Annotated in this window: 154 protein-coding genes, 4 pseudogenes and 2 riboswitches (1 of these 160 cut by a window edge); of the genes and pseudogenes, 71 read left to right on the top strand and 87 right to left on the bottom strand. The window is 60.7% G+C overall.

Annotated elements, in window-relative coordinates:
* Window positions 1-92: 92 nt before the first annotated feature.
* The 9 genes from ACF8K2_RS12505 to ACF8K2_RS12465 form a co-directional block, all read right to left on the bottom strand.
* Window positions 93-1,109, bottom strand: a complete 1,017-nt coding sequence (locus ACF8K2_RS12505) for a branched-chain amino acid aminotransferase (protein WP_392465084.1) — start codon at window positions 1,107-1,109, stop codon at window positions 93-95.
* A 118-nt stretch (window positions 1,110-1,227) separates the two neighbouring features.
* On the bottom strand, window positions 1,228-1,377 hold the full coding sequence (locus ACF8K2_RS12500) for a hypothetical protein (protein WP_392465083.1): 150 nt from the start codon (window positions 1,375-1,377) through the stop codon (window positions 1,228-1,230).
* Between the two features lie 12 nt (window positions 1,378-1,389).
* Window positions 1,390-1,749: a hypothetical protein gene (locus tag ACF8K2_RS12495; RefSeq protein ID WP_392465082.1), complete on the bottom strand. Its 360-nt coding sequence runs from the start codon at window positions 1,747-1,749 to the stop codon at window positions 1,390-1,392.
* Window positions 1,746-2,120, bottom strand: coding sequence for a glyoxalase superfamily protein (locus ACF8K2_RS12490; RefSeq protein ID WP_186555270.1), 375 nt, complete (start codon window positions 2,118-2,120; stop codon window positions 1,746-1,748). Before ACF8K2_RS12490 ends, ACF8K2_RS12495 begins: the two co-directional genes overlap by 4 nt.
* 74 nt (window positions 2,121-2,194) lie before the next feature.
* Window positions 2,195-3,037 carry a type IVB secretion system protein IcmH/DotU gene (gene icmH / locus ACF8K2_RS12485; RefSeq protein WP_392465081.1) on the bottom strand — a complete coding sequence of 281 codons (843 nt, stop codon included), beginning with the start codon at window positions 3,035-3,037 and terminating at the stop codon, window positions 2,195-2,197.
* A gap of 53 nt (window positions 3,038-3,090) precedes the next feature.
* Entirely contained in the window at window positions 3,091-4,236 is a 1,146-nt protein-coding gene (locus ACF8K2_RS12480; protein WP_392465080.1) for a DUF6708 domain-containing protein, read from the bottom strand.
* Entirely contained in the window at window positions 4,236-6,878 is a 2,643-nt protein-coding gene (locus ACF8K2_RS12475; RefSeq protein WP_392465079.1) for a T6SS effector BTH_I2691 family protein, read from the bottom strand. The genes ACF8K2_RS12480 and ACF8K2_RS12475 overlap by 1 nt, the downstream gene beginning before the upstream one ends.
* 10 nt (window positions 6,879-6,888) lie before the next feature.
* Window positions 6,889-7,770 (bottom strand): DUF4123 domain-containing protein, encoded by an 882-nt coding sequence (locus tag ACF8K2_RS12470; RefSeq protein ID WP_392465078.1) that lies wholly within the window; start codon window positions 7,768-7,770, stop codon window positions 6,889-6,891.
* Window positions 7,767-9,959: a type VI secretion system Vgr family protein gene (locus ACF8K2_RS12465; protein WP_392465076.1), complete on the bottom strand. Its 2,193-nt coding sequence runs from the start codon at window positions 9,957-9,959 to the stop codon at window positions 7,767-7,769. The genes ACF8K2_RS12470 and ACF8K2_RS12465 overlap by 4 nt, the downstream gene beginning before the upstream one ends.
* A gap of 434 nt (window positions 9,960-10,393) precedes the next feature.
* Here ACF8K2_RS12465 and ACF8K2_RS12460 point away from each other — a divergent pair, with 434 nt between their 5' ends.
* The 9 genes from ACF8K2_RS12460 (at window position 10,394) to ACF8K2_RS12420 (ending at window position 16,263) form a co-directional block, all read left to right on the top strand.
* Complete coding sequence (locus ACF8K2_RS12460) at window positions 10,394-11,227, top strand: urease accessory protein UreD (RefSeq protein WP_392465074.1); 834 nt, start codon at window positions 10,394-10,396, stop codon at window positions 11,225-11,227.
* 10 nt (window positions 11,228-11,237) lie between these two features.
* Complete coding sequence (locus ACF8K2_RS12455) at window positions 11,238-11,540, top strand: urease subunit gamma (protein ID WP_186556975.1); 303 nt, start codon at window positions 11,238-11,240, stop codon at window positions 11,538-11,540.
* A 10-nt stretch (window positions 11,541-11,550) separates the two neighbouring features.
* Window positions 11,551-11,868: an urease subunit beta gene (locus ACF8K2_RS12450; protein WP_186556982.1), complete on the top strand. Its 318-nt coding sequence runs from the start codon at window positions 11,551-11,553 to the stop codon at window positions 11,866-11,868.
* On the top strand, window positions 11,865-13,568 hold the full coding sequence (ureC, locus tag ACF8K2_RS12445; RefSeq protein WP_392465072.1) for an urease subunit alpha: 1,704 nt from the start codon (window positions 11,865-11,867) through the stop codon (window positions 13,566-13,568). Before ACF8K2_RS12450 ends, ureC begins: the two co-directional genes overlap by 4 nt.
* A gap of 10 nt (window positions 13,569-13,578) precedes the next feature.
* Window positions 13,579-14,070: an urease accessory protein UreE gene (gene ureE / locus ACF8K2_RS12440; RefSeq protein WP_392465070.1), complete on the top strand. Its 492-nt coding sequence runs from the start codon at window positions 13,579-13,581 to the stop codon at window positions 14,068-14,070.
* Between the two features lie 10 nt (window positions 14,071-14,080).
* Entirely contained in the window at window positions 14,081-14,626 is a 546-nt protein-coding gene (locus tag ACF8K2_RS12435; RefSeq protein ID WP_186556988.1) for a HupE/UreJ family protein, read from the top strand.
* Window positions 14,626-15,300 carry an urease accessory UreF family protein gene (locus ACF8K2_RS12430; RefSeq protein ID WP_312153659.1) on the top strand — a complete coding sequence of 225 codons (675 nt, stop codon included), beginning with the start codon at window positions 14,626-14,628 and terminating at the stop codon, window positions 15,298-15,300. The genes ACF8K2_RS12435 and ACF8K2_RS12430 overlap by 1 nt, the downstream gene beginning before the upstream one ends.
* Window positions 15,301-15,311: 11 nt before the next feature.
* Complete coding sequence (gene ureG / locus ACF8K2_RS12425; RefSeq protein WP_186556992.1) at window positions 15,312-15,938, top strand: urease accessory protein UreG; 627 nt, start codon at window positions 15,312-15,314, stop codon at window positions 15,936-15,938.
* Window positions 15,939-16,062: 124 nt separating this feature from the next.
* The gene (locus tag ACF8K2_RS12420; RefSeq protein ID WP_264232467.1) at window positions 16,063-16,263 is read left to right on the top strand and encodes a DUF1289 domain-containing protein; all 201 of its coding nucleotides are present in this window, start codon (window positions 16,063-16,065) and stop codon (window positions 16,261-16,263) included.
* A 13-nt stretch (window positions 16,264-16,276) separates the two neighbouring features.
* Here the strand turns inward: ACF8K2_RS12420 and ACF8K2_RS12415 are convergent, their stop codons facing one another.
* Window positions 16,277-17,095 carry a helix-turn-helix domain-containing protein gene (locus ACF8K2_RS12415; protein WP_392465069.1) on the bottom strand — a complete coding sequence of 273 codons (819 nt, stop codon included), beginning with the start codon at window positions 17,093-17,095 and terminating at the stop codon, window positions 16,277-16,279.
* A gap of 106 nt (window positions 17,096-17,201) precedes the next feature.
* Here ACF8K2_RS12415 and ACF8K2_RS12410 point away from each other — a divergent pair, with 106 nt between their 5' ends.
* Window positions 17,202-17,516 carry a DUF2834 domain-containing protein gene (locus ACF8K2_RS12410; protein ID WP_392465067.1) on the top strand — a complete coding sequence of 105 codons (315 nt, stop codon included), beginning with the start codon at window positions 17,202-17,204 and terminating at the stop codon, window positions 17,514-17,516.
* The gene (locus ACF8K2_RS12405) at window positions 17,513-17,941 is read left to right on the top strand and encodes an MAPEG family protein (protein ID WP_186556999.1); all 429 of its coding nucleotides are present in this window, start codon (window positions 17,513-17,515) and stop codon (window positions 17,939-17,941) included. Before ACF8K2_RS12410 ends, ACF8K2_RS12405 begins: the two co-directional genes overlap by 4 nt.
* Before the next feature lie 26 nt (window positions 17,942-17,967).
* Here ACF8K2_RS12405 and ACF8K2_RS12400 read toward each other — a convergent pair whose 3' ends face one another.
* Together ACF8K2_RS12400 and ACF8K2_RS12395 are read right to left on the bottom strand one after the other, a co-directional pair.
* The gene (locus ACF8K2_RS12400; protein WP_264232472.1) at window positions 17,968-18,366 is read right to left on the bottom strand and encodes a hypothetical protein; all 399 of its coding nucleotides are present in this window, start codon (window positions 18,364-18,366) and stop codon (window positions 17,968-17,970) included.
* Window positions 18,367-18,518: 152 nt separating this feature from the next.
* Entirely contained in the window at window positions 18,519-18,980 is a 462-nt protein-coding gene (locus ACF8K2_RS12395; RefSeq protein WP_392465065.1) for a GNAT family N-acetyltransferase, read from the bottom strand.
* Between the two features lie 346 nt (window positions 18,981-19,326).
* On the opposite strand from ACF8K2_RS12395, the gene ACF8K2_RS12390 reads away from it, so the two are divergent.
* Window positions 19,327-20,022: a tellurite resistance TerB family protein gene (locus tag ACF8K2_RS12390; protein ID WP_392465064.1), complete on the top strand. Its 696-nt coding sequence runs from the start codon at window positions 19,327-19,329 to the stop codon at window positions 20,020-20,022.
* 88 nt (window positions 20,023-20,110) lie between these two features.
* On the opposite strand, the gene ACF8K2_RS12385 is transcribed toward ACF8K2_RS12390, so the two are convergent.
* On the bottom strand, window positions 20,111-20,545 hold the full coding sequence (locus ACF8K2_RS12385; RefSeq protein ID WP_392465063.1) for an anti-virulence regulator CigR family protein: 435 nt from the start codon (window positions 20,543-20,545) through the stop codon (window positions 20,111-20,113).
* A gap of 313 nt (window positions 20,546-20,858) precedes the next feature.
* Between ACF8K2_RS12385 and ACF8K2_RS12380 the strand changes: the two genes are divergently transcribed.
* Window positions 20,859-22,760 carry a potassium transporter Kup gene (locus ACF8K2_RS12380; RefSeq protein WP_392465062.1) on the top strand — a complete coding sequence of 634 codons (1,902 nt, stop codon included), beginning with the start codon at window positions 20,859-20,861 and terminating at the stop codon, window positions 22,758-22,760.
* Between the two features lie 28 nt (window positions 22,761-22,788).
* Here ACF8K2_RS12380 and ACF8K2_RS12375 read toward each other — a convergent pair whose 3' ends face one another.
* The 4 genes from ACF8K2_RS12375 to chrA form a co-directional block, all read right to left on the bottom strand.
* Entirely contained in the window at window positions 22,789-23,517 is a 729-nt protein-coding gene (locus tag ACF8K2_RS12375; protein ID WP_392465061.1) for an anti-sigma factor domain-containing protein, read from the bottom strand.
* On the bottom strand, window positions 23,514-24,053 hold the full coding sequence (locus tag ACF8K2_RS12370; RefSeq protein ID WP_392465095.1) for a sigma-70 family RNA polymerase sigma factor: 540 nt from the start codon (window positions 24,051-24,053) through the stop codon (window positions 23,514-23,516). Before ACF8K2_RS12370 ends, ACF8K2_RS12375 begins: the two co-directional genes overlap by 4 nt.
* Before the next feature lie 110 nt (window positions 24,054-24,163).
* Window positions 24,164-24,706 carry a DUF3455 domain-containing protein gene (locus tag ACF8K2_RS12365; protein ID WP_392465060.1) on the bottom strand — a complete coding sequence of 181 codons (543 nt, stop codon included), beginning with the start codon at window positions 24,704-24,706 and terminating at the stop codon, window positions 24,164-24,166.
* Window positions 24,707-24,793: 87 nt separating this feature from the next.
* Complete coding sequence (gene chrA, locus ACF8K2_RS12360) at window positions 24,794-25,993, bottom strand: chromate efflux transporter (RefSeq protein ID WP_392465059.1); 1,200 nt, start codon at window positions 25,991-25,993, stop codon at window positions 24,794-24,796.
* Window positions 25,994-26,232: 239 nt separating this feature from the next.
* Between chrA and ACF8K2_RS12355 the strand changes: the two genes are divergently transcribed.
* From ACF8K2_RS12355 to ACF8K2_RS12325, 7 genes are all read left to right on the top strand, one after another.
* Window positions 26,233-26,661: a DUF2231 domain-containing protein gene (locus ACF8K2_RS12355; protein ID WP_392465058.1), complete on the top strand. Its 429-nt coding sequence runs from the start codon at window positions 26,233-26,235 to the stop codon at window positions 26,659-26,661.
* Window positions 26,658-27,950, top strand: coding sequence for a PQQ-dependent sugar dehydrogenase (locus tag ACF8K2_RS12350; RefSeq protein ID WP_392465056.1), 1,293 nt, complete (start codon window positions 26,658-26,660; stop codon window positions 27,948-27,950). The genes ACF8K2_RS12355 and ACF8K2_RS12350 overlap by 4 nt, the downstream gene beginning before the upstream one ends.
* Before the next feature lie 247 nt (window positions 27,951-28,197).
* The gene (gene proP, locus ACF8K2_RS12345) at window positions 28,198-29,700 is read left to right on the top strand and encodes a glycine betaine/L-proline transporter ProP (RefSeq protein ID WP_392465055.1); all 1,503 of its coding nucleotides are present in this window, start codon (window positions 28,198-28,200) and stop codon (window positions 29,698-29,700) included.
* Window positions 29,701-29,786: 86 nt separating this feature from the next.
* The gene (locus ACF8K2_RS12340) at window positions 29,787-30,680 is read left to right on the top strand and encodes a PA4780 family RIO1-like protein kinase (protein ID WP_392465053.1); all 894 of its coding nucleotides are present in this window, start codon (window positions 29,787-29,789) and stop codon (window positions 30,678-30,680) included.
* Window positions 30,681-30,950: 270 nt separating this feature from the next.
* Window positions 30,951-32,204, top strand: a complete 1,254-nt coding sequence (locus ACF8K2_RS12335) for a TolC family protein (protein ID WP_392465051.1) — start codon at window positions 30,951-30,953, stop codon at window positions 32,202-32,204.
* A 29-nt stretch (window positions 32,205-32,233) separates the two neighbouring features.
* Entirely contained in the window at window positions 32,234-33,451 is a 1,218-nt protein-coding gene (locus tag ACF8K2_RS12330; RefSeq protein ID WP_392465048.1) for an efflux RND transporter periplasmic adaptor subunit, read from the top strand.
* 15 nt (window positions 33,452-33,466) lie between these two features.
* On the top strand, window positions 33,467-36,595 hold the full coding sequence (locus tag ACF8K2_RS12325; protein WP_392465046.1) for an efflux RND transporter permease subunit: 3,129 nt from the start codon (window positions 33,467-33,469) through the stop codon (window positions 36,593-36,595).
* Between the two features lie 87 nt (window positions 36,596-36,682).
* On the opposite strand, the gene ACF8K2_RS12320 is transcribed toward ACF8K2_RS12325, so the two are convergent.
* Complete coding sequence (locus tag ACF8K2_RS12320) at window positions 36,683-38,008, bottom strand: MFS transporter (RefSeq protein ID WP_392465044.1); 1,326 nt, start codon at window positions 38,006-38,008, stop codon at window positions 36,683-36,685.
* Between the two features lie 159 nt (window positions 38,009-38,167).
* Window positions 38,168-38,860: a FadR/GntR family transcriptional regulator gene (locus ACF8K2_RS12315; RefSeq protein WP_392465042.1), complete on the bottom strand. Its 693-nt coding sequence runs from the start codon at window positions 38,858-38,860 to the stop codon at window positions 38,168-38,170.
* A gap of 275 nt (window positions 38,861-39,135) precedes the next feature.
* On the opposite strand from ACF8K2_RS12315, the gene ACF8K2_RS12310 reads away from it, so the two are divergent.
* From ACF8K2_RS12310 to ACF8K2_RS12295, 4 genes are read left to right on the top strand one after another with little or no spacing between them, the layout of a single operon-like run.
* Window positions 39,136-39,921: a transporter substrate-binding domain-containing protein gene (locus ACF8K2_RS12310; RefSeq protein ID WP_186553402.1), complete on the top strand. Its 786-nt coding sequence runs from the start codon at window positions 39,136-39,138 to the stop codon at window positions 39,919-39,921.
* Between the two features lie 23 nt (window positions 39,922-39,944).
* Window positions 39,945-40,610 (top strand): amino acid ABC transporter permease, encoded by a 666-nt coding sequence (locus ACF8K2_RS12305; protein WP_392465040.1) that lies wholly within the window; start codon window positions 39,945-39,947, stop codon window positions 40,608-40,610.
* Window positions 40,611-41,258, top strand: a complete 648-nt coding sequence (locus ACF8K2_RS12300; RefSeq protein WP_186553400.1) for an amino acid ABC transporter permease — start codon at window positions 40,611-40,613, stop codon at window positions 41,256-41,258. It abuts the gene before it with no gap.
* Window positions 41,245-41,982, top strand: coding sequence for an amino acid ABC transporter ATP-binding protein (locus ACF8K2_RS12295; protein WP_392465038.1), 738 nt, complete (start codon window positions 41,245-41,247; stop codon window positions 41,980-41,982). The genes ACF8K2_RS12300 and ACF8K2_RS12295 overlap by 14 nt, the downstream gene beginning before the upstream one ends.
* Before the next feature lie 51 nt (window positions 41,983-42,033).
* Here the strand turns inward: ACF8K2_RS12295 and ACF8K2_RS12290 are convergent, their stop codons facing one another.
* Window positions 42,034-42,816, bottom strand: coding sequence for a hypothetical protein (locus ACF8K2_RS12290; protein ID WP_186553398.1), 783 nt, complete (start codon window positions 42,814-42,816; stop codon window positions 42,034-42,036).
* Window positions 42,817-43,017: 201 nt separating this feature from the next.
* On the opposite strand from ACF8K2_RS12290, the gene ACF8K2_RS12285 reads away from it, so the two are divergent.
* Entirely contained in the window at window positions 43,018-43,749 is a 732-nt protein-coding gene (locus ACF8K2_RS12285) for a class I SAM-dependent methyltransferase (RefSeq protein ID WP_392465036.1), read from the top strand.
* A 202-nt stretch (window positions 43,750-43,951) separates the two neighbouring features.
* On the opposite strand, the gene ACF8K2_RS12280 is transcribed toward ACF8K2_RS12285, so the two are convergent.
* The 7 genes from ACF8K2_RS12280 to ACF8K2_RS12250 form a co-directional block, all read right to left on the bottom strand.
* Complete coding sequence (locus ACF8K2_RS12280) at window positions 43,952-46,102, bottom strand: TonB-dependent receptor (RefSeq protein WP_392465035.1); 2,151 nt, start codon at window positions 46,100-46,102, stop codon at window positions 43,952-43,954.
* Between the two features lie 68 nt (window positions 46,103-46,170).
* A complete protein-coding gene (locus tag ACF8K2_RS12275) occupies window positions 46,171-46,578 on the bottom strand; it encodes a DUF2946 family protein (protein ID WP_186553395.1) in 408 nt (135 codons plus the stop codon).
* Between the two features lie 117 nt (window positions 46,579-46,695).
* A complete protein-coding gene (locus tag ACF8K2_RS12270; RefSeq protein ID WP_392465033.1) occupies window positions 46,696-47,469 on the bottom strand; it encodes a ParA family protein in 774 nt (257 codons plus the stop codon).
* Window positions 47,470-48,073: 604 nt separating this feature from the next.
* Window positions 48,074-49,441 (bottom strand): hypothetical protein, encoded by a 1,368-nt coding sequence (locus ACF8K2_RS12265; protein WP_392465032.1) that lies wholly within the window; start codon window positions 49,439-49,441, stop codon window positions 48,074-48,076.
* On the bottom strand, window positions 49,441-50,634 hold the full coding sequence (locus tag ACF8K2_RS12260; protein ID WP_392465030.1) for a hypothetical protein: 1,194 nt from the start codon (window positions 50,632-50,634) through the stop codon (window positions 49,441-49,443). Before ACF8K2_RS12260 ends, ACF8K2_RS12265 begins: the two co-directional genes overlap by 1 nt.
* A gap of 257 nt (window positions 50,635-50,891) precedes the next feature.
* A complete protein-coding gene (locus ACF8K2_RS12255; RefSeq protein WP_392465028.1) occupies window positions 50,892-52,478 on the bottom strand; it encodes a diguanylate cyclase in 1,587 nt (528 codons plus the stop codon).
* A gap of 128 nt (window positions 52,479-52,606) precedes the next feature.
* Complete coding sequence (locus tag ACF8K2_RS12250; RefSeq protein ID WP_392465027.1) at window positions 52,607-53,074, bottom strand: hypothetical protein; 468 nt, start codon at window positions 53,072-53,074, stop codon at window positions 52,607-52,609.
* Window positions 53,075-53,303: 229 nt separating this feature from the next.
* Between ACF8K2_RS12250 and ACF8K2_RS12245 the strand changes: the two genes are divergently transcribed.
* The 4 genes from ACF8K2_RS12245 (at window position 53,304) to ACF8K2_RS12230 (ending at window position 56,731) form a co-directional block, all read left to right on the top strand.
* Window positions 53,304-53,468, top strand: coding sequence for a hypothetical protein (locus ACF8K2_RS12245; RefSeq protein WP_312154135.1), 165 nt, complete (start codon window positions 53,304-53,306; stop codon window positions 53,466-53,468).
* Window positions 53,465-54,886 carry a B12-binding domain-containing radical SAM protein gene (locus ACF8K2_RS12240; protein ID WP_392465026.1) on the top strand — a complete coding sequence of 474 codons (1,422 nt, stop codon included), beginning with the start codon at window positions 53,465-53,467 and terminating at the stop codon, window positions 54,884-54,886. The genes ACF8K2_RS12245 and ACF8K2_RS12240 overlap by 4 nt, the downstream gene beginning before the upstream one ends.
* A 41-nt stretch (window positions 54,887-54,927) precedes the next feature.
* Window positions 54,928-56,136, top strand: coding sequence for a dGTP triphosphohydrolase (gene dgt / locus ACF8K2_RS12235; protein ID WP_392465025.1), 1,209 nt, complete (start codon window positions 54,928-54,930; stop codon window positions 56,134-56,136).
* 97 nt (window positions 56,137-56,233) lie between these two features.
* Entirely contained in the window at window positions 56,234-56,731 is a 498-nt protein-coding gene (locus tag ACF8K2_RS12230) for a GNAT family N-acetyltransferase (RefSeq protein ID WP_392465023.1), read from the top strand.
* 7 nt (window positions 56,732-56,738) lie between these two features.
* Here the strand turns inward: ACF8K2_RS12230 and ACF8K2_RS12225 are convergent, their stop codons facing one another.
* The 7 genes from ACF8K2_RS12225 to ACF8K2_RS12195 all read right to left on the bottom strand — a co-directional run bounded on the left by ACF8K2_RS12225 (window position 56,739) and on the right by ACF8K2_RS12195 (window position 65,204).
* The gene (locus tag ACF8K2_RS12225) at window positions 56,739-58,085 is read right to left on the bottom strand and encodes an OprD family porin (RefSeq protein WP_392465021.1); all 1,347 of its coding nucleotides are present in this window, start codon (window positions 58,083-58,085) and stop codon (window positions 56,739-56,741) included.
* Entirely contained in the window at window positions 58,082-58,522 is a 441-nt protein-coding gene (locus ACF8K2_RS12220; RefSeq protein WP_392465019.1) for a pseudoazurin, read from the bottom strand. The genes ACF8K2_RS12225 and ACF8K2_RS12220 overlap by 4 nt, the downstream gene beginning before the upstream one ends.
* Window positions 58,523-58,539: 17 nt before the next feature.
* Window positions 58,540-59,328 (bottom strand): ABC transporter ATP-binding protein, encoded by a 789-nt coding sequence (locus ACF8K2_RS12215; RefSeq protein ID WP_392465017.1) that lies wholly within the window; start codon window positions 59,326-59,328, stop codon window positions 58,540-58,542.
* Window positions 59,325-60,341, bottom strand: coding sequence for a FecCD family ABC transporter permease (locus ACF8K2_RS12210; RefSeq protein WP_392465015.1), 1,017 nt, complete (start codon window positions 60,339-60,341; stop codon window positions 59,325-59,327). Before ACF8K2_RS12210 ends, ACF8K2_RS12215 begins: the two co-directional genes overlap by 4 nt.
* Window positions 60,338-61,351, bottom strand: coding sequence for an ABC transporter substrate-binding protein (locus ACF8K2_RS12205; RefSeq protein ID WP_392465014.1), 1,014 nt, complete (start codon window positions 61,349-61,351; stop codon window positions 60,338-60,340). Before ACF8K2_RS12205 ends, ACF8K2_RS12210 begins: the two co-directional genes overlap by 4 nt.
* Window positions 61,352-61,477: 126 nt before the next feature.
* Window positions 61,478-61,679: riboswitch (cobalamin riboswitch) on the bottom strand.
* 27 nt (window positions 61,680-61,706) lie between these two features.
* Entirely contained in the window at window positions 61,707-62,873 is a 1,167-nt protein-coding gene (locus ACF8K2_RS12200) for a DUF1624 domain-containing protein (RefSeq protein ID WP_392465012.1), read from the bottom strand.
* A gap of 204 nt (window positions 62,874-63,077) precedes the next feature.
* A complete protein-coding gene (locus tag ACF8K2_RS12195; protein WP_392465011.1) occupies window positions 63,078-65,204 on the bottom strand; it encodes a TonB-dependent receptor in 2,127 nt (708 codons plus the stop codon).
* Between the two features lie 112 nt (window positions 65,205-65,316).
* Window positions 65,317-65,522, bottom strand: a riboswitch (cobalamin riboswitch).
* A 161-nt stretch (window positions 65,523-65,683) separates the two neighbouring features.
* Here ACF8K2_RS12195 and ACF8K2_RS12190 point away from each other — a divergent pair.
* Entirely contained in the window at window positions 65,684-66,430 is a 747-nt protein-coding gene (locus tag ACF8K2_RS12190; RefSeq protein ID WP_392465010.1) for an outer membrane beta-barrel protein, read from the top strand.
* Window positions 66,431-66,517: 87 nt separating this feature from the next.
* Here ACF8K2_RS12190 and ACF8K2_RS12185 read toward each other — a convergent pair whose 3' ends face one another.
* From ACF8K2_RS12185 to lpxO, 3 genes are all read right to left on the bottom strand, one after another.
* Window positions 66,518-67,087: a GNAT family N-acetyltransferase gene (locus ACF8K2_RS12185; RefSeq protein ID WP_186553381.1), complete on the bottom strand. Its 570-nt coding sequence runs from the start codon at window positions 67,085-67,087 to the stop codon at window positions 66,518-66,520.
* Window positions 67,088-67,166: 79 nt separating this feature from the next.
* A complete protein-coding gene (locus tag ACF8K2_RS12180; RefSeq protein WP_392465008.1) occupies window positions 67,167-67,511 on the bottom strand; it encodes a carboxymuconolactone decarboxylase family protein in 345 nt (114 codons plus the stop codon).
* A gap of 154 nt (window positions 67,512-67,665) precedes the next feature.
* On the bottom strand, window positions 67,666-68,565 hold the full coding sequence (gene lpxO / locus ACF8K2_RS12175) for a lipid A hydroxylase LpxO (RefSeq protein WP_186553379.1): 900 nt from the start codon (window positions 68,563-68,565) through the stop codon (window positions 67,666-67,668).
* 213 nt (window positions 68,566-68,778) lie between these two features.
* Here lpxO and thpR point away from each other — a divergent pair, with 213 nt between their 5' ends.
* On the top strand, window positions 68,779-69,324 hold the full coding sequence (thpR, locus tag ACF8K2_RS12170) for an RNA 2',3'-cyclic phosphodiesterase (protein ID WP_186553378.1): 546 nt from the start codon (window positions 68,779-68,781) through the stop codon (window positions 69,322-69,324).
* Window positions 69,325-69,332: 8 nt separating this feature from the next.
* Here the strand turns inward: thpR and ACF8K2_RS12165 are convergent, their stop codons facing one another.
* From ACF8K2_RS12165 to ACF8K2_RS12150, 4 genes are all read right to left on the bottom strand, one after another.
* Window positions 69,333-71,771: a TonB-dependent siderophore receptor gene (locus ACF8K2_RS12165; protein WP_392465005.1), complete on the bottom strand. Its 2,439-nt coding sequence runs from the start codon at window positions 71,769-71,771 to the stop codon at window positions 69,333-69,335.
* 96 nt (window positions 71,772-71,867) lie between these two features.
* Window positions 71,868-72,842: a FecR family protein gene (locus ACF8K2_RS12160; RefSeq protein ID WP_392465003.1), complete on the bottom strand. Its 975-nt coding sequence runs from the start codon at window positions 72,840-72,842 to the stop codon at window positions 71,868-71,870.
* On the bottom strand, window positions 72,839-73,345 hold the full coding sequence (locus ACF8K2_RS12155) for a sigma-70 family RNA polymerase sigma factor (RefSeq protein ID WP_392465001.1): 507 nt from the start codon (window positions 73,343-73,345) through the stop codon (window positions 72,839-72,841). The genes ACF8K2_RS12160 and ACF8K2_RS12155 overlap by 4 nt, the downstream gene beginning before the upstream one ends.
* Window positions 73,346-73,455: 110 nt before the next feature.
* Window positions 73,456-74,055: an NAD(P)H-dependent oxidoreductase gene (locus ACF8K2_RS12150; RefSeq protein WP_392464999.1), complete on the bottom strand. Its 600-nt coding sequence runs from the start codon at window positions 74,053-74,055 to the stop codon at window positions 73,456-73,458.
* 93 nt (window positions 74,056-74,148) lie between these two features.
* Here ACF8K2_RS12150 and ACF8K2_RS12145 point away from each other — a divergent pair, with 93 nt between their 5' ends.
* A complete protein-coding gene (locus ACF8K2_RS12145; RefSeq protein WP_392464997.1) occupies window positions 74,149-74,745 on the top strand; it encodes a TetR/AcrR family transcriptional regulator in 597 nt (198 codons plus the stop codon).
* 94 nt (window positions 74,746-74,839) lie between these two features.
* On the opposite strand, the gene ACF8K2_RS12140 is transcribed toward ACF8K2_RS12145, so the two are convergent.
* The 10 genes from ACF8K2_RS12140 to ACF8K2_RS12095 all read right to left on the bottom strand — a co-directional run bounded on the left by ACF8K2_RS12140 (window position 74,840) and on the right by ACF8K2_RS12095 (window position 87,484).
* On the bottom strand, window positions 74,840-76,045 hold the full coding sequence (locus ACF8K2_RS12140) for an NAD(P)/FAD-dependent oxidoreductase (protein ID WP_392464996.1): 1,206 nt from the start codon (window positions 76,043-76,045) through the stop codon (window positions 74,840-74,842).
* A 224-nt stretch (window positions 76,046-76,269) separates the two neighbouring features.
* The gene (locus ACF8K2_RS12135) at window positions 76,270-77,325 is read right to left on the bottom strand and encodes a GlxA family transcriptional regulator (RefSeq protein WP_392464995.1); all 1,056 of its coding nucleotides are present in this window, start codon (window positions 77,323-77,325) and stop codon (window positions 76,270-76,272) included.
* Between the two features lie 156 nt (window positions 77,326-77,481).
* On the bottom strand, window positions 77,482-78,591 hold the full coding sequence (locus tag ACF8K2_RS12130; RefSeq protein WP_186553370.1) for a sigma-54-dependent Fis family transcriptional regulator: 1,110 nt from the start codon (window positions 78,589-78,591) through the stop codon (window positions 77,482-77,484).
* A gap of 9 nt (window positions 78,592-78,600) precedes the next feature.
* The gene (locus ACF8K2_RS12125) at window positions 78,601-79,788 is read right to left on the bottom strand and encodes an acyl-CoA dehydrogenase family protein (protein WP_368972302.1); all 1,188 of its coding nucleotides are present in this window, start codon (window positions 79,786-79,788) and stop codon (window positions 78,601-78,603) included.
* Window positions 79,789-79,797: 9 nt separating this feature from the next.
* A complete protein-coding gene (msuE, locus tag ACF8K2_RS12120) occupies window positions 79,798-80,358 on the bottom strand; it encodes an FMN reductase (RefSeq protein WP_368972303.1) in 561 nt (186 codons plus the stop codon).
* A 352-nt stretch (window positions 80,359-80,710) separates the two neighbouring features.
* A complete protein-coding gene (mrdA, locus tag ACF8K2_RS12115) occupies window positions 80,711-82,597 on the bottom strand; it encodes a penicillin-binding protein 2 (protein WP_264234523.1) in 1,887 nt (628 codons plus the stop codon).
* A 233-nt stretch (window positions 82,598-82,830) separates the two neighbouring features.
* Window positions 82,831-83,841, bottom strand: coding sequence for an alcohol dehydrogenase AdhP (gene adhP, locus ACF8K2_RS12110; RefSeq protein WP_392464992.1), 1,011 nt, complete (start codon window positions 83,839-83,841; stop codon window positions 82,831-82,833).
* A gap of 98 nt (window positions 83,842-83,939) precedes the next feature.
* On the bottom strand, window positions 83,940-85,427 hold the full coding sequence (locus ACF8K2_RS12105) for a DASS family sodium-coupled anion symporter (RefSeq protein WP_392464990.1): 1,488 nt from the start codon (window positions 85,425-85,427) through the stop codon (window positions 83,940-83,942).
* Window positions 85,428-85,604: 177 nt separating this feature from the next.
* Window positions 85,605-86,831: an MFS transporter gene (locus ACF8K2_RS12100; protein ID WP_392464988.1), complete on the bottom strand. Its 1,227-nt coding sequence runs from the start codon at window positions 86,829-86,831 to the stop codon at window positions 85,605-85,607.
* Window positions 86,832-87,046: 215 nt separating this feature from the next.
* Complete coding sequence (locus tag ACF8K2_RS12095; protein ID WP_186553363.1) at window positions 87,047-87,484, bottom strand: acetyltransferase; 438 nt, start codon at window positions 87,482-87,484, stop codon at window positions 87,047-87,049.
* Between the two features lie 374 nt (window positions 87,485-87,858).
* On the opposite strand from ACF8K2_RS12095, the gene ACF8K2_RS12090 reads away from it, so the two are divergent.
* Complete coding sequence (locus tag ACF8K2_RS12090) at window positions 87,859-88,098, top strand: hypothetical protein (RefSeq protein WP_186553362.1); 240 nt, start codon at window positions 87,859-87,861, stop codon at window positions 88,096-88,098.
* 76 nt (window positions 88,099-88,174) lie between these two features.
* Window positions 88,175-88,444 carry a hypothetical protein gene (locus tag ACF8K2_RS12085; RefSeq protein WP_392464982.1) on the top strand — a complete coding sequence of 90 codons (270 nt, stop codon included), beginning with the start codon at window positions 88,175-88,177 and terminating at the stop codon, window positions 88,442-88,444.
* Window positions 88,445-88,575: 131 nt separating this feature from the next.
* On the opposite strand, the gene ACF8K2_RS12080 is transcribed toward ACF8K2_RS12085, so the two are convergent.
* The 4 genes from ACF8K2_RS12080 to ACF8K2_RS12065 all read right to left on the bottom strand — a co-directional run bounded on the left by ACF8K2_RS12080 (window position 88,576) and on the right by ACF8K2_RS12065 (window position 90,629).
* On the bottom strand, window positions 88,576-89,040 hold the full coding sequence (locus ACF8K2_RS12080; protein ID WP_186553360.1) for a hemerythrin domain-containing protein: 465 nt from the start codon (window positions 89,038-89,040) through the stop codon (window positions 88,576-88,578).
* A gap of 115 nt (window positions 89,041-89,155) precedes the next feature.
* Window positions 89,156-89,599 carry a DUF421 domain-containing protein gene (locus ACF8K2_RS12075; protein ID WP_264234529.1) on the bottom strand — a complete coding sequence of 148 codons (444 nt, stop codon included), beginning with the start codon at window positions 89,597-89,599 and terminating at the stop codon, window positions 89,156-89,158.
* Window positions 89,600-89,608: 9 nt separating this feature from the next.
* Window positions 89,609-90,115, bottom strand: a complete 507-nt coding sequence (locus ACF8K2_RS12070; protein WP_392464981.1) for a hypothetical protein — start codon at window positions 90,113-90,115, stop codon at window positions 89,609-89,611.
* A gap of 10 nt (window positions 90,116-90,125) precedes the next feature.
* Window positions 90,126-90,629 (bottom strand): CinA family protein, encoded by a 504-nt coding sequence (locus tag ACF8K2_RS12065; RefSeq protein WP_264234531.1) that lies wholly within the window; start codon window positions 90,627-90,629, stop codon window positions 90,126-90,128.
* A gap of 243 nt (window positions 90,630-90,872) precedes the next feature.
* Between ACF8K2_RS12065 and ACF8K2_RS12060 the strand changes: the two genes are divergently transcribed.
* Genes ACF8K2_RS12060 through ACF8K2_RS12050 form a run of 3 tightly spaced genes read left to right on the top strand, consistent with a single transcriptional unit; the run spans window position 90,873 to window position 92,703 of the window.
* Window positions 90,873-91,472: a hypothetical protein gene (locus ACF8K2_RS12060; protein WP_392464979.1), complete on the top strand. Its 600-nt coding sequence runs from the start codon at window positions 90,873-90,875 to the stop codon at window positions 91,470-91,472.
* Window positions 91,472-91,900, top strand: coding sequence for a phage holin family protein (locus tag ACF8K2_RS12055; RefSeq protein WP_264234533.1), 429 nt, complete (start codon window positions 91,472-91,474; stop codon window positions 91,898-91,900). Before ACF8K2_RS12060 ends, ACF8K2_RS12055 begins: the two co-directional genes overlap by 1 nt.
* Window positions 91,897-92,703, top strand: a complete 807-nt coding sequence (locus ACF8K2_RS12050) for a DUF3618 domain-containing protein (RefSeq protein WP_392464976.1) — start codon at window positions 91,897-91,899, stop codon at window positions 92,701-92,703. Before ACF8K2_RS12055 ends, ACF8K2_RS12050 begins: the two co-directional genes overlap by 4 nt.
* 124 nt (window positions 92,704-92,827) lie before the next feature.
* On the opposite strand, the gene ACF8K2_RS12045 is transcribed toward ACF8K2_RS12050, so the two are convergent.
* Together ACF8K2_RS12045 and ACF8K2_RS12040 are read right to left on the bottom strand one after the other, a co-directional pair.
* Complete coding sequence (locus tag ACF8K2_RS12045) at window positions 92,828-93,130, bottom strand: AzlD family protein (RefSeq protein ID WP_392464974.1); 303 nt, start codon at window positions 93,128-93,130, stop codon at window positions 92,828-92,830.
* On the bottom strand, window positions 93,127-93,846 hold the full coding sequence (locus tag ACF8K2_RS12040) for an AzlC family ABC transporter permease (RefSeq protein ID WP_392464972.1): 720 nt from the start codon (window positions 93,844-93,846) through the stop codon (window positions 93,127-93,129). The genes ACF8K2_RS12045 and ACF8K2_RS12040 overlap by 4 nt, the downstream gene beginning before the upstream one ends.
* Before the next feature lie 118 nt (window positions 93,847-93,964).
* On the opposite strand from ACF8K2_RS12040, the gene ACF8K2_RS12035 reads away from it, so the two are divergent.
* Together ACF8K2_RS12035 and ACF8K2_RS12030 are read left to right on the top strand one after the other, a co-directional pair.
* Window positions 93,965-94,429 carry an Lrp/AsnC family transcriptional regulator gene (locus ACF8K2_RS12035; protein ID WP_081742284.1) on the top strand — a complete coding sequence of 155 codons (465 nt, stop codon included), beginning with the start codon at window positions 93,965-93,967 and terminating at the stop codon, window positions 94,427-94,429.
* Between the two features lie 305 nt (window positions 94,430-94,734).
* Window positions 94,735-96,063, top strand: a complete 1,329-nt coding sequence (locus ACF8K2_RS12030; protein WP_368973755.1) for a DUF3100 domain-containing protein — start codon at window positions 94,735-94,737, stop codon at window positions 96,061-96,063.
* Window positions 96,064-96,762: 699 nt separating this feature from the next.
* On the opposite strand, the gene ACF8K2_RS12025 is transcribed toward ACF8K2_RS12030, so the two are convergent.
* The 3 genes from ACF8K2_RS12025 to ACF8K2_RS12015 are packed head-to-tail and all read right to left on the bottom strand — an operon-like array spanning window position 96,763 to window position 100,337.
* Window positions 96,763-97,920: a M20 aminoacylase family protein gene (locus tag ACF8K2_RS12025; protein ID WP_392464969.1), complete on the bottom strand. Its 1,158-nt coding sequence runs from the start codon at window positions 97,918-97,920 to the stop codon at window positions 96,763-96,765.
* A gap of 5 nt (window positions 97,921-97,925) precedes the next feature.
* The gene (locus ACF8K2_RS12020) at window positions 97,926-99,443 is read right to left on the bottom strand and encodes an aldehyde dehydrogenase family protein (protein WP_392464968.1); all 1,518 of its coding nucleotides are present in this window, start codon (window positions 99,441-99,443) and stop codon (window positions 97,926-97,928) included.
* A 3-nt stretch (window positions 99,444-99,446) separates the two neighbouring features.
* Entirely contained in the window at window positions 99,447-100,337 is an 891-nt protein-coding gene (locus ACF8K2_RS12015) for an NAD(P)-dependent oxidoreductase (RefSeq protein ID WP_392464967.1), read from the bottom strand.
* A 179-nt stretch (window positions 100,338-100,516) separates the two neighbouring features.
* On the opposite strand from ACF8K2_RS12015, the gene ACF8K2_RS12010 reads away from it, so the two are divergent.
* Entirely contained in the window at window positions 100,517-101,428 is a 912-nt protein-coding gene (locus ACF8K2_RS12010) for a LysR family transcriptional regulator (RefSeq protein WP_186553349.1), read from the top strand.
* A 5-nt stretch (window positions 101,429-101,433) separates the two neighbouring features.
* On the opposite strand, the gene ACF8K2_RS12005 is transcribed toward ACF8K2_RS12010, so the two are convergent.
* The 4 genes from ACF8K2_RS12005 to ACF8K2_RS11990 all read right to left on the bottom strand — a co-directional run bounded on the left by ACF8K2_RS12005 (window position 101,434) and on the right by ACF8K2_RS11990 (window position 105,386).
* A complete protein-coding gene (locus ACF8K2_RS12005) occupies window positions 101,434-102,168 on the bottom strand; it encodes a proteasome-type protease (protein WP_264234542.1) in 735 nt (244 codons plus the stop codon).
* Window positions 102,169-102,246: 78 nt separating this feature from the next.
* Complete coding sequence (locus ACF8K2_RS12000; RefSeq protein ID WP_264234543.1) at window positions 102,247-103,026, bottom strand: transglutaminase family protein; 780 nt, start codon at window positions 103,024-103,026, stop codon at window positions 102,247-102,249.
* Complete coding sequence (locus ACF8K2_RS11995) at window positions 103,023-103,973, bottom strand: alpha-E domain-containing protein (RefSeq protein ID WP_264234544.1); 951 nt, start codon at window positions 103,971-103,973, stop codon at window positions 103,023-103,025. The genes ACF8K2_RS12000 and ACF8K2_RS11995 overlap by 4 nt, the downstream gene beginning before the upstream one ends.
* A 3-nt stretch (window positions 103,974-103,976) precedes the next feature.
* On the bottom strand, window positions 103,977-105,386 hold the full coding sequence (locus ACF8K2_RS11990) for a circularly permuted type 2 ATP-grasp protein (protein WP_186553345.1): 1,410 nt from the start codon (window positions 105,384-105,386) through the stop codon (window positions 103,977-103,979).
* Window positions 105,387-106,105: 719 nt separating this feature from the next.
* Between ACF8K2_RS11990 and ACF8K2_RS11985 the strand changes: the two genes are divergently transcribed.
* Complete coding sequence (locus tag ACF8K2_RS11985; RefSeq protein ID WP_392464964.1) at window positions 106,106-114,382, top strand: RHS repeat-associated core domain-containing protein; 8,277 nt, start codon at window positions 106,106-106,108, stop codon at window positions 114,380-114,382.
* Between the two features lie 135 nt (window positions 114,383-114,517).
* On the top strand, window positions 114,518-114,733 hold the full coding sequence (locus ACF8K2_RS11980; RefSeq protein WP_392464962.1) for a hypothetical protein: 216 nt from the start codon (window positions 114,518-114,520) through the stop codon (window positions 114,731-114,733).
* A gap of 207 nt (window positions 114,734-114,940) precedes the next feature.
* Here ACF8K2_RS11980 and ACF8K2_RS11975 read toward each other — a convergent pair whose 3' ends face one another.
* The 4 genes from ACF8K2_RS11975 to ACF8K2_RS11960 all read right to left on the bottom strand — a co-directional run bounded on the left by ACF8K2_RS11975 (window position 114,941) and on the right by ACF8K2_RS11960 (window position 119,067).
* The gene (locus tag ACF8K2_RS11975) at window positions 114,941-115,882 is read right to left on the bottom strand and encodes a LysR family transcriptional regulator (RefSeq protein ID WP_392464960.1); all 942 of its coding nucleotides are present in this window, start codon (window positions 115,880-115,882) and stop codon (window positions 114,941-114,943) included.
* A gap of 103 nt (window positions 115,883-115,985) precedes the next feature.
* Window positions 115,986-117,509: a tripartite tricarboxylate transporter permease gene (locus ACF8K2_RS11970; protein ID WP_392464959.1), complete on the bottom strand. Its 1,524-nt coding sequence runs from the start codon at window positions 117,507-117,509 to the stop codon at window positions 115,986-115,988.
* Window positions 117,506-118,036: a tripartite tricarboxylate transporter TctB family protein gene (locus ACF8K2_RS11965; protein WP_392464957.1), complete on the bottom strand. Its 531-nt coding sequence runs from the start codon at window positions 118,034-118,036 to the stop codon at window positions 117,506-117,508. Before ACF8K2_RS11965 ends, ACF8K2_RS11970 begins: the two co-directional genes overlap by 4 nt.
* Window positions 118,037-118,056: 20 nt before the next feature.
* Complete coding sequence (locus ACF8K2_RS11960) at window positions 118,057-119,067, bottom strand: tripartite tricarboxylate transporter substrate binding protein (RefSeq protein ID WP_186553341.1); 1,011 nt, start codon at window positions 119,065-119,067, stop codon at window positions 118,057-118,059.
* Window positions 119,068-119,294: 227 nt separating this feature from the next.
* On the opposite strand from ACF8K2_RS11960, the gene ACF8K2_RS11955 reads away from it, so the two are divergent.
* The 8 genes from ACF8K2_RS11955 to ACF8K2_RS11920 all read left to right on the top strand — a co-directional run bounded on the left by ACF8K2_RS11955 (window position 119,295) and on the right by ACF8K2_RS11920 (window position 128,476).
* Entirely contained in the window at window positions 119,295-120,620 is a 1,326-nt protein-coding gene (locus ACF8K2_RS11955; RefSeq protein WP_392464955.1) for an MFS transporter, read from the top strand.
* The gene (locus ACF8K2_RS11950; RefSeq protein WP_392464953.1) at window positions 120,613-121,572 is read left to right on the top strand and encodes an amidohydrolase family protein; all 960 of its coding nucleotides are present in this window, start codon (window positions 120,613-120,615) and stop codon (window positions 121,570-121,572) included. Before ACF8K2_RS11955 ends, ACF8K2_RS11950 begins: the two co-directional genes overlap by 8 nt.
* Entirely contained in the window at window positions 121,569-122,582 is a 1,014-nt protein-coding gene (locus ACF8K2_RS11945; RefSeq protein ID WP_392464952.1) for a 4-hydroxythreonine-4-phosphate dehydrogenase PdxA, read from the top strand. Before ACF8K2_RS11950 ends, ACF8K2_RS11945 begins: the two co-directional genes overlap by 4 nt.
* Before the next feature lie 398 nt (window positions 122,583-122,980).
* Complete coding sequence (locus tag ACF8K2_RS11940) at window positions 122,981-124,294, top strand: MFS transporter (protein ID WP_186553337.1); 1,314 nt, start codon at window positions 122,981-122,983, stop codon at window positions 124,292-124,294.
* Window positions 124,295-124,324: 30 nt separating this feature from the next.
* The gene (locus tag ACF8K2_RS11935; RefSeq protein ID WP_186553336.1) at window positions 124,325-125,500 is read left to right on the top strand and encodes an L-lyxonate dehydratase; all 1,176 of its coding nucleotides are present in this window, start codon (window positions 124,325-124,327) and stop codon (window positions 125,498-125,500) included.
* 55 nt (window positions 125,501-125,555) lie between these two features.
* Entirely contained in the window at window positions 125,556-126,551 is a 996-nt protein-coding gene (araD1, locus tag ACF8K2_RS11930; protein WP_392464950.1) for an AraD1 family protein, read from the top strand.
* 66 nt (window positions 126,552-126,617) lie between these two features.
* On the top strand, window positions 126,618-128,207 hold the full coding sequence (locus ACF8K2_RS11925) for an aldehyde dehydrogenase (NADP(+)) (protein WP_392464948.1): 1,590 nt from the start codon (window positions 126,618-126,620) through the stop codon (window positions 128,205-128,207).
* 104 nt (window positions 128,208-128,311) lie between these two features.
* The gene (locus ACF8K2_RS11920) at window positions 128,312-128,476 is read left to right on the top strand and encodes a hypothetical protein (RefSeq protein WP_392464946.1); all 165 of its coding nucleotides are present in this window, start codon (window positions 128,312-128,314) and stop codon (window positions 128,474-128,476) included.
* A gap of 30 nt (window positions 128,477-128,506) precedes the next feature.
* Here ACF8K2_RS11920 and ACF8K2_RS11915 read toward each other — a convergent pair whose 3' ends face one another.
* The 4 genes from ACF8K2_RS11915 to ACF8K2_RS11900 form a co-directional block, all read right to left on the bottom strand.
* The gene (locus ACF8K2_RS11915; protein ID WP_264234553.1) at window positions 128,507-129,364 is read right to left on the bottom strand and encodes an SDR family oxidoreductase; all 858 of its coding nucleotides are present in this window, start codon (window positions 129,362-129,364) and stop codon (window positions 128,507-128,509) included.
* Window positions 129,365-129,406: 42 nt separating this feature from the next.
* Entirely contained in the window at window positions 129,407-129,946 is a 540-nt protein-coding gene (locus tag ACF8K2_RS11910) for a type 1 glutamine amidotransferase domain-containing protein (RefSeq protein WP_392464943.1), read from the bottom strand.
* Window positions 129,947-130,217: 271 nt separating this feature from the next.
* Entirely contained in the window at window positions 130,218-131,117 is a 900-nt protein-coding gene (locus ACF8K2_RS11905) for a hypothetical protein (protein ID WP_186553331.1), read from the bottom strand.
* A 199-nt stretch (window positions 131,118-131,316) separates the two neighbouring features.
* Window positions 131,317-131,814 carry an HIT family protein gene (locus ACF8K2_RS11900; protein WP_392465093.1) on the bottom strand — a complete coding sequence of 166 codons (498 nt, stop codon included), beginning with the start codon at window positions 131,812-131,814 and terminating at the stop codon, window positions 131,317-131,319.
* A gap of 349 nt (window positions 131,815-132,163) precedes the next feature.
* On the opposite strand from ACF8K2_RS11900, the pseudogene ACF8K2_RS11895 reads away from it, so the two are divergent.
* Both ACF8K2_RS11895 and ACF8K2_RS11890 read left to right on the top strand, forming a co-directional pair.
* A pseudogene (locus ACF8K2_RS11895) lies at window positions 132,164-132,637 on the top strand (OsmC family protein).
* A gap of 276 nt (window positions 132,638-132,913) precedes the next feature.
* Window positions 132,914-133,393 (top strand): carboxymuconolactone decarboxylase family protein, encoded by a 480-nt coding sequence (locus ACF8K2_RS11890; protein WP_392464941.1) that lies wholly within the window; start codon window positions 132,914-132,916, stop codon window positions 133,391-133,393.
* On the opposite strand, the gene ACF8K2_RS11885 is transcribed toward ACF8K2_RS11890, so the two are convergent.
* Window positions 133,386-134,822, bottom strand: coding sequence for a PLP-dependent aminotransferase family protein (locus ACF8K2_RS11885; protein WP_033728313.1), 1,437 nt, complete (start codon window positions 134,820-134,822; stop codon window positions 133,386-133,388). The genes ACF8K2_RS11890 and ACF8K2_RS11885 overlap by 8 nt on opposite strands.
* Window positions 134,823-134,912: 90 nt before the next feature.
* Here ACF8K2_RS11885 and ACF8K2_RS11880 point away from each other — a divergent pair, with 90 nt between their 5' ends.
* From ACF8K2_RS11880 to ACF8K2_RS11865, 4 genes are all read left to right on the top strand, one after another.
* On the top strand, window positions 134,913-135,395 hold the full coding sequence (locus ACF8K2_RS11880; protein ID WP_023532427.1) for a GNAT family N-acetyltransferase: 483 nt from the start codon (window positions 134,913-134,915) through the stop codon (window positions 135,393-135,395).
* 30 nt (window positions 135,396-135,425) lie between these two features.
* On the top strand, window positions 135,426-136,103 hold the full coding sequence (locus ACF8K2_RS11875) for an FMN-dependent NADH-azoreductase (RefSeq protein WP_023532703.1): 678 nt from the start codon (window positions 135,426-135,428) through the stop codon (window positions 136,101-136,103).
* A 110-nt stretch (window positions 136,104-136,213) separates the two neighbouring features.
* Window positions 136,214-136,663, top strand: coding sequence for a carboxymuconolactone decarboxylase family protein (locus ACF8K2_RS11870; protein ID WP_023532827.1), 450 nt, complete (start codon window positions 136,214-136,216; stop codon window positions 136,661-136,663).
* Window positions 136,664-136,935: 272 nt separating this feature from the next.
* Window positions 136,936-137,922 (top strand): LysR family transcriptional regulator, encoded by a 987-nt coding sequence (locus tag ACF8K2_RS11865; RefSeq protein ID WP_177408881.1) that lies wholly within the window; start codon window positions 136,936-136,938, stop codon window positions 137,920-137,922.
* Between the two features lie 19 nt (window positions 137,923-137,941).
* On the opposite strand, the gene ACF8K2_RS11860 is transcribed toward ACF8K2_RS11865, so the two are convergent.
* The gene (locus tag ACF8K2_RS11860; RefSeq protein WP_058133611.1) at window positions 137,942-138,403 is read right to left on the bottom strand and encodes a RidA family protein; all 462 of its coding nucleotides are present in this window, start codon (window positions 138,401-138,403) and stop codon (window positions 137,942-137,944) included.
* A gap of 208 nt (window positions 138,404-138,611) precedes the next feature.
* Here ACF8K2_RS11860 and ACF8K2_RS11855 point away from each other — a divergent pair, with 208 nt between their 5' ends.
* The 4 genes from ACF8K2_RS11855 (at window position 138,612) to ACF8K2_RS11840 (ending at window position 141,367) form a co-directional block, all read left to right on the top strand.
* Window positions 138,612-139,298 (top strand): hydrolase, encoded by a 687-nt coding sequence (locus ACF8K2_RS11855; RefSeq protein WP_084296595.1) that lies wholly within the window; start codon window positions 138,612-138,614, stop codon window positions 139,296-139,298.
* A 167-nt stretch (window positions 139,299-139,465) separates the two neighbouring features.
* Window positions 139,466-139,846, top strand: coding sequence for a helix-turn-helix domain-containing protein (locus ACF8K2_RS11850; protein WP_089230371.1), 381 nt, complete (start codon window positions 139,466-139,468; stop codon window positions 139,844-139,846).
* Window positions 139,847-140,113: 267 nt separating this feature from the next.
* The gene (locus tag ACF8K2_RS11845) at window positions 140,114-140,422 is read left to right on the top strand and encodes a chorismate mutase (RefSeq protein ID WP_392464936.1); all 309 of its coding nucleotides are present in this window, start codon (window positions 140,114-140,116) and stop codon (window positions 140,420-140,422) included.
* A gap of 318 nt (window positions 140,423-140,740) precedes the next feature.
* Complete coding sequence (locus tag ACF8K2_RS11840) at window positions 140,741-141,367, top strand: VOC family protein (RefSeq protein ID WP_392464935.1); 627 nt, start codon at window positions 140,741-140,743, stop codon at window positions 141,365-141,367.
* 372 nt (window positions 141,368-141,739) lie between these two features.
* Here the strand turns inward: ACF8K2_RS11840 and ACF8K2_RS11835 are convergent, their stop codons facing one another.
* Window positions 141,740-142,144 carry a MerR family transcriptional regulator gene (locus ACF8K2_RS11835; protein WP_392464934.1) on the bottom strand — a complete coding sequence of 135 codons (405 nt, stop codon included), beginning with the start codon at window positions 142,142-142,144 and terminating at the stop codon, window positions 141,740-141,742.
* 72 nt (window positions 142,145-142,216) lie between these two features.
* Here ACF8K2_RS11835 and ACF8K2_RS11830 point away from each other — a divergent pair, with 72 nt between their 5' ends.
* Together ACF8K2_RS11830 and ACF8K2_RS11825 are read left to right on the top strand one after the other, a co-directional pair.
* Window positions 142,217-143,281: an SDR family oxidoreductase gene (locus ACF8K2_RS11830; protein ID WP_392464933.1), complete on the top strand. Its 1,065-nt coding sequence runs from the start codon at window positions 142,217-142,219 to the stop codon at window positions 143,279-143,281.
* 214 nt (window positions 143,282-143,495) lie between these two features.
* Window positions 143,496-144,488 (top strand): hypothetical protein, encoded by a 993-nt coding sequence (locus ACF8K2_RS11825; protein ID WP_392464932.1) that lies wholly within the window; start codon window positions 143,496-143,498, stop codon window positions 144,486-144,488.
* 29 nt (window positions 144,489-144,517) lie between these two features.
* Here ACF8K2_RS11825 and ACF8K2_RS11820 read toward each other — a convergent pair.
* A pseudogene (locus ACF8K2_RS11820) lies at window positions 144,518-144,624 on the bottom strand (integrase); the annotation flags it as partial.
* A gap of 100 nt (window positions 144,625-144,724) precedes the next feature.
* Here ACF8K2_RS11820 and ACF8K2_RS11815 point away from each other — a divergent pair.
* Window positions 144,725-145,165: a hypothetical protein gene (locus tag ACF8K2_RS11815; protein WP_392464930.1), complete on the top strand. Its 441-nt coding sequence runs from the start codon at window positions 144,725-144,727 to the stop codon at window positions 145,163-145,165.
* A 302-nt stretch (window positions 145,166-145,467) separates the two neighbouring features.
* Here the strand turns inward: ACF8K2_RS11815 and ACF8K2_RS11810 are convergent, their stop codons facing one another.
* A complete protein-coding gene (locus tag ACF8K2_RS11810; protein ID WP_392464928.1) occupies window positions 145,468-147,903 on the bottom strand; it encodes a TonB-dependent siderophore receptor in 2,436 nt (811 codons plus the stop codon).
* A gap of 186 nt (window positions 147,904-148,089) precedes the next feature.
* On the opposite strand from ACF8K2_RS11810, the gene ACF8K2_RS11805 reads away from it, so the two are divergent.
* Together ACF8K2_RS11805 and ACF8K2_RS11800 are read left to right on the top strand one after the other, a co-directional pair.
* Window positions 148,090-148,605 (top strand): sigma-70 family RNA polymerase sigma factor, encoded by a 516-nt coding sequence (locus tag ACF8K2_RS11805; protein ID WP_392464927.1) that lies wholly within the window; start codon window positions 148,090-148,092, stop codon window positions 148,603-148,605.
* Window positions 148,602-149,549, top strand: coding sequence for a FecR domain-containing protein (locus ACF8K2_RS11800; protein WP_392464925.1), 948 nt, complete (start codon window positions 148,602-148,604; stop codon window positions 149,547-149,549). Before ACF8K2_RS11805 ends, ACF8K2_RS11800 begins: the two co-directional genes overlap by 4 nt.
* A gap of 177 nt (window positions 149,550-149,726) precedes the next feature.
* Here ACF8K2_RS11800 and ACF8K2_RS11795 read toward each other — a convergent pair whose 3' ends face one another.
* Window positions 149,727-150,098, bottom strand: a complete 372-nt coding sequence (locus tag ACF8K2_RS11795) for a DUF4440 domain-containing protein (protein WP_392464924.1) — start codon at window positions 150,096-150,098, stop codon at window positions 149,727-149,729.
* Between the two features lie 162 nt (window positions 150,099-150,260).
* Between ACF8K2_RS11795 and ACF8K2_RS11790 the strand changes: the two genes are divergently transcribed.
* The 3 genes and pseudogenes from ACF8K2_RS11790 (at window position 150,261) to ACF8K2_RS11780 (ending at window position 152,733) form a co-directional block, all read left to right on the top strand.
* Complete coding sequence (locus tag ACF8K2_RS11790) at window positions 150,261-150,851, top strand: GNAT family N-acetyltransferase (protein WP_392464922.1); 591 nt, start codon at window positions 150,261-150,263, stop codon at window positions 150,849-150,851.
* A 175-nt stretch (window positions 150,852-151,026) separates the two neighbouring features.
* Window positions 151,027-152,160 carry an alanine--glyoxylate aminotransferase family protein gene (locus ACF8K2_RS11785; protein ID WP_392464920.1) on the top strand — a complete coding sequence of 378 codons (1,134 nt, stop codon included), beginning with the start codon at window positions 151,027-151,029 and terminating at the stop codon, window positions 152,158-152,160.
* 22 nt (window positions 152,161-152,182) lie between these two features.
* Window positions 152,183-152,733 (top strand): annotated as a pseudogene (locus ACF8K2_RS11780) (YdeI/OmpD-associated family protein).
* 352 nt (window positions 152,734-153,085) lie between these two features.
* Here the strand turns inward: ACF8K2_RS11780 and ACF8K2_RS11775 are convergent.
* From ACF8K2_RS11775 to ACF8K2_RS11750, 6 genes are all read right to left on the bottom strand, one after another.
* The gene (locus tag ACF8K2_RS11775; RefSeq protein WP_392464918.1) at window positions 153,086-153,475 is read right to left on the bottom strand and encodes a heme-binding protein; all 390 of its coding nucleotides are present in this window, start codon (window positions 153,473-153,475) and stop codon (window positions 153,086-153,088) included.
* A 109-nt stretch (window positions 153,476-153,584) separates the two neighbouring features.
* Window positions 153,585-154,808, bottom strand: coding sequence for a maltoporin (locus ACF8K2_RS11770; RefSeq protein ID WP_392464916.1), 1,224 nt, complete (start codon window positions 154,806-154,808; stop codon window positions 153,585-153,587).
* A gap of 126 nt (window positions 154,809-154,934) precedes the next feature.
* The gene (locus ACF8K2_RS11765; RefSeq protein WP_392464915.1) at window positions 154,935-156,194 is read right to left on the bottom strand and encodes an MFS transporter; all 1,260 of its coding nucleotides are present in this window, start codon (window positions 156,192-156,194) and stop codon (window positions 154,935-154,937) included.
* Between the two features lie 68 nt (window positions 156,195-156,262).
* A complete protein-coding gene (locus tag ACF8K2_RS11760) occupies window positions 156,263-157,855 on the bottom strand; it encodes an FAD-dependent oxidoreductase (protein ID WP_392464913.1) in 1,593 nt (530 codons plus the stop codon).
* A gap of 22 nt (window positions 157,856-157,877) precedes the next feature.
* The gene (locus tag ACF8K2_RS11755; protein ID WP_392464911.1) at window positions 157,878-159,665 is read right to left on the bottom strand and encodes a thiamine pyrophosphate-binding protein; all 1,788 of its coding nucleotides are present in this window, start codon (window positions 159,663-159,665) and stop codon (window positions 157,878-157,880) included.
* Between the two features lie 92 nt (window positions 159,666-159,757).
* Window positions 159,758-160,417 carry a ThuA domain-containing protein gene (locus tag ACF8K2_RS11750; RefSeq protein ID WP_180688483.1) on the bottom strand — a complete coding sequence of 220 codons (660 nt, stop codon included), beginning with the start codon at window positions 160,415-160,417 and terminating at the stop codon, window positions 159,758-159,760.
* A gap of 872 nt (window positions 160,418-161,289) precedes the next feature.
* Between ACF8K2_RS11750 and ACF8K2_RS11745 the strand changes: the two genes are divergently transcribed.
* The 3 genes from ACF8K2_RS11745 (at window position 161,290) to ACF8K2_RS11735 (ending at window position 165,152) form a co-directional block, all read left to right on the top strand.
* Window positions 161,290-162,357: a LacI family DNA-binding transcriptional regulator gene (locus ACF8K2_RS11745; RefSeq protein WP_209967474.1), complete on the top strand. Its 1,068-nt coding sequence runs from the start codon at window positions 161,290-161,292 to the stop codon at window positions 162,355-162,357.
* 176 nt (window positions 162,358-162,533) lie between these two features.
* Window positions 162,534-163,916, top strand: coding sequence for an amino acid permease (locus tag ACF8K2_RS11740; protein ID WP_392464909.1), 1,383 nt, complete (start codon window positions 162,534-162,536; stop codon window positions 163,914-163,916).
* A gap of 81 nt (window positions 163,917-163,997) precedes the next feature.
* Window positions 163,998-165,152, top strand: coding sequence for an MFS transporter (locus ACF8K2_RS11735; RefSeq protein WP_392464906.1), 1,155 nt, complete (start codon window positions 163,998-164,000; stop codon window positions 165,150-165,152).
* Between the two features lie 70 nt (window positions 165,153-165,222).
* On the opposite strand, the gene hisD is transcribed toward ACF8K2_RS11735, so the two are convergent.
* The 3 genes and pseudogenes from hisD to ACF8K2_RS11720 all read right to left on the bottom strand — a co-directional run.
* Window positions 165,223-166,530, bottom strand: coding sequence for a histidinol dehydrogenase (gene hisD / locus ACF8K2_RS11730; RefSeq protein ID WP_392464905.1), 1,308 nt, complete (start codon window positions 166,528-166,530; stop codon window positions 165,223-165,225).
* A gap of 245 nt (window positions 166,531-166,775) precedes the next feature.
* Window positions 166,776-167,588, bottom strand: a complete 813-nt coding sequence (locus tag ACF8K2_RS11725) for a helix-turn-helix domain-containing protein (protein WP_392464903.1) — start codon at window positions 167,586-167,588, stop codon at window positions 166,776-166,778.
* Between the two features lie 376 nt (window positions 167,589-167,964).
* Window positions 167,965-168,018, bottom strand: a pseudogene (locus ACF8K2_RS11720) (transposase); its annotated part runs 70 nt beyond the window's last position; the annotation flags it as partial.

The raw sequence follows: 168,018 nt of genomic DNA, 5'->3' as shown, positions 1-168,018 counted from the left end.
GGCTTGCCCCGCGATGAGAGCAGCACCGCCACCATAAAAAAATGGGGCATGCCAGCGCTGGCATGCCCCATCGTTCACTGTGTCGCGAAGTCTCAGGCGACCTTGACGATCCAACCTGCCGGCGCTTCGACATCACCGCTCTGGATGCCGGTCAGCTCGTTGTACAGCTTGGTGGTCACCGGGCCGACTTCAGTCTCGCTGTGGAACACATGCAGCTTGCCGTTGTACTGAATACCCCCGATCGGGGTAATCACCGCGGCGGTGCCGCAGGCGCCAGCCTCGACGAAGCGCTCCAGGTTGTTGATCTCTACGTCGCCCTCGATCACTTTCAGGCCCAGGCGCGATTCGGCCAGTTCCATCAGCGACAGGCGGGTGATACCTGGCAGCACCGAGGCCGACTTGGGCGTCACGAACTCGTTGTTGGCGGTAATGCCAAAGAAGTTCGCCGAACCGACTTCCTCGATCTTGCTGTGAGTCAGCGGGTCGAGGTAAATGCAGTCGGCGAAGCCGGCTTTCTTGGCTTCGTAGCCAGGCTGCAGGCTGGCGGCGTAGTTGCCACCGACCTTGGCCGCGCCAGTGCCCTGCGGCGCGGCGCGGTCGAAGTCGGAGATCAGGAACTTGTGCGGGGTCATGCCGCCTTTGAAGTACGAGCCGACCGGAATGGCGAAGATCGAGAAAATGAACTCCGGTGCGGTGCGCACACCGATGTTGTCACCCACGCCAATCACGAACGGACGAAGGTACAGGGCACCTTTGCCGTGCGGCGGAACGAAGCGCTCGTTGGCCTTGACCACCTGCTTGCAGGCTTCGATGAACTGTTCGGTCGGCACGCGCGGCATCAGCAGGCGGTCGCAGCTGCGCTGCATGCGCAGGGCATTCTGGTCGGGGCGGAACAGGTTGATCGAGCCATCCTTGCAACGGTAGGCCTTCATGCCTTCGAAGCATTGCTGGCCATAGTGCAGAGCAGTCGAGCCTTCGCTGATGTGCAGCACATTGTCTTCGGTCAGGGTGCCCTTGTCCCACTCGCCATCGCGAAACACGGACAGGTAGCGCTTGTCGGTCTTGATGTAGTCGAAGCCAAGCTTGTCCCAGTTAATCTCGTTACTCATGACACCCTCGTTTGTCTTGCAGATGCCCGATCGCTCAGGCTGCTGTTATTTGCGCACCTCGCCACGATAATACATCCGCCGCAGATCGGAAACGCCCAGTCATAGATTCACCGCCCAGTCACAGCCGCAGATTGCCGGTTGGCTGCAAGCGTTCGATAAAGGCCAGGTCATGCGCAACCACCCGCATTGCCCCGCGAAACTGGCCGAGCATCCGTTCCAGCGCGTGCAGCGAAGGCAGGTCGAGATGAGTGTTCGGCTCGTCGAGCACCAACAGCGCCGCTCAGCGCCCCAGCAAACGTCGATCCCAGTCGCCAGCATGGCTGCGCTGGCACGCTTGCTCGCTGTCGAAACGCACGTGCCAGGCGACATGATCCAGGTGCACGCCAGCCTCGCTCAGGGCCTTGGCAGTCAGCTCGAGCATGCGCGCCTTGGCAGCTCCTGCCACGGCGGCGTCCTTGTCGGCTTCTTGTTCGAATACCCAGGTGATGCGCAGGCTGGCAGGAAAGTTGTCTGGCGCAAGGCGGTGGGTGAGCCAGGTGAAGCCGACGATCTCGCCTTTGGCGATCTCGCACGCTTCGGTCAGGCAAACCACCAGCTCACGCTCCAGACGGGCCAGGTCGCGTTTGCTCAAGGCCTTCATTGAGCGCTGTCGTCGATCTGCTGGCAGAAGCGCAGGCGATTGCCGAACGGATCCCAGATCTGCATCTGCAAGCCCCAGTCGACGGGCTCAGCCTCGGGGCGCGAATAGCCATATTGCTTGGCCTGCAACTCGCGCTCCAACGCCCGCAGATCTTCCACCCGGGCAAAAATGGTGGCGCCGGGCGAGGCATCGCCGTGGTGCTCGGAAAGGTGCAGGATCAGGCCATCGCGGTGGATCTGCGCGTACAGCGGCAGGTCCGGCGAGAAACGGTGCTCCCAGTCGAGTTGAAAACCGAGGAAGTCGAGGTAAAACTCCTTGGCCTTGTCGACCGAGAAGATGCGCAGGATCGGGATAGCGGGGGCGAGGTGCATGGGACGTCCTTGGTCATTGGCAAGCCGCTACTGTAGCGCAGTTCGTGCTCGTCTCAGCCGGTTTCGTTCAATGCCTACTGCAGAATGCCATTGAGCGATTGCAATACTTCATCGGTAATCATCTGTAAGCGATAGCTGTAGAAGCCGTACAGCGCGGCCAGGGCCACAGCGCTGATCAGCAAAGGGCTCCACCATGGCCACTGGCGCTGCATGCGAAAATTGCGCGGGGCAACATTGTGCGATGAGTCTGCAAAGAACTCGGGTGTCGGGCCCCGGAGCTCGCGGATGATCGCGTGCAACTTGACGATCAGTGCTTGTACAGCCTCGTCACCCTTGGGTTCGATAGCGTATTTGCCCATAAGGCCCATGCACAAACACATGTACATGAACTCCAGTACGTCCTGAAAGCGTTGCGGCTCCTGCATCATGCGCGACAGCACGGTAAAGAACTTCTCCCCGCCCCAGGTTTCCTGATGAAAGTCGCTCAGCAAGGGCTGTTGGCTCCAGCTGGAGTTCTTGCCCCAGTCCGTCCGCATCACGGTCTCGTCAAGATACAGGCACAGCGAGTACGAATAGGCCAGCAACTGGGTCGGCTCATACGCGTGTTGGCGCATTTCCTCCAGGATTTGGTTGATCTGGTTGTGAACCTGTTTGTACAGCTGTGCAATATCGCTGTGGCCGTCCAGCGTTTGCAGACGCATCGCCAAGCCAAATAACGGCATTGCTGCATCGATCATTTGATTGCTGAAGGCGCCACGTAACTGAAATTGAGGGTCGGCGGCATAGAGCGGGGGGTGAGCTTCGGGGCGGGATTTGATTGTGGGTGGCGGGATGTGCTCGCGGGTGGCCTCGGCGTCTTGGAAGTTTATGAGTAGGCCAGCGCCCAGCGCATCCTGCTTGGTGTTTTGCGTGGTCATCGATTATTGCTCCTAATTATGTAGGGGGGCCGAGTTTTGCGTCTGGTTGCTGGTTACGAAGGCTTAGGGTCGGCTTTGCGAATACGAGAGACCTTGCGCGGCTTCTTCTCCGGGCGTTGACCTGGGCGTACAGCCCAAAGGTGGGCGTTTTCTCGGAGGCGCTGCTGAATGTGCGGTGGATAGTCGGCAAGGGTCGTCAACGGCGGTACAGGCTTGCCTGGCATACCTGCTTGGCGAATGATCTTGGGCCAGCGCGGTTTCCAACACAGCAGCAGGCTGAGCCAGTGGCCGGTGCCGATGATCAAGAAAGCGGGGGAGATCAGGACCAGGCCGACCTTGATCAGCTTCGAGGCGTTGCGGAAATAGTGCGTGACGCCTTCGAACTGCGGGGTGAACGCTTGCCATGGCCAGGGGAAGTGCGAGGTGATGCGCGGGCGGGGGAGTCCTTCGGGGCCTTCGTCCATGAAGCGGCGGATGAACTCCCACTCGTCGCGGATTTCGCCTTGATGGTTTGCTGACTTGCCGACCCAGGCAACTTCTGTGCGTAGCGTCCCGGTAAACGGGGGAGACCAACAGAGGGCAAGGGGGACACCTATACCGCCTGCCACTGCATACTTGTCAGCGGAACCACTTGAAGTCACCCCTTCCCACGGCAGCGTGACGATCCCGCCACAGTAGCTTGGGCGATGTAGATACACCTGTTGAGTGATACGGTTGAAACGGATCAATAGGTGACGGGAAGTGAACATCTCGAGTCGGGTGAAACGTAGGCAGTATTTCAGATAAAACCAAGTTGTGGGTAGTGTAAGTATGGTGAGGCCGATGGCCATCCACAGGTACCCAGTTGCGATAGCACCCTCACTGTAATAGTAATCTATGGTCCAAATTGTACCTGCAGTAATGCCAGTGAAGCCGTTGATTATTAAAAAAATAATGGTGGCGGACACAATGCTGATGAGCCCCCGTTTTTCTTCAAACATGCCGCTGCGAATCTCAAGGATGCGGTTGTTGAATAGGTAGACGGGGCCGCGACTTTTTGGAGTTTCACTGGCTCTAAGTTTTGCAGCGGCCATTCCTTCTTGTTCATCGCTTTCGTAAGTGCAGATTTTTTTGCGTAACTTTTGCGTTCGCGCATCTTTTTTTCGTTCTTCTTCTGGGATGAGTGAAGCCTCCCAGGCGCCCCATTCAAAAAAATACATCACAATGCCTCGCTGATAGCGTTTAAGAGGCTAGATATTTCATCTTTGTCCGAGTTGTAGCGTGCTCCGCTGTGCTTGAGGCTGAAACAACATTTGTCGCACCACTGTTCCAGCGCGTTATTATCTACCAGCAGTAGATATAGAGTCGCACTAAGCGCTATGGCTCCGCCAATCCACCCCGCGCGGCTAAGCAGGAGCATTAGTGTTCGGTTTGCTGCAAGTCGATTGGATAAGTAAGAAAGTTCAAGAAGGATAGACCTAAGCTGAGCGTATCCAGGTTTTAAGGATAACCATTGGAAATACATGCCCGCTTGCGAAAAAGCGACACCGCCTTGGCCCATCACGAGTGCGCCTGTTGCCACTGCTCTGGCGGAGTAAGCTAAGCCGAGTCTCGCTTCATGACTTCCTATCGCATCTGATTGGTCAAATTTAGACTTCGCATCAGCAAAATCCCAAAAAATACTAACAATCCCTCCCGCAGCCGCCATCCCCGCTCCCCACAAGCGAAAGCGCCCCAGGCTGACTTGCGCGCCCCGCGCCGCTGCCGAGCCCTGGCCTACAGTGGCCAGCGCCTGTTCGGTCCCCACCGCGAGTAATTCCATGCCCGCCGCCGCACTGGTCAACCCCGCGGCTGCCACTTCACTCCAGAACCGCCGATCCTTGTTGTCCCGCTGCCCCTGCAGCAACAGCAGGCTCGCCTCAAGCAGCAACAACCCACTGGCGACGCGCAATCGGTAGAACGCATTGCTCTGCGCGCCCCGCACACTGTCGACGTAGGCTTGCTCCAGGCGGCGCACGATGGGGGCGGCGACGCGTCCGGGGGAGGGGGCGCGGCCATCCAGGGCGTGTTCGGCCAGGCGCAGGTTCAGCGCCTGTTCACCCAACGAGGCCACCAGGTAGGTAGTCAAGCGTCGATGCAGCCGGTGGTCGCTGCTGTTGGGCATGCCCGCCTGCAGGCTTTCTCGCCCCAGCTGGCCCAGCCATGCCAGGGCGCCAGCGGTGTTGATCTGGCTGTGCTCGGCAAGCTGATCGAGGTGGCCATCGACGCGGCTGAACTGCGCAGCCAGTTCCTTGGCCTGCTTGAGCGTGGTGTCGAGCATCTGCCACGGGTCGGCGGGCGCCTGCAGGTTGGCGAGCTTCAGCCGGGTTTGTTCCAGCACCTGGGCGATGTCGCGCTGGTTGAACACGAACGAGCGCAGCGCCAGGTTGGCTGGGGTCATTTCTTCGGCTTGCCACCACTGGGCCAACAGGCGCGCGCCGGCCGGCACCGCTTCCATGCCGATGACGCACAAGCCGCTCTGGTGAGCGAAGCACAGCCCACTGTTGAGGTCGTTGTCGTCGTAGTAGGCCAATGCCTCCAGCAAGGTGGGGTTGAGCAACCAGGCCAGATGGTCGTCGGCGCGTGCCTCGGCCAGTCGTTTCGCTTCTTCGCCCTCCTGGCGAAACCAGCCAAGCTGTACGCGCATACCGCCCAGGTTGACCCGGGGCAGGTAGCGTTGTTCGAACTGTTTGGCGAACTCGCCTTGCTCGGCGCGGGCTTGCAGGTCTTGGCGCACCAGCTCGCTATTGATATCGATGAGGCTGTCCTTGAACTGATTCCAGCCTTCGCGGTTCATCCCTGGCAGCAAGGCTTGATCGCTGTCTTTGAGCTGCACGCGCAAGGTTTCGGCGTGCCGGCCCATGAGTGCGGCGACCTTGCGTTCGCTGAACTGCTGGTGCAGCTCGGTGAAGGCTTGGGCGACCAGGGTCTTGCGCTCGTTGCTCGGCCCGGGCTTACCGTCGGGGCCGGCCGGCTCGGTGGTTTCCAGCCAGTCCTTGAGGTGTTCAAGACCGGCGTTGCGCCAGGCATTGAGCTCTTGGGTGATGCCGATGGCATCTTCGACCACCAGGGCAACCCCGCGTGGCTTGAGCGGGTCTGCCATGGGCCTGAGCATCTGCCGGACGCCGGCCAGGGAGAGGACGCTGGGTGTGCTGAACAGTTGGCGCTGGAGCAACGTGCGCAGCTGCGGATCGTACTCGGCGGCAAAGTCGGCGACTTGTTCGAGCTGGTCATGGGTCAGCACATGCGGCTCGGGCGTCGGGCAGGCTGCGCCGGTGAAGCGGGCGATGTTCACGGCGGGCAGGCTGTGCCGCCGGCGCAGCAGTTGTTGCTGGGCGGCTACGGTCAGCGGGTCGGGGCTGTAGAACAAGCGCAGTGATTGTAGATCGTCCAGGTCGTGCACGTTGAAGGCCCAGGCGATGTTGCGCAGTACGTCCCGGACGCCGAGGGCTGGCGGTGGCTCCCAGGGCGCGTCGGGCTCGGTGAGTGACAACGAGCCGTTGGCGGCAATCCGATAAGGCCGGTGCAGGGTAGCGCGGCCAGTGCTGGTGCGCTGTTCCATCACGTACAGGAACCCTTCGCGCAAAGGGCGTATGGCATAGGCCGCATGCTTGAGTGTGGCGACCTGCTGGGGCTGGCGCAGGTGCTCGGCCAGATCGGGCAAGCGCTTGCGCTGGCCGGGGTTGCCGCCAACCACGGCGTAGCGCAGCGGCAGGATGGTGAAGGTGCGGGTGCAGCTGACGGCGGGGCCGAGGTCGAACTGTTCGCTGAGCTCTTCGCAGGATTTGCGGTTGAGCTCGAGGAAGTCTTGCCAAGCGATCATCTGAGCGTCCTTACTGCAGCGATTGAATGTTCGCCTGGGCCAGGGCGTCGGCGAGCAGGTGGGTATTGGCACGGGCTTGATCCAAGGCGTGCTGCCAAGCAGCACAGGCTTTCAGAGTGGTCTCGTGGATAGCCATGCAATTGACATAGGTGATCAAGTCCGCTTGCCGGGTCAGGCCGGCGGCGCGTGCTTGAGCAAGATGGTGTTGGGCAAGCCCAAGGCGCACCCCGTGACAACGGGCAGGCATACCGCTGGCGGCCAGTGTGCTTTTGAGTTGCTCGGCAAGGCGCTGGCTAAGCGGTTCACCGCTGAGTGCATGCCAGCACGCCTGGTCAAGCGCCAGGCCAGAAAGGCGCTCGCCGGCAGGCAGGTCAGCTCCGCTCAGGCACTGCCAGGATTGTTTTTGATGATCTGGATAGGGCACCCACCAGCTATGGATAGGCGCCAGCCAGTGCGCGATGTCTGGCAGATCCCGGCGTGCATGCAGCACTTTCAGGCTGTGTTCGGTGTGATAGCGCAGCAGGTAGCGATGGCCATCGGCAGCCCGCACGATGTTGGCTTGGCCAAGGTGCTCAAGCAACGCTGCGGCCGACAGTTTGCTGACGATCCAGCCACAGATGCCTTGCATGGCAAGTTCATTGAGCATCCAGAAAAAGTCCCACTGGCCTTCCAGGCTGGCGCCCTCGCGCGGCACACACAGGCAGGGGGACACCGATAGCAGGTTTTTGAAATCGCTCTGCTGCAAAAGCGACCACAGCCTGCCTGGGCATTTGCTCGCGAGCTGTTCTCGCCCTTGTTCGCTGAGCCGGCCGAGCTCGACGATCGCGGCCAGGCGATACTGCGAAGATTCGCGCAAAGGCGTGAACAGGGCGTCTCTAAAAGCATCATTCATTGGCCGGCTCCTTCCATGCGTACCACGCTACGGCCCTCTTGGATGGCTTTGAGCAGGCAACTGACGCATATCGGCTCGCCTACCACTGGCGCGCCGTCGATGGCAAACGCGTTGCTGCTGCCGGTAGCGTTTTGCGCCACCGGGCCTTTGATAGCGATGGCTACGCCCTCGAGGGTAATGCCGGCGCCATCGAGCCGAAGCAGTCCGCCTGGGCTCTTGATGGTCAGGCTGTCGGCGACTTCAATCTCAAACACCTGGGTCTGCTGCTTGATCGCTTGGCCTGCACGTAGCTCGACATGGCCGGCCACCTGTTGCTGCAGATGGCCGCCAATTTCCACCGAGTGATTGGCGGTGGTTTTGTCCTGGCGGTGATTGCCGACCGTTTCGATCCGATCCTGGCCGGTGACAATGGTCTGCGTGCGGCCGATGGTCAGGCTGTCGTCATTGCTGATTTCATGCAGGCGGTTTTGGCCAATGCTGACGGACTCATCGCGGCCAACGTCTTCGCGGCGGTCATTGCCAATCGAGACCGTTTCGTCATGCTCGACCCGTTCGCTGCGGTCGTTGCCGACGAAGGTAGTTTGGTTGTGCTTGACGTGGTTGTTCTGATCCCTCTGCGCATGAATGAACACCTCCTCATGCCCCAGCTCATCCTCGAAACGCAGCTCATTGAAACCTTGGCCCTTGTGGGTCTGGCTTTTGATGGTCATGCGCGTCTTGTGCTTGGGCAGCTCGTACGGCGGTAGCTGGTTGGCGCAGTAGGTGCGGCCGGTGATCAGCGGCTGGTCGGGGTCGGCATTGACGTAGTGGATGATCACTTCCTGGCCGATCCGTGGGATGGCCATCGCGCCCCAGCTGCCGCCGGCCCAGCCTTGCGAGACGCGCACCCAGCACGAGCTGAACTCATTTTCCTGGCTGTCGCGGTCCCAGGGGAAGCTGACCTTGACCCGGCCCCATTCATCGCAATAGATCTGCTCGTTGGCCGGGCCGACCACGGTGGCCATGTGCGGGCCGTCGATATGCGGCTTGGGCAGCAGGGCGGGTTTCCACTCGATGCGCCCGGGAATCAGCGTCGCCTGTTGCAGGTAGCGGGTGCCCTGGTCGGCGCCCACCGCCTCTTGCTGCAGGCTGGTGAACTGGCAGCCCTCGTGGTGCACGCCGATCACCCGCCAGTGGGCGTTGAGGTCTTCGCGCGGGTGGTCGATCAGGTTGAAACTCAAGCCTGGTTGCAGGCGCACATCGTCGCCTTCGACCTGGGCGATGCGTGCATCGTGGCGCAAGGCGGTGAGGCGGTTGTGGGTGAACGGCTTGCCGACCACATCCCGCTTGTAGCGTCCGGGATAGTCGAAGCGCTCGTAGGCCGGGGACTGGTGCTGCAGGTCGCTGGCAGTGGCGGCATGCTCCTGGCGGTAGGCGGGGTGCTTGAAGCTGTAGTCGCGCTGCACCTGGCGGGCGCTGCGCACCTGTTCGCTGTAGCGAAAGCGGTGCAGGGCGGGTTTGGCCTGATCGCCGCCGCCGTTGGGCTGGTAGAGCACGGCGATGGGGTCGGCGTCGGGTGTTTCGACGTCATCGACGAAGCCTTCATCGTCGTCTTCGGCCTTGATCACGCTGCGGCTGATCAGGCCCATCTCCAGCAGGCGGTCGGTGATGATCAGTTGATGGCCGGTGGCGCTGTGCTCGAAGCTGTAGATAAAGCCTTCTTCGGCGGCCAGGCGGGACAGGAAGTCGAGGTCGGTTTCACCGGCCTGGACACAGAATTCGCGAACCTGATGGTCGAAACAGGCCACCAGGCTGACATTGCTCAGCCGCTGGGCCTGGAACATCAGTTCAAGGATTTGCGGCACGGTCTTTTGCTGGAAGATCCGCCAGTTCGAACGCAGGCTGGCGCGGGCCAGCTGTGGTTCGACCAGCGCCTGGTAGCGGGTGCGAGAGAAGCCGCTGTCACCCTGGCTGAAGCTGCTGACCAGGCCGTGCACGTAGCGCACCGGGCGTGGGCCGTCCCAGATAGTGAACAGCACAGGCTGGTCGAGCAGCTGGGCAAAGTCGACGTCGGCGTCTGCGCTGACCAGCTCCAGGTTGAGCTTGAACGGGGTGCTCAAGGCTTCATCGAGAGTGAACGAGACCACCTCGAATGCGGCGTCGCCGACCAAGGGTTGCAAGCTGTAGCGAAGATCGGATTGGCGGGGCATGAGAAGTCCTTGTCTGCTGGGAAGCGGCCATCCATTTGGCAGATTCGCGGGTTGTGCGCTAACAGCCACGCAGGGAAATGGGCTGCCTCGGGCTCAAGCCCCGACACTAACGAAGAAGCATTTCTCAGTGATATTTTTGCCTTCCCAAAAGGGTGTAGGAAGTTTCTCTATTTCATCTGGGGGAGTGGCATGGACGCATCGCGGGCACCGTAACGGAGCAATCTATCGCCCTGCGATTGTGCGCCAAGGCGTTGGTGCTCGATGCCAGAGCATCTGCGAAAACAGTTTCACAATCGTTCACCTGCGTAGTTGGCCCGCAACCTGCTATATCCAGCCATCGAATTTGATCGAGTGGTCAGGCTGGTAAAGCATCTTCGCTGCTACCCCCGACCCTCATAACGGCCATAGCGCCACGGATTTGCAGGGGCCGCAGGATGTTGCAGGCGGAGAAACCAGAGAAAATCGAACAGGACGCGGGTTGGAGCGCCCACCTGCAGTTGCGCTTCGTCGAGCGCGATGGGGTGACCCGCCTTGGTGCGCGCAAGCATTTTGGACCTCTTTTGGTGCAGCGCCCGTTCTACCCAGAAGGTGCACCGTGCCATGTGTACATCTTGCATCCGCCCGGGGGCATCGTCGCGGGCGACCGCCTGGAGCTGGACATCCAGCTCGAACCTGGCAGTCATGCACTGCTCACCATGCCGGGAGCCAGCAAGTTCTATCGCAGCATCGGGCCCACCGCGCGGCTTACGCAGCACTTTCACCTGGCGGCGGGCAGCACCTTGGAGTGGCTGCCACAAGACAGCATCTTCTTCTCCGGCGCCAGGGCCAGCCTCGATAGCCGCTTTACCCTTGAACCCGGTGCCCGGCTGCTGGCCTGGGAGACCCTGTGCCTGGGCCGGCCAGTGATGAACGAGCGCTTCAGCCAGGGTGCGCTGGACAGCCGCCTGCGCATCGAGCTGGCGGATGATCCGGGCCTGCACGAGCGCCTGCGCATCGAAGGCGGGCGTCTGACAAAAGTTGCCGAGCATCCATTGCTCGCGACCTTCTGCGCGGCCCCGGCCGACCAGGCCCTGCTCGAGCAGGTCCGCGCCGAATTGGAGCAGCTCGCCAACCCAGCAGGCGCGACCCTGCTCGGTCAGTTACTGGTGATCCGCCTGCTCGATCACGACAACCAACATCTGCAACACACCCTGCAGCGCCTCTGGCATGTGCTGCGCCCTGCCGTTCTCGGCCTGGCGCCATGCCCGCCGCGCATCTGGGCTACCTGAGAGAGACGCCGTGGAGCTGACCCCAAGAGAGAAAGACAAACTGCTGTTGTTCACCGCCGCGCTGCTGGCCGAGCGCCGCCTGGGCCGCGGCTTGAAGCTCAACTACCCGGAAGCGGTGGCGTTGATCAGCGCGGCGGTGATGGAGGGCGCGCGGGACGGGCGCAGTGTCGCCGAGCTGATGAGCCTGGGCCGTGAAGTGCTCAGGCGTGACCAGGTCATGGACGGCGTACCCGAGATGATCCACGACGTCCAGGTCGAGGCGACCTTTCCCGACGGCACCAAGCTTGTCACCGTTCACGACCCTATCGTCTAAGGAGCCCCGCATGATCCCCGGAGAAATCCAGGTCGCCGCCGGCGATATCGAACTCAATGTAGGCCGTGCCACGGTCAGCGTCAGCGTCGCCAACCATGGCGACCGACCGGTGCAGGTCGGTTCGCACTACCACTTCTATGAAGTCAACGACGCGCTGGTGTTCGAGCGTGAGCCGACCCTCGGCTTTCGCCTGGACATACCGGCCGGCACTGCGGTGCGCTTCGAACCAGGCCAGGCGCGCACCGTGCAGTTGGTGGCCTACGCTGGCAAGCGAGAGGTGTATGGCTTCCAGGGCAAGGTGATGGGCGCGCTGGAGGGCAGGCTATGAGCCGAATATCCCGCCAGGCCTATGCCGACATGTTCGGCCCCACCGTGGGCGATCGGGTGCGCCTCGCCGACACCGCGCTGTGGGTGGAAGTGGAGAAGGACTTCACCATTTATGGCGAGGAGGTCAAGTTCGGCGGCGGCAAGGTCATCCGCGATGGCATGGGCCAGGGCCAGATGCTGGCGGGCGAGGCGATGGACCTGGTGCTGACCAACGCGCTGATTATCGACCACTGGGGCATCGTCAAGGCCGACATCGGCGTCAAGCAGGGTCGCATCGCCGCGATCGGCAAGGCAGGCAACCCGGATGTGCAGCCCGGCGTCACTGTGCCGGTTGGGCCCGGCACCGAGGTGATTGCCGCCGAGGGCAAGATCGTCACCGCCGGTGGCATCGACTCGCATATCCACTTCATCTGCCCGCAGCAGGTCGAAGAGGCATTGACCAGTGGCGTCACCACCTTCATCGGTGGCGGCACGGGGCCGGCGACCGGCACCAATGCCACCACCTGCACGCCTGGTCCGTGGTACCTGGCGCGCATGCTGCAGGCGGCCGATTGCCTGCCAATCAACATCGGCCTGTTGGGCAAGGGCAACGCCTCGCGCCCCGAAGCGCTGCGCGAGCAGATTGCCGCAGGTGCGGTTGGCCTGAAATTGCATGAGGACTGGGGCTCGACCCCGGCGGCCATCGACTGTTGCCTGGGCGTGGCCGAGGAAATGGACATTCAGGTGGCGATCCACACCGACACCCTCAACGAGTCGGGCTGCATCGAAGACACCTTGGCGGCGATTGGCGATCGCACCATCCATACCTTCCACACCGAAGGCGCCGGTGGCGGGCATGCGCCCGATATCATTCGTGCGGCGGGGCAGGCCAACGTGCTGCCGTCCTCGACCAACCCGACCTTGCCCTACACCGTCAACACGGTCGATGAGCACCTGGACATGCTCATGGTCTGCCACCACCTGGACCCGAGCATCGCCGAAGACGTGGCCTTCGCCGAGTCGCGCATCCGCCGCGAGACGATTGCCGCCGAAGACATCCTGCATGACATGGGCGCCTTCGCCATGACCTCGTCCGACTCCCAAGCCATGGGCCGGGTCGGTGAAGTGGTGCTGCGCACCTGGCAGGTGGCGCACCAGATGAAGCTGCGCCGCGGCCCGCTGGCACCAGACAGCGACTACAGCGACAACTTCCGGGTCAAGCGCTACATCGCCAAGTACACCATGAACCCGGCGCTGACCCATGGCATTGCCCATGAAGTCGGTTCGGTCGAGGTCGGCAAGCTGGCTGACCTGGTGCTGTGGGCGCCGGCGTTCTTTGCGGTCAAGCCGGCCCTGGTGATCAAAGGCGGGATGATCGTCACCGCGCCGATGGGTGATATCAACGGCTCGATCCCCACCCCGCAGCCCGTGCATTACCGGCCAATGTTCGGCGCCATGGGCGCCGCCCGGCATGCCACGCGCATGACCTTCCTGCCCCAGGCGGCGCTTGACCGTGGCCTGGCCGAGGAGCTCAACCTGCGCAGCCTGATCGGCGTCGCCCACGGCTGTCGCCGGGTGCGCAAGGCGCACATGCTGCACAACACCTTGCAGCCTGTCATCGAAGTCGATGCGCAAACCTACCAGGTGCGCGCCGACGGCGAGTTGCTGGTTTGCGAACCGGCCCGCGAATTGCCGCTGGCCCAGCGTTATTTTCTGTTCTGAAGGAGCAAGCATGATTGTCCTGACCCGACGCATCGCCGATGCCGCACCGGTGACCGCTAGCGTCACCTTGGATGTCGACAGCCGTATCAAGAGCCGCCTGCGTGTCACCCTCGACGATGGCCGCGAGGCCGGGCTGATGCTCGAACGCGGTCATCTGCTGCGCGGTGGCGAGCTGCTCGCTGACGCCGACGGCAGCCAGGTCGTGCGTGTGGTGGCCGCGCCAGAGGCGGTATCCACGGTGCGCTGCAGCGACCCTTTGCTGCTGGCTCGCGCTGCCTATCATCTGGGTAACCGCCATGTGCCACTGCAGATCGAAGCCGGGCTGCTGCGCTATCAGCATGACTATGTACTCGATGACATGGTGCGCGGCCTTGGCCTGAGCGTGGACGCCGAGCAGGCGCCATTCGAACCGGAAGCAGGTGCCTACCAGAGCGCGCCGCATAGCCACAGCCACAGCCATGGCAACGATCATCCGTTCGTGCGCCTGCCTGCCCATTCCTGAGGAAACATCAATGAAAAAAAGCCTTGCCCTGTTGTTACTGCTGGTCGCCGTACCGGCTTTCGCCCACCCTGGCCACGACAGCAACCCGCTGCACGATGGCTTGCTGCATCCGCTGACGGGCCTCGATCACTTGCTGATGCTGCTGGGTACCGGCGTGCTGGCGGCACTGACCCGGCGCAGCCTGGCCTTGCCGCTGGCGACCTTGGCGGCGATGTTCGCAGGCGCAGTGCTGGGGCATCTGTTCGGTGATGTGCTGGGGATGGAAAGCATGATCATCGGCTCCCTGCTGGTGGCTGCCGCGGCGCTGCTGGTGCCAGGTCGGCAGCTGTTGCTGGCGTTGGCCATGCCGATCTTCGCCTTGTTCCATGGCTGGGCGCACGGTGTCGAAGCGACCCCGAGTGCGTTCTGGCTGTTCAGTGCAGGCTTTGTCACCGTCAGCGGCCTATTGTTGGCGGCAGGCTTTGCCGTAGGTTGCCTGCTGCGTCGCCATAGCGGTTTGCAGAAGGCCTTCGGCGGCGGCCTGCTGGCCGGCGCTGCGCTGGTCGTGGCCGGTTGATGAGCAGCGACCTGGCGCTGCTGCGCCTGCTGCAGCTGGCCAGCCCCGGCTTGCCGGTGGGCGGCTTTACCTATTCGCAAGGGCTGGAGTGGGCGGTCGAGGCTGGCTGGGTGAGCAACATTGCCAGCTTTTGTGACTGGCAGCGAGAGCAGTTGCACGACACCCTCGGCTACCTCGACTGGCCGCTGCTGGCGCGCTTGTACCATGCCTGCCAGGCCAACGATGCCCAAGCCTTCGGGCGCTGGAGCCAGTTCTTGCTGGCCAACCGCGAGACCGCCGAGCTGCGCCTTGAGGAGCGCCAGCGCGGATATGCCCTGGCGCGGATGCTCGACGGCTGGCAGCTGGGCCAAGACCCGGCCTGGCGAGCGAGCCTTGAGCTTAGCCAGCTAGGCGGTATGGCCTGGCTGGCCGTGCACTGGTCGATCCCGTTACGCCAGCTAGCCCTGGGCCTGGGCTTTGCCTGGCTGGAAGGGGCGGTGATGGCTGGGGTCAAGCTGGTGCCGTTCGGCCAGCAGGCCGCCCAGACCCTGCTGCGCGACCTCGGTGAAGCGCTGCCGGCAGTGCTCGACCAGGCCTTAAGCCTGAGCGACGAGCAACTCGGTGGCGGCTTGCCGCTGCTGGCAATTGCCTCGTCGCGACATGAAACCCAATACACCCGTTTGTTCCGTTCTTGAGGACTGCCTTCATGCAAAGCTATCAGCAACCCCTGCGCGTCGGTGTCGGCGGCCCGGTAGGATCCGGCAAGACCGCGCTGCTCGAAGCGCTGTGCAAGGCCATGCGCGATCACTACCAGATCGCCGTGGTGACCAATGACATCTACACCAAGGAAGATCAGCGCATTCTTACCGAGGCCGGTGCCCTTGAGCCTGAGCGTATCGTCGGGGTAGAGACCGGCGGCTGCCCGCACACCGCGATTCGCGAGGATGCCTCGATGAACCTGGCCGCAGTGGAGGCCTTGGCGCGCAAGTTCGGCAACCTTGAGGTGATCTTCGTCGAGAGCGGCGGTGACAACCTCAGCGCCACCTTCAGCCCGGAGCTGGCCGACCTGACCATCTACGTGATCGACGTTGCCGAGGGTGAGAAGATCCCACGTAAAGGTGGCCCGGGGATTACCAAGTCGGACTTCCTGGTAATCAACAAGACCGACCTGGCGCCGTATGTTGGCGCTTCGTTGGAAGTGATGGAGCGTGATACCCAGCGCATGCGCCCGCAGCGGCCTTGGACCTTCAGTAACCTGAAGAAGGGCGAGGGGTTGCAGGCTGTGATCGATTTCATCGTCGAGCGCGGGATGCTGGGGGTCAGAAGTTCTTGACGTCGCAGTGCCATGGCTGACGGCCAGTCGCCCCTCATCGCTGCGACGTGTCCTGCAATGAGGGGCGACAGCCCCCGCAGCAACGCGCTTGAGGTATGATCTGCGCCCGCTCAGGAGCAAGCCCATGGCCAAAGACATCGACAACCCCTGCGTCTCGCTGTGCCAGCTCAACAGCGAGCTGTGCGTGAGCTGTGGTCGAAGCCGGGACGAGATCCGCAAATGGCGTGCAATGAAACGCCCGGAAAAGATGGCCACCGTGCAGCGAGCGGCTGTGCGGTTGAAAGCCATCGCCAAGAAAAACGCCAAGCGCCAGCCGAGCGAATGACCTTGGGCTGCGCCTAACCTGCCGCTGCCGACCACTGCGCGTACGCCGTTGTCATCACCTGCCAGGTTTGCCGGTCGGCAGGGATCAGATGTTCGATACGCAGCGACGCCACGCTGATGTCCAGCGGCATGCCGAAGGTGGTAAAGGTCGACAGGAAGTTGAGCTCGCCTTGCCCGCTGCGCACTCGGGTCAATACCACCGGGGAGAGTGCCGGGCTCAGCGGCAGATCGGTTGGCCCAGGCAGCTTGCGCAACAGCTCAGCCAACTCAGGATTGCTGAAGGCTTCCCGGGCCGCGCGTTGCCAGGCAATTGTGCGTATCTCATCGGCATTGACCAGGTGGTCGCCCAGGCCACCGGGGCGCAGCAGCGTGTCGAGCAGATTCAGGCCGGAGGGCTGGGTCGTCTGAACACCGAGCATTGCCAGGAGCAAGCCGGCACTGGCGTTGGCAGCGGTGATGTCCCAGTTACTGGCGATCACCAACGCCGGTGCCGGGTTGTTGGCCTGCAGGATGTGCTCGATCGCGTCATGCACCATTGCCATCGCTGGCGCGTCGGGTGTCGAGGCCATGTAGCGCGGGGCAAAACCTGCCGCGAGAAATATCTCATTGCGTTGTTCCAGTGGAGCGTCGAGGGCTGACAGCAAAGCATGCAGCGTGCTCGGACTGGGCTTGGCGCGGCCGGTCTCGACGCAGCTGAGGTGACGCTGGGAAATGCCAGTAATCAGCGACAGTTCGAGCTGGCTAAGCCTGGCTTGACGGCGCAGGCGCCGCAGGTGCTCACCCGCCGCTGTGGCGGTAGGCGGATGAGTCGTGAGGGAGTGGGAGGGGCTCATGGGTGCACTCTGACGGTCCTTGTGTAGCGAGTCCATGACCTGTCAGGTCATTGAGCGGCCAGCAACTCTACCACTAGGGTTGCGTGCAACTCACCAGGAGAAGCACATGCGCGCGCCCTATATCGCTTTACCGCTGCTGTTGGCTTTCACGTTGTACACCGGCTGGAGCATGCTGATTGCCGATCAGTCGCTGATCGCCTTCGGCCTTGAGCTAATGGCCAGGCCCGACACTGCCCAAGTGGTCATCGATCTGTACCTGATGGCCGGGCTTGCCTGTTTCTGGATGGTCAACGACACCCGCGCCAGAGGGCAGCCTCTGCGCCGGGTGCTGCCGTACGTGCTGGTCACGATCGTGTTCGTTTCAGCAGGGCCGCTGTTGTATATCGTCGTTCGGGGCTTATGCGGCAGGGGCAGGCAATGAACAGTGTGCTGTCTGTGTATGCCATCTGTGTGGTGGTTCTGCTGCTCAAGATGCTCGCGATCTCGTGCTATCAAGGCTATTTTCGTTTGCGCTGCAAGATCTTCACAAACCCCGAAGATGCTGCTGTTTTCCGGCGCTCGGCCGAATTCGAAGAATGCCCCCAAGTCAGACGCGGCGCGAAAGCCTGGAGCAATGACCTTGAAAGCATCCCGCTGTTCATTGCGCTGGGTGGGCTGGCGGTTGCCGTTGATGCGCCCGGGGTGATGAGCCAGTACTTGAGCGGGTTGTTTACCGTCGCCAGGGTCTTGCACACCGTCACTTATCTAGCGGGCGTGCAGCCATGGCGTACGGTCAGTTATGGCATGGGTGTGCTGTGTTTGCTCGGCCTGGCCGGGATGATTGTGCTCAGGGTGCTGGCGGCCTGAGCACTCAGGCTCAGGCGTGCAGGGTGTTAGCGGCGATAGTAACGGTGATGCTCTTCGTAGCGGTGGCGCATTACCCGTTCGTGGTGGCGCTCCCAATCACGATGGCGTTTGGCTTCACGGCGCGCCTGCTCCCTACGCCATTGATCTCGGCGCCAGTTGTCGCGTCGCCACTCATCTCGGCGATCGTGCCAACGGCCGTCGTGCCAGTAACGGTCGTCATGGGCCAGCAATGGCGCCGACTGCTGATCGGCGACGTCGGCCAGGCTTGACCAAGGATTGCCAGCCGACTGCTTGGCTGGCTCAACGGCTGTCAGTTGCTGGGCCAAGGCCGGCGCTTTGGGGTTGATCTGTGTTGCTGATGCCGAGCCCACTGCCGCGAAGGCGAACAGGGCCAAAAGCACCATCCGAGGGGCATTGAATTTCATGAGCAAAGACAACCTCTACGTGGCAGTTTGACGTATGCCCATCTGCTTGCGGAAAACCTGGCGAGGTGGCTGTCTACCGAGCAAATGCGCGTATCCACATAGACCGATAAACTGGGAAAAGTTCTAAGCGCCCAAGATTTTATGCGGTGACGTCATTGATGACTCAACTGCAATTCGAGGATTTCATCTCCATATTCATCTGTCTCCCCTGTCGGGCTCCATCCCAGGTGTCGATAGAAACTATAGGAACGAACATTTGGATCGCTCGAGCAAGCCAAGAACAGGCGATGCAGTCCTTGAGTTTTGAGTTTATCGACCATCATCGCCAGCAGCGCTTTGCCGATGCCCAGGCCTTCGTAGGCAGGAAGAAGGGCCAGCACAACAATCTCGCCGGTATTCCGATCACCAAAGCAATAGCCAATCATCTGGCCATCGGCACAGGCGACGAAGCCAGGGCAGCTGCCGTCTTGGATACCGGTGCTCCAAGATTCGGCAGTGATACCAAGTGCATTTAGCTCTTGTTCTGAGAATGCATTTTCTCTCGTCAGCCCGCGGATCTTGATACACAAGGCGGCGTCATCGGACTTGGCCGGGCGATAGGTCAGGTGGGTCATGAGTCGTTGTCACTGTATAGGTGGTTATGATGTGGAAAGGTAGAAAAATAGGCGGGTTGACTGGCATTCAACTCGCTATGCACATTCTTCAAATGGTTGCGTAATGTCAAACGAGTCAATGTTTTTAAGTGTAATTGCGACCCTTACTTCAATGGCCGTCGGGACTTACGCAATGGCGTAGTGAAGTAGATACGCCCGACTTCTCGGCATGTCCGCTTCAGATCGATAACGGCCTTTCATGTCCGTTAAACCCCGAGCTCCCCGTCGGCCAGACGGTCATGGCGGATTGCCTTGAGGGGGCTATCGTTGCTTGTCTGGGCAACCACTACCGACCGAGGGCGGTGCCATGAACACCAGTGATCTACTCGAACAGTTACTGCGCGCCGGGCAAGGCGCGCAAGCGCAACAAGGCGGCATGTCAGCGCAAGCCGGCCTGGGCGGTTTGCTGGGTGGCCTGCTTGGCGGCGGCAGTGCAACCGGTGGCCGTGATGGCCTGGGTGGTTTATTGGGCGGTCTGTTGGGGGGCGGTGGCGGCGGATCTACCCAAGGGCGCTCGGCCGCAGGCAATTACGCAGCCCTGGCGTCGCTGGGCATGATGGCGTTCCGCGCTTATCAAAGCTGGCAGCGCAGCCAGGCCGCAGCCCCGCAACAGGCCGTGCGCACTGTCGATCAATTGTCAGGCCTCGAAGCCGAGGATCACAGCCATGCAATCTTGCGCGCGCTGATTGCGGCAGCCAAGGCAGACGGGCGCATCGACAAGCAGGAAGAACAGTTGATCTACGCTGAAATCAAACGCCAAACCAGTGACCCGCACTTGCAGCAATGGCTCGATGAAGAAGTCGGCAAGCCACTCGATGCCGTCGAAGTGGCACAGTCGGCCCAAGACCCAGGCATGGCTGCGGAAATGTACCTGGCCAGCGTGATGCTGGTGGATGACCAGCAGGCCGCAGAGCGGGCCTACCTGGACGAACTGGCCGGCGCATTGAACATCGATGCGGCATTGCAGGTGCACCTGGAACAGCAGGCCAAGGGAGCCGCCTGAGCGTCTTGCGATGCCTGTGCTGCTCATCAATCTGAAACCCACTCAGGCAAGGCCCATGAGCTGGGTGGCAGACAGCTTTCTCCCTGGTTCAATCCAGCACATTGTGCAGCACTTCATAAATAACGCCGGTGGCGAGGGTGATCAGCAACAGGTCCTTGCCTGCCTGTTGCCATTCATAGCCCTCGTAATGAGGTAGACGGCCCAGCAGGCGGCTGTCCAGTTTCTTGGCGATACCGGGCGGGAGTGGTTTGCCCCGAGCTAGGTTTTTCTGGATGCCCGGCGGCAAAGCCGCTCCCGGGCTCCAGTAGTCACGATTGTCGCCGAGAATGATCCTGACCCCTGCGACATCGATCGAAGGTCCGTCGTGCCGGTAGTTTGCGCCTGCCGGGTCCTGCTTGCCGTGCTGGCCACCCTTGTCGTGTCCCTTGCCTTTGCCATTGCCAGGGTCAGCAAGCGATAGCGCTGCTGTGCTGCTCAGCGTAACGGCAAGCACCGCACAGAGCAGCGAGTTGAGCGTGGGCATGACTGTATCTCCTCAAGGCTTGCACGTCAGCGTAGTCGCTGGCGCTGAAACAGCCAAAGCGCGGCATAAGCTGCGACCGCTCGTTATGTTCAGGCCGCTTAGCAGTGGCTGCCGGGGCTGGTTTTTACGGTTTTTTTACGACGAGCACGGCTGCCGATCAGCATACTAGCGGCACTTTTTGCCCGCAGGCGGGCAGTGTCAACTTGACCTCTTTGAACCCAGGCTGCTGCGGCGGCCTGGCAAGCAGGTTGTGGGGAGCCGCTAACGCTCATGGACCGACTGTGTTGCCTCCCCCTGTGCAGAGAAGTGATTCGTGAGCCAAGCAGCGACCGCAGCAGATCAGTCCAACCACGGTAGAACCACAGGTATCGGCATGCTCGTCGCCGCAGTCGGCGTGGTCTATGGCGATATCGGCACCAGCCCGCTGTACACCCTAAAAGAAGTGTTTTCCGGCCACTATGGCGTGCAAGCCAGTCACGATGGCGTGCTGGGCATTCTGTCGCTGGTGCTCTGGTCATTGGTCTGGGTGGTTACGATCAAGTACGTGTTGTTTATCCTGCGCGCCGACAACCAAGGCGAGGGTGGGATCATGGCATTGACCGCGCTGGCGCGGCGGGCAGCGGCGCCGTTTCCCCGGCTGAGCAGGGTGCTGGTGCTGCTTGGCTTGTTTGGTGCCGCGCTGTTCTACGGCGACAGCATGATCACCCCGGCCATTTCGGTGCTGTCGGCGGTAGAAGGCCTGCAGCTGGCCTTCGATGGCATCGACCATTGGGTGGTACCGCTGGCCGTGATCGTGCTGGTTGGGCTGTTCTTGATCCAGAAACACGGCACGGCGCGCATCGGCATTCTGTTCGGGCCGGTGATGGTGCTGTGGTTCGTGGTCTTGGGTGCCCTGGGCATCCATGGCATTGTCCAGCGCCCGGAAGTGCTGCTGGCGCTCAACCCTGCCTGGGCGGTGCAGTTCTTCGTGGTTCATCCGGGCATGGGCGTGGCCATCCTCGGCGCAGTGGTGCTGGCGTTGACCGGGGCCGAAGCGCTGTATGCCGACATGGGCCATTTTGGCCGTAAACCGATCGCTCGGGCCTGGTTCCTGCTGGTACTGCCGGGGCTGGTGCTCAACTATTTCGGCCAGGGCGCGTTGATCCTCGACAACCCAGAGGCAGTGCGCAACCCGTTCTACCTGCTGGCGCCGAGCTGGGCACTGCTGCCGATGGTAGCGCTGTCGACCCTGGCGACCATCATCGCCTCGCAGGCGGTGATATCCGGCGCCTTCTCGCTCACCCGCCAGGCGATTCAGCTGGGCTATGTGCCGCGTATGTTCATCCAGCACACCTCCAGTCACGAACAGGGGCAGATCTACATCGGCACGGTGAACTGGGCGTTGATGGTCGGCGTGGTGCTGCTGGTGATCGGATTCGAGTCATCCAGTGCATTGGCGGCGGCTTACGGGGTGGCGGTGACGGGCACCATGTTGATCACCACGCTGTTGTCCGCGGCGGTGGTCTTGCTGTTGTGGAAAACCCCGCGCTGGCTGGCGATCCCCATGCTGCTCGGGTTCTTGCTGGTCGACAGCCTGTATTTTGCCGCCAATGCGCCGAAGATCGTGCAGGGCGGGGCGTTCCCGGTAATTGCCGGCTTAGCGCTGTTCGTGCTGATGACCACTTGGAAGCGCGGGCGCAAGATCATCTTCGAGCGGCTGGATGAAGCCGCGCTGGCGCTGCCGCTGTTCATCGCCAGCATCCAGGCGCAGCCACCGCATCGGGTGCAGGGCACTGCGGTGTTTCTCACCGCCAGGACCGATGCGGTACCGCATGCCTTGCTGCATAACCTGCTGCACAACCAGGTGCTGCATGAGCAGGTGGTGTTGCTCACGGTGGTCGCCGAAGACTCGCCGCGGGTCAGGCCCGAGCAGCGCTTGGAGGTCGAGGCCTATGGCGCCGGGTTCTTCCGCGTCACCCTGCATTTTGGCTTCATCGAAGAGCCTGATGTGCCGCTCGCCCTTAGCCTGTGCCAGCGTCAGGACCTGGACTTCAGCCCGATGCGCACCACCTATTTCCTCAGTCGCGAGACGGTTATTGCCACCAAGCGCATTGGCATGGCGCGCTGGCGCGAGCAGTTGTTCGCGTTCTTGCTGAAGAACGCCAACAGCAACCTCAAGTACTTCCAATTGCCGCTTAACCGGGTGATCGAGCTGGGCACTCAGGTGGAGATGTAGGCCCAGCGCCAGGCCAATGGAATAGGCATCAGATGACTTTCACCGCGCGCCCGATGAACTGGATTGGCCCTGTAGGTTTGCCCGTCGGCGAGCCCTGTACGCCCTCCAGGGTCAGCTCGAACAGCTGGTTTGCTTCAAGCGGCGGCAGCTTGTCCAACGGCAGCGAGAGGGTTTGCCCAGGCTTGACCAAACCCAGTGACACCGGCGCCTGCCAGTGGTCAGCCTTGGTCCAGAATTGCAGGGCTTTGTCTGCCGGGATGATCGTCTCGCCCAAGGGGATCAACTGCACCTGTTGGCGATCGCTGGCTTGCACCACCCAGCCAGGTGCCTGGCTGTGTGGCGCCACCAGCACCACCAGGTAAGTGGGCGTGGCCGGCGGCGGGTCGCCCAGCAGCAGGGCCAGCGCCATGAGCAGGCTGGCGAGCAGCCCGGCACCCGCCAAGCCACGCCACAAGGGCAGCAGGTTCCACCACGAGTCGGCCTGTTGGCGCGACGTTGACGGGGCGGGTGACTCAAGGGTATCCAGGCTGCGTTCGATGCGCTGGCGCAGCTGTGGGCTGGGCTGTTGAGGTTCGGCAAGCGTTGTCAACTCCAGTAACCGCTGCTCCCAGGCATCCACCGCCGCGCGCAGGGCCGGGTCGTGTTGCAGGCGTGCTTGCACCGCGCGTTGTTGCTCGCCAGGCAACGTGCCCAGGACGTACTCGCCAGCCAGTTGCTGCAGCTCATCAGGGCGCTCGTCGCCGTTCTGGGTGGTCATCCCATGCACTCCCGCAATGCGCTCAAGCCACGCTTTATCCAGGCTTTGACGGTGCCCAGCGGCGCGCCGAGTTTCTGCGCGATCTCGGCGTGCGTGCAGCCATCGACATAGGCATGCAGGATGCAGCTGCGCCGCGACGGCTCTAGCTGATCGAGGCAGTCGAAGATCTTCGCCGAGCGTGCTTGCAGGTCGAAGCCAGGCTGCTGTTCAGAGACGGCTGACACTGGCTCATCCTCCTCGCCGGCAGGCACCAGGCGTGCGCCATCGCGAATGAAGTTCAACGCCAGGTGGCGGGTGATGCTGTAGATCCAGCCGCGTGCCGAACCTCGACTTGGATCGAAACTGCCAGCGCGGGTCCATATCCTGACAAAAGCATCGTGGACTACATCCTCGGCCGTGGCGCTGTCGCGCACGATGCGCCGGGCGACCCCAAGCAAGCGTGCGCTTTCCAGGTCATACAGTTCGCGCAGGGCCTGGCGCTGGCCCTGCGCGCAGGCTGCAAGACAGCCTTGGTAATCGAAGCCGGGTTCGGGCAATGACACGGTGAGTTCAGCCCTCGGCAGCAGGTCGATACCCCGGCCAGCGGGCTGGGGTTTGTCGAACAGCGTAGACGACTTTCACTGCGCTCACCGAGCCGCCTGGGTCGTTACTTGGCCGCCCAGAAAATGTAGTCGGCCTGGTACTTCACCACCTGTTGCTCACCTTTGTTGGCCGCGCTGCACGGCGTGCTCGGCGGCACGCCGCCTTGGGTGGCCAGGCGCTGGATGTAGCTGACGCCGATCATCGCGCCCTGGCCCTCGGCCGGGTTGGCCTTGACCAACTGATAGGGCAGGTCGGCCTTGCTCGCTGGCGCCACGGCCAGCTGCGTGCCGGTGACTTTCGAGCCATCCTTGGCCTGCCAGGTGGCGGGCGGGCCGAAGTAGCTGCCAACGGCTTTGCCGGCGCGGTCATTGAGCACGGCCTTGGGGCCGACGAAGAACCATTCGCTCTGGCCGGGGGCGTTGGCCTTGTCCCGGCATTGGTAGGTGATCTCGCCGACTCCGACGGTTTCCATGACCACTTTGTAGCCATCGGGGACTTTCACCGCGTCGGGCAGGCTGGTCTGGGCGTAGGCAGTGTGCAGGGTCAGCGACAGGCCGGCGATGGCCAGCGTGCGGGGGATGATACTGAGGATGCATTTGGCATTCATGACGGTTTCTCCGCAGGGGGAACGGTTCGGCAGCGAAAGGCTGCTGAAGGGATTACCCGCCAGTGCGTGTTTTGGATGCAGCCGATTTCAAAAAAAGCTCAACAGCCAACCGGCAGCGCCACCCGCGATCACCACCAGCCAGGGAGGAAGTTTGCCCAGCATCAGCGCAACCAGGGCCAACAGTGCCAGGGCCAGGTCTTGTGGCGCATGCTGCGCGGTGGCCGTTATCGGTCGCACCAGGGCGGCCAGCAACAGCCCGACCACGGCGGCATTGATGCCCATCAACGCCGCTTGTGCACGCGTGTTACGGCGCAGACGCTCCCACAGCGGCAGCACACCCACAACCAGCAGAAACGAAGGCAGGAAAATCGCCACCAGACAGATCAGCCCGCCCGCCCAGCCGCTAGGCGCGCCGTTCATCGAAGCGCCCAGAAACGCCGCGAAGGTGAAGAGCGGCCCCGGTACCGCTTGCACGAGTCCGTAGCCTGCCAGGAAAGTGTCGCGGCTGACCCAGCCACTGGCTACCACTTCAGCCTCCAGCAACGGCAGCACCACATGGCCGCCGCCAAAGACCATCGAGCCTACCCGGTAGAACGCATCAAACTGCGCCAGGGCCTGATTGGCAGACAGTTTGGCGAGGATCGGCAAACCGATCAGCAGGGCGCAAAACAGCGACAGCCACAGCATCGCAATGCGGCGGCGGATCGTGATCGGCAGTGGCTCATGGGGTGTGCCTTGGCGTGGCTTGAACAGCAGAAAACCGCTGCTGGCAGCGAGGGCGATGACGGTGATCTGGCCCGCTGACGGCAGCAGTAGCGCCGCGCAGGTCGCCACTGCCATGAAGATGATGCGCGGGATGTCCGGGCACAATGCGCGCGCCATGCCCCACACTGCTTGCGCGATTACAGCAATTGCCACCATCTGCAGACCTTGTAGCACGCCTGGGGCAATCGCTTGTGCATACCGGGCCAGGCTCAGGGCGACCAGCACCAGGGCAAGCGCAGAAGGCAAAGTGAAACCGACCCACGCTGCCAGCGCGCCACGGTAGCCGGCCCGCGACAAGCCCAGGGCGATACCCACTTGGCTACTGGCCGGGCCCGGCAGGAACTGGCACAGCGCAACCAGGTCGGCATAGCTGCGCTCGCTCAGCCAGTGCCGGCGCATGACGAACTCATCGCGAAAGTAACCCAGGTGGGCAATCGGCCCACCGAACGAGGTCAGGCCCAGGCGCAGAAAGATCAGCAAGACCGCCCATGGGCGCGTGTTGGTCTCTGGGGTATCGGACATGTTCAGGCTCGATGGTGGCGGCTCGATCACCTTTATCACATTGCCTGCCATCGCGCCCCGGGATTCTCTGAGAGCAGTTCGAGGTGGCGCATCGGCAAGTCTTTCGAAACGTTTCAATTCGCGCAAATGCGCTGAACTAACGCTTTGCCAGGGGGATCTTCTTCTATGCTCAGTGATCGCGCGTCTTGTGCAGCTGCGCTGAGCAGGACTTCAAGGATTGTCGAATGAAAGGAGCCGCCGTGACTGTTACCACTCAACCTGTCTATCGCTGCACGCCAGGTCCGCTGCACGCGACCTTGCTGGCCGGTACTGTGCCGCTGTTTCTCGGCGGTTTGCTCAGTGATATCGCCTACTACCAGAGCTACCAGATCCAGTGGAGCAATTTCGCCGCCTGGCTAATCGCTGGCGGCTTGCTGTTCTGCGGGCTGGCGTTGCTGTTCGGGTTGGTCAATCTGATCCGCGCCGAGCATAAAGGCGGGCGTGCGCTGGTGTATTTCCTGGTGCTGCTGGCCACCTGGCTGCTGGGCCTGGTCAATGCCTTCGAGCATGCCAAGGACGCCTGGGCGGTAATGCCCTCGGGCCTGGTGCTGTCGGTGATCGTCAGCGCGCTGGCCTGTATCGCGACCTGGATCGGCCTGACCAACTTGCGATCGGGAGGTGCACAATGAACCCTAGATACCCACTGACTGCCTTGAGCATGGCGCTGCTGCTCAGCGCCTGTGGCGGCGAAGGCGATGCCCAGCAAACCTACGGCGCCGACCCCAAGTTGCCCGATCCTCAGCGCGGCTTGCTGCCGAGCATGAAAATCGCCCAGCCAACCGCCTGGGGTGAGCAAAAACCGACCGTGCCACAGGGCTACAGTATCAGCGCCATCGCGACTGACCTGCGGATTCCGCGCCAGACCCTGGTGCTGCCCAACGGCGATATTCTGGTGGCCGAGGGGCGCGGCGGCAGCGCCGCCAAACTCAAGCCCAAGGACGTTATCGCCAGTTCGATCAAGGCCAAGGGCAATACCCAGGTCAAGGGCGGCAACCGCCTGACCTTACTGCGCGACGCCGACGGCGACGGCAACTATGAGCTCAAGACCGTGTTTGCCGAAAACCTCAACGCGCCCTACGGCCTGGCCTTTGCCGAGGGCAAGCTCTACGTGGCCAACCAGGATGCGCTGGTGCGTTTCGACTACAGCGAAGGCCAGACCAAGGCCAGCGGCCCGCCCAGCAAAGTCACCGACCTGCCGGCCGAGATCAATCACCACTGGACCAAAGCCCTGACCATCAGCCCTGATGGCCGCTACCTGTATGTCGGTATCGGTTCCAACAGCAACATCACCGAGCGTGGCATGGAAGCCGAGATCGACCGGGCGATGGTCTGGCAGATCGACGCCCAGACCGGCGCCCACCGGCCTTATGCGACTGGGCTGCGCAACCCGACCGCACTGACCATCCAGCCCGGCACCGGGCAGTTGTGGACGGTGGTCAACGAGCGCGACGAGCTGGGCCCTGATCTGGTGCCCGACTACCTGACCTCGGTGAAGGAGGGCGGTTTCTACGGTTGGCCCTATAGCTATTGGGGCCAGAACGTCGACCCGCGCGCGCAGCCGCAAAACCCGGACAAGGTCGCCGCAGCGATCAAGCCGGACTACAGCCTTGGCTCGCACGTGGCGGCGCTGGGGGTCGACTTCTCGCTGCCAGCGATGGGCGAGGCGTTCGCTGATGGCGTCTTTGTCGGCGAGCACGGCAGTTGGAACCGGCCCAATCCTGTGGGCTACAAGGTGATCTTCGTGCCGTTCAGCAATGGCCGGCCGGCAGGTGAGCCGGTGGACTTCGCCACCGGCTTCAGGGGTGAAGACGGCAAGACCCGCGGCCGGCCGGTCGGGGTCACGGTCGATCCGCGCGGGGCGTTGATCATTGCCGATGACCTGGCCAATACGGTGTGGCGAGTGACGCGCAATCAGTAGAGGCACTGCCAAGTCGTACCGGCTTCATCGCGGGACAAGCCCGCTCCCACAGGAAGTGAGTCGCCCCAGCAATTGGCCCGAGCACCAAACCTGGAGCGGGCTTGCCCCGCGATGACGCCTTTGAGTTCATTGAAAAAAGCAGTTAGTGGTGAATTATTTCGTATCCCTTTGTATCTGATGCCTTAGAGCCTGGCCACCAAAACGATGGCAGCCAGGCACAGGACAAGTCAGAGACAGAGTGACGGATATGAAATCACGCAAGAAAAGCGTCCAGCCGATCGGCTTGAAAGACATCACCATCGTCGACGACGCCAAGATGCGCAAGGCGATCACCGCCGCTGCGTTAGGCAATGCCATGGAATGGTTCGACTTCGGCGTCTATGGCTTTGTCGCCTATGTGCTGGGCAAGGTGTTTTTCCCAGGCGCCGACCCGGGCGTACAGATGATCGCAGCCCTTGGCACCTTTTCCGTACCGTTCTTGATTCGCCCGTTGGGCGGGCTGTTCTTCGGCGCGCTGGGCGATCGCTACGGGCGCCAGAAAGTCCTCGCCGCCACCATCGTGATCATGTCCCTGAGTACCTTCGCCATCGGCCTGATCCCGTCCTATGCCTCGATCGGCATCTGGGCGCCGATCCTGTTGCTGCTGTGCAAGATGGCCCAGGGCTTCTCGGTCGGCGGCGAATACACCGGTGCCTCGATCTTCGTCGCTGAATACGCCCCTGATCGCAAGCGCGGCTTCCTTGGCAGCTGGCTGGATTTCGGCTCGATCGCAGGCTTTGTGTTTGGTGCAGGGCTGGTGGTGTTCATCTCCGCCATCGTCGGCGAGGAGAAGTTCCTCGAGTGGGGCTGGCGCCTGCCGTTCCTGCTGGCGTTGCCGCTGGGCATCATCGGCCTGTACCTGCGTCACGCCCTGGAAGAAACCCCGGCGTTCCAGCAACACGTCGACAAACTCGAACAGGGCGACCGCGAAGGGCTGGCCTCCGGCCCCAAGGTGTCGTTCAAGGAAGTCGCTACCCAGCACTGGCGCAGCCTGTTGACCTGCATTGGCGTGGTGATCGCGACCAACGTCACCTACTACATGCTGCTCACCTACATGCCCAGCTACCTGTCGCACAACCTGCACTACAGCGAAAGCCGCGGGGTACTGATCATCATCGCGATCATGGTCGGCATGCTCTTCGTGCAACCGGTGATCGGCTTGCTCAGCGATAAATTCGGCCGCAGGCCTTTCATCATCTGCGGTAGCGTTGGCTTGTTCATCCTGGCCATCCCGGCGTTCATGATGATCAACAGTGGCGTGCTCGGCGTGATCTTCGCCGGCTTGCTGGTGCTGGCGATCCTGCTCAACTTCTTTATCGGCGTGATGGCCTCGACCCTGCCGGCGATGTTCCCCACCCATATTCGCTACAGCGCGCTGGCCAGTGCCTTCAACATTTCGGTGCTGATCGCAGGCCTCACGCCGACCATTGCCGCCTGGCTGGTGGAAAGCACCAATGACCTGTACATGCCAGCCTACTACTTGATGGTGATTGCCCTGGTCGGCCTGGTAACCGGTGTGACCATGAAGGAAACCGCCAACCAGCCCTTGCGCGGCGCGGCTCCAGCGGCATCCGATATCGAGGAGGCGCGCGAGCTTTTGCAGGAACATCACGACAATATCGAGCAGAAAATCGAAGACATCGATGAGCAAATCGCCGAGCTGGAGGCCAAACGCAAGCATTTGGTACAACAACATCCGCGTATCGAATAGCGGCGGAGCGAGCAAGTCGGTTCAGGCTGTGAGAGGATGGCCGGCAAACCCAGTGTCTGGCAGAACAGGACCCCGAATTAAACCTGATGAAGACTCCAAAACGGATTGAACCGCTGATCGAAGACGGGCTGGTCGACGAAGTACTACGGCCGCTGATGAGTGGTAAGGAAGCAGCGGTCTATGTAGTGCGCTGCGGCAGCCAGGTGCGCTGCGCCAAGGTCTACAAGGAAGCCAACAAACGCAGTTTCCGCCAGGCCGCCGAGTACCAGGAAGGGCGCAAGGTGCGCAACAGCCGCCAGGCCCGGGCCATGGCCAAGGGGTCCAAGTACGGCCGTAAAGAAGCCGAAGACGCTTGGCAGAACGCCGAGGTGGCGGCCTTGTTCCGTCTGGCTCATGCCGGCGTGCGGGTGCCCAAGCCGTTCGATTTCCAGGACGGCGTGCTGCTGATGGAACTGGTGGTGGACGAGGACGGCAACGCCGCGCCGCGCCTGAACGACGTGCACCTGGAGCCTGAGCAGGCGCGCGAGTACCACGCTTTCGTGATTCGCCAGATCGTGCTGATGCTCTGCGCAGGCCTGGTGCATGGTGATCTTTCCGAGTTCAACGTGCTGCTTGGCCCGGACGGTCCGGTGATCATCGATTTGCCCCAGGCGGTGGATGCTGCGGCCAACAACCATGCCTTCAGCATGCTTGAGCGCGATGTGGCGAACATGAGCGGCTATTTCGGCCGTTTTGCCCCGGAGCTCAAGGCCACCCGTTATGCGCGGGAAATGTGGTCGCTGTTCGAGGCTGGTGAGTTGCTGGCCGATACGCCGTTGACCGGGCAGTTCAAGGACGACGACCACGATGCTGATGTAGGTGGCGTGCTGCGCGAGATCGAAGCGGCGCGGCTCGATGATGCCCGCCGCCGGGCTGCCCGAGAGGAGGCTGAGCATGGCCCGGTCAAGGCCGAGGAACCGCCACCGCCTTGGATGCAGTAGCTGATTTGTAGCTGGCAAAGCCTGCGATCGAGGGCGTTAGCCCTCGCATTAGGTTATTGGGGCTGCTGTGCAGCCCATCGCATCGGTCCGGCGCCCCGACAAGCCAGCTCCTACAGCGGTTGCTATGCAGGCCGCTTAGGTTGATGCACCGGCGATGACGCCCGCCTGATCAAAACAGCGCATTACAAAATTGTAATTTTTCCGCCACCGCTTCGATAACCACAGCTCCCTACAGTCCCTCGCCACCGCTTTCCGACGAGGACCTGTACCGTGCCGTGGATTCGTGCCACCCCCCACAAGAGCCTTTTGCTCTGCCTGCTGCTCAGCGGTTTTGCCGCCACAGCGGTACAGGCGCAGAGCTTGAGCCTGTCGCAGGCGCTCGATGCTGCCTTCGCGCAGAACCCTGATTTAGCTGCCGCCGGGCGCGAGATTGGCATCGCCGAGGGCGAGCGCCGCCAGGCCGGATTGCTCCCCAACCCGGAACTGTCGTGGGAAGTCGAGGACACCCGACGCGACACCAGCACCACCACCGTCACCCTCAGCCAGCCCCTGGAGTTGGGCGGCAAGCGCGGCGCGCGCATCGATGTCGCCAGCGCCGGGCAACACCTTGCCCAACTGGAGCTCGAACGCCAGCGCAACGGCTTGCGCGCCGATGTGGTGCAGGCGTTTCATGCCGCCCTGCGGGCGCAGACGGCGCTGGAGTTGGCGCAGCAATCGCAGCGCCTGACCGAGCGTGGCCTGCGGGTAGTCGAGGGGCGGGTCAAGGCGGGCCAGTCATCGCCGGTCGAAGCCACCCGCGCACAGGTTCAGCTCGCCCAGGCGCAGGCCCAGGCACGCCGCGCCGAGTCCGAGCAGCGGGTGGCCTACCAGTCGCTGGCACGTTTGATCGGCAGTCCACTGGCTGATTTCGACACGCTCGATGCCGCGAGCCTATCGCCGGGGCCGGCACCCCAGGCCGAAGCCTTGCTCGCAAAAGTCGAGCAAACCGCCGAATGGCGCCAGGCCCAGGCCCAGATCAGTCGCGATGATGCCGCGCTCGGCTCGGAAAAGGCCCAGCGCATTCCCAACCTCACCGTCAGCGTCGGCAGCCAATACAGCCGCGAGGACCGCGAGCGGGTCAATGTGGTGGGGCTGTCGATGCCGCTGCCATTGTTCGACCGCAACCAAGGCAATGTCCTCGCTGCGACACGCCGTGCCGACCAAGCCCGCGACCTACGCAACGCCACCGAGCTGCGCCTGCGCAGCGACACGCGCAATGCGCTGAGCCAGTGGGCCACCGCCATGCACGAAGTGCAGGCCTACGACCGCACCATCCTGCCCTCGGCCCAACAAGCGGTAGACACCGCGACCCGGGGCTTTGAGATGGGCAAGTTCGCCTTCCTCGATGTGCTCGATGCCCAGCGCACGCTGATCGAAGCGCGCGGCTTGTACCTGGATGCGCTGGCGGCGGCGACCGATGCGCGGGCCCAGGTCGAGCGCATCTATGGCGACCTCGATGCGCTTGGCGGATCGGCACAGCCCTGAACGATTGAATCAATGCCTTGGGAGTGACAATGGACAATACACGCAAGATCGCCATCCTGGTCGCCACCGTCGCGGTGCTCGGCATCGGCGGCCTGGCCTGGACCGGGAACCTCAGCCCGGCAGCCAGCAGCCAGGCTGGCCACGATGAGCATGGCCAGCAGGGCCATGGCCACGAGGAAGAGGCGGGCCATGCCCACGGCGAGGAAGGCGGCAAAGGGCATGAAGAGGAGGGCACGTTGCACCTCAGCGCGGCGCAGATCAGCGCAGCCGGCGTGCAATTGGTTGACGCTGGCCCACGCGCGCTGGGCACGGCGATCAGCTTCCCCGGAGAGATTCGCTTCGATGAAGATCGTACTGCCCACGTGGTACCCAGGGTGGCGGGGGTGGTGCAGTCGGTGCATGCCAATCTGGGCCAGGCAGTCAAGCGTGGCCAGGTCCTGGCGGTGATCGCCAGCCAGCAGATTTCCGAGCTACGTAGCGAACAGCAGGCCGCACAGCGCCGACTGGAGCTGGCGCAGCTGACCTTCAAGCGTGAGCAGCAGCTGTGGCAGGAACGCATCAGCGCCGAGCAGGACTACCTGCAAGCGCGTCAAGCGCTGCAAGAGGCGCGGATTGCCCTGGCCAATGCCCGGCAGAAAGTCGCCGCAGTGGCCCCGGCCGGCGCCGGTAATCGCTACGAACTGCGCGCACCTTTCGATGCCATGGTGGTGGAAAAGCACCTGACCATGGGCGAGGTGGTCGACGAGACCAGCAATGCCTTCACCCTGTCTGACCTGAGCCGCGTCTGGGCCACCTTTGCCGTGGCGCCGCGTGATCTGGACAAGGTCGTCAGCGGCCGCACGGTCACGGTCAGCGCGCCCGACCTGGGCGCCCAGGTCGCAGGCACGGTCAATTACGTGGGCAGCCTGCTCGGCGAGCAGAACCGCGCCGCCACCGTCCGCGCCACCCTGGCCAACCCCAATGGCGCCTGGCGCCCAGGGTTGTTCGTCAACATCGCGGTCAACGTCGAGCGCTTCGATGCGCCCGTGGTTGTCCCGGACAGCGCCTTGCAAACCTGGGAGGAGCAGACCGTGGTGTTTGCCCGCACTGAAGAAGGCTTCGAGGCCCGCCCGGTGAAGACCGGCCGACGTGACGCCGGCCAGGTGGAAATCACCGAGGGGCTGAGTGCAGGGACCCAAGTGGCCGCCGCTGGCAGCTTCGTTCTGAAGTCCGAACTCGGCAAGGGTTCGGCCGAGCACAGCCATTGATTCGGGGACGCCAGCATGTTTGAACGCATCATCCAATTCGCCATCGAGCAGCGCTTGGTGGTGATGCTCGCTGTGCTGCTGATGGCGGCGGTGGGCATCCACAGCTACCAGAAGCTGCCGATCGACGCAGTCCCTGATATCACCAACGTCCAGGTGCAGATCAATTCCGCTGCCCCCGGTTATTCGCCGCTGGAAACCGAGCAGCGCATCACCTTCGCCATCGAGACGGCCATGGCCGGCTTGCCTGGGCTCAAGCAGACCCGTTCGCTGTCGCGCTCGGGCCTGTCGCAGGTGACGGTCATTTTCGCTGACAACACCGATATCTTCTTCGCCCGGCAATTGGTCAACGAGCGCCTGCAAGTGGCTCGCGCACAGTTGCCCGAGGGCATCGAGGCAGCCATGGGGCCAATCTCCACCGGCTTAGGTGAGATCTTCCTGTGGACGGTCGAGGCCCAGGAGGGCGCGCTCAAGGACGACGGTACGCCGTACAGCGCCACCGACCTGCGGGTGATCCAGGACTGGATCATCAAGCCGCAACTGCGCAACGTGCCAGGGGTGGCCGAGGTCAACAGCATTGGCGGGCATGCCAAGCAGTACCTGATTGCCCCGGACCTCAAGCGCCTGGCCACCTATAAGCTGACCCTCAATGACCTGATCGGCGCCCTGGAACGCAACAATGCCAACGTCGGTGCAGGCTACATCGAGCGCAATGGTGAGCAACTGCTGATTCGTGCGCCGGGGCAAGTGGCCTCGGCCGAGGACATTGCCAATGTGGTGATCTCCAGCGCCGATGGCGCGCCTATCCGGGTCAGTCACGTCGCCGAAGTCGGCTTGGGCCAGGAGCTGCGCTCAGGCGCGGCTACCGAGAATGGCCGCGAAGTGGTGCTGGGCACGGTGTTCATGCTGATCGGCGAAAACAGCCGGGCGGTGTCCCAGGCCGTGGCAGCCAAGCTGGTCGAGATCAACCGCAGCCTGCCCAAGGGCGTGGTCGCAGTGACGGTCTATGACCGCACCAACCTGGTCGAGAAGGCGATCGCCACGGTCAAGAAAAACCTGGTCGAAGGCGCGATTCTGGTGATCGCCGTGCTGTTCCTGTTCCTGGGCAACATCCGCGCGGCGCTGATCACCGCCATGGTCATCCCGCTGTCGATGCTGTTCACCTTCACCGGCATGTTCAGCAACAAGGTCAGTGCCAACCTGATGAGCCTGGGCGCGCTGGACTTCGGCATCATCGTCGATGGCGCGGTGGTGATCGTCGAGAACGCCATTCGCCGCCTGGCCCATGCCCAGCAGCGCCATGGCCGCATGCTGAGCCGCAGCGAGCGCTTCCATGAAGTGTTCGCCGCCGCCCGCGAGGCGCGTCGGCCGCTGATCTTCGGCCAGTTGATCATCATGGTGGTGTACCTGCCGATCTTTGCCCTGACCGGGGTCGAGGGCAAGATGTTCCACCCCATGGCGTTCACCGTGGTATTGGCGCTGCTGGGGGCGATGATCCTCTCGGTGACCTTCGTGCCGGCGGCCATCGCGCTGTTCGTCACCGGCAAGGTCAAGGAAGAAGAGGGCGTGCTGATGCGCACTGCGCGCTTGCGCTATGCCCCGGTGCTGAGTTGGGTGCTGGGCCATCGCAACCTGGCGTTTGCTGGCGCTGCAACCTTGGTGCTGCTGTCGGGGGTGATGGCTGGCCGCATGGGCAGCGAGTTCATCCCCAGCCTCAGCGAGGGCGACTTCGCCCTGCAAGCCCTGCGCGTGCCGGGGACCAGCTTGAGCGAGTCGGTGCAGATGCAGCAGCGTCTGGAACAAGCCATCATCCAGCAGGTGCCGGAGGTCGAGCGCGTGTTCGCCCGTACCGGTACCGCCGAAATTGCCTCCGACCCGATGCCGCCGAACATCTCCGATGCCTATGTGATGCTCAAGCCGCGTGAGCAGTGGGCCGACCCTGGCAAGCCGCGAGATGAACTGATCGCCCAGGTACAACGTGCCGCTGCCGGTATCCCGGGGAGTAACTACGAGCTGTCCCAGCCCATCCAGCTGCGCTTCAACGAGCTGATCTCCGGGGTGCGCAGCGATGTCGCGGTCAAGGTCTACGGCGACGACATGGACACCCTCAACCGCACCGCCGCGCAGATTGCCGCGACCCTGCAACAGGTGCCCGGCGCATCGGAAGTTAAGACCGAGCAGACCACCGGCCTGCCGGTGCTGACCATCGCTATCGAGCGCGACAAGGCCGCACGTTATGGCTTGAATGTCGGCGATGTGCAGGACGCCATCGCCATCGCCGTGGGTGGGCGCACGGCCGGCACGTTGTATGAAGGCGACCGCCGTTTCGACATGGTAGTGCGCTTATCGGAAACCTTGCGCACCGATGTCGATGGCCTGCAGGACCTGCTCATTCCAGTGCCGGCGAGCGCGGCGGCGGGGCAGATTGGCTTCATTGCACTGTCGCAGGTGGCGAGCCTGAACCTGGAATTGGGACCGAACCAGATCAGCCGCGAAGACGGCAAGCGGGTGGTGGTGGTCAGCGCCAACGTGCGTGGGCGTGACCTGGGCTCGTTCGTCGAGCAAGCCCAGCAGACCCTGATCGACAAGGTGCAGATCCCGCCCGGCTACTGGACCCGCTGGGGCGGGCAGTTCGAGCAGCTGCAGTCGGCTACCGAGCGTTTGCAAGTGGTGGTACCGGTGGCGCTGCTGCTGGTGATGGCACTGCTGCTGATGATGTTCAGCAACCTCAAGGACGGCCTGATCGTGTTCACCGGGATTCCGTTTGCCTTGACTGGTGGGGTGTTGGCGCTGTGGCTTAGGGATATCCCGCTGTCGATCTCGGCTGGGGTCGGTTTCATCGCCCTGTCTGGGGTGGCAGTGCTCAATGGCCTGGTGATGATTGCCTTCATCCGCAGCCTGCGCGAGGAAGGCCGACCCCTGCGCGTGGCCATCGAAGAGGGCGCGCTGACCCGCTTGCGGCCAGTCTTGATGACCGCGCTGGTGGCGTCGTTGGGGTTCATTCCGATGGCCTTGGCGACCGGCACGGGTGCCGAAGTGCAGCGACCGCTGGCGACCGTGGTGATCGGCGGGATCCTGTCGTCCACCGCGTTGACCCTGCTGGTGTTGCCAGCGCTGTATCAGTGGGTGCATCGACGCGAAGAGTAAGACTGTCTGTTTGTGCTGTTTGATCTGGCCTCATCGCGGGACACGTCGCTGCTACTTGTCCTGCGATGAGGCCAAAGCATTTTGCAACTACAGCGCAGGGCTGGGCTGTGCGCACGGCACTTCATCATGCAACGAGATGCGTGATGTTTCCGGCAATGCCAACCCGCCTAGCAACGCAATCAGGGCAATCACCACCAAGTAGAAGGCTGGCGCCAGGCTGCTGCCGGTCTGGCCGATCAGCCACGTTGCCACCAGGGGTGCGGTCCCGCCGAACAAGGTATAGGCCACGTTGTAGGTGATCGCCGAGGCGGTATAGCGCGTGCGCGTCGGGAAACTCTCCGACAGCAGTGCGGCGGTCACCACGCCACTCATCAGCGCGCCGATGGCCAGCAGAATCACCCCAAGCAACGCCCCGGTCATCGACCCGGAACTGGCCAGCCAGTAGGCCGGGAACACCGCAATCATTACCCACAGGCAGGTAAAGCCGATGGTCTTGCGCCGCCCCACGCGGTCGGAGAAGGCCCCGGCCAACGGGCACCCGGCTGCGGCGAACAGCAACGCGACGGTGGACACCAGCAGCGACTGGGCGCGAGTCAGGTTGCCAACCATCTGCAGGTAGGTGGCGAAGTAAGTGGTGAACATGTAGAACGACAGCGCCGTCAGCGAAATGAACGCGCCGAGGTTGCGAATGGCCCGGCCGTGATTGCGCAGCGTCTGTTTGAGTGGCGAATGGGCGTGCTCCTTGCCCTCGGCCATGGCCGCGCGAAAGGCTGGGGTTTCTTCCATGCGCCAGCGCAGGTAGAGGCCGACAAGGCCCAGCGGCGCTGCGACCAGAAACGGCACACGCCAACCCCAGGCATTCATCGCTTCTGCGCTCAGGCTGGCTTCCAGGGAGTAGGCGATCACGGCGGCGCAAGCAAATGCAGAGAAGGTCGAGACTGGCACGAAGCTGCCATAGAAGGCGCGTTTGTCGTTGGGTGAGTGCTCCATCAGGTAGGCGCAGGCACCGGCGTATTCACCGCCAGCGGAGAAGCCCTGCAGGCAGCGCGCCAGGGTTAGCAAGATCGGCGCCGCCAGGCCAATGCTGGCGTATGTGGGTAACAGGCCGATCAGCGTGGTGGAGCCGGCCATCAGCAAAATGGTCATCGACAATACCCGCTTGCGGCCTAGTCGGTCACCCAGTGCGCCGAACACGATGCCGCCCAATGGCCGCAGGGCAAATGCCACGGCGAACACGGCAAAGGTCTTGAGCAGGCCGGCGCTGGGGTCGGAGCTGTCGAAGAACTGGCTGGCGATGAGGGTGGCGAGAAAGCCATAGACGGCGAAGTCGAACCACTCGACGAAATTGCCGACGGCCGATGCGGCGATTACCCGGCGCAAGGTGGCGGGGGAGACCTCATGGGGTGTGGACATACCGATACGCTCCGGTTTCCATTGGCAGCCTGGATGAGAGTGCCGCGGTCGCGCCGCGTCATCATTGTTGTGGCTGCCAGTAGACCCGAGAGTTGGCTCGGTGCGCTTGGTTGTGGGCGACCTTGGGATATCTATTCAAGTCGCATGGCCCGCGGGCCGCTAGACGCTGAACACCACCCCGGTGCGCGACGCGGCATTGCGAATGTGCTCCTGCATCGCCCGCTGCGCCCCCACCTGTGAGCGGCGCATCAAAGCCCGCAGGATCTTGCTGTGCTCCTGCCAGGTCTCCATCGCCCGCTCAGGCCGTATGAACGGCAGCTTCTGGCTTTCCAGGAAAATATCCTGGCTGGCGGTGATCACATGCAGCATCGCGCGGTTGCCGCTGGCCTGCAGCAGCGCCTGGTGAAAGGCGAAATCAAGCCGCGCCGCTGCTTCGAAATTGCCTGCGCGTAACTCCTGGCGCATGGCGTCGACATTGTCTTGCAGGCGGTCGATGTCATCGGCGGTCAGGTTGAGCGCTGCCTGCCCGGCAGCGAAGCCTTCCAGGGCATAGCGCAGCTGGAAGGTGTCGGCCGCCGAGACCTGCTCGGCATAGGGCCAGCTAAAACCCGCTGGCGTCTGGGCAGCAGGCTCTTGGACGAACACGCCCTTACCTGGCTGGACACTGACCACGCCCAAGGCACTCAGCGATGACAACGCCTCGCGCAATGAGGCGCGGCTCACCCCCAGCTGTTCGGAGAGATCGCGCTGCGAGGGCAGGGCATCGCCAGGCAGGTAGCCACCGTCCTCGATCAGTTTGCGGATCGCCTGCAGGGCGATCTCCGGGACGGCGCGGGGGAGGGTGTCGAGCATGCTGTTCAGACCGGTTGGGGCGATGTCCGATCCTTTTACGGGCTCTGAGGCGCGCTGGCAAGCCTTGCCCTGGCCTGGCGCAGAGGTAGCGCCGGTTGCACGAATGCGGGGCGCCCGCTGACGATGACAGGGCGTATGAAGGTGCAACTGTTCAGACCAGTAAGACCGTGTCGCGCCGCGCCTTGTGCGTGTTTCAACAGGTTTTTCTTCACTCTGGCATGCCCCGTGCACTGGTCACCAGGACTGATCACCCCGGACCCACGCGAGGCTATTGCATGACTACCTTCCGCTCCCTGTTCCTGGCTTCCCTGTTCTGCGCCGGTGCCCTGGCTGTGACCCAGGCCCAGGCCGACGCCCTCGCCGACATCACTGCCCGTGGCGTGTTGAAAGTGGCCGTGCCGCAAGACTTTCCGCCATTCGGCTCGGTAGGCCCAGACCTCAAGCCGCGCGGCCTGGACATCGACACCGCGCAGCTGCTGGCCGACAAACTGGGCGTCAAGCTGGCCCTGACCCCGGTCAACAGCACCAACCGTATTCCGTTTCTCACCACCGGCAAGGTCGACCTGGTCATCTCAAGCCTGGGCAAGAACCCCGAGCGCGCTGCAGTGATCGATTTCTCCCGGCCGTACGCGCCGTTCTACCTGGCCGTGTTCGGTCCGGCTGAAGCGAGCATCGATACGATTGAAGCCATCGCTGGCAAGACCATCAGCGTCACCCGTGGCTCGATCGAAGACATGGAACTCTCCGCCGTGGCCCCCAAGGGCGCCACCATCAAGCGCTTTGAAGACAATAACTCGACCATTGCCGCTTACCTGGCCGGCCAGGTCGAGCTGATCGCCAGCGGCAGCGTGGTGATGTCGGCGATCGCTGAGAAGAACCCGGCCAAAGTGCCGGTGATGAAGGTCAAGCTCAAGGACTCGCCGGTGTATGTCGGCCTGGCCAAACAAGAGCCGGCGCTGCTGGACAAGGTCAACGCCACCCTGGATGCGGCCAAGGCCGATGGCAGCCTCAATCGCAATGCCGAGAAATGGCTCAAGCAGCCACTGCCGGCCGATCTTTGAGCGGCGCCTGGAGTTGTTGATCGATGGCTTACCAATTTGATTTCGCCCCGGTCTTGGCCCAGGCCGACCTGTTGCTCAAAGGGGCGCTGTTCACCCTGCAACTGACCGTGGTCGGCACCGTGCTCGGGCTGGCCATCGGGGTGCTTGGCGCGGTGGTGCGCGCCTGGCGGCTGCGGCCGTTCGATGCACTGTTTGGGGTGTATGTGGAGCTGATCCGCAACACACCGTTCATTGTGCAATTGTTCTTCATCTTTTTCGGTCTGCCGGCGCTGGGCGTACGCCTGACGGAATGGCAGGCAGCGGTGCTGGCGATGGTGATCAACCTGGGTGCCTACTCTACCGAGATCATCCGCGCAGGTATCGTGGCAATCCCCAAGGGGCAGCTGGAAGCCGCCGCGGCACTGGCCATGAGCCGCTTCGAAGCGTTCCGCCATGTGGTGCTGCAGCCTGCGCTGGCCAAGGTTTGGCCAGCGCTGAGCAGCCAGATCGTGATCGTCATGCTCGGCTCGGCGGTATGTTCGCAGATCGCCACCGAAGAGCTGTCGTTTGCTGCCAACTTCATTCAGTCGCGCAACTTTCGCGCCTTCGAGACTTACCTGCTGACCACGCTGCTGTACCTGGTCATGGCGATTGTCGTGCGCCAGTTGCTGGCTTGGCTCGGTCAGCGCTTGCTGATAGGGAGACGCTGAATGGATTTCACCTTGTGGGACATCGTGCGCAACCTGCTGATCGGCTTGCAGTGGACAGTGCTGCTGTCGCTGGTGGCGTTTGTCTGCGGCGGGATCGCCGGGCTGTTGCTGCTGGTGGCGCGGATCTCCGATAGCGGCCTGTGGCGCGCTCTGGCCAGGGGCTATATCGAATTGTTCCAGGGCACGCCACTGCTGATGCAGCTGTTCATGGTGTTCTTTGGCATCGCCCTGTTCGGTATCGACGTTTCGGCCTGGATGGCGGCAGCCATTGCCCTGACCTTGTTCACCAGTGCGTTTCTGGCCGAGATCTGGCGCGGCTGCGTCGAGTCGATCCCGCGCGGGCAGTGGGAAGCTTCCGGCAGCCTGGCGTTGAGCCGGCTTGAGCAATTGCGCCATGTGATTCTGCCGCAGGCCCTGCGCATTGCCATTGCGCCGACGGTGGGCTTCTCGGTGCAGGTGGTCAAGGGCACGGCGGTGACCTCGATCATCGGCTTCACCGAGCTGACCAAGACGGGCGGCATGCTGGCCAACGCCACCTTCGAACCGTTCCTGACCTACGGCTTGGTGGCCTTGGGTTACTTCATCCTGTGTTATCCGCTCTCGCTGAGCGCCCGTTATCTGGAAAGGAGGCTGCATGCCCCTGCTTAGAGTGTCCGCGCTGCACAAGTACTACGGCGGCAACCATGTGCTCAAGGGCGTCGACCTGAGCATCGAGGAAGGTGAGGTGGTCGCCATCATCGGCCGCAGCGGCTCTGGCAAGAGCACCTTCCTGCGCACCCTCAATGGCCTGGAGTCGATCAGTGACGGGGTGATCGAGGTCGATGGCGAGTACCTCGACGCTGCCCGCGCCGACCTGCGCTCGCTGCGCCAGAAGGTCGGCATGGTGTTCCAGCAGTTCAACCTGTTCCCGCACTTGACGGTTGGCGAGAACGTTATGCTGGCGCCGCAAGTGGTGAAAAAGACCAGCAAGGCCGAGGCCCGGCAACTGGCTCACCAGATGCTCGAACGAGTCGGACTGGGCGAGAAGTTCGATGCCTATCCGGATCGTTTGTCAGGCGGCCAGCAGCAGCGCGTGGCGATCGCCCGCGCCTTGGCGATGTCGCCCAAAGTGCTGCTGTGCGACGAGATCACTTCGGCGCTCGACCCGGAATTGGTCAACGAAGTGCTCGGCGTAGTGCGCCAGCTGGCCAAGGAGGGCATGACCTTGATCATGGTCACCCACGAGATGCGCTTTGCCCGCGAGGTGGGGGACAAACTGGTGTTCATGCACCAGGGCAAGGTGCATGAAATGGGCAATCCACGCGAGGTGTTCGCCGCGCCGCAGACGCCGGAGTTGGCCAACTTCATTGGTGCTGTGGCGCAGGTGGGTTAGCAGGGGGTTCGCTATGATTGGGGCTGCGCAGCAGCCCCAATATCTCCCGGCTTAGGGCCGGCCCACCTTCCAAGGCGCGTATTCGACCAACGCATACCCTTCCACCCGGCCGTGTGGATCAGGCGCAAAGCCAGGCATCGCTTGCAGATCAAGCCCCAGGCACGCGCTGTTCAAGCGCGCCTGCAAGGCGCTGTCGAGGCGAAAAGCATCAGTGCGCAAGCGCGTAGGCTGCAAGTCGATCAGGCAGCCCTGGACCTTGCCCTGGGCATTGGCCTGATAACGGATCACCGCGGTGCCGATGCTGTCGACCGGTTGCGTGCGCATCAGCTGGTGCCAGAAGTACTGGCGTTGCTGCTGGCGCAAGTCCCAGCTGGCGTGGGCATTCTTCCAGTGCGCCGGCAGCATGACGATCACCGGGGCGACCATTTCGACGCTGTCGTCCTCGCCAAACAACGGTTCAGGCACCTGTGGGTACACGGTCATCCAGCACTGCGCCTTGATGACCTTGGCCAGGGTGGCGAAGTCCGAGCGCACCACATCGGCTGGCAACATGGCCGAATGCTTGGGTGCGGCAGCGGTGACTTTACAGGCTACCGGCTCGGAGCGTTTGTTCAAGGTCACATGCAGCCTGGCCGCGCCGACCAGTTTGCCGCGCGAGGCGCTGAGGATGTTGAGCTGTAGATTGTGTTGCACGTCGGCGGTGAACTGCTGCATGACCTTGTCATCGACTTTGTCGACATTGTTGCCGACCACGCCAGAGGTCTTGCAGGCGCTCAAGGCAAGAACGCCGAGCAGGATGACAGGCAGACGAGCGATGCAGTGGTGCTTTGACACGAAGACTTCCTTGAATGAGCGCACTGGGACTTTCATGTGCCAGTAGTGAGGGCGCGACAGGATAATGCAATTCATTCCTGTTTAGCAGGGTGATCGTTCGGGAGTGTTTTTCAGCGGATGTCGCCGATGCTTACGTTTAACTGCTGTGGGCCTGCGCGAATACGCTAGAGTTCGCCTTCCAGGCGAGCACGGAGCAGGAACATGGCCCAGAACATCTACGACAACAGCGATTTCTTCGCAGGTTACAGTCAATTGCCGCGTCAGGTGCTCGGCCTGGACGGTGCGCCTGAGTGGCCGGCAATCCGCGCTTTGTTACCTGAGCTTGGCGGCAAGCGGGTGGTCGACCTGGGCTGCGGCTTCGGCTGGGCCTCGCGCTGGCTGCGTGAGCAGGGTGCAGCCTCGGTGCTGGGCTTGGACATTTCAAACAATATGATCGAGCGAGCCCGTCGTGACACCCAGGATCAAGCTATTGAATACCGCATTGCCGATCTGGAGACGCTGCAACTGCCGCCTGCCGCATTCGAGCTGGCCTACAGCGCGTTGACCTTCCACTACATCGAGGACTTCGCCCGCTTGCTGCGCACCCTTCACCAGTCCCTCACCCCGGGTGGGCACCTGGTGTTTACCTGTGAACACCCGATCTACATGGCTGCCGCGCATCCGCACTTCAGCCTCGACCAAGACGGGCGCAAGACCTGGCCGGTCAATGGCTACGCGCAAGAGGGCGAGCGGCGTACCGACTGGTTCGCCAAAGGCGTGCTGAAGTACCACAGGACCCTGGCCAGCACCCTCAATGCCCTGATCGAAACGGGGTTCCAGATCAGCCGGATAGAGGAATTCGCCCCCAGCAGTGAACAGGTAAGGGCCATGCCGGCACTGGCCGAAGAGCTGGAGCGACCAATGATGTTGCTGGTTGCAGCCCAGCGCGGATGACGGGCAGCAGGTGTGGTGGTGGCAACACGGGCCTGTTCCTGGGCAAGCTGATCCTACAGGAACCCCGTTGACCTCGAAGCCAGCGCGGTACCTGTGGGAGCGGGCTGGTCGGGGCGCCGAACCGCCGCGAAGGGCTGCACAGCAGCCCCATAACAGCTGGTCCCGCGATGAGGGCAGATGAAACCCTACCAACAACCAGCAATCAGAAACGCATATCCATCGCCACCTCGAATGTGCGCGGCGCACCCATGTAGTACTGCAAGCCATAGGCCTGCTTGGCATACACCTCATCGGTCAGGTTGCGCACCCGCGCGGTGATCGCCGTGTGCTCATCCAGGCGGTAGCGGGCAAACGCGCCGAACAAGGTGTAGGCCGGCGCCTTGAGGGTGTTGGCGTTGTCGGCATACACCGAGTCGACATAGCGGCCATCCACCCCGGCCGACCACGCCGGGCTGAAGCTGTAGGTCAGCCACAGGTTGGCAACGTTGGCCGGCACGTTCACTGGCGCGTTGCCTTTGCGCGAGACCGACACGCCGTTGACCGCTTCGTTGAACTCATCGTACTGCGCATCGACATAGGCATAGTTGGCCTCGGCGAGTAGCTTGGGCGTGACCTGAAAACGGCCGGACAACTCGATGCCACGCGAGGTCTGTTGGCCAGCTTGCACGGTCAGGTTGGGGTTGCTCGAGTCGCGTACGGCAAAGTCCTTGCGCACGATCTGGTACAGCGCCACGGTTGCCGCACCGCGGCCATCGAGGAAGTCGAACTTGCTGCCCGCTTCCCACTGCTCGCCTTTGGACAGGTCGAACAGGCCGACGTTGGAGTAGGTCGCCCCGGCCAGTGAACCGGCCGGCAGGTCGGCGGCGGTGCTGTACTGCACGTAGACGCTGGCGCTTGGGGTCAGTTCGAAGGTCAGGCCAATGCGCCCGCTCAGTGGCTCCCAGCGGCGTTCGAAGTAGGCCGGGCTGGTTGGCGTGACGGCGCCATAGTCGCTCACCTGCATATCCAGGTAGTCGTAACGCAGGCCAGTCAGCAGGGCCAGGCGATCGGTCAGTTGCAGACGGTTCTCGGCGAACAGGGCGCGGTTGGTGACCTGGTGGTGACGCTGCTTGGTCAAGCCGGCGTTGACCCCAGGAATATCCTCGAAGCTGCCGGGGTCGAAGTGGTCCGGGTCGACCACATCACTCCAGCTGCCGGAGGCTGGGTAGAGATCCTGGCGCATGCGTGAGTAGTCCAGGCCAACTGCCCATTGGCTGGCCAGGCCGAACAGGCTGTTGTCGTGCCGCAGTTCGATACGATCGCCTAGCACGGTTTGCTCGTGGCGCTGTAGATAAGGGCTTGAGCGCAGTACGTTGCCGTCTGCGTTGTAGCTGTAGCGCTCGAGGTTGCGGTAGTCGCGTTGGGCGTCGTAGTGATAGAGGGTGTTCTGCACGCTGGTGCTGTCGCTGATCTGATAGTCGAGGATCGAACGCAGCCAGCGCACCCGCTGCTCATAGCGCCCGTCGGCGACGTTGTAGTTCTCGAAGCGGCGGCTGTTGTCGATCTTCATCGTGCTGCGACCTGGCAGAATCGGCGAGCCCCAGTAAGGGCTGCGTTCCTTGTCCTGCTGGTACTCGAAGGCGAGGGTGTGGGTCAGGTTAGGGTTCAGGTCGCTGAGCAGGGAGATCGCCAGGCTGTCGGTGTCGCGTTCATTGCGGTCGATGTAGCCGTTGCTGTGGCCACGGCTGAAATCCAGGCGCAGGAAGTGATGGGCATCTGCCGGGTTGCTGGCCAGCGCCTGGTTGATGCCAAAAGCGACTTCCGAGTCATCGAAGCTGCCATAGCGAATCCGCCCATCGATGATCTGCTCATCGCGGCTGGCCAGCTTGGTGATGTAGTTGATCGAGCCGCCCACGGCGCCTGCGCCATGCAGGAACGATGACGGCCCGCCGATCAGCTCGACCCGGTCGATCACCCAGGCGTCCACCGGCCGGGTGGCGCTGCTGTAGCCCAGGTTGATGCCGTTGTAGAGCTGGGTGACCTGGTTTTGGGTAAAGCCGCGGTAGGCGACGAAACCGCCGTAACCGGGGTTGGCCGAGGCGTTCACGCCGGTCATGGCGTTGATCACGTCCTGGGTGTCCTTGGCCCCACGCTCTTCGATCACGCGCCGGTCCGAGACACTCACCGAGGCCGGCGTTTGCCGGGCGGTCAGGCCCAGCTTGGAACCGGTGCGGATCGGTTCGTCCAGTTGCACCCCGGAAGGCGCGGCGCGCTCGGCATCGATGGTGGTGGCGCTGAGTTCAACGGGCGAGTGGTCCGCCCAGGCGACGGTGCAGGTGCTTGCCAGAAGCACCAGGGAGGTATTACGGATCATGTTGTTGTAGGTTCCACGCAAAGGTCATGGCTGACCGCACGCGCACGGGCAAGCGTACCCGAACGGGGTCAGACGAAGGTTGCAGCTGCGAGGAATACGGCGGGGGAGGCGCGGGGATTGATGGCAGGACGTAGGTAGCGCGGTGGCGGTTGTGCCCAGCTGCGCACGACGATGGGTGAAGGGGCATTGCCCTGCACTCGGCTGAACGACCAGCCGCTGCTGGTCAGCGGCACGGCGAGGGCGAACGAGGAGCACACCGGGCAGTCGAGCTGGGCCATGTGCTGATCGCCGCCGGCGTGATCCAGGTCGATGGCCGGGCCATGTTCGCTGGTGATCGAGCAGAAACCACCTTCCAGCCCAGCCAGGCGCAAGCCGCTCATCTGGCCGTGGTGCAGGCCGCACAGCAATAGGCTGAACAGAACGCTGGCATACAGCGCCCAGGCAGTCAGCGAACGCGTCTGGCGGGTGGTTTTCATGGCGAGGAATCTACCATTTGGGTGGATTCTATGGGCGCTGCAATGGGTGTGGTCGATTGTCGCAGTTGCTGTGCAGCCTGCGCTGGCCTAATCGCGGGACAAGCGCGGATCAATCTATCAGGCGGCCCGCTCCAGCACATCCAGCAAATCGACGAACTCGCGCGACAACTTGTGCCCCGGCGCCAGGTGCACCAACGGCACTGAGGCCTGGTGCGACTCACGCATCTTGATCGAAGTGCTCAAGTACACCGGCAGTACCGGCAGCCCTTCAGCGCGCAGTTGATCGACCAGAGTCTGGTGCAACGCCGTGCGTGCGGCGAACTGGTTGACCACGATCCCTTCGACGTGCAGCGCGGCGTTGTGGTCCTGGCGCAGCTCCTCAACCTCGGCCATGACGCTGAGCAGCGCCTGGCGCGAGAAGCTGTCGCAGTCGAACGGGATCAGCAGCCGCTCGGCCGCCAGCATGGCGCTGAAGGTGTAGAAGTTAAGCGCAGGCGGGGTGTCGATGTAGATCCGCTCGTAGTCGTCCGACAGCGCCACCAGCAACTTGCGCAGCTTGTTGATCTTGTACTTGCTTTCAAGCTTGCTCTGTAGCTCGGCAAGGTCAGGGCTGGCGGTGATCAGGTGCAGGTTGGGGTAGCGCGTCTCGGTGATGGCGACGCGGTTCTTCTTGCCTTCTGGCGTGGCGCACAGGGTTTGGCGGAAGAAGTCGGCAATGCCCGCTGGGATGTCGTCGTTGGCCAGCCCGGTCAGGTAGTAGGTGGCATTGGCCTGGGAATCGAGATCGACCAGCAACGTCCGGTAACCCTCGCCAGCGCTGGCTGCAGCCAGGTTGCAGGCGATGCTGGACTTGCCGACGCCACCTTTCTGATTGAATACGACACGACGCATGGTGCAGTTCATCCCTGAGATGCGCCGCTCGGGCGGCGCGCTGAAATGTCAGATCAGGGACAATCCTATGAAGGAAACATGACAGTTTAAAGACAGGGCGCGCGGGCGAAACTGCAATGCGCGTCATTGTTTGTGTTTGAAACAGTAAATCTTATAGCGCAATGCAAAAAAGGCGAGTACGCAGGATCCAATGTTGAAAAGCAATAGGGGTATGGAAAAAACAATGTTGCTATCCGTAGGGAGTTTGGTAGAGGGGCCGCAGAGGTGTTCAGGGTGAATGGAGAATAACAAGCAGAGGTACGTGTAAATGGTAAGGGCGGCGGTGAGTAGCATACAGCCGCTGAGCCACTTCATGCGTGCATGGCACTCCGTGAAGTGGACTTTAATGTAAGAGTCCCGGTCGGGTCTGCACTCGGACTTGTCCAGAAGATTAGGGATTGCAAAGGCGATGATGCCAGTGCTCACGAGCATCATGATGATACGTAAGCCCAATTTTTCATAGGCGCACCATATGCCTGCGGCGGAAAAAGCGGTGGAGCCAAAGTCCCAAAGGAATATAAAGTATGAATTGATGCCTGCTAGTATGTTCATGGCAAAGTCGCTGTCAAGTATCGAAGGAGGTGCGGGTCCAGTTTTTCCAGTTCTCGTCGACGAACTGTCCAAGTTTATTATTTTCGATAAACTCCCGGGGGATAACGTATTCGGAGTCGGTTTCGTCACGAATTTTCTGTATGATTTTGCTGTGCAGAGGGGCAATATTTTTGAAAATTTCATACTTCGCACGTTGGGCTTTTGCATGTTTGACAATTGCCATGCATAATTCTGCTCCAGCGTTCATTCCTTTGGCGTTGGTTGCCACGGCACCGCCCAAAAAATAGCCGATCCTAGGACCGTAGAGTTCATAATACAAATGGAGTAGTCCTGCCGAGATACCACCAGTGATGGTGGGCGTGAAACGGGAGGAAATGATGTGGTTTGTATATCGACTAATGGATTCCCCGAGCAGGGTCAGGTCTTCAGTAGCGTTGTAATGTCTTTTGTTTCCAGGGACGGCGACGAAGCCGCCGGGATACATTATGTCAATGCCGGAATGGGACAGGACTTGGTCGAAAAACTGGTCGGGAATCCGCGGGGAGATAATTTTTTTGATGAGTGGGTAAGATGTGATTATCAGATTGCTGTTGACTTCCTTGGCTTTCTTGATACGACTCAGTGAGTCGAGGCCTGCGTCGATTTTTATAACAGCAGGTACCGTGTGAATGGTTTTCGATATTTTTTCAATGGCGCGAGTAAAGTCCCCTCCATAATTGCTCATGTTGATTGAGTATGCACAGGTGTGCTTACGTTGATAGGCGGTTTTGCACAGGGTGCTGGCAAATTCAATATGACGATCTAGGTCGTTGCTGTCCAGAAGTATCTTTCGCGTGTCAGCCTCGATGATGTTGAACCCTAGCTTAGCTGCTTCTTCGCACCGCTCAAAAAATGCGTTGTTTGGCAAGCCGAGCCGTGGCTTAACCGAAAAGCCCAGGAGTGGGCTGTATTGATCGAGTTTGAATTTAGCTCTTATGGTGTTGGGTGTGGATTGTTTTGATTGAAGTGAGGTGTCGAGCTCGGGCCAGGTGATTTGCGTAATGTGAATTTTCTTGATAGATGAATTTGAGATGCTGAACATATCCCCAATAATGGAATCAATGAGGTGTGTTTCGCCTCCGTGAGAGAAGGGGAAGTATTTTGAGGGTATTTTGAAATTAAAGAAATATTCATTGTCTTTGATGTGACTTATTCTGTTATGGGCGCGCCAGGGGTTCAGGCTGTCACGGATGTCGGGGGTCAGTTTGTTCAAGCTATCCTCTGCGTAGTCCTGATAGCTGCCTGACAGAATGTTTTGTCGAAATGTATTGAAAATATTATCAGCTGGGCCGGTTGCTTTATCAATGAGGTCGATAATGCCGCTGATGGTTATATCGTGCATTAGTTGAGGTCCGGGTCGATCAGGTTAGTGATTTCAAATGCAATGAAGGCGCTGTCAGGGGGTGGATTGAGTATGGCTTGTGCCTGCCGCATAGCATCCTCAAAAGAGACTGCGGTAGGTAGGATTTTTTTATAGTCGCCAATCATCTCGAAGGCTTGCTCAATTGACGTTGAGTGAATGACTTTGTTTATTGTCCCCCATAGCGTACATGATGTATTGTAGCCCTTGCGAAGCTCGACGCACTTCCCTGGGAAAACATGCCGGGTGGTAAACTGCCCTCGATGACGACGCAGTTCCCATGTTTTATTTTTGTCTCGGAACCAAAGGAAGGGGGCTTCGGACAAGGGTACAAACAGCCTGTCAACTTCAAAGGTTGCTTTAGTTGGCAAGCGCTTCCAGTAATAGACCTTTTCGGATCGGATGCGGGAGGGGAACCATTCATCTTGAGAGGGAGGGGAATGATAGGCGCCTCCCCACGATGTACGCGGTGCCTGCTGGAAGCCAGAGTCGATAAGGAAGTCTCTTTGTGGCTTGGCTCCTAGCGCTTGAGTTCTGATGATTTCGATGTGTTTGGGGGCGTTTGGCAAGAGGCAAGGGATCGCTGCTATTGTTTCTTGTATCAATAATGCACCCAATCCCATGTGTTTGTAATTACGATCTCGTGCGATTCGACTCACCCAGATCAGTCCCAGCTGAGTCTTAAACAGATGGCGCACATCACTGGGCATGCTCGACCAGTGGGTGAGGTGTAGGTTTAGTTGGTCAGAGAGTGCAGGGTCAATATAGTATCTTCCTTTGGGGTTGCCAAAGTTTAGCGTGTCTAATATACAGCATCCGACAATGTTCTCTTTATCTTTTACTGCAAAATAAATTCCTCGATTCGGCGGGGGTAAATAGTGTTCGTTGAGGAGGATAGCAAGACAGGCGCGCCTGTCGCGCTCGCTAGTAACTATAGTGAAGGTGAGTGAGTGTGAAGTATGTGGGGTCTTGATTTTTTTGCTATAAGGTGGATAGAGCTGGATCTTCATGCCCTGAGCCTCAATATAGATTACTTTCTTCTCGCTGACGTGGAGGGTCGCATTGGGCTGCTTGATGATTTCCTTGTAGGCTTTGGTCAGGCCAAAGGGCAGTGGAATTTCACCGTGGTTGGTTATGCGCAAAATCCGTCTGTTGGTTTGGATGTTCATCTGCATAGAGTTCTTCCAATGAGATCCTGGTCCCGTGGCGGTCCGCTGCAATAATGAAGGTAGCATTGAAATGCCATTATGGACACTCGATTCGTGCCCGCCTGTAGGGATGGATCAGTGGGTCGAAAAGAAATCCATGCTTTGAAATGTGCGTGAGGGAAATGTGCAAGTGGGGACGAGAATTTGGTAGACACCCTAATACATGGGTCACATATTGCATCTGCCGTTCTGAGAGCCTTGCTATGTACAGGGTATAAGAGCAGTCAAGGCGCGGAAGTTGATGCGACGCTGACCTGATTACGCCCACCGCGCTTAGCCGAATACAGCGCCCGATCTGCCCTGCTTAGGGTATTGGCCAGTTGCTCATCGCCACTGGCATGCCACTGCGCCACACCCAGCGAAACGGTCACCGCGCCAACCGGAGCAATTGCGCTGTCTTGTACGCAGATTCGCAGCCGTTGGGCGACGGTACTGGCGATTTCCAGCGGCGCGCCGGGCAGCAGTATCAGGAACTCCTCACCGCCTGTACGGCACAGCACATCACCTTCGCGGCAGCAGCGGCGCATCAGCTCGGCCAAGCGGCGCAGCACCTGGTCGCCAACATCGTGGCCAAACTCATCGTTGATCCGTTTGAAGTGGTCGACATCCATCACGATGACCGAGAAATCACGCCCTTCAGCCTCCAGCAGCGACAGGCTGAACTCCAGGCTACGGCGGTTGCCCAGCCCGGTCAGCGGGTCGGTCTGGGCGTCGCGGTTGAGCCGGCCGATGCGCTCTTGCAGCAAATTGAGACCAAACAATAAGGCGCGTTTGAGCTCGGCAGCTTCGAAGTACCAAGCCTTGACCCGGTGCAGCCGCTCTGCGGTTTCGGCGCGGTCCAGTGCCCGCGCGCCGGCGGCCAATTGCCAGAGCGGGCGGGTGATGGTCAGCGCCAGCCACCACAGCAACAGGCTGCCGACCAGCGCCAGCGGGACAGAGATGAAGATCACATTGAGGATCAGCTGGCGCAGCGGCGCTATGGTTTGCGCCAACGGCTGTTGCGCCACCACGCCCCAACCAGTGCTGGGCACCGTGGCAAAACCGGCTAGCATCTGCACGCCGACGCTGTTGGTCAGCTGACGGGTACCGTCCTTGAGGGTGGCGAGTTGGTCGATCAGTTCATTGCCACTGACTACCGTACCCACCCGCTGCGCATCAGGGTGATAGAGCAGGCGCCGGTTGCGGTCGACCACATAAAGGTAGGAGCCATCCTGGTAATAGTGCTCGCCGAGCAAGCTATTGAGGATGTTGTGCTCGCGCAGGTACAGACTGCCGCCGACATAGCCCAGGTAAGTGCCTTGGCTGTCGAACATCGGCTGCGACAGCGCCACCACCAGATTGTTGGCTGATGACAGGAACGGCGTGGAGACCAGCGCCCGGCGCTCACGCAATGCCTCTTGCGAGCCTGGAGAATGAACCTTGGCGCCGAGCAAGTGGCGCAGTGAGGCGGGCGACACCGCGCGCAACACGCCTTGTGCGTCGATGACGAACGTTGAGTTGAAGGCGCTGCTTTGGCGCAGCAAACGTTCAGTTTCTGCCAGCAGCGCTGCCTTGTGGTTCAGTTGCAGCGCTTGAACCCCAGCGCTGAAACTCAGCTGTTGCAGGCCATTGCCCATAAAGGTGTCGGTAATCGCCGCAAGCTTTGCGGCATACACCCGGTTGGACTCCAGTGAGTGGTCGATCAACAGCTGGCGTTGCACCCGGTAGCTGGCGAAGTAACTGGTCAGCAACATGAGCACGGCGGTAAGCGCCGAGAGCACGAGGATGAGTGTGCGCAGATCCAGGCGCAGTCCTTTTTTGGCGTGTGGCAATCCTGACCTCACTGACAGGCAGAGCGAGCAATAACCTTACTCGCTCTGCGCCATCGCAGCTACGTGAACGGTGAAACGGGAACAAACTGACGGGGCGCGTGAACAGCGGCTTTCAGAAAGCTCCCACGTCACTGGCTCTGGTTCAATTCATCTTCCACTTGCTGCATGCGCTCCTGCGCCAGCGCTTGGACCTTTTCATCCCGGGCACTTTCGCGCATCAGCCCGGTGAGCTTCTCGCTCAGCCGCTTGCCCTCGGCAGTTTCCCCCAGTGCCTTGGCCTTGGCTGGATCCTGGGTGGCCTGGACGATGGTGTCGAACTCGGCATCGCTGAAGTTCTTTTCGCTGTACAGCTTGAACAGGTCGTTACGCTGGTCTTCGACGGTCAGGTGTTTGCGCAGCACGACCTTGATGTGCTCTTGCGGCACCTGCGGATGGGTCATGGCGAGCAACGCGGCCATGCGGCCGATGTTGTGCTCGTAGGCATCCTGCAGGGGCAGGTTGGCAAGGATCTGCTCTTCACGAGTCGGTTTCTGGTCGCAAGCGGCGAGGGCGCCGAGCAGGAGCAGGGGCAGCAACAGTTTGGGCAGGCGGATCATCGACAGGCAGGCCTTGGGCGCGGGAGAGGCGGCCAGTTTACCGGTTTTTTCCTCGCTAGCAGCACACGCCAGCCTGTCGGAATCAGGGCTTTTTTCCGACTTTGATTAAACGCATGGTTTTTGACACGACCTGCCCGCATCCACCTGAATAGACCAGCAATCAGAGGCTTAGGCCCTTGTCTGGCAATCGGGGAGAAACGTTATGAAAAGGTGCATGGTGCAGGGCGACATGCTTGCAGATCGCACGTGCGAGCAGTATCCGACGGTTACGTTGTGCGAGGCGTGCATTCGCGAGGACGAGCAGTCAGGGCCAAACCGGCAAATTCTTGTAGTCGAAGGCGCCAGCGACGGCGCGCTCGATGACACCTGTGAATGGTGCGGCCACCCAGCATGAGCCCAACCATTTTCGGTGGCGCTGGCGGTGCGCGGCTGATCGCCAGGCAGGGCCCTCAGCGCTCGGTGCTGTTCGTTTCTGCAGGCCTGCTGCAGCCGAAAAAACGCGATCACCCGCTGGCGCGGCGGCAACTGTACTTGAACTACGGTGCCCTGGGCCTGGCCACGTTGTGTGAGGTCAATGGCCTGGATACGCTGATGGTGCATGGCGAGCATGAACACCCCTCGTCGCTGGTGCAGCGCCTGCACCAGCAGGGGCGGATCAGTGCCGATACCCAGGTGCTGCTGTCGATCCCAAGTTTCTATGCCCTGGAGTGGTCGCGTCTGTTCTGCGAGGCAGTCAAGCGTGCCGACCGGGGGGCACGGATTGTGGTCGGTGGGCGTTGGGTCACAGGTCCGGACAAGGCTTGGCTGCAGGGGTTGCTGCCGCAGGCGGATCTGATTGTTCAGGGGGTAGGCGAGGCGCTCTTGCCCAGGCTGCTGGATTTCCAGGGGCAATGGCAAGCGCCCGCTGATTGCGGTCTAAATCATCGCCTGGTCGAGGGTTTTGCACGCTATCAGCCAAGCATTGAAACCTCTCGCGGCTGTGGCCGCGGCTGCGCGTTCTGCGAAGAACGAGCGATACCACTGGAAGACCTCAAGGCGCCAACGCTGATCGTCAAGGAGCTGCAACGCATCATCGCCGCCTATGGTGATCAAACGGTGCGTCCGTACTTTCAATCATCCTACCTGGTGCCTAAGCGACGCTGGGCCGAGCAGCTTGCCGATCAGGTCCAGCGCGCGGGCATCGACGTCGCCTGGCGCTGCGAAAGTCGGGTCGACAGCGTCAAGCCCAACGCGGTGGCTGCTCTGGCGGCGGCCGGCATGAAAGTGATCGACCTGGGGCTTGAGTCGGCCTCGCTGCAGCAGCTCAGGCACATGAACAAGGCGCCTGAGCCAAGGCGCTATCTCGACGCGGCCAGCGAGCTGCTCGAAACCTGCGCCAGCCACGGCATCTGGGTCAAGCTCAATGTGCTGCTGTATGCCGGGGAAACGGCGCGCACCCTGGATGAAACGCGGCGCTGGCTGGATGCCCATGCCCAGTACTTCAAAGGCCTGTCGGTGGGGCCGGTGGTGGTCTATGGGCCGAACAGCCATTGCGCAGATTTTCTACAAGAGCTGCGTGTGCTCGGCGCATCGCCGGTCGACCCTGCCAGTGCCCAGGCCGGTGGCGTGACCCAGATGCACCTGAGTGCTGAGCTCAGTTCCGAGCAGGCCGAGCTTGAGAGCCTGGCATTGTCCAGGCGCTACATGACGCAAAGCGACTACTTTGATCTGAAGTGTTTTTCCTATTACCCACGCGATTACAGCCATGCGCAGTTCGAACGTGATGTGGCCGCCTGTGATGTATCGCGGCTGCCTTTTCGCCTGCCGGCGTGATTGGCACGCTACGGTTTGATTGATTAGCTAAGGATGAGCCCATGTACGAGAAAGATGTCAAAGACTATGCCCGCGAGCAGGAACAGCGGGTATCGCGGTTGGAATACCGGGTGGTATCGCACAACGACGGCCGTTCTGGCGGCCGCCAGAGTCTGATGCGCGACTATGCAAGGATTCTCTATTCTTCGTCGTTCCGTCGCCTGCAAGGCAAAATGCAGCTGCTGTGGATCGATGCCGGGCGCTTCAATCGCAATCGCTTGACCCACAGCCTTGAAGTCGCGCAGATCGCCCGCTCGATCGCCAGCGACCTGGAGCTCAAGGACACGGTGGTCGCCGAAGCCGCAGCGCTTGCCCACGATATCGGCAACCCGCCGTTTGGCCATCACGGTGAAACCGTGCTCAATGAGCTGTGCCAGAGCTGTGGCGGCTATGAAGGCAACGCCCAGGCGTTTCGCATTCTGCGCACGCTGGAGCGCAAGCACCATGCCTATGACGGGCTGAACCTCAATGTCCGCACCCTGATGGGGGTGACCAAGTACTTCCATCTGCGCCAAGACGACCCGAAGAAATTTCTCTATGACGACGATCATGCGTTTTTAACTGGCGAGCTGGCCAAGCACGATGTGCAGATCGTCAAAAGCATCGATGCCGAAATCATGGATTTGGCCGACGAGATCGCCTACGCCGCGCATGATCTGGAAGACGCCTTGAGTTTCGGGTTGATCAGCCTTGGCGAGATCCTGCACGAGTTCAAGATCAGTGAAAAGTTTTCCGACGCCTACGACACGATCGAGCGCCTGGCCAAGGAGGTCCAGAACGATGCCATGCAGGCTCGCCGTTCCGGGTCGTCAGAGGAATACGCCATGGTGTTGAAGAAGGAATTGACCTCCAAGATCGTCAATACCCTGTGTGAAGATATCGGACTGGTCGGCGGCAAACTTGGCTACAAGCAGCACGGTAAACTGGCCGAGGGCCTGAAGAAACTGCTGTTCAAGGCCATCTTGCGCAAGAAGGACGTGCAACTCTACGAAAAGCGCGGCGAGCAGGTTATTCGCAAGCTGTTCGAGGTCTATACCGATGAACGCTACAACAAGGACAACATGCTCCTGCCGCCAGAGCTGCGCTCGGTCCAAGGGGACCGCAAACGTCTAGTGACTGACTATATCGCCGGCATGATGGACCTTTACGCCATGCAGGAATACGAGCGGTATTTCGGCAAGGGCAGCCTTGATGGTTATTACTTCAAGTAGGCGCCAACCAGGGCCGCGGTGCTGCCTGGAATCAGGTGATTTGCCAAGGCCCTGCCAATCGCGTAGAAAACCGCCTTTGCCCACGGCCTAGAGTGCAATGAAAAGCTGGACGATCACCTCGGTAAACCCTGATGCCATCGATGAGGTAGTGTCCTTTGTCGATAGCGCCCGCCGTGCGCTTTTTCCCATGCTGGCGGGAGCACCACTGCCTGCCGACCTCGCGCGTTTTGCCGCAACTTACCTGGACGGCGACGGCCACTTTCTGATCGCTCGTGACCAAGCTCGCTTGGTCGCAGCCATTGGCTATCTGCCTTACGACCAGCGCTTTGCCCAACTCGATTATCGCGGGGTGAACACGGTTGAGATCGTCAGGTTGTTCGTCCTGCCGGACTATCGCCGCTGTGGTCTGGCTCAGGCGCTGTTCCAGGCGTTGCGCGAATGCGCGGTGAACGCCGGGGTCGAGCTATTGTACCTGCATACTCATCCGTTCTTGCCGGGGGCGATCAGCTTCTGGGAGCGCCAGGGGTTCGCGATAATCGATGTCGAACAGGATCCGCTTTGGCGTACCACCCATATGCAGTTGTCGCTAAGCTAGCGCTGCTTCAGAACCCACCCGTCAAAGGGAACTCGACCGCCAAGCGAATCTGATCGGCATCCAGCTCGGCCTGCGCGGTATTGCCCCGATGCACGTTGTGACGCAGCGAGAAGGCAGTGCCTTTGGCCTTGCCACTCTGCACCACATAGCGCGCCTCCAGATCACGCTCCCAGTGCTTGCCGCCCTTGCCATAGCCCAGGTACGCATAGCCGCCATGCTGATCGACATGGCTGCCATCGATATCGAAGCCGCGTACATACAGCGCGGTCAGGTTCAGCCCGGGCACGCCATAGGCGCCCATGTTCAGGTCATAGCGCGCCTGCCACGACTTCTCGTTGGGGGCGTTGAAGTCGGACAGCTGCACGGCGTTGCTGATGAAGATCGCGCCGCGGGTGACATAGTCGAACGGGGTGTTGCCATCGACCTGCTGCCAACCGAGGCTGAAGCCGTGCGGCCCGTGGTTGTAGCGCGAGACCAGGCTCCAGGTGGTGTTGTCAATCTGCCCGGAGAGGGCTTTGCCGGTGTCGCTGGTGCGATACAGGTTGAGATCCAGGCTCAGGCTGCGCCGATCATCCAGGGCGTGGCTGAGGGTGCTGCCCAGGTAGTGTTGGTTCCAGCTGTCTTCATAGCGCGAAGTGTAGAGACTGGCGCTGACTGCGCTGCTCGGGTTCCACACCGCACCGGCCAGGTCGAAGCTGTTGCCCTTGCGTGCATTGGAATAATTCACCACGAAGCCTTGATCGTGACTGGAGGCGTTGCGGTCGGTACTTTCGGTGAAATGCCCGGCGACCAGCTTGAGGGTGTCGATCTCGTTGCTGGTGAGGAACAGTCCGGTCGCGGTCTCGGGCAGCAGGCGACTGTCTGAGGAGCTGAAAACGGGCGTCTTGACTCGCTGCTCGCCGTAGGACAGCACTGTGTTGGACAGGCGCAGCTTGAGCGCCGCGCCGCCACGGCTGTACTCGTTCTTCGGGTGGCCCTGGTTGTCCACGCCCAGCAGGCGCGCTTTGCCGGCGCGGCCGCCGCCGCTGTCGAGCTGCACGCCGAGGTAGGCATGGGCATCGACGCCGACGCCGATCAGGCCTTGGGTGAAGCCGGACTGCACGCTGCCCATCAGCCCGTAGGCCCATTCCTCGGCTTTACCGTTACGTTCGCTGCGCGGCTTGTAGGCGTTGCGCGCGCTGCTGTTGCTGCCCCCATGACGGTAGTCGCGCTGATCGAACACGCTGCGGTTGAGCAGGCTCCAGGTGCTGTCTTGGACAAAGCCGTTGGACTGCGACTGGGCAGACTCAGCCGCGGCCAGGGCGCTGATGCCCAGCCAGGGCAGCGCCAGGGTCATACGTAGCAAAGGGCTCATTGACCGGCCTCCAGTTTCTCCAGTTGCACCTGCAGGCGGGCTTTGGCGCGGGCGGGGAGGTTGTCTGGCAGCGGCTGGGTATGCCCGGTCGGCTCGCCGACCTGGATCAGCATGACCATGCCCATGGCCAAGTGTGGAATGCACTGGATGCCGTACAGCCCCGGTACCCTGAAGGTCTGCTCGACGGGCTGGTTGAGCTTGCTCTTGAACGGCTCGGCACCGGTGGGCAGCAGGGTGGCGATGGTGGCTGCGTTGTGCCCGTTCTGGGTAGGCAAGAAGCGCACGCTGTCGCCCGGCGCGATGTGCAGATGGTCTGGCTCGTAGACCATTGCGCCGTCGGCGCCACGGTTGAGCATTTTCACTTCATGGACTTCAGCCAAGGCCTGCGGGGCGAGCAGGGCGCTGGACAGCAGCAGGGCAAACGGGCGCAACAGCATGGCGAGAACTTCCAGGTTCAGGGGGCGCGAAAGCGCAGGATGCGCGCGCCGTCGTAAGGGTCGGTGAGGTAGTGGGCGTGCACGCCAAAGGTGCTCAGCAGACGTTCAGGGGTGAGCACCTCGAGTGGCTTGCCAAGCGCGACCAGACGGCCCTGGTCGAGCACTGCCAGCCGGTCGCAGGTCAGTGCCTGGTTGAGATCGTGCAGCGCGACCAGGGTCGTCACCGGCAGCGCCTGCACCTGTTGCAGCAGGCTCAACTGGTGTTGGATATCCAGGTGGTTGGTCGGCTCGTCGAGCAATAGCACCTGCGGTCGTTGCGCCAAGGCGCGGGCGATGTGCACGCGCTGGCGCTCGCCGCCCGACAGGCTATGCCAGAGGCGCTCGCGCAAGTGCAGCGCATCGAGGTTGAGCAAAGCCTGTTCGACGATGCTGCGGTCGTCTTTAGAGAACGGCGCGAGGGCCGACAACCACGGCGTGCGGCCGAGGGCCACAGCATCGTAGACGCTGATGGCGTCGCTGGTGTCGGCTTGTTGCTCGACCAGGGCCAGGCCCTGTGCAACCCGGCGCCGCGGCATGTGCGCCAGTGGCTCGCCGAGCAATTGCACCGTGCCGCTAGTGGGTTTGAGCAAGCCGGCCAGAAGCTTGAGCAGGGTCGACTTGCCCGAACCGTTGGGGCCGACCACCCCTAAGGTTTCGCCGGGGATCACTGCCAGGTCGATGGCTTGCAGCACCGTGCGCCCGCCCAGGCGCAAACTGAGGCCCAGGCAGGACAACGGCGCCACCTGCAAGGCTGTCATTACCGTCATGGGCGCCCCCTGCGGCTGACCAGAATCAACGCGAACACCGGCGCGCCAATCAGCGCCGTGACCACGCCCACCGGAATCACCTGGCCGCTGATCAGCGTGCGCGAGAGGATATCGGCGCTGATCAGGAACAGCGCCCCGCCCAGGGCACTGGCCGGCAGCAGGCGGCTATGCCCGGGGCCAAGCAGCAGGCGCAGGGCATGCGGGATGACCAGCCCGACAAAGCCGATGGCGCCGACGATCGACACCATCACGGCGGTCACCAGCGCTGCGCAGCTGATCAGCAGCAATTGCGTGCGCCGGACCGGGACGCCCAGCGAGGCAGCCGAGTCGGCGCCAAAGGTGAACGCGTCCAAGGCGCGCCGATGCCACAAGCACACCGCCAGCCCCAACAGGGCGACTGGCAACGCCAGCCACACCGAAGGCCAGCGCACTCCGCTTAAGTTGCCCAACAGCCAGAACAGAATGCCCCGCGCCTGTTCAGCGGTTGCCGACTTGGTAATGAGAAATGCTGTCAGCGCGCTGAACAGCTGCGAGCCTGCGATACCGGCAAGAATAACCTGGGCGTTGCTGCTACTGGGGCCACTGGCACGCGACAGCAGCAAGACCAGGCCAAAGGCGGCGAGGGCGCCGATAAAGGCGCCACCGGACATCGTCAGCGCCGCACCGCCCAGACCGAGCAGGCCGACTGCCACCGCGCCGGTCGAGGCCCCGGCCGATAGCCCCAGCAAATAGGGTTCGGCCAGCGGGTTGCGCAGCAATGCCTGGAGGATCACCCCGCAGGTTGCCAGCCCGGCGCCGCACGCCGCGGCGACCAGGGTGCGGGTGAGGCGATAGTTCCAGATGATGCCGGCATCGATCGGGTCGACCGGGTAGCCCGCGCTCCACAACTGGTTGGCCAGCACCTGATAGACCACGCTTGGCGACAGTGGCGTCTCACCGATGGCGATGCCCGCCAACAGGGCCGCGAACAGCGCGGCCAGGGCCAGGGCGGTGTAGGGCAGCAGGCGGATCATGGTTGCGCGGCTTTACCGGAGGCGAAGGCGCTGGACAGGGTTTCCAGGCCACGGAACAGGCGAATACCGGCCTGCATGGCGTCGGCGTCGAGAACGACGATACGCCCTTGCTTGACCGCATCCATGTTCTGCGTGACCGGGTCGTTGCGCAAGAACTCCAGCTTTTTCTGGTAGTCATCGGCTGGGAAGCGGCGACGGTCCATGCGCGCGATGATCAGCCAGGTCGGGTTGGCCTTGGCCAGGGTTTCCCAGCCAACCGTGGGCCACTCTTCGGTGGACTCGACCACATTGCGCACCCCCAGGGTTTGCAGCATGAAGTCGGCCACGCCTTGGCGACCGGCGACGTACGGGTCGATATCCAGGTCGGCACTGGAGAACCAGAACAGCGCCGAGGTGTGCGACAGGTCCTTGCCGGCCAACTGCTGCTTGGCGTTGTCCAGGCGCGCCTTGAGTTTGGCATTCAGTGCGCTGCCGCGCGCTTGCACGTTGAAGATCTCGGCCAGCTGGCTGACGCTCTTATAGATGCTGTCGATCTGGAACGGTTGCAGGCGGGTGCCGTCGGCGCCGACCAGGTTGTCCTTGCCTTCGCAATCGGAGGGCAGCAGGTAGGTGGGAATGTTCAGTTCAGCAAATTGCTCACGGGTGCCGACCACGCCCTGGGCGCCGACCATCCACTCGAATTGTACCGCCACCAGTTGCGGGCGCTTGCCGACCACGGCCTCGAAGCTTGGGTCGTTGTCAGCCAGGCGCTCGACCTTGTCGTTCTGCGCTTTGTACTCCGGCAGGACATTGTTGAACCACAGCGAAGTGCCGGCCAGTTTTTCGCCCAAGCCCAATGCGTAGAGCATCTCGGTGCCCGCCTGGCCGATGGTCACGGCGCGCTCGGGGGCCTGGGCAAAGGTCTGCGGTGCGCCACAGTTGTCGACCGTCAACGGGTAGTGGGTGGCGGCGGCTTGGGCCAGGCCGGTCAGACTCAGGCCGGCGAGCAGGGCGGCGAAACGAGGCAGCATGATGGGGTGATCTCCTATCGAACAGTTCACGGAATGAACGCACGGACAGGCATCGCCAAGCCCGTTGCGCAAGGCAACAGGCCACACCCTGGCAAGGGTGGAGATGACCATCCCGGACACCCCGCCGGTTGGAATATGTAGGCCGGCAGGTCTCCTGACTGATGCGTCTGCGCCCGGCTCCAGCCTTCCCGGATCAGCGGATCCAGTGGCATCGATGGAGCGGGCTCGGCACCTACAGTTGCGGGGGCAGTTCCAGTTGGCCTGCGTGAGGGCAGGCCGGGGATTCCCTATTATTTCCGTGGTGGAAACCGGCGGGCGGCATGGTAGACCATCAGGCCGCCGGGTGAAACGCTTTTCACAGGTACTTGAGCCAGGCGATGTCGCGTCGGCGTGCCTTGAGCCGGGCGAACCAGCGCACTGGCAAGTACAGCGAGACCGCCAGCAGCAGCGCTGCCAGCCACACCGCGCCGATGCTGTCGAAGCCGAAGTAATCGCCGTGGTTCAGGCCAAACAGGGCCACGCTGGCCAGGTACAGCAACTTGAGCACGTACAGGTGCAGCAGGTAGAAGAACATCGGCGCGGCGCCGAACACCGCCAGGATACTGATCCAGCGTGCCTGCCCGGCGCGCTCGAAACCACGCAACAGCAGCAGGCCGGCGCCCAGGGTCAGGGTCAGGAACAGCAGCGACGGCGGGTACTTGGTGATGTTGAAGAAGCTCATCAGCGTTTGCGTCAGCGTCGGGTAACTGCTCCACGGCGCTTCGCCATAGCCGTTGAGCATGCGCAGCACGAGAAAGCCCAGCAGGACCAACGCGCCGGCCAGCAACAACCGGTGCTGACGCTCGCCAGCATCGCTGGCACGGGCGAACCATGGGCCCAGGCCATAGCCGAGGGCGATTACCCCGATCCACGGCAGAACCGGGTACGAGGTGCGCAGGCGCAGGCTGTCAGAGAACTCCAGCCAGCCGCGGTCATGCAGGATCGCCCACGGCACATGCATCCACGACCCTGGCGCGAAGTGCAGCCCGTCGAGCAGGTTGTGCCCGGCGACGATCGCCGCGCCCAGGGCGATCAGGGCAGGGCGTGGCATCCAGACCAGCAGCGACAGGGCGATCATGCTCACGCCAATGGCCCAGATCACCTGCATGTAGATCACGCTGGGTGGCAGCTGGAAGGTCCAGGCGAAGTTGACCAGGGTGAACTCCAGCACCACCAGGAACAGCCCACGCTTGAACAGGAACGCCGAGACATCGCCCCGGCCCTGGTATTTTTCGCCATACAGCCAGGCGGAAAGACCGGTCAGCAGGACGAACACCGGCGCGCACAGGTGAGCCAAGGTCCGGCTGAAGAACAGCGACGGGTCGGTGGCGTCGATGGCCATGGGGTCGCTGACCTGGCGATGCAGGAAGAAGGTTTCACGCACGTGATCCAGGAGCATGAACACGATTACCAGGCCGCGCAGGGCATCGATGCTTTGCAGGCGCTGGGTGAGCAGGGTGGGGGTGGCGCTGGCGCTTGTCATGGGAGGGGTCGCAGGCAGGAATGGATATCAAATGAAACGTTATCTTATAACTATTCGATTTGCGAGTGATAGGGATTTTTGTGCGGGTCTGGTGTTGGTGAGATGCGACAGGCGCTATCGCGGGCAAGCCTGCTCCCACAGGACCAATGGGGCCCTCTGTAGGAGCGGGCTTGCCCGCGATGACGTCAGCACTGCCTCAATCGATCAGAAGCTGTAATCCACCGTCGCAAAGTACGAGCGCGGCGCCCCCAGCAACCACTGCTCGCCACTGTACGCCGACACCACATAATCGCGGTTGAGCAGGTTGTTTAGCTGCAGCCCCAGGCGCACATCCGGCAGCACCTGCCAGCCCAGGTTGGCATCGACCACGGTATACCCCGGGATGCGCTTGCTATTGGCCGTGTCGGCATACCGCGCATCGACATAACGCAGGCCAACACCGGCATCCAGCGCCTGCCCAAAGCCTTTGCTCAACCACACATTGGCACTGCGCCGTGGCACGTTGTCCGGGCGGTTGCCACTGCGGTCCACCGCCACCCCTGCGACCACTTCATCGAAGTCATCGAACTTGGCGCGCACCAGCGAGGCGTTGGCCGAGACATGCCATTGGTTGGCCAAGGCCAGTTCCACGCTGGCTTCCAGACCGTTCGAACTTTGTTGGCCAGCCTGTTGTGGCTCGTGGGTGATCGGGTTGTCGACCAACAGCTTCTTCTTGACGATGTGATACGCCGCCAAGGTCCACTCACCGCGGCCGTCCCAGAAGCGCTGCTTGAGGCCCAGCTCGGTTTGCTTGGACTCGGTCAGGTCGTAGTCCATCTGCGTCGGGCTGAGGCTGACCAGGTTGTTCACGCCGTCCTCGCTGGTGGAGTACTGGCCATACAGCGACAGGTCGTCGGTGACGGCGAACACCAAGCCTGCGCGCCAGTTGCCGCCATTGAGGCTGCGGTCGCTGCGGCTGCCATCGAGCAGGTTGTCGCGGTCGATGTGGTTCTGGTCGCGGCGAATCCCGGTGACCAACGACAGGCGCTCGGTCAGCTGGGTGCGGTTCTCGGCGAACAGGGCGAAGGTGTGGGTGGTGCTTTGGGTGCGCGGGCGCAGCGGGCTTTGGCTGTCGAACCAGCCGGGCGCTGGGCCCCACGCGTCGATGTAGTCGCCGCCGATGTCATTGTAGGGCGCATTGTTGGTGAGCTTGAAGCGGATCTTGTTGTACTCGGCGCCGACCACAGTCTTACTGGCCAGGCCGAACAGCGAGTGGTCGAAGGTGAAGCTCTGGCGATCGCCGATCTGCTCCTGGTTGTGCTTGATCTCAAGGAAGCCATTGCGCAGCAGCTGGCCTTGGGCTGCGTCCCAGTTGTAGTTCTCGGCATTGCGCCAGTGTCGACGGCTCTTGATGTAGTACAGCTGGTTGCTGGCGTTGACGCTGTCGCTGAGGGTCCAGTCGGTGTTCAGGCGCGTCCACTCATCGTGATAGCGCAGCACGTCGTTGCGCACGTTGTAGTTTTTCTTGCGCAGGCTGTCGCGGTAATGACCGTCGATCAACGGCGTGCCGAAGTAGTTCATCGGCTCGGCATCGCCGCGCTCGTGGGCGAGGGTGAAGCTCAAATCGTCCGTGGCATCGAAGCGCAGCGCGGCGCTCAGGGCCAGGTTGCGCGAGTCGCCGCGGTCGACGTAACCGTTGCCCTGCTGTTGGTTCAGGGTCATCCGATAGCTCAGGCGTTGGCTCAGACTGCCGCCGCTGTCCAGGCCGAGTTGCGTGCGGTCCCAGGAGCCATAGCCCAGGCGTAGGTGATTGCGGATCTCGCCTGCGAAGGGTTTTTTCGGTATCACGTTGACCACCGCACCGGTGGCGCCCTCACCGTAGAGCACCGAGGCAGGGCCACGAATCACGTCGATACGCTCGACCATCCACGGATCGACCGGGAAGGTCTGGGTGCCTGCGCCGGTATACAGCCGGGCACCGTCGAACAGGGTCATCACCGAGCCGTGGCCGGTAAAGCCGCGTGCCGAGAGCGCGGTGCCGCCATCGCCTGGGTTGCCGATGAAGGTGAGGCCGGGCGAACGGCTGACGGCGTCTTGCACGGTGAGGTTGCTGCGTTGCTGGATCTGTTCGGCGCTGATGCTGCTGGTGCTGGCCGGGGTTTCCAGGGCGCTCAGGCCCAGGCGTGAGCCTGCTTGGGTCGGCGTGGCCAGGTCGACGCGCGGTTCGTTGCGCACCTCGGTGATCGCTGTCGAAGGCAGGGCCAGCACTGCGCGTTGAGGCTCATCGGCCAGGGCCGGAAGGGAAACGGCCAGGCAGGCCGCCAGGGTGTGAAGCTTGCTTGTACGGGACATGTCGTTCCACTGCTGCAGGAAGAAATGGTTCCCGGTGGAAACAACGCAAAGACGAGCACGCACGGGCGCAGGCGCGCACGCGCAAACCGGCCTGCGCCCGCCCACCGCGGGTTTGCCAACTGAAGCTTCAGGCCGGTCTCCGGGCTTGCGAGGATCAAGAAACCTTCACCTTCCCATGCATACGCACAGTGGTCTGTCGAAGATTTCGCTCGCTTACCGTTGCGGGGGCAGCGCCGGACTTGTCGTGAACACGACGCACCGGCTTCCCGTTTCACCCTGCGCACGGCGGCGCAGGACACCTGAAACTGGCGCGCATCTGACCACCGAATGCAGGGGGCGTCAACGCAACGCAGTAGGAAATTTCTGTGATGGGACGCAGGCTTATGAGTTTTTACTGTTTTTTTTTCGAACTTTTCACATTCAGCATGCCTCGAAGCGAGCGATTCCCATCAACATTCACGTCATGGAGACTTCCGCGAATGTCCACCCGTAATCTGCTGCGTCACTCATGCCTGCTTGCCCTGTTGGGCGCTCCCCTGGCGGCCTCTGCCGCGCCAAGCACCGATCCACTGTTCACCTTCGGTGTGCTGGGTAGCTACGACAAGTTCAAGTATGAGGGCGGCTCGCAGTCCGAGACCGATCACCTGGGCCAGGGCGGTGTGTTCGCCAACTTCGGCAACAAGATGACCGCTGAGTCCGGCTTGATCTATCAGGTTGGCGCCGAGGCCAAATATGGCAAGAAGAACGACAACAAGCTCAAGGAAGCCCAGATCGACCTCGACCTGGGTTGGCGCGCTGCGCTGGATGCGCGCAACTTCGTCGACATCACCGTCGGCGGTGGCTATGACTGGTCGCGCTTTGAGCCTGAGCTCAACGACCTGGACACCGAGCTGACCTACAAGTCGCCGTTCGCCAAGGCTGCGCTGGGCTACAACCATCAGTTCGATGCCGCGACCCTGCGCGTTGAAGTGGGCGCACGGCACACGATCGATGGCCGCGCCAAGCTCAGGGTGGATGATTTTGGCAGCGACACCGTCGACATGAAGGACCGCACCAACCCGTATGCCGAGGTCAGTCTGCTGATGAACCAGCAAGGCGGCATGCCGATCTATGCCGGGGTTTACTACACCCGCACCGAGTACAAGCTCGATGAGGATTCGCCGGTAGCCGATAACACCAAGCTCAAGCGCGATGAGTTTGGTGTCAAGGTAGGTCTGGCGTTCTGAGTTAGGCGTCAGGTAGCTGTTACCTGCACCGGCCTCTTCGCGGGCTTGCCCGCGAAGAGGCCGGTGCAGACAGCGCAAATGCTGCTGTTAGCGTCCGCGCCGCCGCGACACCCGCGCCTCGATATTCTTGCGCCCGATCAACAGCGCAGGCTTCTCCACCACCGGCTCATCGGCTAGCCATTTGTACATCACCAAACAATCCACCAACCCCAGCCGGGCATGCCGATAGGCCTTGGGCAGGCGCCCGACCGTTTCGAACCCCAGCGTGTGCCAGAGCGCCACGGCCACCTCGTTAGTGGCCACTACCGAGTTGAACTGCAGGGCGAGAAAACCTTCTTGGCGCGCCAACTTCTGCGAGTGCTCGCACATCAGCTTGGCCACCCCGCGCCCGCGTGCTGCCGGGCAGACCATGTAGCCGCAATTGCCCACGTGCGCGCCGGGGCCAGCGGCGTTGGCCTTGAGAAAGTACGACCCGAGCAACTCACCGTCCTGTTCTGCCACCAACGTGCGCAGGGGCAGTTCCAGCCACAACTGGCGTGCCTGTTCGGCATTCAGCTGCGGGTCGTAGGCATAGGTCTCGCGGGCTTGGACGATGCTCTGGAAAGTCGGCCAGAAGCGCTCGAAGTCTTCCGGGGTCATGGGGCGGATGTGAATCATGGCGGTTCCTGCGCAGGCTTGGCCGCCAAGTCTGGTGGGCGCAGCGTCGCCGCGCAAGGGCGGCGACGCTGGCTGGGGTTTACTCGCTGAGCTTACCCACCGCATCCAGCGCGCGCGCCGAGTAGACCAACGCGGCGCCTGCGTTCATCGCCACCGCCACGCCCAGCGCCTCGGCGATCTCCTCGCGGCTGGCGCCGTGCTTGACGGCCTGTTGCGAATGCACCGCGATACAGCCGTCGCAGCGGGTAGTCACGGCCACGGCAAGGGAGATCAGTTCGCGGGTCTTGGCGTCCAGGTGGTTGGTCTTGGCCCCGGCACCGCTGGCGGTCATGTAGCCGGCCACGGTATCGGGCGACAGTTGCTTGAGATCGCCGATGCCGGCCATCAGCTGCTTACGGTAGGCGTCCCAGTCCATCATGCTCATTGTCTTCACCTTGTGGGGTTTACGGCAGGAGCTTTCAGGCTAGTCGAATGTGCGCGGCGAGGAGGGGGGAAGATGGTCGAAAAAAACTACGACTTACGAACCTGTCGACACCGTGGGAGCGGCTGAGTTGGCTCCCACGTTGCCCAGCAGGGGTTCAGATGTAGATGAACAGCAACAGCAATGCTGCCACCACTGCCCATTTCTCCAGGTAGTAGCGCATGCGATTACGCTTTTTTAGCGCCTTGCCGCGTTCACGGATCTTGTAGATGCGGGTGAACAGGCGGTTGATGCCGCCAGTCTTGTCATTGGCATTGTTGGGCGCCGCAGCAGCGGCCATGACGTTGCGGCTGAACCAGCGATTGAACGCGGTCGCCCAACGGTACTTGAGCGGCCGCTCGACGTCGCAGAACAGGATGATTCGGTTGTGCTCGGTGGTGTTGGCGGCGTAGTGGATGTAGGTCTCGTCGAACACCACTGCCTCGCCATCGCGCCAGGAATACTTCTCGCCGTCCACGTCGATGTAGCAGCCATCGTCGTTCGGCGTGTCCAAGCCTAGGTGGTAGCGGTACGAGCCGGCATACGGGTCGCGGTGGCGCACCAGCTTGGCGCCGGGCGGCAGGGTGGCGAACATCGCCGCTTTAACCGTGCCGATACCCTGCAGCAGCTCGGTGGTCCGTGGGCACAGGTTCATAGCCGAGGGGTGGCTCTCGCCATACCACTTCAGGTAGAAGCGCTTCCAGCCGGTCTTGAAGAACGAGTTGAAACCGACATCGTCATAGTTATCGGACTTCTTGATCTCGCCCACGTGCAGCAATTGCTGGGCTTCCTCGCGGATTTCCTGCCAATGGTCCTTGAGCGGTTGCAGCTCGGGGAACGATTCCACCGGCAGGTAAGGCTTGGCCGGGTGCTTGGAGAACAGGTACAGGAAGCTGTTGACCGGAGCCAGGAAACTTGAGTGATCGCCCAGTTGGCGAGTCAACTTGTGTCGTACCCGACCGCGTAGGTGAACATAGGCGATCGAGAGAACGAAGATCAGTACGAGTGCAATTTTCATGAACGGATACTTGTCGAAAATGGCCATGCGCCATGGCGTAAGCGCGCCAGCATAAACAATCGTCGTAGGACTTTGTACCTCTTGTTACATCCAATCGGGGTGACTTTGGTGCAATGGCCTACCGATTGCGCAAACGTTTCAACTGGTTTTTTGCCGATTTATAGACTAGGGAAGCGGTACACTCAGGTTCGCCTTCACCCATCAGGAATGCCCATGGCCAAGGAAGCACGCCCCACTGGCAGCCCTTTCAAACGTCTGTTTTTCGCCCTGTCACTGAGCGAGGCACAGCATCGTGCAATTGCGCAATGGCGACGTGAGCTGGGTTTACGCAGCGGTAAACCGGTGCCGGCAGAAAACTTCCACCTGACCTTGCTGTTTCTGGGGGATGTCGACGCGGCGCAGCTGCCGGCGTTGTGTGCGGCAGTCGATAGCATTGCCCGTCCGCAGGCGCCGCTGCGCCTGGTGCTGGACCGGTTGCAGGTGTGGCCGCGCCCTGGCGTGTTGGTGCTCGAAGCTGAGCAAACTCCCCCAGCGCTGCGCCAACTGGTCTATGCGCTGGAGCAGGCGGCGCTAGCGTTGGGGATTGCCCGCGAGTCGCGCGAATACCGCCCGCACCTGACCTTGGCACGGGAGTTCCGCGGCCAGCTGCCAGAGGCCGCCAGCGCGCCGGAGTTTTTCCTCAGTGCGCGCCACTTCACCTTGTACGAGTCACGCAAGGGCCGCTACTGGCCACTGGCGCAGTGGCCCTTGCTGGACTGACCCAGGCCTCAGAACTGCGGCGTGTACTTGACCGTCAGCATGAAGTTGCGCGGCTCGCCGTAGTTGTTGCTGCCATTGAGCTGGTTGAAGCCCGCTACCCAGTACTTCTTGTCGAACAGGTTGTTGGCGTTGACCGCCAGGTTCACTTCCGGGGTCAGCTGATAGGCAACGCGTGCGCTCCACACGGTGTAGCCGGGCACGCTGTAGGTACGTTCGTAACCGAGGGTGTGGCTTTGCGTGGTGAAGCCCAGGCCGGTGCTCCAGCGCTGGTCATCCACCGGTAGCTGATAGTCGGCCCAGGCGCGCAGCATGTGCTTGGGCGTCCACTGGCTGAACACGCGGCCTTCTTCGTCCGGGTCGTCAAGGAATTTGGTGGTGTTGTAGGTGTAGCCGGCAAACAACTGCAGGCCGCTGAGCACTTCGCCGCTGATCTCGGCTTCTACGCCCTGGCTGCGGACCTTGCCGGCGGCCGTGGAGCAGTACCAGTCGTCACAGGCAAAACCCGAGGCGGTATCGGTGACTGCGCGGTTTTCCTGATCGTAACGGAACAGCGCGATCGATGTGTTGACCCGTCCGTCGAGCAGCTCGGCCTTCAGGCCGGTTTCATAGTTACTGCCGATCACAGGCTTGAGCGGGGTATTGCCGACCGCGCGTTCGGTTTGCGGGATAAACACGTCGGTGTAGCTGGCGTACCAGGCCCACTCGCGAGTCAGGTCGTAGACAAAGCCCGCGTACGGGGTGACTTGCCCGGTTTCGGTCATGCGGCTGGTGGGATAACGATTGCCCGGATCGTTCGGGCCATTGAAGTCGATCGAGTCCCAGCTGTAGTCGAACCAGCTCACGCGGGTGCCCAGTACCAAGGTCAGGTCCTCGACTGGCTTGACTCGCCAGGCGCCGTACAGGCCCTTCTGGCGGATGTCGTAACTGGCCTTGTTGGCGCGGCCCATGTTGCCTGCCAGCAAGCTGTCACGGCTGGGTTCCGGGCGGCCATGGTCGATGTCGAAGATGCTGTCATCGGGGTCGGCAGCAAAATTGCGCCAGTACGCATCGTCCGAGGTCAGCTTGGAGTAGTTGCCACCGACAGTCACTTCGTGTGCCACGGAGCCTGTGTCAAAGTGGCCGACCAGGTTCATGTCCAGGCCGATCTTGGTGTTGTGAAAGTCGGTGATCCAGTCGGCATAGGTGATGCCGGTGCCATCGGGGTTCAGGCCCTGGCCGGTGGTCTGTACGCGCTGATGGGTCGAGGTGTTGGTCTCGTCCATGCGAATGGCCGCAGCCTTGTAGGTCCAGTCGTCGTTGAAGCGGTGCTCAAGGTCCAGGTAATAGGTGGTGACGTCGGTCTCGGCGCGGCTCCAGCGGGCGCCGGTGTAGGTCGAACGCGACACGTTGGCCGGCTTGCCGTCGGCGTAGCGGGGAATACCACGCAGCATCGGCCGGGATTGCTCGCGGCTGTAGCTGATACCGCCGCCAATGGTAGTGGCATCGTTCAGGTCGATGTCCAGGGCGCCATACAGCGAGTGGGTCTTGCCCCACTGGTAATCGATGAAACTGTCGCTCTGGTCTTCATCGAGCACCATCCGCCCGCGCACCTTGCCGTCGCTGGTCAACGGCCCGCCGGCGTCCAGCTGTAGGCCATAGTGATCCCAGGAACCGGCCTTGCCGGTAATCGCCACGGAGGGTTTGGCCTGGCCGCGCTTGCGTACCAGGTTGATCGCGCCACCGGGGCTGCCGGTGCCTTGCAGCAGGCCGGAGGCGCCGCGCAGGACTTCGACGCGGTCGAAGAACACCAGGTCCTGGGTCGCCCAGTTGCCCAGCGAGTAGTTGTTGCGCGGGATGGGTACGCCGTCGTACTGCCAGTCATCGATCTGGAAGCCGCGCGAGGTGATGACCATGCCCGGGCCGATGCCCTGGGCGCCGACCAGGCCGGTGGTGTGGTTGAGCGCGTCCTTGAGGTCGGTGATGCCCTGATCGTCGAGCTGCTTGCGGGTGATCACCGTCACCGACTGGGGGATTTCTTTAAGGGTGTGCGTGCCTTTGCCGAGGGTCACTGCGCGGGCCGCATAAGAGCCACTGCCTTCGCTGGTGGCGTCGAGATAGTTGTCCGTGACACTGGTCGCGCCCAGTTCCATCACGTCCTCGCCAGCGCTGGCCGGGGCCACGCTGAAGTGGCCACTGCCACTCACCCGCAACTGCAAGCCGCTACCGGCCAGGGCCGTCTGCATGGCCTGTTCGGCGCTCATCTGGCCGACCACGGCTGGGGCCTGCTTGCCGCGCACCAGCGCCGGTTCCAGGGCAATGATGTGGCCGCTCTGGCTGGCGATGCGATTGAGCGTGGTGGCCAGGCTCGCGGGCGGCAGGTTGAACGACAGGGTCTGTGCCTGGACCAAGGCACTGAAGCTGCTCATGGCGACGACGAGGGGCAGGGCGCGGGGCCAGTTGTTGTGCACGGTGTTCTCCCGATTTAGAGGTTGGCTGTCAGGAGATAGGTGGGACGAGAATTGAAAACCGGACACCATTACGAATGATTTGCAAAAATATTTTCATTATTGGCGTTTTGGCCCGATCAAGGTCAGCCACGGACCATAGCGCTTGACCTCGATCGGCAAGGCCTCGCTGAGTGCGGCCAAGGCGTGTTGCGGCTGGTCCAGGGTGAATACCCCTTGTACGCGCAAGGTGGCGATATCCGGGGCCACGCGAATGTAGCCGCGCTGATAGGGGCGCAGCGCATCGACCACCGCCTGCAGCGGCTCGTCGAGCACTTCCAGGCGGCCATCGAGCCAGGCGGCGCGCTGCTGTTGCTCACTGGCCAGGGGTTCGATGCCGGTGGCGCGCAGCAGCGCAGCCTGGCCCTGTTGCACGTCCAGCTGACGGCCATCGACAAGGCTGGCGCGCACGCTGTGTTCAAGCACTACCACCCGCGTGGCGTCGAGCTCCTGGCTGACCAAAAAGCGTGTGCCAAGGGCCTGCACCTGGCCTTGCGCAGTGCGCACGCGCAGCGGCCGCTTAGGATCGGGCGCCACCTGGATCACCAGTTCACCGTGGCGCAGCACCAGCAGACGTTGTTCGGCGTCGAACAGCAGGTCGACGGCACTGGCGCTGTTCAGGCTCAGGCGGCTGCCATCGTCCAGGATGAAGCTGCGCCGTTCGCCCGCGCCGGTATGCAGATCGGCCATCCAGTCCTGGGCGGTGTCACTGCGCCAGCCTGCCCACAGGCCCCCACCCAGCAGGCCAAGGCCGGCCAGACCGCGCAGTACTTCGCGCCGCGACTGGGTGGGTTGCAGCAGCAGGTTACGCGCGGCACTGGCTTGGCCCGGCGCGCGTCGATCGAGCGTGCGCAGCGCCGCGCACGGGCGAGCCAGGCGTTGTTGCAGGCGATCCCAGGCCTGCTGGTGGCGTGGGTCCTGCTCCAGCCACTGCTGCAGGCGCTGCAACAGGGCGGCATCGGGGCTGCGCGCATTGAGCTCGACCATCCAGTCGATGGCTTGTTCGCTGATGCTGTCCAGCGTGCGCGCGCTCATGATTGCAGCTCGCACAGGTAGCACTGGCGCAGGGCCTGTTTCATGTAGCGGCTGACGGTGCGCTCTGACAGCTGCAGCTTGCTGGCGATCTCGACATAGCTCATGCCATCGAGCTGGCTGTAGAGGAAGGCGGTCTTGACGATCGCAGGCAGGCCATCGAGCACTTGGTCGATGGTCAGCAAGGCTTCGATCAAGAGCAGTTGCTCTTCGGCCGAAGGGGCGACCTGCTCGGGCAGCAGGGCCAGGCGTTCGAGGTAGGCCTGTTCCAGTTGCCGGCGGCGGTGGCGGTCGAAGATCAGCCGCCGGGCGATGGTCGAGAGGTAGGCGCGTGGTTGCTCGATGCTGTCCGGATCGACCCGCGCCCCGAGCATCTGGCAGAACGCTTCGGCCGCAGTGTCTTCGGCATCGGCGCGATTGCGCAGGCGCTTGTGGATGTGTTGGAGCAGCCAGCGGTGATGGTCGCTGAAAAAGAAGCCCAGCTTGCGGGTCGAGGAGCTGTCCAACGAGTGATATCCGATCGTGAGTGTGAATCGTTCTCAATGGTAGCTGGGTAGGTTGTGCTCTCGCAATGGGAATCAATAGGGGCCGCAAAGCGGCCCCAGCGATCCTGCGTTCAAGCTGCTGCCTCGACCCCCTCGAACAACCGCAGCCCCAACTGACGCGCCCGCTGCAGATTGCTCGCATTGTCCCCGCTCTCACTGTCCGCCAACAGCGTCGAACCCAGCACCCGCGCGCCGCAATAATCGAAAATGCCGTGCTCGATCTGGGTAACCATCGCCTGCCCATAACCATGGCGTTCGAAGGTCCCCGCATCGGCCCCGGCGACCCCAACCAGTTGCACCGGCAGCCCGCCCAGTTTCTTGATCAATTTGCCGTCGGGGTGATAGTCGAACGCCCAGCCATTGCTGAACACCCGTTCAACCCAGCCCTTGAGCAGCGCGGGTAGCGACCACCAGTAGATCGGGTACACCAGCACCAGGGCATCGGCGCGCTCGATCCGCGCTTGCTCGAGCAGCACATCGGCCGGTGGCCCAGCCAAGCGGCGGTGCACCGCATGGTCAGCCAGGCCGAAGCGTGGATCGAAACCTTCCCTGGCCAGGTCGGCGATTTCACTGCTGTGTCCGGCGCGGGCCAGGCCCTCGGCGATCTGCCCGGCGAGGGCGTGGGTCAGCGAGGCGGGGTCGTGGTGGCCGATGACGATCAAGGCTTTCATGCTCGATTCTCCAGGATAGGGGTGCGCGCTAGCCACAAGGGCTATATACTCAAGGTAAGTTACGATTAGTAAGTTACTTTTGGTAGGTAATCGATGTCAAGCGCCGAAAAAACCTTGCCGCGTAAACGCCTGTCGCGTGACGAACGTCGCCGCCAGTTGCTGGAGGTGGCCTGGCAGTTGGTCCGCGAGGAGGGCACCGATGCCCTGAGCCTGGGCCGCCTGGCCGAGCAGGCGGGGGTCACCAAGCCGGTGGTGTATGACCATTTCGAAACCCGCACCGGCTTGTTGGCGGCGCTGTATCAGGAGTACGACGCGCGCCAGACGGCCATGCTCGATGCGGCATTGGCGCACTGCGAGCCGAACGTGCACAGTCGAGCGGCGGTGATTGCCCAGGCCTATGTCGATTGTGTGCTGAGCCAAGGACGAGAGATTCCGGGCGTCAGCGCGGCCTTGGCGGGCTCGCCGGAAATGGAAGCGTTGAAGCGAGTCTATGAAGGGCCGTTTCTGGAGAAGTGTCGCCTGGCCCTGGCGCCGTTTGCCCCAGGTGGGGATGTTGGCGTAGCGGGGTTGCGGGTGTTGGTGGGTGCGGCAGATGCGCTGGCGCTGGCGGCAGCGGCGGGCGAGTTGACGGCGGAGCAGGCCAGGCAGGAGTTGCAGGCGACCATTGTGGCGATGGTGGGGCGTCAGTGAGCGTAGTTAGGCCTCTGGGACCACTGCGCGCTCCATCGCAGGTTTTTGTAGGAGCGGGCTTGCCTGCGATGGAGCGCAGCGGTCCCAGGATCGATCACGCCACCGGAATCAACGGATCCGCCGCCGCCAACGCCGCAACCTTGTCTGCCGCTGGCGGATAGATCCACACCGAGTTGATCTGCTGCTTGAGTTGCTTGGCCTCGAATCGGTCCTCAGGCGGCGCCACTTGGCGATCCCAGCCCTCGGTATACACCGCGCCCCAGGCGCCCAGGTCCAGACAGGTCACGTACTTGGGCTGGCTGTAGGCCATCGGCGCCACCCCGATCAATTCGGCGGCGGCATTGTTGCCGGCATAACGCCCCAGCGGAATCGCGTGCTGGCAGGACATCACCGCATAGTTGCCGACCTCGTCGCACGCCGCATAGGCGACATCGCCGGCGGCATAGACCGCGCCATTGCCCTTGACCTTGAGGTTGCCGTCGACATGCAGGCGGCCCTGGCGGTCGCGTTCGCCACGGATCTGCTCGGTGAGTGGGTTGGCCTTGAAGCCCACGGTCCAGATCACTGTCTTGGCCGGGATGCGCTGGCCATTGTCCAGCAGCACCCCATCGCCATCGACTGAGGCCACGGTGGCGCCGCAGATCCATTCGATGCCCAGCTCGGTTGAAGCCGCCTCGATGGCCGGGCTGATCCCCGCGCCCAGCGCTGCGCCAATTTTCGCGCCGCGATCGACCACGACAATGCGCGGGGTCACCTGCTCACCGAAAATGGCGCGCAGCCGAGTCGGCAATTCGGTCGCGGTCTCGATGCCGGTAAAGCCGCCGCCGGCGACTACCACGGTATTGCGCGCTGGGCTGTCAGGCTGGGAGGCGAGCGACTTGAGGTGCTCTTCCAGGCGCGTCGCCGAGTCGATCTTGTCGACGTCGAAGGCGTGTTGATCGAAACCCTCCAGCGCAGGGCGGTTGAGCAGGCTGCCACAGGCCATGATCAGCCGGTCATAGCCAATGCTCAGCTCAGCCCCGGAAGGATCACGATAGGCCACCGACTGGCGGCCCTCATCGATGCGGTAGGCGGTGCCTTTGATAAAGCGTACGTTGACCGCGTCGAACAACGCTTGCAGGGGGGCGGCCATGGTGTGCACGTCGGGCTCATAAAACCGCGGGCGCACGTGCAGCTCGGCTTTGGGCGCAAGTACGCTGATCTGCACATCGTCGCGGCCCTGCAGGTCAAGCAGGCGCGCGGCACCCAAGGCGCTCCATAGGCCGGCGAAGCCTGCGCCAATGACAAGAATCTGTTTCATCGTTGTGCTCCAGGTGATTATTTGAATTATCAGTTCGGGCACGGCACGTGAACGGCGCGCATAAAAGCTCGCTCGAAACGCAGAGGGCGGCGCCTTTCCAGTTGGCTGGCCGATGGAAATGATAGGCCTTCGGCGCAGATGCGTGCCGTGCTCCGACAAACGCAGCAGCCCACGCAGGTGTTGAGTTTGTTGCGCTGGATGCTAGGCGCGCAGGGCGTTTGGCCCTAGGCCAAAGAACCCTGGATTTCGGCCAGGGGCACGCTGCGGGCGAAACGTGCGCGGTAGTCACGTGGGGTCACTGCCAAGTGGCGCTGGAACGCCAGGCGCAGGCGTTCTTCGCTGCCGAACCCGCACTGACGGGCGATTTGCTCGATCTGCAGGTCAGTGTTTTCCAGCAGGCGCCGGGCCGCTTCCAGACGAAACACTTCAATGGCCTTGGCCGGCGTACGACCGGTTTTTTGTTTGTACACCCGCGTGAAGTTACGCAGGCTCATGCACGCTTGCCCAGCCAGGCGCTCGACACTCAGCTGTGGATCGTGCAAATGCTCATTGAGCCACAGGTGCAGTTCATCGAAGGCGGCGCTGTGCTCGCCCTGGGCCTTGAGCAATTCGCTGAACTGCGCCTGGCCGCCAGGGCGCTTGAGGAAAACCACCAGCTCGCGGGCCACCTGCATCGCCACCTCACGGCCGCAATCAGCCTCGACCAGGGCCAACGCCAAGTCGATGCCGGCGCTAACCCCGGCCGAGGTCCAGACCTGCTCTTGCTGCACGAAGATCGACTCGGCATCCACCTCGATGGCAGGAAAGCGCTGGCGCAGGGCATCGCACATGGCCCAATGGGTGGCGGCCCGGCGTCCGTCGAGCAGGCCGGCGGCCGCCAGCAGGAAGGTGCCGCTGCACACCGAGGCGGTGCGCCGCGCCTTGGCGGCGACCTGACGCAAGCAACTGACCAGTTCGACGTGCTCAGGCAGGGTGCGCACGATCTCCGGCGCACCGGGCACCACCAGGGTGTCGATCTGTTCGAGCAGTAGTGGTTCAAGGGTCTCGGTGTGCACCCGCAGACCTTCGGCGGTTGCGATCAATCCACCCGGCACGCTGGCCGTACACACCCGATAACCGGCCAGGCCACGTTCGGCGCAGGCCTTGTTGGCGGCCCAGAACACCGTTTGCGCGCCGGTCAGGTCGAGCAGGCCCATGTGCGCATAGGCCAGGAACAGCACCAGGCGTGGTTGGCTCACGGACGTGGCGACAGTGTCGGGAACGTTGGCTGCGTGGGTCATGCTCAGGTGTCCGGAGCGGGTATCAGGGTGAGTGCCTATGTTACTCCAGGCTCGCGCTGTCGGGCCTTGCGCTTATCGCGTGTTGCACCAGCGCTAACAGCAGGCGCTTCGCCTAGCGCGGTGAGTGTGGAACGTGTCCAGTCGCTGGCCTAGCGGTCAGATCGACAAACGCACCAGGCGGTTATCCAGCGGTTGCTCCTGATTGCGGCGTTTATTGACCACCAACTCGCCAATGGCGATCAGCCGGGTGCGGGTGACATTGCGCGATAAGCCGAGCAACTGCGCGGTGTGCACCTGGTTGTAATGGCAGAAGCGATAGGCCGAGCGCAGTAGGGCGTTCTCGACTTTCTCGTAAAGCTCGCCTGGCTGCTCTTCATAGAGCCGACTGAAGGCCAGCTGCAACAGATCTTCGACCGCATCGCCGCTGGATGCGCGCGCGGTGCTCTCGTCCTGTCGTTCCAGGCGCAGGTTCGACAGACGCAGGTCTTGCGCCTGGATCTCGCCATTGCCGCAGGTCAGCAGGCTGTGGTGAATGACGTTTTCCAGCTCGCGAATGTTGCCCGGCCAGCTGTATTCGACCAGCTTGGCCTGGGCGCGTGGGCTGAGCTCCACCTGGCCATAGCTCAGGCGTTCGCTGTAGCTGCGGATGAAGTGCCGCGCCAATGGCAGGATGTCGCCCGGCCGCTCGCGCAGTGGATGCAGCGACAAGGTCACCACGTTCAGGCGGTAATACAGGTCTTCGCGAAAGTGCCCGGCGTTGATGGCCTTTTCCAGTTGTACGTTGGTCGCTGCCAGCACTCGCACGTTGATCGGGATACTTTTGCGCGAGCCCAGGCGCACGACTTCCCGCTCCTGTAGCACGCGCAGCAACTTGACCTGGATCGGCAGCGGCAGGTCGCCGATCTCATCGAGAAACAGCGTGCCGCCGTTGGCTTCCTCGAACCAGCCAGCCTTCGCTGCCAAGGCGCCGGTGAAGGCGCCCTTGTCGTGGCCGAACAGCTCCGCTTCCACCAGCGATTCGGAGAACGCGCCGCAGTTGACCGCGACGAACGGCCCGTTGCGCCGGCCACTGAGGTTGTGGATATGGCGTGCGACCAGCTCCTTACCCGTGCCGGTCTCGCCGATGATCAGGACGCTGGCCTCACTGGGGGCGACCTGTTGCAAGTGGGCGAGCAGCGCCTGCGACCTGGGGTCTTCGAAGACCTGTGCGGTCGCCCTGATCGAGGTAGCCAATGACGGTGACGGGGGGAGGGTCAGCAATTGCATGAGCGTGCCTTATGAATAGAAAGACGGGACGGGACGCTTGCCGTTGAGGGCCCACTCGCCGAGCTCGTGGATGCGATAGTCCACAGGGTCGTGCAAGGTTTGCGTCCTCAGGTTGCGCCAATGGCGGTCGAAGCGCAGCGAGGCATGGGTCGCGCGGGCTCCGGTGACTTCGAACAGGCGGTTGCAGATATCCAGGCCATGGCGGGTGGCGGCGACCTTGGCGGTGCCGATGGCCAGCGCCAGGTCACCGCGCTCCTCGGCAGTCAGGGCATGCTCCTTGGCCCAGGCGCGGTCGAGCTGTTCGGCGGCGCGCTCGATCAACAGGCGCACGCTTTCCAGACCGACCCAGAACTCGCCGTAGTGGCGCAGGATGTATGGGTCTTCGCTGCTGCTGGTGGCCTCGGAGCGGAACCACGGCCGGCTCTCCTTGAGGCTGTACTGGCGTGCTTCGGCGAAGGCGCCCTCGGCGATGCCGAGGAACAGGTTGGCAAAATGCAACTGGGCGATCAGTGGCCGCAAGGCTGCGAATGGCGTGCTCAGCGGGCCGGGGTCGAGCAGCAGTTCGTCATGCTCGACGCGCACACGCTCGAACGTGGCGCTGCCGCTGTCGGTCTGGCGCTGGCCGATATTGTTCCAGTCATTGTGCAGGGTGATGCCAGTGCGCCCGCTGGGGATCGCGGCAATCAGCAGCTTGCCGCCCGCACGCTCGTCCACCGCCGAGGCGATGAGCATTTCCGAGTCGCTGGCCCCTGAGCAAAAGCTCTTCTGCCCGGAAAACTCACACCAGCCGTCGAAGTGCTTGACCTGGGTGCGGGTATCCAACGGGTTCAGTGCGTTGCCCCAGAACCAGTGCTTGCGCGCGGTCTGTTCGAACCACGGTTGCCACTGATCAGGGCGGGAGAACAGCCGCACGGTGGCCAGCATCAGGTGATGAAAGCCAAACACGTGGGCGATCGAGCTGTCGACGCGGGCAAACTCGCGTACCACTTCAAAGGTGTCGCGCCAGTTGGCCCCTTGGCCGCCGTAGGCGCTCGGGATGGCCAGCGACAACAGGCCGCTGCTGCGCAGGGCATCGCGCTCGGCTTTGGGCGTGCCGCCGCGCTCGTCACGCTCGACGGCGGTCTGGGCAAACTGCCCGGCCAGTTCTTGGGCGATGGCCAGGGCAGGGCGTTGGGCAGGTTTCACGGGTGCATTCATGGCCGCTCCTCAGGCGCTTTTGCGCAGCGCATGGTGAGCCGCGAACAACGGCACGGCGCGCTCGGCGGCCAGTCGGATGCGCGCAGCCAAAGCTTCGCTGGTCACCCGGTAGTCGGCCAGCTCGTTCTGGCTGGCGTATACGCCGATGGGCAAGGTCAGCGCTTGCAGGAAGCTGAACAGTGGCCGCAGCTGATGATCGAGTACCAGCGCATGGCGTTCGCTGCCGCCGGTGGCTGCCAGCAGCACCGGCGTGTCGACCAGCGCATCCTGGCCGATCAAGTCGAACAGGTGCTTGAAGTGGCCAGGGAAGCTGCCGCGATAGACCGGCGTGGTCACCACCAGCAGGTCGGCCTTTTCCACCAGGCGCAGTTGTTGTTCGACGCTCTCGGGCAGCTCGCTGCGCCACAACGCCGCGCCCAGTGGGCGGGCGATATCGCCCAGTTCGATTAGCTGCGCCTTGATGTGCAGGTGCTGGCTCAATTCAGCGAGGATGGCCTCGGTCAGGGCCAAGGTGCGCGAGGGGCGGCTGGTGCCACCGGACAAAGCGACGACGTTCAACGGGGTGCTCATGGCAAGTCTCCAGGTCAGGTTGAGCGGGACTTTGCTTGAGCAATCGTCGTGCCTATTTTAAATGTCCATATAGATCAACAGGTTGCACCGTTTCATTGTGCCGCCGGTGTTGCCTTGTGGGCCTGGATGTTGATCAACTGTTGCGCTGCGAACAGTTGGCCTGGTGTTGGCGGCTGTGCAGTGCAGAGAGTTATAGAGGATTTGCGTCAGGATAAAAAAGAATAAGAAGTCATATTCTTATTCGTTTATACACTTTGATAGTAAGGTATTTTGCGCTGAGATGTACCGGCCTCTTCGCGGAGCAAGCCCGCTCCCACGCCAAGTGACCGTCCGGCATAGACGACCCAGGTCTTCAGCTATGCGGCGAGGTATGATCGCCACCGGCATACTGCGCCTTCAGATGCCCCTGCTCATCGAGCAGATAGGCATCCATCACCTCGCGCACAACAGGCCCGGCAACTCGGCCGCCGGCCTCACCGTTCTCGATCATCACCGCCACCACGATCGAGGGATGATCAGCTGGGGCAAAACCCACGAACAGCGCGTTATCGCGATGGCGCTCCAGGGTCTTGTTGCGGTTGTAGCGTTCACCCTGGCGGATTGCGACAACCTGTGCAGTACCGCTCTTGCCGGCAATCCGGTACTGCGCGCCGGCGGCAGATGCCCGGGCAATACCGCGTGGGTCGTGCATGACCATCTGCATGCCTTGGCTGACCTGATCCCAGGCGCGCTTGTCGTGCAAGACGATATCCGGCATCGGATGCGGATCGACCGGCTGCTCACCGGCGACGGTCATGGCCAGGTGCGGCCGGTGCCACACACCCTTGCTGGCCAGCAGGCTGGTGGCCTGGGCCAACTGCAACGGAGTGACCTGCATGTAGCCCTGGCCAATGCCAAGGATCAGCGTTTCGCCCGGGAACCAGGCCTGACGGCGGGTGGCACGTTTCCACTGGGCTGAAGGCATCAAGCCTGCGGCCTCTTCGAACATGTCCAGCGAGACCTTCTGGCCCAGGCCAAATTCGGCCATGTAGTCGTGCAGGCGATCGATGCCCAGTTTGTGCGCCAGGTCGTAGAAGTAGGTGTCGTTGGAGCGCATGATCGCGCTGTACATATCCACCCAGCCATCGCCGCTGCGGTTCCAGTTGCGGTATTTGTGCGCGTAGTTGGGCAGCTCGTAGTAGCCGGGGTCGAACACCCGGCTGGCCGGGGTGATGACGCCGCTGTCCAGGCCTGCGATGGCCACCTCTGGCTTGACCGTCGAGCCTGGCGCATACAGCCCGCGCAGCACCCGGTTGAACAGCGGGCGGTCGATCGAGTCGCGCAGGGCGGCGTACTGCTTGAAGCTGATGCCTTTGACGAACAGGTTGGGATCAAAGCTTGGCTTGCTGACCATCGCCAGCACATCGCCGCTGGCAGGGTCGAGCGCTACCACTGACCCGCGTCGGTCGCCCAGGGCCTTTTCAGCGGCCTGCTGCAAGTGCGCGTCGAGGGTCAGGATGATGTCCTTGCCGGGGGTCGGGTCCTGGTGACGCAGTACGCGCATGACCCGGCCCTGGGCGTTGGTCTCGACTTCCTCGTAGCCGACCTGGCCGTGCAGTTCGCGCTCGTAGAAGCGCTCGATACCGGTCTTGCCGATCGACTGGGTGCCGCGATACTCGGTGGCGTCGAGGCTCTTGGCTTCCTTCTCGTTGATCCGCCCGACATAGCCGACCGAGTGGGCAAAGTGCTCATTTAGCGGGTACTCGCGAATGAACTGCGCTTGGACCTCCAGCCCCGGCAAGCGGAACTGATTGACGGCGATCAGCGCGATCTGCTCCTCGGACAGCCCGACCATCAACGTCACCGGCTCGAACGGCTTGCGGCCACGGCGCAGGTCCTTGTCGAACTGGACACGATCATCCTCGCCCAACCCGAGTATCTGCGCCAGGGCATCGAGCACCTTGGCCGAATCACCGGCGCGTTCGCGGGTCATGGTCAGGTTGAAGCTGGGTTTGTTGTCGGCCAGCACCACGCCATTGCGGTCGTAGATCAGCCCGCGTTCAGGCGCGATGGGCAGCACGTGCACGCGGTTGTTTTCCGATACCGCGCTCTGCTGGTCGTGTTGCAGGACTTGCAGCACGTACAGCCGCCCGACCAGCACTGCCACCAGGCCCAGGGTCAGCCCGGCACAGACCAGCAACCGCCGGTTGACCAGGTGTTTTTCTTTGTCGTGGTCTTTGAGGGGGATGGGTTGGGGCATGCGCGCTCTTGAGGTTGAGTACCGCCACAACAAGGGCAGGTACGTTGACCGGGGCGGCGATGCTACGCAACCGATACGCCAGGCTCAAGGCGCACGCAGCCTGGCGGGGCGCAGGTTTGGCCTGTCCGGCCCGCTATCAGTAGCTTTACCGGACACATGAAGATTCGTTCATGTAAGGCAGCGAGCGATACCTCGGCATAGGCTGGCTGACTCATGCCGAGGTGAGGGCATGCTCAGCGACTGAAGTCGATCACCATGCGGCCTTTGATCTTGCCTTCTTGCATCTCGTCGAAAATCTGATTGATGTCTTCGACCGGGCGCAGGGTCACCTTGGGCACGACCTTGCCTTGCGCGGCGAACTCGAACGCCTCGTGCAAGTCTTGCCGGGTGCCAACCAACGAGCCGACCACTTCGATGCCATCGAGCACCAGCCGTGGAATGTCCAGGCTCATGGCTTCTGGCGGCAAGCCTACCGCGACCAGGCGGCCACCGGCACGCAGGGCATCGACCGCCGAGTTGAACGCCGCTTTGGCCACCGCCGTGACCACCGCAGCGTGGGCGCCGCCGGTCTTCTCCTGGATGATTTTCGCGGCATCCTCGCTACGTGGGTTGATCACCAGATCCGCGCCCATCTCGCTGGCAAAGCGCAGTTGCTCATCGTTGACATCGATGGCAATGACCTTGGCGTTGAACACGTTCTTGGCGTACTGCAGGGCCAGGTTACCCAGCCCGCCGAGGCCGTAGATGGCGATCCATTGACCGGGGCGGATGTTGGAGATCTTCACCGCCTTGTAGGTGGTGACACCTGCGCAAGTGATGCTGCTGGCGGCGGCAGAGTCGAGCCCATCCGGGACTTTGACCGAGTAATCGGCGACCACGATGCACGACTCGGCCATCCCCCCGTCGACGGTATAGCCGGAGTTCTTCACCTCGCGGCACAGCGTCTCGTTACCGCTATTGCAGTACTCGCAGTGGCCGCAGCCTTGGAAGAACCAGGCCACGCTGGCGCGGTCGCCTGGCTTGAGCGAGGTCACGCCGGGGCCCACTTCCTGAACGATACCGATGCCTTCATGGCCGAGGATCACCCCGGTCTTGTCACCGAAATCGCCGTTCTTGACGTGCAGGTCGGTGTGGCAAACGCCGCAGCACTGCATTTTCAGCAGCGCTTCACCGTGTTTGAGCGGGCGCAGGGTTTTGTCCACGACCTCGACGCGACGCCCTTGGGCAACAACAGCAGCTTTCATACATGCCTCCGTGTAATGCTGAGTGAGCTTGAGTTATTGCAGGGTCAGCATAGCCAATACGCGTGAAGCGTCGGCTGCGCGCATGACCCTGCTCGGGTTTACATCCAGCCAAGCCAAGACCAGTAGGTGCTGGCGAACACCAGCAGCAGCGCATAGCCGATCGCCGTGACCCACAGGCCGACCCGGGCAAACTGGCGCGGGGTGAACGTGTCGGTGCCCAGGCAGACCATGTTCTGCGGGGCGTTGATCGGCAAGATGAAGCCAAAGCTGACCACAAAGCCGAGCAACATGGTCATGCCGATCCGGCTGAAGTCGCCCGGCAGGGTTTGCAGCACGGCGATCAAAATCGGCAGCAGCGCCGAGGTCAGCGCGGTGGCGCTGGCGAACCCCAGGTGGATGACGATCAAAAACGCGCCGAGCACCGCCAGCACGCCCAGCGAGCTGAGCTGATCCAGGCCTGTGTGCTGCACCACTTGCGCGCCCAGCCACTGCCCGGCCTGGGTGGTGAGCAAGGTGGTACCCAGGCTGATGCCGACGCCGAACACGATCACCGTGCCCCACGGGATGCGCGCTTGCACATCCTTCCAGGTCATCACGCCAAAGCGTGGCAGCAACAGCACCACCAGGCCGGCGTAGGTGGTGGTCGTGGTATCGAACGGGTGCAGGCGGCCTTCAGTGGCCCAGGCCAACAGCAATAGCAGCGAGACCACACCCAGGCGCTTTTGCGCGGCGCTCATCGGCCCCAGTTGGGCCAGGCTCCGGCTGACCCCGGCCATGCCGCCGGGCACGCTGTCGCTTTCCGGCGGCAGCAGCTTCAACACCAGCACGATCAGCACCACCGACATGATCAGCGCCCAAGGCGCGCCGGCGATCAGCCAGTCGAGCCACGACACCCGCGCGCCCAGCATCTTGTCCATGAAGCCGATGGTCAGCAGGTTCTGCGCCGCTGCGGTCTGGATACCGACGTTCCAGATGCTGGTGCCCTGGGCGACGATGATCATGATTCCTGCAGCGATGTTGGAGCGCGCCGGCACTCCGAATGCGGCGATCACTCCCATCATGATCGGCACCACGCAGGCACTGCGCGCCGTTGCGCTGGGCACCACCAGGCTGAGCAGGACGATAACGATCATCGCCCCGAGCAATACCCGTCGGGTGCTGGCTCCGACCTTGGTCAGGGTGACCAGGGCGATGCGCTTGTCCAGCCCGGTATGGGTCATCGCCGCGGCGATGAACAATGCGCCGACCACCAGCGCCAACGCCGGGTTGGCAAAGCCTGACAACGCCATCGACACGCCTGCTGAAGAGCCGTAGCTGACCGAAGGGTCGGCCAGGGTCGGCGCGGTGCCCAGCAGCACGGCCATCAGCGAGGTGATCATGATCGCGCTGGCTTCGTAGGAAACCGCCTCGGTGATCCACACGATCACGGCAAATACCAGGATCGCCAGCATGCGCTGGCCTGCTACAGGCAAGGTGTCGGGAAACGGCAGGAATAAGACCCCAGCCAACGCCAGGCAGGCGATGATCAGCCCGGGTGGAAAGCGCACAGCAGCAGGCGAGGGCTGCTGTGAGGCATGGTCCGTCATGGTTCGCTCACTGGCTGCAATAAAGGTGCTAGCCAGCATAGCGCGGGTTGCGCGCGGTAAAGCTGCTTCAGGTCATGGGTTGGCTGAGTGGTCAGCGCCACGCGCAAGCCAACGGCCGAGGAGCCGCTGCGACCTGTCCCGCGAATTGGGCCGCAGCAGCCTAGGGAGGTGTAGCTGCTAGCAGGGCTGGGCCGCCAGACTGTTACTGACCTTGCGCCCCAGCACCAGCACCGTGACAAAACCGCAGCCGACCAGCGCCGTGGCCAGACTCAACAGCACCGAGCTGCCCAGCTGGTCGACGATCTGTCCGCCGAAGAACGAGCCCAGCGCGATAATCACCTGGAACATGGCCACAAACAGCGGCATGCCGCGTTCGACGTCCTTGGGCGCTACGACGAACATCCAGATGCTGGCGCAGGCCGGGAACGCGCCGAAGGCGAAGCCCCACAAAGCGATGAGCATCGCAGCGCCAGTCATGCCGGTCGCGAAATACGGGAACAGCGCGGTGCTCACGCCGATCAGCAACGCGACCAGCAACAAGGTGTGGCGCACGCTACGGTTAGCGGCAAAACCGGCGAAGATATTGCCCAACACCCCGGCCACGCCATACAGCAACAACAGCGAGCCAATGGTCGGCCCATCGAAGCCGGCACTTTGTTTGAAGAACGGCGCGACATAGGTGTACGCGGCAAAGTGCGCCAGGCCAATCAGCAGCACCGCGATCAAGCCAACCCGCGCTTGTGGGTTGATGAACAATGCTGGCAGGTCACTGATGCGAATCGCTTTGTCGGGATTGAGCCGCGGCAGCAGGAAGATCTGCGCCAACAGCACCGGTATGCCGACCAACGCGGTGACCAGGAAGGTCATGCGCCAGCCCATCAAGCCACTGAGCCAGGTGCCCACCGGCACACCCAGCACGGTGGCCAAGGTCACCCCGACCATGATGATCGAAGTGGCCTGGGCTACGCCGACCCCCTTGGGCGCCAAACGGCCGCTAAGGGCAATTGCCGTTGCCCAGAAACCGCCGATGCTGATGCCCAGTAGTACCCGGCCAAACAGCAGCAGGCTGAAGTCGCTGGCGTAGGCCACGACCGCGTTGGCGATGATCATGATCAGCGTCAGGCCGATCAGCAGGTAGCGCCGATCCAACGCGCCAATGCCCACCGACAGCAAGGGCGCGGCGAGGGCGGCCATGATGCCGGGCAGGGTAACCATCAGGCCGGCTTGGCCGGCGCTGATGCCCAGGTCGCTGGCGACATCGTTGAGCACCCCCACCGGGAGAAACTCGCTGGTGACCAGGGCAAAGGCGCCCACCGCGACCGAGAGAATCGCCAGCCACTGCTGGCTGACGCTCTGTTGATTATGTTCCAGAAGGCCTTCAGAGGCCTGGTTGACGCTTGGCATTGTGTAGAGTTCCAAGGTGCAAGGTCGCCTGCAACAGGCGAGAAAACGCAGAAAATTGACGGCGATTATAGGAGCCGGCTTCTCAGCCCATTAGGCCGGCGGCTCGATAGTAATAATCAGCGCAATCGATGAACCGCCCCGCGCAGAGCGCCCGCAGGCGTGCGTCAAGCAGTCGCTTGCAGGGGTGACGCTAGGGGCGATTGGCTGTCACGGCGTCAACCGGGCAGCTTCATGTGCAGCAACGGGAATGGCCGGCCTTCACCATCGAGGGGTGAGCGACCGGTCTGAACGAAGCCGTAATGCAGATAAAAACCCACTGCCTGCGGATTTTGCTCGTTGACATCGACGCTCAGTGTTTTGCGCGACTCGCGCACAAAATCGAGCAGGGCACGGCCAGTGCCTTGACCGTGCAGATGCGGATCGATGAAGAGCATTTCCACGTGGTCTTGGTTGAGCCCAATGAAGCCTTGTGGCGAATCTTCGCTATCAACCGCAACCCACAGTTCGACTGCCGGTAGGTAGATATCGCGTAGCTGTGGGAGCAGGGCGTCTATGTCGGACGCTTGCAAAAAAGGGTGGGTTGCGCGAACGGCGCGCAGCCAAATGCTAAGCAGCAGCGGATGGTCCGCAGCATTAGCTTGACGAATGATCATGCAATCATCCTCATTCACTGGATGTCGGAAGCGTGGTGCGCCAGTGCCTGGCGACCGTGGGGGACTCGGCATCGTGTATGCCCGCTTCGCGAATTAACGCCTGGGCGGTGCACTGAAGAGGTGGCCGAAAAAGAAGGGGGTGGTGAATTTACTAAGTGCTTGTTGGGGCGTCAAGGTGCTGCGGCGATGCGCTGGCCCAGTTCAATGCCAGCGCACCGCTCCTGGCGCCGACTATCGAGCACGGGAGCGGGCACTGACAGATCGCGGTGAAGGGCTTAAACCTCAGAACGCTACTGGACCTGATGCAATTGAATCAAACTTTTCCACGCTGTCGGGCTCTGCTGAATAACACACCCCATTGAAGGACAACCGCCATGAAGCACACTGATCCCAATCTGGCTGATCGTGAATTGGCGGACAAAGTGCCTCGGCCGATATCTTCAGACCAGGCGCAAAAGGGCGAGCCTTCGCCCGATCCGGTGCTGGAACAGCCAGATCCAGATACCGAAGCGGTAGACAAGGTGATCACGCCGACTTCGATCAAGCAGCAACAGCAGCAGACGCTTGAAATCGAGCGGCGCCTGGCTGAAGCAGAGAAGAAAAACCGGCCTTGAGAAGGGGATGCAGGCGAGTGCGGCTCACCTGCCCCGCAGCCTACAGTGCATGTACTGACTCTGAGGGTCTGTCCAAATGAAGGTCTTCTGCGCATCATTCACAGCACACGACGAGTCACGACTGCGTGCGCTGGCTGCCTGGTATCAAATGCTCGAGGACTTGCAGCTGCGCATGGAGTGTCCGAACGACTACCACGACCAACTGCTCAGGCACGCGGACGAAATGGATCGATGCGGGCTGGTGAGTTGGCAAGAGTGGCGCGACTTGCGCATCGAGGCCGATCAACACTACCTGCTTGCCATCGCCGGAGCGGATTATGGGCCAAACGCAGGACGGCATGGCTGACAGGCAGCACGCTTAGCGCAAACCCGCTGCTGCAGCGCTTGTGAACCGCGAACTGCCGAGATTGCGTGGGTCAAGCGCAGGGTGTGCGTGCGCCTATGCATCAGTCGCACGCACAACCTTAAAGCCGTCGCTCAAGCGGCGCGTTGCTCGTTCTTGAGCAATTTTTTCTGCGCCAGCATCGCCTGGCCCATGCTCTCCAATGCATCTTTGCCCAATAGCTTTTTCGCCGTTGGGAACAGCTCGCTCTCTTCTTCCTCGATGTGGTGCTCCAGCAGCTCCTTCATGACCTTCACCCGGCCAGCAAATTCGACGGTGTCGGTGGCGGTGTGAAGCAGGTCGGGGAGTACCAGTGAATCGACGGTGCGGTGTTCTTCCTTGGCCTCGTAGTACAGCTTCTCTTCTTCTCTGCCGCCGGCTTGCTTGATGGCCGGATAAAGAATCTGCTCTTCAAGCGCGGTATGGATCTGCAGCTCCTGCTCGATGCGTTGGAGCAGTTCGCCGCGCTTTTTGACCGCGCGTTCGGTGGTGGTGGATAGCTCCTCCAGGAGCTTTTTCACGAGCTTGTGATCTTGCGTCAGCAATTCGATAGCGTTCATTGGAAGACCTCATTGCAGGCGGGATAATAGGCATTACCTGCGATGGAGTACGCGCTGAGCAACAGCGTTCAATAGCATTGACGGTTGGCATTGTCGGCGGCCAACCACAGCCAACCTACTCCTGCGGGATAATCGAAATCTTGCCGTTGCGCTCGACAACGGCAAATTTGATCTGCTCGACCCTCTCCAGGCCCTGGCTATCACGCGCCGATTCAAGAATATCGTCCTCGGTCAGTCGCGCCCGCCGCATTCGCTGGTGAAGAAAACGTCCGTGCTCGACCACCAAGGTCGCATGCCCGTCCAGTAGTCTTGCCAGTGGACGGGAGTTGAGCTTGGCCAATGACAGACCCACATCCAGCACGATCAAGGTGGCGATCACCAGCATTGCGTTGATGAACGAGAAGTCATCGCCCAGCAGCGCCTGTTGCGTTGCCTCGCCGATGATCAGCAGCAGGACGAAGTCGAAGGTCGTCAGGTCCGACAAAGAACGTCTGCCCGCTACCCGAAACAGCAACATCAAGGCCACGTACATGCCCGCGGCTCGAAGGATCGAGTCCATGCAGCGCTCCTAAGGAAAGAAAAACGTGGAAAAAGCAGTCGCGCTGGCGGGGCCCGATCTGACAACACCCTTCAGTCTCCCCACAGACTCGCAATGCAGTGTCAGGTACAAGGTGGCCACGCCATCTTCGCTGGTACCCAGCTCGAACAACAACGCTTGCCCGCGTGAGCGCGAGACCTGGGGCTCAGGTTGCAGCGTCTGGATGCTGACGTGCCTGAAAAATCCCCCGTCGAGCTCGACCGTCACCGGTGTTCCCGGCGTGCCGCGTACGCTGATGCGAAGGTTGTCTTGCGTGCCGCTGCGGCTGATGCGCTGGTAGTCGACCTGGACCCGACCGTCAGCACTGATCGATTGCCCATCGCTGAGCGGGCCGTTACCGAACAGACCCGCCAAACCCAGCGAAACGATCACCACCAGCGCGTACCAGCCGAGCCGTTCGAAACGCCAGACGCGCTGCTGCATGCGCATGTTTTCTTCGACCGGATGGTGCCTGGAACTCAGCTCATCGTTGTCCATTGCCACGCCCTCACGCGCGCTCGCCGCGCAGCCAGCGTTGGTGATAGTGAGCCAGGCGGGTAAGGCCAAACACCGCCCCCTGGTGCATCACCTCGGCACGTTCACCGAAAAAACGCTGGGTGCGGGTGAACACCGCGAACGGTTCACCGGCAAATGCCCAAGCGAAACACAGCGTACCCGGCGCTACGCCGGCTTCAGGCTCGGGGCCGGCTACCCCTGTGGTGGCGATAGCGACATTGGCAGTGCTGTCTTTCAAGGCACCGATTGCCATCTCCCAAGCAACGGCTTCGCTGGTCAGTCCGTAGCGCTCGATGGTTTGTGGGTTGACCCCGAGCAGGCGTTGCTTGGCGCTGGGCGAATACACCACATAGCCACTCTCGAGCACTTCGCCAGTCCCAGGAATCTCGGCCAGCAGGGCCACCATGAAACCGGCCGTACAGGATTCGGCCGTGGTCAATAGCAGTGCGTTATGCCTGAGGTAGTCGAGTGCGGCCACGACGGTGTCTTTAGGCATCTGAGGTGCTCGCCAGGTTGTTTAGCGGTGGACGTTAGCCGCCCTGCTTTGGTTCACGCCAATTGACGGTAACCGCGTATCTAGCTAGTGCATTGCTCCCCAGTAAACCCCGCGCAAGCCCTTAGCGCTGAGGCTAAGGGTTACCGATCACTCTGACTGAACTCTATGAACCAGCGCTGCGTCCCCCGATTGAAGGCACTTCATCCGGCAGCCGCCGGCTGATCATTTGCGAGGGACATGACCATGGAACGCGATCAAGGCTCGGCGTCACCGCCGAGCAGCACCCAGGATCACCTGCACGCCATTACCGATGAAGCAGGGGCCCTGCTCAATGAGGCGAAGACTCAAGGCAATGAGCAGTTCGAGCATTACCGCGACACCGCCGCTGACCAGCTCGACTCGCTCAAGCAAGGTGCACGCTCGGCAGCGTCGGCGTTGCAAGGCGGCGATAGCCTGGGGCTGTCCCAGTACTTGGGTCAGGCCGCCGAGTGCATTGGCAGTTTCGCCGAACAAATCCGTCATGAGAGCGCCGAAGACCTGCTCCACCGAGGGTCTCGGTTGGCGCGGGATAATCCGGCGCTGTTTCTCGCCGGCAGTGTGGCGATCGGCTTTGCCTTGTCGCGGTTTCTCCGGGCCAGCGCCAACCCTGGCACAACCAACGCTGCGCCGACTCCCGCCTATGGTGCCAGCGAGCCCTATCAAAGCACGGCTGCGCACCCGGACCGCGCCAGCGATGTGTCTACCCACAAACCCTATACGCCGGTCGACCCGGTCGGCATGGGCGCCGGTACGCCGGTGAGCGGCGGGCCACTGGAGCGTGATCCGCTCAAAGGAGGTGAATGATGAACAAGGACCCTCTACAGGCGACCCCCGGGTTGCACACACCCGCTGACGATCCGGTCGGCGTAGGTGGCCTGCTGCGCCAGCTGATGCGCGAAGTCCCCGAGCTGTTCAGCAAGGAGCTGGCCCTGGCCAAGGCGGAGTTGCAGCACAACCTCAGTACCTTGAAGGCCGGCACTGCGGCGGTCGCTGCAGGTGCAATGGTGTTATTGGCAGGGCTGATCATCCTGCTACTGGCGGCAGTGTATGCCCTGGCCATGGTGGTAGAGCCTTGGCTGGCGGCGCTTATCGTCGGCGCCGTGACCGTGATTATCGGCTTCATCATGCTGCAATCGGGCAAGAAACAGTTCGAGCCCTCGCAGCTGACACCTGATCGCACGCTGCATGCCATGCAGCAGGACAAGGATGCGTTGAAGAGGAAACTGCCATGAATAGCTCATTCGAACAGGACACGCAAAAAGACCCTGACGTGCTCGAGCAGGAAATCAATGCCAAGCGCGAGCACATCAGCGATCTGGTCGATGCCTTGGAGCAGCGTCTGAGCCCCGGGCAACTGATGGATCAGCTGCTTGCCTACAGCAAGGGCAATGGCGGGGAATTTTTCCATAACCTGGGCACCACGCTGAAGAACAACCCGGTGCCCACCGCCCTTACGGTCTTAGGGCTGGCCTGGCTAGGCCTCAATCAGAATCGCCCGTTCAACCCCGGCCCTGCGCAGAGTGGAGCGGGATTGGGTGAAAAGCTCGGCGAGGCGGTCGACAGTGTAAAAGGTGCCTTTGCTCACGCAGGCGAGGCCTTGCACGATGCCAACCACAACATGCGCAGCAAGGCTCATGATCTGCGCGACCGGGTCGGCGAACTGGGCCAAGATGCGCGCGACTCGATGCAGGATTCGGCAGACCGTCTGCGCGGTAGCGCACATCAGCTCGGCGACCAGGCCACGGCCTTGAAGGGGCAATTCGATCATCTGCTCAAGGAACAGCCTTTGGTCCTGGCCGCGCTAGGGATCGCGCTGGGGGCAGCCTTGGGAGCGGCGCTACCCGGCACGCGAAAAGAGGATCAGTTATTTGGCGCCAGCAGTGACCGCTTGACCGAGACCTTGAAAGCCAAGGGCGCTCAAGCCAAGGAGGCTGTCCAGGAGACCGTCAGAGAAGCCACTGCCAAGGACGTACCCAATGCAACGCCCAGAACAGGGGATAGCGACCTTTCCTCAGGCTTGGGCTTCCCGTCATGAGGTTTCACATCTAGCTGCCGCAGAGCAAACTGTGCGCAACGGCTCGGGGCGCTGCAGCCGCCCCGGTTGCGCTGAGCAGAGGAGTATCCCCTGGTTGTTTTGGCACGCGAGCCAACTCACCTGCTCAGGTAGGCAGCGCCGCCCGCAACGCAGCGGTCACGACGATGGCGAACAGCACCACCGGCAGGATCGAATACCGTGAAGCGGCATAGCCGGTGAGGGCCAGGGCAATCAGATCCGCCGGGTGGCCAGAGACGAATTTGGGCGCGATCACGGCGATCAGCACGCAGCCGGGTGCGGCGTTGATCACCTGGCTCAGTTGCGGCCCCAAGCTGCGCTTGCGCAATAGCACAAAGCCCAGTGCGCGGGTCAGGTAGGTCACCACGGCCATGCCCAGGATGGTCACCAAGGTGGTCATGTCGATCATGGCTTGGCCCACAAGTAGGCGCTGAGCAAACCCGCCAGGGTGCCCGCGAGCACGTACCAGCCGCCGGGAATCATCAAGTAGAACAGCCCCGCAGTGATCAGGCTGAACAACCAGGGCAGGGCGGCGTGTACGCCTTTCCACATGCCCTTGAGCAGCACCAGGAAGATCGCCGCGAAGGCCATGTCCAAACCGTAGCTGTGCAGGTCACCCAGCAGCGGCCCGAGCAGTACGCCGAGGGTGCTGAAACTGACCCAGGTGGTCCACAGGCACAGCGACACGCCCATGAAGTAAGGCAGGCTGAAGCCGCCGCGCTGGCGGGCGTCGGCCAAGCCCATTGCCCAGCTCTCGTCGCACATGAAGAACAGCGCGCCGAGCGCCTTCTTCAGGGGCAGGTGACGCAGGTGTGGCGCCAAGGTCGCGCCCATCAGCAGGTGGCGGCTGTTGACCAGCAGGGTCATGGCGACAATCACCAGCAGCGCTGGCGGCGACGTCCACAGCTCGATGGCGGCGAACTCCGAGCCACCACCGAAATTGAGCCCGGTCATCAGCGCCAATTCGCCGGCCTTGAGCTGATGCTGCGAAGCTTGCGCGCCGAGCACCAGCGCCAGGGGTATGAAACCCATCAGGACGGGCAGGGCAGCCAGCGCACCACGGCGCAGTTCGCTGAGCGGCGTGCTTGCGGGGGGATCGTTCAGTACGGATTCAAGGGTATTCATGGTCACCTCCAAGGGAGGAAAATTATTCCAATGAATCGCTGAAATCGGGTTGCGTAGTAGCGCTATGGGCGTGAGTATTTGGCAGCTGCTACCACTAAATCGTATTCATGGGTTTTGTATGCCAATCAAGCTCGACGCCATCGATCGACGCATCCTGCGCGCGCTGCAACGCGACGGCAGGTTGCAAAACCAGGAACTGGCCAAACAAGTCGGCCTCTCCGCTTCGCCATGCCTGCGGCGGGTGCGTTTGCTGGAAGAAGCGGGGGTAATCGAGCGCTATGTGGCGCTGGTGGATCCGGCCAAGGTAGCGCTGGGCCTGACCTTGTTCGTCCGCGTCTGGCTCAAGCGCCAGGATCAGGAGACGACTGATGAGTTCGTCGAAGCCGTGCGGCAACTGCCGGAAGTGGTCGAGTGCCATGTAATGGCCGGTGACTGCGATCTGCTGCTGCGGGTCGTGGCGGCGGATCTGGAGGCCTATCGCAGGTTCCAGATCGCCCACCTGACCAGCTTGAGCGTGGTGCAGAACGTCAAGACCGAGGTGCCCATGGAGAAGATCAAGCTGACTACCGAGTTGCCGGTGTGAAGGAAGCTGCCCTGCGATAAACGAGTGTTGTGTGTTCTGATTTAGGCAACAACAAATGCATTTCAGAATATTGGAGTGGGTTCACCTGCTGGCCATACTGGCTGCGTACCGCTCGCAGCGGTGCGGCCCCCGGGTTTACTGGGGATCGCTGCGGACAGTCGGATAAAAACAAAGTGCTCGTCAGCAACCAACCTCCATGCCTGCCATGGATTTGCGATCTGCCCTGGGTACCGAAAGGTGCTCCCTGACAACAACACAACTATTGGGCCGCCGTCGCCGGGGGCTCAGCAGGCAAGGGGACTCACATGCAACACACCGACACACTCGCCATGCGCGAAAACAGCGCGACTTCCGCCACGGTCAAGCTGTACATCTGGGCAGCGATCATCTTGATCGCGGCCGAACTGATCGGCGCTATCAGTATTCCCCTGGGGCCCGGCAAAGTGGTGTTGCTGCCGATGGTCTGGGCGCTGCTGATCGGCGCCGGTATCGGCATAATGAGCCGCCGCATGCCAGGCACCATCGGCGTCGACACCGGTGCGCAAGTGCGCGCTGCCTCCATTTTGCAACCTGCACTGCTGGTGTTCATCGCCAAACTTGGCCTGGTCGTCGGCGGTTCGCTGCCGGTGGTATTCGCCTCGGGCTGGGCGCTGGTGTTTCAGGAATTCGGCCACTTCGTCGGCACGGTGATTCTCGGGTTGCCGGTAGCGTTGCTGCTGGGGATCAAGCGTGAAGCAGTGGGCGCGACCTTCTCGGTCGGCCGCGAGCCAAGCTTGGCCATCATCGGCGAGCGCTACGGCATGGACTCCCCAGAGGGCCGTGGCGTGCTGGCCGAGTACCTCACCGGTACCCTGTTCGGCGCGCTGTTCATCGCTATCGTTGCCGGCTTCATCACCAGCCTGGGGATCTTCCACCCCAATTCGCTGGCCATGGGCTCGGGCATCGGTTCGGGCAGCATGATGGCTGCCGCGGCAGGTGCCATCGCCGCCCAGCAAACGCCGGAAGTGGCCAAGGAAGTCATGGCCCTGGCCGCCGCTGCCAACCTGATCACCACCACCCTGGGCACCTACTTCACCCTGTTCATCTCGCTGCCACTGGCGGTGTGGGGCTACCGTGTGCTGGAGCCGCTGATCGGCCGCACCACCAAGGCCTCGGTGATCGACCAAGGTCCAAGCAGCAGCGACGTGTCGCTGGAAAGCCACGAACTGGGCTGGGTCGGTCGCGTCAGCGCCTGGTTTGCCGCAGGTGCCCTGGCGCTGATGGCCAACTACGTCGGCTATCAGGTGTTGTCACCAGAAGCGTTCGCCGGCATGGCGATCATGATCGGCGCTGTGTTTGCCGGTGAAATGCTGTGCAGCCTGCTGGGGCGGAAAATTCCTGCAGTGTGCACGGTATCGGTGGTTGCCATGTTCCTGACGTCGCCGCTGTGCCCATGGGCTGCTGAAGTGACCCGCCTGACCAACTCGATCAACATGCTGGCGGTGATCACGCCGATGCTGACGTTCGCCGGTCTGTCGATTGCCAAGGACCTGCCAGCGTTCCGCCGGCTGGGCTGGCGCATCGTGCTGGTATCGTTCCTGGCCAACTTCGGCACCTTCATTGGCGCGGTGCTGATCGCTGAGTTCTTCCACTGACAGTGCATTAACCGCTAGCCCACTTGCGCGGGCTACCTTAACGGCCGACTTCTGTCGGCCGTTTTGCTATCTGCCATTTGCCAATTGCTGGCGATGCCCAATGCCCAGGTCTGCGGCCAGAAGTGTTGCGTGGTAATGGTTTGAAGGTTGCCACGCTTTCCCTGCTGAAGTCGCGCAGTGGGTGGCGGCGCCTGGGCTGGTGTTATCTGTTGAAAGTGTGAGGGTGGATGTTCTGGCCTCTTCGCGGGCAAGCCCGCTCCCACAGGGATAGCGCCGTTTTCAGGGGCGCAGCGGTACCTGTGTGAGATCTATGATTATGGGCAAGCCAATCATTGAATCCTGCCTGCACTGAAGCGTTCTCCACACGATGCTCAGCGCTAGGTTTTGTGGTGTCTTAACCGGCCTCTTCGCGGGCAAGCCCGCTCCCACAGGCACCCCGTTGACCTCGAAGCCAGCGCGCTACCTGTGGGAGCGGGCTTGCCCGCGAAGAGGCCGGGTCAAGCAACACTAAATAGACAATCAAAAGTTGGCTTTAGCTTGCGCCAGATCTCGGTGATTTGCTGGCTCTTGATCTGAGTACGCGCAGGTCCAGCCGATGCTGCGAAAAGCACAGGCATCTACGCAGCAATTTCGGTTGCTTCAAGGAGGGATAGTGAAGATGTCATCAGGGCATGCGCCGCATGCCCTGATGCAGAAGGCTCAGCGAGCCGGCAGGTTCTGTTCGACCAAAGCGGTCCACACGGCAACGCCTGGCTCGATGACCTGGTCGTTGAAATCGTAGTACGGGTTATGCAGGGCCGCCGATGGCTGCTCGCCGTCCACGCCCATCCAGATATAGGCACCCGGGCACGCTTGGAGCATGAAGGCGAAGTCTTCCGAGGCCATCGACGGTTGGCAGCCGAACTGCACCTTGTCTTCACCCAGCGCCAACTGCGCGGCCTGGCTGATGACCTGCGCCTGCTGCACGTGGTTTTCAGTCACCGGGTAGCCGACATTGTAGGTCAGCGCGCCGTGGACGCCGAAGGCGCTCGGCATCTGTGCGACGAACTCGCCAATCAGCTGCTGTACCTTCTCGCGTACCGGCGTTTGCAGGCAGCGCACGGTGCCGCGCAGGGTGGCAGTCTCGGGGATGACGTTGATCGCTTCGCCAGCATTGACCTGGGTCACGCTGATTACCGCGCTGTCCAGCGGCGACAGGCGCCGCGAGGTGATGGTCTGCAAGCCCAGGATCAGCTCTGCAGCAGCGACGATCGGGTCAAAGCCGCGGTCGGGCATGGCGGCGTGGGAGCCTTTGCCGGTCAGAGTGATCTCGAAGGTATCCAGCGAAGCCATCATCGGCCCCGGATTGACCAGCACCTTGCCGGCCGGGACGCCTGGCCAGTTGTGCAGGCCGTAGATTGACTGCATCGGGAACAGCTCGAACAAGCCGTCCTCGATCATCTTCTGCGCGCCACCGAGGTTTTCTTCAGCCGGCTGGAACACGAAATACACGGTGCCGCTGAAGTTGCGCGTTTCGCTCAGGTGGCGTGCCGTGGCCAGCAGGATCGCCGTGTGCCCATCGTGGCCACAGGCATGCATACACCCTTTGTGCTTGGAGCTGTGGCCGTACTGGCCGAGCTCCTGGATCGGCAGCGCGTCCATGTCGGCGCGGATGCCGATGCTGGGGCCTTCGCCGTTGCGCAGGGCACCGACCACGCCGGTACCGCCCAGGCCGCGATGCACTTCGATGCCGAAGCTGGTCAACAGCTCGGCGACCTTGTCGCTGGTCTGCACTTCCTGAAAGCCCAGCTCCGGCGCCGAGTGGAACTGACGCCGCCAGCCGGTGGCGTCTTTGATCAAGTTGGCTGAAATGCTCATGTTAGTTACTCCAGGCTCGCGCCGTAGCCAAAGCTTGCGGCGGGAACCGCAGCGGTTTCGACCCAGACGCTTTTCACCTCGCTGTACTCGCGCAGCGCGTCCAGGCCCGAAGAGCGGCCATAACCGCTTTCACCGTAGCCGCCAAAGGGCGAGCTGACATGGATGGTCTTGTAGCCGTTGATCCAGAAGGTACCGGCGCGCACCTGTTTGGCCACGCGGTGGGCACGGCCTACGTCGCGGGTCCAGACGCCACCGGCCAGGCCGAAGCGGCTGTCGTTGGCGATGCGAATGGCATCGGCTTCGTCTTCGAACGGGATGGCAACCACCACCGGGCCGAAGATTTCTTCCTGGGCGCAATACAGCGCGTTGTTGCCCGCCAGTACGGTCGGGTTGATGTAGTAGCCAGGCTTGGCCGGGATCGGCTCGGCGCCTTCGCCAACCAGGCGGGCGCCATCTGCCAAGGCACGCTCGACCATGTTTTTTACATGGCTGTACTGCTTGGCGTTGTTGATCGGGCCGATCTGGGTGTGTGGGTCGCTCGGGTCGCCGACCGTGAACTGCTGGGCCGCCTTGGCCAGGGCCTGGGTGAACTTGTCGAAGATCGACGCTTGTACCAGCAGCCGCGACCCGGATACGCAGCTTTGCCCGGCACCGGAGAAGATCGCCGCCTGGGCGCCGCGCAGGGCGACCTCAAGGTCAGCGTCGGCGAAGACGATATTGGCCGACTTGCCGCCCAACTCCAGTACCGCAGGGATGCAGCGCTGCGCCGCCGCGACGGCGATGTGGCGGCCGGTAGCCGGCGAGCCGACGAACACCACCTTGCGAATATCGGCCTTGGCGATCAATTGCTGGCCGATGCTGTGGCCGTAGCCGGCCACCACGTTGACCAGGCCCTTGGGCACGCCAGCACGTTCGATCAGCACTGCGACCACCAGCGAGGACAGCGGGGTCAGCTCCGATGGCTTGAGGATGACTGCGTTACCGGCGGCAATGGCTGGGGCAATCTGCCACCCGCAGGTGAAGATCGGTGCGTTCCACGGGGTGATCTGCAACACGGTGCCCAGTGGTTCGTAGGTCACGTAGTTGAGGTGCGAGGTTGGCACCGGGATCACTTCGCCATGCAGCTTGTCGGCCCAGCCGGCGTAGTATTCGAACATCTCGGCGACTTTGGCCACTTCGACCTTGGCGTCGCGTATCGGCTTGTTGGCGGTCAGCGATTCGATTTGTGCCAGGTTGTCGGCGTGTTGGCGAATCAGTGCGCCGATCTGGTACATGGCGCGCCCGCGCGCCTGGCCGGTCATGCCCCACCATTGTTGCTGGGCGGCCTTGGCGGCGCTGTCTGCCTGCGCTACCAAGGCCTCGTCAGCGTCAGGGAAGCTCAGCATGAGGCTATCGTCGTGGGCGTTGCGCACTTCTACCGCTTGGCCATGACCTTCGATGAACTCACCGCCTACGTAGCTGGCGATCACTTGCCGATCGCCCCAGAACGGGCGCATCAGTTGGCTGATTGTTTCAGTGCTCATCGGTTATTCCCCACGGCCAAACAAAGCGTTGTCGGTGCGCTGCACGATGCAGCAGAAATCGTCGGAATCAGGCAGGGTCTGGCTGCTCTGTTGCCACAGTTGCGCGACCAGGCGCGACAGTGGCAGGTCAAGGTCCAGGCTGGCGGTCAGGTCGCAGGCCAAGCCGACGTCCTTGCGCATCAGGCCCATGGTGAAGCCTGAGTCATAGGCCTTGTTCAGTACCCAGGTCGGGAACATCACCTGGCTGGCGCCGCTACGGCCGGAGCCGGCGTTCAGGCCTTGCAGCAGTTTCTCTGGATCGACGCCGGCCTTGGCCGCCATGCTGACGGCTTCGGCGGTGCTGATCAGGTGCGCGGCGGCGAGCATGTTGTTGGCGATCTTGGCAACGTTGCCGGCGCCGACACTGCCGATATGCACGCGGGTGCCGCTCATGGCTTCAAGCACCGGCGTGGCCTTGGCGAGGTCGCCAGGTTCGGCGCCGATCACCATCGACATGGTGCCAGTGGCAGCGCCTTTGGGGCCGCCGGAGACCGGTGCGTCGATAAAACCGATGCGCTGCTCGCGCAGGGCCGCGGCCACCTTGCGGCTGGTCTCGGGGGTAGAAGTGGTGGTGTCGATCACCACCAGGCCGGCACGGCCCAGCTCGAGGATGCCGTCATAACCCAGGCACACGGCTTCGACGTGTTCCGCTTTAGGCAGCGACAGGATCAGCACATCGACCGCCGGGATCAGCTCGGCGCATACGCCGACCGATTTCACCCCGAGGTTTTCCGCCTGGGCCAGGGCTGCGCCCGACAGGTCGAAACCACTCACGTCAAAGCCTTTCCCCGCCAGGGTCGCGGCCATGCCACGGCCCATGTTGCCAAGCCCGATCACACCTACTTTCAACGTCATGGAGATACTCATCCTCGAATATGTGCCCGCATTGGGTGAAGCAACCCCGTCGGGCCGGTGTGCAAGCGCTGCCGACGTCGCCCTGGGCTGATGGGTCGAGTATGGACAGCCCTCTGTGATCGCAGCAATAATCACTGAAATGAAATTCTGTTGCCTTTAGCGCAACACACAGGAGCCTTATGAGCGTCGTCCAGGATCGCCGCATTCTTTACTTCTTCGAGGCCGTCAAGCTGGGCAGCGTGCGCGCCGCCGCCGATTACCTGGACGTGGCGCCGTCGGCGGTCAGCCGGCAGATCGCCCAGCTCGAACAGGAGCTCGGTAGCCCGCTGCTGGAACGGCATCGGCGTGGGGTCAAGCCCACCGAGGCTGGCGATCGGGTGCTGCATTACTACCGTCAGCGCCTCTCGCAGCAGGAAGTGTTGCTCGATTCGCTGCAGGCGCTGCGCGGCTTGCAGAGCGGTTCTGTGGTGCTGGCGGCGGGCGAGGGCTTCATCGATGGCTTGGCGGCGCCGCTTAGCCGGTTTTCCGAGCTGTATCCGCGCATCGACCTGCAGGTGAACGTGTGCGGCACCAATGAAGTGATTCGCCAGGTGGTCGAGGACGAAGCGCATCTGGGCCTGGTGTTCAACCCGCCAGGCGATCCGAAGATCCGCTCCCATGCCCACACCCAGCAACCGGTGTGCGTGGCCGTCAGCCCCGATCACCCGCTGGCCAAGGAAACCGCGCCGCTGCCGCTCAAGGGGCTGGACAACTACCGCTTGGCGCTACCCGAGGTGTCCTACGGCATTCGCCAGATCGTCACCCTGGCCGAGCATCGCCTGGGCATCACCCTCAAGCCAACGCTGACCTGCGGCACCTTCGCCATGCTCAAGCGCTTTTCGATGTACGGCGGGGTGACCTTGATGCCAACATTCGTCATGGAAGAAGAGATTCGCAGCGGCCACCTGGTCGCCCTGGCGCTGCAAAGCGAAGTGTTCAGCTCCCCGGAAACCCACTTGATCAGCCGCCTGGGCCGGCAATTGAGCGTCGGCGCCAGTCGTTTATTGAGCATGCTTTTGCAGGACATGACCGCGTTCAAGGCGCAGCCTTGAACGCATCACTCTGCCAGGTAGTTGCGTGGCGGAGGGGGCAGCTCGGCTAGCAGCTGTTTCAAGCCATCGCTCCATTGCTGGCGAATTTGCCGGTAATAAGGGTCATCGCTGGTAATGCGCAAGCGCTCCATGGCCTGCAAGCGGTCTTTGCGATACACCAGCAGATCCAGTGGCATGCCCACCGAGAGGTTGCTGCGAATAGTGGAGTCGAACGAGATCAGGCCGCAGCGAAGCGCCTCATCCAGAGGGGTGCAATAGCTGAGGTTTCGATCGAGAATCGGCCTGCCGTACTTGCTCTCGCCCAGTTGCAGGAACGGCGTGTCCGGCGTGGCCTGGAAAAAATTGCCCTGCGCGTAGACGTTGTAGATGCCCATCGGCGCGCCTGCGATCTGCCCACCGACGATGAACGAGCTGCTCAGCTCGATCTCCTCGGTCAGTACGCTGCGATCGCGCATCACCACTTCGCGCAGGGTTTCGGCGACCAGCACCGTGGCGTCGTAGAGCGTGGCGACATTCAGCAGGTGACTGCCAGTGCCGCGGGTGCGTTGTTCGAGCAGGTTGATCACCGATTGCGAGGTGGCCAGATTGCCAGCGGTTTGTAGCACGATCAGCCGATCGCCCGGCACGCTGAACACGAACAGTTTGCCGAAGGTGGAGATCTGGTCGATGCCTGCATTGGTGCGTGAGTCGCTGATGAAGACCAGCCCGTCCGCCAAGTGCATAGCGACGCAGTACGTCATGCTGTTTCCTTTGTTATCGAGATTGGATGATCCCGCCGTACTCGATGCGACGGGATCTGCTTGTGCAGCGACAGAGGGTTATTGGCGCTGCACCTGGACGTTGGCCATCATCGATTCGACCCCGCCACCACGGCGTACGCCCCTGACCGGGCAGGCATCGAGATAGTCCAAGCCAATCGCCAGCTTCAGGTGCCGTTCCGGTCGGGTCAGGCGATTAGTGATGTCGAAGCTGTACCAGGCCTCATCGACCCAGGCTTCGGCCCAGGCGTGGCTGGCCAGGTGGTCTTGGTCCTCGGTGCACAGATAACCGGAGACATAGCGTGCCGGGATACCCAGGCTGCGTGCGCAGGCCAGAAACGCATGGGTATGGTCCTGGCAGACCCCAGCAGCGCCAGCAAAGGCCTCGATGGCCGTGGTGCCCACCGAAGTCGCCCCCGGGCTATACGGCATGTGCTCGGCCAAGGCCTGCATCAGCGCGGTCAGTGCGGCCCGGTCGCGCTGAGCGCCGCAGTGCTGCACCGCGAACGCTTTTAGGGCATCGCAGGCTTGGGTCAGATGGCTGCTGCGCAGGAACGGCAGGGGCGACTGACTGCCAGCCTCCCATTCGCAATCCGGGTCGATCTCCACCCGGCCACTGGCCGTGAGGGCGAGGTGGCCATGGGGTTTGTCCAGGGTCAGCACATGCAGGATGTTGCCATAGGGGTCGATCTGGCTGTTGACCTTGCAGGGCAGGTCCAGCTGCCATTCGAGAATGCGCTGGCGCTCACTGCTGCGCGGGGTCAGGCGCAGGAACTGGATGCTGTTGCGCACGTCGCTGGCGTAGCTGTAGGTGGTGTCGTGGCGAATGGACAGTTTCATACGACCTCCAGATAGGAGTTATGCACGCTTTGGCCGAGCCGGTTGATGCGCTCGATGAAATCGCTCAGCCACAGGTGCAGGCCGGCTTCGAGAATTTCATCGATTGCGGTGTAGCGCAGGCGGGCATTGAGTTCGGCGGCCATGCGCTGGGCGGCGCGCCCAGTGCTGCCGGGCAACCCTGCGAGGATCAGGTCGAGCTCTTCGATACAGGCGTGCAGCGAACGTGGCACGTCCACCCGCAGCAACAGCAGTTCGGATACCGGGCGGGCGCTGGGTGGGGCGCGGTAGATTTCATTGAAGGCTTCATACGAGGTCAGCGCGCGCAACAAGGCGCTCCATTGGTAGTAGCCGCGGGCGGAGTCGTCGCTGACTTCCTCGGAGGCTTCCCCGAACATCTCGTAGCGCGCATCGAGCAGGCGCAGGGTGTTGTCCGCCCGTTCGAGGAAGGTGCCCAGGCGGATGAAGCTATAGGCGTCGTTGCGCATGATGGTGCCGGAGGTCGCGCCACGGAACAGGTGCGAGCGTTCCTTGACCCAATCGCAGAACTGGCTGATGCCGTAGCGCCCCAGGCCATTGCTGGCAATGTTGCGCATCTCGATCCAGGTGGCGTTGATGTTTTCCCACATATCGGCGGTGATCCGGCCACGCACGGCATGGGCGTTGGTTCGGGCGGCCTGCAGGCAGCAGTAGATGCTGCTGGGGTTGGTCGCATCGAGCGCGAAGAAGTGCAGCATGCGCTCGGTGTCGAGCTCGGTATGGCGCCGGATGTAGTCGTCCAGGGTGCCGGAGGCCAGTAGCGACATGGCCAGCTCGGCGTGGCCATCGCTACGCCCGGCCTGGGGCATCAGCGACAGCGAATAGCTGACCTCGAGCATGCGCGCAAGGTTCTCGGCGCGTTCCAGGTAACGGGACATCCAGTACAGATCGGAAGCGGTTCTTGAGAGCATCGGTCAGTCCTCCACCACCCAGGTGTCCTTGGTGCCGCCGCCCTGCGACGAGTTGACCACCAGCGAGCCTTCTTGCAAGGCGACCCGGGTCAGGCCGCCAGGCACCAGGCGGGTTTCGCTGCCCGACAGGACGAACGGACGCAGGTCGATGTGGCGCGGCGCGATGCCGTTTTCGACGAAGGTCGGACAGGTCGACAAGCACAGCGTGGGCTGGGCGATGTAGGCGTGCGGGCGGGCCTTGATGCGGGCCCGAAAATCCTCGATCTGCGCAGCGCTCGCCGCCGGCCCGACCAACATGCCATAGCCACCGGAGCCCTGCGTCTCCTTGACCACCAACTGCGGCAGGTGCGCCAGTACGTGGGACAGGTCCTGCGGCTTGCGGCATTGCCAGGTGGGCACGTTGCGCAGAATCGGCTCCTCACTGAGGTAGAAGCGGATCATTTCGTCGACATAGGGGTAGATCGACTTGTCGTCGGCGACCCCAGTGCCGGCAGCATTGGCCAGGATCACGTTGCCCGCCCGGTACACGGCGATCAGCCCGGGCACGCCGAGCATCGAGTCGGGGTTGAACGACAAGGGGTCGAGGTACTCATCGTCCAGTCGCCGATAGATCACGTCCACCTGCTGGGGCCCGGCCGTGGTGCGCATGTAGACATGGTCGTCGCGCACGAACAGGTCGGCGCCTTCGACCAGCTCGATGCCCATCTCGCGGGCCAGGAACGCATGCTCGAAGTAGGCGCTGTTGAAGCGCCCCGGGGTGAGCACCACTGCGGTAGGGTTGTCCAGCGGGCTGGCGCTCTTGAGTGTGTCGAGCAGCAGGTTGGGGTAGTGGTCGATGGGCGCGATGCGCTGGGCGGCGAACAGCTCGGGGAACAGGCGCATCATCATCTTGCGGTCTTCGAGCATGTAGCTGACCCCGCTGGGGGTGCGCAGGTTGTCCTCCAGCACGTAGTAGGTGCCATCGCTGTCGCGAACCAGGTCGACCCCGGTGATATGCGCATAGAGGCCGCGATGCAGATGCAGGCCCTGCATGGCGACCTGGTAGCCCTCGTTGGCCAGCACCTGCTCAGGCGGGATGATGCCGGCCTTGAGGATGCGCTGGTCGTGGTAGATGTCCTGCAGGAACAGGTTCAGCGCCTGCACCCGCTGGATGCAGCCGCGCTCGACGGTGCGCCACTCGCTGGCGCGGATGCTGCGCGGGATGATGTCGAACGGGATCAGGCGTTCGGTGTCTTGCTTGTCGCCGTACAGCGTGAAAGTGATACCGGCACGATGAAACAGCAAGTCGGCCTCGCGCCGACGTTGCTCCAGCAGCTCCAGTGGGGTGTTCGCCAGCCAGCGGGCGAAGGCTTGATAATGTGGGCGGCAACTTCCGTTAGCCTCATACATTTCATTGAAAAACGCTCGGGACATACCCACTCCTTGCCACGTCTAGTCGGCATTCTTATCGTCGGCGGCGCTATTGCAGGGCGCTGCAAGTCAGCACTGCAATGACGATGCCGAAACGCCTGGGGCAGGGGTGATAAGTGCAGAACGTGCAACAAACAGCCGATGTGCGCTGTTTGCTATCAAAAAAGCGCTGATCTTGAGTGAATTATCGGTGGGTGGTTTGCAGTGGTCGCGTTAGCCGATGGTTGGAGAAATTCTAATTGCATCAAAATAGGGCGGGCCGGAAGCGCACTTTGAAGAACTTTGTCAGCATCCGAATGCTGAGTCGCTTACGAAGACCGAGGCCGCCAGGGGCGCTGGCGTGTTCCATGTGGTGTTTGTGGTATCTCTGTTCATATTGGACCTAGCATTATTGCCAGGTGACAGGGGCTTAAAGCTATCCGAGACTCACAGTCCTAAGTTTTGCTTTAGATAGCAAATCATGAATAGCTGCCACTTGGGCGGTGCCCAATCCAAGTCACAAGAGGTTTAGTATGAATAGGTTCTCAACATGCAAGGTGCGGGGTTACAACAGAAATATTGTTGAGAGGGCCGGGATTAAGGTAGGCGAGGAAATTCGTGTCAATGGGAAAGCGTGTTGGTTTGTTGGGGTCAATGATATAACTTTGGTGGTTTCATATATAAATGCGGAAGGCAAATATCCAGTTGGGCACACCTATGACACAAGTAGCGGTGGTTTTCACGTGCTCAAGTCTATCGACGGCATCGAGCCCGAAGACGTTAGCGTTTACAGTCAGAATGAGTCAAAGTATACGCTGCTTGAAAGTGAGTACTTAGAAGCAGTCGATAAACTCGACAGTTCGTTAGCGGTGGCGATAGAACTGAATAGCCTTCTTCTTCCTCGGCAAAACCTGCCCTTGCCGGTGCTGATCCTATTGAAGCCGGAAACACTCGAGCGATACGGGTTAGCGCTTACATCCTATGGTTTGCTCTGTTGCTTGGAAGACTGGGCGTTGAACGAGGATGAAGCGTCTTACCTCACGTCCTTCAACCCTGATTCGTTCGATCTGCTACATGAAAATTTATCCCAGCACTACGGCTTCATGCGTAACTTCAATACTCTAAAGTCCATTGGCCCCATTCGTATAACGTATGAGGATGTCTGCAAAGTCTACGATATATCAGCGCTTGAGTCAGTCTCAATTGTTATGAAGCCGCTGCTGGACAAGGCCGCCGGCGACCCTCTTGTTTTGCCTGTCACGACCTCAGAGCACTTCGTTGTGCCTTACTTAATTAGCACCCGCCCTGACGGTTATCTCCCCGATATGAACGAATTCTCGTTGGAGCGGGTGGGGAGTGCCGACGGGGGCTGGTACAGCCTATGTCCGCTCAAGGCCGATCGCCGCTTGGCCAAGGGTGAAACGGTCAGCGCCTGTCTGGTGCACCGCCGCACTGGCGAACTGACCCGTATCGACTACACCGCGCAGGCCGACAAGCTCGACGCCGAGCAGTGGCTCGCGGATTTCGCCCAGCAGGTCGCCGCAGCCGGCAAACCGATCACCGCCGGCGGTTGGAGCGATGACAATGAATTCTCCAGCCGCCATCCGGCGCCGCGTCTCTGGTGCCAAGCCGACTACCGGGCCTTCAGCACTGCGCCGTTCAGCAACAACCTGGTTCAGTTGCTGGCCTGTAACGATGACTTCCCGCTTGCCCAAGGGCAGACCTTGAGCCTGCAGGTGCGCGACGTCAAGACCCAGGCGCTGCATGAGCAGCACCTGTTTACCGCCGAGGCGGACAGTGGTTGGAGCAAGGCGCTGTGCGAGCAGGTCAACCGGGACAGCCACCTGCTGCGGGCCGGTGTGCTTGAGGGCGATTGCACGGTGACGCCGGGCGAGGCCAACAATGCGTTCTGGGGGCCGCAGTGCGGCGAGCTGTGCGTGACCCTGGTCGAGCTGAGCTGGTGGGCCAGCCGCGCGCTCGATGGCACTGCGCTGCCCAGCGATGGTGCGCTGCGTGCCTGGGTTTACGATGCGTTCTCCCAGCGCCTGCTCGGCCACCATGAATGGACGCCGAGCTCGGTACAGCGCGCCAAGGATGAATGGGTCAAAGCCTGGGCCGAGGCGCTGGATAATTCGCAGGTGGCTCCCTACCTGCGCGTCAACACCATGACGGCGATGCTCGAACAACGCGGCGACGCACTGCGTATTTTCGCCACGCTGCCGGGTGACGACTTTCCGGTCGAAGGCCCGCTGCTGGCGGCACCGTTCAAGGCGCCGGACGATATCGTGCTGGTGACCGTGCGTCACCCCGGTGATCAGGCCTTGTTGCACCACGCGTTGTTCAGGCCCAAAGCCTGCGATCAAGTGCCCAGCGACCAACCGACTTGGCTAAGGGCGCTGGCCCGTTTCATCGAAACGCAGCAATGGCCGGAGCTGTGCGTCAAGGAGGGCAAGCAGCTGTGGCTGGCGCGCAACGCCGAACTGCAGGTCACACTGGATAACCTCGGCGACGGCAAGGACTGGAACATAGAGGACTACGAGCGAGACCTGCTGAACACTGATCAATCGCCACGCGACGCGGCCGCCGAGCAGGAGCATTTCACCGTCGAACCAGCCGAGGGAGTGACGGGGGTAACTATCAGTTCGCTGGATGTAGAGCTGGAGTTCCGTCTGGACACGGCAGCACGCGACAGAGGCTACCGGGTGATGGCTTGCGTGCCGAGGCAGTCTGCGGCGAAGCAACTTAGAGAGGCCTATATCAGCTATGTAGAGACTGCTGTCAGGGTTGGTAACCCTGTCGTCGTAACATTCGCCGAAACGGGAACGCTATCCGCCTCCACGAAAGTCACGTCCGCCGCTAAGGTCAACACTGAACACATTAAAGAGTTTTCCACTTTATGGAGCGCCTTAGAAGGTGACTTAGACGCCGACGCTTTCAATGCCGTCTACAAGTTGGCCTATGAGGCATCCCTGGAGGAAGCAAGCACTGAAGCCCAAGCCAGCATAGAACCCTTTACTTCCAATCAAGCACGCTATGACGCCGTCTACGCTGAAACCGTTGCTTTCCTCGGCGCTAAACTCACCGCCGCCAAACTTGCCTACGCGATTGTCGTCGCTAGTAAGGAAGCTACTGCAGTATGGCCAGTATCGGTCACCAGTGACACCATTACCTGGCAAGGCCCGCTGAGCAACCAGGCCTATGACCTCTACCTGGATTACCCCGAGTCCGAACGCGGCAATGACACCCTGACCGTGGGCCATATCGGCGCCCTGCAAACCAGCCAGTTCTGGCACGACGCCAAGCCTGTCAATTTCACCCCGGCCAAAGCGCTCGAGGAACACACTGAAATTGGCTTCCTCTGCGAAGACTATGGCAACACCAGCCGCTCCGAACTTTTCGATACCGACGGCCACAGCGAAGCAGGGGTAGACCCGCGCACGGGGCTGTTCCACGCCCATTACCCGGTGGCCAGTTTGCAGGGTTTACAAGGCCAGGGGCCGGTGGTCGACCTGACCCTGCATTATTCGGCGCTGCGCGCCAACGAGGCCGGGGTGGGCGATGGCTGGGCCTGGCGCTTTTCTAGCGTGCAGGTACGCGACAGGCTGTTGATCCTGGCCGATGGTGCCCAGGTTAAGTTCACCGAGGAGCAATGGAAGCAACTGGGCGAGAAAGAGCCGATCAAGCTGGCCTCATGCGTGGTGCGCAGCAACGAGGATTACAGTGAGTTCACCCTCGACCTGCCTAGCGGACGCCAGGAAGTTCTGAGAAAACCTTCAGCCCCGGGCAGTGACGAAGAAGAGCCAAACAAGACGTTTTACGATCTGATTTTGAAAGCGTTGAAAGCCATCAGGGACAAGTCCAAGCCGGACTATCCGGCGATACCTGAAAGCGGATGGAAAAACTGGGCGAAATGGATAGCGTGGTTCTTTCCACCCTATTATCACATCCCGGCGTATTTCGATTACCAGGAAGCGCTCAATGCGTGGGAGAGCCATAAGGATATCAATGAACTGAAAAAACGCATTGCCGAACTTGAGGTGCCGTTCGTGTTGTTGCTGCCTTCGACTATCGAGTCTCCCGATGGCGAAAAGTTGACGTTCGAATGGAAGCGTCAGAACGGTCAGTTCCTGCTGTTGACGGTCAACAGCGGGGAAGAAGCCTTGTTCAAGGCCGAGTACCTCACCCCGCAAGAGAAGAGTGCGCAAGTCAATATGCAGATCTGGCCGAAGAGCACGATCGAAAGCTACGAGGTCAGGCTGGAGCTCAAAGACTACTTGATGCGCTCGCTCATGCGCATCGAGCAAGGCAGCGTGCTGCAGCATGTCCACTGTGATTACGACGACGACAAGACCCTGGACCGGGTGCTGTGTGGCTTGCGCGAGCTAGACGGCTCGGTAGAGAGCGTGAAGTACCAGCCGTGGAAGGCCAAGAATGACCAGCAGAACAAGGCGCGCCCGGGCCTGCCTCGGGTAGCGCTGCATACCCTGCTACCAGGCGACGGGCAACAGAACCAGGTGACGACCTATCGCTACGATGGAGACTTTCTGCGGACCGACCAGGGCATCGTTAGCGTCGAGTATGAGAGTGGTCCGCATGGGGCCAGGGAACAGCACGTGCTGGTGCACGGCATGGTCAGTCACAGGGGTAGGAATGAGCGTTTCGAACTGTTGCGTGGAGTAGCTTCTGAGCAACGCCACTTGCTGGCCTTTACGACGCGCGAGGACGTAGGGAAAACCGCTAAACATAAGGTAACCAAGGGCTACCGCTACACGGGGGCGGGCGATGAGTTCGCTGAGCTGCTCCACGCCCTCGAGGCGGGGGGCGCAGACGACGAAATCAAAGTGAAGGACGGGGCGGTGCTGGTCGAACGCCAGCGCGAGTTGCTCGAATGGTTCTTCTTCAAATCTAGCTTTGCCGACCGACCTAAACTGGCCGCGTGTATCACTCGGCTGCTGGCCAGTGCCCCTCGTCCAGAGCGCGATGCACAAGCACGCACGGTGGAGGTGGCGACGCAGGAAGAGGATATGGCTGGCAATGTGCATCGGCTGCATACGAGCGACGAAAAGACGCTGTACCACTGTTACTACAGCCAGGCCGGGAACAACTGGTTTACGCCCAACCAGCTAAAGGGGCTGAACGGACTGCAGGGGCTTGCACGGCTGCCGACCTTGAGCTGCCCGTTCCTCCCGGAGCATGCCTCGGCACCGCTCATGGCTCAATACCAGTGTGACCCCTTCGGTAATCCTCAGAGCTTATCTTTGTTCGGTTATCGCCAAGTGAGTCGTGGCGGTCGCGACATGCTGGAACTGTCCGAGGTGGTGACGATCCAGGGTGTCAAGGGTCTGTTCAAGGATAACCGGCTCGACGCTCAAGCCACCTGGTTGCTGGCTGACTCGCCCGCTAAGTTGCTGTGGCGCCAACAGCTTATCGAGACTACGCCGGTCAGCAGAAAGAAAACACCGAGCGGAGAAAGCTTGGTCAAGCAGTGGTCGGTCAAGAGCACCCAGCTCACCCATCTGGGCGACACACTATTCGAAATGGAGAGCATCCAGGAGTTCGAGGACAACCCGAGCAACAAGTATGGCATTGTGGTGCGCGTCACCTCCAGCACCGAGGCCGGTAGCGTGCAGTTCAGCAAGGAACTGCGCTCGCGGCATGGCCGGCGCCTGTTGATGCAGGTCAAGCACGCCGAGGAGGTGCACTGGCAGTACGATGCGCTGGAGCGGCTGATTCACCAGACACGCTTCCTGCTCAAGACGGGGAGCACCTATAGATGCAAGCAACAGAAACCCGACGAGCAGACCGTCACCACCTATTCGTTTGACGGCAAGGTCGCGACCCACATCCATGCGAACAAGGACATCAGCCGCAGCTACCTGGACGGCCTGGGGCGGGTCTGGCGCCGCGAGGTGCGCAAGCATGGCAGCGAGTACTATACGCCGCTGGAACAACACAGTTGGCAAGGGCTGGATACCTCGCAGCCGTTGGCCAGCTGCGAGTGGGACTACTGGCCGGGTGGGCAGGCGGTGCTGCGAATGACCCCCGGGGTGTCGGGTGTGGGGCCGCAAGCGTGGGTCAGGGAGCAAGGAGGCTTGGATGGGCCTGCTACACGCAAAATGCTGCAATTCCAGCTCAATCAAGCCGCTGCGCCCAGTGCGTTCGGGTTCGAGCCGTTCGCAATGCAAGACATGCCGAGCCATCACTTCTTCGAAGAGGGCCTCGACGAACAATGCTTGTTCCAACGCAGCACCGATTATACCTACTGCAAAGACGGCACTTTTGAGCAGCTGGAACATTTGAGCGATGGCGCCGGCCAAGTACAGCTGCAGGTGCACAAACGCTTCGACAGCTCAGGCGAGGTCGTCGGTTATCAACGCACGGTGGACGAGCAAACCTGCACGTATAGCCTGGAGCGCGACGCTCTGGGCAGGGTAACCAAGCTCACCCGCCCCGACAAAACCACCGTCGAGTACCGCTACCATGGCCTGAGTATCCACGCCACCGAGCTCAAAGTAGACGGCAAGGTGGTGGCAACGCAGCAGGTGAACAACCCCAGCAAATTGGCCTCACGTACGGTAGGGGGGCGTACCTACAGCTTCACCGACGATAGCGTGACCTTGCCCGACAAGAAAAGCACGCTCAGCACCCTGCGAAGCGCCGAGGGCTCGAGCTTTAAGGCCAACGGCCAGTCTCTCTCTACCATTAGCCAGAAAGGCGGCACCCTGACCCTGGCCTCAGCCGCCAGCGACGGGGCGATGAAGAACGGCTGGGAGCAGACCTACTGGGACGCGAGCCTACCCGGCCGGCAGTGGGTTGCACAAACCTCGCTGCGCGCCAAGCGCCAGGCCTGCCGCTGGCTGAGCCTGCGTGGCCAGTTGTTGGCAGAACTACGTGCTGACGGCCACTGGCAGCGTGTGTTCACCAATGAGAATGACCGCGTGCTGCGCACCTGCCAGGACCATGAGGAGGTGCTGTATCGCTACGATGCCCTCGGCCGTCACCAGTCACGCCAGGCCCAGGCGCTCAAGGCCGGAGGCCTATGGCAGGTGCTCAGCGAGCATGACGGCTTTAGCCGGGAAGTCACCCGACGTTTCCTGCACAACGGCAACGAGTGCTTCAAGCAGTGCCTGACCTGGCGCGGCGACGGCCGGCTGGCCAGCAAGACCAGCTACCACAAAGGTCAGGAGCTGCGTGTCGAGCGCTTTACCTATGATGTGCTCGACCGCCTACAGCTTTATGAATGCAACGCAAGCATGGCCGAGCATTGTCCTCAAGACGCCCAGGGTAGGCCGGTCGTGGCCCAGGAGTTCCGCTGGGACGCCCTGAGTAACCTGACCCACTGTGTCACCACTGATGTTGATGGCAGTAGGCAGACCGAGGAAATGACCTATAGCACGACCGATCCTACCCAGCTAACGGCAATCAGCAACCGTCCGTTGACCTGGAGCGCCAATGGCTACCTGACCAACGACGGCCGGCGACACCGCTTCAGCTATAACGCCGCTGGCCAGATCGCTAAGGTCAGCGATGATGATGGCAATGTACTGGCTCGCTACGAGTATGACGGCCGCCAGCGTCTGGCGGCGCAGTACCTCAAGGGCGACGAAAGCACCCGTGAGCTGCGCTACGACGGCGATGAACTGATCGGTGAGATCCGCTATGACAAGTCCGGTAAGGTCAGCCACACCACCAGCCTGTCCAGCGGGCTGGCCCAGTACGATGGGGGCGAGGTGCGCTGGTTGATCGACGACCCGCAGGTGGGCGTTGCCGGGCAATTCAAGGACGGCGCTCTTGAGCTGGCACCGCTGCTGCCATTCGGTGAAGGCAAGGCGTTGGACGGGCTGGTCAATGGTTACAACGGCATGCGTCGGGATTCAGTCACCGGCCACTACCACGCCGGCAATGGCTACCGCTGCTATGACCCGACGCAACGCCGTTACGCTCAGCCGGACTGGCTCAGCCCGTTTGGTGAAGGCGGGCTCAATGACTACGCCCACTGCCCAGACCCAGTCAATCTGCACGACCCCAGCGGGGCGATTATGCTCAGCCGCTGGGATCAACATCGGCTATCGACCAGATACGCCCAGGCGCTGCAAGACACTCAGAAAACGACAGTCGGTGATCGCTGGCGAAACTTGGGGTTCTCGGCGCTGGTGCTTGCGGTGAGCATTGGGCTCACCGTTGCCACCGGAGGCTTGGCGCTGCCCCTGATGGTCGCTGTCATAGGGCTGATGGTAGTGGCGTTCGCCTTTGAAGTGGCGTCGGTGGCCACCGCGAACACCGACCCTGAATTGTCCCGGAAACTGGGTATCGTCTCAACCGCCACTGGAATATTGAGTGCTGTCGTGGGCATAGCCAAGACTGGATGGACAGTGCTGAAGCACCTGTGGACGACTGCTAAACATGTCGGGCAAGGCTTAAAACAGGTAGCGAGAGGTGCCAAAAGCATGTGGGGCATGGTGTTCAAACGGACGTCGCGGGTTGGGTCCGCAGGCCATGCGTCACGAGCCGGAACCGGGGGGCGTTGGGCAGACAGGGTTGCCTGGTGGGAGGCCGGTAGGGCTACAAAAGTGTGCGAGTGGCGCAGCGTGCCCGGCGCTTACCGGTGGGTCAAGGCCCACCTGCGCGGACGCATTGCCCCTCCGGAGATATCCAAGTTTGACTTTTCGCGTTCGGGTGCTTTTGGGAAAATTGGCAACTTCGTGCAGGACAAAGGATTGCTCTCGAAATATGGGCATGTTCCCAGGTCGCAGTTAGTTGACTATCTAGCAACCGGTTTCGGCGCGTCACTTGACGGCAATACGGTGCGAGGGACGGTCGAGTCCAGCATAGAGCTGGAGCGCAAGCGACAAGAGGCGCGGCGATTGGAGGCAGAGGGGAAAACACCAATTGCGAGCGCTGCGACCAGTGTGTGGGGCGCGAGCACTACTTCAGTCTCGGTGGTACCCAAGCTGCCGTATATAGACAAGGTGCAATTCGGGCTGCCACCGGCGACGGACCGCGTGCAATTCTGGTGGTGAGCACGCCGCAGACTTGGCCATGGTGACCTGACATAAATGCCAGTATCGGGGACATGGTCGGCGCAGTAGGCTTTTCCTGTTCCCAGGTTCGGGAGCGGGAACAGTCTCACAGACAATGATATCGAGGATGAAACCATGATCGTAGCAACGGGAAAGACAGGTCCAGTGTTCGAGTACGATGAAAGTCGGCACTTCGGCCGCATCAAATACAGACACAACGGAGAATGGGTGTACCTACCGCCCGAGGAGGCTGACGGAAAATACCTGAAAAATGGCGACGTTGTGATCTTCGATATCATTATTGATGTGGAGAGTGAACAACCTCACGCCACTAACGTGAGGCGCACGTAGGCCAAGGCGCTGCTAACCGCGCCTAGCCTCTGGAGGCGAGGCGCGGTCATTTGGCGATGTAGATGCAACGCTGACCGATCTGTGCTACTTCCGACGTTGGCTGGACCGCCGATTCATGAGACGTTTAAAAGGTCGTGAAAAGCCCTACCGCGATGGTTTCGTTGCCTTGCTCCATGTGGTGACTGCAACATCTCTTTCTTGCAGTGCCTAAGCAGACCGCCCTTGCTCAGCCCGCACCGCCGCCATGAACGTCTGCATCGCTGACGACTGCACGCGATTGCGCCGGGTAATCAACCCATAAGGCGGCAGGCGCGGCTCAAGCTGGATCGGCAGCACCGCCAGCAAGTGCCGCCCTGGGTAGTCGTCGACCACCGAGCGCGGGGTGATGCCGATCATGTCGGTCTGCTGCAGCAACGACAGCAAGGTCATGATCGAGGTGGTCTCGACGATGCTGCTGGGCAAGTCGATCCGGGCGTTGTGGAACGCCTGGTTGACGATGGTGCGCATCGGGCTTGGATGCTGTTGCAGCACCCAGGTCATTTCCTGCAGCTCGGTCCAGGCGATCTTTTTCACCTTGGCCAGCGGGTGCTGGGCGCCGGTGATCACGCACAGCTCCTCTTCGCCGAGGCTGTCGAACTGCAAGTCGTCGGTACGCGCATTGCTCGGGATGCGCCCCAGCACCACATCCAGCTGGTCCTGTTGCAGGGCCTGGACCAAGACATCGCTGGTGTCCACCTGCAGGCTCATCGACAGCCGTGGGTGGCTCTGCTTGAGGGTGGCGATGGTGCGCGTCAGCAAGCCTGAGGCCAGCGCTGGAATGGCGCCGATGGTGACCCGGCCGAGGTTGCCCGATTCCAGCGCGACCATTTCCTCGCGCATGCCCGACAGCTCGGCGAAGATCATCCGCGCGTAGTAGATCAGTGTTTCGCCGAACGGCGTTGCGCGCATGCCGCGGGCCAGGCGTTCGAACAACTCGACGCCGAGCAGGTCCTCGGCTTCGTGGAGCATCTTGGTGGCGGCCGGTTGGGTCATGCCGATCTCTTCGGCGGCGCGGCGCAGCGAGCCGAGTTCGTCCAGGGCCAGCATCAGGCGCAGTTGCCGCAGGCGCAGCCGGCTGTGGATGATGTTGGCGTCGGGGATGCGGGACATGGTCTGGCTCGTGGGCATAGGGGAGGCCAAGATTGACAAGAAATGGAGGAGGGCGCCACCGCCGCGGGGCAGGCGCGCCCTCAAGGCGGTGGCGACTGCAAGGTTATGCCGGGCGCCGGGCCAGCTTGCGCCCGAGCACGCTACGCAGACTGGCGATGGCCTTGGCCAACAGCGGCCAGAACAGCATCACCAGCGCCGCGCTGGTCAGGCTGGCCACCAGCGGGTTGGACCAGAAGATCGCCAACTGCCCGTCGGAGAACAGCATCGACTGGCGGAAGGCGTCCTCGGCCTTGTCACCCAGCACCGCTGCCAGCACCAGCGGGGCGATCGGATAGCCGAGCTTCTTGAACAGGTAGCCCAGCGCACCGAAGATCAGCATCAGGCCGACGTCGGTCATCGAGTTGTGCACCGAGTAGGCACCGATGGCGCAGACCATGATGATGATCGGCGCGATGATCGAGAACGGGATGCGCAGGATCGAGGCGAACAATGGCACCGTGGCCAGCACCACGATCAGGCTGACGACGTTGCCCAGGTACATGCTGGCGATCAGCCCCCAGACGAAGTCGTGCTGTTCGACGAACAGCGTCGGCCCTGGATGCAGCCCCCAGATCATCAGGCCACCGAGCATCACCGCGGCGGTTGCCGAGCCGGGGATGCCCAGCGTCAACATTGGTAGCAGGGCGCTGGTGCCGGCGCTGTGGTCGGCGGTTTCCGGGGCGATCACCCCTTCCACCTCGCCACTGCCAAAGCGCTCGCGGTTTTTCGAGAAGCGCCGCGCCAGGCTGTAGCTCATGAACGAGGCGGCGGTCGGACCGCCTGGGGTGACGCCCATCCAGCAACCGACCAGCGCACTGCGCAGCCAGGTCAGCCAGTAGCGCGGCAGCTTGGCCCAGGTGCGCAGGATCACCATCGGCGTGATGCGCGCCCGTTCACCGCGAAACACCAGGCCTTCCTCCACCGTGCAGAGGATTTCGCCGATGCCGAACAGGCCGATCACCGCCACCTCGAAGCTGAGCCCCGAGAGCAGCCAGGGTTGCTCGAAGGTCAGGCGCAGTTCGCCGGACACGGTGTCCATGCCGACGGCGGCCATGCCGAAGCCGATCATCATCGCTACCAGGGTCTTGAGCGGTGGGTTCTTGCTCAGGCCGATGAAGGTGCAGAACGCCAGCAGATAGACGGCAAAGAACTCCGGTGAGCTGAACTGCAAGGCGAAGCGGGCGATATGGGTCGACAGGAAGGTCAGCAGCAACACCCCGACCAGCGCGCCGAGCAGCGACGAGGTGAACGCGGCGGTCAGCGCTTCGCCGGCCTGGCCGTTGCGCGCCATCGGGTAGCCGTCGAAGGTGGTGGCCACCGACGACGGCTCGCCGGGTATGTTGAACAGGATCGAGGTGATCGAACCGCCGAACAACGCACCCCAGTACATGCACGACAGCAGGATGATCGCCGACACCGGCTCCATGGTGAAGGTCAGCGGCAGCAGCAGGGCCACGCCATTCGGTGCGCCCAGCCCAGGCAGCACGCCGACCAGAATCCCCAGCAGCACGCCGACCACCATCAGGCCTAGGTGATGTGCGCTGAGGATCAGGCTCATGCCTTGCATCAACGAGTCGATTTCACTCATGGCCGCAGCCCTCCCAGCACATTGGCCACGTCACCCAGCAGGCCTGCTGGCAGCGGCACCTTGAACCACAACGCGAAGATCAGGTAGCTGGCCAGTGCGGCGCCGCAGGACACCAGCACCATGGTCAGCCAGCGATGGCCCTGACCTGCGCGCCGTGCGCGCCACATGAACCAAGCGATGAACAGGATCGAGGCCAGGTAGATACCGGTGAACGGTATGGCGGCTACAAAGCCCACGATCGGCAGGAACACCGCCAGCACCTGGCGAAACGCCTGGCGGCCGACGAAGGATTCGGCAACCGCTGGGCGGCGCAGCAATGCCAGCAGCAGATTGCCGAGGCTGGCGCAGCTCAGCAGCAGGCCGATGTAGAAGGGGAAGTAGCCGGCCTCGGGGCCGGCATCGCCCCAGCCGATGCCGATCGCCAGGCTGCCGTGCATGAGGATGGCGCCCAATGCGCCGGTGAACAGGGCAAGGCCGGTTTCCACCCAGCGGGTGGCAACCAGCGGTGTGTCTGAGGAGGTGGACATGGTGCTCTCCCTTGCAAGGTTCACTGGCGCAGCCAGCCGGCATCCTGGAACAGCGGGATGACCCGCTCACGGTCCTGTTCGATGTAGCTGACCAACGCCTGCCCCTCAAGGAAGGTCGGGGCCAGGGCCGAACGCTCGATATAGGCCTTGAACTCCGGGGTCTGGCTGACCTTGCGCAGCAGTTCGACATAGAAACTGCGTTGCGCCTCGCTGATCGCTCCCGGCAGGAACACCGTGCGCGGGAAACGGTACTGATCGATGCCCAGGCCCTGCTCATGGCAGGTGGGGATGTCGGCCCAGGACTGCTCGGCGGTGACCTTTTCCTGGTAGATCATGCGTTCGTGGCTGAACACGCACAGCGGCCTGACCTGGCCGCCACGCCATTGGCTGAGGCTTTCGGCGGGGTTGTTGAGGTTGGCCGCGATGTGCTTGCCGGCCAGCTGGATCGAAGCCTCGCTGCCGCTCTTGAACGGGATGTAGGTGAGCTTGCTGCCGACCTGCTTGCCGATTAGCAGCGCCAGGGTCTGGTCGACATCTTTCGACTGGCTGCCACCAAAGCGCAGCTTGCCGCCATCCGCCAGCGCGCCTTTGAACGCTGCGGCATCGGCCCAGGGTGCATCCTGGTAGGTCCAGAGAATGAAGTCGTCCTCAGCCACCGCTGCCACTGGCGTCAGGTCGGTCCACTGGTAGCCGAGCTTGGCCACCAGCGGCAACAGGTACACATTGTTGGTGCCGATCACCAGTTTGTGCGCATCGCCCTGGGCCAGCTTCATGTCGAGGAAGGCTTCGGCGCCGTTGCCGCCACCTTTGTTGAGCACCACGGTATTGACGTCCAGCAGCTGATGCTGGCTGATCGCCGACTGGATCAGCCGGGCCAGTTGATCGGTGCCGCCGCCAGGGCCTCCGGCGACCACGATCTCCACGTTCTTCTGGGGTTTCCAGGCCTCGGCGAGGGCGGGCAGGGCGGGGGCGCTGAGCAGGGCGCAGGTGGCCAGGAACGACGACAGGTGACGCGCGTAGGCGTATCGCATGGGTGACCTCTTGTTGTCTTTGTTATGGGTAGCCGCAGTGTGCGAAGGGAACCGATAAGCGTCTATTCAAAGTTAGGCATACATCGATAGCCCTGGGTTATAGCTGAGCGATAACCTCAGGCAATGGCTGTATGAGCAGCTTTGATTAGACGGTTATCGTTGCGCCGGCCATAGTCGCTGTGCCGGCAACGACCGGATCACAACAATAACAAGCAGAGGTAGCTCCTATGGCTCAGGCACAAACGGCTGTGCTGCAAGCTGCGCGTTCAGCCGATAAAGCTGTCGCGCTGAAGGCCAGCAACGTGCGCTGGCGCATCTTCGCCATCATCTTTGCACTGACGGTGATCAACTTGATCGACCGTGTTTCGCTGTCGATCGCCATGCCCACCATTGCCGCCGAATTCGATCTTTCGCCGAGCATGCAAGGGCTGATTCTGAGCAGTTTCTTCTGGGCCTATGCGTTGTTGCAGATCCCTGGCGGCTGGTTGATCGACCGCTTTGGTCCGCGCCGGGTGATCGGCTGGTCAACGGGTTTGTGGGGGGCTTTCCAAACCCTCGCGGCATTCGCCACGGGCGGGTTGTCACTGATGTTCGCGCGGGTGGCGCTGGGCGCTGCGGAGGCGCCGTTGTTTCCCTCCGGCGGCAAACTCAATTCGCTCTGGCTCGGCCCCAGCGAGCGCAGCCGCGGCGCCGTGCTGATGGACTGCGGCGGCCCGCTGGGGGCTGCGCTTGGCGGGCTGATCATTGCCTACCTGATTGCTGTGCTCGGCTCCTGGCGCATCGCCTTTTTCGTCGCCGGCATCGCCACCCTGGCCATGGCCTGGCTGGCTTGGCACTACTTGCGCGACAACCCCGCCGAACATGCCTCGGTCAATGCCGCCGAGCTTGAGCAAATCAATGGTGGGCGCGCCGTACCGGCCGCTGAAGCGGCGCAGCAACAGGCTAAAGGCCTGGGCATCGCGCCACGCTCGCTGACCGGCATTCTGCTCGGGCGCGCCAGTTGGGCCATGGTGTTCTTTGGCTTGTTGACCTGGGGGCCGAGCTATCTGGCCCATGCCCGCGGTTTCGATATCAAAGGCATCGGCGCTGCCACCTTCATCATCTTCCTGTGCGGGGCGCTGGGTTCGCTGGTCGGTGGCTTCCTGTGCGACATGCTGATCCGCAAGGGCGTGCGCCGAGGCTTGGCGGCCAAGGGGCTACTGAGCTTTTCCGGCCTGGTGGCGCTGTGCGCGTTTCTCCTGCTGCCTGGCCTGAGCAATGCCTATGCCGCTGTAGCGCTGCTGTCGCTGACGGCGTTCTTCCTCATGTGGGGCAGCCTCTACTGGAGCTTCCCAGCATTGCTCGCCGCGCCCTCGCGGGTAGGCCTGATCGGCGGCGTGATGAACCTCGCCGGCAGCCTGGGCGGCATCGTCGTGCCGATTCTGGTCGGCGTTCTGTTGCAGCACCTTGGGGGCTACCCGGCGGTGCTCGGATTCTTTGCCCTGTGTTCGGCGCTGTTCATCGTCGGCACGTTGTTGATCGCTCTGGACAAAACCGAGGTTAACCATGGCTGAGTTGTACGACGGGCCAATCGTCGATGCCCATCATCATTTCTGGGACCCTGTGAACAACCCGCATCCGTGGTTGGCGGCGAGTGCCAATATCCCGTTTCGCTACGGTGACTACAGCGCGCTCAAGCGCCGTTACTTCCCGCAGGATTATTTTGCCGATGCGGGCGAGCACCAGGTGGTCGAGACGGTGTACGTGGAAACGGAGTGGGCCCCAAACGACCCAATCGGCGAGACCCGCTTCATCCATGCGCTGGCCGCCCGCTACGGCACGCCGAATGCGGTGGTTGCCCAGGCCTGGCTGGATGCCGACGATGCCCCCCAGGTGCTGGCAGCCCAAGCGGGCTTCGCGCGGGTACGCAGCGTTCGGCACAAACCGGGTGGGCCCAGCCATCCCGACCAGGTCGGCCGTTCGCACAGCTTGATGAGCGATGAGCAGTGGCGCCGTGGCTACGCCGAACTGGGCCGCCATGGTCTGCACTTCGACCTGCAGACGCCGTGGTGGAACCTCGACGAGGCGGCACGCCTGGCGCGGGATTTCCCCAATACCTTGCTGATTCTCAATCATGCCGGGCTGCCGTCCGATCGCAGCGCCCAGGGCCTGGCCGACTGGCAGGCGGCCATGGCGCGCTTCGCCCGTTGCGACAACGTCGCGGTAAAGATCTCCGGCATTGGCCAGGCCGGCAAACCGTGGCGCGCCGAGGCCAACGCCTGGATCGTGCGCCAGGTCATCGCCCTGTTCGGCAGCGAACGGGCGATGTTCGCCAGCAACTTCCCGGTCGATGGCCTGTGCGGCAGCTTCGATGAGATCTACCGCGGCTTCAAGCGCATCGTTGCCGACTTGCCGCCTACCACCCAGGAACAACTTTTTCTGCGCAATGCACGGCGGATCTACCGCACCGTGCCCGACACCCTGCGCCATGCCCAGCTATCGCCCGACATGAGGACTCCCGTATGAGCAAGCACACCCTTCCACGCCTGGCCATGGTGCTCGGCGATCCGGCCGGTATCGGCCCCGAGCTGATCGCCCGGCTGCTGGCCGAAGCGCAGGTACGCAGCCAGGCGCACGTGGTGTTGATCGCCGATGAGGACGAAGTGCGCCGCGGTATGCAGATCGCCGGTTGCGAGTTTCCCTATCGGCGGGTCGACTCGTTGCAGACCCTGGACTTCGCCGATGACACGCCGTTGCTCTACCCGTATCGCGGCCAGGCCCAGGGCGCCTTTGCGCGCAGCGAAGCCAGTGTGATTGGCGGGCGCTACAGCCTGGATACCTTGGCCGTGGCGCTCGAACTGACCCAGTCGGGCAAGACCGACGCGATACTGTTCGGGCCACTGAACAAGACCTCGCTGCACTTGGCAGGCATGGGCCATAGTGACGAGTTGCACTGGTTTGCCGAGCGCCTGGACTTCAACGGGCCGTTCTGCGAGTTCAACGTGCTCGATGCGTTGTGGACCTCGCGGGTTACCTCCCACGTGGCCCTGGCCGAGGTGCCGGGCCTGCTCAGCCAGCAGCGGGTGCTCGAAGCGATTGGCTTGATCGACACTGCGCTCAAGCGCAGCGGCCTCGCCCAGCCGCGCATCGGGGTATGCGGCCTGAACCCGCACAATGGTGACAACGGCAGCTTTGGCCGCGAAGAGCTGGACATCATCGGCCCGGCAGTGCAGCGGGCACGTGAGCAGGGCATCGATGCCGATGGCCCGTATCCTGGCGACACCATCTTCCTCAAGGTGCAGGGCGACGCCAAGGCCTTCGATGCGGTGGTGACCATGTATCACGACCAAGGTCAGATCGCCATCAAGCTGATGGGCTTCTCGCGCGGCGTCACCGTACAGGGCGGCCTGCCGATCGCCATCACCACCCCAGCCCACGGTACTGCCTTCGACATCGCAGGGCAGGGCAAGGCCAATGTCGGTGCCACCCGCCAGGCCTTCGAAATTGCCTGTCGCATGGGCCGCAACGCCCGCTGAGTGCCCGGCGGCTTTGCCTGACACAACTCAATCCCCACGGTTTGTACGGGGCCCTGTGGGAGCGGGCTTGCCCGCGAAGGCCGCATCACCCCCTCCCAGCCCTGCGCAACCTCATTACAGCTAATCATCTGGCGGCCCGGTCCAGGGCCGCCTGCTGCTTCTTCTAATAGTGCTTCTAACTTCTCCAGCCAGCTGGCTGCACAGCCTGCTACCCGCACGTCCAGGTGATAACCCCAACGCGACCAACCAAGCGAAAGGTATTACCTCAGGCTATCGATGGATACGCATAAGTGATTATCCAGGCCGGCAAGGCCCCTCTAAAGTCGCCCCCAACACCAACAATAAAAACCTGCCTGGCCGCTTCACCCAGCGCTCCAGGCAAACGCGGAGATCCCTCCATGAACGACCCTGCCAGCTCTCTGGCCTCGGCCATTTCCACCAGTCGTGCGCGGCTGCTGCCTTTTTTGATCCTGATGTACGTACTGGCCTTCATCGACCGCGCCAACGTCGGTTATGCCCGCGCCTACCTGCAAGCCGACACCGGCTTGAGTGACGCCGCGTTCGCCTTCGGTGCAAGCATCTTCTTCATCGGCTATGCCTGTTTCGAAGTGCCCAGCAACCTGATGCTGCACCGTCTCGGCGCCCGCGTCTGGCTGTGCCGGATCATGGTCACCTGGGGCCTGGTCAGCGCGGCGATGATGTTCGCCGACAACGCCACCACCTTCTATGTGCTGCGCTTCCTGCTGGGCGTTGCCGAGGCGGGCTTCTTCCCCGGGATCATCCTGTACCTCACCTACTGGTTCCCGGCCCGCAGCCGTGCTCAGGCCCTGGGCTTGTTCTACTTCGGTCTGCCTTTGGCGCTGGTGCTGGGCGGGCCGCTGTCGGGCTGGCTGCTGGAGTTCAAGGGGGTGTTCGGCATGGCTAACTGGCAGTGGCTGTTCGTCGTCGAGGGGCTGCTGGCGTCGCTGGTCGGGATTGCGGCCTATTTCTACCTGGTTGATCGTCCAGCCCAGGCCCGCTGGTTGAATGACGCGCAAAAACAGGCGCTGGAGCAGCAGCTGGCCGAAGAAGATGCGCAGAAACAGGGCCACGGACCACATGGATTTTTCGGTGCGTTGCGCAATCGCCAGGTACTGAAGTTCTGCCTGGTGTATTTCACCGTGCAGATGAGCGTGTACGGCGTGGTGTTCTACCTGCCGACCCGCATCGCCAGCTTCCTCGACGGCCAGGTCAGCCTGAATGTCGGCCTCTACACCGCCATCCCTTGGGCGTGCGCCTTGGTGGTGACCCGCCTGGTCACCCGTTACGCCGACCGTAGCGGACTGCATCGGCAACTGGCGGTGGTCATGCTGGCCATGGCTGCGGCGGGTATTGCCGCCTCGGCGCTGGCCGGCAGCCTGGCACTGGTGATTGTCGCCTTCTGTTTCGCCGCCGCCGGCTTCGTTGCCGTGCAACCGCTGTTTTGGACCCTGCCCACCGGCTACCTCAGCGGCGCCGCCGCCGCCAGTGGCATTGCCTTGATCAACTCGTTGGGCAATCTCGGCGGTTTCGTTGCGCCGAACCTCAAGACCCTGACCGAAACCCTGTTCGCCGACCCCCGCGCTGGCATGTTCGCCTTGGCCGTGGTCGGCGTGCTGGGGGCCTGCCTGCTGTCTCGACTGAAAGCTTCCCGACCCACCCCAGCCCCGCTCGAAGTTGCCCGGGCCGGCTGATCATCCCTTGTAGTGAGAGGACCTTCACCCATGAAAATCAAATCTGTCCGCACCCGTGTCTTTGAATGGAAGGGCAAGGTCGTGCCGCCCCAGGCGCACTTTTGCACCAACGCCAGCGACATCCTTTTCGAGCGTGGCGATGCCATGGGCTCGTTCCGCTTCCATGGTTGGCTGGTGGTAGAGATCGAAACCGACACCGGCATCGTCGGCATCGGTAACTGCGCCCTGGCGCCGCGAGTGGCCAAGGAAATCATCGACCTGTACCTGGCACCGATCTGCATCGGCGAAGACCCCTTCGACAGCGAGTACATCTGGCAGAAGATGTACCGCCGCACCCATGCCTGGGGACGCAAGGGCATCGGCATGGCCGCCATTTCGGCGATCGACCTGGCGATCTGGGACATCATGGGCAAGGCCGTCAACAAACCGGTGTTCAAGCTGCTCGGCGGGCGCACCAAGGAAAAGATCTGGACCTACGCCTCCAAGCTCTACGCCAATGACAACCTCGACCTGTTCCTGGAAGAAGCCCAAGGCTATCTGAACCAAGGTTTCACCGCGCTGAAGATGCGCTTTGGCTACGGCCCCAAGGATGGCCCGGCCGGCATGCGCCGCAACATCGAGCAGGTGCGCGCGCTGCGTGAACTGGCCGGCCCGGATGTCGACATCATGCTCGAATGCTACATGGGCTGGACCCTGGAGTACGCCCGGCGGATGCTGCCCAAGCTGGCCGAATTCGAGCCGCGCTGGCTGGAAGAGCCGGTGATCGCCGATGACATCGAAGGTTATATCGAGTTGAAGAAGATGGGCATCATGCCGATCTCGGGCGGCGAGCACGAGTTCACCGGCCATGGTTTCAAGGACCTGCTCGAGCGTCGGGCGGTGGACGTCATCCAGTACGACACCAACCGCGTTGGCGGCATCACCGCTGCGCGCAAGATCAACGCCATGGCGGAAGCCTGGTCGGTGCCGGTCATTCCCCATGCCGGGCAGATGCACAACTATCACCTGACCATGGCCAGCACCGCCTCGCCGATGGCCGAGTTCTTCCCGGTGTTCGACGTCGAGGTCGGCAACGAGTTGTTCTACTACGTGTTCAAGGGCGAGCCGCAACCGGTCAACGGCTACATCCAGCTGGACGATGACAAGCCGGGCCTGGGGCTGGAGATTTCCGAGCAATACCTCAACGACTTCAACATCATCGAATGATCGCGTCGGGCGCCGCCACGCGCTGGCGCCCGGCCTTGCGCAAGGGGAATGACACATGCGGTTGATTCAATTCGAAGACCAGGCCGGCCAGCGCCGCGTGGGGGTAATCGAAGGTGCTCAGGTGCGCACGCTGCGAGCAACCAGCAGCACCCGCGAACTGGCCTTGGCGGCGATCCGCAGCGGCCATGGCCTGGTCGAAGAAGTGCTGGCCCGTGGCAGTGACGCCGGCCCGGACTATGCCGGCCTGCTGCAGGCGGGCAGGGTATTGCCACCGCTGGACCATGAAGACCCGGCCCATTGCCTGGTCAGCGGCACTGGCCTGACCCACCTGGGCAGCGCCGCGACACGCGACAAGATGCACCAGCAGGGCGAGCCAGACGAAGCGACCCTGACCGACACCATGCGCATCTTCAAATGGGGGCTCGATGGCGGCAAGCCTGCGCAGGGACAAGTCGGGGCGCAGCCAGAATGGTTCTACAAGGGCGACGGCAGCATCGTCGTCCGACCCGGGGGTGACCTGCCGCTGCCGGCGTTCGCCGAGGACGCTGGCGAGGAGCCGGAGTTGGTCGGGCTGTATGTGATCGGCGATGACGGCCTGCCGCATCGGCTGGGCTATGCCCTGGGCAACGAGTTTTCCGACCATGTGATGGAGCGGCGCAACTACCTCTACCTGGCCCATTCCAAGCTACGTGCCTGTGCCTTTGGTCCGGAGCTGCGGGTCGGCGAGCTGCCAGGGCACCTGCAAGGTCATAGCCGCATCCTGCGCGGCGGGCAAGTGCTGTGGGAGGGTGAATTCCTCTCGGGCGAGGGCAACATGTGCCACAGCCTGGCCAACCTTGAGTTCCATCACTTCAAGTACGCCCAATTCCTGCGCCCCGGGGATGTCCACGTGCATTACTTCGGCACTGCCACGTTGTCTTTCGCCGACGGCATCAAGGCGGCGCCTGGCGACACCTTCGAAATCGCCATGGATGAATTTGGCGCGCCTTTGCGCAACGGCATCGTCGCGTGCGAAGTGCCGATCCTGCCGGGGGCTGTCGCCCGTCTCTAGGGTTATCTTGCTTGCCAGAAAGCCGGCCCGGCTCGGGCTCGGCCGGCTCACGCTTATGAGGTCGTTATGCTCAACTTGCTCGGTTACAACTACATTGGCGGCGCGCGCTGCGCCGCCGGTGCTGTGGTGTTGCAAAGCTTCGACGCGCATACCGCGCAGGCGCTGCCGTACCGTTTCACCCAGGCCACCGCTGAAGAGGTGGATGCCGCTGCACAGGCGGCAGCCGCCGCATTTGCCGCCTACCGCAATACATCACCCGATCGACGTGCAGCATTTCTTGAGGCCATCGCTGAGGAAATCGAGCTGCTCGACGACAACTTCGTCAGTGTGGTCTGCCGCGAAACGGCGCTGCCTGAGGCACGTATCAAAGGCGAACGGGCGCGTACCAGCGGCCAGATGCGCCTGTTCGCCGAGGTGCTGCGCCGCGGTGACTGGTTCGGCGCACGCATCGACCGTGCCCAGCCGGATCGCCAACCGCTGCCGCGCGTCGACCTTCGACAATGCCGAACCGGCGTCGGGCCAGTCGCGGTCTTCGGTGCCAGCAACTTTCCCCTGGCGTTCTCCACCGCCGGGGGCGACACCGCTGCAGCCTTGGCCGCCGGCTGCCCAGTGGTATTCAAGGCCCATTCCGGGCACATGGCCACAGCCGAGCTGGTCGCCGATGCGATCATGCGGGCGGTGCAGCGTTGCGCCATGCCCGACGGCACCTTCAACATGATCTACGGCGCTGGCGTGGGCGAGCAGTTGGTCAAGCACCCCGCGATTCAGGCCGTGGGCTTCACTGGCTCGCTCAAAGGCGGGCGCGCCTTGTGTGACATGGCGGCGGCGCGGCCACAACCGATCCCGGTGTTTGCCGAGATGAGCAGCATCAACCCGGTGTTGCTGCTGCCCGCTGCCATCGCCCAGCGCGGCGAGGCGGTGGCAACGCAACTGACTGCCTCGGTGGTGCAAGGTTGCGGGCAGTTCTGCACCAACCCAGGGTTGATCATCGGCATCCGCGCTCCGGCCTTCACCCAGTTTCTCGAACAGTTCGCCGCGCGCATGGCCGACCAGCCTGCGCAGACCATGCTCAATGCCGGTACCCTGGACAGCTATTGCAATGGCGTCGCCGCCTTGCACGGCCATCCTGGCGTGCGCCATCTGGCCGGCCGCGCGCAACAAGGCCAGCAGGCGCAGCCGCAACTGTTCCAGGCGGATGCGCAGCTGCTGCTCGATGGCGATGCCAGGTTGCAGGAAGAGGTCTTCGGCCCTTGCACCCTTGTCGTCGAAGTGGCCGATGAGCAACAGCTGCTAGCGGTAGTGCGGGCGCTGCATGGCCAGCTCACTGCGACCTTGATCGCCGAACCCGAGGACCTGCAGCAGTTCGCCATGCTGGTGCCGGAGCTCGAGCGCAAAGCCGGGCGCCTGCTGCTCAACGGCTACCCAACTGGCGTTGAGGTGTGCGATGCGATGGTTCACGGCGGGCCTTACCCGGCCACCTCGGACGCCCGTGGCACCTCGGTTGGCAGCCTGGCGATCGACCGTTTCCTGCGTCCGGTGTGCTACCAGAACTACCCGGATGCGTTGTTGCCGGATGCGCTCAAGGATGCCAATCCGCTGGGCATCATGCGGCTCGTCGACAGTGGCTACACGCGAGCGCCACTGACGTCTGCCTGAATCAGGAAAAACCTGGCAATGCCGGCTTGCGCTGTGGCCTGAACTTTATTGACCGTCAGGGCATCACTTGTTCAACGGGACACCGAGAGGGAGCAGGGCAAGCGATGAAAAAGCATAGCCAAGACCGCGTTGAAACACCGCCACCGGCCAAGCCGCAGGGTGAACAGGAGCGGGACAACGATGCCCATCGACCGGATGGTTCGTCAGGTACCGAGCATGATTCGACCGCGCAGAAAACGGCTCGCCAAGAACCGTCGAAAAAGCACTGAGGCCCGCACCCGCGGGCCTCAGCGTCGTGCTCAAAGAATCGGTTTGCCGCCGGTGACCGCGTAGCGCGAGCCGGAGATGTAGCTCGCTTCATCAGAAGCCAGCAGGACGTAGATCGGTGCAACCTCAACCGGTTGCCCTGGGCGTCCCATCGGGTAGCCCGAGCCGAAGTTCCTTACTGCCTCATCCGGCATGGTGGCGGGGATCAGCGGTGTCCAGATCGGCCCAGGCGCGACACTGTTGACCCGAATGCCTTGCTTGGCCAGCAATTGGGCAAGGCCTGCGCTGAAATTGGCGATGGCACCCTTGGTAGCGGCATACGCCAACAGGCTAGGTGACGGATCATCGGAGTTGACCGAACTGGTATTGATGATCGAAGCACCTTTGCCCATCGACGGCAATGCCCGCTGGCAGATGCGAAAGATCGCCGTGATGTTGGTGTCGAAGGTCTTCACCCACTCATCATCGTCAATCTCGTCCAGGGTTTCATGGGCCATCTGGAACGCGGCGTTATTGACCAGGATGTCGATGCGACCGAACTGCGCCACGGTTTTGTCGACGATCTCGTAGCAGTGCTGTTTGTGCGCCAGGTCACCGGGTAGCAGCAGGCATTGGCGACCCGCCGCCTCGACCCAGCGCGCGGTTTCCTGGGCATCGTCGTGTTCATCGAGATAGGCGATGGCAACGTCTGCGCCTTCGCGGGCATAGGCAATCGCAACCGCTCGGCCGATGCCGCTGTCGGCACCGGTGATCAGGGCGATCTTGCCGTCGAGCCGATTGTGCCCGGTGTAGGTCTGTTCACCGCAGTCCGGATACGGCTCCATCTTGCGTTGTGAACCTGGAACGCTTTGCGCTTGGGAGGGGAATGGCGGAGTAGGGTAGTCGCTCATGGAACAAGGCTCCTGCAGTGGTATTCGTTGGAAGAGTAAAAATCAGCCTGCCAAGGCCTTGATCAACTGCTCATTGAAGGCCGGAATATCATCAGGTTGGCGGCTGCTGATCAGGTTGCCATCGACCACCACCTGCTCGTCGACCCAGATGCCACCGGCATTGCGAATATCGTCTTGCAAGGTTTTGTAGCTGGTCATGCGCTTGCCCTTGGCCAGGCCACTGGACACCAGCAGCCATGCGCCGTGACAGATCACCGCCAGCGGTCTGCCGGCTGAGTCATGGCTTTTCACCAGTTTTTGCGCGCCGGGGACCAGCCGGATCGTGTCGGAGTTCTGCACCCCGCCTGGCAGCACCAGCGCGTCGTACAGGTCGAGTTGGGCGTTGTCGAATGTGGCATCTACCGTGAATGGGTCAGCGGGCTTGTCATGATTCCAGCCGCGGACCGTACCTGGCTTGTCACTCAGAATGTCGACGACCGCGCCGTTTTGTTCCAGGGCTTCGCGCGGGCCGGTCAGTTCCACCTGTTCGAACCCGTCGGTGACCAGAAACGCCACGCGCTTGCCGTTCAATTGTGCACTCATGGGGTTAGCTCCTTTATCAGTAGACCTGAAGTAGGAGGCCCATCAGCACCGGGCAAAGTTCATGTGCAAAACCCGAACGGTTCAGGCTCAAGCGAATGATGATGTGTAGCTGGCGCGCGCTTTTGCGCACTCAAACGAGAGTTTTCGGCGTATTCGGGAGGTGCGGGGTATGTTCAGGGGCTGGCGGGGAATTGCTGTCAGAGGGGACGATCCGGGGTAGGGCACTTATAACCACGGGGGGGCAGGGCGTTGAGCCCTGCGCCCCGTGTGTTCAGGCAGTGTGTTCAGCGGTCTGCTCGACAGACGTTTCCATCAACAGGGCTAACGTGTTGAGGAACAGGTCCATGTTGAGGATGCCGGTGGCGACGGTCGACAGTACTGGCTTGCCAGACGCATCCTTGATCACCACCTTCTCGCTCCAGGCGCTAGTGTCCACGCTGCGTAGCGAAGCCATCGATACCTGGCTGCCCTGGACCTGCAGGTAATCTCGTGAAACCACGATCGGCAGGGTCTTGATATCGAGGAAGTTGCCGCTCACACGCTTGCGCCAGACTTGGCTGGTGTCGGCGTACTCGAACGTCACCGTGCCACCGCTGTGCAAGGTCTGCAGGACCGCAGGTTGCCTGGCGTCGAGGTAGAGCTCGCGAAACAGTTGCTGGAATTCGAAGAAGCGCTTGAGCGGTTCGATCACCCGGTGGAACGGCTCGCTGGCATTGCGACGGAACGCCAGGTTGGTGATCATGCCGCTGAACATCGTCTGCCCCGAGGCGAACAGGTACAAATGCTCGATTTCAGTGAACGGCACGTAGGTGCGCACGCCCTTGGTGGTGTAGGCGATGCCCTGTTCATACAGCTCGTAGCTGCTGTGCCGATAGCGACTGTGCCACGCATACAGCGCCGCGATGCCCACCGCGATGAACGCCAGCAACGCGCCGGTGTAATAGAGCATCGAGACGTTGCCATTGAAGCGCATCGTCGAGCCTGACGGGGTGGTGAACGTGACAGGCCCGCTGCTGTTCACCGGCAAGGTGGTGGCGAAGTAAACGATGAGGCCGGCCAGGATCAGTAGCGCCAGGCTGAAAACTATCGTGAAGATTTTCAGGCCCTTGCCGTAGCGGTAAGTGCCGACCAATTGACCGGTCACTGGCACTTCAGTAGAAGTCTGCTGCATGAGGGTTTTACATCCCTGTAGAGTTGAGTGGAACGATGCCATCCAGGCTGATTTCGCGACGTGGCGAGGCGTGCTGGGACAGTTACTGCCACATTGCCACCAGCCCGGGCCGGTATCCTAGAACGCTATGGGATCAATAGGTTCACTCGCATTGCACAATAGTGTGAAATTGCGACCCGTTTATCATTCCGACCGCGGCCTAGCCGGGCAGCTTTGAGTCGAACGCGCTGCGCAGGGTGGCAATGACTTCATCTACGCCAGGGCCTTGTACCGGTGGCGGCAGGGGGCGTTCACAAAACTCTCGCCAGACAAACAACATCAATTCGGCGCCATCGGTTTGCGCAAGGGCACTGTCGAGCGAGCCGAAGGTTTGCAGCAGCCTGTACCTTTCGTCCTGCCAGAAACCCGCTTCAACCCAGTCATACACCGGAATGAAGTGAAAGTGAATGGAGTGGCCGGCGTCATGCCCAAACCGCCCGATATACAAGCGCTTGGGCGCGAGATGCGTTTCAATGGTTTTCTGGATGCGCGCCTGCAATACCCCCAACTCCGATTGCGCTTCGAGCGGTAGCGCCGCCAGCGAGTTGGTCATTTGTTTTGCACTGAGCATCAGGTAGCCCGGCAACGCGCTGTCCATGCGGTGGTTGACAATCCAGTGCCTGGATTCATGGATGATGAGCCGAGACGGTATGTCCATCAGGTTGCCTTGAGTGGGGCTGGCGAGCGTAGCATTGCGGCAGGTTGATGTCTGCTTTTGCCGGACAGCTGCTTCGGGCCGATCGGCTGTTTTCGACCCATAGCTGACATTGAATGCACAGGCTGAGTCGGGAGTTCGTTGGCTTTTCCATATCAAAAACCGACAGCAAGCACTGTCATGCCAGCCATAAGGCTACCTCGCTGGTCGGCTCATTGCTTTCGTACCACCAGCGGATGCGTCAATGCAAACAAGAGCAGCTGGTTGGGAACCACACTGAGCGTGCAAGATTACAGTGCTAACGCGAGAAGAGCGGATTATCTTCTGGGCATCTTTCAACACAGGAGTGACGATGAAAGAACACAATTATGCTGTCACCATCAATTGGATAGGTAACACCGGTGAGGGTACTGCCAGTTATACGGCTTACTAGAGAGCGTTCACTGTCGAGGCGCCAGGGAAAGCGCCTATCCCTGGTTCCGCCGACCCTGCTTTTCGTGGTAATCCCGAATGCTGGAACCCTGAAGACATGCTGCTGGCATCGATCTCGTCCTGCCACAAGCTCTGGTATCTTCATCTGTGCGCCGTTAACAATGTGTGCGTGCTGGAATACGTTGACCACCCGGTGGGCCGTATGATCGAAGGCGATGGCCAGCGCAAGGGCCACTTCAAGGAAGCAGAGCTAAGACCTCACATCATCATTAGTAGTCAATCAGATAGGGATCTTGCAATGCGCTTGCATGACGATGCTCACCATGAGTGTTTCATTGCAAACTCGGTCAACTTCCCTATCAAATGTAGGGCTGTTATCAACTATCGAAACTAATCCCTCAAAGGCTCTAGCCTGGGTATCGGCCCGGACTGTCGACATGGGGTCGATAGCAGTCCGTCGTGACCGGCCGCTTTCGACCCATTGCGGCCATTCGCGGAGGGCAATGAACGGCCTATAGCGCCCCTTCGACCATACCGCTCGATGGGTGTTCATGGCGTACTTCGATACAGACATGGCCTAGTTCGAAGCTACCATCTTGGCCCTGTGGGGCTATTCCAAGCGTTGCTACAGTGGGCTCCAACAAACTCCACCCACTGCGAGCAACTACCCATGAACAACCGCCTTGATTACTTCAAGCTGTCTCCCCAAGCGTCCAACAAACTGGTGGAACTCACCCTACAACTGAGCAAGAAACCGCCACTGGCCGATCTTGCCCACCTGATCATGTTGCGCGCTTCGCAGCTCAACGGCTGTGCGTTCTGCGTGGATATGCATGTGAAAGAGGCCAAGATCCATGGCGAGCGCGAGCTGCGTCTTCACCACGTGGCCGTATGGCGTGAGTCAGGGCTGTTTTCGCCAGTAGAGCGGGCGGCGCTGGAGTGGACTGAAGCCCTAACCCAACTGCCGCCTCATGGTATCTCCAACAGCCTGTATGCGAGTGCGCTTGAGCAGTTTTCCGAGCAGGAGCTGTCGGATTTGTCGTTCCTAATCGTCGCCATCAATGGCTGGAATCGCCTCAATGCGGCCTTCCAGGCGATCCCCGGCTCGTCCGATGAGCTGTTCGGCCTGAACAAGGCCAACCTCAACTGAGTAACTTGCTGATCAACGCGCCAAGCTGCTCGCCTGGAGCCGTCGTGGCGCAGTTGGTAAAACTCAGGAGCAGACCTGACTGACGCTGCGATGACGCAGCCCAGCGCGACAACGCTTGTACCGACATACCCCTGGCCAGCACCTGCTCGGCCAGGGCGGTGTCGCTTACGTCCTCCGGCAAACGCAGTACTAAGTGCATGCCGCCTGGCGAGCGTTCCACCTGCAGACCCTTCGGCAAACTCCGGTCCAGTGCTTCGATGGTCAATGCCCGTCGCTCGTTGTAGAGGCGGCGCATGCGTTGGATATGCCGAGCGAAGTGTCCCTCGGCAACGAACTCCGCCACCAAAGCCTGGGTAATTGACGGTGACCCGGCAGCAAACAAGGCCCGGCCGACGCGCTCGAACGCTGCCACCTGCGCCTGCGGCACCACCAGATAAGCCAGGCGAATACCGGGAAACAGCACCTTGCTGAAGGTGCCGGCATACAGCACGCGCCCATGGCGATCCAAGCTGGCCAGCGCTGGAAGTGGACGGCTGACGTAGCGGTACTCGCCGTCGTAATCGTCCTCGACAATCCAGCCACCGGTGCGGGCAGCCCAATCGAGTAGCAGTTGCCGGCGTGGCAGCGACAGTGCCATCGACAGCGGGCTCTGATGCCCTGGTGTCACCATGACGACCTGAGCAGTCCGAGAACCCGCGATGGCGTGTTCTACGTTCATGCCTTCGGCATCAACCGGCACCGCTTCCAGGTCCAGGCCGAACTGGCGAAGCACCTGGCGCGTAGTGGGATAGCCCGGGTCTTCCACCCAGGCGCACTCGCCTGGCTGCAACAGGGTATGTGCGACTAAGGACAGGCTATTGCGCCAACCGCTGGTGATAAACACCTGATGGGCACCGCAATCGATACCTCGGGACACCTGCAGATACGAAGCAATGGCGCTGCGCAACGCTGCCAGGCCGTGGGGTGCCGGATAGTCCAGATCTCCAAGACGCATCCCACGGAGATACCGAGCACCGAGACGCGCCCATATCTTGCGCGGAAATGCATCCAGCGCCGGTACCCCCATCTGGAACGGCAACAGCTGCGGTGGACGCCAGAGCGAATCAGGTGCGTCTTCGATCACTTGGCTGCTGACTGGTAATGCGGTGGCCTCCGACACGGGCTTCTGCAGTTCAGGATTGATTACGGTGCCTTTCTGCCCGAGCGCCAGGAGGTAACCCTCGCTGGCCAGCAGCGAATAGGCCAATTCGACGGTGCCACGGGCCACCCCCAGCTCCTTGGCCATGGCGCGCGCCGACGGCAAGCGGTCACCGGGGGACAACGTGCCTGCGGCAACGGCGGCCAGTACGCGGTCGTACAGTTGACGATACAGAGGCAAGGCAGACTGCTCTTCCAAGGGAGCAAAAGGCGGCTTAGGGGAGGTCATCATGGCCTAGTTCATATCCCATTTCTTGGCTCAATCAAGTGGGTCAATGGTAGTCCAATATAGCGCCATCACCTACTCATGAGGGCAACTCCCATGACATCCCCTTTGCACAACTTCATACCCAGCGTGCTCGACCTGGCCGACACGTCCCTGCGCCCCCTGGACAGCACCCATGACCTCTGCAGCGCATTCCCGGTAATGCAGCAATTGCGCCCTCATCTGACGAGCGAAGCTGACTTCGTCAGCCGCATCGAGCGTATGCGCGTTGAAGGCTATCGCCTGATTGGTGCTTATGACTTAGGCGTTCTTGTGGCACTGGCTGGTTACCGCTTACAGGAAAACCTGGTCTACGGCGCATTCCTGTATGTCGATGACCTTGTAACCGCCGAGGCTCAGCGGGGAGGTCAGTGGGGCTCGCGCTTATTGCAAGCCTTGGAGCGACTGGCCCGCGCCAGCGGTTGTGCACGCCTGGTGCTCGACACGGGTTTGGCCAACGCCCGCGCGCAACGCTTCTACTTCCGTGAAGGCCTGTTGACGGGTGCACTGCGCTTTCAGAAACAGTTCGATACGCCATAACCCGCACGCACATCCAAGGAGGCGAACCTCATGACATCGTCACAACAGCCACTTGCTCCTTTGCGCATTCTTCGCCTGGTCGCCAGCCCCAATGCAGAGGATTCGGAAAGTCTGAAACTGTCCCAGCAGATCCTGTTTGCCTTGGCCAGTCAGGCCGGCAGAAGGGGTATCCAGTTGACCGATTTAGACCTCAACTCCTTGGCCCCAGTCGATGCGCCTTACGCCCAGGCGTTAGCCAATCAGCGCGTAGTCATAGCAAGCGGTCAGGAGGGTACGTTGAGCCGTTCCGACGAGTTGATCGACCAACTGCAGGCATGCGACGTACTGCTGATTGCCACGCCGATGCACAACTACAGCGTGCCCGCCCCACTCAAGATGTGGATCGACCAGGTGGTACGCGTGGGCAAAACGTTTCTGGGCACCGCCAAAGGCAAAGTCGGATCGCTGACGGATCGTCCGGTTTACGTCGCAATAGCTTGCGGGGGCTACATCAGCGGCCAGCATGCCCGTCAACCCGACTTTCTGCGACCCTACCTGTCCGCCGTCCTCGCCACCATCGGTCTCAATCACGTGTACTACTTCACCGTTGAAGGTACCGCCAAGGGTGTGGAGTCACTGAATACTGGGAGGGAAACAGGGTACGGTGAGGTGCAGACGTTCTTTGGTAGGGATAGCCATGGTGTGGATCAAGTCTGCAGCCCGCTTTAAGAACATCATCGAATTCAAGCGTATAGGTTTGCACATTAGCTGGGCGGTGTGCCGTCAAGCGGCAATCCGCATGTCACCCTCTTCATTGCTCAAAGACAGGAAAAGAAATCATGAGTCGACTCAATTGGTTTGAAGCTTCGCCTGGTGCAGCCAAGGCCCTTGGCGGGCTGCATCATTTCGTGACCACCGCGACAAATTTGCCAGCCCCGTTGATTCACCTCGTGTTTCTCAGGGTGTCTCAAATCAACGGCTGCGCCCATTGCATCGATCTGCACTCACGCGATCTGATCAAAGCAGGTATTTCAGTGGACAAAGTGCTGTTAGTACCAGTATGGCATGAAGCGCACTATTTGTTCTCGGATCAGGAGCGCTCAGCATTGGCCTGGGCAGAAGAAGTCACGCGGGTAAGCGAGACACATGTATCCGACGAAGCTTACGCAGCAGCATCGGCAATGTTTGCCGAAAAGGACCTTGTCGACCTGACAGCGGCCATTGCCGCAATGAACGCTTTTAACCGTATGGGCGTCAGCTTCCGACTCAAACCTGCCGCTAAAACGTGATGACCTATGACTCAACATGCAAACGCAGTACTTCAGAGACCGCCCTAGTATTGCCTACAGTCTGTTTCAGGCCTTTGCGGCCCCTTCTGAACGACGGGTATGAGCCGAAAGCAGTCTCTGACGGACGTCCGCAATGGGTCGAAGGCGGACGCTCGCGATTGACTGCGTTCAAAATAAGCTGGCATATGTCTCGGATTGAATGAGTGTGACTTACTCCCAGAATGGTGGGCAGACTAATCCCCTTCTCGTATCATTGCTCCTCCTCATCTGGAATGATTTTCGTGAATCCTTCACCTGGAAGTGTCTCGCCGATCCAATCGAATTCTAATGGACCGAAATGGGATGCCGGAGAAGCTGTAAGCCAGCTTTCCTGGGACGACTTGCGTATCATCAAAACGCTGAGTGACTGTAGCAACCGCGCGGCCACGGCCAAGAAGCTCGGCATCAATGTGTCCACCGTCTCGCGCCGGGTCGCGCAGGTTGAGAAGACCCTTGGGGTCGCGCTGTTCGATCATCGTAAGGCGGGGTATCTTCTGACTGCCGAGGGCGCCGAACTGCGTGCACTGGCCGAGCGCGTTGAACTGGACATCGTCAGTGTCACCCGCAGGGTTTCTCGCGCCGGCCAAGGCCCGCTGGGGAAACTGCGAATCACCACCAGCGACTCGCTGCTGCTGTACTTTCTAACGCCTATCATCGCGGACTTCAAAGCCCTCAATGAGGGGATCACCGTTGAGGTATTAGTCGGCAACCAGACGTTGAGTTTGGCGAGGGACGAGTCGGACATTGCGATACGTGCGACCAAAAAACCGGCAGATACCCTAGTGGGTCGCAAGCTCGCCAACATCGCCTGGGCGCCGTATCGCAGCGTCAAGCAGGCAGCGATTGCCGACCCCTTCGCTGAGGGGCAGTCGTGGGTATCCTACTCGGGAGGCCTGTGCGGATTGAAGGCAACGAGCTACGTCGAATGTCGGGTGCCCTCTGAGTTCATCTCCTACCGCACCGATTCCGTGGCGGCTGCGAGCGCGGCTATTGCAGCAGGTCTCGGTTTTGGCTTCCTCCCCTGCATGCTGGGCGACATTACCCCAGGATTGGTTCGGGCAGGCCAAGTAGTTCAGGAGCTTCAGGATGAGCTATGGTTGCTTACCCACCAGGACATCAGGAAATCCTGGCGGGTGAAAGCATTCATGACGTTCTGCGCCGCTGCCGTGGCCGACCTCAAACCGCTGGTCGAAGGTCAGCAGGCCATCCCGGTTTCATAGCGGAAACCGGGAGCACCGTTCATTTGGCGTGGGCGCCGATGACAGCTCGACACACGATCTCAATCAGCTGGGGACGCTGGGCGAGCCGCGATACACCAATGATATTGCTGGCCGCCTGCGGGCGTTCTGTGCCGTAAGCTGCCTTACGCACCTTGCCGACGACCGCAAAAGCAGCGTCCATGTCCAGCACATACAGCGTTTCCTCAACGACATCCTGCATCGTGGCGCCATACAGGGCGAGCAACTTGGCAATGTTGTCGTAGGAAACCCGCATCTGTTCGCCCATTGACGAAAAATCGCTCGGACGACCGTCAGCATCCAGTGGCGCCGGCGCTACCAGGTTGCCTTCTTCGTCATGGTTGAACTGCCCCGAGATGAAAATCTCGTTCCCGACTCGCCGCGCCTGCGGATAGCCGTAGCCCTCTTCCCATGGAACGCCCCAGTAGGCGGTGTCGTCGTTGAAAGGTCGTGAAGCGGCCATTGGATTCTCCTTGGCGAAAAATGGATCGACGTGATCCGACTGGCCGAGATCCTAGCACCGGATTGGACGCTACCTGTGGTGCAGTTATGCTCCCTCAAGAGCGCAAAAATGCGCCACCGTTTCGCTGAGTGTTTCGCTATCTTGTGCTGGCACTCGGCGACAACCCGCCGGGGAAACTCTCGCCACCGTTCAACAAAAGGGAAGAACAATGAGCAATCCACACACTGAAGTCCTCACCCCGCTCAACAGCCAACTGATCTTCATCGATCAGCAACCGCAGATGGCTTTTGGCGTACAAAGCATTGACCGGCAGACGTTGAAGAACAATACCGTGGGCCTGGCCAAAGCAGCCAAGATCTTCAATGTCCCCACCATCTTCACCACGGTCGAAACCGAGAGTTTCTCCGGCCATACCTACCCCGAACTGCTCGCGGTATTCCCTGATGCGCCGTTGCTGGAGCGCACCTCCATGAACTCCTGGGACGACCAGAAGGTTCGCGACGCGCTGAAAAAGAACGGTCGGAACAAGATCATTGTTTCGGGCCTGTGGACTGAGGTCTGCAACACCACCTTCGCACTGTCCGCCATGCACGATGCGGGCTACGAGATCTACATGGTTGCCGACGCTTCCGGCGGCACGACCAAGGAAGCACACGACTACGCCATGCAGCGCATGATCCAGGCGGGCGTAGTGCCAGTAACCTGGCAACAGGTGCTGCTGGAGTGGCAGCGCGACTGGAAAAACCGCGACACCTACGATGCGGTCATGGAACTGGTCAAAGAGCATTCGGGTGCCTACGGCATGGGCGTCGACTACGCCTACACCATGGTGCACAAAGCGCCAGAGCGTGTTCAGCACGGCCCTACCTTGGCGCCCGAGGCCGCATCGATCTGAGACCTGATCAGCCCCAAAGTTGATTTTATGCTCAACAAGCGGGGCCGGAACGAACCGATCCGGGCGATCAGTCATGACGGAGTGCTTGAAGCTTCAGAAGATGCTTCACCGAATAGTGCCGCCCGGATCAATTCATCTTCAGATTTTTTCAGGACGAATTGATCTCCATGAACAGTGCTAAAGGCATCGTTATAGCCTACGTCGCGATTAAGTCGACGGGGCGGCTTAAACCATGGCAAGTCAAAACGGCCAAGCAGCTGATGTTGGATCATCTGGATATCGGCATTTCGGTCACCGCACTTGCGGAAGCATGCGGACTGTCGCGCAGCTATTTCTCGCGCAGGTTCAAGGAATCCACACAGGTCTCTCCTCAGCAGTGGTTGCGTGAGCAGCGGCTGAGGAAGAGTAAAGAACTGCTAGAGACATCGACGATGATGCTCGCCGAGATCGCCCTAGAGTGCGGCTTCTACGATCAGCCACATTTCTGCCGAGCGTTTATGAAATCCGAAGGCCTAACGCCTCAGGCATGGCAGCAACAGGTGGCTTAGCCGGAACTGTGTGCCGCTAAATTCGGCGTGTACTGCCTTCGTAGATTTCGCTCGCTAGCTCTCCTTTCCGGCATAGGTGGGGTACTAAGGTACTACGGCTCTCCAAGACAATTTCCTGAAGGACCGCTATGGGTCGAAAGCTCTCAGTCGCGACCGGCCGCTAACGACCCATAGCGGACGTTCCGCCTGAGGCTACAATACAGCGCCGCACTACCAGCAACTGCCTGTCCCAATCAATCGCAGGCTTATGAAAAGGAATTCAAGCAAATGGATGTACGTTGCACGTCTCTGGACGAAGTCCGCCAAGAGATCGATGAAATCGATCGTAGCCTCGTTTCGCTTCTCGCCAAACGGGGCAGGCTCGTGACGCAAGCTGCGGGCTTCAAGGAAACCACCGATGAAGTGCGGGCGCCTGCTCGGGTCGAGCAAGTGATAAGGAAGGTTCGTTATATGGCCGACGAAGCCGGTGCCTCGGCTGAAGTCGTGGAACAGGTCTACCGGGCGATGATCTCGGCCTTCATCGCTGAAGAACTGACCACCCATGCGAAGTTGACCAACCAGCCTTCAGCATCTTGAGGAGAGCGTGGTGCTCATGCCCAGCCCCGCCGCTTTTTCCACTTTCTCTGGTTCAACGCCGCAATCGAAACGCCAGAGGCGAAACAGGTGAGGCCTGCGCCCATGGTTAAAGGGCCGGTGCGCGCTTTGCGCTGCTGGCCGCTCACTACCGGGGCACATTCTAGGGCAATCATCCCGAAAGCGACGCGCGCATATCCTGCGGGGTGTACACGTCGAGCGGGGCCAGGCGATCAGTGTAAGTGAGCCGTACTGCAATCGAGCATGCCGGGTGAAAAGGCGGCAACGCTTGGAGTTCTTTGATTAGGGAGATAGCAGGCTATGATGCGTTCCACCTTGGATCATTTGGTCATTGTGTCACCGACCCTGCCGTTGGGGGCCCAATTCGTCGAGCGTCAACTCGCAGTGCAGTTGCAGCCAGGTGGTAAGCACCCGCGCATGAGCACTCACAATCTGCTCCTGCGATTAGGAGAGTCGTTTTATCTTGAAGTCATTGCTCCTGACAGTGAGGCCCCCTTGCCTACGCGACCTAGGTGGTTCGGTCTGGATGAGCTAAGTGCGCAATCATCGCCCTATTTAGCGCACTGGGTGGCGCGTACGGAGCGTCTGGATAGCGCAGACGAGAGCCTCAGGCAGGTTTTTGGAGACATCGAACCGATGAGCAGGGGAGGTCTGTCGTGGAAAATTTCGATTCAGCCTGACGGGCATCTGCCTCTGCAAGGGGCTGTCCCTAGCCTGATCGATTGGGGCGAATCGGAGCATCCCGCCAAGAGACTCGATGATAAAGGCTGTGAATTGCATCGTTTGGAAATTGCTCATCCCGATCCCAGCCTAGTAGAACGCCAGCTGGAATCAATCGGCTTTACCGGGCCGGTCAGTGTCTTACGCAGCGAGCGGTACGCATTGAAGGCCTACATCGCTACGCCGCATGGCCTCAGGATTTTGTAACCCAGGTGGTGTGCGATCTGTACTGGGTGAATAGTCACTGACGCGGTAGCAGCCCGTCGCTGCAAAGCTGGTCTTGGCTCAATGTTGCGGCGATGAGATTGCTTGGACGTTTCCTTGACTAATTTTTCACATCGCTTGGGAGACATTATCACCATCCCTACGTGTGATAGACCTTGCCCGCCTAGCAGCGGGCTTTCTTTTGCCCGCCATCTCACCTCGCCCGCATACCTTGGCCGTAGCTCGTTCACCTCTGGCAAATGCGCTTGCACCTGAGTCCGCGGCTGATTGGCTTGGCCGTGCCGAGTAACGACCCTCAGTGCTTACCTCCCAAAAGAGGGAGTAAAACGCGTCGAGAGCAAAGGATGGACAGTGCTACGGCTTCGATGCATGTCCAGTGAGGGGAGGGTAAGAAATAGTCAGTCCCTGGGCAATGGCGCTGGCTTCAAGCTTCACACGCTCTGCATCGAGAAAACCATACGTGGCTTGCAGAGTGCTGATCTTCGCTTGAATTTCAGCCATCTTGCTGGCGACCAAGGCAGCGCCTTGTGCGCAATCGATGGTATTACCCCGTTTGGCCGCGAGAATTTCCCCGATTGCCGAAAGGGAAAAACCCATGCTTTGGGCATTCTGAATAAACCCCAGATCGACAACGGTCTGATCGCTGTAGCTGCGGTAGTTGTTGGCCTGCCGCTGGGCCACGATAAGCCCGAGTTTTTCGTAATAGCGCAATGCATGGCGGCCAATTCCACTTCGGCGTTCCAACTCTCCAACGTTCACAGTAAATTCCCTTGACTGTAGAGCAGACTCTACACCTTAGCCTGCACCCATCATCCAAACAAGGAGTCAGGCATGAGTGTGGAATGCTTCGTTACCGGCGGCACTGGGTTTGTGGGTCAACATTTGCTGGCCCGTCTTACTGCGACAGGGCACAAGACCTGGGTACTTATGCGCAGCCCTGAAAACATTGGGCGGCTCAGACAACAAGTGGAGCAACTGGGCGGTAACCCTAGATATATTCATGCCGTTGAGGGCGACATGAGCAGGGAGGCGCTTGGGCTCAGCGAGGCAGACAAGCAGCGCGTGTCTTCGGCCGCTGTGGCCTTTCACCTCGCGGCGCAATTTACCTGGGGGCTAAGCATGGAGCACGCCCGCGCAGTCAATGTGCAGGGGGCGCTGAGGGTCGCCAGGCTTGCGGCAAACCAGCGCATCCGATTACTGATGGTGGGCGGCTACATGCTGCAAAACCTCACCCACCTTGCCAGTATCGGGGTTGATCATGAGCGCCCTGAAAACACAAACTGGCCCGCAGTCTACGACCGTGTGGGTGGCTACGAAGGCAGCAAGCTTGAGTCCCATTTCGCAGTGATGCGCTACATGCAGGAAGCGGGCGCCGATTACACCATCGTTCATCCTGCTACGGTGTGTGGCCACAGTGAGAGTGGGCACATTCTGGAAGGACAACCCCTGGCCGAACTCATTCGAAATCTGGCACAAGGCAGGTTCAAAGCTGTCCCCGGTTCCCCCGAGCACTGGTTGCCAGTGGTCAGCGTCGACTATCTGGTGGCGATGATAACCTGCGTGGCGTTCGACCCCTTGATGGCCAACCAGCAGGTGCTGGCACTCTATGAGCGCACGCCAAATTTGCAGGAAATGCTTGGCCAGCTGGCAAAAATGCTGGAGGTCAAGGCACCCCGCCGCCATGTAGCGATAGGTTTGCTTCGCTGGCTGTTGTCGATTCCTGGACTGGCGGCCCGATTCGCGATCAGCGCCGAGTCATTGAACTTCATTCAGACGCAGCGCTTCGATATGCGCCATAGCAAGCAACTGGAACAAAGGTATCAGCTAACGCATCCCGACATGACACGAACCTTGGAAAACACCGTGCGATTCGTTAAGGGTTACTTAATCAACTGAAAGCAATCAGTCATGCAGTCATGCAATCTTCGATGAGGTAGCAGGGCCTTATGTTCGGTGATGCCCAAAGCTATCAGTAGCGATCATTTGCGGCGTGGGCTTTTGACTCATGGGGCATCATGCCGAGTGGTTTCCTTGAAGGATCAGGGCTTGGGACAGCCCCGAGCTTGATTTATTCTGCGCCGTCTCCATCAGGGTGCACAAGGACGGTCCCATGATTCCTGTCTCCATGCCGGCCATGCTGCTCGGCTACATGATCTACCTCTTTTCCGAAGTCTTTCTCTGGTTGCTGATCGCCTGCCTGCTGGCACTGCTGATCCCCCGTTGCCGGCGCTATATGCTGGCCAGGCGTTGGCGCTTCGGCATTCTCATGGTGCTGCTGGCTGCAGGCAGCGGACTGTATGTCCAGTTCATCTACGAGCATTGGCAGGACTGGCGTGCGCACAATCCCCGCCTCGAGCACGAGCAAGTGCTCGGTGACCTGGTGCTTCCGGCCGGTACGCGGGTCCATTTGCAAAACCTGGAGCCTTTCAACGACCTGTCCGGCGATCCCGTGCCCTATGGCATGCAGAGCCTGGAGCAGGCTGATTTCGAGCGCGCGCCAGGGCACATCTTAGGCATGCCCGTGCGTCGTCTGGAACTGGCGCAGGGCCACGGTTTCGCGACGGTCCAGACCCTGTCGGCCCATGACCTGGCAGGATGGAAATGTGAGCCTGGGGAGGTCGAGTTCGGCTTCCCGTTCGGTGCTCATTTCACGTTTTCCGAATGGAAAATGCGCCGATGCACGCTGGCGCCAGGTACCGAGCTGGGCGGCATTGTCTGGCCAGGTCCGGTAAGGGTGTTCTCCAACACCACTAGCTGGCAGGCCAGGTCCGAGGAACGCCCGGTCAGGGTATTGGGGATCGAACTGCGTTCACTGATCATGATCCTCGACCGGCCTTATGGGGAAGGTCGCTCATGGGAAGGCTACTCGAACCAACCCTTCGAGTTCGGTCCTGTTCACTATCCTGCCGACATCCAGGTCAGCCGTTATGAAGGCCAAATGCTGTTCAGCCTGCCACCGGACGCACACGCCCAGGATCGACGTACTGGAACGCCCATAGAGGGCGGGCAGACGGTGGTGCAGAGCATGCAAGGGGAGGTGCTGGGGATACGTAGCAACCGTTCAATGGGTGCTTATTTTCCAGACGAATTCATAGTGCGCTGAAGTTCAATGAGCGGGGAGCCCTGGCATCTTTCAAGCTTCGCATGGCCGAGCAGCAGTTGAACCGCCCGCAGTTCTTCATCCTGCGATAGATCAGTGATGCCTTGGTACGTCTCAAGGTACGAGTGCCATACAGGGCTAGAGACCGCGTGGACCCGGTCAATGGAGTGCATCATCAACGGGCATCGGTTAGAATTCGCAGCTTATTTCGACAATGCTTTTATAAACAAGGAAGTTCCATGACAAGGATGGCCGCTGTTCTTACTTTACTGAGTTGCATGGCTTCGGCCTCAGCATTGGCAGCGTCTGATTGTCCGTTTCCGCAGGGAATGCAGGCATCCATCGGTGCATCGAAACAAGCTATTGCGGCCAGGCAAGCGGGCGTCGCCAAGGATGATCTGCTCAGCAGGATTTCCCCCGCGGCCAATGGGCAGATGTCCAAGATGCTAAAGAGTATCGTCGACGAGGTTTACGATTATCCGGCACTCAAGCCCGAGGTGTATGCCGCCTTCCGGTTCGAGCACTGCTTTGTCTCGCAGCAGCACGCCGAACAGGTGGCGGCTATGAAGTTTGCCGATGCCTATCCGTTGCTGAAGAAATGCGAACAGCTCGACCCGGAAGGGGCCCGACCGCCTTGCGCAATGCGTGTAGTGCATACGTTGACCGGAATTCCTGAGTAAACGATCCGTTGATTTGCTCACGGGAATGCATGCGGTGTTGCTGTACTGAAATCGAGAGCCAGAGGTCGTCTCCATCCTTGTCCGCATCGTATGGCCGCTTCTGGCGGTGAGCTGATCTCTACGATGGACAGCTAGGATTCGTTAGCGGCCATTTGCGAATGACCGCCAACGACTCATTGCGAAAGTCCGGCAAAGGCTGCTATCGACCCATAGCAGCCACTCGCATAGAGTGGTAGGTCCATGTTCAGTGCATGTTTGTAATCTCACCGCAAACCACATTGCTGCGGCGAGACCAGGTCTTTTCAGTTTTCGTACCGCAGCGTCACGGCGAAGTTGCGTGGCTCGCCGTAGTAATTGCCCAGGTTCGAGTTATAGATGGCGGAGTAGTAATGCTTGTCGAACACGTTGTTCAGGTTCAGCTGCGCGCTCAGGTTTTTGTTGAACTGGTAATTAGCGTTCAGATCGACGAGGTTGTACGCTCCCTGCTCCACATTACCTAGATAGACCTTGCTCTGATGATAGAGGCTACCACCTACACGCCAATCGCCCAGCTCGCCGGGCAAACGATAATTGGTCGCAAGTTTAACCAACCGGCGCGGGGAGGTTTCGGTGGCGTAGTCGGTACCTTTACGGGTTCCGCCAATATATTCAGGGTGGCTGTAGGTGTATCCGAGCACGGCGTTCCAACCGGGGAGAACCTCTCCAGAAGCCTCTACCTCAAAACCTCGATTGCGGACCTTGCCGCCCTCCTCGTAACACGTTGAGCTACGTCCTGGCCCGCAGGTACGTGGTGCGCCAACAACCGCTTGAGGTAAGTGGCTTTGGTCAACCTGGAATACCGCCACAGACGTATTGAGTAGCCCGTCGTAGAACTCATTCTTGAGGCCGATTTCGTAGTTGCTGCCGGTGATGGGGTTGAGCAGTTTGTTGCTGATGTCGTAGTTGCTTTGAACCTGATAAATCTCGGTGTAGCTGGCGTAAACCGAGGCATCGCTAGTGAGGTCATAGACGACGCCAGCATAGGGTATGACTTTTCCATTTTCCTTGAAACGGTCTTCATAGTCAGAAGACGTGTAGTCAACCCAGCTGAAACGGCTGCCCAGGATCACATGCAGATCATCGCTGGGGTTCAGCCGGGTGGCGGTATAAAGCCCTTTGTCCTTGCGTACGTTGCGGTACTGGATACGCTCGTAGCTGTAGGTGGGCGAAGCCACTTGTGAAGGGGAAAAATCAAGAATATCGACCACGCTTGGATTGTTATTGTAACGCGACTCGTTGATGAACCGGTCTTTGCGCGCGTTAGCGCCGAACACCAGTTCGTGGCGCTGGCCGAGCAGGTAGAATGCACCGTTCAGCGCGGCATCAAGGCTGATTTGCTCGTCGTCGTATTTTGTATCGTTGGTGGCCAGCCGGAACTGGTCGTTACCAATGTTGTTGCCGTAGAGCCCGAGAAAATCGGCATTCGACCACATAAAGTTAGTATTGACGGTCAGTTTCCAGTCATCATTGAACGCATGCTTGATGTCAGCAAATACCGTGCGATTGATTTTGTTCAGATGTGCCCAGCTTGGTGCAAAGGACGCCGAACGCGACAGTGGATAGAAGCTGCCATTGAGTTGAGTAGGCAAGCCACCCCAGTCATAACCGCCGTGGTAATCCTTCTGCAACACGGTCCCGATGCTTAGCGTCGTATATTCGCTCAAGTCGGCTTCGCCAATGGCGTAGAACAACTGGTTTTCTTTGTCGGCACGGTCTACGAAACTATTGCCGGCATCGTATAGCAATACGGTCCTGCCCCGCAGCGTGCCCTGTTCGTTCAAAGGCCCACTCACGTCGATCTGGCTGTGGTAATGATCCCAGGAGCCGCCGCCAATTTCTGCTTTGAGCTTATAGGTATCCGTTGGCCGCTTACGCATCAGGTTAATGGCCGCCGAAGGGTTTCCCGCACCCTGCATCAGGCCGTTTGCGCCGCGCACAAACTCTATCCGGTCGTAGATAGCCATGTTGTTAACAGAGGTCACGTCCATCGAGTAGCTTTCGGAAATGCTGGTCGGTACGCCGTCGTATTGCAGGTCGTTGACCTGGAAGCCCCGGGAGAAATAGCGTGATCGTTCGGTACCGAAATCCTTGGTGGTATTGATACCCGTGGCAGCCCTGGCAACGTCTTCGAGGGACTGCATATTTTGATCATCCATTTGCTGACGCGTGACGACACTGACTGACTGCGGTGTTTCTCGCAGCGAGAGGCTCATCTTCGTTGCCGTGTTGGTGCTACCGGTCGTATAGGATCTAGACCCTTCGGTGACGGCGCCCAGCCCCGAGCTTGTTACGTTGGTCACGCCCAATTGCATTGAGCCCGACGGTGTGGCCGGCAATACCACGTAGCTCTTACCCCCACCAGCGACCGCCTGCAATCCAGAGCCGCTCAGCAAGACCGAAAAGCCCTGATCGATGCTGTAACGGCCGTTGATGCCCCGGCTTTGCTTACCTTCGGTCAGCCCGTTGTCAAACGACAAGACAACGCCTGCTTCGGTCGCAAAGCGGTTCAATACCGTAGCCAGCGACCCGGCTTCGATAGCAAACTCCTGCTGATGCTGCGTACGGGCTGTTTGTTGGCTTTCGGCAGCATGGGTAGGTGCTGGAGTGGCCATCAACACCGATACACCAAACATGACAAGGTACAGCGCGCTTTGGGTGTTCAACTTGGCGATGAACACGCCCGGAAGGGGATGCTGCATGCTTTCTCCTAATGCGGTTGTCGGCGTTTTATGAGGTATCTGCAAAAGGAGTCGCGCTGCCGAGTGCAAAGTGACAACGCGTTTTGAAAATTTTTTGGCTCCGTTGTTTTGGCCCGAAAGCCGGTTGCCCTAAGGCCACCATTTTACTATATTGCGATTAATTCTTATTCTCCGCTTGGCACCGACATGCCGTCTGGCAACCCTATCGCGACGCTCTACAACGACCATCAACCCTGGCTGATCAGCTGGCTGCGCAAGCGGACCGGGTGTTCGCAAGCGGCGGCTGACTTTGCCCAAGACACCTTTGTACGCGTGTTACTCGCCGAGCGCCGTGAACCCCTGGCGGCCACGCTCAATGAGCCACGTCATTTCCTGGTAACCATCGCCAAGCGGGTAATGATCGACAGTTTTCGCCGCCAGTCCGTGGAGCGTGCCTATCTCGAAGTGCTCGCAGCACAACCTGAGTCGTTCGAAGTCTCGGCGGAGGAACGACTTGCCCTGCTCCAGACACTTCTGGAGCTGGATCGCATGCTTGACGGCCTGGGCGTGAAGGCGAAAACGGCGTTTCTGATGTCGCAGGTGCAAGGGCTTACTTACCCTCAAATTGCGGAACAACTACAGGTGTCCGCCAGCTCGGTGACCAAATACATGGCCCGAGCCACCGAACGTTGCCTTTTGTATTTCGTGCACAATCCGTGGTGACCAACGACGCCCAGCGCCAAGCGCTTCGCCATGCTGCGCAGTGGTTCGCGCAACTGTCCGCGAGCCCTGATGACCCGGCACTGCGCGCACAGTGGCAACGTTGGCACTGCCGAAGTGCGGAGCATGAGTGGGCATGGCAGCAGTTGACCGAATTGCAGGCACGCCTTGGCCGCATGCCGCAGCAATTGACCTGGGAGGTCATGGAAAAGTCCACCCTGCGCGAAAGCGGCCCAAATCGCCGCACCCTTCTCAAAGGGCTGCTGCTGGGTGCCGGGGTGAGTTCATTGGCATGGCAGGGATATGGCATTGCGCCAAAATGGATAGCCGACGTTAAAACCCGCATCGGTGAACAGCGCCAAGAGGTACTTGCTGACGGAACCTTGCTGGTGCTCGATACCGATACTGCGCTGGATGTTGTCTTCGACGCCAGCACCCGCCTGTTGATTCTTCGGGCCGGGGAAATTCATGTCACTACAGGCAAAGACTCCCGCCCGTTCCTGGTACGCAGTGCCCAAGGTGAGCTGCGCGCTTTGGGCACTCGTTTCGACGTGCGCCAGCTCGACGGGCTGACGCGTCTTAGCGTCTACGAGCATGCCGTGGCGATACGTCCTGAGCAGGCTAACGATGAGGTCGTGATCGAGCAAGGACAATCAGTGACTTTTGATCGTCAGAGACTGAGGGTCTCGCAGGCGTTGAAAAGAGGTGAAGAGGCCTGGGCCCAGGGGCGGCTGGAAGTGGAAGGCTGGAGGCTGGACATACTGATCGATGAGTTGCAGCGCTATTGCCCCGGCTATCTTGGCTGCGCGCCCGAGGTCAGCCATTTGCGGGTGTCGGGCTCGTATTCGCTTGGTAATATTGAGCTGACATTGAACACTATCGCCCGTTCGTTACCAATCCGAATCCAGCACCTTACCCGTTACTGGACGCGCATCCTGCCGGCTTGATGATTCGCGACTTTGAAAGGTCGTGCCTCATACGATCATCGGTTCTCATGGTTCGCTCTTGGCCCCAGCTCTTTTCCATGAATGACTGCAATGGGCCGATAGCGGTCAGTCGCGAGCAGCTGCTTTCGACCCAATGTGGGTCTCCTCTACAAGCGCGGCGCTGACAGTTGATCAACCTTATCCAGCCTTCGCTGTCCCTTGGTGAAATGCCATCTGCCACTGCTGACCCTGCCGTCGCCAGATTGAGCTTCTCAGCGACTCACTGCTGCTATCCGGCCCATGGATCGTGCAGGTATAGGTGGCAAGCACGACCTCATCGGCCAGCACGCGTATCTCAAAAGCGCTGATCTGGCGGCGAACGAAAGCCTGAGACTGCAACGCGTCGATGATGTGGGCTCGGTTCCACGCCATTCCATTGGCACCAAACTCGACAAAGTCCGCAGCCAGCAGGCTATTTAGTGCATTGGGGTCAAGGCGAGTTTGGCGTTCTAGCAGACGCTCCTCCAATGAGTGAATAATGGATTTCAGCTTTGCCATCGACAGCTTCAATTTTTTGACCTCCCTGGTTACAGCGTTAACCGCTCTGTATTGGCAGTGCTTGCCCTTGCTGTTTACCTGCAGACACTACTCCAACAGTTTGCGCCACTGCGCGCACGGCGGAGCCCTCCGCGAAGCATCAAAGCGCCAGTTTACCGTTGGAGACTGCCTGGCATGCCCAGTGCAATTACCGTGCTGAATGCCACTTCAAGGTCTGATCACATGGGTCGCGCCAGCCGACTACCCGAACTCCTCATTCGCAAGCCCAACAGCAAAGATGCTGCTGCCATCGCCACACTTCATATTCGCAGCTGGCAAAGCGCCTACAACGGGCTGTTATCGGCACGCTACCTGAGCGGCCTGGAGACGACTGTCGAACGCCGTGTGGCCTTCCTGACTCAGGCAATCGAAGCGGGCAGTCCTTCCATTCGTGTGGCCGAACTAACTGGGCGGGTGGTTGGCTGGATTTCCTTCGGTCCTAGTCGTGACGAGGATGCCGCAGCGGGCACCGCCGAATTGATGGCGATCTACCTAGACCCTGCGTTCTGGCTGCGTGGAATTGGCAGCGCGTTGTGGGCAGAGGCGCAGCAGGTTATGCAGGACGATGGATATGGGCAGGTCAGCGCATGGGTGCTCGACGGCAACGAACCCGCCAGGTGTTTTTACCTCAAGCACGGTTTCACTGCACAGGCTGCGAGCCAGCGGGTCATTGAAGAGAACAGTGAGCCGCTTGCGCTCACCCGCTATGGTTTGGTGCTCAGGTGATGACCAAGCAGCTTGCTGTCCACTAGGGGCTCATCGCCGGCGTACCGGCTGAGTCATGTCGTCATCTGCACCCCAGCGTCGACAGAAGTCGCACCTCAACCCAAGTAATCTTGTCATTTGCAATCGCTTAGGGCAGGGTCGATACCACGGACATCTCTGCCAAAGGAGTCACACCATGTCAAAGATCTATCCCGATATTGATCCAGAGGGACTGGTCGAGTACTCGGTGGTTTACACCGACCGCTCGCTCAACCACATGTCGCAGTCGTTTCAAGGTGTGATGAAGAACATTTCCAGCACCCTGAAGCAGGTCTACAACGCCCAGGCGGTTGCGGTAGTCCCCGGCAGTGGCACATTCGGCATGGAAGCGGTGGCGCGCCAGTTCGCCAACGGCCAGCAATGTCTGGTGATACGCAACGGCTGGTTCAGCTACCGCTGGAGCCAGATCCTTGAGATGGGCAACATCCCGGCGGCCACTACGGTGCTAAAAGCCCAACCGATCGACACGGGGCGCCAGGCTGCCTACGCTCCGCCCCCTCTGGACGAAGTGCTGGCAGCCATTGAGGCGCACAAGCCGCAGATTGTCTTTGCCCCCCACGTTGAAACGTCATCAGGGATCATCCTGCCCGATGAGTACCTGCGGGCGGTAGGCGACGCGGTGCATGCGCAGGGTGGCCTGTTCGTGCTGGACTGCATCGCCTCAGGCGCGCTTTGGGTTGATATGCACAAATGCGCGGTCGACCTGCTGATCAGCGCACCGCAGAAGGGCTGGAGCGCCTCTCCTTGCTGCGCCCTGGTGATGCTCAGCGCTTTGGCCCTTGAGCGCATCGGGCAGACGCAAAGCAGCAGCTTCGCCTGCGACCTGAAAAAGTGGCTTCAGATCATGCAGGCTTATGAGCAAGGTGGACATGCCTACCATGCGACCATGCCCAGCGATTCCCTCGCGCGCTTTAGCGAAGTGATGAAGGAGACGCAAACCTACGGTTTCGACAAGGTCCGCGACGAACAACAGGCCCTGGGTGATCGGGTGCGCGCAATGATGACCGGCAAAGGTATCAAGAGCGTGGCCGCAGCCGGCTTTCAGGCCCCTGGCGTAGTGGTGAGCTACACCGATGATGCCGATATCAAGAGCGGTAGGAAGTTTGCCGACCACAGCCTGCAGATCGCCGCCGGTGTGCCGTTGCAATGCGACGAGCCGGCCGACTTCCAGACCTTCCGCATCGGTCTGTTCGGGCTCGAAAAGCTGCACAACATCGATCGCACAGTCGATATCCTTGAGCAAGCACTGGACGAGGTGATGGTTAACTAGACGCGCAGTTGGAGGACTTGCAATGACAACAAACGCTGTGAAGTCCCGATTCGAAGCAAAGCTTCTTCGTCCGGCAAAGCCCGGTGATGATCCGTCGTGGGCTTTTGCAGTCCTTCCAAGAGACGCGAGTGAACGGTTCCCGAGGCGTGGAAGGACGACAGCCGAAGGCACAATCAATGGGCACCCTTTCCGCGCAACCCTTGAGCCCGATGGTCAGCTGAGCCATTGGCTGAAGGTAGGACGCGAGTTACTCGACGCCGCAGGTGTGGCCGTTGGCGATATCGTTACCCTCGAGTTAACCCCTGTGAAGAAGGAACCCGAGCCTGATATCCCGGCAGATTTTGAGCAAGCACTGGCAGCCTGGCCTGAGGCTCGGAAAGGTTGGAACAATACACGACCATCGCGCGCGTAGACTGGATCCACTGGATTACTTCAGCGAAGCAACTCAAGACACGCGAAAAGCGAATGGGTGATGCCTGCGGTATGCTTGCAACCGGCAAGAAGCAGGTTTGCTGTTTCGACCCGTCCGGCTATTACAGTAAAGCCTTCCGTGCGCCGGAGGCAGACAGTTAACCCAGCTGATCTCGTGGCACGTCAACCACGTGGTCGTCACCCTCAACACGCTGGGGATCAACTGCGAAGAGAATGAACACTCAAGCCACATCGTTGATACGTTGTGCCGATTCAGAGACTGTCCGGATCCCCGAAGAACATTTTGACTTGGCTCTAGCTTAGTATTTTCAGGTCGGGAAAACTAAAGTATGCCCCCAGTTTTGCCCCCATCTGGTCCCCCATTTTTAGTTTGGTTTGTGCTGGTCTACTGCGGATGGTGATGGACGTGTTTTTTCGTGGAGCCTAATGACTCACGTTAGGAGAGGGCATTTTGCGACTGCCCAGACACCTACATGAAGAGACTTCGAAGCATTCATAGCCGGCCTGCAGCCTCCATGGCGATCGTCTGGTCGACCTCTACAGGGGCCCCAGAAATGCCAAGAGCTCCTATCACGTTGCCCGTTTCGTCATACAGCACAACACCGCCTCCAAAGCTGATCAAGCCACCATTGGTTGCTTCCAGGGTGTAGATTGATCCAGAGGGCCTCGCTTCGGCGCCGATAGTGATGCTGTCTGCTCGGAAGAGGGCAGCGGTGCGAGCCTTCTTCACTGCGATATCGATAGCTCCAGGTATTGCGTTGTCCATGCGCAAGAATGCGAATGGAAGCCCGGACGGATCGACTACGGAGATGCAGACGGGGTGCCCCAGTCGATGGGCAATTTCTTGAGCACGACTGATGACTTGCTGTGCAATTACTTCCATTTTCAAATTTTCCTGAGCAGTAGCACCTTGCGTTCAAGCGGAACCCTAAGCACCATTCGAGAGCAAGGTGAAGTTACGTTCTAGAAGAGGAGGGCAACGCTCTATTTCGTCATTCCCACCAATACTCGACCTGGACGCCGAAATTGCTGCCGTGGCGTGCGCTGTTGAATGCTCCGGTGGACGAGAGTGCAGATCCTTCATCCATCTCGTCAGCAGCTTGCTGTGCGGCTCGGTTCCACTTGGCGTAGGTGTAGTAGAGGCGGATTTCTGGCCGATCCCAGAAGCCTGGCCCTTTAGGCGACCAGGTAGGGGCAACGGTGAATTTGCTCAGTTTTCGAGTACCGTCAGAGGCCTCGATCTGATCGTGGCCCAGTTCGGCAATGAGCTTGAATTGGTCAGAAATTGCGTAAACAGGCCTGACGCCTACGGACACCCAATCCTGCTTTTCCCCACCATCGCGGTAATCGCGTTGTGCGACGACTTGGAACTGACCTCCGAATCGAGGAGTGATCTGCCAGTCGAAATAGTCTAAGGCTCGCCAGCTGCGGTTGCTGCGGTCGAGTTCTACATCTCCCGTGTAACCCAAGCTGGTACCGGGGCCTTGGCCGTGTTGGATTGCTACGGTGTTCGCGTTGCCGCCAAGTACATCAGACTGGCGGTGTTGGGCAGTGACTGCCCATCCGCTGTGGGTATCTCCACGGTCCGGATCTTCGATATAGCTGAAGCCGAACTCGAGCTCGCCACCAGGGTTAGTGTTTATGCCGCCGATATTGAAGTCGTGTCGGTTGGTGTAGTCTTTTTGGAAGACATTGTCTTTTCTAGAAAATGCGTAGCTGTATTTCAGTCCGCCCAGCTCAACGTCTTCGATGCCCGCGCCGGTACCGCTCTGATCCCAATAGTAGAAGTCAGATATGTGGATATCATTGCGCTTATAGAACCGCCGTCCTGCCCAGAGGGAGCCGTTGTTGAGTTGAGGAAGCTTGCTCCACTCTGCGTAAGCTTGAACTACCCGAGCATAACCATAGTCGTCTGAGAATCTTGGAGTATGTCCGTACTGATTTTGTAGCGCAGCCATCCCCTCAAAACTAAGGACTGATCCGTCGTCCAGAGTGGCGAGGTCGTGGCGAATACCGAGTTCTGCGTACTGCTCACATTCGTTGCCAAGACGGTATTTGGTAGGTGCACCTGGTAGCTGGAAACACGATTGTTTGCCCCCAGATGTTGAACCACCAATACCGCTTCGAAGATAACCATTGAATTCGAATGCATCTGCAGCTAATGGGGATAGCATGCTGAGTGCAGCCGACAGCCCTAGCTTCTTGCTATTGAGCATGAATGTTTCCTTTATTATTTGATTTATGGCAGGTGACGATGGTTAAGAGAGTCGTCTGGCGAACGCTGTCTCGTAGACAGTCTTTCGATAAAAAAGGGGCTGCCCGGGAAGGGCAGCCCCAAAAAATCAGCTTACTTTCTGTTCGCTGATAGGGGTTTGAAGCGAGGAGTTGCTAGAGCGACCTTGTTTCATCAGCGCTGGGCCAAAGACGGCGAGCGGGATGAGCAAGACGATCGGGAAGTAGAGCAGCTTGTCGATACCGAAGGTGCTGACAACAAGCGCGATGGCTGCTGGCCCGAGAAGCATGCCGGAGTAACCGATGCAGTTCACGATGCCGATGTTGCGTCCTGCGTTCGCTGGATCCTTACGCCCAGCGCTGGACAGCATGAGCGGCGCGATGCTCGCGAGACCCAGGCCGAACATTGCAAAGCCAATCAGGCCGGCGTACTCGGTATTGACTACTACGATTACGATCAGGCCAGCGATGGCGATCACAGCGCTCAGGAAGACCAGTCGAACTGCGCCGATCAGTGCTGCCAGGCGGTCGCCAATCACTCGACCAATGAACTGAGCGCCGATGAACACAGAAACAGCAACGCCAGCATCTGCAGCGGTGACCCCAAGAACACGTCGTCCGTACTCTTGACCCCAGTCGGCAACAGCGCCTTCACCGACCATGCTGCCAAGCAGAAGAATGCCGAAACCAACCATCAATGCGATCACGCCCAGGGAAGCGGTGCTGGCCTGTTTAGCATCTTTGGCGTCCACTGGGGCTTCAGGAACCACTTCATGTCGGTCGAGCATGAAGAGGCTAGAAATGATGCCGATTGCGAGCAGCAGCACGCCGAGAACCGTAAATGGTACGGCGGCGCTTTCGGTGTAACGTGCCGCGAACCCACTACCTACCATGCCAAGAACGAAGCCGCCCAAGGAGTAAGCCGCGTGGAATGTGGTCATGATCGAACGCTGATAGAAACGCTCTACCTGCACACCATGGGTGTTGTACGCAGTGTCTGCAGCACCACGAAGCAAACCAAGGATTACCCCGAAGCTCAAGGCGAAGTACACGTCGGTGGCGTAGCCCATCGGGATGATCGAGAGCGGGTACGCAATTGCGGTTGTAAGGATAACTTTTTTGGCACCAAACCTGTCCAGGAACATGCCAACGATGAACGAACCAACCGCACTGCCAACACCAATACCAAACGCGATCATGCCAAAGTTGGCGTCGCCGAGGTCACCATTAAGTCCCATGTGGTGACGAAATGCTGATACGCCAGTAGACCAGATGTACATCATGGCCCCAAGAATCATAAAGCCCGCAAAGGTAGCAACACGAGCCCTTCTAATTCGAGGGGTGACAAGGCTATTGTTCATGTTATTCATTTTTTAACACGTTCCTGTCGGTTAAGGTCGGGGTGTCATCCATTTGCAAAGAATGAATGGCGTTTTTATTAAAATTTATCCGCTATCCTTAGCGCATTTGCCGCAATTGTCAGTGCAGGGTTAACTGCTGCTGAAGAGGGGAATGATGAGCTGTCAACGATCCATACGTTATCCAGGTCATGCATTTTGCAGTTAGGGTCTAGAACGCTTTTCTTCGGGTCAGCACCCATTACCGCAGTACCACATTGGTGAGAGTTTGTCGCGATGCCCATACGCTCGGTCAGTACAACTGGGAAACCAGCTTTTTTCATGATCGCGGTGGTTTTCTCAACCAGTTGATAGTGAGCACTTAAATTGTTTGGCGTCCAATAAACTTTGATCGAGTCACGTTCTTCGTCATACACGACCCGGTTATCCTGGGTAGGGATATCTTCCGATGTCAGGTATAGATCAACACTGTGGCCAGTGATGAAACGGGAAACAATTTTCGGAATCCACGGGCGCATTGGTGTAATCATGGGCTCACGGATTTTGCCAAGCATCTGTACGTTTCCTAGAGGAAACGTGTTGCGTTGACTTGCAGAGTACCAATCATTGATAGCCAAGGTTTTTTGGAACTTGACCTTATTGGTGTGCAAAGGGTCGACCGCAATCATGAAGGTGCTGTTGTGCACCATATAGTTCCGACCCAGTTGGTCAGAGCTATTTCCGAGGCCGGCAGGATGCTGCTCGCTCTTCGAACGGAAGAGAAGGGCTGCGCTGTTCACCGCCCCACATGCGAGCGCGACGCGTTTTGCCAGGATCCTGACTGGGCGGCCATCTTTCACACCGACAGCTTCGGTCACCCGCTTGCCATCTTGGCTGGTCACAAGCTTGTTGATTTTGGTACCCACCATCAGCCTGGCACCTGACTCCAACGCTGGGCGCAAGGTTGAAATCTCGGCATCACCCTTAGCTTCGAGCAGACATGGGTAACCGTCGCAGGTAGAGCAGAGGACACAGGCGCGATCTTCGCCGTAGTCAACAGCCGCCGGCATCACGAAAGGCGACAGTCCATCATCCTTCATCACTTTCTCGAGCGAGAGCAGAGCAGGGTCGTGTTGCAGGCCAGGCCATGGGTAAGGTTGTGAGCGCCATGGCTCGGTTGGATCTTGGCCGGCATTACCGTGCACCTTGTACAGTTGCTCAGCTTGGCAATAGTAAGGTTCCAATTCCGCGTAGCTGATTGGCCAGCCCGGTGCGATGCCTTCGGCATGCTTCACGTCCAAGAAGTCTACCTCTCGGAAGCGGGGGAGCATTGCGCCATAAAATTTGGTGTTGCCGCCTACGTAATAGAATACGCCTGGCGAGAAAGGCTTGTTATCTCTGTCCAGCCACTGTTCCGCGTTCCTGTAGCGACCCTCACCGAAAACGGCTTCAGCACTCCAGTTCTCGGTCTCACGAGGAAGAAAGTCGCCGCGCTCTACGACCAGGACATCGAGCCCTTTCTTGATCAGAGCATGAGCAAATGTGGATCCGCCCATGCCCGATCCAATGATCAGAACGTCACAGGTCACTTCACCATTTTCATCAGGCTTCACGGTTGGATTGGAACGCCGGCGGGCCGGCGCTCCTTCCAAGCGGGCTTGCTCTGAATGAGTTTTTAATACTTCAGTACTCATTTCTTGCATGCCTCAGTTTTAATTACAGGTGCTGTTCTTTGTTACGCAGTTCCCAGTACTCGTCCTGGCGTTCGTCAGTGATGTACTCAGGAACTGGGAAGTCCCACCAGCCCGGTACCCATGGGCCAGCAGCGTCGCGGTCGGTCGGCACTTCAATCAACACCGGCTCGTTGGCTTCCAGTGCTTGCTGGAGGATTGGTTCCAGCTCTTCGTTGCTGTTCACGCAGAACGATTTAATGCCGAACGATTTGCCCAGCGCGGCGTAGTCTGGGGAGTACGGCTCGCCGTTTGGCAGGTTGAATTCGCTACCGATGTGACGACTGGTCTGCTTGCGCTGGCCACCACGAATCGACATGTAACCGGCGTTGTTCTGGATCAGGAACACGACAGGGATGTTGTTGGTCACGCAGACCGCGATTTCCTGTGGGTTCATCAGGAAGTCGCCATCACCCAGGATGCAGACAACTGGTTGATTCGGAGCGGCCAGCTTGGCGCCAATTGCAGCAGGAACTGCCCATCCCATGGAGGAGAAACCACCGGAGGTCAGGTGAGTCCGAGGGGAGTAGACCGGGAAGGTCTGCTTCACTGCACCTTGGGCGTTACCAGAACCAACAACCACGATGGTGTCACGTGGGAAGATCTTGCGCAGGGCACCCAGTGGGCGCTGCGAGGTGAACGGGAAGCGATCCGAATCACGGCGGGTGGCGAGCTTGGCCTCCCACAGGTCTTGGTTCTTCTTCAGATCCTGCAGATATTCAGTACGATCAACAGTCTCGCCTTTCAGCTCTTCAACGATGTGAGCGAGTGCGTACTTGGCGTCGGATACGATACCTACCGCTACCGGGTAGTTCTTACCGATTTCGTGTGGATCGATGTCGATGTGAATCAGACGTCCTGGTGGGATCGAGAAGGTTACGCCTTGGGCGTAGCTCGAAGACGACCAGTCAGTGAAGCGGCAGCCTACAGCCAGAATCACGTCGGAGCTGGAGGCCATTGCGTTGCCGCAGAGGGTACCAGTCTGGCCTACGCTGCCTGCGAACAGAGCGTGGTCTTCAGGGAAGCCGCCCTTACCGTTCCAGGTGGTTACCACTGGGATTTTCCAGGTTTCGGCGAGTGCCACGACTTCGTCAAACGCTTCGGCAGTGATGACACCGCCACCGATGACGATCATCGGGCGCTTGGCTTCACGCAGGACTTCAGCGGCGCGCTTGATTGCCTGAGGGTCTGGGTAGACTTTGCCGACTGGGATACGCTCTTGCAGGTCGTGCAGAGTTACTTCGCCAGCTTCCGCCTGAACGTCCATCGGGATTTCGATGTGTACTGGGCCTGGACGACCAGTCAGCATCGAACTGAAGGCACGGTGCATGATGAACGGCATTTCTTCGGTGCGGGTGGCGACCCAATGGCGCTTGGAAACGGCTTCAGCGATTTTCGGGAAGTCGTTGTCGGTGTAGCGCTCCAGCTCTTGCAGCAGACCGTGGCCACGCATGTGGGTGGGTGGGCCACCGGTGATCAGCATGCAGCTGGTGGAGTCAGTGTAGGCAGTGGCCATACCGATAACAGTGTTACTGGCACCCGCACCGATCGAAGTCACAGCAACCATCGGTTTGCCGGCAACCCGATAGTAGCCATCAGCCAGGTGCACGGCGCTTTGCTCATGGAAAACCTGGATGAACTTCAGCTGGGACTCCTCTTCCATGAAGGCGTCCATCAGAGTCCAAATGCCGTGCCCCGGAATGCCGGCGACGTACTCGACTCCATAGTTTTTCAACGTTTGAGCAACCACTTGGCTGCCAGTTAACTTCGGCATGTTACATCGCTCCTAATTGGAGGTTTTACTTAACGTCCTTCAGGGAAACCGCGTGGAGTAACCCTGAAGATCTCGAATTACCGATCAGGTATTTACTTACGCGCTGCCCACACCAAGCCTTGCTTAGTGAGACGACGAATATTGGGGTCAGCGAGGTTGCTGGTGTCGTGGCCGATCGAGTGATAGAAGACTCGGCCCTCACCCCAGTTACGAACCCAAGCAACTGGGCTTCGGTGACCTTTAAGCCATGGCATTGGGTTGCCGTCAAAAGTGGTTTCAGCCAGGACGTGTATGTTTGGGTCTACCTGCATGTAGTACTGCTCGGAGCGAACCTCAAAATCTTCAACGCCTTGGGTCACCTCGTGATCACGGTCGATGAAGTTGACCATGTACGGGTGTGGGTAACCTTCGCCAGCCGGATGCTCAAGGAAGGAGCCGCCCAGCATGAAGTGATATTTCAGGCTTGCGCGGAATGCCGCGCCTGCGCCGTGCCAGCCAACAAGGCCCACGCCGCTTTCGACTGCTTCAGAGAGATGCTTTTCCTGCGAAGCAGTCAGGGTTTCGGTGGTGACAGCGTTGTTCCATCCGATGATGATCAGGTCATAACCCTTAAGGTCACGATCCAGGGTGAAGATGTCGGTGGACTCTTCAACGTCAAAGTCCAGCTCCTTGAAGAGCTCGCGAGCCCAGCCAGCGATTTCGTATGGGTAATGTCCAGGCCAGCCGCCGTAAAGATAGAGAGCACGAGTCACGGTTATACCTCCAGTATTTATTTTTGACGAAGAGCAGCCGTCGATAAAACTTCGACAGAATTCTTAGCTATTGACTTGCCTTTATTGGGGCTGCACGAAGTCACCGAAATAAATTCGGGGTGGTAACTTGGCGTGAGCCTTTACCTGCCTACATCGTCACAGCAAGCGAAATGGTTGCTGCGTGTATCTTGCGTTCAAAGTAGGGGGGTTATCTAACGACGATTTCACTGCGCACTTGAACTCCAGGCAAAGGCGTTCCTAGCCGTTAATACAGCTGAGTGGGTCTGGGTCTCGGCACTAGGGCTCCGACGCACGGACGCATTTCGGGCTTTATGGGCAGTGAATCTAAGAGATAGCTGGGATGTGAGCCGCAGAGCTAGTGACGGCACGCATCTCGCTTGATGGTTTCGCTGAGCTAGTTCGTTCAGCTTTTGGGCGCTAGACATAAGCAGCCTCGTTTCTTGTTTGGGTGGTTATTCGTATAACCTGTGAGCACAAGGTAACACGCGTTTTGACGTTGTCAATACCCGCACACGACAAAAGGTCGGGCCTCGATTGGGCACATACCTCTGGCAGTGGCGCATCAAATTTGTGGTTGGAAGCCGCGTGGTTTGTGGCATTAAGGGGGATGGTGATCAGCGATTTTGATCGCATTTTTCTTTGTCGCTAGGCCAGTAGCGAGCCAAAAAAAATGTGCCAGTGCGATCTTTTCTGTCTTGGGGAAGGGTTCGAGCTAGGTGTGTGGCAGCAATCGAGCCAGGGAAAATAGTTATCCACCCTGAGCTTGAGCCGTTATCCTCACCAGCTCTGCAGTCAGCGTATGCAGAGTAATTCCTGCATGTCATAGAAATAAATATAGGGCAGATCTTCAGATGGTTTCGATGAAAGATGTGGCAAAAGCAGCGGGCGTTTCTCAGCCAGCGGTTTCCTATGCCTACAGCGGCTCGAGTAAGGTTTCAGCCAGCCAGCGGGAGCACATTCTTTCAGTCGCTGCGAGCTTGGGATATCCAGGGCCGAACCTTCGCGGGAGAAGCCTGCGCTCGGGGCGAGTCGGTGCCATTGGCCTGGTCGTAATGGATCAGTTGTCCTATGCGTTCGATGACCCTTGGGCGATGTCTCTTCTGAAAGGGATCGCCAAGGTCAACGAACTCGCCAACGTCGCATTGACCCTCTTCCCGTTGAAGAGCAAAAAACTTGAGGGTGACCAAGAAGGTGATTCCAACCTGGCTGTAAGGGGGCTGGTCGACGGCCTGATCATCTCCACATTGCCTGACGATCATCCAATCACTCAGTTCATCGTGAAACGCAACATACCTGCGGTGATTATCGACTCGCCCAGACTCGAGGGGGTGCATTTTGTTGGGATCGACGACCGGCAAGCTGCAACGGATCAAATGGAGCACATTCTCGGCCTTGGTCATACCAAGATCGCGATTCTGGTTGAGCGCTTGATCCCTGACGGGAAGAGGGGACGGGTGAGCCAAAAGCGTTTTAGGCAGTCGACGGAGAGAATCGCTAGAGAGCGGCTTACGGCCTACGTCGAGACTGCCGAAAGGCACGGCATTGCTTACGACGAGTTGGTGATTATCGAAGCAGGCGGATTTACCGATGCGCTCGGTCGGGAGGCTGCGTCCACACTGCTCCGTGAGTCCGGGGTCACGGCTGTTGTAGCGAGCTCTGATGTGATGGCATTAGCGTGTTTGTCAAAAGCGGAGGAGGAGGGTGTTGCCGTTCCCGGGCAGCTATCGGTTATCGGGTTCGACGACGTCCCCGATGCGGCGCCGAGAGGCCTGACCACCATCCGTCAGTCCATCATCGGTAAGGGCGAGTGTGCTGCTCGTATTTTGCTCGATGAACTCGAGGCGTCGGAGCCCCTACAGCCGATAGTCAAGATCTTCGAAACATCGCTTGTCGTGCGAACCACTACGCGCCGACTGTAGCGCCGTGCGTCAATCTGCGTCACTTTGTGTTTGATTGAGAAATTGGCCCAGTGAGTTTCACAACTTAATCTGAGATCGCAATGCGGCGGTTTCTAAAAATAACGTGAAGCTCACTTCCGCCAGCCTCCAGGCTGTAACGCCTAGGCGGTAGGTGGAAGTGCCTGATGGGGCTAGGCATGGAATATCAACTGGATTCTGCCTCAGAGAAGGCGGTGTCTCATGGGGCGTTGTCTAAGGGATTGAGCAGTCGCCAGATCACCATGATCTCTATTGGTGGTGTAATCGGTGCAGGCTTCTTCGTGGGCTCCGCGAGCGCCATTAGTGCTGCTGGGCCAGCGGTATTGGTCTCCTTTGCTATTGCTGCGGTACTGGTTGTGCTTGTGATGGGCATGCTTGCCGAACTGGCTACTGCCAACCCAGACACGGGTTCATTTTCCACTTATGCGCAGCAAGCGATGGGGCGTTGGGCGGGCTTCTCTATCGGCTGGCTGTACTGGTGGTTTTATGTGCTTGTCATCCCGCTAGAAGCTATCGTTGCCTCCGACATTCTCGGCGGCTGGCTTGGAGTGCCCTCCATGGCGGTTGGTGTGGCGCTCATTGTTGGCCTCACTCTGACCAATATCCTCAGCGTGAAAAACTTCGGTACGCTCGAGTACTGGTTCTCCCTGATCAAAGTCGTCACCATTTTGGCTTTCATTGGCCTTGGCGTAATCGCTATTTCTGGATTGCTTCCTACCAGCTCAGCTAGCGGTGTCGGTCACCTCTGGCAGGATGGCGGCTTTGCGCCCACAGGTTTGCCGGGAATAGCATCAGCGTTGGTGCTCGCTCTGTTCAGTTTTACAGGCATGGAAATCGTGACCATTGCGGCAGCTGAATCTGAAGACCCCCGAGCAAATATTCGGAGGGCAATCCGCTCTGTGGTGTGGCGGATGATGATCTTCTACTTCGGCTCGATCTTCGTCATTGTTGCGTTGGTGGCATGGAACTCACCTCACCTAGAGGTTGGCTCTTTCCAATCGGCTCTGGAGGTGATGGGTATCCCAGGTGCTGCCGGCATCATTCAGGCAGTGATCCTGGTGGGTGTAGCGAGCACCCTCAACTCTGCGATTTTCACTGCGTCTCGTATGGGCTATTCGCTTGCGGTACGTAGAGATGCACCTCAGTCTTGGGCTCAGACGACCGCCAACGGTGTTCCGAAGGTGTCGATTTTTTATGCGAGCGCGGGGGCTCTCGCTCTTCTGGTGGCCAACTACACGTTGCCGCAAGCCGTGCTGGTACCATTGATTGCTACGATCGGTACGATTGCTCTTGTCATGTACCTGGTCATCGCGGTGAGCCAAGTGATCTTGCGTAAGCGGGCCATTGCTCAGGGGAGGGCGCTGCTGGTGAGTTTTCCTTTATTCCCGGCGCTGTCCTACTTAACCATCGTTGCAATCGTCTCCTTCCTAGTCCTGATGGCAGTCGTGCCGGGGCACCAAATGGAACTGCTTGTGTCTTCAATACTCACACTGGCGTTGGTCATCATTGGCGTGATCCTTCAAAAGAGGGACAGCAACTGAATAGCGATCTTTAGATTTGTTGTGTGCGGTACTCACCAAACTTTGCCCATCTCCTGATGGGCGTTTTTTTTGGGATAATTTATGAATGCGTTAACCGATGATTTTTACACGATTAGCAGGAGGAACCTGGTTGCATGCCGAACTGCCTTTTTCCTTCCTGGGGTGGCGATGGGCGCATGGGCGCCACTGGTGCCGTTCGCCAGGGAGCGGGCTGGAATTGGTGATGGGGAACTGGGTATCTTGCTGCTCTGCTTAGGGACTGGCTCTCTATGCATGATGCCGTTCGTTGCAAAGATCGTCAGCAAAGTAGGGTGCAGGGCGACAATGATCACGGCTCTTCTGGGGGCGATCATCAGTTTGATGTTTCTTGCTAGCGTTTCGCATTTTTCGCTGCTTGTCGTATTTCTGCTGATCTTCGGTGCTTGCCTGGGGACAGCCGACGTGACGATGAACCTGCAAGGTTCCATCGTCGAGAGAGGCCTCGGACGTTCGATGATGTCTGGCTTTCATGGCTTATTCAGCGTTGGGAATATTGTCAGCGCTCTGGTCGTTTCTGGGCTCTTGTGGTGCGGGCTGTCACCGGTGGCGGCTGTCTTTGCTCTCGTAGCATTGGTCATAGCCCTGTTACTGGGCGTAGGTCGACACATGCTTCCTTATGGAGAGGGTAGCGGAGGCTCAATGTTCGCCAAGCCAACACCCTACGTGCTGCTCTTGGGTGTGCTCTGCCTGATTGCCTTCCTTGTTGAAGGGTCAATGCTCGACTGGAGTGCAGTATTCTTGAATACCGTCAGGGGCATGGATATCAGTCATTCTGGGATTGGTTTCGCACTCTTCTCCGTTACGATGGCAATCGGGAGGCTGTCGGGGGACTGGTTGGTTCCGAAACTGACGGAGCGCGTTGTGCTCTTAGGTGGCGGGTGCGTGGCGCTGGTAGGGATCATGATCGCCATTTTGGTCGACAACCCATTTGCCACCTTGGCAGGTTTCGTTCTGATTGGGGCTGGTATCGCGAACCTAGTCCCAGTGTATTGCTCTGCAGCCGGAAAACAGGGTGCTATGCCGGTGGCCATGGCGCTTTCAACAGTCAATGCAATTGGCTATCTGGGCATCTTGATGGGGCCAGCAGTCATAGGATTTGTGGCTCACTTGACCACATTGAGTATCGCACTGCTGCTGACTGGCATCCTTCTGGTGTTTGTCATTGCTACCTCAAGGACTGTCGTGAAGCAGTCTTGAGGGTTGTTTCACCTGCCCAAATAAAATGCCAGCCCACCAAGTGAGCTGGCATTTTATTGAGCCAGTGGATTTAGATAGCTGGTTCGCCGAAGCGTACTTCCTTCTTGCCATAACGACGAACACGGATGTTCGCTTGCTCAGCGTGGCCGACAAAGCCTTCCATCAAGCACAGACGCGAGCAGTATTCGCCGATAAGCGAAGAAGCTTCGTCGGTCAGGATGCGCTGATAAGTGCAGGTCTTGATGTACTTACCAACCCACAGACCACCGGTGTAGCGAGCGGCTTTGTTGGTCGGAAGGGTGTGGTTGGTGCCAATTACTTTGTCACCGTAGGAGACGTTGGTACGGGCACCTACGAACAGCGCGCCGAAGTTGGTCAGGTTCTTCACGAAGTAATCGTCATCGTGAGTCATGATCTGGACGTGCTCAGATGCGTATTCATCCGAGAGCTTGACCATTTCCTCGTAGTTTTCGCAGAGGATGATCTCGCCGAAGTTATCCCATGCCTCACGGGCGATCTTCTGGGTCGGCAGCTTGACCAGCAGGCGTTCGATCTCTTTCAGCGTTTCCACTGCCAGCTCGCGAGAAGTGGTCAGCATGACAGCTGGGGAGTCCACACCGTGCTCGGCTTGGCCCAGCAGATCGGTCGCACACAGTTCGCCGTCTACCGAGTCATCGGTGATGAGCAGTGTTTCGGTTGGGCCTGCGAACAGGTCGATGCCAACACGCCCGAAGAGTTGACGCTTTGCTTCGGCAACATAAGCATTGCCTGGGCCGACAATGATATCTACTGGGCTGATCGACTCAGTGCCGATAGCCATCGCCGCAACTGCCTGAATGCCACCTAGGCTGTAGATGGCGTCAGCACCGCCCAGCGCCTGTGCAGCAACGATGTAAGGAGCCGGCTTGCCTTGGAAGGGCGGGGCGGCCGTGGTGATGTTCTTCACGCCAGCCGATTTGGCGGTAACGATCGACATGTGGGCCGATGCCAGCAGTGGGTACTTGCCACCGGGCACGTAGCAGCCAGCTGCATTCACAGGGATGTGCTTATGGCCGAGGATGACACCTGGAATGCTCTCGATTTCAACATCTAGGAGAGATTTACGCTGAGCATCAGCGAAGCGGCGTACCTGCTCTTGAGCGAACAGAATGTCGTTGTACTCACGCTCGGTGAGCCTGGATACACATTCTTTGACTTCGGCATCGGTCAGGCGGTAGTCGGTGCGATCCCAGCCATCGAACTTAACCGAGAGCTCACGGACAGCGGCATCGCCGCGTTTTTCGATGTCCAACAGGATGCGGGAGACATCAGACTTCACCTGCTCGTTGCGATCAACCTGCTGTTCAGTAGGTTTAGCCTTTTTGATCCACTCAGCCATCACATCACCTCTATCGGGCGCACACAGTATTAGGGTTATTGAGCAGCACTCGAGGGTGGTCGTCGCTTAGCAGTGATTGCTTAATGCGATCTGCGACGCTTTCGAACAGAGAGCTGCTGGATTCAAAATAGCGGTGGGGTGTGACGCGAACAATTTCTCACCAGAACGATACCTGGCGCACTATGACGCAAATATAAAATTCATGTGACGCACAATTAAAGGAGAGACGGGCTCGCCTCTTCTGATCAGACTGGATCGATCGATGAGGTTCCGGCTCCGAGGTAGTCGACTACCTCCTTGGGAATGGAGGGATCATCAGGATTCAGTACAGTTGCCCGCCTGATATGCTCCTTCTTCATCAACCCCTTGGCGACGTAGTGCATTGCGATCTTCGAAGCAACGGGCTGACGCACCATTGTCGCAGCGATGCCGCTAGATACACCGAAAACAAACCTCCTAGCGTTTCTGCTTACGCTGGCAAGGTTGGTGAACGTGATTTCGTTTTTTTGAATGGTTTCAAAGTCTATGCAAAAAATTCGACCCGCGATCACGAATGTGAGGCCATGATATTTGAAGTGGTAATCTATTTTCCCACTGCCATCCTGATTGGGGAATCGTTCAATATAGTAATGCATCAATATGCCGTTGCGCTCATAGATACAAAAGACAGATCGAACTATTTTCCCCTTGTAGATTGAAGAGTGGTGGTAGCGCTCGTAGATGCCAGTGAACTCGCCAAGGGTAGAGTCATTGTCCTGCAGAAGCTCATTTATGAACATGAGCATCTTTGGTGTCTGTATAAGGTTTCGGAAAAGGTGGAAGTGGCCGCCTTCAATCATGGAGCGGAAGTCGTTAGGGTTGCTGAAGAGTACATCATTGCTGATGCCGAAGAAACTAGCGATTGAGCGCAGGTTTGATTTGGATGGAAGGTGTGAGCCAGCTAGGTATTTATTGAACTGCTGTCGATTTATACCTACCCGTCTGCACATTTCTGAGACTGTGCCAACTTGCTCACATAGCATTTTCAGGTTTTCTTGAAAATTTTCTTGATTGTGCATGGCTTGTCTTTGTTCAGATAAAACGATGAGCTCATCTTATGGGGTTTCCAGCTCATCATCAACGGGAAGTGGGATTTTGGTGCGGCTGAGTTCCGATCCTCGATCGCGATGGGGGCGAGCGCTCCGCCCGGGGTCTAGGGATGGGGTGTCGGATTGAGCGAGAGCTAAAAAACGGTCAGTGCTCCAGGGCATAGCAGCGACTGGAGGGGTAGGAAATCTGATCAGCCAATACGACGGATAGCTTTTCACTGTTTAAATATATTGGCATCAGTATCATCTTCAGTGAGCCCCTAAGCTGTCGCTAAGATGCGAACTCATCGTGATTTTCCCTATAATGCATTTTGCTTTTTCACTCAAGCAGTCATTTAGCCCCGAGCTAGGCACAGTACGATAAGTAATGTCGTAAACACCGCCGCGAAGCTTTCCGCTA

It is taken from the genome of Pseudomonas sp. xss_2 (assembly GCF_043104195.1).
In the GTDB taxonomy this organism is placed as follows: domain Bacteria; phylum Pseudomonadota; class Gammaproteobacteria; order Pseudomonadales; family Pseudomonadaceae; genus Aquipseudomonas; species Aquipseudomonas urmiensis.
This window is presented reverse-complemented; position numbering and strand designations above follow the sequence as displayed.

Excerpts from the sequence above, each read along its gene's own strand:
- ACF8K2_RS12220 (WP_392465019.1), bottom strand. The coding sequence starts at position 58,522 with ATGCTGTTGCGCCCGTTTGCCCTGCTGCTGTCCAGCGCCCTGCTCGCC.
- ACF8K2_RS12460 (WP_392465074.1), top strand. The coding sequence starts at position 10,394 with ATGTTGCAGGCGGAGAAACCAGAGAAAATCGAACAGGACGCGGGTTGG.
- ACF8K2_RS12420 (WP_264232467.1), top strand. The coding sequence starts at position 16,063 with ATGGCCAAAGACATCGACAACCCCTGCGTCTCGCTGTGCCAGCTCAAC.
- ACF8K2_RS11840 (WP_392464935.1), top strand. The coding sequence starts at position 140,741 with ATGATGCGTTCCACCTTGGATCATTTGGTCATTGTGTCACCGACCCTG.
- ACF8K2_RS12325 (WP_392465046.1), top strand. The coding sequence starts at position 33,467 with ATGTTTGAACGCATCATCCAATTCGCCATCGAGCAGCGCTTGGTGGTG.
- ACF8K2_RS12130 (WP_186553370.1), bottom strand. The coding sequence starts at position 78,591 with ATGCAATTGCTGACCCTCCCCCCGTCACCGTCATTGGCTACCTCGATC.
- ACF8K2_RS12145 (WP_392464997.1), top strand. The coding sequence starts at position 74,149 with ATGTCAAGCGCCGAAAAAACCTTGCCGCGTAAACGCCTGTCGCGTGAC.
- ACF8K2_RS11990 (WP_186553345.1), bottom strand. The coding sequence starts at position 105,386 with ATGTCCCGAGCGTTTTTCAATGAAATGTATGAGGCTAACGGAAGTTGC.
- ACF8K2_RS12385 (WP_392465063.1), bottom strand. The coding sequence starts at position 20,545 with ATGCCCACGCTCAACTCGCTGCTCTGTGCGGTGCTTGCCGTTACGCTG.
- ACF8K2_RS12090 (WP_186553362.1), top strand. The coding sequence starts at position 87,859 with ATGAAGCACACTGATCCCAATCTGGCTGATCGTGAATTGGCGGACAAA.
- ACF8K2_RS12190 (WP_392465010.1), top strand. The coding sequence starts at position 65,684 with ATGTCCACCCGTAATCTGCTGCGTCACTCATGCCTGCTTGCCCTGTTG.
- ACF8K2_RS11935 (WP_186553336.1), top strand. The coding sequence starts at position 124,325 with ATGAAAATCAAATCTGTCCGCACCCGTGTCTTTGAATGGAAGGGCAAG.
- ACF8K2_RS12330 (WP_392465048.1), top strand. The coding sequence starts at position 32,234 with ATGGACAATACACGCAAGATCGCCATCCTGGTCGCCACCGTCGCGGTG.
- ACF8K2_RS11995 (WP_264234544.1), bottom strand. The coding sequence starts at position 103,973 with ATGCTCTCAAGAACCGCTTCCGATCTGTACTGGATGTCCCGTTACCTG.
- ACF8K2_RS11745 (WP_209967474.1), top strand. The coding sequence starts at position 161,290 with ATGGTTTCGATGAAAGATGTGGCAAAAGCAGCGGGCGTTTCTCAGCCA.
- ACF8K2_RS12065 (WP_264234531.1), bottom strand. The coding sequence starts at position 90,629 with ATGCCTAAAGACACCGTCGTGGCCGCACTCGACTACCTCAGGCATAAC.
- ACF8K2_RS12010 (WP_186553349.1), top strand. The coding sequence starts at position 100,517 with ATGAGCGTCGTCCAGGATCGCCGCATTCTTTACTTCTTCGAGGCCGTC.
- ACF8K2_RS11880 (WP_023532427.1), top strand. The coding sequence starts at position 134,913 with ATGACATCCCCTTTGCACAACTTCATACCCAGCGTGCTCGACCTGGCC.
- ACF8K2_RS12185 (WP_186553381.1), bottom strand. The coding sequence starts at position 67,087 with ATGATTCACATCCGCCCCATGACCCCGGAAGACTTCGAGCGCTTCTGG.
- ACF8K2_RS11785 (WP_392464920.1), top strand. The coding sequence starts at position 151,027 with ATGTCAAAGATCTATCCCGATATTGATCCAGAGGGACTGGTCGAGTAC.
- ACF8K2_RS12070 (WP_392464981.1), bottom strand. The coding sequence starts at position 90,115 with ATGGACAACGATGAGCTGAGTTCCAGGCACCATCCGGTCGAAGAAAAC.
- ACF8K2_RS12080 (WP_186553360.1), bottom strand. The coding sequence starts at position 89,040 with ATGAACGCTATCGAATTGCTGACGCAAGATCACAAGCTCGTGAAAAAG.
- ACF8K2_RS12250 (WP_392465027.1), bottom strand. The coding sequence starts at position 53,074 with ATGATCCGCCTGCCCAAACTGTTGCTGCCCCTGCTCCTGCTCGGCGCC.
- ACF8K2_RS11855 (WP_084296595.1), top strand. The coding sequence starts at position 138,612 with ATGAGCAATCCACACACTGAAGTCCTCACCCCGCTCAACAGCCAACTG.
- ACF8K2_RS12125 (WP_368972302.1), bottom strand. The coding sequence starts at position 79,788 with ATGAATGCACCCGTGAAACCTGCCCAACGCCCTGCCCTGGCCATCGCC.
- ACF8K2_RS12435 (WP_186556988.1), top strand. The coding sequence starts at position 14,081 with ATGAAAAAAAGCCTTGCCCTGTTGTTACTGCTGGTCGCCGTACCGGCT.
- ACF8K2_RS11850 (WP_089230371.1), top strand. The coding sequence starts at position 139,466 with ATGAACAGTGCTAAAGGCATCGTTATAGCCTACGTCGCGATTAAGTCG.
- ACF8K2_RS11975 (WP_392464960.1), bottom strand. The coding sequence starts at position 115,882 with ATGTCCCGCATCCCCGACGCCAACATCATCCACAGCCGGCTGCGCCTG.
- ACF8K2_RS12495 (WP_392465082.1), bottom strand. The coding sequence starts at position 1,749 with ATGAAGGCCTTGAGCAAACGCGACCTGGCCCGTCTGGAGCGTGAGCTG.
- ACF8K2_RS12210 (WP_392465015.1), bottom strand. The coding sequence starts at position 60,341 with ATGATCCGCCTGCTGCCCTACACCGCCCTGGCCCTGGCCGCGCTGTTC.
- ACF8K2_RS12000 (WP_264234543.1), bottom strand. The coding sequence starts at position 103,026 with ATGAAACTGTCCATTCGCCACGACACCACCTACAGCTACGCCAGCGAC.
- ureC (WP_392465072.1), top strand. The coding sequence starts at position 11,865 with ATGAGCCGAATATCCCGCCAGGCCTATGCCGACATGTTCGGCCCCACC.
- ACF8K2_RS12060 (WP_392464979.1), top strand. The coding sequence starts at position 90,873 with ATGGAACGCGATCAAGGCTCGGCGTCACCGCCGAGCAGCACCCAGGAT.
- ACF8K2_RS11770 (WP_392464916.1), bottom strand. The coding sequence starts at position 154,808 with ATGCTCAATAGCAAGAAGCTAGGGCTGTCGGCTGCACTCAGCATGCTA.
- ACF8K2_RS12415 (WP_392465069.1), bottom strand. The coding sequence starts at position 17,095 with ATGAGCCCCTCCCACTCCCTCACGACTCATCCGCCTACCGCCACAGCG.
- ACF8K2_RS11890 (WP_392464941.1), top strand. The coding sequence starts at position 132,914 with ATGAACAACCGCCTTGATTACTTCAAGCTGTCTCCCCAAGCGTCCAAC.
- ACF8K2_RS11940 (WP_186553337.1), top strand. The coding sequence starts at position 122,981 with ATGAACGACCCTGCCAGCTCTCTGGCCTCGGCCATTTCCACCAGTCGT.
- ACF8K2_RS11875 (WP_023532703.1), top strand. The coding sequence starts at position 135,426 with ATGACATCGTCACAACAGCCACTTGCTCCTTTGCGCATTCTTCGCCTG.
- ACF8K2_RS11725 (WP_392464903.1), bottom strand. The coding sequence starts at position 167,588 with ATGCACAATCAAGAAAATTTTCAAGAAAACCTGAAAATGCTATGTGAG.
- ACF8K2_RS11955 (WP_392464955.1), top strand. The coding sequence starts at position 119,295 with ATGGCTCAGGCACAAACGGCTGTGCTGCAAGCTGCGCGTTCAGCCGAT.
- ACF8K2_RS11980 (WP_392464962.1), top strand. The coding sequence starts at position 114,518 with ATGATCGTAGCAACGGGAAAGACAGGTCCAGTGTTCGAGTACGATGAA.
- ACF8K2_RS11775 (WP_392464918.1), bottom strand. The coding sequence starts at position 153,475 with ATGGAAGTAATTGCACAGCAAGTCATCAGTCGTGCTCAAGAAATTGCC.
- chrA (WP_392465059.1), bottom strand. The coding sequence starts at position 25,993 with ATGTCCGATACCCCAGAGACCAACACGCGCCCATGGGCGGTCTTGCTG.
- ACF8K2_RS12400 (WP_264232472.1), bottom strand. The coding sequence starts at position 18,366 with ATGAAATTCAATGCCCCTCGGATGGTGCTTTTGGCCCTGTTCGCCTTC.
- ACF8K2_RS12285 (WP_392465036.1), top strand. The coding sequence starts at position 43,018 with ATGGCCCAGAACATCTACGACAACAGCGATTTCTTCGCAGGTTACAGT.
- ACF8K2_RS11810 (WP_392464928.1), bottom strand. The coding sequence starts at position 147,903 with ATGCAGCATCCCCTTCCGGGCGTGTTCATCGCCAAGTTGAACACCCAA.
- ACF8K2_RS12300 (WP_186553400.1), top strand. The coding sequence starts at position 40,611 with ATGGATTTCACCTTGTGGGACATCGTGCGCAACCTGCTGATCGGCTTG.
- icmH (WP_392465081.1), bottom strand. The coding sequence starts at position 3,037 with ATGACCACGCAAAACACCAAGCAGGATGCGCTGGGCGCTGGCCTACTC.
- ACF8K2_RS12195 (WP_392465011.1), bottom strand. The coding sequence starts at position 65,204 with ATGTCCCGTACAAGCAAGCTTCACACCCTGGCGGCCTGCCTGGCCGTT.
- araD1 (WP_392464950.1), top strand. The coding sequence starts at position 125,556 with ATGCGGTTGATTCAATTCGAAGACCAGGCCGGCCAGCGCCGCGTGGGG.
- ACF8K2_RS11830 (WP_392464933.1), top strand. The coding sequence starts at position 142,217 with ATGAGTGTGGAATGCTTCGTTACCGGCGGCACTGGGTTTGTGGGTCAA.
- ACF8K2_RS11970 (WP_392464959.1), bottom strand. The coding sequence starts at position 117,509 with ATGAGTGAAATCGACTCGTTGATGCAAGGCATGAGCCTGATCCTCAGC.
- ACF8K2_RS12350 (WP_392465056.1), top strand. The coding sequence starts at position 26,658 with ATGAACCCTAGATACCCACTGACTGCCTTGAGCATGGCGCTGCTGCTC.
- ACF8K2_RS12505 (WP_392465084.1), bottom strand. The coding sequence starts at position 1,109 with ATGAGTAACGAGATTAACTGGGACAAGCTTGGCTTCGACTACATCAAG.
- proP (WP_392465055.1), top strand. The coding sequence starts at position 28,198 with ATGAAATCACGCAAGAAAAGCGTCCAGCCGATCGGCTTGAAAGACATC.
- ACF8K2_RS12015 (WP_392464967.1), bottom strand. The coding sequence starts at position 100,337 with ATGACGTTGAAAGTAGGTGTGATCGGGCTTGGCAACATGGGCCGTGGC.
- ACF8K2_RS12315 (WP_392465042.1), bottom strand. The coding sequence starts at position 38,860 with ATGCTCGACACCCTCCCCCGCGCCGTCCCGGAGATCGCCCTGCAGGCG.
- ACF8K2_RS12075 (WP_264234529.1), bottom strand. The coding sequence starts at position 89,599 with ATGGACTCGATCCTTCGAGCCGCGGGCATGTACGTGGCCTTGATGTTG.
- ACF8K2_RS11870 (WP_023532827.1), top strand. The coding sequence starts at position 136,214 with ATGAGTCGACTCAATTGGTTTGAAGCTTCGCCTGGTGCAGCCAAGGCC.
- ACF8K2_RS12395 (WP_392465065.1), bottom strand. The coding sequence starts at position 18,980 with ATGACCCACCTGACCTATCGCCCGGCCAAGTCCGATGACGCCGCCTTG.
- ACF8K2_RS12230 (WP_392465023.1), top strand. The coding sequence starts at position 56,234 with ATGAAAAGCTGGACGATCACCTCGGTAAACCCTGATGCCATCGATGAG.
- ACF8K2_RS12045 (WP_392464974.1), bottom strand. The coding sequence starts at position 93,130 with ATGATCGACATGACCACCTTGGTGACCATCCTGGGCATGGCCGTGGTG.
- ACF8K2_RS12430 (WP_312153659.1), top strand. The coding sequence starts at position 14,626 with ATGAGCAGCGACCTGGCGCTGCTGCGCCTGCTGCAGCTGGCCAGCCCC.
- ACF8K2_RS12275 (WP_186553395.1), bottom strand. The coding sequence starts at position 46,578 with ATGAAAACCACCCGCCAGACGCGTTCGCTGACTGCCTGGGCGCTGTAT.
- ACF8K2_RS11960 (WP_186553341.1), bottom strand. The coding sequence starts at position 119,067 with ATGCGATACGCCTACGCGCGTCACCTGTCGTCGTTCCTGGCCACCTGC.
- ACF8K2_RS11965 (WP_392464957.1), bottom strand. The coding sequence starts at position 118,036 with ATGTCCACCTCCTCAGACACACCGCTGGTTGCCACCCGCTGGGTGGAA.
- ACF8K2_RS12215 (WP_392465017.1), bottom strand. The coding sequence starts at position 59,328 with ATGACGGTAATGACAGCCTTGCAGGTGGCGCCGTTGTCCTGCCTGGGC.
- ACF8K2_RS12085 (WP_392464982.1), top strand. The coding sequence starts at position 88,175 with ATGAAGGTCTTCTGCGCATCATTCACAGCACACGACGAGTCACGACTG.
- ACF8K2_RS12450 (WP_186556982.1), top strand. The coding sequence starts at position 11,551 with ATGATCCCCGGAGAAATCCAGGTCGCCGCCGGCGATATCGAACTCAAT.
- ACF8K2_RS11865 (WP_177408881.1), top strand. The coding sequence starts at position 136,936 with ATGATTTTCGTGAATCCTTCACCTGGAAGTGTCTCGCCGATCCAATCG.
- ACF8K2_RS12180 (WP_392465008.1), bottom strand. The coding sequence starts at position 67,511 with ATGAGCATGATGGACTGGGACGCCTACCGTAAGCAGCTGATGGCCGGC.
- thpR (WP_186553378.1), top strand. The coding sequence starts at position 68,779 with ATGGCCAAGGAAGCACGCCCCACTGGCAGCCCTTTCAAACGTCTGTTT.
- ACF8K2_RS12390 (WP_392465064.1), top strand. The coding sequence starts at position 19,327 with ATGAACACCAGTGATCTACTCGAACAGTTACTGCGCGCCGGGCAAGGC.
- ACF8K2_RS12240 (WP_392465026.1), top strand. The coding sequence starts at position 53,465 with ATGAGCCCAACCATTTTCGGTGGCGCTGGCGGTGCGCGGCTGATCGCC.
- hisD (WP_392464905.1), bottom strand. The coding sequence starts at position 166,530 with ATGGCTGAGTGGATCAAAAAGGCTAAACCTACTGAACAGCAGGTTGAT.
- dgt (WP_392465025.1), top strand. The coding sequence starts at position 54,928 with ATGTACGAGAAAGATGTCAAAGACTATGCCCGCGAGCAGGAACAGCGG.
- ACF8K2_RS12320 (WP_392465044.1), bottom strand. The coding sequence starts at position 38,008 with ATGTCCACACCCCATGAGGTCTCCCCCGCCACCTTGCGCCGGGTAATC.
- ACF8K2_RS11905 (WP_186553331.1), bottom strand. The coding sequence starts at position 131,117 with ATGCAGCAGACTTCTACTGAAGTGCCAGTGACCGGTCAATTGGTCGGC.
- ACF8K2_RS12050 (WP_392464976.1), top strand. The coding sequence starts at position 91,897 with ATGAATAGCTCATTCGAACAGGACACGCAAAAAGACCCTGACGTGCTC.
- ACF8K2_RS12280 (WP_392465035.1), bottom strand. The coding sequence starts at position 46,102 with ATGATCCGTAATACCTCCCTGGTGCTTCTGGCAAGCACCTGCACCGTC.
- ACF8K2_RS11735 (WP_392464906.1), top strand. The coding sequence starts at position 163,998 with ATGAATGCGTTAACCGATGATTTTTACACGATTAGCAGGAGGAACCTG.
- ACF8K2_RS12025 (WP_392464969.1), bottom strand. The coding sequence starts at position 97,920 with ATGAGCATTTCAGCCAACTTGATCAAAGACGCCACCGGCTGGCGGCGT.
- ACF8K2_RS11755 (WP_392464911.1), bottom strand. The coding sequence starts at position 159,665 with ATGCCGAAGTTAACTGGCAGCCAAGTGGTTGCTCAAACGTTGAAAAAC.
- lpxO (WP_186553379.1), bottom strand. The coding sequence starts at position 68,565 with ATGAAAATTGCACTCGTACTGATCTTCGTTCTCTCGATCGCCTATGTT.
- ACF8K2_RS12265 (WP_392465032.1), bottom strand. The coding sequence starts at position 49,441 with ATGCACGATATAACCATCAGCGGCATTATCGACCTCATTGATAAAGCA.
- ACF8K2_RS12055 (WP_264234533.1), top strand. The coding sequence starts at position 91,472 with ATGAACAAGGACCCTCTACAGGCGACCCCCGGGTTGCACACACCCGCT.
- ACF8K2_RS11860 (WP_058133611.1), bottom strand. The coding sequence starts at position 138,403 with ATGGCCGCTTCACGACCTTTCAACGACGACACCGCCTACTGGGGCGTT.
- ACF8K2_RS11925 (WP_392464948.1), top strand. The coding sequence starts at position 126,618 with ATGCTCAACTTGCTCGGTTACAACTACATTGGCGGCGCGCGCTGCGCC.
- ACF8K2_RS12160 (WP_392465003.1), bottom strand. The coding sequence starts at position 72,842 with ATGAGCGCGCGCACGCTGGACAGCATCAGCGAACAAGCCATCGACTGG.
- ureG (WP_186556992.1), top strand. The coding sequence starts at position 15,312 with ATGCAAAGCTATCAGCAACCCCTGCGCGTCGGTGTCGGCGGCCCGGTA.
- ACF8K2_RS12375 (WP_392465061.1), bottom strand. The coding sequence starts at position 23,517 with ATGACCACCCAGAACGGCGACGAGCGCCCTGATGAGCTGCAGCAACTG.
- ACF8K2_RS11900 (WP_392465093.1), bottom strand. The coding sequence starts at position 131,814 with ATGGACATACCGTCTCGGCTCATCATCCATGAATCCAGGCACTGGATT.
- ACF8K2_RS12035 (WP_081742284.1), top strand. The coding sequence starts at position 93,965 with ATGCCAATCAAGCTCGACGCCATCGATCGACGCATCCTGCGCGCGCTG.
- ACF8K2_RS11765 (WP_392464915.1), bottom strand. The coding sequence starts at position 156,194 with ATGAATAACATGAACAATAGCCTTGTCACCCCTCGAATTAGAAGGGCT.
- ACF8K2_RS12225 (WP_392465021.1), bottom strand. The coding sequence starts at position 58,085 with ATGAGCCCTTTGCTACGTATGACCCTGGCGCTGCCCTGGCTGGGCATC.
- ACF8K2_RS11740 (WP_392464909.1), top strand. The coding sequence starts at position 162,534 with ATGGAATATCAACTGGATTCTGCCTCAGAGAAGGCGGTGTCTCATGGG.
- ACF8K2_RS12260 (WP_392465030.1), bottom strand. The coding sequence starts at position 50,634 with ATGCAGATGAACATCCAAACCAACAGACGGATTTTGCGCATAACCAAC.
- ACF8K2_RS12480 (WP_392465080.1), bottom strand. The coding sequence starts at position 4,236 with ATGTATTTTTTTGAATGGGGCGCCTGGGAGGCTTCACTCATCCCAGAA.
- ACF8K2_RS12410 (WP_392465067.1), top strand. The coding sequence starts at position 17,202 with ATGCGCGCGCCCTATATCGCTTTACCGCTGCTGTTGGCTTTCACGTTG.
- ACF8K2_RS12005 (WP_264234542.1), bottom strand. The coding sequence starts at position 102,168 with ATGACGTACTGCGTCGCTATGCACTTGGCGGACGGGCTGGTCTTCATC.
- ACF8K2_RS11825 (WP_392464932.1), top strand. The coding sequence starts at position 143,496 with ATGATTCCTGTCTCCATGCCGGCCATGCTGCTCGGCTACATGATCTAC.
- ACF8K2_RS12365 (WP_392465060.1), bottom strand. The coding sequence starts at position 24,706 with ATGAATGCCAAATGCATCCTCAGTATCATCCCCCGCACGCTGGCCATC.
- ureE (WP_392465070.1), top strand. The coding sequence starts at position 13,579 with ATGATTGTCCTGACCCGACGCATCGCCGATGCCGCACCGGTGACCGCT.
- ACF8K2_RS12205 (WP_392465014.1), bottom strand. The coding sequence starts at position 61,351 with ATGCTGCCTCGTTTCGCCGCCCTGCTCGCCGGCCTGAGTCTGACCGGC.
- mrdA (WP_264234523.1), bottom strand. The coding sequence starts at position 82,597 with ATGCCCCAACCCATCCCCCTCAAAGACCACGACAAAGAAAAACACCTG.
- ACF8K2_RS12135 (WP_392464995.1), bottom strand. The coding sequence starts at position 77,325 with ATGACCCACGCAGCCAACGTTCCCGACACTGTCGCCACGTCCGTGAGC.
- ACF8K2_RS12150 (WP_392464999.1), bottom strand. The coding sequence starts at position 74,055 with ATGAAAGCCTTGATCGTCATCGGCCACCACGACCCCGCCTCGCTGACC.
- ACF8K2_RS12020 (WP_392464968.1), bottom strand. The coding sequence starts at position 99,443 with ATGAGCACTGAAACAATCAGCCAACTGATGCGCCCGTTCTGGGGCGAT.
- ACF8K2_RS12405 (WP_186556999.1), top strand. The coding sequence starts at position 17,513 with ATGAACAGTGTGCTGTCTGTGTATGCCATCTGTGTGGTGGTTCTGCTG.
- ACF8K2_RS11950 (WP_392464953.1), top strand. The coding sequence starts at position 120,613 with ATGGCTGAGTTGTACGACGGGCCAATCGTCGATGCCCATCATCATTTC.
- ACF8K2_RS11845 (WP_392464936.1), top strand. The coding sequence starts at position 140,114 with ATGGATGTACGTTGCACGTCTCTGGACGAAGTCCGCCAAGAGATCGAT.
- ACF8K2_RS12305 (WP_392465040.1), top strand. The coding sequence starts at position 39,945 with ATGGCTTACCAATTTGATTTCGCCCCGGTCTTGGCCCAGGCCGACCTG.
- ACF8K2_RS12245 (WP_312154135.1), top strand. The coding sequence starts at position 53,304 with ATGCTTGCAGATCGCACGTGCGAGCAGTATCCGACGGTTACGTTGTGC.
- ACF8K2_RS12140 (WP_392464996.1), bottom strand. The coding sequence starts at position 76,045 with ATGAAACAGATTCTTGTCATTGGCGCAGGCTTCGCCGGCCTATGGAGC.
- ACF8K2_RS12465 (WP_392465076.1), bottom strand. The coding sequence starts at position 9,959 with ATGCCCCGCCAATCCGATCTTCGCTACAGCTTGCAACCCTTGGTCGGC.
- ACF8K2_RS12470 (WP_392465078.1), bottom strand. The coding sequence starts at position 7,770 with ATGAATGATGCTTTTAGAGACGCCCTGTTCACGCCTTTGCGCGAATCT.
- ACF8K2_RS12200 (WP_392465012.1), bottom strand. The coding sequence starts at position 62,873 with ATGACAAGCGCCAGCGCCACCCCCACCCTGCTCACCCAGCGCCTGCAA.
- ACF8K2_RS12310 (WP_186553402.1), top strand. The coding sequence starts at position 39,136 with ATGACTACCTTCCGCTCCCTGTTCCTGGCTTCCCTGTTCTGCGCCGGT.
- ACF8K2_RS12040 (WP_392464972.1), bottom strand. The coding sequence starts at position 93,846 with ATGAATACCCTTGAATCCGTACTGAACGATCCCCCCGCAAGCACGCCG.
- ACF8K2_RS12340 (WP_392465053.1), top strand. The coding sequence starts at position 29,787 with ATGAAGACTCCAAAACGGATTGAACCGCTGATCGAAGACGGGCTGGTC.
- ACF8K2_RS12095 (WP_186553363.1), bottom strand. The coding sequence starts at position 87,484 with ATGATCATTCGTCAAGCTAATGCTGCGGACCATCCGCTGCTGCTTAGC.
- ACF8K2_RS11920 (WP_392464946.1), top strand. The coding sequence starts at position 128,312 with ATGAAAAAGCATAGCCAAGACCGCGTTGAAACACCGCCACCGGCCAAG.
- ACF8K2_RS12105 (WP_392464990.1), bottom strand. The coding sequence starts at position 85,427 with ATGACGGACCATGCCTCACAGCAGCCCTCGCCTGCTGCTGTGCGCTTT.
- ACF8K2_RS12030 (WP_368973755.1), top strand. The coding sequence starts at position 94,735 with ATGCAACACACCGACACACTCGCCATGCGCGAAAACAGCGCGACTTCC.
- adhP (WP_392464992.1), bottom strand. The coding sequence starts at position 83,841 with ATGAAAGCTGCTGTTGTTGCCCAAGGGCGTCGCGTCGAGGTCGTGGAC.
- ACF8K2_RS12295 (WP_392465038.1), top strand. The coding sequence starts at position 41,245 with ATGCCCCTGCTTAGAGTGTCCGCGCTGCACAAGTACTACGGCGGCAAC.
- ACF8K2_RS11915 (WP_264234553.1), bottom strand. The coding sequence starts at position 129,364 with ATGAGCGACTACCCTACTCCGCCATTCCCCTCCCAAGCGCAAAGCGTT.
- ACF8K2_RS11790 (WP_392464922.1), top strand. The coding sequence starts at position 150,261 with ATGCCCAGTGCAATTACCGTGCTGAATGCCACTTCAAGGTCTGATCAC.
- ACF8K2_RS11885 (WP_033728313.1), bottom strand. The coding sequence starts at position 134,822 with ATGATGACCTCCCCTAAGCCGCCTTTTGCTCCCTTGGAAGAGCAGTCT.
- ACF8K2_RS12100 (WP_392464988.1), bottom strand. The coding sequence starts at position 86,831 with ATGCCAAGCGTCAACCAGGCCTCTGAAGGCCTTCTGGAACATAATCAA.
- ACF8K2_RS11815 (WP_392464930.1), top strand. The coding sequence starts at position 144,725 with ATGACAAGGATGGCCGCTGTTCTTACTTTACTGAGTTGCATGGCTTCG.
- ACF8K2_RS11760 (WP_392464913.1), bottom strand. The coding sequence starts at position 157,855 with ATGAGTACTGAAGTATTAAAAACTCATTCAGAGCAAGCCCGCTTGGAA.
- msuE (WP_368972303.1), bottom strand. The coding sequence starts at position 80,358 with ATGAGCACCCCGTTGAACGTCGTCGCTTTGTCCGGTGGCACCAGCCGC.
- ACF8K2_RS12475 (WP_392465079.1), bottom strand. The coding sequence starts at position 6,878 with ATGATCGCTTGGCAAGACTTCCTCGAGCTCAACCGCAAATCCTGCGAA.
- ACF8K2_RS12270 (WP_392465033.1), bottom strand. The coding sequence starts at position 47,469 with ATGCGTCGTGTCGTATTCAATCAGAAAGGTGGCGTCGGCAAGTCCAGC.
- ACF8K2_RS11945 (WP_392464952.1), top strand. The coding sequence starts at position 121,569 with ATGAGCAAGCACACCCTTCCACGCCTGGCCATGGTGCTCGGCGATCCG.
- ACF8K2_RS12490 (WP_186555270.1), bottom strand. The coding sequence starts at position 2,120 with ATGCACCTCGCCCCCGCTATCCCGATCCTGCGCATCTTCTCGGTCGAC.
- ACF8K2_RS11910 (WP_392464943.1), bottom strand. The coding sequence starts at position 129,946 with ATGAGTGCACAATTGAACGGCAAGCGCGTGGCGTTTCTGGTCACCGAC.
- ACF8K2_RS11805 (WP_392464927.1), top strand. The coding sequence starts at position 148,090 with ATGCCGTCTGGCAACCCTATCGCGACGCTCTACAACGACCATCAACCC.